Genomic DNA, 230,686 nt, shown 5'->3' with positions numbered 1-230,686 from the left:
AAAACGCAGGCCAATATTGCAAAGATATAGGCCTGGATGGCGCCTGTCAGCAGATCGAGCGCCATCAAGGGAATGGGCACGAGAAGACCGGCCAGTGAAAGAATGATGCCGATGATGAAGACGCCGCTCATGATATTGCCGAACAGACGGATGATCAGCGAGAAGGTCCGGGTGATCTGCTCGACGACATTGAGAGGGATCATGACCCAGCTTGGATCCGCGAATGTCTTCAGATAACCGGCAAGGCCCTGCGCCCGCACGCCATAGACGATTGTCGCGCAGAACACGATGAGGGCCAGAGCAGCATCCGTTTCAAGATGGGCGGTCGGCGGTTCGACACCGGGAACGAGCGATGACCAATTGGCCGTGAGCACATACAAAACGATCGTGCCGATGAGCGCCCGATAGGGAGCGGGATCGACCTGCATTGTATCTTTGATCTGGCTGTCGATGGCACCCGTCACAGTCTCGAGCGCCGCCTGGCTCCTGGAAGGCGGGATGGAGAGGTGCCGTGTCACGAGCCGCGCGCCTATACCGAGAATGAGCATGATCGCCCAGGTGACGAGAACCGGCGCGGTGATCGGCACGGGGCCGAGATGGAACAGCGGCGCAAGCGTCAGCGGCGAATCCATGGCCATCCTCCAGCGCGACAAACTATGCGAACCGCGATCCGTATCTCTGCAAGGCTGTTCGTGGTGGTCTCCTTCATGGGCGGTGCATCCATTTCCAAGCGGACCAGAAACCGATGCCAGCACCGATCATAATGAGGGGAGCTGAGAAGAATATGCCTGTTGCGAAAATCTGATCGAGCCATCGTCCGAGAAGCAAAGCGAGCAAAGTCGGAACGACGATGGTCCAGCCGAGAATGCCAATCTGGCCGAGGCGTGCCCCGAGAGATGGCTCGGGGTTTTCCGCGCCTTTCCTGGCGCGTTCCGCAGCCTCCCGGGCCGCTTGCGCCATCCGATCCTCGGAGTCAGAGGGAGCAGATGCATTCATATCTCCTCCGTGTCCTGAACTGCTGCTCCCATGATCTCTGCGTCCACAGTTTGACCGGGATGCAGATAGTGCATCAACTGACGCACGGCATGGGCATGCAGGCGGAGCTGCTCGACGCGCGCGCGGCGGCCGGCATCCACTTCCTCAGCCCGCATGGCCGCGACATCTTCCTCCAGCCGTGTCAGATCATCGCCCGTTGTACCCTGGCGGCAGGCTATGGCGATGCGCTGCCCTTCCGTGACTGTGAGTACACCGCTGCGCACCACGCAATAATGGATGATGTCATCCCTGGCATGCCAGCGGACGACAGACGCCCGCAGGACCGTCAGGAGATCGGCATGGCCTGGCAGAATGCCAAAGCCGCCGCTTTCATCTTCGGCGCGCAGAGAGACGATATCCGCCTGATCGATAAGGACCGCCGAAGGCGTCGTAATGCTCAGATGCAGCGCCGCGCTCATGCTGCTTTTTCTCCCGCGTTTGTCCTTCCCGGCTCCACGGCGGCCGCAGGCTTGCGCGCAGCCTCTTCCTTCTGCCGCGCTTCCTCAATGGTTCCGACCATATAAAGCGAGCTTTCCTGCCAATCGTCGCAGGCGCCTGACAGAATGGTTCGGCAGCCGGCAATCGTATCGGAGATTGGAACAGAACGGCCGGGCATGCCGGTAAAGGCTTCCGTCACGGTAAAGGGCTGGGCGAGAAAGCGCTGCAATCTGCGGGCGCGCTGGACGATCCGCCGGTCCTCGGTCCCTAGTTCCTCCATTCCAAGCAGCGAGATCACATCCTGGAGCTCGCGATAATGTTCTATGGTGCGGCGGACTTCATTGGCGACATCGACATGATCCTGGCCGACAATGAGCGGATCAAGCAGAATGGATGAGGAGGCGATGGGATCGACGGCTGGATACATGCCCTCGGCGGCCATCGCACGCGAGAGCACGACCATGCTGTCAACATGGCTGGCAATCGTCGTGACGGCGGGATCGGTAAAATCATCCGCAGGAACATAGACGGCTTCGATCGCCGTCACGGCAGCTCCGCTGACCGATGCGATACGCTCTTGCAATGCCGCAACCTCACTCGCCAGCGTGGGCTGATAACCGACGCGCGAGGGAAGCCGCCCCAGAAGGCCCGAGACCTCGGCCCCCGCCTGAACGAAGCGGAAGATATTATCCATGAGGAGAAGGACGTTACGGTGGCATTCGTCACGGAAATATTCCGCGATGGTCAGAGCCGTCATAGGCACCCGCCATCGCGCGCCGGGCGGCTCGTTCATCTGTCCGTAGACGAGTACGGTCCGGTCGAGCACTTTCGACTGGGCCATGTCGAGCAGCATCTCATGCCCCTCGCGGGAACGCTCGCCCACCCCGGCAAAGACTGAAATGCCTTGATAACTCGCCACCATGGCATGGATCAGTTCCATCACCAGAACAGTCTTGCCGACGCCAGCCCCGCCGAACATCGCGGCCTTGCCGCCCTGGGCGAGAGGGGCCAAGAGGTCAATGACCTTAATGCCCGTTGCAAACAGGCTGGACGTGCCGGTCTGTTGCGTCAGTGGCGGCGGCGCGCGGTGAATAGGCCGCAAGGGAACCCCTGCCGGCAAATCGCCGCCTTTGTCGCCGATCCGTCCTACGACGTCGAGGAGACGCCCAAGAACGGCATCACCCACGGGGACGGCAATCGGCCCTCCGGTCTTCCTGGCCTTATCGCCGCGCCTCAGCCCGGTGGTCGCCTGCAGCGCGATGGCTCTCACCGTATTCTCGTCGAGATGGGCCTGGACCTCCGCGATGACCGCGCTCCCGTCAGGATCCTCGATCACAATGGCTTCGTTGATTTCGGGCAAAGCGGAATTGGAGAAAGCGATGTCGATCACAGCCCCCCGAATGGCAGCGACCCGGCCGCTTGTCGCCATCGCAATCCCCCTCAAATCCTGATGCCGCATTGACATCGCCTACATTGATCCGCGCCGCTGATCAATGCACATTGACGTCAATGGCGGCAAGGTGAGGGATTCATGTCCGCGCTTGCGACCATGATGGGCGCTCCCCTTTAACTGGCCCTGAGCTGAGAACCATGCCGGCATGCGTTCTTATATTCAGTCTCTTAGGAGCATGAGCGATTGTGATTCCTAAGAAATTCGGTTCGAGACCGTCGCCTCATCATTGCGAGGCAAAATCCCGATGATTGAGGCTCATCGGGAGTTAGCTAGCTATTTGTATCACAACTATTTGATGTAAATCACACTGCTCAGCTTTAGGTATCGATCCTTGGCTGCATGCAAAATGATACAGATTTTACAATATCTCGACATATAGACTGTTAAAAACCATAATATTATAAGGGCTTCACTGGCCAGTACTTGTCGATGTACTTCTGGATCTCAGCACGCATAAAGCGGCCGGACTCGTCGGCGCGCTCTTCCCAACCGAAGACGCAAGCGGTGATGATGCCATCAAAGCCAACCTCGGCGAGCGACGAGAAGAAGACATCCCAGTTAATCTCGCCCTGATGCATGTCCATGTGCTGGTGGATCGTTACTTTCGCTCCTGGTGGATTGACGATATATCTCAACCAAGAGGACGCTTTATGGTTATAGGTGTCAGCCACATGGACATGGGCGATCAGTGAGCCCGCATCCCGAATCATCCGGGCCATGTTATCACCAAAGTAGAATGTATGTGGTGCGCAGTAGAGAAACCGGACATTTTTTGAGCCGATCGTCTTTAGCATGTCGATCGCCGGATGAAGCGTCTCGCACCAATCTTCGGGATGCGGTTCCATGTTGAGGGTCACGCCCTCACGCTCAAAGACCGGAACGAGTTCTTCCATCGATCGCCACCAGGATGCCTCGCTATGTTCATGCGTATACATACTGCCGCAGCAGCCGCTGCGATGGCTGCGATCAGGCGACGGGCCACGGCCGAACTCGGAGTTCATCGTGTCGACACCCATCTCGACCGCAACCTGGATCGCTTCCTTCCAGTAGCGAACGGCGGCTTGCCGCTCGTCCTCATGTGGACTTGCCCAGCGATACATCGGCAGGATTGAAGCCAATTGAACGCTATGTTCCTTCAGCGACGATCTGAATTCGGCGATCCGCTCCTTGCGTGCTCGCGGACGGACCCACCAGGGAAGGAAATCATCACGAGGGGAAAGTTCGATATATTCATAGCCGAGTTCTGCCACCTTTCGGCACAGATCATGAAGGCTGAGATGTCGATGCATGTAAGGGTCGAGGGCGATCTTCATGGGACAGGACCTGTTACAAAATTCCAAACTGCGGTGTGTACTGGAGGATAAGCGCTTCTGGCGTCGTTCTCGTTATTGGCGCCTTGTGGAAAAGGTGCCGCTCATCGGCCATTCGACGGTCATATCCTTTAACAAAATATAATACCGGCGTTTCAATCTCCGATTTGTATCCGCATGCAAATTGGCAATGACATAGTTTAATTTCGCCCTACAAAATCAGCGACATTGGTCGGCGTGATCAGCTGAAACGGCACCCAGATTGTCCGATCGGTCTTTTTTCCGCGTGCCAGCATGAGAGCGGTATCCAGGGCGCCCGCGCCTTGCCCAGCGGCATCTTGAAACACCGTTACATCAAGATAGCCCTGCCGCATCAGTTCAATCCCGTCACGGCCGCCATCGATGCCAGCGACGATATAATCCTTCACGGGAAGGCCCGCCGAGCGCATCGCCTGAATGGCGCCAATGGCCATTTCGTCAGCATTGGCGATGACGGCATCGAACTGGATCCCAGCCGAGAGCCAGTTGCTCATCAAGTTCATGGCTTCCGTGCGCTGCCAGTTCGCAGTTTGCTCCTCGACGACCTTCATGAAGGCGCATTCGGGAGTGGCGATAACATCATGGACGTCTTTGGTCCGTTGGCGGCTCGCCTGATTGGAAAGCTGTCCCATCATCACCACAACATTCGCGCTCTTGCCCTTGCCCCGCGCCTTGAGCAGGCGGCAGACCTCTTGCGCCTGCAAAGTGCCTGACACGGCTTCATCGGAAGCGATGAACGCCTGCGTCTCAGGTAATCTGTCCACGTTCGCAGGCTGCCGGTTGACATAGACGAGAGGAACCTTGGCATCGGCAGCGAGCTTGGAGATGGCCTCGGTCGCGTCTGTATCGACCGGGTTAACGATGATGGCGCTCACACCTGAGGCGATGAAATTCTGGACTTGGCTTTGCTGGCGCGCCACGTCGTTCTGTGCGTCCTCCATCTGGACATTCACATTTGGAAGAGACTGGCCGTGGGCAATTAAGGCGTTCCTCAGGACAGTCAGAAAATTATCATCAAAAGCTGACATGGACACGCCGATGCTCTCGGCGCCCGCAGAGCACGAAAAGTTTATAGCCATTACGGCAGCCAAAAGAATTCGCTTCATTGTTTCCTCCCTAATTGTAAATGAGCAGACTGCGCTGCTTTTTTGTCTGTCACGGATGTCCCGCGATCGTGCAGATAAAAGCTTCTCTTTGTGTTCTAAAGAGAAGGGGTCGCTAGAGGTAATGGATCCGCGGTGCACCAGTGGGCGCGATCCGCGTCAATGGCCTGCCAGACAGGGACAAGCGCAGCCATAGGGACAAAATCTGCCGGTTCCGCTGCGAGGTGGAAAGCTTTAACGACTTGGCCAATGTGCTCAAGCGAGGCATCGAGGATCGCCCGGCCTTCCTCCACTGTCGCCTCGGCCGCATCTGGGTTTTGTGCGAACCGGCCGAGCGCATCTGTGGCAACCCGGCCGGAGCGTTCGAGTGCGATGAGATCGCCGCTGACGACGAGAAGCTGGGAAATTTCGTAGCGACCGGCATGGTCGCCATGGAACAAGCCCTTGACCAGTTCCGGATCACTTGCAACGAAATGCTCGAACGGAAAAGCAGCCGAGAAATGCCGGGCGACCATGCGCAGGTCGTCTTGAGCTCCATTGTGGCCCGATATAACCACGGCGGCCTTGAAACCGCCATTGCGGAAGGCACGAAGCTGGTAGAGCAAAGTTTCAAGCACCAGATGGGCCGGCAGCGCCGCGAGCAACGGGTTGATACCATCCATGACTTCCCGCAGCCACGGTGCATGATAGCCGCATTCATGTATATGCCAACTCTGTGTCGGTGCGACCACGCCGCCGAAACGGCGTGCCGCCTCCAGGCACAGCCATTCGGCCTTGATTGTATCGAGACCGAATGGCGCTACATGGCCATGCGGTTCGCACAGGCCCATGGGCAAGTAGACGATCGGGCACGCATCGCGGCGCGCAATGAACTCAGCCGGTTTCAGCCGCTCCCAGCGGACCTCATCCTGTACGTTCATTGTTAGGCCACTCCGAAATGCTTGAAATTCGCGTAGTTCTTGATGAAGCGGTGGCGCGTCATCAAAGTCCGGAAGGTCGTTTCGTCGAGCGGGTCCTCCGCCAGAGCGGCGAGGTTTGCTTCAAGGAACGCCCGCACATGCATGGACGAGATCGCGGTGGTGATTCCAGGATCATGCAGCGCATATTTGATGGCGAGTGCGGCAAGGCTCGACGCATTGGCCGGCACGAAGGTGCGCAGGGCTTCCACCTTGCGAATATAGGTCTCGCGCGGAACCGTCGCGTCGAAGTAACCGTCGCGGAAATCGCCCTGCGCGAAGTGCGTCTCCGAGGTCAGGAAGCCTGACAATCCTCCTTCGTCGAGGATGCAGCGCGCGATCACCGCGACTTTATGTTCTCGGCAGAAGGGAACCAGCACTTCGAGCGCGGTGGGATCGAAGATATTGACAATGGTCTGCACCGCATCGATCGCTCCGCTCATCACGATGGGCAGTACCATGTCGGAGCGGTGATCGGGGATGGAAATGCCGATATACCGAATCTTGCCTTCGTCTTTCAGGACATGAAGCTCGTCCATCCAATAGCCAGAGACACCCCAGTTCGGCCAATAAGTGTGGAGCTGGAGCAAATCGATCTGGTCGAGGTCGAGGGCACGCAGGGACTGTTCGCAAGAGGCCCGGACCTGGCCGGGCGGGAACGATTCTGTAACCGGCATCACCGTTCCCCATTGCGGTTCGCCGGCGAGCCCCGCCACTTTGGTCGCGACGAACGGCTTTTCTCCGCGCCATTCGCGCAATGCCTTGCCGACGATGCGCTCGGATTCGCCATAGGCGCGGGCGGTATCGATGAAGGTGATGCCTTGCTCTAAGGCGAGATGAAGCGCGGCCACGTGCTCCTTCTCGTCCTGGGAGCCGAACCAGCCAGCGAAGCCCATGGCGCCGAATCCGAGACGGCTGATCTTCTCGCCGGAGCGGGGAATTTGTGAATATTGCACAATCAATTCTCTCGAATGAGATGACGTTGTGGAGCGTCAAGCTGCGAGCAAGGTCTTCAGCTTCACGTCCGGTTGGGCGAGAGCAGCAATGGCTGGCCGTCCGGCTTTGCCGGCGCCGATGATGACAACGCATTCGGCGGCCAGGTGTCAGTCCACCTGGATCAGGACCCGGCCGTCTTCCACCTTGACCGGATAGGTCCGCAGGTTGACAGAAACCGGCGCGCCTTTCGCTTGGCCCGTCCGACAGTCGAAGCGACCATTATGCTTGGGGCACTCGATGATGTAGCCCATCAGCAGACCATCCGCGAGGTGGACATGTTCATGCGTACACATGCCATCCGTGGCGAAATACTCATCCTTTTTGGTTCGGTAGATGACGAAAGTCCGATTTTCATGATCGAAGCGGATTACGTCTTCTTCTTCGATATCATCCACCGCGCAGGCGGGGATCCACACAGGCGTGCTGGTGATGGTCATGGCGTTCCTCTCAGACGGCGATGCACGTCACAAAATCGGGGATGGTCTAGGTCTAGGATGTGGGGCAGGGGGCGATATTGCCGCCAGCGCGGCTATTCGGCGAGAGTCAGATGCAAGCCTTCGGTGCTCGACTTCCTCACCATGTGATCGGGCAAACCGCGCTGCACGAAATAGTCTGGATCCCGGCACTGCCTGAGGAGGGTGGGAATGATCTCTCGATAGGCGGCTAGAAGGCTTGGATAGGGCGCGGGACAGTCAGCTTTTATGGCCTCGTGGAGTTTCGGCAGCGCATGATAGGGCACCATGGGAAACATATGGTGCTCGACGTGATAGTTCATGTTCCAGTAAAGGAACCGAAATACGGGATTCATCATCACGGTCCTGGAGTTCTGCCGGTGATCGAGCACGTTTTCCCCAAGACCGGCATGTTGCGTCAGCCCGAAAATCTGGGCGAGCCAAGCGCCGTAGAGTGTCGGCAGGCCAATCAGCATCGCCGGCAGGATCGAACCCAAAGCGATGCTTCCAACAACGATGCCGGCAAAGAGCAGAAGATAGAGCCGCGCGATCCAGTAGACCTTTGTACGTTCCATCTCGGGTACAAAGGTCGCCTCTTCAGCATCGAGCTTGCCTGAGGCATGCAAAAACAGTTTTCCGAATGCGTGAAATGTCGACTTGATTGCGAAGAGATTCAGAATCATGCTGAAAATATCGGGAGGGCGGTGGGCAACGATCTCCGGATCGCGGCCTACGATGATCGTATCGGTGTGATGGCGCGCATGGCTCCACCTCCAGATAGTCGGTTCGCGCAGGATCATGAAGCATGCGATATGATAAACGGCATCATTCAGCCAACGTGTCTTGAATGCGGTTCCATGACCGCATTCGTGCCAGCGTGAATCCGAGGCGGAACCGTAAAGGACGCCATAGACAATGAAGAAGGGGATGCAGGCCCAACTGCCCCAGAACCAGGCACCCCCAAAGCCGGTCACGACGAGCGCGCTAATCCAGATCAATGTGTCACGGATCGCTGGTCCGTCGCTGCGCTTCAGCAGTTTTTTCAGCTCGGTGCGGGGAATGGCGCAGAGGTACCAATCGGCATTGGCGAGCCCGTCCGCCTCAGCGAGATGTGTATCACGGCCGATCAGGCTGTAGTCTCGGCAGATTCTGCCATTGTTGTCCACCATGTGTCTCTCTCGAAGAAATCGTGGCACACAATCTCGCGCCCGGCAGAGTCAAGCTGCCGGTGACTGAGAAATTGGAGTTATGCTTTAGTGTTTGAATGAGAGTGAGTTGCTTCTCGCGACAGGGCTCTGTCCTGGCGGGTTTTTTTTCCTCCATCCCTGCTGCGGGTTCACCGCCGCTTAGCGGCAATTTTTATTGCGCCATCATCATAAGGCGATTGATTTATTGCAGGCAATAACGCCATGATAGTTTCTATCAAAACACTCACCGTCCTTCGTAGGCGGTGATGCAAGAACTATCAGGGAGGCCGTCCATGGGAAGGCTGCGCATTGCCGATGTCGCAGAACGAGCGGGCGTCGGGATCGCCACAGTGGATCGGGTGCTCAACCGACGGGCGCCGGTTCGGGACGAGACCATGCAGAAGGTTCTCGCCGCAGCAGAAGCGCTTGGATACCACAATACCAGCCTCCTGCGCCGGCGGATGGAGGAGACCCGGCCGCCGAAGAGGCTTGGTGTTCTGCTGCAACGGCGCAGCGAGCCCTTCTATCAGGGATTTGCTGGCCTTCTCACCCAGGCCGCGCGTAGCGGGAGGGCCCGGATGAGAATCGAGTTTTGTCCGGACCTTGCTCCCGCCACAGTATCCGATCGCATCACTGACCTTGCCGAGGGCTGCGATGTGATCGCTGTGGTCGCCGCCGATCATCCTCGCATTAGCGCGACGGTTGAGGCTCTAGCCACGCGGATGCCGGTCTTCACGCTGCTGTCCGATCTCGGCACCCAGGCGCGGACCGCCTTTTTCGGGGTCGATCATCGCAAGGCCGGCCGGCTTGCCGCCTGGAGCATCGCCCGGCTGGCGCGTCGACCTGGGCCGGTGGTGGTCATGGTGGGCAGTCATCGCTATCTCGGGCACGAGGAGACGGAGATCGCGTTCGCCGAATTTTTCCGGCAATCGGCGCCGGACTTTGAGGTCCTGCCGCCCATCGTCAGCCTGGAGGATGCTCACATGGCCAAGGAGGGTGTCCTCGATTTACTCGGCCGAAGGCCTGATCTCGCCGGTATCTATATCGCTTGTTCCGGCTTCTCGGGCGCCATAGCTGCCTTGCGGGAGCAAGCGGAGCCGGGGAGGGCTATTACCATTTCGAACGAACTGACCATCGAGACGCGTGCGGGGCTCGAGAGCGGAGTCCTCGATGTGGTGTTGGGCACGCCCATCGACCAGATCGCCCACGACCTCATCGGCTGGATGACAGGGTCCCGCCCCGAAAGCGAGCCGGCGCGCAGGAACCTTTATCCGATCACGATGCATGTTGTGGAGAACATTTGACCGAACCGGTTTTCGCGAAGCATCGAGCCGCCAACCGAGGCGCGTGACAAGTCGCGCCTCGATCGTGAAGCGAAGCCTCCTTATGGCAATTCCTGCCAAGTTCCGCCTGCCTCGTTGCTGTCCGCGGCCGCATGGATGAACTGCACGCCCCGGGTGCCCTCAGCAATGCCAGGCAGTGCCAACAGCCCTTCCGGCACCGGCTGACCCGTGCGGCGGGCTTCCACGGCGATCGCGATCTCGATGTAGAGATGACCCCAGGCGTCCGAGAGCGACTCGCCGTGACCGCGTGGCAGCAGAATCATCCGCTCGGCTGCGGGCAGGACGCCAGCCCCATGACCGCGGATGATCACCTGCTCGGGCTGGTTCAAGGGGCGGAAGCGAAGCTGCTCTGGATATTCCTGGTCCCATTCCAGTCCAGCTTTGGTGCCGTAGACTCGGAAGCGCAGAGCGCAATAATTGCCGGGCGCGGCCTGGGTGATCCAGAGCGCCCCCGGTGCGCCATTCTCGAAGGCGAGCTTCATGAAGGCTGTATCCTCCATCGCCTTTGGCGCGCCGCAGACATGGAAGTCAGCGCGAAGCCGGCTGACATGGAGGCCAGTCACGAACTCGATCAAGTTGAACGCGTGCGTGCCGATATCTCCGGTGGCTGAGGCCCGGCCGACCTTGGCCGGATCGCGCCGCCAGGCGAGCGAGCGTGAATCCTGGTCTTCCTGCTCGGTGGCCCAATCCTGGGCATATTCGACGAGCGCCTGGCGGATCTCGCCGAGCGCTCCGGCCACCACCATCTCCCGCGCCTGACGCGCCATTGGATGATAGGGATAGGGGTGGGTGACAGCGAAGACGACGCCGCTCTCCTTCTGCTTTGCGGCGAGCGCGTCGCAATCCTCGGGGGTCATCGCCATGGGCTTGTCACAAATGATGTCGATGCCAGCGTCCATGAAGGCCTCGGCGATCGGCCGATGGGTCCAGTTCGGTGTACAGATCGCCACGGCCTCGATCCCATCCGGGCGCGCCGCCTCAGCCTTCGCCATCTCACGATAGTCGGCATAGACCCGGTCCTCGGCCAGCATCCACTCGCGTCCCGAGGCCCGCGCCCGCTCTGGATCGGACGAGAGAGCACCCGCGATCACGTCCCAGCGATTCGAGAGCCGTGCGCCGGCCCAGTGCCACTGGCCGACGAGTGCTCCCTGTCCTCCGCCGACGATCCCGAGCCGCAGTCTCCGCGCGGCCCGAGGATATGTTTGTGTTCCGGTGAGACCCATGTCTGCCGTCTCCTTGTTGTTTGGGGTAGGTGTAAGCGGTGATCCGGGTCCAGATGTCACTCGCGTGATCATCGACTTCCTCGATCCCAGTGTCCTCCCTGTGGGCCTCGAAGATCCTCGCGCAGGCTTACGACCAGGACGCAGTCGCAGACCTGTAAGACGCTGAGGCTATCGTGAGGATGTGCTCTGCAGGCGTTTGGTCGCTGAGCAGATGGCTGGTTCTTTCGAGCACCTTATGTTGCAACAGTATAATTATTGCAATAAGCGTTGCAACACTTATATTGTTGATTCAGGACCCGTTGATTAAAGCCCCAACAAGTGACGGTTGCCGGGTTGCCGTGATAGAGAGGGGCGAGAAAAAGGTAAATGCGCAGGGCGAATTCAGACAGCCATCCTTGTCTGACCGCGCCGACATTTCACGCTTCATGCCACAGGGCGAAAGGTTGGCGCCAGATTCAGGCAAATACTTTCAGGCTGGAACGGGCGCTGTCCGAAAATTCGAACGCTTCGACGATGGCTTCGATTGCTGGGCGCGCCCTCTTCACCATGCGCGGCACCGGCCCCCGAGAGATTATTCCTCTCAGGTCTCCAGCAGCGCGTGGGGGCGCGACAATTGGTATTTACGCCATAGCAAGAGAAACAGGCTCGATATGACCGCGCTATATCCCACGCCGATCAAGCCGACCATGGGCACCAGTACAACACTGCAAACGATCACTGGGACCACATAGAGCAGGTTACCGAGCCATATGGCGCAATCCTGATGCCGTGCGAACAAACCTTGGTACAGAGCTTCAGCGGAGCACCGGATCCAGGCTCCCGCCGCCATCAACCATAAAACAGGCGCGTATTCGACGAACTCGGGCCGTTGAAGAGAGTACCCCAACAAAGGCACGGCTATACTGATGCCGATGGCGATGACGCCGGCAAAGAGAGCCACATGGCGGCTCGCGTGTCGCATCTCGTGACCGAATCCTGTCTGATTTCCCTCTCGGTAATGGACGATAAGGCGTGGATAGACGAAAGAGAGAACTCCCGTTTGCACCAAAGTCAGAATGGCGTTGGTGAAGGAGAAATAGAAGGTCGCAATGCCGACGGCCTCCAGGCCCAGAAAATGCGCCAGGACGAAACGGTCGGAATAGGACCCTGCCATGATCCCAAGCGTACCAAGCCAGATAAGATAGGAGTTTGTGACTCCCGCTCGGATCCATTTCCAATTCAGCGGCTTGCCCCGCAATTCACGCCACGGCATTTTTCGCCAGGCCCAAAAGGTGGCGGTAAAGAAAAGCATGTAGCCTAACAACCATGCTGTAAGCACCGTATCCACATGACGATACTCGGGCCAAATCAAGCCGATCGCAGCAGCGACAAAGCACCATCCCCCGCCGCCTATAAAATAGAGTGCATTCGCTAAAAGTGGTCGCTCTAAAGAAACCATGTTAACGTAAGTAAGGTTGGAATAATTATCTGTAATCGTCAGAGCGCAAATAAAAAACAGCGGCAGCATGCCGATGCCGACTAAACCTGATTGCGCGACGGCAATCATGATGAGCGCTCCGACAAAATAGTTTGCCAAATAGAATATCGTCTGGTCGCGCATTTTAACGAGCGCCTCAATCGGCGTCGTTCGCACCAGTTCACGCGAAACGACATAATCTAAACGAAATCCGAGTACATTGGTCAGGATCATCACGGATCCGAACACGAGACCATAGGTGCCTATATCATCAAGGCTGAAATAGCGCCCCATGTAAAGCGACAGCCCCATTTTCCCACTGAGGGTCGCGAGTCGCAGAAGCGTGTTGAGAATGTGGAGCATGTATTTGTGCTTCATTCTGTCGAAAATTTATGGCGACGTTATAAAATTGCGCCTTGCTTTCCGAATAAACGCGAATTTTATTTCAATAAAACATAACGTCATCATACAGGAAAAATGCAGCAACGATAGCACTTTAAAATTGTCTAAATAGCATGCGTAAATGGATATCTTTTTTCCGACATGTCGATCGGGGGCGCAAATGACTTAATAAAAGAAATTTTTGCCATCAAGCGCCGTTTTTAAGCCCAAGGCTATTCCGCCGATCAATGTTGACCGTGTAACGACATAACGCGGACTCAGAGTTCCACCAAACTCGGCATAAAAGAGAATACTCTTTGCGTTGGTTAGCCCGTCAAAATCGAAGATCAACCCTTTTTGAGCAGCATCTTGCATGGCATTCCATACGAGCAGACTCGTGGCGCCACCATGAGCATCTTCCGTTCGAGACGTCATGTAATAATACGTAGAGAATTGGTCCCAAATACAAAAAAGGACTGCGACGAGCGAGCCTCGTTTGTCTTTTGCGGCGTAAATGCGCCCGCAGTTCCGCGTCAGACAGGCCTCGATGATCTTGCAGGTCGAAATTTTATCATAATAGGAGCAGTAAAGTCCCCGCCATTTTAGGTTCTTTTCGTAAAAATTCCAAAATAACTCAGGATCTTCAATATCATAGGAAGTAAGCTCTTCGCTCGCCTTGCGGATTTTCTTTCGCTTCTTAGGACGCATATTATTCCATAATGCGTCAGTTACTTGCGGTGGAACTTCAAAAGTGAACTGAACATTTGTTGAAAACTGCTCAGCCTGAAAAGCCACGACATCTGTCACATCACGATGCAATTTATACTTGTAAACTGAGGCGGGAGGGAGCTTGGAGATGAGTTCTCGGGTGATCTGTAGTTTCCTTAAAAACCGTGTTTCTGAACTACCGTTGCCCTCGTTTATGGCTGGCCCGATGAAATGGGTCATCTTTGGGTTTACACTATATGTGAAACCGGATTTCCGCTTCAAAAAATAGGGCAGCCATCCCACTAACTTTCCATCTTCAAAGCATTCTACGACGTCAAAGTTCCCATTTGTTTCAATATCAAGCCACCAACGTTCATGAAAGATCGTCGGCACGAGTCCGCTGGCTTGAGCTCGGGGATAATAACACTCACTATCATTGCTTCCACGTGTCATTACATCCGCCTCTTATCGACAACACAAGGTCTTCAATTGATGTATCAACCAAAAATGGATTGCGATACTCTGTCATCGCCTGGCACTGTCACCCTTCATAGTAAGTTGTGTAGGCATTGCCCTTGTAGGCTTCGAGGCTCCGCAATGCTACGGGGTCGGCCTTGTTGAGGAGAATGCCAGTGAGACGTCCGCGAATGGTGTGCGAGTCAGAAAGGGCTTCCAGAACAAGGCTTTTCTTGGTCTGCCCCCACTCGACGACAAACACAAAACTGTCGATCAGACGCTCTATCACTTTGGCATCTACGACTGACGCTATGGGCGGAAGCTCAATAATAATATATTTGTAGACCTTGCGAGCGGCGACCAACAGCTTTGCCATCTGTGGCGAGCCGAGCAATTCAGCGGCATTCAAAACGCGTTTCTCGACCACGCATGGTAGGATATCGAGATGCGAGCGCCGCCGATGATGGACGAGGGAAGCAAGCCGAGACGGATCGTTAAGAGCTTCGATCACCCCCACACGGGCGCTAGGTGTCAGCCTGGCGGTTAGCGATCGGTGATGGAAGTCACCATCGATCAGGAGTGTCCGAGCGCCCGATGCAGCAACGAGTGCTCCTAAATTAGCTGCAACGATCGTCTTGCCCTCTTTTGCAACGGAAGAAACCACGCCGATGACCTTGACTTCGCGCGAAGCTTGTTCGGTATTGATAAACACTTTAAGATTTCGGAGTGTTTCTGTGAAACGCGTGTGAGGCGCGTCGAGCACAAACTCCTCTAAGCTTTCTGCGTTGTTTCGAACGGTGTATCGCGATTTAAGACTATTGGGAAACACCGGTCGCCGAGTGCTATTCAACGACACGGTCGGCAAAATACCTAGGCAACGTACACCAGTGATTTGTTCAACTTCTTTGGGTGTTCTAAACACATCGAGGCTCAATTCTCTCGCTATGGCTCCGGCGGCTCCCCCGAGCAGCCCAAGCACAAGTCCACCGGCAATGATCAATGGGCTTTTTGAGGCGCTACTATGTAAAGGAGGAGTGGCCTTTGTAATGACACGGGAGTCAGTGACCGGGATAGTTTGTGTCTGCACTGTCTCCTGAAATTTCTGCAGGAAACTATCGTAAAGATTGCGATAGGCTTCCGCCGAACTTTCGAGATCACGCATCGTCACCTGAGCTTGATTGCTTGCCCCGGCCTCCTCGACTAAACGGACCATGCTATCGGTGAGAGATTTCTCTCTTGCCTTGGCGATTTCATAATCGCTTGCATAAGCATCCGCAATTCGCCGTTCCTCATTTCGGATCGATTTAACCAACTCGTCCATTTGTGCGTGAAGCTTGGTCACCGAGACGTGCTTTTCGCCAACCCGAGAAGTGAGATCGGCTGCCCGCTCAGAGGCGTCGAGATATTGTGCGCGAAGCCTAGTAATGACCGGATTGTTCAGGGCGTCTGTAACTGTTGAATCAGGAATGCCATCAGTGTTGATTTGCCGGATACGGTCTATCCGAGCTTTGGCTTCCGCAGTCGCAGTCCGGGCGCTAATCAATTGCGTATTAAGATCTGATAATTGCTGCTGAGTTAACAAGCCTCTGCCTGTGTCTACAATATTGTTGGCCGATTTATAAAGTTGTAATGCCTTGTCAGCATCAGTCGCTTGCCTCTTAAGCTCGATCAAGCGGTCTTGAAGCCATATACTGGCCATTTTGGTCGATTTATTCTTTGCCTCTAAATTAGCTGCCAAATAGGTCTCGGCGACGGCATTGGCTATTTTAGCCGCTTTGTTTGGATCTTTTGACGAAAAACCGACATCGATAATATAGCTCAGTTCGTCACGCTTAGGATTAAGACGTTTAAGAAAATTTTCTACAGTAGTTCGTTCAATGATGGTGTTGGCGTCGACCGTACTGTCTTCCTTCAAACCGAGAATTCGCCTTACGTTGGCTATAAGAGCCTGTATCGTTGACTCGCCGAATTCAGGATCCTCAGTTAAGTTCATCGCCTTGATGACCGGAAGAGCGATGCTTTCCGATGAAAGGACGCGGACTTGACTATCCACCAGCGATGTATCAACAGGGGTTACTTCGGCAAGCTTCTGCGTTTGCAAGTTCTGGTTCATTCTCGTATCGATGAGAATGCGAGCGGTGCTTGTATAAAGTGGAGTTGTAAGTCCTATATAGAACAGCGTCAGCGTTAGCCCAAGCAGACCTCCGACTGCAACCCACTGCCACCGTCGGCGCAAAGTCCCGAGAATTTCTGAAATGCCAAATGTGGCATGGTCGCTGGAAGGAAACGGGCTCGCCGATTGAAGAAGAGAATTGTCGTTGAGAGGGCGCATTGTCGCGTTACCTGTCACTAGAGAATGAAAAAATACATTTAAAGAATGATCGAGGATACGTTTGTCACTTCCAAGCATCTATGGGTCTGAATGGGTCGGCAAGTTTGAGGCTTCCAGGATCTGTGAGAGATGGCTCTCCAATCAATCCTCGTTCTCGCACGGGAGGTTGGGCCGATGTACGCTTGGTCAATGATTGAGGAGGGGAGTTATCGATGGGCGGATCGGACAAACTTTCCGCAAACAGATAGGCATGCGTGACAACGTTGTCTCCTATCGATTTGACGACGTTCTTAATTCGAATCGCGATGGCCGGATCGACGGCCTCGCAGAAAGCGACTGCCCTATAGAGACCTTTGCCGATGGCCTCTCGCTGCTGAAGGGTTGCGCCCGGTAAGATTGATTTTATAGCTTGAGCCCCAGTGGGAACCTCGGCGGCATATTGGCTTATTGAGACGCTCAGGTCCTGCGTTCCACGTTTGCTGCTCGCGTAACGTTGAAGGAGAATTTCCGGTTTCCGCAGGAATTCGTCAATCATTGCGGGGGTTAGCTGCAGAGCTTCCGGCTTGCATGCGGCGCAGGCATTTGAACATGCGATGAAACCACAGACCGTATAAAGCGAAGCTCTAAAACATACATCAGCCAACGTCATGAGAGTTCTCCCCTCTGGCTGGAAGCAATCCAGCTCTTCCATTGGATGTCTACAATTAAATCCGGTGCCGTGAGTGTTGATATAGGAGCCGGTGTTTGTCATTCCAGCTGGCGGTAACAGCCAAATCGCTTAAATCTGACGTTCGCTGGGGATATAATAATTCACCCCAAATGGCATTTTGTGTGCGTAAAAATGACCGTATTGGCGTAGAGTCGTCGTATAGGATCGCACTTCGACAAGATAGCGACAACACAAGCCGAGCGTGACCCATATCATAGGATTTCTGAGTGAGTCCGTGGTAAAGCCAGACAATAATATGCAAAAGCAACTTGCGATGAGCGGATGAGCTACGGAAGGAATCAGACCTGTTGTCTTTTGATAATTCAGGCTGGCGATGAGAACACTTCTCGCCAACAAAATCCATAAGATTATCCACATGATAAGCCCTACCAGGCCGAGTTCGGCGGCGAGACGCGCGAATATGGAATAGGCTGCGGGCCAAGATTTTGGGTCTTCCAGATATGTTTGAATTTCGGGACTCAAATATCCCCAGCGTGGTAGAGAGTCACTTAAATGAAAGGCATATTCGCCGAATCCAATACCAAAAAGCGGGCTGCCGAAAGACATGTTAAAGGCGGCCTCAATGCTGGCGAGGCGGGAAAGATCTGATACGGAAGATCCCGTAATAACAGCGGCTTCATAACGCTGCAGGTTGGCCGTATAGAAAATAACGACCGCTACCACCAGGCATGTTAAACAGAATGTAAGGACAAGGCTTATGTTTTTTTGAGCCTTGCGCGAATGGGGTGGTAAGTAACCGTAACGGAGCACGGCGAGCACAAAAGCGCTGCCCATCATCAATATGAGGCCTGTGCGGTTGCCTGACAAAAGCGTTAATGCTGTCAAAGATGCAAAAGCGATAGCATAACCAACAAAAGCCCGTCCCTGGCTGCCGACCCAGCCTGCAATCAGCCAAGGCCATGCGAACCCGGCATAAAGACCGAAAGCGGGTGGTTCGAAAGCTAGAGAGCGGAGGCGGGGATCCCATCCATTCGCATAGGCCGTGGGATTTAAGCCCCCATGCACGATTCTGTCGAGAAAAGCATATACACCCGTTGCCACACCCATATGGCGGGAGAGAAGCTCAAAAGTTGAAAATGCAAGACAAAGATAGACGCTGATTGCAATCGGCTTGCAAATCACCTGCTTCCACGCACGTCCTGCAATGAAGAAAGTCAGGTAAGCCAGCATAAAACTATATAATATAAGAAAAAACGCAGAAACGAACTTTTCGATGGCATGCCGGCCATTAAAGACGTTCGTCAGAATAGGACCCGCATTCATCAGAAAAGACATAACGATGAGGCACGTCGTCCAGAATAGGATAACAGTAAGAAGCTTCATCGAGGGGATTTCTCGCCCTTCCGCCGCAAGAATTCGGGACGATGCGATGAAGAAAAATACGTTGCTACCGATAGCGGCTAAGAAAAAATACGTTGATAATTCATGTTGAACCTCTCCCAGAAAGCGGAGGCCGACAATTCCGCTGAAGGGTATGGTCATCATGCCGAGAAAAAACAATATTCTTGTCATGGCCCCTCTACGTTCTTAACCGTGACTTGCGGAGCATTTTCTTCTGTTTCGATGAGTTGAGGTGCCGATGCCATCGGTATGCTTTTGTCCTGCTCCAATGCGAGTAATGAGCTTGCTTCCGAAGCTGGGCGAGTGCTCCAGAATAACAATGCATGTTTGCCGTCAGGATGGCGCAGACGAAGGACATAATCGCGCGGATCCATCACCACTATACGGCGCTCAATGACGTCGTCGTGGATGAGAGGCAGAATGGCTCTCACTGCCTTTATGGCTGGCTTGTCTTTGCCGACATAATCAATCAAGCCGTAATGCGCTTCACTATCGGTCTCCCCCTGCATGGAATCGCGCCATTCGTACCAGATTGTGACAGGAACGCCGCTTAGCAGGTTTGAAAGATGCATACGCATAACATAATCGGCCTGCTGTTCTGGGGTCACTTCAATGGAACTAAAGCCCCATTCGGAACAGATCAACGGCAATGGATGCTGGCCTTTGCGTGTGTGCTCTGCAATAAAGGCGAGTGCTGACGTATTATCCTTCATCACGCTCTCAGGTGATTTGGGTGCCTTGTTTGGCTCCATACGGTAGGAATGAACACTGATAGCGTCGAAACACGAACTGGCGGGTGAACGCAACACAGTTGCTATCAATCCCAGCCCAAGCCAGTCCTGTAAACTAGGCATGCCGGCGGCAGCCGGCCCGATAATCTTCGTATTTGGTGCAACGTCGCGAATTGACTGGCACGTTGCGACGGCAAGCTTGGCATAGGCATTGGGATCAGTCTTGGGTGGCCAGAAGTAGTTCAAGTCCGGCTCGTTCCAGATCTCCCAAATAATGTCATCACCTCTATAGCGCTGCGCGGCAGCGGCGGCAAAGCGGGCAAAGGCCTGTACAGCTCTCTTATCCGTAGGTGCCCTGATGAGAGTTTGGACATGATTCAAATTTGTGGCGTCATGGGGCGCGTCTATTTCGCCGGAATAGTCGGGATGGCCACCATAGAGAATGATGATGGAGCGTAAATGCCGGGCGCGAACCTGTTCAATGAATCGATCGTATTGTGTCCATATATAGGATCCAGATTCATTTTCGACATTACGCCATGCAATGCCGTACCGTAAAAGACCAAAGCCGCTGGCCTTGATTTCATCGAGCTCCTCGGGCTTCGTATTCCATTCCTTGATTTGTACGCCAAAACTCTTCCCGATAGACTGATCTTTAAGCCAGTTCGTTTCCGTTGCAACAGGGAAAGCGCTTTGGCAAGGAATGGCCAGGAAGAGGGTAAAGCATAGAAGACCGGTCGAGCGTTTCATCGGTTCTCCCATTCGAAATCGCTATTGATGAGACGCAACCGAACGAGATCAGTGCTGTTTTTATATTCCGTGCTGCCTTCATAACTAAATGAGAGATCTGGGTTTTTGGATAGCAATTCGTTATAGCGTTTATATTCAGCGCTACCGTCGAAATGTATCTCTCTTTTGATTGCGTCATGAACCCGAGCGCTGAAATCCTGAAAATACTTGAAATGGAGCATCGCTCCTGTCACTGGCGCGAGCCGGACTGGGTTGAGACGGTGGTTGTTGATATAGGCATAGCCGCGCTTCCACTTGATCAGGGGCATCTTGAAAGCCTGTGGCGCAGAATTTTCACCGCCAACTTTCCGCACCAGGCCAAGGCGAAATGCGAAATGCGATAGTCGCCGTATGAGCTTCACTCGTAGGCGTGGCCATAGTTTGGGTGTGTTTTGCCGGGGAAAGCACAGGCGTAAACGAGGTCCGCCGATCGGTTCGATCGGCGGAAAGGCTGGTTTCAGAAACGGTAAGCCCAGGCGGCGGACGAAATAATAATCCCGGTCAAAGTAGTTAGCTGCATTGAGAAAATTCTCGCCGCTCTTGTACTTGACCTTATGGAACGGCCCGGGGTTGTACATATCAAGTAGCAAGGCAAAAATACCCTGATATCCCCGGCGATCAAGCCACGCGCAAAGGTCTGGCAAATCGGACTTTTCGCAACCCGGGTAGACGAGAATTTCATCGGCGTCGGCAAAAATAATCCAGTGTCCGTTGCCATATCTATCTGAAAGAGAGTTGATCCAGTCCATACCAAAGTTTGCGACAGCGAAAGATCGTGCCGTGTAAAAGACGCAGCAGTCTGGCTGAGCCAAAAGGAAATCAAGCGTCCCATCTGCGGAATCATTGTCGACAACAAAAAAACGCTTGACGCCCAGGCGCCGATAATAATCAAAAAAATAGGGTAACCGGAGGCTTTCGTTCCGCACAACAGCAAAGAGCCGCACTTCGCCTTTATCCTCGGGAACACAATGTGCGTCGATCCGCTTCAGATCAGGATGCAACATCGAAGCGGTCCCCTTTTATGTCGCTTTCTAGGATCAGTTGTTTTTTATTACGTTTCTCCTTGCCTGCGGCAAAACGCTGGTAAAGAATGCGTGTTTGCGCGGCGATCGCTTCTATTCTGAACAGTTGAGCGTGCTCACGGATTTGCTCCGTCATGAGCATTCTCTCTTTAGGATCAAGGACGATTAGTTTTAGCAAGGCAAGCGCTAGACTTGCGGCGGAAAAGCCGTCTGCGATAAAACCTGTTTGCCCTTCTACAACGGCTTCTCGTGCGCCGCCCACAGGTGTTGTAACAATAGGCACAGCGGAAGCCAACGCTTCCAAAAACACAATCGGAAACCCCTCGTAGTCGCTGGAACAGAGGAGACCATCAAATCCCGCGATAATATCACGGCTATTTTTGTCGCCAAAACATCGCACAGAACCTGTTAATCCACGCTCGATAATCGTCTTTTCGATCACCGCCCGCAATGGTCCATCGCCCACAATGGCGAGTCTCAAATCCAGGCCCTGCCGTTGAGTAAGAAAGTGCGCATGAGCGAAAGCCTCGATCAGGCGCAAAGGATTCTTTTGTGGCCACAACCGTCCGACATAGCCAAGCACAAACTCATTATCCTGATAGCCGAGCTCTCGTCGGGCAACTAAGCGACCGGAAAAGCCGTCCGACTTTACGCCGTTCAAAACGACAGCGACTTTCGCTTTGTCAATTCCAATATGCTTTAGCGCATGTTCCTTTTCGAACTCAGAGACTGCGATAATTGCATCGCAGCATCGACTGAGTATTTTTTCAATAAAGCCATAGAAGCGCCCCCCTTCCGGGGACATGGTGACGAAAGCGTGTGGCGTATAAACTTTGAGCGCTTTTGGGAAAAACAACCCAGATATACGCGCCAATGCGCCCGCCTTTGAGCTATGCCCGTGGATGACATCAAGCGGCCTCATCTGGTGCAGGCGACGATAGAGGCGCCAAGCATCTGTGAAATCGTGAACACCAACTTCACGTCGCATCGACGTCTCGACCAGCTTTAGCCCCGGCATCGACGATAAAGCCCCGAGAAAAGAGGGAGTTGCCCGGTTCGCTGCATAGATTACCGTTATATCGTCGCCTACTGCGAGCCCTTCGCGGGCCAGATCGACAACAACTTGGCCGGATCCACCTCCGGCTGCTTCGATGATATGGCAAATGTGCATAGTAATTCCTCCTAATCCTCTGAGATTATTGCTTTTCGGAGGATATAAATTAATTATAAGGCATGGTGATACGCGGCCAGGAAGCTTGAGCCAGATAATCCATTCCTTGTAAGTTTTTTATAATACTGACAATCGCGAGAAATGATCTGCAAACTCTTCTTGAACAGTCATCAAGCTTTCTAAAAACACAAAGACTCTAAACAGAAGCCAAGGGTTGCCTTATTTAATCCCTTGTATCATTCAATGACGGGTGTGGCGGTGGTCGCAGGCTGGCCTGCGACCACCGCTTTCATGGCACGACAATCATTTGCGAAGTCGTATTATTGGCCATATTGGATTCCGCAAAGCGTCCAACGTCATTGACGTTTGCGGTAATCGTATGTGTTCCAGCGGGGATAGTGTAGAGGTTGCCGTTGGTTCCGATGGTGGCTGAGGCGCCAGCGGCCAGCGGTCCATCGGCGGCTCCCCAGGTGGCCCATGCCCCATCAACGGAATATCCGACACCGATCACCACACCGGCAGGTGTTGCAGCGACGCCTTGGTTTTTCACGACGGCCGTGAAAGCGCCGTTGGCATATGAGAACGAGGTGACAACGACATCGGGCAAGGCATTGCCACCAACGGTAATCGTCTGAGAGTCCTTATTATTTGTTATGTCTGATTCAGCAAAGCGTCCAATGTCATTGACATTTGCGGTGATCGTATGGGTGCCGTTGGGGATAGTGTAGAGATTGCCATTGGTTCCGACAGTGACCGAAGCACCGGCGGCCAGAGGTCCATCGACCGCTCCCCAGGTGGCCCATGCCCCATCGACGGAATATCCGACACCGATCACCACGCCCGCAGGTGTTGCAGCCGCGCCCTGGTTCGTCACGACAGCGGTGAAGGTACTGCTGGCGTATGAGAGGGACGTGACAACGACGTCAGGAAGGTTGGTCTGCAGGACTGGAATAATTGGCGCTATTGCAGGCACACCGTTTGAGTTCAAGACAAAAAGCATATAATAGCCCGGAGGAGCTAATGACGGGGCCGCGTTCAACATTCCCGTGACGTAGGCACCATTTTGGGTGAACGGGATCGGGATTAATCGCTGCTCTGGATCGTATGCATGCGTATTAAATCCCACGCGGATAAGATTGACTGCGCTGATCGTATCACCCGCTCCCACTTGCATCGTGAAAGTCTGGTTCAAACTGAGTGTTGCAGGGGCGGCAGCGATAGTCGGGCGGGTGGCCGGGTTCCCGGAACCGTCTTTTGCGTAGAGATAAGGGGGATAGTAAATTTCCGCATTGAGCTCGCTTATCGGACCGGGAGCTCCACCGCCTCCCGTCAGCACCGACCCATCAGGCAAAAGCAGGGTTGCCGAATGATAAAGACGAGGGGTGGCAGCGGTGGCACCAAGCGTCCAGGTTCCGGTCAGCCTATTATAAAGCTCCGTTTGATAGACGGCGCTGTTGAGATCATTAAAGGTGGCGGAACCGCCTGAGGCGAGGATGCTTCCATCGGCGAGCAATGTCAGGTTCCCCATGTCGCGCACGTAATTGAGCGAACCGACTGTGCTGACCACTGGCGGATTTTGGGAAATATCGACGGCCTGAACAACTTTATTATTGCGTACGGCCAATATACTGAAAGGGTTGCCGTTCTTATCAAGCGACATCACTGTCGGATAATCATTGGTCCCCCCATTGAGCAGTGCTCCTGTATCCTGCATGGTCCCCGCGCCGGCCGTCGTAAGCCTAAAAATATTGCCGGCTTGCGATAAAAAATATGTCGTATTATCAGCACCGACGAAGGCTCTCGGATAATACCATTCATTGGTGTTGCTGGGTGTGGTTATTGTAATTCCATTCAGCGCGGTCCAGGTCGAGGACGCCACGCTGAAGAGTTCAGGCGTTGGCTCTCCCCCGGCGGTCGGCGAAAGGAGTCCACCGAGAATCAGTTTATCGCTGGTGGGCAAAGTGACCGTGGTGGGATACCAACGCGGATAGATCATCTGTCCTGCGGATGTCAGACTATTCTGTGCCGGCGTAAAGACTTCGACATTATTGTTCGAGTAGTTTCGCACGCCGTTCACGGTCAGATCGCCGCCAGCGATCAACATTTTGCCACTTGTCCCAAGCAGGGATGCTGTACTGCAGAAGAGGTCAGTGGCCGTGGTATTTGTCAGGATAGTATGTGCGGCAGTGCCATTTCCAAGTGTGGGATCCCAAACGTCATAGACGAACTGGCCACCTTGATTGCCGTTTTGGTCGGTGCCGTAACTCAAGACCCGACCGTCGGGTAAGAGGGCGACGTGAAGGGGTATGATCGGCCAAGAAAAGACAGGGCCAAAAAAGCCAACCTGATTTCCGCCTGCTGGAACAGCGGCATTGACTGTCTGGTTAGCTCCATTGGCTGCGGGGGCAGCAGCTCGAGATTGCGGAATTGCCGGGACGTCGCCGAGCTTGAGATTTGGTCTCGCGGTCCCCACCGGTGCGTTGGGGCCGTAACCCAAGTCCACAGGGGCCGACTTGCTTTTTTCCTGGGTGAACCACTCATTGTTGAAAAGTGCAACCACCGGCAGTGAACCGGCGAGGCCGATGACGATGATACCACCAATGTAGATAGGTACCTTTGTGAAGACTCCGAGTGTTGCCCAACGGTAAGAAGCTGATTGTAAAAACGTATTAATAAGACGCATGACGGCCCCTTAATAGCGTTGTTAAAATCGAATGTTGTCAGAAACGTAAATATCAAATGATATCGTGCAGTATGACTGCGATATATGAGAAATATAATGTAAAATGCTGTAATTGCTGCGTTTCGCTATGAGAGAACGCTAAAATCATCATACTGTACGCTGACAAAATGAGGCGCAGATTTGATGCTGCATTAATAAAATGCTTATCTCTTGATAGATAAGCAAAATATGACCTGCGGTATGTTAATACCGTAATAGCTAATCACGGACTACCGAGCAGGGTGGCATATTGCTGGTCAAGTGACTGAAATAATTAGTTTAATATATTCGTGTGTGTCATTCTAAGAGTAATATTGAGCGTTCTGTCGAAAGTCATGATTTTGAATGAGAGAATATATCGTATGTGCTCTAAAACATGAGCGCGTATACCCTATTATGGGAAGGGTAAAATACGTCATGCTATGTGTCAACAGAATATTTAGATAGCTATAACGTGGCAACTCAGGCTAAATTATAAAACGTCTTTGGATTTTATGTAAATGTCATATGGTCTTCTACAAAAGTGCCATAGATTGAATGTGAGATGCTTGGTAAGGACGCATTGAGAAGTTGCATCAATGGGTTTCAAGCCATCTGAATATCGGTGATCCGCGCCCTAAAATTTCACTTTGTCCATTTCGGTGCAAACTAAGCTAAACTACTGGGTTAGTTCACTTCTCCAACCATTTGATATCTCTTCGGTGAAGCGCAAATCAGGGGGCTGTAGGCGATCGAAATAACACTCAGAAGATTTCAGGTGTGGAATGACCCGGGAACATATGAGATGACTTTGAATTGCTTCTGTCGGTGTAATCGTGAGTCGGTGTGAATTTATCAGCTCGATGAGCAAAAATGGATGTCTCCATGGGGTTCTCGTAGTCATAGCTGGTGTTTTGTGCCTGCTCGAGCATATTCTGACGACAGATAGAGACACCATAAGAGAGAGATGGTGAAGACAGCAATAGCAGGGGAGCGTGAACAATGCTTTGGATCGGCAGAATGAAGCGACGGGACTGGTTGCCCATCGGGGCTGTGGCGGGATTGGTCTTGTCGGTGGTGATGACCGGCCCCAGCACTGCGGACGATCAGGCGCGGGAAGCGGATGCGATCGTGAAGGCCATGTCGGATTATCTGGCCAGCCAGAAAACGATCGCTTTCGATTTCGATACGGAAATAGAAGTTGTCACGCCGCTGAACCAGAAGCTGCAGTTCAACAGTTCTGGCAATGTGAATATCAGTCGGCCCTCCAATTTCCGGGTGCAACGCACGGGCGGCTATGTCGATGCCGAGCTTATCGATGATGGAAAGACGGTCACGCTATTTGGAAAACGTATCAATAAATATGCGCAATTAGATGCCAGCGGCTCGTTCGATCAGGTTATCGATGATCTTCGCAATAAATATTCTGTGGATCTGCCTGCTGCCGATTTCTTCGTTTCCAATCCTTATCACGTGCTCCTGGAAGATGTCATCGAGGGCAAACATATCGGCCGAGGCGTGATTGATGGTGTGGAGTGCGAACATTTGGCATTCCGTAACAGCGATGCGGACTGGCAGCTCTGGGTTCGGGTGGGCGACAAGCCGATTCCATGCAAATATCTGATCACCAGCAAGGCGGTCGGTGAGGCGCCGCAATATTCGATCCGTTTCAAGAATTGGAAGACCGACGTTTCCTTCGCGCCGGATGCTTTCACCTTCAAGCCGCCGGCCGATGCGCAAAAAGTTGATCTTGGTCAATTGCCAAATTTGGATGAGGTTCCTGACAGCGCGCCTGTAGGAGGGCAGAAATGATAGGCTTTCGGAAGAAGATTTTCTTTTCCACCTGCGTGGCGGGCCTGATGGCTTTTGTCTTGTTGGTGAATGATCATCCCTCGCACTCCTCCAATGGATCGCTTGTCTCCTCTGCTGAAGCGGTCATTGGCCGCCCGCTCACGCCCATGAGCTATGCCGGTGTCGCGCGCCGCACGACGCGTCGCGCCGTTGCCGTGGGAGCAGCAGCGGGTGCTGCAGCGGGCGCCGCCGTAGTGCCGGGCTGCGTACAAGTGGTCAATGCTTATGGCCAAGTCTACTGGCGCTGCCCGTAAGCATTGTTATGGGGGCTTGCTCTGTAATCTTACTGTGCGCGCTGGCTACCCTGTTTTTAGAACGTCCGATACCGAATGATGTCCTTGATGTGGTAATGTCTATACTAACGTCATAAAACATGACCATTAGAACGCTTTCGAATTTTTGCTATGCCTTTGGGAACGCGAAAATTCGAGAAAGGAGCCAAGAGGCGCTGATGGCGTCTCTTGGCAGGAAGCCGGAGAAATGGTCATGTCGCGCGTCTTGAAAAGCGTCATTGCGCTTTTATTTCTTGGCGGCTTGATCGCGGGAGGGATTTGGATCGCCCGATCCATCACATGGCCTCTAACGGTAGCGGTTCCTCCGCTTGGCGACACGACATCCAAGATGCTCCAGGCTTTGGGGCGGGAGGCCAGTCAATCGTCCCATTGGGTTCGGATGAAGCGGATTTCCGTCGCCGATATGCCGGCCGCGGCTGCGGCTCTCCAGGATGGCAAGGTCGATCTCGCGATCTTACGCACCGATGTCGGATTGCCATCCAAGGCCCAGACCATTGCTATTCTGCGCACCTATCAGGTCTTTCTGATCATCCCGCCGAATTCCTCGATCGAAAGTTTCAGTAATCTTCGCAACAGGACAATCGGGTTCCTGCCGGGTCCGCCGGAGGATCAGGCTCTTCTCGATAAAATTCTCACCTACAACAATATTCCGACCACGTCCGTAAACAGGCTCCAGCTCACACCTGCTGAGGCCGGTGTGGCGCTGGGGCAAAAGAAAATCGCCGCCATCTATGTTGTCGGTATCCCCGGTATCGGGATTTCGAGCGAGGCTTATGCCGCCGCCGCCAAGGCGACAAAAGGCACGCCGCAGATCATCGGTGTGGATGAAGCTGACGCCATGGTGAAACATTTTGGCGGTCTTCAAAAGGTGGATATAGACGCAGGCTCATTTGGCGGCGTTAAGGCTCAACCCGAGGAAGACACGGCCACGCTCGCCGTCACATTGCGTCTCGTCGCCAAACAAAGCATGTCGAATTATGTCGTAGGGGAGGTGGCCCGCAAACTCCTCGAGGCAAAAACGCGTCTGGCCTCGACAGAACCCTCGGTGATGGGAATAGAGGCGCCTGACACGGACGATACCCAATTTGCGATTCATCCGGGAGCGAAAGCCTATTTCGATGGGGATGCGCCGAGCCTGTTCGATCGTTTTGAAAGCCTGTTCTGGATCGGCTCCGCGGCCTTGGGTATCCTGGGCTCCGGCCTCACCTGGCTGTGGAGCCGGATCAGGGGACCACGGCAGGACATGGAGCCGGTCGGTGATCGCCTGGCGAGCTTCCTCAAAAGGGTCCGCCAAGCTGACGAACGGGCATTGGCGGAACTCGAGGATGAATTGGATTCCATCGTGTTACAGTTGATCGAGGCGCGATCGGAGGGGACCATCGAAGGTGATGACATTAATACTTATGCGATCGCCGTGCTGCATGGCCGCGCGGCGATCGCGGAGCGTTTGGCCTTCCTGAGGCAGCAACAAGGTCAAGGAATGGAATAAAAAAGCAGCGCGTGATTTCAGAAGCGCGTGCTTCTTTCCAATCGCGGCGGCGAATACGATTGATGCCTATCCTCCGAATCGGCGGAAGAAATCCCAGATATATTTGGTCGCGTCGATATCATTATTGTAGGCGCCGCGTGATGATCCGAGTCCCATGGCCGCGCCGCGATGGCCTGGAATCGTATGGCCACCGCCTTCGACACGCAAAAGCTCCACGGGTACCTTGCAGCCGCTGAGCTTGTCGAGCGAGACTCTGGTTCCGTCCGCGGGATCGCGATTCGGCAGAAGGGTCGACACATGGCCATCACCGCAGCCGGCCGCCTTGCCGAAAATATTGAGCGTCGTCATGATCGGCGCCAGCTCAATTTTATTGTCGGGCAGATTGGCGAGGCCGCCCTGAAAAGGGACGAAGGGATCCTGCGTGCCGGCGATCATTATGAGTGGCACCGGCCGGGCGGGCGCGCAGCTTTGGGCGAGATCGGCAGGCAGGCTGATCAGTAAAGTGGAGACCGCGGCCCATTCGCCCTGATTATTGCAGGCAAGCCGCAAGGCCAGCATTCCACCCGAGGAGACGCCGATCAGGAAAACCCGCCGCCGGTCGCCGATACCATCGGCGACGAGGCGATCGACCAGATCATGGATGAATGTTTTGTCGCGCTGGGCATCGACTTCAGTGGTGGCTGCCCAATGGCCGCCGATCGCCTCGGGATAGACCATGACCGGCCGTGCTGTATGCAGGATTTCTTCAAGGCCCAGAAGATGGCGCACCCGTGCGCCATTGCCGCTGCCACCATGCAGCACGATGATGAGGGGCCGGCGTGCTTTTTTAAGGCGCTCGTGCTGCACCAATATGGCTGACCGGGTCTGCCCACCCGAATGCACAGTAATCCTGCCATCCGCGGCATGGCTCGCGGAGGAAACCCACGGAAAAAGACAAAGACCGAGCGCAAGACCAAGAGCGGGTCCAAGCGTAAAGGCTGGGCGAGGCAATGCCATGATTTCCAATGCGCACCACAAGAGCTTTCAGTTTATTATCATGCCCACGCCAAGCCAAGCATGACAAGCAGAATTGAAAATGTCGTGATTCTTGAAGGGGAATTCAGTTTCGGCAAAGCCACCCGATAGTGGGGCAGGACCATTCGCGAGATTGACAGAGCCTGGAGGGTGATTCGATTCCGTGTGAATAATACCAACGGTCATGATCGATGACCGTTGGACCACTCTTGAATTTTCGCTCTCGCTTTGAAAAAGCGAAAATTCAAGAAAGGAACCAAAGATCGTTATTCACGACCTTTGGTATGACGAACAGTGAAGAACAGGCAATAGGCCGCGTCAAAAGCGCCTCTGTCGAAGAGGTGAGTGCAAGTGCGTTGTAGGATGCGTAGGTTTCCTTTACTGGAACGAATATCAACAAGCCGGCACGGGGAGCCGTCTGTCGCCATGAGGCGGGAGGCTAAAGAGACTCAACGGCGCGGTCAGCGTTGATGTGGAAGTCTTTTTACGAAAGAAGTGAGCGAAGCCCATGGCCGAAATCAATCTAGGTCCTGGCAGGGTGGGAAACCAACGGCCGTTATCCCCGCATTTGCTGATCTATCGGCCCATGCTCACCATGATGATGTCGATTGTGCATCGCATCACGGGCGCGGCGCTCTATTTGGGAACCTTGCTCCTGGCCTGGTACCTGATCGCTGCCGCATCGGGACCTGAGGCCTTTGCGACAGCCTCGATCTTCTTCAATTCCATTCTCGGAAAATTGATCCTCCTGGGATTCACCTGGGCTCTGTTTCATCATTTCCTTGGTGGTGTCAGGCACATGATCTGGGATGCCGGCTATGGTTTCGATGCCGCTGGGCGCGAGTTTCTGGCGCAGGCGACCTTAATCGGCGGGATTCTCCTGACCCTGTTCGTTTGGATTTTGGCTTATTTTATCGGCTAGCCCCTTCGTTTCCAGCAGCTGGTCGTGATGCGGAAATTGGGTAGGGATCGGATACGGGCTGATTCCTGCTCCCGCACCTGTGCTGGATTGGCGAATCACAGGAATGGGCGGTCTCGAGGCCGCCGCGTCAGTTTAGGCGTGCCGGTTATTAGGGATGGGACGACATGAGGCATGATTCTTCTTCCATGCGGACCGCGGCGAGCCGGGTTCGTTTTCTCGGCGCGGCGCGATCCGGAACCGCCGAAACTTGGCATATGCGGGCTACATCGGTTGCCTTGTTGCCCCTGAGCATTGCCTTCGTCTGGATCGTCCTTTCCTTGCTCGGCAAGAATTATCAGGACGTCGTCGCGACGCTCGGTAGCCCCTTGCCCGCGCTTCTCATCCTGCTTTTCGTGCTCGCCAGCGTCTATCATATGAAGATTGGCATGCAGTCGATCATTGATGATTACGTTCACGAACCGCATTTCAAGGATTGGGCGCTTCTGGGCAATCTCTTCTTTTCCTTCTGCATCGGCCTCGCCTGTATCTATGCCGTCTTGAAGCTGAGCTTCCTCTGACGAATACGGGACCGGACTGGTCGTTTAAATTGGCTGAAAGGCAGTATCATGGCCCTTAACGGATCATCGAACGGAACCGCGGCGCCGGCCTATAACGGGACCGCTTATCCGATCACCGATCATACGTTCGATGTGGTTATCGTCGGTGCAGGCGGGGCTGGTCTTCGCGCGACCGTGGGATGTTCCCAGGCGGGGCTTCGCACGGCCTGTATTTCCAAGGTTTTCCCGACCCGTTCGCATACGGTCGCGGCGCAGGGCGGTGTCGCCGCCTCGCTCGCCAATATGGGGCCGGACAATTGGAAATGGCACATGTACGATACCGTCAAGGGATCGGACTGGCTGGGCGATCAGGATTCCATCGAATATCTCTGCCGCAATGCGCCGGCAGCCGTGTTCGAGCTCGAACACTGGGGCGTGCCGTTTTCGCGCACGGAAGACGGCCGTATCTATCAGCGGCCCTTCGGCGGTATGACCACGGATTTCGGCAAGGGTCCGCCGGCACAGCGGACTTGCGCGGCTGCTGACCGCACAGGCCATGCCATTCTGCATACGCTTTATGGGCAGGCCCTGCGTAACCAAACCGAATTCTTCATCGAATATTTCGCCATCGATCTAATCATGGAAGATGGCCATTGCCGTGGTGTCGTCTGTCTCAAGCTCGATGATGGCACGATTCACCGTTTCCGTTCCCAGCTCGTGATTCTCGCGACGGGTGGCTATGGCCGCGCTTATTTCTCGGCGACATCCGCCCATACCTGCACGGGCGACGGCAATGCCATGGTGCTGCGTGCTGGTCTGCCGCTGCAGGATATGGAATTCGTGCAATTCCATCCGACTGGCATCTATGGCGCGGGTTGCCTGATCACCGAAGGCGCGCGCGGCGAAGGCGGTTATCTGACCAATTCGTCAGGTGAGCGTTTCATGGAACGCTATGCGCCGTCGGTGAAGGATCTGGCGCCCCGCGACATGGTTTCGCGCGCTATGACGATGGAGATCCGCGAAGGCCGTGGCGTCGGTAAGGGCAAGGATCACATCTTTCTTCATCTCGACCATCTCGACCCGAAAATCCTGCATGAGCGGCTCCCCGGCATTTCGGAAAGCGCCAGGATCTTCGCGGGCGTCGATGTCACGAAGGAGCCGATCCCGGTTCTGCCGACCGTCCATTATAACATGGGCGGCATCCCGACGAATTATCACGGCGAAGTCGTCATCAAGAAGGGTGATGATCCAGATGTCGTCGTGCCGGGCTTGATGGCGCTTGGCGAGGCGGCTTGCGTGTCCGTACACGGCGCCAATCGTCTTGGCTCGAATTCGCTGATCGATCTGGTGGTTTTCGGCCGCGCCGCGGGCCTCCGTGCCGCCGAGATCGTAACGGCCGGTGCGAAACAGCCGGAACTTCCGGCCGGTTCTGCTGATCTTTCGCTCTCCCGCCTCGATCATTTCCGCAATGCCAAGGGCTCGTTGCCCACCGCTGAACTGCGGTTGCGGATGCAGAAGGTCATGCAAAATAATTGCGCGGTCTACCGGACCGGCGAGACCCTGGAAGAAGGCTCCAAGCTCATCCATGAAGTCTGGAAGGCTAAGGATCAAATCGGTGTGACGGATCGCGGTTTGATCTGGAATACAGATCTGATCGAGACCTTGGAATTCGATAATCTGATCGTGCAGGCCGTCGTCACAATGGATGGCGCGGTCAACCGCACGGAATCACGTGGTGCCCATGCGCGTGAGGATTATGCCGAGCGCGATGACAAGAACTGGATGAAACATACATTGGCCTCGATCGATGGCACGGCCCATACGGTGAGCCTCGATTACCGGCCGGTGCATAATTACACCATGACCAACGAGATGCAGTATATTGAGCCCAAGGCGCGTGTTTATTGATCAGTAGACTATCGGACGGCGTGAGCTTTCCGATACCTGGGCCGCATGAACAAAAAAGCCGTTTAAGGCGTTGTTTCAAATAGGCTCCCGGCAATCGAATCGTCGGGAGCAGAAGCCAAGTTGAAACAAAAAAAAATGCCCTCGCAAAGCGAGGCACGGGAGGAAATCATGCACGGTGCCTGGAAATATCTGCTCTGCGCGAGCCTTGTGCTCTCCGCCTCGAATATGAAACCGACCTTCGCCGCCGAGAGGGAAACCCAAGGTGCTGTAAGTCCGGAAGTCTTGATCGGTTGTTGGGGAACCGGCTCCTCGGAGGAGGGGCAGGCCACTGGCGAGAAACAAGTGCATCGGACACGCTGTTTCGGCGCGGATGGAAAATATGTGGCCAGTGTTAAGATCTGCGGCAAAACCGCCAATGGGAAAGAAGAACCGTGCGAGAAGAAGAGCACGGACAAACTTGCTTTCCGGTGGGAGGGCAATGATCTCAACATGGAGGATCGCCGTGACGAGCAGGTCATTTGGGTCCGCTGCACGCCGAGCCTCAAAGGTCGGGATCGCTTGGTCTTTACGGGCTGTTATGCCTCTAACGAGGAATGGACCCGTCAGGCTTCCGCCGAATAAGGCTTTGGGCTAGGCCGAAAACCCGATTTGCGGAGTTTGAGACTTTCGGGGATCGGGCGCGACATCGAGAATGATCGAAGTCTCTTCTTGGAGAGGAGACTTCGAAAGGGAGGCAGGTGGAATGGAACGGCGATCATGCATGGGATCTTGCCTGGTCTCAAACAGACGGTGAACCGGCATTCTTTGCGGCTGAAATTCTAAAGGTTCTTCATCATGGTTCAGTTTACCCTCCCTAAAAATTCGACGGTGACGACAGGCAAGACATGGCCGAAGCCGGCTGGAGCCAAAAACGTCAAGGAATATCACATCTATCGCTGGAACCCAGAGGATGGAGCCAATCCGCGCATCGATACTTATTTCGTCGATCGTGACAATTGTGCGCCGATGGTTCTCGATGCCTTGATCTATATCAAGTCAAATATCGATCCGACGCTGACCTTCCGCCGTTCCTGCCGCGAAGGCATTTGTGGCTCATGCGCCATGAATATTGACGGCACCAATACTCTTGCCTGCACCAAAGGCATGGATGAGGTCAAAGGGGCGGTAAAGATCTATCCTTTGCCGCATATGATGGTGGTCAAGGATCTCGTGCCGGATCTGACCAATTTCTATGCGCAGCATGCTTCGATTGAGCCTTGGCTCAAGACGACGACGCCGGCTCCGGAAAAGGAATGGCGGCAATCGCCTGAGGATCGCAGCAAGCTCGACGGCCTTTATGAGTGCATCCTCTGCGCCTGTTGCTCGACCTCATGCCCGAGCTATTGGTGGAATGGTGACCGTTATCTCGGTCCTGCCGCGCTCCTCCAGGCCTATCGTTGGTTGATCGACTCTCGCGATGAAACCACGGGTGAGCGTCTCGATAATGTCGAGGATCCGTTCCGGCTCTACCGCTGCCACACCATCATGAATTGCGCCAAGGCTTGCCCCAAGGGGCTCAACCCTGCCAAAGCCATCGCCGAAATCAAGACGATGATGATCGAGCGCCAGCTCTGATCCGAGAAATATCTCTCTGAATTGAAGGCACTTTCTCGAATTTCTGCCAATCTGTTGAGAAGGCAGAAATTCGAGAATCCTCAGTCGTCATCTCTCGTGACCGCTGGGAGGAATGGACGTCGTTCTTGATCGGAATCGTGGCTTGAGCGAGGCTTGCCTTCTTTGAGCCTTATTCTGCGGTTTAGAATAAGGCCCGAGAAAGGATGCTTGATGATCGGCTTTCCAATCCGCGCAGCGGCGATCGCTTGTCTGCCTTTGAGTGCTATAGCGCTTGCAGATAAGGTTTACGCCGAGACGACCCCGGCGCTTGACGCGAAAATCGCCCATTATGCCGCGATGCATGGTGTTCCGGAACGTCTCGTCCATCGCATCGTGCGGCGTGAAAGCAAAGGCAATCCGCACCTCGTCAGCCGAGGCAATCTGGGTCTGATGCAGATCAAATATGCGACGGCCCGCAGTATGGGGTATTCAGGATCGCCGCAGGGCTTGCTCGACGCCGAAACCAATCTTGCTTATGCCGTGCCCTATCTCGCCAATGCCTATCGGCTCGCGGGTGGCAACGAGGATCGTGCCGTCACCCTTTACGCTGCCGGTTATTATTATACGGCGAAGAGCAAGAATATGCTCGGTGAGTTGCGCACAGCCGATTCGGCGCCGATATCCTCTCGTCCCATCATGGCTATGGCTCCGGCCGCTCGTGAAATGTCGCGGGATCTCGCTCTGGCCCGCTCCGAATATGAAATGGCCCATCAGCAAAGTGGAAGCCAGCTAGCTTCCACTCCGGTGGAGATGGCGTCGAGCAGCATGCCGGTTGTCGTGCCCTTGCCGCCGGTACGTCCAACTCTTGCCGGCGAAGCTCCGCGTGAGGAAAGAAATCCGGGGGAATATCAAGTGGCGAGCCTTGATGCCGGCATGACAGGTGGTTCCTTTCCGGACAAGGCGCCGGTCGTCGCGCCTCTGCCACCGCCTCGTCCTTTTAGCGCGTATTGAGTTCAAACCGTGCGGGAGCGTGATATGATCCCCCCGCGAAGCTTGCCTTTTTCCCCTGATCCTTGGCAAAAGAAAGCGTCCGCCGGGTGCGATTTTGGGAGCAAGCCATGTTCTATGCGATGAACCGTTTCAAGATCATCAAGGGTGAGGAACAGGCCTTCGAGCAGAAATGGCTGTCCCGCGACAGTCGCCTGAAGGAATTGCCCGGCTTCATTGAATTCAACCTGCTGCGTGGTCCAGAAACCGAGACCTATACGCTCTATGCCTCGCATACGGTCTGGGCGAGCAAGACGGATTTCGTCAATTGGACCCAATCCGAGCAATTCCGTGCCGCGCATGCCGGGGCGGGGAGCGCCAAGCCGCTCTATCTCGGCCATCCCGAATTCGAAGGGTTTGAATCCGTGCAGAGCTTGAGCAATCGGTCCGTTGCGCAAGCCGCCGAATAATCGCGCCTAGAGCATCAAACCGAAAAGTGGACACCATTTTTCGGAAAAATTTGATGCTTTTATAAAGATTTAGAGCATCGCTCATGATTCCGATTTAACGAGCGATGCTCTATACTCCGGGATTTTGAAAAGAATGGTACACGAGGGCTGGGCGTTCTATGCTCGGCTCCGTGTGCGGTCGGGCATTGGCTCCGCTGCGAAACTTTGCCGAAGATCATATCATGACCCTTGTTCATCGTCCGATCGAAGCCGGCGACCGAGTGTTCCTAGTCGACGGTTCTTCCTTTGTCTTTCGGGCCTATTTTCAGTCGATCCGGCAAGACGCCAAATATAATTATCGGTCTGACCGTCTGCCGACTGGCGCGGTGCGCCTGTTTTGCACCAAATTGTTCCAGTTCATCCGCGAGGGCGCGGCGGACCTGAAGCCGACGCATCTGGCGATCATTTTCGATAAGTCGGAAAATTCCTTTCGCAAGGAGATTTATCCGCCCTACAAGAGCAATCGCTCGGAGCCGCCGGAAGATCTCATCCCGCAATTTCCGTTGATGCGCGCTTCCGTCCGCGCTTTCGGCCTGCAGCCGGTCGAGCAGGATCGTTATGAAGCGGATGACCTGATCGCCACTTATGCGACGCAGGCCCATGCTCTCGGCGCTGAGGTTCTGATCATTTCCGCTGACAAGGATCTGATGCAACTGATCGGGCCGGGCGTTTCCATGTATGATCCTGCCTCCGGCGAGGCTGGCGCCAAAGGAGCACGGCAGGAACGGCGGATCGGGCAAGAGGAGGTCGTCGCCTATTTCGGTGTCGGCCCTGACAAAGTCATCGATGTCCAGGCGTTGGCTGGCGATTCGACCGATAATGTTCCAGGCGCGCGCGGCATCGGCATCAAGACGGCGGCGCAGCTCATTAATGATTATGGTGATCTCGATAATCTTTTGAAGCTCGCCCGAGAGATCAAGCAACCGAAACGGCGCGAGATCCTCACTGAACCGGAAAGCGTCGGGCTGATCGAAATCTCCCGCAAGCTTGTCACTCTGGTTCGTGACGTGCCGGTGGAAATCCCGCTCGCCGATCTTGGCTTGCATGCGCCGGAACCGCACAAGCTCGTCGCTTATTTGAAGGCGCTGGAATTCACCACTCTGACCAAACGCGTGGCTGAAGCCTATGGCGTCGATCTTGCTGCGGTCGAGCCCGATCCGGCCTTTTGCGGCGCGGCCGGCTGGCGCGGCCGCAATGGCGAGGTGCTCGTTGAAGCCGAGCCAAAAGCGGGTGAGGGGGCGACGGAACCAGCCGGTGCTGAAGCTTCGGGAGAAGTCGCGACAAGAAGCGGGCCGAAACGCAATGCGCGTTATGGTGAGCCTGTTGAAAAAGCAGCTTTGGGCAGCGGACCGGGTCTCTTCGCCTCCGCCCGCGCCGCCGAGGGACGTGCTGGGACATTCGAGCACTCGGCCTATCAGACGATCGTCACTCTTGAGGCTCTCGATGCTGTAATCGCGGCGGCTTATGAAGCGGGCCTGCTTGCCATCGATACCGAAACCACCTCGCTCGATCCCATGCTTGCGGATCTGGCTGGTCTTTCTCTCTGCGCGGAACCGGGAAAGGCCTTCTATGTTCCAGTCGGCCATACGAGCGGCGAAGGGCAGGATTTGTTTGAAGGTAAGGGCCTGCTGCCGGGGCAATTGCCGATCGGCGTGGTGCTGGAGCGCCTGAAGCCGCTGCTTGAAGATCCAAGCATCCTCAAGATCGGACAGAACGTCAAATATGATTGGATCGTGCTGAAACAGCACGGCGTCGAGATGCGGCCCTTGGACGATACGCTGCTGCTCTCTTATGTGCTCGACGCTGGTCTGACCGACCATGGCATGGATGTCTTGTCCGAGAAACATCTTGGTCATAAGCCAATCCCCTTCAGCGCGGTTGCCGGCAGCGGCCGGACTTTCATCGGCTTTGCCCGGGTCGCGATCGACAAGGCGACGGAATATGCGGCGGAGGACGCCGATGTCACCTTGCGGCTCTGGCGTGTTCTGAAACCGCGTCTGCCTGCGGAAAAGATGACCACGGTCTATGAGACCTTGGAAAGGCCGATGATTGACGTCTTGGCCCGCATGGAGCGCCGGGGCGTTGCGATTGATCCGCCGTTGCTTGGCCGGCTTTCAAGCGATTTCGCGCAGGATATGGCGCGCTACGAGGCGGAGATTTACGAACTCGCCGGGGAAAAATTCAATCTCGGCTCCCCCAAGCAATTGGGGGATATTCTGTTCGGCAAGCTTGGCCTGCCGGGCGCCAAGAAGACCGCGACGGGAGCCTGGTCCACCGCCGCCGGCGTTCTTGAGGATCTTGCCGAGCAGGGCGTCGACCTTGCCGCCCGCATTCTCGACTGGCGGCAGTTGGCCAAGCTCAAATCCACGTACACGGATGCGCTGCCAAACTATATCAATCCTTCGAGCGGGCGCGTGCATACATCCTATGCTTTGGCCGCGACAACCACCGGGCGGCTTTCGTCCTCGGAGCCCAATCTGCAAAACATCCCGGTCCGCAATGAGGCAGGACGCAAGATTCGGCGCGCTTTTATCGCCCCGCCAGGGCGTAAATTGGTTTCAGCCGATTACAGCCAGATCGAATTGCGGCTGCTCGCCCATATCGCCGATATCAAGTCGCTGAAAAACGCCTTTGCTGAAAACCTCGATATTCATGCGATGACCGCCTCGGAAATGTTCGGGGTTCCGGTCGAAGGAATGCCGAGCGAGATCCGGCGCCGTGCCAAGGCCATCAATTTCGGCATCATCTATGGTATTTCCGCTTTCGGCCTCGCCAATCAGCTCGCCATCCCCCGTGAGGAAGCGGCCGCTTATATCAAGAAATATTTTGAGCGTTTCCCCGGCATCCGGGCCTATATGGACGACACCAAGAAGAAAGCGCGTGAGAATGGCTATGTCGAAACGATTTTCGGCCGCAAATGCCATTATCCGCGCATCAAGGCCTCGAATCCTTCAGAACGCGCTTTGAATGAGCGCGCGGCGATCAATGCGCCCATTCAAGGCTCGGCGGCTGATATTATCCGCCGCGCGATGATCCATATGGAAGCCGCGCTCGCGGCGGAAAAATTATCCGCGCAAATGCTGCTGCAAGTGCATGACGAATTGATTTTCGAAGTGCCGGACGATGAAGTCGAGGCGACCATTGCGGTTGTGCGCAAGATCATGGTCGAGGCGCCCTTGCCGGCGGTCCACCTGTCCGTGCCCTTGCAGGTTGATGCCAAGGCCGCCCAGAATTGGGATGAGGCCCATTGAGAGCGCTGATTGTCCGTATGCCTCGTGAGCGCGGTCAATATAAACGCTGTGGCTGTGAGCGTCACGGATGAGCGTTTCTCCCGCCGCTTCGGTGAGCCTCTCTTTATGGCAGGCCGTGCCTTTCGCGGGTCTCATTCTCTCGATCGCGGTTGGGCCGCTCGTCCACAAACATTGGTGGCATAATCATTACGGCAAGATCGCTCTTGCCTGGGCTCTCTGTGCTGCCGCCGTCTTGATGATGAAATCGGGTGTGCCGGCCGCCATAACGGCCATCACTGCTACTCTTCTGCACGAATATATGCCCTTCATCCTGATGATGTTCGCCTTGTTCACGGCGGCGGGCGGCATTTCCATTCGGGGTGGTTTTACCGGCACGCCGTTTTCCAACGTCCTGCTTCTGGGGCTGGGGAGTGGGCTTGCGAGTCTCATCGGCACGACCGGGGCCTCGATGATCCTAATCCGGCCGCTGATCGCGGCCAATGCGCATCGCTCCTTCAATGTGCATGTCGTGATTTTCTTTATTTTCCTCGTGTCCAATATCGGCGGGGCCTTGCTGCCCATGGGGGATCCACCCCTGTTTCTCGGCTTTTTGCACGGGGTGGATTTCTTCTGGACCTTGCGTCACCTCTGGCCGCATACGCTGATTTCCATCGGATGTTTGCTTGCGGTCTTCTTTCTTCTCGACTCCCTCCTGCCACAGAATCGAGAGCGGGCAGGGCACTTCGCGCATCCCTCGGGCCTGGAGGTGAGAGGGATATTCAACGCTCTGTTCATCCTTGGCGCGGTCGGTGCCATCATCCTCAGCGGTCTCTGGCATCCAGACTATGATCTGAAGCTTTTCGGTATCCCGCTCGCCGCTGAAGCCCTGGCACGTGACGTCATGATGATCCTTTTCGGCGGTCTCTCTCTTTTCTTTACGAAGCGGGATATCCGTCGCGACAATGGATTCGATTTTGACCCCTTGATCGAAGTCGCCAAGCTTTTCGCCGCGATCTTCATCTGCCTCGTTCCGGTTATGGATTTGCTGCAGGCGGGGGCACAGGGCCCGCTCGCTCCCTTGATCGGCGGCTTGGAGACTCTAGAAGGCAGACCTTTGCCGTCAGCCTATTTCTGGACGACAGGGCTGCTCTCTTCGTTCCTCGACAATGCGCCGACCTATCTTGTCTTTTTCGAATTGGCGGGAGGCGACCCGGCCGTTTTGATGAATGCCAAGGCTGATGTGCTTGCGGCCATTTCCTTTGGAGCGGTCAGCATGGGGGCCATGACCTATATCGGCAATGCGCCGAATTTCATGGTCGCGGCCCTGGCGCGCAAGAACGGCATCGCCATGCCGGGTTTCCTTGGCTATCTGCTGTGGTCCTGCGGGCTGCTCTTGCCCTTGTTTCTCGGCCTCACCTGGCTCTTCTTCCGGATCGGATGAAGAAAGCTCAGGCATGTTGCAGCTTGGACAGGGCCACGCGCGCGACATCGACAAGATTTTCCAATGTCTTGCGTAACTCTTCGGCATCATGGACGAGCGCCGGAAAAACAATGCGCGCTGTGCGGTCGCCGCAGGCGAGATCGAGCCCTTCCGGATCGATGCCGGTCGCCCGCCAGTCGCCATCGGGGGCTTCGGCCAAGGCTTTGGCGAGCAGCGCGAGCGCTACGGCATGGTCCGCGTTGAGATGGGTCAAAGCGCGCACTTCGGAACTTATCAAGTTCGCGGACCCAGAGATGGACGTCTGAATCTGCGCGGCGGAAAATTGCCCCGCGCGTCCGAAACCGCCGTTGAGATGGGCGTGCTGGAGGCGGATGCGGCAAAAGGAGAAATCGGGAAAATCAGCATAGAGCGCCGATTTCGGATGGCGGTTGAGGAAGCGCCGTTTGGCGGTCTCACGCGCTTCCGAGTCCTTGAGGACTTCGGCGCGTCCCGTCACGGTCAGGCGCGGATGCGCGAGAGGATCGCCGGGCCCTGTCTGAACGAGGAGAAGTGAAACACGATCATCCACTATGAGATGTTTGGTATGGGTGGCGAGTGCGGATATGAGGAGGAGGGGCGAACCATCTGGTTCGGTCGCGACATTGACGAGGCTGGCGAAGGGAAAACCATCTTCCGGCGCCAAGGTGGCCAGCGTGCCGGCGCGAATGACGCGCAACAGACGTTTGGCCTCGCTGACTGCATCGTAGGACGGAAGGTGACCGGATTTGTCTCCGTTATCCTTGGAGTTCATGCAGGCTCACGCTCAAGTCATGCATCCGATGCCGGTGTGATCGAGCCAGATAGGGTTCCGGCTTCGGGCTGGAAGAAATCAGAAAATGCGCCGCCATCGGATTGCCAGGTGAAAAACAGACAGTCCGTCATCAGTTATCTTTTAGTTAGTGAGCGAAGCTGCCCTTCTTTTCAAGGCTTATCATTGCATGGGCGGCATGACTGAGGCAGGCATCAGGGCGCATGATGAAAGTCAGCCGAACCAAAAATGCGACTATGAGCCGAATATCAGCAACGAGGACGCTCATATTGCTGCCACGATTCGTGCTCAACAGCCATGCTAATGGCTAAGTTACGAAAAATATTGAATCTTTGATATGGCTATCTTATAAAGAAAAGATGGTTTGCCCTTTTGCGCCGGTCCGTCTTAAAATCTTAAATAAACCGTGACGGGTTTGCGGACATTGAAATTCCCGAGCGGAATATTGCTTATGGTTTTGGTGCAGGGTGGTTTGGATGGACCGTAAGCCATGCAGCCAGCGCGGGGCAGGGCAAAAACGGGCGGACAGGATCCGTTCAGCTCTGGAATACTAGAGTGCTGCAAGCTTTGAATCGAAACGGCCGTCACGCTCTATGTCTTTGAAAATTCGTTAAGTTTATCCTGAATGGGATATCCGCTTTTAGGTTTGATGCTGTAGCCGTGCCCCCTCTGAAGCGGATGCCACACTTCGGCCGTCAAATCCCGTGAACGTGGCATGGCGCAAGTTTTGAGGAAAAGGCCAAGGTTCGCCCGATTGGGCTCATAGGATGAGCCGGCGACCTCTTCGAATTGGACCCTTCATGCCGACCATTGCACTCGTCGATGACGACCGTAATATTCTCACTTCCGTCTCCATCGCTCTGGAAGGCGAAGGCTATCGCGTTCAGACCTATACGGATGGTTCGACCGCGCTCGACGGATTGAAAACGAGCCCTGCCGATCTCGCCATTTTCGACATCAAGATGCCCCGCATGGATGGTATGGAGCTTTTGCGGAGGTTGCGGCAGAAATCGGATATTCCGGTGATCTTCCTCACCTCCAAGGATGACGAGATCGATGAATTATTCGGTCTCAAGATGGGTGCCGACGATTTTATCAAGAAGCCCTTCTCCCAGCGTCTGCTGGTCGAGCGCGTCAAAGCCATTTTGCGCCGTGCCAATCCGAAGGAGGCAGTGCCGCAGAAAGAAAACGAGATCAAGATTCTCGAGCGCGGCCAGTTGAAGATGGATCCGGAGCGCCATACCTGCACCTGGAAGAATGAGGGGGTAACCCTGACCGTCACCGAATTTCTGATCCTGCAGGCGTTGGCGACTCGTCCCGGCGTCGTCAAGAGCCGCAATGCCTTGATGGATGCGGCCTATGATGATCAAGTCTATGTCGATGATCGCACGATCGATAGCCATATCAAAAGGCTACGCAAGAAATTCAAGGCTGTTGATGACGAATTCGAAATGATCGAGACTCTTTATGGGGTCGGATATCGCTTCAAGGAATGAGCGATTCCCGGATCGATGATACGGGAGTTGATGGATTGCAGGCCGATGGAAGCGGCTCGATAGAACGAAGGAGCGATGAGTCTCGAAGCGAGGGATAATCCGATCTCTGGAGGTCGGGCGGCGGAGCGTGTGATGATCGAACGCGCGGGGCTCGATCGCTCCACGCGAGCGGCGCAGCGTGCGCGGCGGCTCCGGCGTGGTTTCCTGCGTCGCCTGCGCGTTCTTTCGCGCGCGGTGGCCGCTCGCTTTTCTTCTTCGCTGACGCGGCGAATCATCGTCTTGAATATTGGTGGTCTCGTCGCACTGCTCTTCGGCTTTCTCTATCTCAACCAATTCCGGGCCGGTTTGATCGACGCGCGCATGCAGAGCCTGCAAACGCAAGGCGAGATCATCGCAGCGGCGATTGCCGCCTCGGCGAGTGTCGAGACCGATGCGATCACCGTCGATCCGGAACGCTTGCTGCAACTCACCCCCGGCGAAACCTATGGATTTTCTGACGAACGTCAGCCGTCGTTCGAATTTTCGATTAATCCTGAACGTGTCGGGCCGGTTTTGCGCCGTCTCGCCTCGCCCACCCGCACGCGGGCGCGGATCTACGATCGCGATGGGTATCTTCTCATCGATTCGCAATCCCTGACGAGCCGCGGCAATATTCTGCGCTATGATCTACCCCCGGCCTCTCCGGCCGCATCGGCGCCGTTCTATGTGCGCCTCTGGCATGCCGCGCGGGAGCATTTCCGTGTGACGGAATTGCCGCTTTATGAAGATATAGGCGGCGGCAATGGCAAGGCCTATCCAGAAGTGAGCCGGGCTCTTGCCGGCGGCGAGCTCTCGGTGGTGCGGGTCAACAGCAAGGGTGAGACGATCGTTTCGATCGCCGTGCCGATCCAGCGTTTCCGTGCCGTGGGCGGCGCGCTTCTGCTGTCGACTCAAGGAGGGGATATCGATCAGATCATCGCCTCCGAGCGCTGGGCGCTCGTGCGGATCTTTCTGGTTTCAGCGGCGATCATGTTCGTGCTCTCGCTGTTCTTCGCCGGGACGATCGCCGAACCGATCCGGCATCTGGCCGAGGCCGCCGATCGTGTGCGGCGCGGCACGAAATCGCGGCAGGAGATTCCCGATTTTACCGAGCGCGCCGATGAGATCGGCCATTTGTCGGGCGCCCTGCGCGACATGACCAAGGCGCTCTACAATCGGATCGAGGCGATCGAAAGTTTTGCCGCCGATGTCGCGCATGAATTGAAGAACCCTTTGACGTCATTGCGCAGTGCGGTCGAAACTCTGCCGATCGCCCGGACACCGGAATCGCATCAAAGGCTTTTGTCCATCATCCAGCATGATGTGCGCCGGCTCGACCGGCTGATCAGCGATATTTCCGACGCTTCGCGACTCGACGCGGAACTTGCTCGCGCCGATATGGATTTCGTCGATCTCGCCAAGCTGCTCGAGGCGGTGGTCGGCATGGCCAATCAGGTCGAGACGGAAAATGGCGTCCAGGTCAGCCTGGATTGCGTAACGGAGCGGGAGCATGATCATCGCCACCGGCTGGACTTTGTCGTGCTGGGTCATGATTCGCGGCTGGGCCAGGTGTTCAACAATCTCGTCGATAATGCGCGTTCCTTCTCGGCATCGGGCGCCAGCGTCCGACTGATCTTGCGTCCGGCCAAAGGGGATCATGGTGATTGGCATTCGCCCGGTGGAATCGAAGTCCTCATCGACGATGACGGACCGGGAATTCCAGCCGATGCGTTCGAGCGCATTTTTGAGCGTTTCTATACGGACCGTCCGAACCAGGGTTTCGGTCAGAATTCCGGTCTCGGCCTGTCGATTTCGCGCCAGATCATCGAGGCGCATGGGGGCCATATTAGCGCAACGAATCGTTTTCTTTTGGGATCGGACGACGAGGAAGACACAATTTGCGGCGCGCGCTTTGTGGTCTGGCTCCCCCGCGCCGTCGCGCCACCACCCACGCCGAGAAAAGCCGAAACGGTGCATCATTTCGGATGGACTGGATAAACGGGCTTTCGAGAGAGGTGGCGTGGTTGGCGAAGCGTCCTTTGTGCATGCGACGGCTCTGGTCATTGGTGAGACCGGCCTTCTGATCCGTGGCGTCTCGGGAGCGGGCAAGAGCGCGCTCGCCCTGGCGTTGCTGGCGCTTGCCGAGGAGCGCTTCTATTTCGCTCGCCTCATTGGCGATGACCGCATTCACGTCGAAACCTATGGAAATCGCGTGATCCTGCGACCTCATGTCGCGATTGCTGGGCAGATCGAGCGGCGCGGGCGTGGCATTCTCACACTTCCCTTTCTCGACGCGGCCGTGGCCCGCTGCGTGGTGTCGATCGAGGACCATGCGCTTTCGCGTCTGCCGGATAGGCTTGAGGAAGAGACAATCCTGGCGGGTATTCCTCTGCCTCTACTCCGTTTGGAGCCGGGCTTGCCGCCGCATGAGAGGGCCGCCGGTCTTTGGAGCGATTTTCGGCGGATGGGTTTTCTATGAGATGACCTTGAGAGCGGGTCTGAGCGGAAATTCCTCTCTTTCAATATCATATTATTGGTCATAAAGATTGGAGGTCGGATCCTTCACGAAGCTTGCCCAAGGGGGCAAAACGCGGGAAGAATTCAAAAGTTGCCTTGACGACTTTTGAGAGATGGCTTTTGAGCATGGCGCTACCTCCCTTCCATGGGACGCTGGATAGGAAATGGCCGTCGCATTGGATTTTCCCATATCCTTGTCGTCAAGCCGTAGCCGTGGCTGGCTTTCGACCCCCTTTCATGAACCATGGATTATTTGCCATGCTCAAGACCGCTGCCTTCACCCGGTCGAAGGGCCATGCCCGTTGGCATGGCGCCGGTAGGAGAGGATAGTTTCCGATGATCGGCATGGTCCTCGTGACGCATGGTCACCTTGCGACGGAGTTCAGAGCCGCGCTCGAACATGTGGTGGGTCCGCAAAATCAGGTGGCGACTATCTCCATCGGGCCCGACGACGATATCGAGGAGCGACGCAAGGATATCGTGCAGGCCGTCTCACGGGTCGATTCGGGGGATGGCGTCGTCGTCCTGACCGATATGTTCGGAGGAACGCCTTCGAATCTGGCGATCTCGATCATGAATGGATCGCATGTCGAAGTCGTCGCGGGCATTAACCTGCCCATGTTGATCAAACTTGCTTCCGTCCGAGACGTTTGTACTCTTGAACAGGCCGTGATCCAGGCGCAAGATGCCGGCCGTAAATATATTTATGTGGCAAGTCGGGTCTTGAGCGGAAAATAAATGGCACGCGACTGGCAGAACGAAAACGATGGAAACGCTGGGGAAACGGCCGCGCTGATCGGCGAGGACGTCGAATGCTGCCCAGAATGCATTATCCCGGAAGGGGCGCTCGCCCGGACTTTGACGATTCTAAATCGTAAGGGTCTGCATGCCCGCGCCACCGCTAAACTCGTACAATGTATCGACGGCTATAATGCTGAGGTCACCGTTGGGCGCTGTGGCGACCGCGTGGGTGGCACGTCGATCATGGGGATTTTGACGCTCGGAGCCGCGCAGGGCATGACGATTACCGTCAGCGCAGCCGGTGCGGAGGCCGAGGAAGTGCTTGATGCTATTGAAGCCTTGATCGCCAACCGGTTCGGCGAGGAGGAATGAAGCGCTCGCTCCCTTCGGAGCGCATGATGCCAAGGGCATTGCAAGGGGTTCCTGGTCTCCCGTCTCGAACTTCCGTGTTTCTCAAAAGGCTAGCGAAAGTTCGAAAGGGTATGAACGATCACTTCCATTGATCGTTCATGCAGAAAGTGAGGCGCGCCAAGTGGCACACAGACCGGCAAGGGATGCTCAAGAAGCTTTGGACGAGGCCCAGGATCTGGTCTTCGAGGCGTGGGATTCGGCCACCAGCAAGCGATGCGTTGCCCTTGCCAAAAAGGCGCTCACGATTAGTCCCTTGTGCGCGGATGCCTATGTTCTCCTTGCCGAACATGCGACGACGGGGTCCGAGGAAGAACTCGATTTGTGGCAGCGTGGCGTCGATGCCGGCAAGGCTGCGCTTGGCGCCGATTTTGACGGATTTGTGGGTGGTTTCTGGGGATTCCTGGAGACACGGCCTTATATGCGGGCCCGTCTCGGCTTGGCCTGCGTCCAATGGGCGAGGGGCGCTCGTGATGAAGCCATCGACCATTTGCGCGCCATGTTGGACCTCAACCCCGATGATAATCAGGGCGTTCGCTACATCCTCGCCTCCTGGCTGATCGAGGAAGAGCGCGATGCTGATCTTCGCACCCTGCTAGCCCGATATTCCGACGACGACATGGCCAATTGGACATGGACGACGGTCCTGGCGAATTTTCGTGGGGAAGGGGACACCGAGGAGAGCCGCCGATTACTTGCCAAGGCCATGGCAGGCAATCCTCATGTCTTGGCCTATCTGTCTGGCGAACGTAAACTGCCCAGAAGCCTGCCGCCCTTCTATAGTTCCGGAGAAGACAGCGAGGCAGTCCATTATGCCGAGGATTTCCGCGCGGGTTGGGTTGCAACGCCTGGCGCGCTCGAATGGCTGACGGCGCACCAGCCGGAGCGAAAATCGCTTCGACGCCGGGCTTCGCGCAAAGTCAAATCAGCATAGACGTCCACGCCTGAGAGCGGGCACACTTCATATTTATACGATGATGCAAACTCGTACCATCGGCCGTTCTTACGCCGATGGTACAGGCGTCACATTCTCATCCCTTTTTATGTTTGCGAATCTCGCCGATCAAACCGGCAGTCGAACCATCCAGCCCTTCGAGCGAGGCTTCGGAATCGCGGATGATTGGGGTCAATTTATTGGCGAGTTCCTTGCCAAGCTCGACGCCCCATTGATCGAAGGAATCGACGTTCCAGATCACGCCCTCGACAAAAACCTTGTGTTCATAAAGGGCGATCAGCTGCCCGAGCACGCGGGGTGACAGGCGTTTGTAGAGAAATGTGCTGGAAGGGCGGTTGCCGGGAAAGACCTTATGCGGGGCTAATGTGTTGACGGCCGCTGTGTCAAGACCCTGAGCCGTGAGCAGTGTTTTCACGTCCTCGAGGCTGCGACCCTGCATCAAAGCCTGGCTTTGCGCCAGGCAATTGGCGACCAGCAATTGATGATGCTTGGCATCGGCGCCTGAGGGTTGGGCCGCGACAAGAAAATCGATTGGCACGATTTCCGTGCCCTGATGCAGCATCTGGAAAAAGGCATGCTGTCCATTGGTTCCGGGCTCGCCCCAGACGACCGGTGACGTCGATTCTGTTACAGGTGCCCCTGAAAGCTGAACCGATTTTCCGTTCGATTCCATTTCGAGTTGTTGCAGATAGGCGGAAAAGCGATGCATGCGCTCGTCATAGGGAATGACCGCCCGTGTCGCATAATCCCAAAGGTCGCGATACCAGATTTCGAGCAGCGCCATAATCACGGGCACATTGCTCTCGAGCGGGGCGGTCTGGAAATGCTGGTCGATATCCTGACCGCCGAGCAGGAATTTCTCGAATTTTTCGGCGCCGATGGCGATGACGACAGAAAGGCCGATCGCTGACCAGACCGAATAACGGCCGCCAACCCAATCCCAAAAGCCAAAGACCCGATCGGATTTAATGCCGAAGGCCGCGATCTTATCGAGTTGTGTGGAAACGGCGCAGAAATGATCGGCAACCGCCGCTTCACCGAGCTTTTCGGCGACGGCTTCACGCGCGGTCTGCGCATTGGTCATCGTCTCCAATGTCGTGAAGGTTTTGGAGCAGACAATGAACAAGGTCGTCGCGAGCGGCAATTTCTTCAGAGTGTCGCCGAGGTCGGCCCCATCGACATTGGACACGAAATGCATGGTCAGATGGTCGGCGACAAAGGGGGCAAGCGCCGTGACGACCATGCGCGGGCCGAGATCAGAACCGCCGATGCCGATATTGACGATATCGGTGAAACGCTCGCCATTGGCTGCCTTGATCGTGCCCTTGCGGATCGCTTCGGCGAAGGTGAAAATCTTCTGCCGTTCCGCCAGCACCTCGGGCATGACATCCTTGCCCTCGGCGAGCACGGGAGCACCGTCGAGCTTGCGGAGCGCCATGTGCAAGGCCGGGCGATGCTCGGTGATATTGACCGCCGCGCCGTCGAACAATTGGCTCCGCCTGTCCTCGACGCCCGCCGCGCGAGCAAGGGCGAATAACAGGTCGAGAGTCGTCCTTGTGACGCGATGTTTCGAATAATCGAACAAGACGTCATCGAGCTTGATGTGGAAATTTTCGAAACGATTGGGATCGACCCTGAAAAGATCCGCGATGGTTTCCTGGCTCGCCTCGCGATGCGCCTTGAGCGCTGCGAAAGTTTTGGCGACTTCATCCCGGTTCATGGGCGACCTCCCGAGCAAAATGATCTTGGACCCAAAAGCAACTTCTCTTTTTGAGGCCAATCCATTGCGTTTTTATAACCAAAAATCGTGGCGCGCGTAGGTGATCGATAAGATCATCCTGTCTTGAGCCGCGCCACGACGGAGAAGCGGTAATTTTATGGATTATAGGCGCGTTCGCCATGGCTCGAAACGTCGAGCCCATCCAGTTCTTGCTGCTTGCTGACCCTGAGGCCGATCAGGAGATCGACGAGTTTATAGAGAATCGCCGAGCCGATGCCTGACCAGAGCAAGGTGTAGACGACAGCCTTGAGCTGGATCAAGAGCTGGGTGGCCATCACATAATCGCCAGCGACCGCGGAGCCCGGCTTGCTGATGTAATCAGTAAGGCCAGTCCCCCCGAGCGCCGGGGCGACGACGATGCCGGTGCCGATGGCCCCGATAATGCCGCCAATGCAATGCACGCCGAACACATCGAGGGAATCGTCATAACCGAACTTTTTCTTGACGACGGCGACGAAGAAGAAACACACGATGCCACCGACAAGGCCGAGCACTAGGGCACCTCCCGGACCGGCGAAGCCTGCCGCTGGCGTAATCACGACAAGGCCCGCGACGGCGCCAGAAACCATGCCGAGCAAGGAAGGCTTGCCTTCCTTGAGCCATTCGACAGCGCCCCAAGCAAGCGTGGCCATGGCAGTCGCGACGAATGTATTGACGAAAGCGAGTGTGCTCGCCCCATTGGCTTCGAGCGCGGAGCCGGCATTGAAGCCGAACCAGCCGACCCACAGCAAAGAGGCGCCGATCATCGTCATGGTCAGCGAATGCGGTGGCTCGATGTCGCGTGGATAGCCGAAGCGCTTGCCGAGCATTAAGGCGCCAACGAAACCGGCAATACCGGCATTGATATGGACGACAGTACCACCCGCGAAATCGAGCGCGCCGAGCTGGTTGAGATAACCGGCATTGGCGAGTGTCGCGTCGAGATGAGCCTGCGCGGCTGCCTTGGCCGCATTGTCTCCCGCCTCGGCCAAGGCCTTGGCGGCGGCAGCGAGTTCATCGGGGCCGGCCCAATACCAGACAGCGTGGGCGATGGGAAAATAGATGAAAATGACCCAGAGGGTGATGAACACCAGCAAGGCAGAGAATTTGATGCGTTCAGCGAAACCACCGATGATCAGCGCCGGCGTGATGCAGGCGAAGGTCATCTGGAAAGCCATATAGATGAATTCCGGAATGACGATGCCGTTCGAGAAGGTCGCCACCGTTGAATCTGGCGTGACGCCCTTGAGAAGGACACGGTCGAAACCGCCGATAAAGGCATTCCATGTGCCGCCGTTGGTAAAGGCCAACGAATAGCCAAAGAGGACCCAGATCACTGCGACAAGCGCCACAATGGCGAAGACCTGCGACAGGATAGAAAGCATGTTCTTGGAGCGTACCAAGCCACCGTAAAACAACGCGAGGCCTGGGATGGACATCATCAAGACCAGAACAGTCGAAACCAGCATCCAGGCTGTATCGCCTTTGTTCGGGACGGGCGCGGCATCCTGGGCGAAAGCCGTTTGGGCCATGAACAAGCCGAACATCAGAGCCAGCGCGGCCAAGCCTCTTCGTGGATATGTTCGTCCCTGCTCTTCTTCACCCCCGGTGAAACGCAGGAGCCAACGAGGCGCAACGAAGTTCATGGCATAATTCCCCCTGTGCCAGTCATACGGTTTCGGTCTTCCTATTCACGACGCTCGAAAACACCAGGTCCCAAAAAGATTGGTTTTGTCGATAAGAGTCGTTCGCGAAGCGAATGCCGGACCAAACATGGGATAGCGGCCCGTCACCCGGCGCAGATGAAAAGATGAATATTAAAGCGCGTCGAGATCGCGTTCACCGGTGCGAATCCGCACCGCGGTTTCGAGCGAGGTGACGAAAATCTTGCCATCGCCGATCTGGCCGGTCCTGGCCGCGGCCGAAATCGCCTCGATCGTCTTGTCGACGAGATCGGAGGCGACAGCGACCTCGACCTTCAATTTGGGCAGGAAGCTGACGGCATATTCGGCACCACGGTAGATTTCCGTATGGCCTTTCTGCCGTCCATAGCCTTTGACCTCGGTGACCGTCATTCCATGGACGCCCAGGGTGGTTAATGCATCACGGACATCGTCCAGTTTGAACGGCTTGATGATCGCCATCACGATTTTCATGTCGCTTACCTGTCTGCGCCTCTGCGGCCTTGCGGGGCTCCAGCCACGATTGATTTTGCTTCTTATAGGCAAAGTCAATGCGGCTTTAGAGTATTTTCTGTGTCAATCGTATCAGAAAATACTCTCTATCATTTTGTTTGAATGGATAATCTTTATCCCGAAGGCGGGAAACTTTCGGGATGATCTACAAAAGGATAAATCCGAAAGTGGTTACCATTCTTATGAATTCGATGCGTTCACAAAAGACTCGTCGCGCCTCCGTTGCATCAAATCCAACACCAGAGAATCAATATGCTTTGCCTTGGGCTGGCTTTCGGTTTCTGGACACACGGGCGCAAGCTGCTCCCTTTGATTCATGATTTACCAACATATCGAAATATTCGCAAAAGGGGGATTATCCGTCGAGCCCGTCGCCGCTGAAATCATTGGCCATCGAAGGTTTGAGCCTAAGCATTCGCCTCAGCTCGATGATGATCCCCATTGGCAAAGCCCTAGCAAGGGCCGCGCCTGCCTGCAATCGGGCGGATCCGATCGGGCGAGAGCGGGATCCAGGATCTGTCGTTCCATCAGGCGCGTTGACGGATCAATCCTTCCTGCGACACGGAAGCGACGAGCTGGCCGTTTTCGGAAAAGATCAGTCCACGGCTGAGACCGCGGCTGTGGCCGGTGAAGGAGCTTTCTTGCGCAAACAACAGCCATTCGTCAGCACGCAGGGGCTGGTGTAACCAGAGGGCGTGATCGAGACTGGCCGCCTGGATCTGCGGTTCGAAGAGCGTAAGGCCATGGGCAGCCAGGGCTGTATCGACCAGGGTCAGATCGGACATATAGGCAAGAGCAGCATAATGGAGCGCGGGCTCGTCGGGCAGGCGTTGTTTGACGCGCATCCAGATGTAGGGCAGGAAGTCCCGTGTCTTGCGATTGAAATAATGTTCCGGGTCGATGATCCGGATTTCGATTTTTTGGTCAGGCGCGAACCAGTGCCGTGCCGCCTTAGGGAAACCAGGCCCATATTGGGCCAGAAGTTTTTCGGGATCAGGCAAGGCCGCCGGCGGCGGTACACGCGGCATGGCGCATTGATGATGCAGCCCCGACTCAGGGCTTTGAAACGACGCCATGGCGGAAAAGATCAGGCGATCGTGTTGAAAACAATCGCAACGCCGGACGGCGAAACTGGTGCCATCCCGCAAGCGTGTGACGCTATAATTGAGAGGCGTCAGTGTTTCGCCTCCCAAGAGGAAATAGGCATGCAGGGAATGCGGGATGCGGCCTGGTGCGGTTCGCAGGCAGGACGCCAGGGCCTGGGAAAGCACGAGACCGCCAAAGACCCGATTCCAACTCGTCGGTGGGCTTATTCCAAGGAAGCGATCCGGCTCAATTTCCTCGAGGTTGAGCCAGTTGGAAAGTTCAGTCAATCGTCACGGTCCGTCTAGAACGGGCTGATGGAAAACCAGGGCTTATCCATGAGCACGTGGAAATGAATGAAAACTGTGTTTCTTGGTAAACAAAATGGCAAGATGCCGCTCTCCCGCACTTAATCTTCGAGCGGTCGGGCTTCCTCCGGCAACATGATGGGAATGCCGTCGCGAATGGGATAAGCGAGCTTAGCGGCCCGCGAAATCAGTTCCTGGCGCGAGGCGTCATATTCGAGGGTCGTCTTGGTGAGAGGACAAACCAGGATTTCGAGCAGGCGCGGATCGATGCGGGTGGGTTCGCCGCCATCATCGTCGAGCCCCGGCTGTTGGTCTTTGTCCTGCCGGTCCCTGTCTTGCCCTGTCTGCATGAGCCCCATCACGGAAAAGGTTGACCGACAAAAGGCATTCAGCGTCTTGCCCAATCGAGAGTCCTGCCCGGACTCTGAATTTGCTCGGTTACCCGCCTATCTACTGGCTTGCGTTGATGGAGGCAAGATCGGTCGCTGATGACTGTATCAATGTGGCGGGCGGCGTGTTCATTTCCCTCTATGTATGGTGGGTTCTATCATGACCCACGTGACAAAAGTGCTAGCGACCCCTCGACCGCCTCATCCGAGAGGTCGCTGCCGCCGTATCACCGGCCTTCTGTTCGCGCATTTCGGTTTGAACCGGTCCTGCCTCCCACCCAAAAACGCTACGCCCCCCATATAGAGGCGAATGCTGCCGCTCATCGCTCATGAACTCTTCGAATGACGGCCCATCGACGGTGCGTTCCAAATGCCGCGCCTCTGCATCGAGACGGCGGATGGCCTCGAGCCGTTCCTCATTGCCGAGCTTGGCCTTGGAGACCGCCGATTTCAGCACTTCAATCGTTTGGTCGTAAACCTTGGTCGGCACAGGATAGGGATGCCGATCCTTGCCTCCATGAGCGATCGAGAATCGCGCCGGATCCGTGAAACGGCAGGGTGCGCCGTGCACGACCTCGGCAACCAGCGCCAGGGCGCGTATGGTGCGTGCGCCGACGCCTGGCACGAGGAGAAGTTCTGGAAAATCCTTCGGTCCGCAATCCGCGGCGGCTGCGAGCGCCCCATGCAGGCGGCGGATCATTACATCCTTCGGGCGCACGTCGTGATGGGCCGGCATGATGAGATGCGGCAGCACGAGCTGGTCGGAGTGGTCTGGGGATACAATCTTGCCTTCGAGGGCCGCAACCTCGCGCGCGATACGGTCGGGGCCGTGATCGCGCAAAAGATCGAGCTGGCCATTCCGCGAGGCTTTCGCTCTTTTATCGGTGAGATTGATGATCTCACCCTGATTTTGCCCATCGATCGCCTGATGCGGCGCCTCGACGAAATTTTGCAGGTTTTCCGATGGACCGAGCGTCTCTGAGAGCCAATGATAGCGCCGCGCCTGCCGCCGCTCGCCATTCATGCCTTGCTGCACAATGGCCCAATGCCCATCGTCGGCGACGATGAAGCCATGCAGATAGAGATCGAAACCATCTTGCACGGCAGCGCTGTCGACTTTGGCGACGAGCCGGCTGGCTTCGGCGAGTGCATGCCCGTCGAAGCCGACGCGCTCGCCAATAGTCGTCAGTTCCAAGGGTGTTTGGCGCGAATGGCGGCCACGCCCGCCGCAGACATGCAGACCGAGTTCTCCCGAAAGAGGGCCGAGCCCGCGTTTCAGTGCCCCGATGACGCTGGTCGTGATTCCCGAAGAATGCCAGTCCATGCCCATGACGGCTCCAAACGACTGGAACCAGAATGGATGCGCGAGACGGCGCAGAAATTCATCGCGGCCATAATGATGGATGATCGCCTCGGCGATGATCGCGCCGAGGCGTGCCATGCGAGCGCCGAGCCATGCGGGAACCCAGCCGTTGTGCAGAGGCAGATCGGCGCTGCCAGCCCGTCGAGCCAAGGGGCCTCCTCATTCTGGAGTTTAAGAGTCTCATGCAACGAACAAAAATAGAACAAAGACCTTAGAGGCCATTGCCTGGCCAAACAAGGTTTTTCAATGGGACGAGAAAAGCTCCGTTCTTTTACGGAGCTGGGTAATTCCCTCGCCAGGAATTCTGTTCTAAGAGCATGCCGAAAGACGGTGCTTGACGCCGGGTTGAAAGGCGTCCCGTGGTCCAGCTTATGCTGGGGAACGGTAAGCGGATAAAACGAGAGGTGCGACGTGGCCGAGAAGCGAGTAGTCGACGAAGGGAACCAGGACGACATGGGTCGGATACTCGGTTACTATGTCTATGCGGATACCGAAATCTGGTTCGAGGACGATAAGGTGAGCCGCAAGGATGGGCCGGCGGTCATCACGCCCGATGGCGTCGAGCGCTATTATGTGAATGGTAAGGAAATCACCGTCGAGGTTCGCGATTTCTTCGCAGAGCACCGGTGGAACCCAAAGAAAGCTCTGAGCACGCCAGAGAAGGTTGCGGCTTTTCAGGAGAAATTCTGCAAATAAGTTCAGAATGGCCTGCTCTGGATGAAAGTCCGGTCAGGGATCTTGGTCAGTCACGGGCGAGCGTCGTCAATTCTATTGAATAGGTCTTTTGCCATGCGTCGGGCGCGGAGCTTGCCGGCGCATGGTATTTTTTTATCAGCCCTTATGATCCACATGCGGCTGGTACGGCTTGCGGTCCCCCCTGAACAAAGTAGTCAGCTTTCATCATCTCGCGGAATTCGCGCAATTGCGCGCGTTATTTCAGCGCGCCTCCTGCGTCTTGTCCGGAGGGACGAGGCCTGAACAGAGATTCGGATGCTGCATTCACCCATGCAGCTTGGCAGGCCGTCACCGAGCCTTGTTTCCACGCCCGTTGACGAAGAAACGTGGCGCGTAATCATACAGACATCTTCCTTATCCCTTGTCTTTTGCGCTTTCCGTGGCGCGGTGCGGCTCTTGTAAGAAACAACTAAATACCTGAATTCTCAGATCCATCATTCACTGGCGCAAGCCACAGCGGATTTGCGAATGGGTCGGCAAAATTATGTCAATGGCGTGCATCTGCTGCCGGCTACGGGCGAGTTCAGTTATGATACGCTGCCACGTTTCGGCCAGCGCATCGACGAGGCCGGGTTTTCGCCGCTCAATCTGTTTCACGGCGGTATCCCAGGCAAGACGGATTTCTCCACATCCATCGACCAGCTTCAGGCGGCTTTTCCTGAGTGTACGACCGTCTCGCTGATCGTGGCCTGGTTTGGCAGTTCGGTCGATGCCGCGTCCTGCCGGATCTATCCATCAACGACCTATATCGGCGGAGCTTTTCAGGATGAATCGGGCCACGCCGATGCCTGGTATTGCTCCGGCCTGACACAGATTTCGAACGGCCTGATCCCGCTGCCGCGCTCGGGCTCTTCCTTTGTCTATGGCGGTACTCCATCCGATCCATCGATCGTCCGCGCGATCCGCGATCTCAAGGCGCGCGGTTTACGCGTGGTCTTTTATCCCTTTATTTTAATGACATCCGCAGGCTTTCCCTGGCGAGGGCGTATCACTTTCGCAGCCGACCGCTCGGAGGAAGCGACTACGGCAGTGACAACCTTTCTCGGTTCCGCGACAGTTGATCAGTTTACACCGGATACAGACAATCTGACTGTCGGCTATTCCGGTGCGCCGGCTGATTACAGTTTTCGCCGCATGATCTTGCATTATGCATCGCTTTGCGCTTCGGCAGGCGGCGTCGATCTGTTTCTGATCGGCTCGGAATTGCGCGGTCTCGAACAAATTCGCGGGCCTCATTGGAGCACGGCCGGGACCGTCGATGGCAATGGCTGTGCGGTTTGGGACTATCCCTTCGTTGATGGGCTCATGGCACTTGCATCCGATGTGCGCGCCATTTTTGATAGCGCTGGTTTGATGCGGGATCGCGCAGGATTACACAATCTCATCACCTACTCCGCCGATTGGTCGGTCTGGATGGGTGTGCAACATGCTGATTCCAATGGGCAATGGCCGCATCTAGACCGGCTCTATGACCATGATGCCATCGATCTCGTGGCTTTCGACAATTATCTGCCCCTGTCCGATTGGACGAGCGGGACAGGTGGCCTCGATCTCCTCCATTGGAGTGACCCACGTGGGCAGACATGGCCGCCTTCAGCCGATGAGATGAATGCGCTTGGCTTGTCGGGAACACCGATGCTCAAGAGCAAGGCCTATCTCAAGGCCAATATCGAGGGCGGCGAGAAATATCACTGGTTTTATTACGATAGCGATAATCTTGGCCGTGGCCTCGACCCAAACGGGACGGGCGCGCAAGTTTCGCGGCCTGCGGGGGATCGCCTGACGCAGACACGTCATCCCTATTTTGCTGATCAGCACTTGTTGGCCAATAAACATCTGCGTTGGTGGTGGAATAATCCGCATCAGGCTGTCTATGACGCCGGCGATGGTGCGGGGTTTGTGCCGCATGGGCCGAGGACACAATGGGGGGAACAATCGAAATCGATTATTTTTACCGAATACGGTTTTCCGACCTGCGATCGCGGCACCAATCAGCCGAATGTGTTCTACGATCCGAAATCGAGTGAAAGTTTCACGCCTTACTGGTCGATCTGGGAGTCCATGGATGGGGCTGCCTATCGGCCCGTGCAAGATGACGAATTGGTGCTGCTCGCTCTCCAAGCGATCCATGAATATTGGTTCGAGGAGGGCAATAACGAGACATCGCCCAATGGCTTGACGATGATCGAGCCGACTTTTTGCTCCATATGGTCGTGGGATGCGCGGCCGTTTCCGGTGTTTCCGAACCGTGCCGATCTCTGGGGTGATGCAAGCAATTGGCGGGCAGGCAATTGGCTCAATGGCAAGGGGCCTTTTCTCATGCCTCCCGTTTTGGACGAGCCGCCGATTTCTGGCTCTTTCCCCGTGTTTCCGACACTGAAAGGTCAAGGCTGGTCGATCCATTATCAACCGCTCTTCGACACATTGGCCACCCTACACGCGTCGGGACGTGAAAGCCGTGCGGCGCGGCGCGCAAATGCTCAATTCGAGATCGATCTGACTTTCGATCATTTGGGAATGGAGGCCGAGGCGGATTTTCAGACACTCGCTGGCTTCTATCTCAGCATGCAGGGAACCCATGGCCTTTTCACTTTTCCGATGCCGGACGAATGGGGCTTAGGACCGAGCCTGCTTTGTCGTTTCGCCGATGATGTTCAGGATTTCGAAGAATTCATGATGCGGTTCTGGACGGTGCAAAGCTTGAAATTACAGACGGTGAGACCTTGAGAAACCAAAAGAAGACGAAGGTATGGAGGAGGTCATGAGTCTTCCGGTTTTCCCGCAACTTCCCGGCCAGGGATGGTCCGTACACAAAAGACCGACCTTTTCGACACGAACGGTGGCTCATGTATCCGGGCGCGAGATTCGTGTGCCGCTCTATAGCCAGGCGCTCTATGAATTCGAATTGACCTTCGATGCCTTGACCGCGAACACGGCATGGCCCGGCCTTGGCGCGAATTCGCTGCAAAGCCTGATGGGCCTCTATCTTCAGTGTCAGGGCCAATATGGTACCTTTCTTTATATCGATCCGAGTGACAAGGAGGTTATGGCCCAGACCATTGGCGTGGGTGACGGCTCGACGAGCATTTTCACATTCCAGCGTAGTCTCGGTGGCGTGGTCGAAATCGTTTCCTATGTCACGGATGTAGCGAATATTTCCGTGAATGGTCTTGCGCTGCAAGGGGGATGGTCTCTGACGGAACCGAATAAAGTGACATTCGCCAGCCCGCCCGCGGCCGGCGCTCCCATCGTCGCCGATTTCAGCTTTGCCTATGAATGCCGTTTTCTCGACGATCAGAACGATTTCGAGAATTTCATGGACGGATTATGGACCGTGGCGAGCCTCAAATTCCGGAGCGTCAAGGCATGAAGAAAGCCTCTCCAGCTCTGATGGCCGCGATCGATGCCTTGCGCGTGAACCGCGATTCGCAAGCCTTGATCGCGGATTGTTTCACCTTCACATTGTCGAACGGTTTGATCCTGACCACCACCAATGCCGATGTTCCGGTCACGCTCAATGGCTATGTCTATCGCGCCGATTCCATTCTCGTCGATGGCCTCCATTATAAAGCCGTGACCGGCCTTGAGGTGGATCAGCAGCGCATCACACTAGCGGCGCGGCCGACGGATACGATCGGCGGTATTCCCATCCTCTCGGCTTTGCGCAATGGCCTGTTCGACGGCTGTCGTATCAAGCGTGAACGGGCTTTTCTCGCTGCCTGGGGAACCGCGCCGATCGGCAGCGTAATCCTCTTCGTCGGGCGTGTGGCAACGATCGATCAACTCGGCCGTAGCACGGCGGAAATCACGGTCAATTCCGAATTGGCCCTGCTCGACGTGCAAATGCCACGCAATCTCTATCAGCCTCATTGCAATCATGTTCTCTATGACGCGGGTTGCGGCCTTGCCAGAAACGCTTTCCGTGCCGATGGCAGCGTGGAAAGCGGCTCGACCCCCTTTGTAATTCAATGGTCTGCCTCTGAGCCTGCCTATGAACAGGGGCTCGTGACCTTTACCTCAGGGGTCAATAATGGCGTCACGGCAACGGTGAAATGGGCCAATACAGCCCAGTTTGGCCTGGCTTATCCGCTCGATCGTCCACCCTCAATCGGTGATACATTCACGATCTATCAGGGCTGTGACCACACCTTTGCGTCCTGTGGCGCCAAATTTTCCAATCAGGCCAATTTCCGGGGCTTTCCCTACGTCCCCGCGCCTGTATCCGCCTATTAAGGAACCGCATGAGCGAAGAAACCGAACGCGCGCTGATCGTCAGCGAGGCGCGTCGCTGGATCGGCACGCCTTATCATCAATGCGCCGATGTGCTTGGGGCCGGTGTCGATTGCGGCATGCTTTTGGTGCGTGTCTTCGTCGATACGGGTCTTTGCGTCCCCTTTGATCCGCGTCCTTATGCTTCTGATTGGCATTTGCATCGGTCGGAGGAGCGTTATCTTGGATTTGTCTTCGATCGCTGCCGGGAAGTGGATGTGCCGGGGCCGGGCGATATTGTCGTCTTCAAATATGGCCGCTGTTACGCCCATGGAGGCATCATCACCAAGACTGATCCCTTGACGTTCGTTCATGCCTATTCACTGGCGCGGGCCGTCATCGAGGAAAGGCTCGGCCAGAATGCCCAACTCGATCAGGCCAAACGCAGCCGTCGTTTTTTCTCCTATTGGGCGTCCGAGGACAAAGAAACCTCATGAGCTATTTCCGCACCAAGAAATCGGCGGCCGTCACCCCGAATTATACGGGGATGGACATTCAGACCTCATCGAGCGCTCTGCCGATCCCGATCATCTACGGCATGACACGCGCGGCGCCGAACATCATCTGGCATGATGGTTTTGCGAGCCATGCCCAATATTCCGCAGGGGGCGGCAAGGGTGGCGGCAATCATACGGTCTCAAGCTATGCTTATTCGACCTGGATCATGCTGGCCATCGGCGAGGGGCCGGTCAACGCGGTCCGGACGATCTACAATAGCCAGTCGGTACAGTCTTATGGTGCTTATAACCTGGCCTTAATGAATGGGGGCACACCGCAGGATATCTGGGGACCTGTGCAAGCCGACTATGCTTATGCCGGCCTGCATTATAATGGCACCGCCTATATGGCTTCATCCTATTATGATCTTGGCTCGAGCGCTTCGATCGGATCGCTCGCCTTCGAGGTCAAAGGTTTGTCCTCGGTCGGTTCGCTGGTTAATGGTTATGATGCGGACCCCGCGGCCATGCTCTATGACTTTCTGACCAACGCACAATATGGACTTGGCTTTCCGGCCGAAAGCATCGATGCCGCGAGCTTGTTCGGAGCCTCGAGCGATGCCTCCTACCAGACCTATTGCGCCGCGATCGGCATCGGGCTCAGCCCGGCGTTGACGACACAGGAAACCGCGTCGAGCCTGATCACCCGCTGGCTGCAACTGACCAATGCCACTGCTGTTTGGTCGGGTGGGCTCCTGCAGATCCGGCCCTATGGTGATAGCGTGGTCAATGGTAATGGTCGGACATTCGTGCCCGATGTCGTACCTGTTTATGACCTGACGGATGCGGATTTCATCTATGAAAACGGTGCGGATCCCGTTCTCGTGGCCCGGGTCGATCCTCATTCAATCGCCAATATGCAGACGCTGGAATGTTTCGACCGGGCAAACAATTATGCCGCGACGCCGGTCCGGGCCTTCGATCAGGATGCGATAGAGCGTTTTGGCATGCGCGGCGGCTCGACCGTCACCGCGCATGAAATCTGTGATGTCTCGATGGGCCTTCTTTGCGCACAGATGATTTTGCAGCGTGGGCTTTATATCCGCAACACCTATACGTTCAAATTATCTTATGAATATTGTTTGCTCGATCCGATGGACATCGTGACCCTGACCGATACGGTTCTCGGCTTGGATAAGACACCGGTCCGTATCACGGCGATCGAAGAAGATGCCAATGGTCTTCTTACAGTAACGGCGGAGGAATTTCCCGGTGGCGTCGCGACGGCGGTGCAATATCCGGCGGTCGGGGCGGTGGGGAAGAGTTTTAATCGGGCCGCTGAAGCCGGAGCCGTGAATCCTCCCGTGATCTTCGAGCCACCCGTTGCCTTGAGCGGCGGCATTCCGCAAATATGGGTCGCCTTGTCGGGCAGCCAAAATCAAAATGCGAGCAGTGGCGGTGCTTGGGGGGGCGCCTATGTCTATGCTTCGATCGATGCGACGACCTATCGACAGATCGGCACGATTACGGGCGCTGCGCGCCAGGGCGTGACGTCCAATGTGCTGCCTGTTTCATCCAATCCGGACACGACGGATACGCTGGGCGTCACGCTCGTGCAAGGAGTAGGCACGCTCACGAGTGTGACGGAGGCGGAAGCACAAAATGGCGCGACGCTCTGCTATCTGGATGGCGAATTATTCGCCTATGCGACGGCGACACTGACCGGTCCGAACGCTTATGCGCTGACAACGCTCGTGCGCGGCCTCTATGGGACGGACATTGCCGCACATGCAGCCGGAGTAGCCTTCACACGGGTCGACGACAGCTTGTTCAAATATACGCTGCCGGCCTCCTCTATCGGCCAGACGATCAGTCTGAAGTTTCAAAGCTTCAATATTTTTGGCGGTGGCGTGCAAGATCTCAGCGAATGCGCGACCTATACCTATCAACCACAAGGCAATGGTGCGCGAGGCCCGGTGACGAGTGCCTTATTGCTCGGGACCAGCCTCGATTATGGTTTCGTGGCGGATAGTTTGGGGGAAGTGGACGATTTTGGCGGCCTGACAGAGACCTCGCCTCTCCGCATTTCTCTCGGAACTGCTCCTTGAGGGGAAAGCAGTCGTTCTTTTCTTTAGGTTCGGAAGGCTAATCCATGGCAGTTCAGGTACAACTACGGCGCGGTTCCGAAACAGATATTGCCTCTTTCAAGGGAGCTCAGGGCGAGATCGTCATGGATACGACGAATAATCGTCTGATCCTTTGTGATGGGACCACCCAGGGTGGCGTTCCGCTCGCCAAATTGTCGGAAGTGGGTCAAGAACCGCTTGCCGCTACGCAAATCATCGCGCAATCGCCGCATGGCGCGGCCATGACATTCGAGGTTATGGAAGAGATGATCGCTCTCTCGGGGAACTCGAATCAGTCCACGATTGCAATACCGGCGCGAGCGATCGTCTTTGCCGTCAGCGTTCTGGTGGTGACGGGTATTACGGGAGCGACACATTTCAATGTGGATGCGACGCTCTCGCCCAATGGAGCAGCGGGGGGCACGGGCGGCCAGTTTGGCGCCGATCTTAGCATCGCCGCCGGATCGAATAATTCCGGTATTATCGGTCCGACGGCTTGGTACAATTCATCGACGATCACGCTTACGGCGCAAGGAGGCTCTTTTACCGCTGGCGCCGTTCGTCTCGCCATCCACTGCATGCTGTGTGGCGTACCCGCGTCTTGAAACAGCTTATCGCTTCTTGAGCGCCCATTGATTGTCTTTAAGGGTGACCTTGCCGGCCTTGCGCAGTCGTTGCAACGAAACGGAAATTGACTGTTTTCCCACATCGCGATCGGAACGAATGGCATTTTCGATATCGGCGCGGGGCAGGGCGCCCTGGGCCTTGAGCAAATCAAGAACGGCTTCCCCGATCGACCCTTCGCGTACGCCGGAAGGCGCTTTCGTCACGGGCGCTTTTGTTGCCGTCTTCGCCGCTGGCTTGGCAGCGGCCTTGGGAAGGATCTTTTCCGGCGTGGCGGCACGCCGGCCACGCCTAAGTGCTTTTCCGCCTTCAAGCGTTGAAAGCACGTCCTCGACGGAGCGCAATTTGTCGATACGGGCCTCGAGCGAGGCGATTTCTTGGCGGATCTGGTCGATTGGTTTCATGAGATTATCCTGTTTGACCCTTCGTATTGGAGGGTTGCACAAGGCAATCACTCCTGAAGTCGAAAGTTTGATTGGGGCGTTTGTCTGCGAAATCCTGCTCGTAGGGTCAGGTTGTGTTTTAAGCGATCATACTCAAGAGGGTCTCGTTAGCTTCTCGATGTTTCTCGTCGATCGCTGCTGAATAGTCGAAACAACCATGACGAACACCATAGCATTTCAACATGATTCGTGTGAAGCACAATCATTGCCAAAAACTGACTCTGTTGCAAGTCATGTCTAGAACGTGTCTTCGAGCTTTGACCGTCGTAAGCAATCGCTTCCAGGCAGCTGGTATGAATGATGTTTCTGCAGGGGCTCCGATATTTTGAAGGTTCTCACCGTTTCCCTGTCCTGGGTGAGCAATCTTTGTCGTCCTCACCCTCTTTCTCACGGGTAGGCGCATACCTTGCGGAGGCTTGCGCCCACGGAATTAAGAACAGCTTTCCAGCGTGCGAGGGTATTCCCTAGAGTCGTTGGTGTTAGGCGGAGATATGGTTAGATCGAATTGGTTCGAGACATTGAAGTGTTAGTCTCGCCAATCCTTTTCTAAAAAGGCAGACTGAAAACATTCACTCTGCTTCCGGCACGTAAATACTATAAGTTGCAACAATATGATCGAAATCGGCAATCACCCGATTTCGCAAATATACTTGCTTCCCTCTTGGTTATGGTCAGTATGTCATAAAGGACATTGCTCATTATTTATACTATAAAAGGAATTGCGCATCCATTGATGCGTAATGTATTCATAATTTACGAAGGAGGATTGATTTGAGTCAGTCCATATCAACGTCCACTGTTACAACAGGGGCGATCACGCCGGCGCAATATGGTGCGCCAACGGATGGTGTTTCCTCTTCCGATGCCGCGATCGTCGCCGCTGCAAACGCGGCTGTCGCGCAGGGCAAGCCTCTTCTGATCGATCAAACCTATGCGTTTATGTCGAAATGGACGCCTCCTGCCGGTCTACAATTGACCGGCAATGGCGTGGACGTTTCAACCCTTCTGTGGAAGGGAACAGGGGACGCAATCGAAATCATTAATCCGATTTCCATCGACGGTCTGACCGTGGATGGCGGCGTGCCTGCTGGTCAGGATAGAACAACCAGTGATATCAGCGTCCTTGTCAGCATTCATGGCCCGATTGATCTGACATCGCCGCGTTTGAACGGCATCACGATCGGGACCTTGCGCATCAAGGGGACGCGGAGCGTCGGCTTTGTCGTGGCAAATGTCGACAGCCTTCAAATCAGTAATCTCGACCTTCAAACGATCTATACCGGGGGCTCTATATTTTCCGGTTTGACGAATGCAAACATCGATTTGCTGACAGCTGATGATATTGGGAACACAAAACGCTTCATCAGCCGTCAGGGAACGGCTGTGGCCGTCATGACAGAGACCAAACCCGTCTCTCTATGGTACAACCATTCAGGTATCAAGCCGACCGATGGGGTGGTCTTCGGCGTTGTCAAGCTTTCGCGGACCACCGATAGCGCATTCTATACCCATGACGACTTCGGGACGGGTGTGACCAATGTCCATGTAAAACGTATTTCCGTCGATACGAGCGGAAAAGATGGCTGTAAGACGAGAAACGGTCCGACCTATGTTCGATTTGACACTGTGGTCACGAATAAGACCTCGCTGAGAGGTCTTGATATTGAATCGAACCATACGACGGTTGGAACCGTCAATGTCTCGAATGTCGGATATGATGCAGTTGGCGATATTCTTGGTCATCCTGCCCCGTACACCGGTGGGGACGGCACCAATGAATCGGCGCAGACAGATCCGCAGGGGCTCGTGATCAGCACATGCAGCGATGTTTCAGTCGCGAATATTACGATCAATCATGTTCGCGACAGCCCATATAGCGGGGGTGAGGGCCATGGCATCCGATTGTACAGCGCCAGCGCGGTCACGCTCACAGGCAGCGTGACTGATACGGATGGCAATGGCCTGCGGATGGCTGGTTCTTCCAACGTCACTGCAAATGTGACGGTCGTAGATGCCTGCCGGAATCATAATAATACCGTTATGGCCTATAGTGTTTCGGATGGGCTGGGGCTTTCCAAGAACTGCCAATTGACTCTGGCTGTCAGCGAGACGGGCACGCCATCGGTTCCTTATGCGGTTCGCCTGGACTCTGGCTGCGGCATTACGGCCAATGTGACGTGCAATCCCTTGCAGTTCACGAATAGCGTGCCGGTGAGGAATAATTCGTCGGCACCTTGCACGTGAGATTTTTGGCACGTGAATTTTTGCTGAAAAATAAGTGAGGATTTAACCTCATAGACCAGGAGATTCTCCCTGGTTATACGAGCTATGCTCCAGCGAAACGGCATGCGGGCAAGTGACGCCGTTTCGCCCTCCATTGCCTCAGCATCTCTCCTATTTTTGAAGGTGCTGGCTAATCAATGGGTTAGATGGTGCTGCCAGAGAGGATCGAACTCTCGACCTCTCCCTTACCAAGGGAGTGCTCTACCACTGAGCTACGGCAGCCCGTACCGTGGGGCCATCCGCCCCGGGTGGCGCGTATGTGCCATAGGTGGAGCAGTTAGGCAAGCGTGCTGGCTTGTTTCCTTGGTTAACGCTGCTTAAAAGAATTCCTTTCAAACTGAAGCTGTCGGCACGCGCCGGGCGTTATTGCGTGAAATTTGTCAAAAAGCGCGCTTTTTGACGGCGTCTTATCCATAAAGAGCGACGGGGCCCTGCATGAGCCGCACGGTTTTTCCTCACCTAGACGCGGTTCCGGCTGGCCAAGAGCCGAGCCCCGCGCCGAAGGTTGTTGAGAAATCGGTGCGAGAACAACGTCTTGCCTCCGCATTGAAGGCTAATCTGCATCGCCGCAAGGCGCAGAGCAGGGAAAGAAATCAAGTTTTGGCTGGGGATAAGCCGGATGACGAGCGAATTCCGTGAGAGTGGCGCGGTGTGAGAGGGATGGAATCGGAGTGGCTTGACCAAGCTTCCGCTTATTTGTGAAAAGAGTTCGAGATCAATCTTTTGAAATGAACCAGGAAAGCCGTGGGGCGGGAAACGCCCGGTTTCTCCAGCTTCAGACCATCAAAATCGACGGGGAATGAATGGATCGCATTCGCATCGTGGGCGGCCGGACGCTCGAAGGCACTATCAAGATTTCAGGTGCGAAAAATGCCGCTTTGCCCTTGATGATCGCGTCCCTTCTGACATCTGAGACGCTGACGCTTGAAAACGTCCCGGCGCTCGCCGACGTCAATATGCTGTTGCGCATTCTCGGTCACCACGGTGTCGATTATTCGGTGAACGGCCGACGTGCCGGCGAGGAGCCGCATGCGAGCCGGGCGATTCATCTCACCGCCGGCACCATCGTTGATATTATGGCGCCCTATGATCTCGTTTCAAAAATGCGGGCGAGTTTCTGGGTCATCGCGCCGCTGCTCGCGCGGATGGGAGAGGCGCGCGTTTCGTTGCCCGGCGGCTGCGCCATCGGCACGCGGCCCGTCGATCTCCTGCTCATGGTTTTGGAAAAATTAGGCGCGAAGATCGAGATCGAAGCGGGCTATGTGCACGCCAAGGCGCCCAAGGGTCTGCATGGCGCCGAGATCACCTTTCCCAAAGTGACGGTTGGTGGCACGCATACGGCCTTGATGGCGGCCTCGCTGGCGCAAGGCCATACTCTGCTCGTCAATGCGGCTCGCGAGCCAGAAATCGTCGATCTCGCCAATTGCCTTACGAAAATGGGGGCGAAGATCAAGGGGGCAGGGCAATCGACGGTCGAAATCGAGGGCGTTGGGCGTCTTTCTGGCGCGAGCCATAAGGTGCTTCCCGATCGGATCGAGGCGGGAACCTATGCGATCGCCGTGGCCATGGCGGGGGGTGATGTCCTGCTTGAAGGCGCTGAAGCGGACCTTTTGCAGACGGCCCTCGATACGATCGAACAAGCGGGGGCCCGCATTTCTGTCACCAATGAGGGAATCAGGGTGAGGCGCAACGGCGCGGGCCTTCAGCCGGTCGACGTCACGACAGCACCGTTCCCGGGCTTTCCGACCGATCTTCAAGCGCAATTCATGGCCCTCATGACGAAAGCCAAGGGGTCATCGACGATTACCGAGACGATTTTCGAAAATCGTTTCATGCATGTGCAGGAATTGGCGCGGCTTGGCGCCCATATTCGCCTCGAGGGTGATGCCGCAATTGTCGAGGGTGTCGAAACACTGCAAGGCGCGCCCGTCATGGCGACGGATCTGAGGGCTTCCGTCTCCCTCGTCATTGCGGCGCTGGCGGCGCAGGGCGAGACCATGGTCAACCGCGTCTATCATCTCGACCGGGGTTTTGAACATTTGGAAGAGAAGCTCGGCCGTTGCGGCGCAATTATCGAGCGCATCTCCGGCACTGCATGATATTTTGATATAAGGTGGCCGGTTGCCAGAGCGCTTTGGGGAGAACTGGAAAGCGTTTCGAACATTATCCTGATCGCGGTTGCGTCTGTGGTGTGATGACCGCGAGTTCAGAAGGATGATGGAGAGCGACATGGAACGCGTCAGGATTCCCCGGCAAGGCTGGATCTTGGTCTGCGACGGCGCCAAGGCGCAGATCTTGCGCAATGATGGCGAGGCGACACGGCTTGATCTCAAGCCGGTTGAAGACTTCGCCTTGCCGCAGGCGCCTGCTCGTGAACTCGGCACGGATCGGCCAGGACGCGTCTACGAATCACACGGCACATCCCGCAGCGCGCTCGAACAGACCGACTGGCATGAGCAGAACGAGATCGACTTTCTTTCGGATGTGGCTGATGTCCTTGATAAGGAGATCAAGCATTATGCCGTCAAAAGTCTCATCGTGATCGCGCCACCGAAAGCGCTCGGCGTCTTGCGCGAACGCCTTTCACCGGCGGCGCGCGGCATTGTGACGGCTGAAATCGATAAGGATTTCATGAAATTGCCGGTCAAGGAGATCGCGGCACGGCTGTCTGCCTGAACTGTCAGGAGCGCCCGATGACCGCCCAGAGGGGATCGGCACCGCGCCCGCCTTTGCAAAGCGTGCGTGATTCGATCGACGCGAAACCCGCGCGTTGAAGATAGAGGGCGAGGAGGTCGAGGTGAGCCTCGTCCTCCAAAGCCTGCCAGACCGTGACCGCCTTGGTCGGGAAACAACGGTTTGAAAAAGTGATGATGAGCGGCGCCTGCGGGCGCAGCACACGCAGGACCTCGCGCAATACAATGACCGGCTTTTGCAAATATTGAATGGAGACGCAGATCATGGCCGCGTCGAGCGATTGCGTTTCGAGCGGCAAGAGCGGATTGGTATTGAGATTTTGCACGAAGGAACGGGTGAGCCGCGGATTGGCCTTGAGCTCCATGGCATTCATGCCGTGACCGATGACTTGCGCATATTTGCCTTCGGGCGGCAGGTGGCTGATCCAGCTCGACATAAGATCGAGAATTTGGGCATCGTGCGGCACGATTTCGCGATAGAGCTCGGTGACCGCGGCAATTGCTCCGCCGTCGATATGGGTCACGAAACGCGGCACGGCATAAAAAGCCTCGTCCGGTGTCTCGTCCGGTTTGATGAAGGCGTTGGGAGACAATTCCGGCAGGTCGGGATCGACGGTTCCTTCTGCTGGCGTATCGCTCATGGTGGCGCTTTCATGGGTCAAGCTTGGCGCAAGGCCGGGGCTTTATTATGAGAAATGGAATATAAAGCGGGGCAAAATCCCTGCCATCGGGCGATTTCATTCGACAGCGCACTGTTGTAAAGACAGCCTCTCTATCGCAACGCTGCCACGGCCCGGAGCGCACGGTTTGGAGTGCATGGCCGGCAGCGTATGGTTTGGACCTTTAGGTCCTGATCGCAGCGTTTGATCGATGGGATCACGCGGCGTGCAATCCGCTTGAGCGAGATCCAGAGACGAGATTCAGAGGTTGAACATGCCCGATTATCGTTCCCGCACCACCACTCATGGCCGCAATATGGCCGGCGCCCGTGGCCTCTGGCGCGCGACGGGCGTCAAGGACGAGGATTTCGGCAAACCGATCATCGCCATCGCCAATTCCTTCACGCAATTCGTGCCGGGCCATGTTCATCTCAAGGATCTCGGCCAGCTTGTCGCCGGCGAGATCGAAAAGGCGGGTGGCATTGCCAAGGAATTCAACACGATTGCCGTCGATGACGGCATTGCTATGGGGCATGATGGCATGCTCTACAGCTTGCCCTCGCGCGAACTCATCGCCGACAGCGTCGAATATATGGTCAACGCCCATTGCGCCGATGCTCTCGTTTGCATCTCGAATTGCGACAAGATCACGCCCGGCATGTTGATGGCCGCGCTGCGCCTGAATATTCCGACCATTTTCGTGTCGGGTGGACCCATGGAGGCTGGCAAGGCGCAGGTCGGTGGCAAGACCTTGGCGCTTGATCTGGTTGATGCCATGGTTGCGGCGGCTGATGACCGGGTCAGCGCCGAGGATGTGGCGGTGATCGAGCGTTCGGCCTGCCCGACTTGCGGCTCCTGTTCGGGCATGTTCACTGCCAATTCCATGAATTGCCTGACCGAGGCCTTGGGGCTTTCTCTGCCCGGCAATGGTTCCGTCCTCGCAACCCATGCCGATCGCCGGCGTCTCTTCGTGGAAGCCGGGCATTTGATCGTCGATCTGGCGCGCCGCTATTATGAGCAAAATGATGGTTCCGTTCTGCCGCGCGCCATCGCTTCCTTCAAGGCCTTTGAAAATGCCATGACGCTCGATATCGCCATGGGCGGCTCGACCAATACGGTCTTGCACCTTCTGGCGGCGGCCCATGAGGCGGGCGTGCCGTTCATGATGGCGGATATCGACCGCCTGTCCCGTGGCGTGCCGTGCCTCTGCAAGGTCGCGCCGGCGAAGAATGACGTCCATATGGAGGATGTGCACCGGGCTGGTGGCATTATGGCGATTTTGGGGGAACTCGATAGGGCAGGGCTTCTCCATGCGGACTTGCCGACGGTCCATTCGAGCAGTCTGGGGGAAGCCTTGATGCGTTGGGATATCCGGCGCAGCAATAGCGAGATGGTTCAGACTTTCTATAAAGCAGCGCCGGGCAACGTGCCGACGACGCAGGCCTTTAGCCAGGAAAAACGCTATGAGGCCCTGGATCTCGATCGGGAAACCGGGGTGATCCGCGATCAGGCGCATGCCTTTTCGCAAGATGGCGGGCTTGCCGTCCTCTTCGGCAATCTGGCTGAGGAAGGATCGATCGTGAAGACAGCCGGCGTTGATGAAAGCATTTTGACCTTTGCCGGGCCGGCCAGGGTTTTCGAGAGCCAGGACAGCGCGGTCGAGGCGATTCTTGCTGGGCGGATTGTCGCCGGTGACGTGGTGGTGATCCGTTACGAAGGACCACGGGGTGGTCCTGGCATGCAGGAAATGCTTTATCCGACGAGCTATTTGAAATCGAAAGGGCTTGGCAAGGCCTGCGCCTTGATCACCGATGGGCGCTTTTCTGGCGGCACCTCTGGCCTGTCCATCGGCCATGTCTCGCCGGAGGCGGCTGAAGGCGGCATGATTGCTTTGGTCGAGGAGGGCGATCGGATCGAGATCGATATCAAGACCCGTTCTCTTATCCTGGCCGTGCCCGAAGCGGAACTGGCGCGTCGGCGTGGAGTCATGGAGGCGAAAGGCGCGAATGCTTTCAAGCCGCGTGAGCGCCAGCGCCAGGTCTCGACGGCCTTGCGCGCCTATGCCGCCTTTACGACCAGTGCTGCCCGCGGTGCGGTCCGTGATCTTGATCAGAAGCCGCGCTTTTGATCAATTTCTGCCAGATCCCACCCTGTTTCGCGTGGAAAATGCATAGGAGCTTGTCGAGTTGAGCGAACCTTGGCGGTTTGCTGGCGCTTAATATGCTTGGCAGCATTGATTTTGCTTGTGAAAAAGCAAAATCAAGCGTGGCTTTGTCTTGCACAGAACGACGAGAGTCTTGTCGTTCTATGGTGTGACTGAGTGCGCCATGCAGAAAATCGAGGCAGCGCATGGGACGTTTGAAGAAGCAATTTGATTGCTATGACAGGCTGCCTGAAACCCTGCGGACAGTTCTGGCCAATGCCGCTTTTGATTGGGACGCAACCCTCGTGGCGGAGGCGCTGGATCTCGGCGCTCCTCCCGAAGGGGTGATTGCCCGCATTCGCGAGGATGAGCGCCGCCGCTTACCAATCGATAATTATGTGATGTATGGGCCGGCGCATCCCCAGGCGGCGGCGAGCGTCCAGGCGAATTGGCTGAAATATTATCATTATCCTTTGACGCGGGAATATTGGTGGGTGCGCTGACACGGGGTGGCTGACGGCACCGTTTTTGCTGAAAATGCCTGAGTAGACTGGATCATTCTCGTGGATCGGGTTAGAGAGCGGGAAAGTCCAGATGGAATTCTTGATGGCTCGGGCCAAGGATTGTGCTGCACGATCATTGGGCTTTTATCGAGCTTCGGAGAAGCAGAGTTCAGGGTCCATACCGCCGAACCTTTGAATCTGAAGAGTAGGCTCAATATAGGGAAGAGAAGATGTTCGAAGGCTGGCTTATTCAAGTGACGTCGGGCAATCCCGCGGAGGGCGATCAAGACGTCGAGCTCTATGCTTCTTGGGTCCCCGGCGAGAACGACGCCGTCTTGAACGTGATCAAGACGTTCAATCTGACGGACGATCATATCGTTTCCATGGTCATCGACCTTCCGAAGGAAACGTTTGAGCGCCTGGGCCTGAAACCGGGCGAAGCTGGCCTTTACAAGGAAGGCGAGTGATCGTCTGAGTGCCTGATCATTTGGCCGGATGGATTATTCGGCATGCTCAAGGCCGAGTAACAGCATTCAAGGACCGTGATACGTGTTCTTTCAACGTGTCACGGTCTTAAAGTTTTATCGCTGGATGCTGGCCTGCTTGTCCTTTTGCATCCTGGATCATTCAACCTTTTAGCTATCGATGACACGATCATCGATAGCTAAAAGGTTTTTGGTGTTTCTATCGCCACCTTCACCGGAATATGTCGTATCGAAAAAGCATCGGTCCCGATATCGTTCGGGAATCCGATGCTTTCTCGAAAATCGTCAAAGACCGATCGACTTGAATTCTTCCACGGCAAAGTCGAAGAATTTCGAAATGTCGTAGGTGAAGTTCTTGGTCTTGAACTTATTGTTCTGCACCGTGTAGCTGGCGAGGCCTTTCTGGGTCTCTTTGTCGATGAACATGATCTCGAGGCTGCCATTGGCCAGATCGTCGAGCGTGAAAGCTTCGATCGTCTTGCCGCCGACTTCGAATTCAGTTTTGGGTAGGGTAGCCACCTTAGTCTCCACCATAGAGCTTGAAACGCAGGTGCGACATACACTACCTTCGAGAGACAAGCCAGCCTGAACCGGAATGTCTCGCGCTTTTCCGTTCCGGTTCGCGTCAATGTCAATGCGGTTGCGGAGCGCCGGTTTTGGCTTCGTTCGAAACCTGTATTTCGATCTTGTCGAGAAGCAAACCTGGCGTTTGAATCAGGTCGACATCCTTGAGTGTGAGGCCGTCCGGCATGGTTGCTTGAAGGTGGAGTTTTTTCGGCTCGGCGATGAATTTTGAAACCGCCGCGCCGATGGCTTTAGCGCCGGGGCCATTGCCGAGCAGAATGGGGACGACGACGGCGGCGGCGCTCGTGTAGGAGCGACGTAGATCAGCCAGGGGTTTCTTCTGAGCTTGCGCCTGAAGCGTCAGGAATTTGTCGAAAATTCCATCATTATCAATCGTGAGTTCGGCGGTTTTCAAACGCGCTGTTTCCGTGGCGATACGCGTGGCTTCGACATCCTTGGCCGAAAAGAATTCCTTCGACACATTGGTGAGCAAAGCGGCAAGGGTCACAGTGCCCATGTCCTTGGCATCGATCAGATTATCGACGACGAGTTCCTGCTTCTCCGGCGACCAGCCCATCGCGAGCCGGCTGGAGAGGTCGAGGCCGTGATAGCCAAAGGCCGCCAGATCCTTGAACAGACCGCTTCGGTTCTTGTCCAGATCGACGCGGAACTGATTGATGGAGGCGTTGATCTTCGTGGGGGTGCCTTGGAAGAGCTGCGAGCGTTCCATCCGCAAGGCATCGACCTGGAAGGATAAGGGGTCACGCCCGGCAGGATCCTCGGCCGTGGGAGCGACCTTTTCACCAAATTGCGTGACATCGAGTTTGGCGAGTTCGAGCAGATCGACACGCGGCAGAATGGCTTGCAGACCGATGACAGTGTTGTTTTGCGAGGCCTCTCTCAGCAACGTGCGGACTGTCGTGAAATCCACGCCGCGAAGACCGAGATTTTGCAGTGTGAAGGAGAGGATGGGGGATTGCAGGGCGAGATCATCGAGATGGATGACGCCGAAGGTGAAAGCTGTGTAATCGCTGAAAGAACCTTTGGCGAAACTGAGATGCAACGGCTGATTCTGAGAATTGGTCAAGGTCAGGCTAAGTTTTTCAGCGTCTAATTGGCCGATATCAAAATTGCCTGGAAGCACTCCGCCCAAACTGTCGAATGTGCTGTAGGCCGTGGCTTGATCCTCAGTTTTGTCCGTTTGACCGGTTTGCGGAGCGGTAGGCAAGGCCTGCCCCTTGATGTCACGCGCCGCTAGGGATTGGATATCGAGTTGTGAATGGGCCTTCTCATTGGTGAGATGCACATCGTTGATTTCAAGTGAGCCGAGAAACGGAATTTTGGCCGTGCTCTTGTCTTTGGTCGTCACTTCGCCGGGGGCGCCAGCCAGTTGGCTGGCGAGAAGGAGATTGACCGCCGTCGCTTTGATGACGCCATAGGTCCCTTCGATCGTCCCGTCCGGGCTTATGAGCTTGAGCGTGGTGTTGTTGACGCGGGCGGAGGCCGCCTGTCCTGCCTGAACGGTGCCAAGTGTCACATTGTGATAGACGATCGTCTGAACGAGCCCATCGCGCGTTGTTTCCGCGATGATTTCCGGAGCTGTGATGGCGCCGGCGCTGAGCTTCTGAAGCCTTTCCTGTAAAGGTAGAGGGCTTTTGGGATCGAATACAGCGAGAAGATCGGCCGATTGGAGTGTCGTGCCGGAAAGATCGAGTTTTTTGATGCGATAGGTCGTTGACCCGGCCTCGATCACCAAATCCTGTGCATGGGCGTAGGACCCTTGCGCTTTGACTGTTGCAATGATCGGAAGGGGGGACAAGGGGGCAAGAAGCCAAAGAGCCGTGCCGGTCAGAAGGCCGGTCGTCATCAGGGATCGTTTGGTTCCCATAAGACCTCGCGCTGGAGCATCAGCCTGACACGCGCTTAACGCTAGTCAGATGTAGCTTGGAAAGGGGATGAAATTATGGCTCTTGGGCCGCTACTCTTGGGATGAGTTCATGCGCTTTCGCACGAGAGACTCAGATCCGACGCAACACCTATTTTGCGATCGATATGATGTCTTTTCAAGAAGGTGGGGCGTTCTCTTTTGATTGAAAGAGATGGATTCGCCTGCGCGCTTCTACAGGCTTGTTGATGGGGAGAAAAGCGCTTCAAGGAAATGTGAAAAAGGAAGAAAGAAGAATGGCAGAGGGCTAGAATCGTTCACGCCGATACAGGATCGGCGTGAGTTCATTGCCAAAGAAAAGGAGAGGCCGTCCAAGGGGACGCGAACGCACCCTTGTTCCGACCGCATTCCGGCCTCAGACAGCGAAGCTGGAGCCGCAGCCGCAAGAGGCCGTCGCGGAGGGATTGGAGATCTTGAACATCCGGCCCATGAGGTCGTCGATGAAATCGATCTGGCAACCGCGCAGATATTCGAGTGAAATCTGGTCGATCAGCACGGTCGCGCCGTCACGCTCGAGAACGAGGTCGTCGGGTTCGCGCTCGGTGACGACATTATAGGTATAGGTGAAGCCGGAGCAGCCGCCGCCATCGACGCCGACGCGGAGTACGGAGCCGGGAGCTTCGGTTTTCATGATTTCGACAACGCGCTTAGCGGCGTTCTCCGTTAGGATGACGGGCGTTTCGGTGGCGGCTTCGCTGATGACTTCGCTCATGGATGAACCTCTGAACAGGACCTTCTGGTCAGGACCTGCGGCCTGAGAAATCGCGGCGGCGTGCGGCGGCGCTACTCTATGATATAGGAATGGCGCTTGCCTCGCCCTGGAATAGGGAAGATACGTCGCAAAGCCTATGACCGCAATGAGTCAGCCCTGGGAATTTGACCAGCCCTATCGAGCGGGATGTTATGCAAGCTTTCGACCTTAATCCCGTCCGTGCCCCCTATGCGGCGAATGCGGCAAAAAGTCGCGGCCGTTTGGTGGAGGAACCCGCGTCCCCCTCGCGCACGGATTTCCAGCGCGACCGGGACCGCATTATCCATTCCGCCGCCTTTCGCCGGCTCGCCCATAAAACCCAGGTCTTCGTCCCGCATGAGGGTGACCATTACCGGACGCGTCTGACCCATTCGATCGAGGTTGGACAGATCGCGCGGGCTTTGGCGCGGGCTCTGGGCCTCGACGATGATCTCGCCGAGGCTTTGGCGCTTGCGCATGATCTTGGCCACACGCCTTTCGGCCATACGGGCGAGGATGTGCTCGATGCGATCATGCTGCCCTATGGCGGGTTTGATCATAATGCTCAGGCCCTGCGGATCGTCACCAAATTGGAGCGCCGCTACGCCGCGTTCGATGGCTTGAATCTGACTTTTGAGACCCTCGAGGGTCTCGTCAAACATAATGGTCCCCTGCTCGAAGCCGACGGGACGCCGGTGCCGCGTTACGCCAAGCGTGGCTTGCCGATGGCGCTCATTGCTTTTGATGCGGTCCATCGCCTCGATCTTTCGACCTTTGCCAGCGCCGAGGCCCAGGCGGCGGCGCTGGCTGATGACATCGCTTATAATGCGCATGATATCGATGATGGCCTGCGCGCCGGCATTCTGACCTTTCAGCAGATCTCGGAAGTCGATTTTCTGCGCGATATCGGCAGTGAGATCGAGACCCTTTATCCGGGGCTTGAACCGGTGCGTGTCATTCACGAACTGGTGCGCCGGCTGATCACCCATTGCATTGAGGATGCGATTGATGAAAGCCGACGGCGTATCATGGCTTCGGGTGTCACGAGTATCGAGGATGTGCGGGCGCAAAAATCCCCTCTAGTCGGCTTCTCGCAGGCGACCCAAAGCGTCGACAAGATGATCAAAAGCTTTCTGTTCCAGAACCTCTACCGACACCCGCGTCTGAATGCGATGCGCGATAGTGCAGCCGAGGTGATCTCGCGGCTTTTCCCGCGCTTTTTCGATGCGCCCGAGGAGATGCCGCCGGAATGGGCTGAGGCCGCGCGCCGGGCTGGAAGCGATGAAGCCAAACGGGCCCGCGTCGTCTGCGATTATATCGCCGGCATGACCGACCGTTTCGCCATTAATGAACATCGCCGGCTGTTCGATACGGCGCCGGATTTTTCGGCATAATTCCGAAGCCTCCAACTTCCAGGGCATTTCTGGTCCAGCCGATCGGAAATGCCTTGGGAATCCCGATTTGCCTCTGACGCGTGATGCCGGATTTCGATTTTTCGCTTCATGCTATAGAGGAGCCTTCAAGAGGCCATTTTCGGCCCATTCCGGTTTTCAGGCTGTTTCATGAATATTTTCACCGAGTTTCACGCGCGTATCGCCGCCATTTTGCGCGGGATCATCGGCTCTGGCCGCTTGCCTGAGGATCTCGATCTGACGCGTTTCGTCGTCGAGCCGCCGCGCGAGGCGGCCCATGGCGACCTCGCCGCCAACGCGGCCATGGTCTATGCTAAGGAGGCGAAGCCCGCCTTCGCCAATCCGCGCCAGCTCGCTGTGGAAATCGCCGTGGCCCTGGCCGAAGATGGCGATGTCGCGGAAGCCGAGGTCGCCGGGCCTGGCTTCATCAATATTCGTTTGAAACCCGAGTTTTTCGGACGTCTGCTTGGCGCCGCCTTGGAGCAAGGCTCGGATTTCGGCCGTCCGGCGACGGCTGCGCAAGAAAAAATAAATGTCGAATATGTCTCGGCCAATCCCACCGGGCCAATGCATGTCGGCCATGGGCGAGGCGCGGTTTTTGGCGATGCGCTCGCCAATCTGCTGGCTTTCGCGGGTTTTGGGGTCACTCGCGAATATTACATCAATGATGCGGGCGCACAGGTCGATGTCCTCGCTCGTTCTGCGCATCTGCGCTATCGCGAGGCGCTTGGCGAAACGATTGGCGCGATCCCCGAAGGTCTTTATCCAGGGGATTATCTCAAAAGTGTCGGCGCCAGCCTCGCGCAAGCCCATGGCGATACATATAGAGGCAGCAACGGGGAAGAATGGCTCGAGATTTTCCGCCTTGCCGCGATCGACGGAATGATGGCGATGATTCGTGACGATCTCGCCGCGCTCAACATCACGCATGAGGTTTTTTTCTCGGAAAGGTCACTGACCCGGAGCGAGGACGGAGATCAGGTGGCCGCTGCCATTGCCTTTCTGCGGGACCGTGGCCTCGTCTATGAGGGCCGCCTGCCGCCGCCCAAGGGCCAGGCGATCGAAGATTGGGAAGACCGCGAACAGGTTCTCTTCAAATCCACCGATTTCGGGGACGATGTCGATCGGCCCTTGAAGAAATCGGATGGCACCTACACTTATTTCGCGTCCGACATTGCCTATCACAAGACCAAGATCGACCGGGGTTATTCGGTCTTGATCGATGTCTGGGGCGCTGATCACGGCGGCTATGTCAAACGCATGGCGGCGGCGGTGAAGGCTCTTTCGGAGGGCCGTGTGACGCTCGACGTCAAGCTTTGCCAGTTGGTCAAGCTGATGCGCGGTGGCGAGCCGGTCAAAATGTCGAAACGGGCGGGCGATTTCGTGACCCTGCGCGAGGTGGTGGATGAGGTCGGCGTCGATGCCGTCCGTTTCATGATGCTGTTTCGCAAGAATGACGCAGTGCTTGAATTCGATCTCGCCAAGGTCATCGAGCAATCCAAGGATAATCCGGTCTTTTATGTGCAATATGCCCATGCGCGCGTAAAATCCGTCTTCCGGCAGGCGGCGACCCTTCTGCCGGATCTTGATTGTTCGCTCGCAGCTTTGAAAACGGCGGACTTCTCTCTGCTGGGCGATGAAGGCGAGGCGCGGCTGATCAAGATCATCGCGCAATTTCCTCGCGTGGTCGAAGGCGCGGCCCTGGCGCATGAACCCCACCGGATTGCCTTCTATCTGCATGATTTGGCGTCGGAATTGCATGCCCACTGGACGCGAGGCAAGGATCAGCCTCATTTACGCTTTATTTATGAAGAAAGACGGGACTTGACACTCGCTCGGCTCGCGCTGGTCCATATCATGGCCGAGGTTCTGGCGAGCGGGCTTAGCCTTCTTGGGGTGAGCGCGCCAAGTGAAATGCGGTGAGCGAAATGCGCTGAGTGTGCTAACCGCTCTAGCATCAAATCTGAAAAGGATCCCCTTTCAGGAAAAATTTGATGCCATAATAAAGACTTATATCATCGCTGATTCATCTGGATGAACAAGCGATGCGATAGTGACCCGAGGATGATGACGCTCATCCCCGGTTATTCTCGAATTTTCGTTATTCTCGGTTAGTATCGAGTAAGGCTGAAATACCTTTATTCTGAAAGTGTTACGGTAGACGTCCGCGGCCGGATTGTGTGGCTTGACGCCTATGCGAAGGGTGAAACGCGTTGCTGATTTCACCGAAGGAATACAATTTTTAAGAAAAATTTCAGGGCTTTTGCATCAATAAAGCAAACTAACGGGAAATATCCGGCGCGCACGGAGCTCAGGCAGGGCTCTGCGTGGCGGATGTGATGGCCTGATAATGCGGTGCGATGGGAGATTGGAAATCATGAGCGAATCTGTTGCGAGACGGCGCCCGATGATCGATCTGGAGGAGTTCGAGCGCCGTTTGCGCCAACCCTCCGCCCAGGCTCGCAAGGAAGATGACGCCTTGAGCGCATTGGCTCGTTTGTCCGATGTGGCCGAGGATCCGTTCAAAGCCATGTTCGAGCCGGTGCAGGAGCATGATCAAGCGAGGGGTCCGATGACGGAACGGGGCTGGGAAGCGCCGCAATGGCAGCAGCCGGCCAGGACAGTCGCGGACGCTGAGGCGAATGTGAACCTATCGAGGGGGCGGGCCGATTTCGCCGCCATTCAGGCCGGTTTGCTTGGCTCTCTTCCGCCCGGCATGGAGTTTCCGCAAGGGCAAGGGCAAGCGCCGGGTTTCGCTAGCCCCCACCATCAAGAGGCGACCTACGCCGGCCACGGCTATGCCGCCACGGGAACCAATGAGGCTTTTTACCAGCCCTATCCAGATCAGCAGGGCAACGCCGATCTTTGGCCTTATGACGAGGTCGCTGATTCCGGCGCTCCCGAGGAAGCGGCCTATGGCACGCACGCTTTTGAAGAGCCGCGTTCGCGCAGGCCGCTTTATATCGTGGCCGGTATCCTCCTCGTTGGTCTCGTGGGCATTGGGGCGAGCTTTGTCTACAAGGGCAAGGGATCGGGGCCGCATGAGGTGACAACCATTATGGCGGAGAGCGGCCCGACCAAGATCCAGCCGAGCAGTCCGGCCAATGCGGATAATGTGACGCAGGACGCCTCGATTCTGGACAAATCGGCGCCCTCGACAACTGCGGCCTTGACGGGGCACCAGGAACAGCCCGTCGATTTGAGCCAGGCGCAAATCCGGGATGCCCAGAGTGCACCTTTGGCCAGGCCTGGCGCCGCTGCCGCCAGCGTGCCGGTGCCTGCGGCGCCTCCCATGCCGCATCAGCAGGCGAGCGCCCCGCCGCAACCGGCCCCCCAACAATCGATGAGCATTGCCTCGCTGATCGAACCCAAAAAGGTGAAAACCGTCTCCGTACGGCCGGACGGGACCTTGTTGCCGAATGATACGCCGCCGCAGACGACCGCCTCGTCCGTGCCCGTGCCAGCACCAAGGCCTGCCGCTCCTGCCGCCAAGGCGGCGACACCGAAATCCACAGCGCGCGTGACGCCGAAGGACCCGGTGGCAGAAGCGATCAACGGAACGGCATCTTCCGCATCCACGCCGCTCGGTAGCGCCAATGCCGGAGCCAAGGCCAAACCCGCGCAGCAACTCGCTTCCGCGACGCCTGACACTGCGGCGGCTGCTGGCAATGGTGCTTTCTCGGTACAATTCGCGGCGCCGACGTCGGAACAGGAAGCCCGTGACATTCAGACCAAGCTGGGCCGTCAGTATGCGGCAGCGCTTGGCGGACGTCACACGTCGATCCGCAAGGCTGTCAATGGCGATAAAACGGTCTATCGGGTGCGTGTCGGCGGCCTCTCGCGCGAGGAGGCGACGGGCCTGTGTCAGCAGGTTCAGGGAGCCGGCGGCAATTGTTTCGTCGCCAAGAATTAGTTCAAGTATTAGCACCCGTTCTTATTGTGACACGAAGCATGCCCCTGTCCGGATCTCCGGGCAGGGGCGTCTCTTTTTTCAGCCATTAGCCATGAATCCGAAAAACTGCTAATGTGATTCGCCTGATCGAACGTTTCGTTTCGAGACATTATCGGTGCGCGATCAAGGGAGCGGTGGGCTTGGCACAGGATGAATTCGAGGACGTGCCGGCAGAAGGAGAGGGCACCGCCGCCGGTGTATCCGCCCTCATGGAGACCTCCTTCATCGTCGAGCTTGAAGGGTTCGAGGGGCCGCTCGATCTCCTTCTCGATCTGGCGCGGCGCCAGAAGGTCGATCTGCACAAAATTTCAGTCCTGGCGCTCGTCGAGCAATATCTCGCCTTTATCGAGGAAGCGCGCAGTCTGCGTCTGGAACTCGCTGCCGATTATCTCGTCATGGCGGCGTGGCTTGCATACTTGAAGTCCCGCCTTCTTTTACCCCAGGCCAATGAGAATGAGGAACCGGTAGCGGAGGAAGTCGCGCGTCTTTTGGCGGCGCGTCTTGTCCGGCTCGAAGCCTTGCGCGCCGCTGCCAGTGAACTCGTTGGCCGGCCGCGTCTTGGTCGCGACACGGTTTTGCGCGGCAATCCGGAAAAGATCGAAAAGGTGATGACTCCGCAATGGGAGACGAGCCTCCAGGAATTGCTCGAAATCTATGCGAGCCGTAGGGCGCGCCGCCCATTTCCGCGCAAGCATGAAAAGGGGCCGAGCGTTGTGACCTTGAAGCAGCGCACGGTCTGGTCGCTGACACAGGCGCGCGCGGAACTGGAACGTCTGATTGGCGCGGTGGCGGACTGGAGTCCGCTCGATGCCTATTTACTGCATTATTGCACGACGCCGGAAATGCGGCGCACGGTGCGCGCCTCATCCTTGTCGGCCATGTTGGAAATGGCGCGGGAGGGCTTGGTCGCGCTCCGCCAGGATGAGCCTTTCGCTCCCTTATGGGTCAAGAGCATTGCAGCGGACAAAGGCAAGGCGTCCTGAAGATCGCCTTGCCTCTTTTTGACTCATTGATCTCGATGAACGGAAAAGGAGGTTTCTTGTCGGACATCACAGAGCTTTTGCCCGAAGCGGCGGCGGCGGGCCTCGATGAAGACAAACAGTTAAACCCCGCTTTGATCGAGGCGGTGAGGATTGCGGAGGCCCTGTTGTTTGCGGCGGGCCAGCCCTTGTCGGATAGCGACATTGCGCGGCGCTTACCGAAAACGGTCGAAGTCCGCGACGTCATTGCGTGCTTGCAGGCCGATTATGCCCATCGCGGCGTCCATCTCGTGCAGGCGGGTGGCAAATGGCTGTTTCGCACGGCAACGGATCTTGGGTTCTTGTTGACGGATACCGAGACGGATATCCGGAAATTGTCGCGCGCTGCGCTCGAAACGCTCGCGATCGTTGCTTATCAGCAGCCGATCACGCGCGGTGAAATCGAGGAAACCCGGGGCGTGAGCCTCTCCAAGGGAACGCTCGATGTGCTCATTGAAACCGGTTGGGTCTATCTGCGCGGGCGCAGGCGCAGCCCAGGACGGCCGATGACTTATGGCACGACCGAGGCCTTTTTGCTGGAATTCGGCCTTGCGAGTCTCTCCGATCTTCCCTCTCTCAAGGAATTGAAGAAGACCCTGGTTGCTAAGGGCGCCCTCAAGGGTGCGCGCCAGCGGGATGATGAGGAAGAAGATCTCGTCGAGACGGATGCGCCGGAACAGGATTTCGGCGAACTGCCCTCCGAAGTGATTACGCGCAAGCGGCGTGGTTCCCGCTCAGCGCAGGCGATGGAAAGCAAGGGCGAACCGAGCACTCCCTGAAGAAAACGGTGGCTTGCGAGGGGCAAGCCGCCGTTTTAAAGGGTCAACTCTTTTTCTTGGCGTTGATTTCCGTCCCGCTGAAGTTCGAAAGATCGCCTTCCTTCTGGGCTTGGCGACGCCAGGATTGAGCGATGGCCGGATATTTGATCTCGACGCAGATTTTCGAGACGAGCTGTTGCAAATTGGCGCTCTGGCATTGCGGGCAGGCCGGCACGTCGGAGGAGCGCACCAGAAGCTCGAATTCGCTTCCGCAATCGTTGCAATGATAGGCATAAAGGGGCATCAAGTCCTCGTGGGGCGTTTGAAAAACGGGCTTTGTCCTCGACCGGCGGGTTGGGAAGACGCGTTGAAACGGAATAGCATTTTCATCGCGACCGCGAAAAGCCTGGAATAAGCCGAGCCGAAATCGGCCGGCAAGGCGCGCCGGTCAAGGCTTGCCGATGGTATTTTCAAGAATCGTGCTTAAGTAGCGACCTGGCGAAGGCGACAGGCCGCTCGTAAACGTGCTATCAAGACGTCTATCCATATGAGAGTGTCGTTTTTTGTCGGAATCAGGCGCGACGCTCTAGATTTTTGAAAACGCATCAAATTTACCCAAAAAAGGGTTACCCCCTTTTGGGTTTGATGCTCTAGAGACATTCCTGGGGAATGGAGGTTTTCATGGGCTCTCTCTCGCTCTGGCATTGGATTATCGTCGGTGCCGTCCTGCTGCTTCTGTTCGGCGGCAAGGGCAAGGTTTCTGACATTATGGGCGACGTCGCCAAGGGCATTAAGTCCTTCAAGAAGGGGTTGTCCGAAGACGACGAGAAGCCCGAAGCCGCCCGCCCGGCCGAGCCCGCGCGCAGCCTCGATCATCAGCCTGTCGCGGAGCAGCCGAAAGTTTCTGAGACGCATCGCATAGGCTGATCCATTGGCGGCTCAGGCGGCTGGTGATTGAGCATGACAGGGTAGGCAGGCTTGGTGCTGGCCTTCGCTGCTGATTGTGGCGAAGGCCGAGGTACAGGTTTGTTAAACGGGTTTTACGAGCGGATGACTGCGTTCCATGTTTGATTTCGATCCGGGCAAGCTGATCATCATCGGCATTGTGGCGTTGATCGTCATCGGGCCGAAGGATCTGCCTCGCGTGATGCGGCAAGTGGGCCAGGCGGTTGGCAAGATGCGGCGCATGGCGGCGGATTTCCAGGCGCAATTCATGCAAGCCATGCATGAGGCGGATATGGCCGAGATCCGGGAGAATATGCAAAAGCTCGGCGAAAGCGCCAAGATCGAGGCTAATTTTCAGCCGCTCCAAGATGTCAAGAGCCATCTGACCGGAGCCGTTGCCTCGCTCCCTGCCGCGCCCGTTGCGCCGGAATCCCCGCCATCGCCCGAGCCGACAGAGCCCGTGTCCTTGCCCGCGCCAGAGCCTGTGCCGTCACCGGTTTCCCCGCCGGAAAGCGCAGCCTCCATCTCGCCCGCCCCGCGGGAGTCTTCTTCGGCGTGACGCGGCCGGTGTGATCCGTTCAACGGAACGCAGGTTTCTCGACTATAATTCTCATCGCGCGCCGTCTTTTCGAGCGCGCCCCTTTCAGGCAAGACGAGCAGGGCAAGACGAGTAGGGAATGACAGACGCCGACATCGAGGCCACCAAGGCCCCCTTGATGGATCATCTGATCGAGCTGCGTGCCCGGCTGATCAAGGCCCTGATCGCCTTTCTCGTGATGTTTTTCATCTGTTTTTATTTCGCCAAGGAGATCTACAATCTTCTGGTGCTGCCCTTCGAACGGGTCGCGGGTCCCGACGCAAAATTGATCTATACCGCGCCGCAGGAATATTTCTTCACCCAGATCAAGGTCGCGATTTTCTCGGCGTCTTTTCTATCCTGTCCGGTCATTCTGGCGCAGCTCTATGCCTTTGTCGCGCCGGGCCTCTACAAGCAAGAGCGCCGCGCTTTCGCGCCCTATCTTTTCGCCACGCCCCTCTTTTTCGCGGCGGGTGCGCTTCTCGTCTATTTCGTGGTGATGCCGAATCTGCTCGGCTTCTTCATCGGCATGCAGCAGGCAAAGGAGCCGGGGCGGCCGCAGATTGAATTGCTGCCGCGCGTCAGCGAATATCTTTCGCTCATCATGAGCCTGATCCTGGCCTTTGGCGTCACCTTTCAATTGCCGGTGATCCTGACGCTTCTCGGCCGCGTCGGCATTATCGACTCGACCTTCCTGCGCGAAAAACGCCGCTATGCCATCGTGCTCTGCTTCGTGGTGGCGGCCATCCTGACGCCTCCCGATATCTTTTCCATGTTGGCGCTTGCCGTTCCGGCATTGCTCCTCTACGAACTTTCAATCTTTTCCGTTCGGCTGATCGAGAAGCAGCGTGCCGCGCAAGCGGCTGGCGAGGAAGCGACAGCCAAATTTTGACGATTTGTTTCAAGGCCAAAGTCGTCGTCTTGTCGAGAGACGATGATAGGGCGCTGATGTCTGGATAGCGGCATGTACGACATCAAATGGATACGCGACAATAGCGCCCTGTTTGACCAGGGCCGTGAAAGGCGGGGCCTGCCGAAGCTCTCCGCCGAGCTTTTGGCGCTGGATGACGCGCGCCGCGCCGCTATCGCGGAGTCGCAGGCAGCGCAGGAACGCCGCAACGCCGCCTCCAAGGAAATTGGCGCGGCGATGAAGGCCAAGGACAATGCTCGTGCCGAGGCTCTGAAAGCCGAAATGGCCGAACTCAAAGCCGTGTCCCCGGCCCTTGAGGAGGCCGAGCGTCTGGCGATTGCCGCGCTCGACCGCGCGCTTGCGGAAATTCCCAATCTGCCGCTGGAGGACGTTCCCTTCGGCCGCGACGAAAATGACAATCCTGAATTGCGCGTGGTTGGCGAAAAGCCGGTCTTCTCGTTCGTGCCGAAGGAGCATTTCGATATTGGTGAAGGCTTGGGCCTCATGGATTTCGAGGCCGCGGCCAAATTGTCGGGCGCGCGTTTCGTCGTCAACAAGGGACCTCTTGCGCGTCTCGAACGCGCGCTCGGTCAATTCATGCTGGATCTGCATACGGGTGAGCATGGATATACCGAAGTCAATCCACCTATTCTCGCGCGTGATGATGCTCTGTTCGGTACGGCGCAATTGCCGAAATTAGAAGAAGACATGTTTGCTGCTCACGCTGGACGCGTGCCGCAAGAGGCTGCGGGGGATCTCTATTGGCTGATTCCGACGTCTGAAGTTGTGCTCACCAATCTGGTGCGTGAAACGATCCTTGACGAAAAACAGCTTCCTTTGCGCTTTACTGCCTGCACCCCTTGTTTCCGTGCCGAGGCGGGTTCGGCGGGGCGTGATACGCGCGGCATGATCCGCCAGCACCAATTCACCAAGACGGAACTTGTCTCCATCACCACGCCGGAAGAGGCGCTTGTGGAGCACGAGCGCATGCTCACTTGCGCCGAAGAAGTGCTGAAGCGGCTCGGCCTTGCCTATCGTGTCGTCACCCTTTGCACGGGTGACATGGGTTTTGCCTCGCAAAAGACCTATGACATCGAGGTCTGGCTGCCGGGGCAGGGGCGCTATCGCGAGATTTCTTCCTGCTCCGTCTGCGGCGATTTCCAGGCAAGGCGGATGAATGCACGCTATCGCCCCGAGGGCGGTAAGACGACACGGTTCGTGCATACATTGAACGGGTCCGGTGTCGCCGTGGGGCGTGCCTTGGTGGCCGTGCTCGAGAATTACCAGCGGGAAGATGGCGGTGTGAATGTGCCGAGGGCACTGCTGCCTTACATGGGCGGCATCACCACGATCACCCGTGGATAGGCCGGAGAGAGGCAGGGAACAGGCGCGATGCGGATTCTGATCACCAATGATGATGGCATCAATGCGCCGGGCCTTGCCGTGCTGGAACGGATCGCCAGCGCGCTTTCCGACGATGTCTTTGTCGTCGCGCCGGAAAGCGATCAGTCGGGCGTCGCGCATTCGCTCTCGCTTAGTGATCCCTTGCGTTTGCGCAAGATTTCCGACCGACGTTTCGCCGTTAAGGGCACGCCGACCGATTGCGTGATCATGGGCGTGCGCTCGATTCTCATCGAACAGAAACCCGATCTCGTCCTCTCCGGGGTCAATTGCGGCCAGAATCTCGCTGAGGACGTGATTTATTCGGGCACTGTCGCGGGGGCGATGGAAGGTACGATTTTGGGGATTCCCTCGATCGCCCTGTCGCAATGCTATGAGGCCGGTACGGGTGGGCGCTCTGGTATCGCCTGGGATTGTGCGGAGGTCCATGCGCCCGGCATCATCAAGCATTTGCTGGAAACCGGGATCGATCCTGATGTCGTGATCAATCTCAATTTTCCAGCCTGTCCGGCGAGCGAGGTCACGGGGCTGGCGGTGACCGCGCAAGGCCGCCGTGATGCGACCACGATCAAGATCGATCCGCGCCAGGACGGGCGCGGGCTGCCTTATTATTGGATCGCCTTCGCGCGGGATACGCGCCAGCCGGGTGTCGGCACGGATCTTGAGGCCGTCGCACAAAAGCGGATTGCGCTGACGCCGCTGCGCATCGATCTGACCGATGATCCGACCATGACTCGACTGGCACAAAGCCTGCCCAAAACCTTGCCCAAAGTTGCCGGTTAGCCTCGCATGACGGCAGCAGAGTCTCCCCGGCCTCTTTCTCGCGATGCGTTGCCTATTGCAGAGGCGGAGACCAAAGCCGCATTCCTGCTACGGCTGCGCAGTGGCGGGATCCGCGATCTCGCGCTCCTGCGGGCGCTCGAGATCGTGCCGCGCGAGATTTTCGTGCCGCAACAGTTTGCGGATTTCGCGGGGCGTGATCTCGCCTTGCCGCTCCCTTGCGGCCAGACCATGACCGCGCCCTCGCTGCTCGCCCGGATGATCGCTGCTCTCGATCTTTCCCCCCGTCATCGCGTGCTCGAGATCGGGACCGGCTCCGGTTATGCGACGGCCGTGCTCTCGCATATCGTGCGGGAAGTCGTTTCCTTCGAGCGTTTCCACACGCTCGCCGAGGCTGCACGGATGCGGCTTGCAGCGCTTGCGCGTGATAATATCCTGGCTTTCTGGGGCGATGGTCTCGCTGTGCCAGTGGATATTGGCTCTTTCGACCGGATCATCGTTCACGCGGCCAGCCGCGACATTCCTGCCGGATTACTCGAACGGCTCGCTGATGATGGCCTGCTCCTTTTTGCGCGAGAGATAGCGGACGAAGGTCAAAGCCTGTGGCGAATCGCTCGCGGGCGAGAGTCGAGCCGTTTGGAAGAAGATTACGGTCCTTGCCATTTCCAGCCGTTGCTTCCGGGTGTGGCTCGCTTTCTTTAATTTGCCGAACGCCGAGATTCGTGCCTAAAGGGTTCTCGCCCACCCGACATGCGTGGATTGGCCCCGCAGGGCGCCGTGGGACGCTGCAAAGCTTCGCCTGACTGTGGCTCTTTTGCACGGTTAACGGCGATTAATCTTAATTTTGCGGCCTTTTTTCTGAGAAATCGTTCACCTTAAACGCTCCTTTAACCCACTGCCGCGTTAATGATTGTCACTGACACCGCCTTGTGGGTTGCGTTATGCGTTTTTCCTTTTCGTTGCGTGGATCGCGCGCCGCTACATCATGCTTGGCGCTTCGCCTTGCCCTGACTGGAGCTACGGCGGGCTTGCTCGCCGGTTGCGCCAATTCCGAACGTCTGTCGGATCCTTTCGGCAATCCGTTTCAGAGCAGTGCGAATGGTACTGATTCCACGCCGACGGGAAGTCTCGGATCCTATCAGCAGTCTGCGCCCGTGACGCCAGTCCAGCGCCACGCTTTGGGACAGGCGATCCCGCAGCCGGCTGCACCCCCTGTGCAGACGCGCTCACTGACCGCCGCAACGGTTCCGGTCGCCCCTTCCTTGCCACGTGGCGCGGGCGGCGCCGCGGGCTGGACCATCGAAGGCGGTACCCCGATTGCTGTCAGGCCAGGCGAAAGCGCGTCAGTGCTGGCCCAGCGTTATGGCGTGCCGACCGAGAGCCTGGTGCGAGCCAATGGCTTTGGCTCCGCTGGCGAGATCCAGCCGGGCACGCGCGTTGTCATTCCTGTTTATAACGCGGCGCTGGCGGCATCGAGTGGCGCCCATCTCGTCCAGAATACGGAGCAGGCGGTGAGCCGGACGGCCACGGCCGCCCAAAATCTGCCGACCCGCTTGCCGACGATCCCGAAGCCGACGCCCATCGCCCAGGCCGAACCGGTGAAACTCGTCCGGAACGTGGCACAGAACACGACGAAATCGGTCGTTGCCGAGACCAATGCCGTGAAGGGCGCGGCGCGTGCCAAGCTCGTGCAAGGCCATGCGCAGGAGCAAGCCGTCGTGCAACATGTGCAAACGGCGCAGGCGACGGTCAAATCCCAGGTCAAGCCCGAAGCCATAGCCAAGAATGTGGCGAAAGCCGAGCATCTGGCTAAACCGGAACCCATTGCCAAGGCGGAAGCCACGGTCAAGGCCACGGCAGGCAAACTGGAGCATGCTCAGGTCGAAACGAAAAAGGCCGTGAAAACCGCCGCGCTCGCGCCTGCCCGTGAAGCCAGGATTGCGGAAAGCAAACCGGTGGAAGCACGAGCCGTGGAGCCGAAACAAACGCGCTCCGAAGTGAAACAGGCGGAACCCGTCAAAAGCGCAGAACCCGTCGCTGTCGAGCCAGCCAGGGAAGCCGCGAACGATAGCGCCAATCCAGAATTCCGCTGGCCGGCGCGTGGCCGCATCATCCAATCCTTCAAGCCTGGCGGCAATGATGGCATCAATATAGCGGTGCCCGAAGGCACGGCGGTCAAAGCCGCCGAAGGGGGCGTCGTCGCCTATGCTGGCAGTGAATTGAAGGGCTATGGCAATCTGGTGCTGATCCGTCATCCCAATGGCTTCGTTTCCGCTTATGCGAATAACGGCGATCTCGAGGTCAAACGGGGTGAGACGGTCAAGCGCGGCCAGACGATCGCAAAATCCGGACAGAGCGGCAATGTCAACTCACCGCAATTGCATTTCGAATTACGCAAGGGCGCGACACCGGTTGATCCGACACAATATCTCGCGGGCCTGTGAACGCCCAGAACATCAGACCCAAAAAGGCTCCCACTTTTGGGACCAATCTGATGCGTTTTCAGAATGGTAGAGCATCGGACATAATGCAATTTGCAAGTCCGATGCTCTAAGTCCTCAGAACCATGCGGCAAAACAGCCCCGACAGGAACTATGTTCCGGCCGGGGCATTTTTTATTAGAGCCTGCCTCCAACAAGGATCGCTACAATGGCCAGAAAGCCGAATTTGTCGATTTCGCCGGAAAAGATCGGGTTCATTATTTCCCTGGCGCGGCAATTCGACGCCAAGGATGTACTGACTGATGTGGATTCCGGTTCGAATCCCAGTGATGATGGTGGCGTCGATATTCTCGAAGATCAGGCCAATGACCCGGTCCAGCGGGAATTGATCTCCTTCATCAATGATCTCAACATAGACGAACAGATTGAACTCGTCGCGCTCACTTGGCTCGGGCGAGGCGATGATACGGTGGATGGATGGTCCGGCCTGCGGCGGCTGGCAGCCGATGCCCATAATGAGCGGACAGCAACCTATCTCCTCGGCATCCCTCTCCTCGGAGATTTCCTGGAAGAAGGGGCGACGCAATGCGGCTATAGCGTCGAGGATCTCGAGGAATATGGCGAGGCCTGAAATCGGGGAGGGCCTGAAATCGCGAAGGGGAAGGAGAGTCGTTTCGTAAGGCCCTCGACAAGATCATGGATTTGACCTCAAAGGAAACCATGCATTTTGTCGACGCCCCCTTTTTAAGAGACCTCTCTTTCTGCCTGCGGTTTTATACACGCTTGCCGATTCCCGCTTTGGGCGGCGAAACCGATCCGCATGGCACCGAGAATGGATTTGAGCGGCTGACGCGGGCGGTTCGTGTTCTGCCGCTTGCTGGCGTTCTCATCGGTGGTTTTGGCGCTGCCGTGCTGTTGCTCACATCCTGGATCGGCTTTGGTCCCTGGCTCGCCGGGCCCTTGTCAATTCTCGCACTCATCCTGGCGACCGGGGGGTTGCATGAGGATGGGCTCGCCGATTGCGCGGATGGGTTTGCGGGTGGTTTTTCCGTCGCGCGCAAATTGGAGATCATGCGTGACAGCCGGCTTGGAACCTATGGCGTTCTGGCCCTGATCCTGGCTCTGTGGTTGCGCATTGCTGGTCTTGCGACGATCGGCGAAGGGAGCCTTGTTCTTGCCGCCTTTGTGCTCGTGGCGGCTGCGGCCCTCTCCCGCACAATGGCGCTTTTGCCCTTGTCGATCTTGCCTCCGGCGCGGGCGGATGGTGCGGGTTTCAATGCCGGGCGGCCAAGTCCGGTGATCGTGATTCAGGCTTTTGGTCTTGCCGCCGCCGTTGGTTTGCTGCCACTCGCGGCGGGTGCTTCTCTCTTGAGGGTCCTATTCGCCTTGGCGATTGCGCTGGCAGCAGCCTATGGCCTCACTCGTCTGGCCTATACACAGATTCGAGGGCATACTGGCGATGTGGCCGGGGCGGTCCAACAAATTGTGGAAATTGTCTATTTGCTCTGCTTCGCGGCGGGATAGCTGGGCAGCATCGATCCGAAAAGCGAAGACCACTTTTCGGATCGATCTGATGCGTTCGACTCAGCCTTACAATATCGCTCCTGCGTATGATTTATTCCGCGGTCCAGCCGCCATCGATCGGAATGATTGAACCGGTAATGGAGGCAGCCGCGTCGCTTGCGAGAAACACGGCCAGGGCCGCGACCTGTTCGACGGTCACAAATTCCTTCGTCGGCTGTGCCGCGAGCAAGACATCACGCTTGACGGCCTCTTCGCTGATGCCGCGCGCCTTGGCCTGATCCGGGATCTGCTTCTCGACGAGAGGGGTCCAGACATAGCCCGGGCAGATGGCATTGGCGGTGATGCCGAAGGTTGCGGTTTCGAGCGCCACTGTCTTGGTCAATCCAGCAATGCCATGTTTGGCCGCGACATAGGCCGATTTAAACGGCGAGGCGACCAGCGCATGCGCGGACGCCGTGTTGATGATGCGGCCCCATTTGCGGCTCTTCATGCCGGGAACAGCGGCGTGAATCGTGTGAAAGGCCGAAGACAGATTGATGGCGATAATCTGGTTCCATTTGTCGATCGGAAAGTCCTCGATCGGTGACACGAACTGGATGCCGGCATTATTCACCAGCACATCGACCGAGCCGAAGGTCTTTTCGGCCAGAGCGATCATCTCGGCGATTTCGTCCGCTTTCGTCATATCGGCTGGCGAATAGATAGCCTTGACACCGAATTCGGATTCGATGGCGGCGCGCTCTTTTTCGATCGCGGCGGCATCGCCGAACCCGTTGATGAGGACATTGGCGCCTTCCTTAGCGAAGGCGCGAGCATAGGCGAGGCCGATTCCGCTCGTGGAACCGGTAACGACGGCAGTTTTATCTTTCAGCATGGATCAGCCTTTGGTTCGGTGCATTACGGAGTGCGATAGGGCGCGCTTATTTTTTCAGATAATCATGAACGATTTTGCCGAGGCCGAGCGTCAGATCGCTGAGAATATGAATGGTCGAGATCACCTCGAGCACGGGCAGATCGGCGACCGGGGCAAGCGCATGTGGTGTCAAAGCCAAGGCGCCAGGACCGGTCCATGCCCCTTTTACGGTGACATCGATGAGCGGATATTGGACAATCTCGCAAATACGTGGTGTGCCGTCGGGATTGGGGATGATCTTCAACAGATAATTTGGCGTCTCGAAGGATTTTTTCACGGCCTCGAGATCGGCTGGCTGGTGTTTATATCCCATTGTCGCCGTGGCGATGCGCGTCGGACCATAGTCCAGCGTACCGAGCAGATGATCGCTTTCGCGGGTGAGGCTTGGGCTGGCGAGTTTTTTCGGAAAGCCCCATAATTCGCGGCCGCCCGCCAAGGGGGCTTCGTCGTTCAGATACATGCTATGACTGTAATTCCCCTTGTGGCCATAAAAGGTCACGGGAATGATCTGGCCGCTCTCGGTGTAGTCGCCAAAACCCGTCGAATCCGGCATGCGGATGAACTCATAGCGAACGATCGGTTCGTCGAATTCGAGTGGAGCGGGGATCACCGCCCGCAATTTGTCGGGGTCTGTGCGATAAGTAATGATCAGGAATTCACGATCGACGAAACGATAAGGGCCGCGCGGAAACGCGGGGCTCGTCAATGGCATAGCAAAAGCGTTCGCAAGCACCTCATGCTCTTTCATTGCAAAACCTCATTGTTGAGAGGGAAAGGTTTACTCATACCAAATCTTGATGAGCGAGATTCATCGAGACGTGGCCCCGCGATGACGGGGCGGCGGTTTTCCGCGGAGACTTGATATTAAGCCGTTGATGTAACAATTTTGATAAATATGTATGTGCTACCGTCAGAAGACCATCGATGAAGGAGTGAGTATCTTGGGAAAGAAAGATCGATCGCAATCGATTACGCAAAGTGAAACAAACGCGGAGACGCGATATTCCTCAAACGCGCTGTATCCCATGCCCCGGAAAAGGCGGCTGCTTTTTCCTTGACGCAATCATCCTGATTTACAGTCCGGGGCTTTTTAGCCGACTAAGTCCCTATTTCGGCGTGGTTTTTGTCCAACGGTCTCTTAGCTTCCTCAAGCTGGTTCTTGACCAGTGCGTAGCCTTCCGCCTGGTTGGTCCGGATCGAGACATCGGTAAAATCGTAGTCGCGTGAGGAAGGTTCACCTTTTCGTCCGGCGCGAACGAAGCGCGTGATATCCATTGTGGCTCCATCTCCCATCAATTCGATATAGAGTGGGCGTTGCTTGATTTTAGCCTGGGCCTGCTGATCAACGAGGTCGAGGATATTATTGACCAATTGACGATAGGAATCGATCAATTCGCGCATACGAATATCATTGCGCACGCGCTCAGCGTAGATGATCTCATCGCGTCTTGCTATGACCTCCACCAAATTCGTGGGAAGTGGCCTCTGTCCGGAGAACAGATCGACGATATAGACGCGCTTGCCGTCCGGCCCACAACGCTCCATGACAATGTCGAGCGGAGAATTGCTGACCACTCCACCGTCCCAATAGGCTTGGCCGTTGATTTCGGTCCACGGAAAGCCGGGTGGAAGGCTGCCACTCGCCAAAACATGGTCCGGCGTCATATCATCGACATAGCTGTCGAAAACCTCCAGTTCCGCGGTCACGACATTGACCGCACCGACTAGCAGGCGGACCGGGCTGGTTTTGAGGGCGGAGAAATCGACATATTTGGTGATGAGTTTCCTCATCGGAGCGACATCGTAGAAACTGGTCCAGTCAGTTGGCAGGGGGAGAGGATTGGAAAACGATGGCAGCCAGCGCGGACGGAAGAAATTCGGCACGCCGAACATCAGAATTCCCAATGATGTCGCCGCATTCGTCGTTTTACCGTCCAGCATAAATGCTGATGTTACCCGCAGATCCTTCCAGAAGGATTCCAGGGCCTCGGTGGCATGGCGGGGATTGCTGGCCACGATCGCCCCATTGAGTGCACCGATCGAAATGCCGGCGACAATGTCGGGAAAGATACGCTCTTCCTCCAATGCCTTGACCACGCCGCATTCGAACGCGCCGAGCGCTCCGCCGCCTTGAAGAACGAGCACCGTCTGGGTTGGAATCTGATCAAGGGGGGCTTCGGGGTCGTGAAGCCTGTCTTTGATGTCGTGGAGATTGACGCGGTAGCGGATGAGGCCTTCAACATTGCGCGTCTCCTCGGTCGGACGTCCCACCGAAAAAAGCGCGCGGACCACATCATCCTTCAGGTAAAAGAGGGCCATGGATTTGGTCGTCAGCGAGCCGCGTGCGATCCGCTCGTTAGCCTCTTCGGGCGCGCCCAGCATGCTGAAACTGATTTCACCGATATCACAGAAGAAGTAGGACACCTCATCATAACGCATACGGCGGCCGAGCATATTTCTGGCCGCGAGGCGCCCCTGCTTGATGGCACTGTCCCAATGTTCGATATGGCGGCGTTGCGCAAAGACCGGATCATGAAAACTTGTCACGTCACCGGCGGCGTAGACGTTCTGAACATTCGTTCTGAGTTGATCATCGACGATGACCAGGCCATCATCGAGCGCAATGCCGCTTCCCGCCAGAAAGTCTGTGGCGGGCTCCCCGCCAATACTGACCATCAGCAGATCGCAGGGCAACCGGACACCCGATTGGGTTTCTACCTCCTGGATCTTGCTGGTTCCGTGGATCGCTGTGATGGTGTCACGCAGTAAGATATGCGCGCCGCGCTCCTCGGCGTGGAGTTTGAAATGGTTCGAGATTTTCTCCGACTCGATATGGGGAAGCACGAGATCATGACACTCGATGAGTGTGACATGGAGGCCGAGCTCAAGGAGCGTCATGGCGATTTCCATGCCGAGGAAGCTCGCGCCAAGGACCACGGCATGTTTCGCACCGGAGGCAATCTGCTCTCGGGTTATCACGCACTCGGTCTTGCTTCGCAGGTAATGGACGCCAGGAAGATCCGTGCCTGGAAGGGCGAGGCGCTTTGGCCGTAGGCCGGTTGCGATCAATAATTGCCTATATCGAATTTCATCGCCTGCGGCCGTTCGCACAAGCCCTTGCGCGCAATCGACGGCCGTCACTGCGCGCCCCAAGACGAATTCGATATTCTTCTCTTCGTAAAAATTCCGAGGATGGAGAAGAATCTGTTTTTCGGATGATTGGCCCAGCAAAAATTGTTTGGAGAGGGAGGGGCGGTAATAGGGAAGCAGATCATCGGCCGAGAGTATCATGATCGAGCCGGTAGCACCTTCCAAACGGAGCGTCGCGGCGGCGCTTGCCGCCGCGCCTCCTCCTCCAAGAAGAAGATAATCGATCTCTCTTACCGTCATGAGAAATCCTTTTCACGTTTATCAGCGCCATTTGCAAAGTGCTGTGCCTTTGTGAATGGCGTATAAATCGAAAGTTATCGCTCTATAACCAAGTCCCGGTGAGTGAGACCTTTAAGACTTGGCTCCCACGACAGCGGGGTGATCCTCAAGCCGCTTCATTGACGACGACAGGTCGTAATCAAGGGGCTTGGTATTATTGGCGCGACGGATATTTTCTCTTTAGCCGGTGGCTTGAGATTCTGGACACGAAAGGAGAGTAGAAGAAGTATGAGTTGGTATTGAGGCTATTTTGCGGACTTACACAGTTCGCGACTCGAGGGCTTGTGATCTTTTAGGGATCGCCGAATACCTCGTTCAGGACTTGCATATTATTAATCTACTCACCTTGCCTGTCCTTGATACAAGCACTGCTACAAGGTTGGGGCGGTTTAACGAATTGGCCTGAACTCCACCATTATACGTTCGGCCTATATAAATTGGGGGGAATGACACTCGCCTGGTCCGCCCGCTCCTAACGACTGTTCTCCAGCCGCGATAAGCAAAAAAGATAAGGAGCGGCTCTGGATTGCGAAGGGATTCAAACGGATATCACTCTTTTCCGCGAGCCGATCCATGCGGCGGCAGGGCAAATTCGCGCCCGTTTCATTGCAGGGCTGTCTCAATGAATGGGCTACTGTCGGAACGAATACACAATTTTGTTATTTGCCTGAATGTGTTTTCAAATGCCCGTGTGAAATGTGTGAGCATCGGAAAATGCAAGGAACCCGGCAATGATCTCATTGCCGGGTTCCTTTTTCAGCGATCAAAGATCGAGGATCTCTATTCAAGAAAATCGGGTTGCTCGCGAAGGATGCGTTCCCAAAGGGGGCGAAAGCCGAAGGCGCCTGGATCGACCCCGCGCATTTGCTCCGATGTGTGGCGGGCGACTTCGGGCCTGATCGGCTTGATCGTTCCCGCGGCTTCGGCGAGGAGTTGTGTCTCGCAGGCATTTTCGAGGGCGATATAGCTCGCCACCGCGCTTTCCACGCTTTTGCCGACGGTGAGAATTCCGTGATTTTGGAGAATGGCGGCGCGTTTATCCCCGAGGGCCGCAGCAATGCGCGCACCTTCCGATGTGTCGAGCACAATGCCGGTGAAATCGTCGAACAGCACGTGATTGTCGTAAAAGAAGCAACTGTCTTGACTGATCGGATCGAGCAGACGGCCCAAGGTGGACCAGGCCTTGCCGTAAACGGAATGGGAATGCGCCGCCGAGATAATATCGGGATGCGCTTTGTGAATTTCCGAATGGATCGCGAAACCGGCCTGATTGATCGGACCCTCGCCGACGAGAATATTGCCCCCATGATCGACCTGCACCAGATCGGAGACGCGAATATGCCCAAACCATGGACCAAGCGGGGCGACCCAGAAGCGATCGGTAAATTCGGGATCGCGCGCGGTAATGTGGCCGGCGAGCCCGAGATCATAGCCCTTGAGGGCGAAGATCCGGTACGAGGCCGCCAGCCGGCGTTTGCGATAGAGTCTTTCTTCCTCGAAGGTCGCGCGCGGCGGTTCGGCACGCAACTGGAATTTCTCGTTGCGAATGATCTGATTCATGGGCTGCTTTTCCTCTCGCGGCGAGATGCTAAAATAGATTGGGATCGGCTGTTTCAGCTCGCCACGGCCAAACGACGGCTGTCGCGCTCCGCCACCAATTCGCGGACGAGCGGGATAAGATCGCGGCCATAGGCGATCGCATCGTCGAGCGGTTCGAACCCGCGGATCAGGAAATGATCGATTCCAATATCGTAATAGTCGAGCAGGGCGTGAGCGACTTGTTCCGGCGTTCCGACGAGACCCGTCGAATTGCCTTGGGCACCGGTCAATTGTGCGACGCCAGTCCAGAGCCGCGTATCCTGTCGCGCTCTGCTGGCGGTCTCCAGAAGGCGACGTGAGCCGTCATTCGGTGGCTGATGCCCGCTGATGGGCAGGCCCAAGGCTTCGCGATTGGCGCGGACCTGCGCGACGATGTCGTCGGCGCGGCGCCAGGCCTTTTCTTCCGTTTCCGCAATGACTGGACGCAACGATAGGGAAAAGCCGACCTCGCGGCCGTAACGCGCGGCGGAAGCTTTGACCCTAGCCACGATTTCTCTCGTGGCTTCAAGCGTCTCGCCCCAGGTCGCATAAACTTCGGCATGACGGCCCGCGACATCGATGGCTTCGGCCGAAGTGCCGCCGAAAAAGATGGGTAGATTGGTTGGATGGATGGCGCTGAGAGCTCCGCGGACCTGATAGAAGCGGCCGCTATGATCGAACGGCTGTGTCGCGTTCCATTCTTCCTTCAAGACGGTAAGATATTCGTCGGTGCGGGCATAACGTTCAGCCTTGGTGGTGCCGACATCGCCGTCGCGCGCCATTTCGTCATCGGCGCCGCCCGTGATGATATGGACGGCGACGCGGCCGTTCGAAAGCTGATCTAGCGTCGCGAGTTGACGCGCGGCGAGCGTCGGCTGGGTGAAGCCGGGACGATGCGCAACGAGAAAGCCGAGCGTGGTCGTGATGGCGGCCGCATGAGCGGCGACGATCTGGCTCTCAGGGGTATTTGAGCCGAAGGGGATCAGCACCCGGTCGAAGCCGCCGGCCTCCTGTGCCTTGGCAGCTGCATTGACATAATCGCGGTCGAGGATCCGATGCCGCACGCCATTGTGCAGCTCTGATGTATTGTTGAAACCAATATAGCCGATGAACTTGACGCCCATGGATCGTTCTCCTCGGTCTTTACTGTGAAGCTTGTCGCGGCATCTCGCCTTGAGAAAAATCACTTGTGAAAAATCAGATGACGAAAAAGCCATGCGTCGCGTCGCGCTGGAGCTGCGCAATCAGGCCGAATTCCCAATCGAGATAAGCCTGCATGGCTTCGGTTTTGTTGTCGGTTCCTTCATAGGGTCGTTTGTAGCGGCCCTCAGGACCGCGCGGCGGAGGCGCCACACCTTGGCCTTGTTCCAGTTCGCCGGAATAGCCGGGGGAGAGGACATAGACCTCCCACCCCATCTGGGCGAGCCAGGAGGCCGTCATCTCGGCCCTCGCGCCGAGATCGTCGGCGAGAACGATCCTCGCGCCGCGCACCGGCGCGAAATGATCCGTTTCCTGAACGAGCTGGCCGCCCTGAGCATTGAGAAAACCAGGGATATGTCCGAGAGCATAATCCTCCGGCAGGCGCACATCGAAACGATAGAGTGTGCGTCCTGGCTCCTCGGCCAATGCGGCGAGATCCGTGGAATCGATCCATTTGACGCCAGCGCGATAGGCGACCTCGTGCGTGCGGGACCGTGCTTGTGTCGCCGCATCGCCCTCAACGGCGGGCGCGCGGCGTTGTTGTCCCGTTTCGAGCGATTGACCGGCCAAGGTCCAGCCGATAGTGCCATTGCGGAGTGCGCGCACCGGATTAGGGAGACCGGCATTGATCAGGGATTGCGTGCCGATGATGCTGCGGGTCCGCCCCGCGCAATTGACGATGATCGTCGTTTGTGGATCGGGTGCGAGGGCGCCAGCCCGCAATACAAGTTCGGCTCCGGGCACGCTGGTGCCCGTCGGTATGCTCATGGTGCGATATTCATCGAACCGGCGGGCGTCGAGGACGACGACATCGGCGCCCTCGTCGATCAAGGCTTTGACCTCCTGGGCCGGCAGAGACGGTGTATGCCGCCGCTGTTCCACCAATTCACCGAAGGCCTTGGAGGCGCTGTTGACGTCCTGAAACAATTCATAGCCGGCGTCGCGCCAAGCCTGCAGGCCGCCCTCGAGAAGGCGCACGTCGCTGTATCCCAAGCCTTTGAAGACGGAGGCGGCCTTTTCCGCCAGCCCTTCTCCCTGATCATAAATGACCAGAAGAGCATCAAGCCGCGGCAACCGCGTCGGCGCCTCTATGGCGATCCGTTCCAGGGGAATCTGGGCGGCGAACAAGGGGTGTCCTTGCGCGAAACTATGCTCGTCGCGCGGATCGATGATCGTGATCTCATTGCGAGTCAAAAGAGCATGGCGGATAGAGCGGGCGTCAATGGTCGTCATACCTGGGCCTGATTCACAGAGCATTTTTGAGCGAAGCCGGTGTGCTGTGCGTCAAGAAAATGCGTTCCTTCAATGGTTCTGTTTTCGACAGGGATATTGGTCGGTCGGCGTGAGGCGAGCCTCTACGGCGGATGATGTTTCCCGCTGGACCATGATGACTAAGAGTAGGGAAGCGCAGAACGTACAGAACTTCAAATGAGTTTGTCTATAAAAATTATTAATATTTCCTCATGCATCGCAACTTTATAATTTCAAAAGGAGAATCAAAATGCTGGAGCTTTGATCCCTCTGAGCGAAGAACAGTCCGGGACGCGAAAGCATTCTTGTGACGTGGGTATGACTCATAGCGAGCGTCGCCTCGGAGTATGGGCCGGAATCTCCCGCACATGAACTGCGGTGGCCGGTTCTTGCCCAGACCGCGAAGCGCCAAAACTATGCTGATGATCGCGCTGATTGTGTGAGGGCGTTTTTCTGAAAATGCCAAATGCTTCGAATGCGAGTTATTGATTTAAGCTCGGCGCAAGCTTCTCTTGTTAGACAAGATGCATGACAGATTGGGTCCTGGTTTGGATCCAATGGCATCAGGCCGCTCTGTTGTACCGGCGAAAATCCGGTATGTCCCCACCTCTTTTTCAAATCATTTTTTGGGGCATACAATGTCTAGCCTTCTGACCAATACTTCCTCCATGACGGCTCTGCAGGTTCTCAGCCAGACCCAGCAGTCCTTGCAAAAAACACAAAGTGAGATTTCAACCGGCCAGCGTATTTCCAGCGCGGCGGATGGTGCCTCCTATTGGTCGATCGCGACCAAGATGAAGTCGACTGTCGGTGCGCTTGGTGCTGTCTCCGACGCCCTTGCCGGCAGCGCCCAGTTGGTTTCGACCATGAACAACGGCGTGATCAATTCCGTTTCCGTTCTTCAGGTGATCCAGCGGGACCTTGTGCAGGCCTCCAACCCTGGTGCTGATAAGCAGAAAATTCAGGACGATATCGGTACGCAGCAGAAGCTGCTGATCAGCATCGGCCAGTCTTCGACGTTCAACGGCATCAATCTCCTTGCGGCCTCTGCCGCAAGCACGCAGTCGTTTGTTGCTTCCTATGATTCGACCAACGGCGTTAGCAGCCTGAATATCGACACGAGCAATACGCTTCTGTTCACCACAGATGCAAATGGTGTCTATGCAGCCACAAGCAGCGGCGCCGTCGGCATTCTCGACAAGGCTGGTGCCAATTACACCGGTGGGTCGGTTTTGAACTTCGATATCAGCTCGGCGACCGCCGGTGATATCGCCAATATCTTGAAAGATGTCGGGTCGGCGATCGACAAAGTCACCGCGGCTGGTAGCTACTTGGGCGCGACGACCAACAACATCAATGTCCAGGCGAACTTCATTTCCAATCTGAGTGATTCGCTGACGTCTGGTGTTGGTGCCCTCGTTGACGCCAATATGAACGAAGCCTCGACCAAGCTTGCGGCCCTCCAGGTTCAGCAGCAATTGGGTATCCAGGCTCTGAGCATCGCCAATTCGAACACCCAGTTGATCCTGCGCCTGTTCCAGTAATCCCTTCGTAAGACCAGACGGCCCCAGCGGGCCGTCTGGTTTCGATGTCTTCATGAAAAAGGCCGCGCTCTTCAGAGCGCGGCCTTTTTCATGATCATATTCAGGCAAGCTTCACCCTGCATCTTCAGTCAAGTTTTATCCATAGAGGATTGAGGGGGCACATGACCGTTCGAGAACAAATCGAGCGTCTCTGGGCGAATTTGCTGAAGCTTGGCACGAAGCGTCTGATCACGCTTGCGGTCGTCGGCGTTTCTGTTTTCGCAATGACGGGATTAGCCGGATATTTCCTGAGTCGGCCGGCGCTCGAGGTCCTCTATTCTGGCCTGGACAGGCAGGACGTCAGCCGGATCGCTTCCGCTCTCAAGGAGGCGGATATTCCTTTTGATGTCAATGCTGACGGCAATAGCGTGCTGGTTCGCTTCGGGGAAACGGCGAGAGCGCGCATGCTCCTAGCGGAAAAAGGTCTGCCCAATAGCCCGAACGCTGGCAATGAACTGTTCGACAAGCTCGGATCTTTGGGACTGACGTCGTTCATGCAGGAAGTGACCCGTGTGCGCGCCCTCGAAGGGGAATTGGCCCGGACGATCCAGCTCATGCATGGCGTGAAAGCGGCGCGCGTTCATATCGTCATGCCGGATGAAGGCTCTTTTCGCCGGACACGTCAACCTCCCTCAGCTTCGGTCGTCGTACGAATGGAGTCGAACGATGATCCGAGTGCGGCAAAGGCGATTCGTCATCTTGTCGCATCCGCCGTCCCGGGCATGACGGTTGAAGAGGTCACGGTTCTGAATACGGAGGGTGTGCTGCTCGCATCTGGAGCCGATACAGTCGATGGCGCTCCCAGCGGCATGATCATGCTCGAAAAGGCGGTCTCTCGGGAAATCATTGATAATATCAGAAAGACTCTGACGCCTTATTTGGGTCTACGCAATTTCCAGATCAGCGTCGCGGCTCGTCTCAACACCGATAAGCGACAGACGAATGAAACGATCTACAATCCCGATTCGAAGGTCGAACGTTCCATTCACGTCACAAGGCAGAATCAGAATTCACAGAACTCCACGGTCCAATCCCCGACATCGGTCGAACGCAATCTTCCTCAGGAAAATGCACGGTCCGATGATGGCAAGCAATCGACTGAGGAAAGCCAGAAACGGGATGAACTGACCAATTATGAAATCTCTTCAAAAGTGGTCAATACCGTCAGCGGCGGCTATGGAATCGACAATCTGTCCGTGGCGGTCCTTGTCAATCGCGCGAGCTTGATCTCCTCCCTGGGTGAAAAGCCCACGCCGGACGCGTTAGCCAAGCAGATGAACGAAATTGAGATGTTGGTCGCATCAGCGGCGGGTGCTCATAAGGAGCGAGGAGACATCGTCAAAATTTCGGCTGTGGACTTTATCGATCCAAGTCATGAACTCGAGCCGCAGCCGCCGCCATCCATCGGTGAAATGTTCCTGCGTCAGTCCACCAATCTCGTCAACGCGGCCACGATCCTCGTTGTGGCGATCCTCCTCATCTGGTTCGGCTTGCGTCCGGCAACCAAGGCCATTCTGGCGAATACACGAAGCACCGCGACAGCGATCGATCTGAGAGATGAGGAAGAATTCCAAGCCTTGGAGGATGATGACGCACCGCCGGCCTTGCCTGTCTGGTCGCCGCCTTCTGAACCCAATCTTATCGAGGATTTGACCAGTACGCCAAGACACACACCTCAGAAGCGGCTCGAACAGATCGTCGAGTATGACGAGCAGCAAGCGGCCGCTGTCTTAAAGCAGTGGATTCACCAAGGGGAAGAAGTATGAATACGCGGCCCGTCAGTGAATTCCTCCGAGACTTTAACGCGCTTGAAATAAAAAATAATAGTGGCGGCTCCGCTGGCGTGCTGGAGCATGACGTGAATATAGACATTGAGCGGGAGGATGATCTTTCCGCAAAACTTCTCGCGGCGCGAGAAGAAGGACAAGCGGCGGGACTAACGGAAGGCTTGAAACAAGGGGAAGCTCGGCTTGCACAAGAGCGGCAGGAATTCGACCGTCGTTTTGGTGAGGCCAAGACTCTTTGGTTGGAGCAAATTGCACGTTCTCTAAAAGACGAGTTTTTGTCAGCGATGAACCTCGTTGAGAACAATATCGTCGATAGCGTAGAGCATGTTCTGAAACCCTTCCTTGAACATCAAATTCGGCATCACGCTCTTTCTGAATTGAGGCGCATCATCGACTCTTTGTATCAAGACAATAACAAGCAGTTGATCGTCATGAGCGGGCCAAAAGACATTCTCGACGTGCTGACAAAAGACTTACCAATGCCGGTGCAGCGGATAGACACTGATCCTACAAATATTGACGAAGTCAGGATCACTGCCGGTAAAACCGAAGTCCAAACACAAATCCACGCATGGATTTCATGCCTGGAAGATGCATTGGAGCATTGAACATGTCGGAAAATCATAATGAAATTGTCATTATCAAGCGCCGTGTGTCTCATGAGGGGGGGCATCATGGAGGTGCATGGAAAATTGCCTTCGCCGATTTCATGACCGCTTTGATGGCTCTGTTCCTTGTCTTATGGTTGATCAATTCCGCGAATGAGAAAACCAAGACGTCAATCGCCCGTTATTTCAATCCGATCAAGCTCGTTGATATGACGCCGATGCAAAAGGGTTTCCGCAATCCCTCCGAGAAGGAAGTGAAAGCCGGCGAAGCGAAGACCAAATCGTCTACCGAGGCGGAAAAGGAAAAAAATGAAGGCTCATCTCCGGACAAGCCTGACACGGCGCAGCTGCCGCAATCGAAATTGGCAAAATATTCCGAAGATGTCCTGTTCAGAGATCCCTATGCAGTTCTTGCCGAAATCGCTGACAAGACACTAAACCCGCCGCTGAAAGCCCCGGCAAGCGATCTCCAGGCCAGTGATGCGGAAGTAGAGAATAAAGGCGCTGATGTTTACCGCGATCCTTTCGCGCCTTTGATGCCTGCTCCTTTTGCCTCAGACGAAACGGATCCTGCCGATGTGAAGACGACGGGTATGAGCGGCGTGACGGTCGATCATGCCTCAGCCAATGCCGCACCTGTTCATTCGGCGTCATCTTCGTCCGTGACCAGTGAACGTCTGAATAAGATGAATGGACGAGGCGGGGAAGAGAAGAAAGGCCAATTGCAGAATGGGGAAACATCCTCACAGCTTTCCGTAACACCTAAGGAGGATAGCAAGGAACTGGTTGCTGAACTCAACCGCATAAAAAGCGAACTGAACAGTGTGCAGAAAAAGATATCAGCGGCTCCATCGACTCCCATTATTGAAGTGGAAAGCACCAGTGAAGGAGTCCTTTTGAATCTTACCGATGATGTCACTTATTCAATGTTTGCGGTGGGATCTTCGGAGCCGCAGAAGCAGACCGTCCAGATTATGGAAAAAGTCGCTGGCATCCTGAAGTCGCATACGGGCAATGTCATCATCAGAGGATATACGGATGGGCGCCCCTATAAGGATGGTGTCTACGACAATTGGCGCTTGTCGACGTCGCGCGCGCTCATGGCGCAATACATGCTGATTCGCGGGGGCCTCGATCCTAAGCGGGTTGAGCATATCGAGGGCTATGCGGATCGACATTTGAAAAATAGCGAAGATCCTAACGCCTCGGTCAATCGCCGGATCGAGATTTTGGTGCGGAAGGAAAAGCCATGAGACGACAGGTTACCAACCTCCTCGCAATGGTCTTATCGTTCTGTTCTCTGTGTGAGGGAAGCATGGCGCAATCGTGGAATTCAGCTTCCGCGAGTCCCTCGGCGGAGCAGTCTGGATCCGGGACTGTCGTTCCGCTGAATATCGTTCCGCATCCAGAGAGGTCACCTGTGGAAATCGTTCGTTCGATCATGACCTTGCAGGATCAAGTCGTAAGCGGAAAAAAGCCGGTAGAAACGGCAATGCCCAAAATTATGAGCCAAATGGCCGATCATTTATTGGCGCAAAACCCTGATGTTTGGAAAGATCCTAAAAATATCGAAGCTTTGATCACTTATCTCCTGAGTGGGGGACAATCGCGGGTCGCCAAGAAAATTCTCGAGATCGACACATTACCCTCGGAGCAAAGAAATCTCCTTGAGGCTGTTTATGCCTATATCACGGGTCATAAAACGAGGGCCGAAAATCTATTGGCGACGGTTGATCCACAAACCTTGTCGGCTCTGCTGGGCGCGCATGTCGCTTTGATCAAGGCTCTTCTGGTTGCAGAAAGTGATCCTGCCAAGGCTATCTCTTATCTGGATACGGCACGTATTCTCGCTCCCGGAACATTGATAGAAGAAGCAGCTTTGCGGCGGGAAATCTTTCTCGCTGATAGCGCCAATAAGCTTTCGAAATTTGTATTTCTGTCACGTCAATATATTCGTCGCTTCCACAATTCTGTTTACTTCGATAACTTCTACAAGCATTTTTCAGCTGCCATTATCCATTTAGGTCTGGCCGATAATGTCGAGCAAGTCGCCAAACTGGACGATCTTATCGCCGAGATGAAACCAGGGGAACAAGCACGAATTTATTTAGCCATTGCTTATAAGAGTTTGATCAATGGACGACTTCCAGTGGCTTCCTTCGTGCTTGCCAAAGCGTCCGCTCTCACGCGTGAGACATCGAGTACTCCGGATCAATACAAATTATATCAGGCTTCGGTGGACTTCCTGGCAGGCCATGCGGAAAAAGGTTTGAACACCATCTCGCAATTGGATGAATCGAACCTCACGGCTTTGGATATCAGCCTGGCGCATACAATCCTGGAGATTGGTGGGGCGATTCAGTCATTGGATCATGAATCTCATTCGGCGCAGCATGCACATGCTCAGCCTGACGCTAGCTTGGTCGATCATGATGACATCCAGGATCTTGGAGAATTAGCAACAAGATCGATCGAAGCGACCGATAGGGTGTTGCGGGGAGAGAATTTATGAATTCCGCTGATGGAGTGCGCCGGAGCTTTACGTTTATCAGATCGGAAACCGACGTTAAAGCGAGTTACGCAAATAGCGATGCTCAAAAGAATCCAGCGCAGCAAGGTCATGAATTTGCTTCTGTTCTTTCGGGGGTGTCGGATTCTACCTCAACGGAGAATGCCGGTAAGAGTCCTTCGCCATCTGGTGTCAGATCTTTGCAGCGGAATATGATGACTTCATATTCCAGTCAAAATGATGATGCTCTGACGCCGAAAGCCGGAAACACTCAGTCAGTGGGAGCTGCCGCTGTGCCAGAGCAAGGTCCTTCTCTCATACAGGAAAAGCTTTCCTCGAGTTTGGATCAATTACCTTTTACATCTGATGTATCATCAGACGTCATAAAGGCACAGGTGCAAGCTTCTGTTCAAACAGAGGCTGAAAATCAGTCTCTTGCAGATTATTCTTCTCATGATCGTACTCATGACTTGACGCACCGGCAGCTTAATACGTTCGGAACGATTATGAAAGATTCGAACGAAATAACTGATGGTGGACATCCAAAGATCCCAACGAATTCCACGAAGGATAAAAAGGACCTTACGCTTGCGCCCCGGCTGGCCGGCAAAATAGACAAAAAATCTTTGGCCGATCGTGATACAAAAGATGTTTCGAAAGCCTTTGTGGCGGACACGACAAGTCCCATCATCGATAAGAGTCTATTGCCCGAAGGTGTTCTGACATCTGGCATCCTTATTAATGAAGCTGACTCGAAGACACTCAAGCGGCGGAGTCCGTTGGAGCAGAAAACACAATCTTCAGATCAGCTGATGGGAATGCCTTCGTTCATTGGCCCTGCTCCCGTTCTATCTGGGGGACAACCTTTAACCTCTGTCACGGAAGCAAATGGTTTATCGCGTGAAGCAACAATGACGACGGCTGGGCATGAGATACAAACAGGAATCGATGAAATCGGAACGAATGTGTCCTCGCATGCCGGGCACGAATTATCGTCATTGGGTAGCAATTCTGTTGCTTCGATCGTCGGTACCCTAAGCAAAGAGACGCATTTTTCTCCAAGCCCAGAACCTTCAGCTGTTCATCAAATCATAGACAAGGTCGTGGATAGTCTTGCCCCTACTCATTCTCCAGATATATCTCAGGGACTTCTGGTTACAGGTGCGGCATCTGACAATACGGACAATAATATCTCTTCCCCTCAAAATTCAAAGAACATATCGAGCGGAAATGTTGATGTGATTCAAAGCCAAAAAGCCACGCAAAAATTGACGGTCTTGAATTTCAATCTTGTTCCCGAAGGTCTTGGTTCCGTCAATATTAAGCTTCGTCTCTCCGGCTCGAATTTACACCTGGAAATGAACCTTTCTTCCTCGGAGACGGTTCGAATGATTGATCGAGACAAGGATGCTCTTACGGAACGACTGGCCGCGACGGGATATACGCTCGATACAGTGAATATTAAACTACACGAGTCTTTTCCGAATGGTTCTTCCACGGGTTCGATGACGGATAATGGCGCATATCATTCCAATCATGGAGCGGCTTTTGGAGGGGAGCAAGCCTTTGGTTCCAATGCGAGTCCTTTCGCAAAAGGAGGGCAGCCTTCCGAACACCGCGAGTCGAGGAAAGCGGGCGATAAGCAGAAGAATATGGAAGGAAATGAGACTACACTGGCTCCTCGCCGGACTGATGGTCTTTACCTCTAACGAAATCGTAAAAGCGGAAATTGTATCAACGCATCTTTGCGAAAAGGAAATGTCTTGGGCGTCGCATAAATATAATGTTCCTTTGCCGGTGCTTTATGCCGTTGGGCTTACGGAAACGGGGCGGAAAGGTTCATTGCAACCTTACGCCTTGAACATAGAAGGACCGTCGTATTTTGCCGCGACCTTGCAGGAAGCGCTCACGCGTTTTTCGACAGCCCGAAGGACAGGCGCGAAATTGATTGATATCGGTTGCATGCAGATTAATTATTATTTCCACGGACGCAATTTTTCGAGTGTGGAGGCGATGTTCGATCCCCATCAAAATGTCGATTATGCTGCGCGTTTCTTGCGCGATCTTAAAGCTAGGGAAGGAAGCTGGACATTAGCCGCTGCGCGGTATCATGCAGGACCAGATAATAATGCGGCTCAGAAACGCTATGTGTGTAGCGTGATCACGAATATGGTTGCAACGGGTTTTGGAGCCTGGACAATGAATGCCAGGAACTTCTGTCATTGATTTTGCACAGACATGCTCACCAAGAGTTTCTCTTGTTCCGATTTGAGGAGCGGGTCAATACATGATATGAATTGGTTCTGCTCCATTTCCTACTGGAAATAAGCGTACATCGTGTACGGCAGGGGTTTCCATTTCGGAAGAGCTTCCAAAGGGCGTTTGCGTATGCGTAATCTCATCACCGATGTACCGGGGCTCTTGGTTGGCCATTGTCATGATGAGCAACGTGCGTCCGGTGTCTCCGCTGTCATTTTCGAAGCGCCCGCGCGTGCTTCCCTCGCGGTCCATGGTGGGGCGCCAGGCGTGCGTGATACCGCTCTTCTTGAACCGGAACGGACTGTTCAGAGGGTCGATGCCTTGGTCCTTTCGGGCGGTTCAGCCTTCGGTCTTGATGCGATGGGGGGCGTGCAGGCATGGCTCCGTTCCCGTGGGCGTGGCTATGCGGTCGGCAATGTTCTGGTGCCGATTGTCCCAGGAGCGATTCTTTTCGATCTCTTGAATGGTGGGGATAAGGATTGGGGTGAGGAGCCATTCTATTGGTATTTAGGACGGCTTTGCTGTGAGCGTGCCGCAGCCGACTTTGGTCTTGGCAGTGTGGGCGCGGGTTATGGGGCGACGACCGCCGATCTCAAAGGAGGACTCGGCTCGGCAAGTGTTCTGACATCCGCTGGTTTTCATGTCGGGGCTCTCGTGGCGGTTAATGCGTTGGGAACCGCGACGATTGGCGGTGGGCCGCATTTCTGGGCGGCGCCTTACGAGCAGGGGAGGGAGTTTGGCGGGCTGGGCTTTCCGTCTTCCTTGCCGCCCGAAGCTTTGGCGATCCGCCTCAAAGGCGATGGTGCGGCCGCTTCCATCGGACAGAACACCACGATTGCCATTGTTGCGACGGATGCCGATCTGACCAAGGCCGAGGCGAAACATGTGGCCGTCATGGCGCATGACGGCATGGCGCGGGCTCTACGCCCAGCCCATGCGGCCATGGACGGTGATTTAGTGTTCGCCGCTGCAACTAGTACCGCGCGCCAGTCTCCCAGTCCGCGAGAATTGACGGAAATAGGTGCGCTCGCCGCTGATTGCCTGGCCCGCGCCATTGCTCGCGCCATTTATGAAGCGACAGCCTTGCCTTTTCCGGGTGCCTTGCCCAGTTGGCGCGACAGATTTGACACTCTGGACAGGCGCGGCAGCCTAGCTTAATTCATCGAATGACGCCCTAGTTTAGAGAAAGCTGGAGCAGGCCGCCTGATTCCGATTTAAAGAGATGCTCTCGAGCATTTCCAGCGAAGCGAATGCCCTTCGTGTCAGGAAAATGCATTCCATCACCAGGCTAGAGTTTTCCCTTCCCCCGTCGGCCTGTTTCCGGCCACCGTTAAATGAGCTTACGATGATTCCGCGTTATGCCCGTCCCGAAATGGTAGCCATCTGGGAGCCGCGTACGCGTTTCCGCATTTGGTTCGAGATCGAAGCCTATGCTTGTGAGGCCATGGCCGAGATCGGGATCATCCCCAAGGAATCCGCCAAGGCGATCTGGGAGAAGGCGAAAGATGTCGAATTCGATGTCGAACGGATCGATGAAATTGAAAAAATCACCAAGCACGATGTCATCGCCTTTTTGACGCATCTTGCCGAATTCATCGGCGCCGACGCGCGTTTCGTGCATCAGGGCATGACATCCTCGGATGTGCTCGATACGTGTCTGGCGGTGCAGCTCTCCCGTGCGTCGGATCTTCTTCTTGCTGATCTTGATGGTTTGCTGGCCGCGTTGAAGCGGCGTGCCTTCGAGCACAAAATGACGCCGACGATCGGCCGCTCGCATGGAATTCATGCCGAACCGGTGACCTTTGGTCTCAAGCTCGCTCAGGCCTATGCCGAATTTTCTCGGGCGCGGGAACGTCTCGTTTATGCGCGCAAGGAGATTGCGACCTGTGCCATCTCCGGCGCCGTCGGCACATTCGCCAATATTGATCCGCGTGTGGAAACCTATGTCGCTCAAAAGCTCGGCCTCGCGGTCGAGCCTGTTTCGACGCAGGTGATTCCGCGCGATCGCCATGCGATGTTTTTCGCGACACTGGGTGTCATCGCTTCGTCCATGGAAAGACTTGCGGTCGAGGTCCGGCATTTACAGCGCACCGAAGTGCTCGAGGCCGAGGAATATTTCTCGGAAGGCCAGAAGGGCTCCTCGGCCATGCCGCATAAGCGTAATCCTGTCTTGAGCGAGAATGTCACGGGCCTTGCCCGGCTTGTGCGCGGCATGGCGGTCCCGGCCATGGAGAATGTCGCGCTCTGGCATGAGCGGGATATTTCGCATTCTTCGGTCGAACGCATGATCGGCCCCGATGCCACGATCACCCTGGATTTTGCCTTGGTGCGGCTGACTGGTCTTATTGATAAATTGTTGATCTATCCCGCTAATATGCAAAAGAATCTCGACCGGTTGGGTGGCCTTGTCCATTCACAGCGGGTTCTGCTCGCCTTGACCCAGAAGGGCATCAGCCGGGAGGATGCCTATGCTTATGTCCAGCGCAATGCCATGCCTGTCTGGCGAGGGGAGGGTGAGTTTCTGCCGCTCCTGAAGGCGGATGCGGATATAGCAAAAGTGTTGAGCCCGGCCGAACTCGAGGAATTGTTCGATCTCGGCTATCACTTCAAGAATGTCGATGTCATCTTCGATCGTGTCTTTGGTGAATCCTGACGCCGCCACTGCGGCTGCACAATCATCGGTACACAATCATCGGTCAATGAGGTTTCCATGAACGAGAGTCTGATGTCGGAACAGGTTCAGCTTGATGCTCTGATCGCGACAGTCGTCGCCGATCCTCACTTGCATGCCCGCTGGCTCAATACATTTTCTTTCATGGAATATATCGGTTTTCGCAAAATCGTGAAAAGCCAGCAGGCGGAACATATGACGGCGCAGATCCTCGCCCATGCGATGGAGGAAGGCCGTCATGCCTTGGGACTCAAGAAACTCGCGATCAAGCTTGCGGGACCGGCTTTCGATTCCTACGAGCCGGAAACCATGCTCTGTTCGGAAGCTGCGGAAGCCTATATTCAGACGCTTGACAGGACTTGCGAAGCGCAATTCGCCAGCGCTCCCGAGGCTGAACGTGGCCGGCTCACTTATCTCTATGTGACCTGGCTCATCGAAAAGCGTGCCCTGGACGTTTATAACACCTACAAGGCTTTGCTGCCGCAACAGGAAATTGTTGCGAAGCTCGAGGGCTTGCTGCTTGAGGAGGGCCGTCATCTCGCCGATGTCGAGGCTTCCATGAGATCCAAGGATCCGGATTTTACGGAACGTGCGGCCTTGTTGTTGCCTCGGGAGGCGGCTCTCTATGAGACCTTCCTTGGCGAACTCGCCGATGCCTTGCGTTCCTGTTCCGTGCCTGCGTGAGTGACCCGTATGCGTACATCCGAAGCGGAAATCCTTATTGTCCCCGGTCTCGGGGGCTCGGGAGATGATCACTGGCAGAGCCGTTGGAACGAAAAACTGCCGACGGCCCGCCGTGTGCTTCAGGATGATTGGCTCAATCCCTCGCGCGAAGCTTGGACGGCGCGCATCGCCGCTGATGTCGCGCGGGCCGAACTGCCAGTCATTTTCATCGCCCATAGTCTTGGGGTGCTTGCCGTCGTCCATGCCGCACCCTTGATCGACGCGAGCAAGGTCAAGGGCGCGTTTCTCGTTGCGCCGCCTTCAGCCGCCGCAATCAGGGATATTGCCGCGATCGATTCCGCTTTCGCGCATGAGATCGAGACGCCCTTGCCCTTTCCTTCGCTGGTGATCGCCAGCCGCAATGATTCCTATGCCACGTTCGAGGACAGCGAAGCCCTGGCGATGAAACTTGGCGCCACGCTCGCCGATGCTGGTCAATCCGGTCACATCAATATTGAAAGCGGGCATGGCCCCTGGCCGGAGGGTTTGATGCGCTTTGCCGGATTTTTGAAGGGGCTGTAGACGACAGCCATCATAGACCCTTGGCCTGCGCTGTGAGCGGGGCAACGCCGGTGTGCGAGGCGCCTTCCGCGGGTGTGGCTGTTTGCGCGGCAGGAATAAACTGGCGTAGCCGCAAGGCATTGGTCACGACGAAAACCGAGGAAAAAGCCATGGCTCCAGCGGCCAGCATGGGCGAGAGCAGGAGCCCAAAAAGCGGGTAAAATACACCTGCTGCGACCGGGATCAGAACTACATTATAGGCAAAAGCCCAGAACAGATTCTGTTTGATGTTGCGCATGGTCGCCTGGCTGATCGCCAAGGCATCGGCAACCGTCGTAAGTTGACGTCGGATCAATACGACATCGGCGGATTCGATAGCAACGTCGGTCCCGGAGCCTATGGCAAGGCCGACATCAGCCGCGGCGAGTGCTGGCGCGTCATTGATGCCATCGCCGATAAAGGCGACTTTATGCCCCCCGCGTTTGAGCTCTTCCACAACGTCACGCTTGCCCTGCGGCAGAGTCTCGGCAATGGCACGATCGATTTTCACGCTTTTGGCAATGGCTTCGGCGGTTTCGCGGCGGTCGCCCGTCACCATGACCGTTTGGCGCTGCTCCTTGTGTAAAGCGGCAATGGCTTCGGCCGCAGCGGGCGCGATAGGGTCAGCCACGGCGAGAAGGATGGCAAGCTTGCCATCGATGGCACCATAGAGGGGGGATTTGGCCTCATTGGCAAGAGCAGCCGCCTCCTTGGCTAAGGGGCTGACATCGATCCCTTGTTTCGCCATCAGGCGATCGGAGCCGATCGTCACGCGCTGGCCCTCGATTTTGGCCTCGATACCGAAGCCAGCCTCGGCGGAGAAATGTTCGACGGGTTTCGTCGCCAGGCCGTCCTGTTTCGCGGCTTGCACAATGGCCTTGCCGATCGGATGCTCCGAACGAGTTTCCACGCTGGCGATGAGACTCAATATTGTATCGCGCGAGAAGGATGGGAGGACCACGAAATCTGTCAGAACAGGCTGACCTTTGGTCAAGGTACCGGTCTTGTCAAAAGCGAATGTATCGACTTCCGCGAGGCTCTGAAGCGCGGCGCCCTTGCGAAATAGAATGCCGAGTTCTGCAGCGCGCCCAGTGCCGACCATGACCGAGACCGGTGTGGCAAGCCCCATGGCGCAGGGGCAGGCGATAATGAGAACGCTGACGGTCTGGATCAAAGCAAAGCTTAGAGCCGGTTGCGGCCCAAGCCAGAACCAAAACAGGAAGGTGAGTACAGCCAAACCGAGGACAGCGGGTACGAACCATGCGGTGATCCTGTCGGCCAATGCCTGAATCGGCAATTTCGCGCCTTGCGCCTGCTCCACCATGCGGATGATCTGGGCGAGCACAGTATCCTTGCCGGTGCGGGTGACGCGGAACTGGAAACCGCCGTCCAGATTGACTGTGCCGCCGACGACTTCGGCGTCGCTGGCTTTCAGGACCGGAGCGGCCTCGCCTGTCAGCATGGCTTCGTTGACGAAGGATGTACCTTCGATCACCGTCCCGTCGAGAGGAATTTTCTCACCAGGGCGAACCACGACAATGTCGCCGGTCTTAATGCGGCCGATCTCGACATCAACGGGCTCGCCATGGCGCAGGACCCGTGCCTGATGGGCCTTGAGACCGAGAAGATGCTGAATCGCCGCCCCCGTCTTGCCACGTGCCTGGGCCTCGAGCGCTCGGCCGAGCAGGATCAAGGTCACGATGATGGCGGCGGATTCAAAATAGACCTGCCGGGATGCCTCCGGAAACAGATTCGGCAAAAAGGTGACAAGGGTCGAATAAAAGAATGCCGCGCTGGTGCCGAGCACCACTAGACTGTTCATATCCGGAGCGCCGTGCAACAGGCTTGGCACGCCCTGGACGAAGAAACGCCGTCCAGGCCAGGCAAGGACCAGGCTGGTGAGAGCGAAGGACAGAACATGGCTTGGGAAGAGGCCAATTGTGTCCATGATCCCATGCGCGAAGGCGTGGCTCAAATGCGAGCCCATTTCCAGAATAAAGACTGGCAGAGTCAAAACCCCGGCAATCGTGAAATCGCGGAACAGAACCTGCGTTTCCGAGGGGTCTTCGTGCTTGTGATGCTGCGCGCCGTTCTCGGAGCCTGAAAGGTTTTCCGATTCACCTTCGTCGCGCCGCTCATGTGTCGGATAGCCGGCCTTGGTGACGGCTTCCTCGAGCTCGGCGACATCCGTCGTGCCGGTGGCAAAAGTCGCGACTGCTGTCTTGGTCGCGAGGTTGACATGGGCTTCCAGGACGCCGGGCACGCTCATGAAGGCTTTTTCTGCCCGATTCACGCAGGAGGCGCAGTTGAGCTTGTCCACAGTGAATTCGGCCGTTTCCATCACCGGCTCATAGCCCGCGGTTTTGATGGCCTCGACGACGGGGGCCAGATTGGGCGTGGCGTCGAAGCGGATCTCGGCCCGTTCGGTGGCCAGATTGACGGAAGCGGTTTTGACGCCCGGCACGAGCAAAATGGCCTTTTCGACCCGCCCGACACAAGAGGCGCAATGCATGCCTTTGATGGCGAGGCTGAGAGGTGGGGAAGATTCTGTCGTGGCAAGATTCATGGCGGCTTTCCTCGAGAAAGTTTCGGGAGGAGCCTGACCTGAGAGCATCGCCGTCGGTGCTCTCAGGTCAGGCACGGGATATCGATCATCACCCTGAAATTTATAGCTCCATCATGAAAAACAAAGAGCGAGACCGCAAGAAATGGTTTTTCAGTTCTCAAGGAGACGAGATGCCGCAAGCAAGCCACGGGAACAAACTTGTCGCGGTAAGGGGAACAGGCGGTCTTGACACTGGGGAAAGCCGCGCCCTATATCTCCACGCGCCTTGAGCAGCGGGGCGGAGTAGCTCAGCCGGCTAGAGCAGAGGAATCATAATCCTTGTGTCGGGGGTTCGAGTCCCTCCTCCGCTACCATTGAAATTATTCAATAATTTTCCGATTTAGCCGCCTCCGGGCGGCTTTTTCGTGTTGCGAATTGTTCGGCATAGGATCATTGATTTTAAATGGCTTTCAATTTGTCGCGGCGCCTCGACGTGACATGGTTTGCGACATGAAACAAGTTCTGACGATCCTGCTTGAATCAGAGCATCACAGTACACTGCTGAGATTGCGATGGCTCGCAATTGTGGCTCGGCCATTTAGGAAGACCGGACTTTCTGTCGGCAAACAGATGAAAATGGATGAACAATGGCGTGGCCCTCGACGTCTCGACCTTCCGGATCATGGTGTCCCAAGCGGCAAAGCTGAGCAGCGGGAGCTGGCGTCCGCCAGCCGATCTTGCATGGTGCAGGGCGGGGGCTTGGGACAGCCTTATCAGATGCGTGCCAAACAGCGGTCGAATCACCAAAACTATTGTGCAGCAGTGACGATCGCTGCGTCCTCTTTCTCTATTTGCCTAAATTTGTGGCATTCCATTGTCTGCTTGTAAAAGCATTTCTCTTCTCCCGCCTGTCCGGAACCCGCACCAGGGGTGCATTGGTGTGTACCCCAAATTTATGCTTTTTGATGGTTCCGAGACGTCCTCGACATGGTTCCCACATGGATGTGAGACGTCACTGACACATCCTCAACATGGTTCCAAGATCGCCCTGACATGGTCCTATGATGGTTCCGGCGCAGATCAGATTTTCACGGGAATGTGATTTGTTTAGGTGTCCTTTTTATCGTGAACCCGTGTCACGATCCTTCCATGAGCGAAGATTCAATCACCATTTTTCTATCCCGTCTCAAAGAGCAGAGCTTTGGTCGCTGCTCTGATACTTATCGTTGGCTGCGCAAGCATCATGAGCCTCTCAACGCGGCCTTTAACAAAAATCAACCGGCCTGGAGAGTGGTTGCCGAGATCCTGACGGAAGCAGGCATCGTGGGAGCGCGAGGTCAGAAACTTTCGGCGAAACCACTTCGGCGCATGTGGCTGCGTGTTTGCCGCGACATCGAGGACGACAAGCGCTTCGCAGCAACTGGCATCTCTACCAGAAAACATTATCCATCTCAGGCTTCATCATGCCCGCAGCCAAAGGCGGCCGCGCTTTCCTCGTCGCCGCCAGCGATTCCTAGTCGGACTCTTCAAGCGATCGAAACGCATCCTATTCAATCATCAACTCCAAATTAGCCGGAATGGAAAACTCTGAACCGAATTGTGGAAGCCATGCTTCTCAAACCTTGCGACGAGCGAGCTTTCCATCGCGGAAAAGCACATCATATCGGCTTTCGGCTCTTCGCACCGTCTTGAAAAGACGAAAGACATTGTTGTGCGATCCAAGCCCAATATCTAAAGTTGATGTTGATCATAAGGGAGCCGGCCATCAGTAAATTCCGTTCTGCGCAGGAAAGAGGATGACGACCGCACGCCACATCGTGACGCTGCTTAAAAGCCATATTGCTGGGGATGAGGATCGTTTCCTCTCCACTGCGATGCAGCTTGCCGCGCACGAGGCCCGCCAAGGTCATGGCAAATTAGCCCAGGAGCTGCGTGATCTGGTCGATGCAGCAAAGGTGAAGCCAGCTTCCATTATTCGTCCTGGTGGCCCAATTCCACTCGCGCAGCCAAAGGGTGAACTCGCCAGCCTCTTAAGCGCACAATATCCCGATACCCGCCTTGGAGACATGATCCTGCCACCAGACCTTCAGACTAGGCTGGAGCGTGTGCTCCTCGAGCAGCGCCAACAAGATCATCTCCGTGACTACGGCCTAAAGCCCCGACGAAAACTACTGCTGGTAGGACCTCCAGGCTCTGGTAAGACCATGACCGCAGCAGCGTTAGCAGGGGAGCTCAAACTCCCTCTCTTCAGCGTGGTGCTTGATGGTCTGATCACCAAATTTATGGGAGAGACGGCAGCAAAATTACGCCTCGTGTTCGACGGGATGGCAGCTACTCGTGGCGTCTATTTTTTTGATGAGTTTGACGCGATTGGTGCCCGTCGAAGCGAACGTCAAGATGTCGGTGAAATCCGTCGTGTGTTGAACTCATTTCTCCAGTTTTTAGAGCAAGATGAAAGTCATGGCCTTGTTGTCGCAGCGACAAATCATCCTGAATTGCTAGACCAAGCCCTGTTTCGACGTTTCGACGACGTTCTCGAATACACTCTTCCCGATGCCGCGCTGATCGAGCGGTTGCTTCGTGCGCGTCTCGGTCGTTTCGATACTCGTGGGCTGAATTGGGGGGAGGCAGCGGAGCAGGCGACAGGCTTACCGCAAGCCGAAGTTGTGCGTGCGGCAGAGGATGCCGCGAAATCCATCATTTTGAGCAACGCTAAACGGATTACGTCGAAGGCCCTCAGCGAGGCAATTGCGGAACGCCGAAGAGCGACATTAGCGAGCTGACGCGAGCGAGATTTGATGCCTGACGATTTTCCGCGCGACCGGCCGCATCTTTTCCTTGGAGCGAACGGAAAGAGAGAACCATATCGACGGCCTAGCCAAGCGATAAACAGTCCCGACTTGCCAAATCGTGATCGGGCCGCCCATGCGGCGGCTCTGGAAGAGGCGATCACGACGGCCTTGGCGGCGGCTCGGCAGCAATTGGCCGATCAAGACGCAGCAATTGCTGCTGGCACCCCTGGCTTCTATTTGGAAATCGAACTTCCCGGCTCAGAACGCGCCGGAATCGATCAACTTGCGAATCGAACCAAGAAAATAGAACTCGTCACTGTCCGCGATTCGGTGACCCCTGAGCAACCGCTGCTCGCCACAGTCTTCGTACCGACGAGTGCAGAAGACTATTACCTGAAGAAAGTGGAAGCTTACCGTACCAAGGAAAGCCGAAGTGGCCGTCCAACAAACGAAGCGCTTGTCACTCGTATGGAGACTGTGCGCTTGGCGACTGCACGGTCGCTTTTTACGGACGACGAAAACCTATTTCCTTCGAATCCGGCCGAACGTGTCTGGTGGGAGATATGGCTCCGCGAAGGCCGGCGTGAAATTTTTGAGCGCTTGGCTCAGGCATTGAACGCCCAGGTTAAGCCCCATGCCGTTCACTTTCCTGAGCGGGAGGTGATGCTCGCTCTTTTCAATGTCCAGGCGCTCGATCGGCTGGTCGCACATAGCGATGTTGTTGCCGAGCTTCGCAGGGCGAAGGACACGCCATCCTTCTTTATGGGGCTGGGTGGCGCGGAGCAGCGGGCATGGAGCGACGATATTCTGGAACGCCTGGCTCCGCCTCACGATTCAAACATAGCTGTCTGTCTTCTCGATAGCGGCGTTCATCGCTCACACCCTTTGATCGAGCCAATTTTGGCCGATGTTGATTGTCACACGATCAACCCAGCGTGGGGTAAAGACGATACAGCGACATGGCAAGGGCATGGCACCCGGATGGCAGGAGTTGCTGGCTATGGTGACCTTGTCCCGATGCTAATTGGTAGCGCAACGCTCGCTCCGGCTTATAGATTGGAAAGCGTCCGTATTCTCCCACCGGCAACAGGACCAGCAAACGATCCCGACCTCTATGGTGCAATCACAGAAGAGGCGATCGCGCGCGCTGAAGTCCAAGCGCCTCAACGACGCCGTGTCGTGGCGATGGCTGTGACAAGCACAAGCCCCTCCCGTGGTCGTCCCTCATCCTGGTCCGCCTCCATCGATCAACTCTGTTTTGAAGAGGCCAGTCAGCGGCTCATCATTCTTTCGGCGGGAAACATCAGCATGGATTTGATGCCGGCCGATCATCTTATCCGAAATGATGTCGAGCCGATCGATGATCCGGCACAAGCGTGGAACGCCCTTTCTGTCGGAGCTTTCACAGAAAAAGTCGATATCATTGATCCGATGTTTGCCGGATACGCGCCCATCGCGCCAGCCGGCGAATTGTCACCCCGCAGCCGCACTTCGGTGACTTGGGATCGGCAATGGCCCGTGAAGCCGGAAGTCGTTTTTGAGGGTGGCAACCTCGCGCACGATGGGACTTTTCCAGGAGAGGCAATCGACGATCTTCAACTCCTCACCACTTATCTTCGGCCAGATCATCGTCATTTCACGACGCTTGGTGATACGAGCGCCGCGACGGCCTTGGCGGCCCGCATGGCTGGTTCGATCCTTGCCGCGCGTCCTCAATTTTGGCCTGAGACAGTAAGAGCGTTGATCGTCCATTCGGCTGAATGGACGCCTGAGATGAGAGCGCACATCGATGCATGCCATGGATCGAAGAATCGGATTCAGGCGCTTATACGCCGATATGGTTACGGTGTTCCCGACTTTGATCGCGCCTTGATGTCAACACGCAATGATCTCACTTTGATGGTCGAAGATCACTTGCAGCCTTTTCATCGCGATGGGTCAACGACGAAGACTCGAGATATGAAATTGCATCGCCTGAAGTGGCCGCGAGAGCAACTTACGGCTCTCGGCGCTGCACAGGTCGAATTACGAGTGACATTATCCTATTTTATCGAGCCAAATCCGGGGGAGCGTGGCTGGACTCGTCGGCATCGCTATAGTTCGCACGGTCTGCGTTTTCGTGTAAAAACCGCTACTGAAACGGTAGATGAATTCAGAGCGCGGATCAATCAGGCCGCTCGTGATGAAGAAGAGGGAAGCACCCCAGCGCACGACACCGAGGAGTGGTTGCTGGGTACTTTCCGCGATCGAGGCTCGATCCATTCCGATATTTGGTATGGGGCAGCGGCTGATCTTGCGGAACGCGATGCTATCGGCGTGTTTCCGGTCGGTGGTTGGTGGAAGGAAAAGCCCTATCTGGAGCGTTCCGATAGTAAAGCTCGGTACGCCTTGATCGTCACGATCAGGGCGCCGGGATGCGACGTTGATATCTATACTCCAGTCGAGACCCAGATCGCGGCAGAGATCGAGGTCTGAAACTCTTCAGGCGGCGCGAGTATGCCGGGGTCGTTTTTAGACTTCGTCCCACGTCTCATGAGCTAAAGGTGCTGCGTTCAATTCATCCCGCAGTATTCGCCATTGCGGGAGCAGCCGATCCATCAAAGCTATGAAGTGGTTTGAATGGTTCCGCTCGAAGAAATGCGCGAGCTCATGGACAATGACGTATTCAAGGCAATGCGGCGGCTTCTTGATCAGTTCCAGATTGAGCCAGATGCGCCGCGCTTCGATATTGCAGGTTCCCCATTTTGTCTTCATGCGTTTGATGCCCCAGGCGGGCGTGGGGATTTCCAGAACGGCGGCATATTTCTCAATGATGGGCGCGGCACGGCTTCGAAGCTCTTGCCTATACCAGCCTAGAAACACCCGTTCCCGGATCGATTGATCGCTGCCCGGCCGGACATGAAGTTCGAGGCTTCGGCTATTGCGGACGTGAACTTGCCCGGCCCGCGCACCTTCGATCAGGTTCAGACGGTAGCGCTGCCCGAGAAAATAGTGGCTTTCACCTGAAATATAGACGCGCACGGATTGCCGTGACTGGTCCTCGAATTTCGCTCTTTGGCGTTTGATCCAGCCCATCCTTGTGACGACCGCCAGGCGCACCGCCTCATCGCTCACGGCCAGGGGCGCCGCGACGCGTATGCGGCCATGCGGCGGATAGACGCCCAAATGAAGGTTTTTGATTGGCTTTCGAACAATATCGACACGAAGACCGCCGACATTGATCTGATGCGCTTCAATATTCATGTTGGCTTCTCACCAGATCGAAGATCTGATCGACAAGCGCCGGATCGGTGAGATGTGTTCGGATAATGTTGCGCACCATTTGCTCCTTACCCCTATGCCCACGCCAATCATCTTGCTTTTTCTTACGGATGTCTGCATCAATCGCTATCGCCAAGGCTTCATCCTTGCCGAGATTATCATAGAGGGCGCGTTTCGCGGCGGTGTTCATCGTTGTGGGATAGGTCGCTCCAGTGGCTGAATTCTTCGCTTTCTTCGTGAGCGCGACGATTTCCGCGAGATATTGCTCATAGGCAATCGCCTGCTGTTTGCGCTGAACGATCAGCGCATCCAGAAGATCCGACATAGTTTCATAATATTTCGGATTGATCGGCGTTTCTTCGATGATAAGCTTACGCACATTGTTTTCAATTGTTTCGGCGACGGCTTCCTTGTTTTCGCGAATGCCCTTCGGCAAGGCATCCACCGCATCCGCTCCGCGCTCGACGATCATCTGCACCAACGACATATCGTCGAAGGCGGAAATCAGCCTGCTTTCGTCTGCCCGGATATAGGTGTCGATCAGGTGCCGCATCGCCGGCTCATACATTTTGAGATCGATATAATCGCCGCTTGCGAGCTTTACTTCATCGCGGACGTGCGTGAAATGATCGACTTCGGCCTTGATCGCCGCGATTTCAGCATCGCTATAGCCCGCTTCTGGCATTTCGTTCGCGATATCGGCATAGGCGCGCAGCAGAGAGGCGACCAGCTTGTAGAGGGTGAGCCGTTTCGGTTCGTTTTCCTTCAGTGCGGTTTTATCGGCTGTGTCTTTCGCGCAGAAGAATTGAAGGAAAGCCGCTGTGTCACGAGGCGCTTCAACAGGTTCACAGAGTGCGCGCACCGCTTCGAGGGCTTCATCCAGCCTTTCGCGCGCCTTTTCAAGCCGGTCGGATAAAAGGCCGGCGACATCCGCTTTATCATAGCCTTCAAAAGCCTCGGCAGTATAATCCTTGATCGAGCTTTCGAGGCTTTTGAAAAGATCCTTGTAGTCTATGATGTAGCCATATTCCTTATCATCCCCATCAAGACGGTTCACGCGGCAAATGGCCTGGAACAGGCCATGATCCTGCATGTGCTTGTCGATATAGAGATAGGTCGCTGAAGGTGCATCGAAGCCGGTCAGAAGCTTGTCCACCACGATTAGAAGCTTCATCTGTCCTGGTTCATCGATGAATTTTTTCTTCACCTCCTTCTCGAAGGTCTCCGGGTCTCGGCCCTCAAGCATTTTGTTGTAGATTTCATATTGCCGCAACCGCTCCGTCAGACCTTCGCCGCTGTCCTCTCCTTTCAGATCATTGGGTGACGGCTTATAGGAGGTAATGATCGCGCATTTACTGGAGAGCTCGGTCTTGTCAAACAATTCATAGAATTTACACGCTTGATAAATGCTGGATGAAACGAGCATCGCGTTGCCGCGTCCGCCCGCCAGCCGATCCTTGAGCGCAAAATCGAGAAGGATGTCTTCAACAATTTTTTCCAAACGCGATTGACTCGAGAGCACTTTCTTCAAAGTGCCCCAGCGCTGTTTCAACTGCGCCCTGGCGAGATCGGTCAATCCCTTGGTCTTGGCCGCGAACCATTGGTCGATCTTGGTGGGCGAGGTGATGTTCTGGTCGATGTCGCGCGCCTCATAACGCAGATCGAGCACGACGCCATCGCTCACCGCTTCATCGAATTTATAGGTATGGATATAGGGGCCAAAGATTTCGAGACTGGTTTTCTTATCCGCCTTCAAAAGTGGCGTGCCGGTGAAACCTATGAACATGGCGCTCGGTAGAATAGCCTTCATAGCGTCGTGCAAGGCGCCGCTTTGCGTGCGATGGCATTCGTCCACGAAGACAAAAATATCGCCCTTGGCGCGGAAATCCTTCGGCAGCGCCTCGCGGACTTCCTCGATATAGCCGGGGACATCACCCTCTTCATCTTCCCTGCCACGGAATTTGTGGATCAGCGAGCATAGAAGCCAGGGATTCGTGTCGTTTAGTTTGGCGACGAGATCGGCGCCACTTTTGGCACGGACGATCTCCTCATTGATGCCCTTGAACACTTTCTCGATCTGCTCGTCGAGTTCGGTCCGGTCGGTGATGATGAGTACGCGCGCATCCTTCACATGCTCGCGTATCCATTTCGCGAGCCAGACCATGGTCAGGCTTTTGCCTGAGCCTTGCGTGTGCCAGATGATCCCACCTTCACGGCGGCGAACATGGTCTTGCGCCGCATGCACGCCAAAATATTGGTTCTGACGGCAGGTCTTTTTCGTGCCGGCGTCGAAGACAATGAAATCGTGAATCAGTTCCAGGAAACGCGATTTTTCACAGAGTTGAAGCAGCGCGCGATCGAGAGGATTTTGGACCGGGCTTTCTTCCTTCCAAGCGAGATAATATTTCTCGGGCGTTTCGATCACGCCATAACGCAGACCCTCGCTGTCACTGCCCGCCATGATCAGCTGCATGGTGGTGAAGAAGTGTTGGATAAAAACCTTCTTCTGGTTGTCGAGATTCTGGCGAATGCCTTGTGAGATCGCAACCGTCGAGCGCTTGAGTTCCAGCACGGCGAGCGCGATGCCGTTGACATAAATCACCACATCGGGGCGTTTCCCCCAGGCTTTCGCTGTGCTTTTGTCGGAAGCGCTCGCGGGCTTGACTGCCACTTCCTCGGCGATAGCGAAATGGTTGGCGGCAAAATTCTTCCAATCGATCAGCCAGACGGTTTGCGTCGTCTCGCCCACATCGGCCTTTACCTTCACGCCATAGCGCAAGAGATCATAGACGGAACGATTGACATCGTAGAGGCTGCGGGATTGATCGGTCGCGGCTTTATTGAGTTCATAAAGGGCGCGGCTGATCAGCGCCTCGTCATATCCGCGCGTTTTGAGAAAGGGCCGGAGATAGGCTTCCTCGATATTGCGGTTGTTTTCGCGATCGATCCAGTTGCCAAGATAATCATAGCCGAGCTGGTCGCGGAAAAGAGCGACGACGCGCGCCTGGGTTTTTTTCTCGGTCTGGCCAATGGAAGAATGGGGCTTTTGGCTCATATCAGCCTGATCCTTCCGGTTAGAAGCTCCTGCATCATGCCTTGTTTTACGGCATGGGCTTTGTCGCGCTTGGTTTCAAGCGCGGTGATTTCGGCGTCCATATCGGAAAGGACGGAAGCGATTGCAGACTGCTCGTCAATGGGTGGTAACAAGACCGAAATAGCTTTCACGTTCGTTTTCGAAATACCATAAACAGAGATTCCATTTGCAATTCTGATTAGGGCTGATTTCAAAGCTGGGACGAACTGCAAATAGCCTTTGAAGCCGTCAGAAAGCAATTCTCGCTTGCCGCGCAACAGAAGTGTATGAAGACCAGCTACTACTTCTGTGTCGCTGATCCCCCTGACTTCAACACTCTTGCCTATGCCATTGTAATCTTCCGATGCATCTGCGATTATAAGATCGCCATCATGGACGCGTGGTAAGTTACTGACTTTATGGTTCGATATGCGTATAAACGTGCCCTTTGAAAAATCCATAAAAGCTGATGGTGATGAATGAATATCTCCATAATGAATATATCCCACGTCGCCGTTCTCTGAGAGATCGCTACGGGAATTGCTACCATTTCGGAGGAAGTTGAAGATCTCATTAAAATCGTGTTCAACCCACTTGCCAGAAAACCCCGGCAGTCGGGTTTTGCCAGTGAGGAGTTGCTGCATGGCGGCTTGCTTGATGTCGCGCTTCTTGGCGATCAGAGCTTCCAGCGAGGCAATCAGCGCATCCGCATCGCCCAACGCGGCGGCAATCGCGCGTTGTTCTTCGAGCGTTGGTGGTACGGCAAAAACAATACTCTCAAAAAGACTTTTTGAAATAATGGAGGTTGCAGTAATTCCAGCTTTAGAAAGAAGTCTATTTTTGTTGAACTCAATTAAATAATAGATAAAAATGCTATCGTGCCTTCCATTGGGGATAATGGCATTGATTTGCTGGTTGCACGAGCCGAACGTCTTAAGAACTGCATTTTTCCCAATGCTAGCAATACATGTTACCAAAACGCTGTTAGCGGGAAGAGAGCCAGACACCTTCATTCCCGCGTCAGTTATGCATCGCTCTGTCAGATAGATATCCCTATCAGAAGAAATATCCGTCGGTGTAACCCATGGATAGAAGCCGTTCCAAAAAGATCTATTCGTTGTAGGTGGAGTTCCACCTGTTACAACCTTACCAAAGGAGGAAACGGAAGCGATTTTCCAATCCTCCGGAATCATGCCTACTTCGGTCTGTTTGTATCCATTCTTCATTTTCTTGCGAACCCCATCCGCTTGAGATGCGCATTGACCTTGGTGCTGAGCGCTTCGACCTCCGTTTCCAGCTCCGGCAACGGCACGGCATAGCGTTCGGTTAGCAGCTTTACCCGTCCGGTCAAAACTTGGCTCATACGATCAAGCTCACTCGCTACATTGACTTGCAGCACAGCGAGCCATTTATCCTCGACCAAGAGGAGCTTGATTTCGGCTTCCGTCAGCTTGGCGTAATATTTGACGACCATCGTTTCGAGCGCAATCCTGGCTTGCTTCGCCGCATCAGCGGCCTCCTTCTCTTGCTCAATGAGCTTGAGGCAGGTGTTCAAGACCGCCCGCTCTTCGTCCTCTGCCTTGTATCCCTTGATTTCCTTCAGCCTGTCCTTGACGCTTTTCGCGGTGAGTTTTCCTTTTTCGGTCTTGGCCTCAAACAACAGGCCATCCTCTCCGCCATGCTCACCATCCATTTCCTCAATGGCGCGGGCGATCTCCTCAGTCTTGGCCTCCAAGGATTCCAGTGCCTCCTGTTCCTTAGCGAAGAACCGCGCCACGATCAGCGCCGGAGTGATCAGTTCCGCCTTCAGCTTCGAGCGGCCGAGGGTAATGTCGGGTGTTTCGGTGAATTTCCCTTCGTCGTTTTTCACCAATTCCCGGATTTGCCGGCCGGTCACCCAGCCTTCTTGCGCCAAAATATAGACATCGTCCTGCATGATCTCAGACCAATAGGTCATGAGGTGCTGATAGATGTCATATTTGTCGATCAGCGGAATGTCCGAAAAACGGATCAACAAGTCCTCGGCGATCTCCGCGATCAATGTTTTGGGATGATCGCCAACCTTGATGCTTTTGAGCCGTTCCAAATGCGCGACTCGCCAGCCCGCGAACGCGCCATCGACACGTGCCGAGAAAGCTGCGAATTCAGCGTGGTTGAGGATTGCGGACTTGACGCTTGCAGCCTCGACCTTTGGGCTTGCATATCCTGGTCGGTCGCTCGCGCCAAACAATTCGCCGCGTACGGAGGGCAGAACGGCCCAGTAGTTTGCCAGCGCATCGATATCGCGCAAGGGAATGCCCCCTTTGAGATGGGCCTCGATATCCTGGAGGTCGTCGGGTTCGGATGAATCGATATAGCGCGGAATGTTGAGGTTGAAATCGTTCTTCTCGATCTCCGCCAGCGGTACCATCCGCGAATAGCGATCGATGATGAGTTGCTTGGTGAATGTATCGACGATCTTGTGGATGTCCTGCGCCCGCAGGCGGTTCTTGTTTCCGTCTTTCACGAACCCCTTCGAGGCGTCGATCATGAAGATGCCAGTGCGCGCGTGCGCGTTCTCCTTGTCGAGTACGACAATGCAGGCCGGAATGCCAGTGCCGTAAAACAGATTGGCGGGCAGTCCGATAATGCCCTTGATAATGCCTTTGCGGATGATCTTTTCGCGAATCCCGGCTTCGGCATTTCCGCGAAACAAAACGCCATGCGGCATAATGATCGCGCCCTTGCCGGTCGATTTCAGCGATGCGACGACATGCAGAAGATAAGCGAAATCGCCATTCTTGGCCGGCGGTACGCCATCCTCGAACCGCTTGAAACGATCCTCCGCAGGGTCAAGTCCCGTTCCCCAGGCCTTGTCGGAAAAGGGGGGATTGGCGACCACGAAATCGAAGGTCTTGAGCGTCCCGTCATTGTTGACGAAATGCGGTGCCGAGAGGGTATTGTCCCGCCAGATCTCGGCCGTCGGACAATCGTGCAGCACCATGTTCATCTTGGCCAACGCACGCGTGGCGACATCCTTTTCCTGGCCATAAATGGTCAGGTCAAAAGGGGCCTCGTCATGCGCTTTGAGGAGAAGCGAACCGGAGCCGCAAGTAGGATCGTAAATGGTTTGTGCCGCGCTGCGCGCGCTGCCCATGCCGATGGCCTTCGCCATGATGCGCGAGACTTCCGCCGGCGTATAAAACTGGCCTTTGCTCTTGCCCGATTCCGTTGCAAAGTGGCGCATGAGATATTCATAAGCGTCGCCCAGAATATCGTCGCCCTCAGTGCGGTTTTTGCGGAAATCAAGTTCCGGCCGATTGAAGATTCCGACAAGGCTCGAAAGCCGATCGACCATCTCCTTGCCGCTGCCGAGTTTGTCGGGATCGTTGAAATCGGCGACGTCGATCACGCCCTTGAGGTCATTGGCCTCTGCGAGCTTGGCGATGATCATGTTGATCTGCTCGCCGATGTCCTTATTGCCCTTGAGCGCGACCATATCGGCGAAACTGCCGCCCTTGGGCACTTCGATGAGGCCATTGGGATCGCCGGCATATTTGTCCGAGACATATTTCACGAACAGGAGGACGAGGACATAATCCTTATATAAAGATGCATCCATGCCGCCGCGCAGCGCGTCACAGCTTGCCCAGAGGGAGCTGTAGATTTCTGATTTCTTGACCGCCAAGGCTCTACTCGCGAAAAACTTCTCCGGCCGTGGGCGGGAGCTTTTGCATCCGTCCGCGACTCGATTGCTTCCGCCACTTAATACCCGGCGAAGGTGGGAGCCACTACGGGAAAAGCGATAGAGAGGGGTTAGTGGCGTGGCTATATTGCGCCCTGGAGGCCAGGCCGAAGAACGGTGAAGCGGGGCCATCAGCCAGAAGCCCGTTCGGCGAGAACTTCATGCTTGTTGCCGTATGAGCAATTTCTGAAATGATCCTTTGGGCAGGCGGAGGGGAACCTCTTTCGTGCCTTGTGGCATACTTGGCCGGGGTCATGCTGCTCCAGTTCGAAGAAGTGGAGCGGAGCGGACCAGGGCATTGGAGCGAAAAACCGCGTTTGCTCCCGTGCTCCAGTTGCTCCAGTCCCCTTTAGGGGGACGGAGCACTGGAGTGGAGCGCGATCCTGGTGAAGGGAACTTGAGCAGATCAATAGGCCCAGATGCCGACCTCGATGAACCTTCTTTCCCGCCTGCCCTCATCCTGATGATGCACAATTTTTAGGGCTCCGTTCATGATCCATATTTTGAGCATGGCGGTGATCTTTTGGCGCTCTCGTTTATTTTCTGGATTGAGCTTGAGAGCATCCGCGACCGCTTTGCCGACTCAGGCGCTCGAGCGAATATCTTCCCGCCATTGCCCTTCGTGGATTCGTCGTTGAACGGCAAGCAGGTCCGAAACAGTGAGGCCGTCGAGTGCCGATGGCCATGTCCAACGACCAACCACGCCAACATTGTCTCCCAGCATCTGCGAAGCGTCAGGGGGCCCGTTACCGAGATTGACGCTCGAGAGCATAAACCATTTGGCTTTATCGGGTGGCAAAGAGAGATTGGCCTTGCCGATCTCGACCTTAAAAAAGGCCTTGCGGTTTTCGACGCCCGCCTCCTTGGCTTCCTCGGTAGTCATTTGTTTCAGCACGCGGGCGGAGCGCACCGCAGCAAGAAGCGCGCTGGCGCCGCGCCCATCTTCCACCGTCACTTCCGTCCCATTGGTTTTACGGACATGATGGACAAGCTCCACCGCACATTTGGCGCGCTGTGCGATCCTCGCCCAGGTTTTCACGACAATGTCGATGGCGTTATTGTCGTTCTCGGTGACGCGATGGGAGGAGACGAAGGGATCCACGGTGAAAAGACCGATTTGCTTCGATATTAACTCTTGCACCATGCGTTCTTCGAGAGGCCGGATAACCTGAGTGCCTGATCGGCTTGTCTCCGCAATAATCAGTTCCTGTTCGCGGCCGGAATCAAGGAAGAGGCGCCCCGAGATCTCCCGTGGATCAATGGAATGATGAAGCATAGCGCCGGTGACGCGGCGTTCGAGTTCATCGCGCGGATCCTCGCCGTTCCAGATCCAGACATTAGCACGTCCATCAGGTTGGATGCCGAGAAGAGGGCGGCCCGTCGCAATGGCGAGCGCTTCCGCAATCAACAGCGAGGATTTGCCAATACCGCCGGGAGCAATCGTGGCTGAGGCATTGCCACGGATCATATGGAAGCCATAAAGCCATTGTCGCGTCGGTATCCGCCTCGGATCGATAGGAATGAAGGGGGTGGCCGTGATGAGCGGCTTTTCCGTACCGGATTTTTGGACGGATAAGGATTCAACCATGCGCAGATTAATGCATTTTTCGGCACCAAGGGGTGAGGAAAGGTGCTCCGTCATGGAGCACCTCGCCAAGCGTAATTTTCAGGACCATAGGGCTGTGGTCGAAGGGGCCTTCCTCTTTGATGAGATGGAGACGACGCTGTCTTCATGAAGCCACCTCCGCGATCCAGGAAGGGAGGGCGGGATCAAGCTTGCGGCGCAGGCGAGCAAAACGCCGGTAGCGTGGCCGTGCTGAAAGCCAATCACGAAGCCAGGTTGCCTGAAAAGGTTCAAGCCAGTGCAACCCGGCGTCACGCCATTCGTCATGGGCACTCACGGCGAACCATGCCGCTGCTTCCAAGCAAGCGATCTCTTTGTCCGGCAGATGCTCAAGAGCGGCTGTCAGTATAGTCTGCAAGCCAAACGCGACAAATTCCGGAGGGATTTTCCAGTTCTTGGAGGCGTTGAGATTGTCGGCGATGGTCTTCTCAAGCCATTTCGAACGATCGAACCAGGTCTTTGTTTCAAGGAGACGATCGATCCACGCATCGGTTGGAATGCCGATTTCGATGCCGCCGGGCAATTCAGGCGTGGCAGGTTCATGGGGCCGAGGAAGAGGGATTTTCGGAATCATATGGCCTCCGACATCCCTCAAGTGCTCGGATGAGATCCCGCCCCCGCGTGTGCAGATTTCCGCGAAGCGCTTCCGTTGCGCGGGATCATAAATCCCAAAAAGAATCGCCATGCCATCGGCGTTGAAAACATATCCGTTGGGATCATGCCGATCCTGCCCGGGATAAATGTCTATGAGTAGCCCATAGGGCGATGGAAATTTCCCGATCGGTTTCACCGGCATTCTCCCATCAGTGAGAAGGACGGCCGATGTGGCCTATGCCCCGAAGGGCGGCATCGCGTTCCGGTCTGTTCCGCTTGCCCGCAGAGTGAAGTTTGACTATCTCCCGATATGTCGTGGGCTCCCCAGCAAACGACATATCCGGACCCGGCTTCGTGTTGGCGCACGATGGCCGGGTTTCTTTGTTCTGGCCTCATCATTCAAATTTCTCCTCTCGCTTTCTTCGAAATCCCCTCGCGTGCGGCGGATTTCGAAAGAAATATCTTGCGGCCCATTTTGAAGACCCCAGGGAGGTGTCCATTCGCGGCAAGATGGTAGCCCTTGCTTGGCGGGATCCCATAGAAGGCGGCTATCTTGGCCATTCCTTCGAGGAGGTCATCTCCGAGCGACGGTTTCTGCGAAAGACCCCTATAGACGTCTATGTTATCTTTAACATTTATACCCATCTATTATACCTCATATTTCGGAGCCGCTTTTCTGCAATCACGATAAGCAGCTGTGACATTCACTAAACTGTAAGAGACAACCATCGACCATGAGACGGGTGCATCATGGTTTTGCGGATCTATCTCCTGTGTTTTGAGATAGTTGAAATGATCGGAAAGGGTGCGCAATTCTAGGGTAATCCCATCACTTTTCCCTTCAGCGTTAGGTTTAGACGTTGTCAGACGATACCATAAGTCTAATGAGCTTTCACGAATAGTGTCCAATAAATTTCCAGACTTATCAGGTTTTTCTATTTCTTCTACAATCTCCTTGATAATCGACGGAGGAAATCCTGCTTTATCGTATATTAACCCAAGATGGGTAATGAAAAGATCACTAAAACGATAATCTACTCTTGCTCCTTTTCCTGGCCGTCTCACGTTTGGAACGTTGATATCGCGCAAAATACGAAGGCGTGAGCGGAATGCTTTTTCCTCTTCCGATTTGATCTTATGCAACCGGCTCAATATTGCTTCAAAAGTGCCATATTCCATCTCAACAGTCTTAAACGGTTCGCAAAGAATGTCAATGTATTCTTAAACATTTTGTTCGAACTCATTCACAGAAGAACTGTAGCATCAAGCGCTGGGGTTTGCGCGAGGCAAGCTATCATTCCCAGCTCTTGGAAGGCTATGCCGATAGCCCTACAGGTAGCCGAACGGTTGCGCGGAGAACCAGACCAATAAACTTTTTGACGACAAAAATTGGGTATCACGCCTTTTCAAGCATGGCATGTTTCGCAGCCTGGGCGAGGAAGCCAGAGCGGGTTAGGCCGTGGCTCTCAGCGTAGCGATCGATTTGCGCAAGAACGTCCTCGGGTAGTGTCACATTGACCCGGACGGATTTTGGCGCTGCGGCAGGAGCGGGAACAAGGATCGCCACCCCCCGCCGGTTTTCCTGAGCGGCCATCACCGTTTCAAGAGAAGATGGCTCCGGAACTGCCTCTCCATCTTCCGCCAGCCCTTCGATATGCAGAGCAAGGGCTTCTTCGGCCATGGCGCGGGCTTCATCGAGCGTCGTCCCGGCCGTGATGCAGCCGGGGAAGTCTGGGAAGGAAACCCCATAATCGCTATCGGCTTCCTTGTGGATGAGAGCGATGTATTGGCGCATGGCGCTATCCTATACTGAGAGCAGCTTGCTTCTCGATGCTCCGTAATGTGCCTTTGGGCAATTCGCGCGAGGGATGGGGAACAGTCACCCGGCCCGGTTTCGTCGGATGTTTGAATTGAACGTGGCTGCCTTTCTGGCCGACCTTTTTCCATCCATCGGCTTCAAGGGCGGCTATGACGGCGCGGCTGTTCATATGTGTATTTATACACATATGAACAGGGCTGGCAATGGAATGATGTGCCTATTGACGTGAGGATTTTTGTGCGACATGATCGACCTATCGGATGAGGGCGTCGGCATGTCAGTTCGAAAGCGTAGCTGGACCACGGCAAAGGGTGAGAAGAAAGAGGCCTGGGTCGCCGATTATGTCGACCAAGCCGGAAAGCGCCATCTCAAAACTTTTGATCGCAAGAAAGAAGCAGATGCTTTCCATGCGAAGGCTAATGTCGAGATTCGGGAAGGTACGCATACACCTGATAGTGCGAGCGTGACCGTGACCGAAGCGGCAAATTTGTGGCTCGAAACCGGGCGCGGGCGCAGACTCGAATCATCAACTCTCGATTCTTATGAACAGCATGTTCGTCTTCATCTTGTGCCGTTCATTGGCAGGCTGAAGCTTTCACAATTGACCGTTCCCATGATCCGCGAATTGGAGGACAAGCTGCGACGCGGCGATCCGGCGCCAGGCGCAGGGGAGGGCGCGGCGCGATCGGCTGACATGATCAAGCGGATTGTTTCGAGCCTTGGTGCCATGCTTGGCGACGCCCAGGAGCGTGGACTTGTGTCGCGAAATGTCGTGCGGGACCTTCGATCAGGGCGTCGCCGCAGCTCTGAAAAGAAAAAAGATGATAGGCAGAAAGGCAAACTGAAAGTTGGGATCGATATTCCGACGCCTAACGAAATCAAAGCGTTTATCGGGGCTTTGCAAGGCCAATATCGGCCATTGCTACTCACGGCTACTTTCACGGGCCTTCGTGCTTCTGAGCTTCGTGGCTTGCGGTGGGCTGATCTCGATTTCGAGCGACGCGAACTGCATGTTCGGCAGAGAATGGATAAACGCAATGTAGCTGGGCCGCCAAAATCAGGGGCGGGCGAGCGCAAGATCCCGATGCCGCCAATCGTGATAGACACATTGCGTGAATGGCGATTGGCTTGTCCGAAGGGTACGGCGGATCTTGTTTTTCCTACGGGGAACGGCCGGCCCGAGCATCATGCCAATATTGCGCAACGTGGGCTCATCCCTGCGTGGATCGCGGCTGGCGTGACGGTTCCAGGGTTGGACAAAGAAGGCAAGCCGATCGAGGCCGCAAAATATCCAGGCTTGCATGCGCTTCGGCATTTCTACGCCTCATGGCTCATAAACCGAAAGGCCGATGGCGGACTAGAATTGCCGCCGAAGCTGGTTCAAGAACGTCTCGGGCACTCAACCATCGCGATGACCCTCGACACTTATTCTCACCTATTTCCGCGTGTGGATGATGCTGATGAGCTTGCCCAAGCAGAGCGCGTACTTTTAGGTTGAATGCGACACAGACGCGACATGGTGTGAGTATAGCATATATAAATCAAATAATTAGTGTATAAAATAAGAGGAATCATAATCCTTGTGTCGGGGGTTCGAGTCCCTCCTCCGCTACCACCTTACACCCACTACGCAGCGCTTGCGGAAAGACTTGCCCGCTAAGCCCGCTAATAAGTGCTGCAAGTTTGCCCTTCACCTCCACTTTGAAGCCTTCTCCAGGCAAATTGGGGTGAATTATGACGCTGTGGATCAAGGATCGCAGATCCTTGATAAGGTTTCCCCGATCATCCTTAGCCTGGGCATGATCCGCGAGGACGATTGCCAGACGGTCGACCGTTTCGAGATATTTCTCGATCGCTGCGGGATGCAAGGCAATGATTTTGGGCTCTTCCTCCAACGAGGCCAGTTCAAGCTCGATCTGGAGGATTTCGGCTTTTAAGGCGGGAATTCGAACCGTCGCTTCCTGCTCCCCGATCACGCCTTTAACGGCCAGGTCTATGGTGCGCTCGCGCTCGTTTGTAAGCCGGTCGCGTTTTCCTCTTCCAGCTGCCTTCTTGTCTTGATAGCCGTTGCGGCTAAACGCTGACGCTCCTCATTATAGCTGCGAACATAAGTCTCGATGAGTTGGGGATCCTTTAGTTCCTCGGCCATACCCCAAGCACGGCTTTTTCGACGTCGGGGAGATAAATGATTCGTCGATTTGAACAGCTGCCACTTTCCCGCACGGCTGAGCAGCGAATACGGGTCTTTCCGGTCTTGTCCCGATCATGCACCGACATTCCCGGGCCGCAACACCCGCAACGCAAGAGACCGGAGAGTAGGTGAGGTGGCCTCCGCTTGGCCTGGCTCGTTAGCCGTACTTTTTCGCCTTTCAAGTCTTGAACCCGATCCCAAAGGGTATCAGCAATGATGCGCAGCTCCGGCACATCAATGGTTTGCCACTGATCGCGAGGGTTGGGCCGTGAGATGCGTTTGCCCGTGTCCGGGTTCTTCACCATTCGAACCTTGTTCCAGACGATGCGCCCGACATAGAGCTTATTAAAGAAAAGATAAGTCCTGAACCGCGCTGGGCATTGCCGTTGATCGTCGAGGCATTCCATTTTGTCCCGCGAGGCGGGACTATGCCTTCCTTATTGAGATCACCGGCGATCTCACGTGGGGGACGGCCTGTGGCATAAAGTTCGAAAATCCTGCGGATCACAGAGGCTTCGTTCTCGAGAATCTCAAGTTCGCCCCACTGGCCGGCTACAGGACGATAGCCATAAGCCCGGCCACCGGCATGACGGCCGTCGCGTATGATGCCCATCATTCCCCGCCGAACCTTTTTGGCTCCATCCTCGCGCTGCATCTGGCCGACCAATCCACGAATGCCCACGAGGATGGCGTCAGCCATGCCATCATGGACCGCATGGATCTGGATTCCGAGAAAGGACAGCCTTTTGTGTATCCCTGCCAGATTTTCCATGTCGCGCGAGAGACGGTCGAGGGCTTCGACCAGCACGACTTCGAACATATGTTCACGCGCCGCATCCATAAGGTGCATCAAACCATCACGCCCGAAAACGGAAGCGCCCGAACGTGCTTTGTCTTCATATGTCGCGACAATATCAAATCCTTGCCGTGCAGCATGCGCACGGCAAAGAGCGATCTGATCGTCGGTGGATTTTTCGTTCTGGAGCTCAGTCGAGAATCTTGCGTAGACGGCAGCGCGCGTCATGGGTCGATACTCCCACCTGTTGCATTCGTGTCTTGTCAGTGCTTGGAGGCACGCAGATCGGATTTCTCACGGCGAGATGATCGCGCCTTGCGTCCGCAATCGCAAGGGCTTCGACAAACTGTATAAGATCTGAATCAATCGGGCGCGTGCGCGGCGCGCTCAAAGCCGCGCCTTTTCTGTTCGAATTCCTTTTATCGTCCGCCCGTCTCATGCGTCTCACGATGCGGGTATTTCGCGTGTCGCGAAATACCCTCCTATGCTCGATCGCGCTGACGATGTGCCAGTTCGCCGGCATTGATCTCGGCCGCGAACCTGTGCCGGATGAGACCACGATCTGCCGCTTCCGCCATCTGCTCGAAGCCCATGACCTCGGTGGTTCTCTCTTCCAGGAGGTGCATCGTCATCTGGAGGCGAAAGGATTGAAAGTCTCCACCGGCACGATCGTCGACGCGACGATCATCCATGCCCCGTCCTTGACCAAGAACGCCGATCAGGCGCAAAAATGCCCATGGCCTGTTCGTCACATGCTCGCTTGCCAATCTGTTCATGGCTCGCCGTCATCTGCTGCGGCTGCAACAGGCATAGCGCGCCCACTCAAGGGCTTTCCACTCCATACAGGGAGAAAACCAAATTATCCCCCATCAGTTTGATAAACACCGCTGTGGCCGCCAAAATGACTAAAAATCTGTATCTAAACTAAATTCTCCGCTTATGCAGAGCTTCCTTAGGATATCTTCGACCAAGCGGCGCATCGGCTGCCATTCGGGAGCGGCGATCCAAAGCGTCTTGGCCTTGACCAGCACGTTATCGCTGCCCCACCCATAACGAGACCTATGCGGGAAAGTATCTGCGCAAGGCCAAGACGGTCGGCACCACAAAAGCGGCGGCCCGAGCTACTGTACGAATGACAATCTCCGGCAGTGGCATCGTGAAAAGCCTGACCTTTCGGCATTGCCCCTTCATCCGATCTTTCAACCCATGCGGCTCTTGCTTCGAGCCGCATAAAATCCCAGGCTTTTTACCAGTCTCATCCGGCTTGACGCTCAAAGCCATGCGTGACCGAGCAAACACTACCCATGATATTATGAACGTAGCAACGACGATCGACAAGAATAAAAGCACGACATGCCAGCATAGTTGATAAGCTAATCATTCTCATGGTAAAATTAAAATCGTAATATATACAGCGTCATATAGACGAAATAAAAATATTATACCATAAAATAGCCATAATATTGGCGCTGCTTTGATTTAAAATAAAAGTGAGTACAAAAACTAAAGCCGAACGTAAATTTTCAAGCCTTATGCCACAGTTGAAAGCCTGATTTACAAGCGCCACTATATGCGAGTTTGCTGTTCAAGGTTGCTTTGGACGCAAAATATTCGTAACCCCTCAAAAATCAACGTAGTGATAGCGACACAAGCTCAAAAATAAATATAGGTTACTGATATGTCTCAACGCCTCTATTACAGCCAGCCGACGCAGTCGTATGATGAGTATCTGGCCCGTCTCGCGTGGGCGGATGCTGAACGCGTTCTCGATCAAACCCGAGACGAGTTGGTGGCTGCAAGTGTACAGGTTGACGAGACTATGCACGACCCAGAGACTCTCTCTTCCGATGGATTCCAAGACCTTTTGATCGCTTTGGACGATGCTGACGTGGCGTTCAAAGCCGCTAGCGCGCGGTCTTGGGACGTCTGGGTTTGCTTGCACCGCATTTCTCACATTCACCTCCCTTAAGGATCACACCGTATTATTCGCCCAAATCAAGGAACATGAGATGGCAAAAAAGGGGTAGGTATGCGCTGGCCGCTCATAAGCAATGAAATCATTACTTTGGATAAATATCGCCGTGCGATTCGGGAATTCTGGCAAGCGATCCCTTCTCCCCTTATTGTCGTATTTGCCGCAATAATGTGGATTGCCGCGATCGTGATGCTTTTAGTCGTGTGGGTCATATGCAAGATGACCGGTTTTGGGGAGGAACCCGACGATACACCTTAAGCTAGGCTTAGGACCCATTGATTGAGATAGAATGCGACGGTTGCGGTGATGCAGATTGCCGGGAAGAAGGTTTGGGCGCATCGATCATAGTGCGTGGCGATGCGACGCCAATCCTTAAGCTTGGCGAAGAGATTTTCGATCTTATGGCGCTGGGGATAGAGCGCCTTGTCGTAGTCGACTGGCAACTTTCGGCTTTTGGTGGGCGGAATGCAGGGGTCGGTTCCCCACTCCTTCAAGGCTGCTCAGAACCAATTGCTGTCATAGCCCGATCAGCGATCAGGGCTTTCGCATCTGGCAGCGCCTTCAACATCAGCCGGGCGCCCTTGTGATCGCTCATCTGACCTTCGGTGAGCAGCATGACGAGCGGTTTGCCGGCGCCGTCGCAAACAACATGAAGCTGGACGGTTCTAAAAAAAACTCGCTAGGCGTGTGATATTCTGATTCCATCGTCTTGGTGGTATCGGAGATGCGTCGATGCGTTGGCAGCGAGGATTTTTCGATGTCGATAATCGCTTGAAGCGCCTGAGCGATTTGGGTGATCAACTCGAAACGTTTGGCTCAGTGATCAACTTCGAGATATTCCGGGCGGACCTCCTCGCAGCACTTGATTATTCGGACGGCTCGCAAAGCCGGCGCTCGCCCTTTGATCCCGTGATGATGTTCAAAATTCTTGTCATCCAGGCGGCGGACAATCTCTCTGACGAAAGAGCCGAGTTTCTCATTAACGACAGACAGTCCTCCATGCGTTTTCTGGGCTTGAGCCTGTCCGACCGCATTCCCGATGCGCGCACGATCTGGCTATTTCGCGAAAAGTGCACCTGGGCAGGTGTCATACAGGAGTTGTTTGATCGGCTCGACGGCACGCTTCGGGCTGCAGGTTACATCACTATGTCAGGGCAGATCGTCGATGCCAGCCTAATTGCCGCCCAAACAACGCAACACGCGCGAGGAAAATGAGACGATCAAGGCAGGCCGCATCCCCGAGGATAGGAAGAAGAGGCCCGCCAAAGTGTGGCACAAGGACCGCGACGAGCGCTGGACGATCACCCGAAGGGCCGCGTAAGCGAATTTCACCAAGGCGAAAATCCGCAAGGACGGGACGACGCCCCCAGCCGGCATCGCCTTCCGACCTTCGGTTATCAGAACCATGCGTCGATGCGAAGGCAGCTTTGGCTTGATCCGTAAATGGCTGGCGAGTGACGCCTCAGCTTATGAAGGCGCCCCGGCTGCGCGAGGGATTGCTCGACAAGACCATATGGCATCCTCGGTTTGGGCGGACACAGCCTATTGGTCCGCGAAAAACGAGGCCTTTCCGCATGACACCGGCTTTGTCAGCCACACCCACTGCAAGAAGCCGAAAGGCAAGCCGATGCCACAGCGCATCCACAAGGCCAATGCGGCCAAAATCAGTGTTCGCTCCCATGTCGAGCACGTCTTCTCTGTCCAGAAGGACCGCATGGACTTATTCATCTGCACGATCGGCCTTGCCCCAGCGACGACCAAAATCGGCATGGCCAACATCGTCTACAACATCAAAAGGGTGATCATGCTTCGCAGAGCCGGACTGGAGCCGGCATAGGCCACCAAAGAGAATGGCACTGCCGGAAGCCAACCTCTCATCGGATTAGGAGGAGTGTCCTGACCCTCTCATCCAATCAATCAAACCAACTAAATTCGCCTTCCAGACACGGTTAATAGAACCGTCCAATTTCACGAGCAGCGGGATAAGCGACATATAGGATGGCACAGCGAGCGCTTCGGTTCCTTAAGGACGGCTAACTAATTAACTTTATGAATTGGCAATGGTGCGAAAGGGTTCCAGAGCTGCCCATTGCCTAAGTCCAATGGTCCACGAATCTTCAGCCAGGACTCTCCGCTCTTTTCAGCTATCCCGCGACTATATGTAGGTCTTTCAATTTCAACACCTGAAGCCACATCAGATGCATTAAGTTCTAGCTGGGTCGTAAACGCTTTTGATAAATTGTTGTCACCCAGTCTATAGACAGCTTCACGGATTGCTTTAGAGGAGCTCGGCTCCAGAGTGAGGCAAATATTGGTGGCATTAGCCATTCCGCTACCGATCGCGGTCTTTTGTTCCGATGGTGCAGTCCGCGCGATTTCAATCAGTATTGGTAATATGCTTTTTGTATCAGCTGTTAACAGATCCTTGACAGAATAACTGAGCTTACTCGAATCAAGTGGCTGCTTAAGTAAATCTTTTGGCTCACGCAGAAAGACTTCAACCGCTGATTGCGCGCTAGAAGAAGGGACGTCCAAGCAAGCAGCAAACGTGGGCGACAAGCCTATGATATAAGTAGAAAGGATAAAATCTCTCAATATGTTCATACTAAACACTCTATAGCCTATAACCGATCACATATCATAAAGTACGTCAGCGTAATATAACGCACTCATCGTGTTTTTAACAGAGGCGACGAAGCCTTATTTATGTACTGGATTCTCGACGAGTGTATCCGGCCTTTTGATAGTACCAATTCCCGATGAATCTCTCCCTTCATATGCTTGGCTCGCTCACGATCGAAAATTTGTTGGCGGATCCTCAAAACGTCGAACACCTATCACTTCCATGGCTGATTCATGAGGGCGGGCTACGTCAGATCCTAAGTGTGATTGAACTACTGTCGTCCGCCGTAGATTCATCAACAATAATGCAATAAATTGCGCAAACATTGTTGTCTTTGATGAAATGCTCACTGAACCTGACGCCATTAAAAAGAAGAAAAGCATGGGTAGCATAGCAACCCGCTGTGTATGATAAAGAATTGATATGCTAAACGCCAAAAGTCCAGGTAAGAGAAGAAGGCAGCCAACGATACCGTAGCTTAACAGGAATGCTATCCAGCAGCTCTCTAACCCATACCCGAGGCCGTACCGCGCCATCCAGCTAGTCAGATCGTCGCTGCTTGGTGCAAATATAAGGTCACGAAGTGGTATATTGCTTACAAGGTCTAGCATGGCTGTTCGTGCCTGCGCACTACCCTTGTCGTTTTCAAGACGATTAAGGAACTTATCAAGAAAGCCGCTCATTAATAGTAATGTAATTCCAGTAATAATACCGGGGATACCAACAAGGAATATAGCTATTATTTCACGCCTTACGGACTTTCCTTGGATAGCTCTTAAAAGTTCATAACTTAGATAAAATATTAATATTATTAATACAAAGCTTATGGCAGATCGGCTTCCAAAGGCAATGAGTGCAATTAAGTTTATTAAAAGTAATATGAAGCGTGTTAATGGATTTAGCTGTTGATCGCTAAGGAAAAGTATAAGTACGTAGGCTCCAGTCAAGCAGGCATTAGTAAGCGGGGCCCCCAAGAATGCACTCGGTCGCCATTCGGTGAGCAGGATCTCGTGAGTTTTACCTCCGAGAGACACTGGAATGAGCCTCCTGCCGGATATAAACTCGATAATACCAAGCACCGAATTTATCAGCATGAAGCCATGAAGGAAATTCCTGACTACATTTCTTTCTGGGGTTCTTAGGCGAAGAAGTAGAATTGCTAAAAAACTTGCATATAAAAAAGTATCAATCGGCGCCGTAAGCGGAATATTTCCGATATAAAAAATATATACCATAAACAAAGATAGCAATAATAAGAATATACAAATACCTTTGTTTGTTTGCCTTAGCATATTAATATACGCATCAAATTCGCCCTTTGAGGCAAGAACACAAATCGAAAAAACAGTGAAATAAGTAGCAGGATGAATCTTGAGAAACTGATTTCCTCCAGGAGAAGCATAATCTATCCCTAAATAAGCGAGTGTCGACCCGGAAAGGCTAAATCCAAGGCCAACACAAATTATAGTCATAATGAGCCGCAAACTCAAAGGCGAATGATTAGCGCTATCTATACTATTATTTACTCGTCGTTGTCGCACAAAATGCATACTACCATAATAGGTCATGTGCAAATCTCGCTGGTATGTATTGCCGTATTAATTTATTGGGCTGATGTCAAATAATATTGTATTCTTTGTAACAAAATGGTGTCGTTTTTGGTGCGTATTTTCCAAGCCCAGATTGTGAAAATCTCCCTTTGCTTCTTTGGTATTCATTTTCCGCCATATGATGATGATGTGCGGATGGAGATGAACGATGATAAGGCTTAAACTGGAATATCTGGACATCAGGCTACAGCTGATGATCTTGGCGAGAAGTGACAATGAATATTGACAATCAAAGAATATCTGTATCCAGATAGCATGAATCATGTCCAAATCAGCATTCTAGTTTTGATTACCCGAACAATGCCAACTGCGCCAGCAAGGTCCATTTTTTCGGCGCGATATGTCCATTACGTATCACAAAATTCCCTTGGCTGAGAAAGCCTGATCCCGTTATCCTAGAACGTAGCGTATCGTTCCTTCAACGGAGAAGTGGAGGCAAGATTATCTTTTATGATACGTGATTGTTCCTCTACTCATCACCAACTTCCGCTTATAGTTTAGGAGGCAAACATGGATCCCATAATAGTCACAGGTGCAGCTGGTTTTATAGGCATGCATGTGGCTGAAAGGCTGTTGGATCGGGGAGAGGCTGTCGTTGGTATCGACATATTCAATTCCTATTACGACCCAACCCTAAAAGCCGCGCGAGCTGCACGTTTAGAAAGTCGACCAAGCTTTTCGATGGTCAGGATGGATATTGCCGACCACGAGAGCTTCCTAGCTCTCGTTAAGCGGTCCGGTGTCCGCCGTATCGTTCACCTGGCCGCCCAAGCTGGGGTGCGCTATTCGATTGATAATCCATTCGCCTACGAGCATTCGAATCTAGCCGGGCACCTCTCTGTGCTGGAAGCATGTCGCCATGCCAAGATCGAACACCTCGTCTATGCCTCGTCGAGTTCCGTCTATGGTGATCGGCCGCTTACCGCTTCCGGCTTCAAGGAGACAGATCCGGTTGATGCACCCGTTTCGCTTTATGCAGCGACCAAGCGCTCATGCGAACTAATCAGCCAAAGCTACGCCCGGCTTTACGGTTTTCCGCAATCGGGTCTGCGTTTCTTTACCGTCTATGGTCCCTGGGGGCGGCCAGATATGGCTTATTACGGATTCACCGAGAAAATTCTCGCAGGCCACCCCATCGAAGTCTATGGCGACGGTAAAATGTCCCGTGATTTCACTTTTATCGACGATATCGTAGATGGGATCATTGGCATTCTTGATTGTCCGCCGCTCATGGGGGATCATGAGATCTATAACATTGGCGACAGTCAACCAGTTAGCCTGATGGACATGATCGCTACTTTGGAACTGGCTCTTGGTCGTGAAGCGGTTAAGATTTTCCGTCCTATGCAGCCGGGCGACGTGACCGCCACTTATGCAGATGTTTCCAAACTATATAGTTTGATAGGCTACCAACCAAAAGTTAACCTAGCAACGGGACTACAACGTTTTGTTCACTGGCGCTTGAGTTTTGATGCGTCGTCTACGAAAATCAAAGCCCCAGTAGTTTGACAACAGAAATTTCTGTGCTGTTACTTCACTTCGTAAGTGTGGCTTTTCCTACGTATATATTTTTCGTATACATTTTTAAAAGACCGCGGCTTTTGAGGCATATCGATCCCAATCAAAGCTGAGAATTGCAAACGACGAGCTATTACAAGTATAAGTAAAGGGATCAGTACGCCCCCTATGGTTCCGGTGACTATATGGACGAAGATATTTTTAATCCCCGCTTGATTTAAGAATATTCGTATTGCAGCTGTTATTATGACATGAATACAATATATAGATAAAGTGTTCTTGCCAATAAAATCCATTATCTTTGAGAAATAGTTTCCTTTACTCGTACAGGTGATAGAGATGACAAAAAATGATAGTAAAATAGGAATAGACAAAAGTCTTCCTTCAATGCTATTGTAATTAATTGGAATAATTATGGAAAAATACTGGAATAGCAAAAATACAAATATGGAATGAAATAAGTAATTATGCAGAATTGATATATTATTTTTAATGAATATTGATCCACATAAAAACCCTATTACAAAGTAGATTAAGAATGCTGTTACATATGAAAAAACGCTTATATTAATATCAAACGAAAAATGCATAAAAAACATGATGCAGCTTATTAAAAACAATATATTGCTTCCGAAATAATTAATTATAAACTTAGATAGAATCTGTATTATAAGCAATGTATATAAGAACCAGAACTGGTCGATAGGATCATATATTATTTTAATTGCGTACGACAATTTAAACGGATGATTTACAGAATTTGCTAGCAAAACCTTAATAAATACTGTACATATACTCCAAAATAAATATGGCCATATCAGTGTATAGAATTGCTTATTAAGTGTATACTCCCATTTTCTATTATATGATCCTGATATGTAAAAAAGAAGTCCAGAAATAAAGAAAAATATTGGCATATGAAACATGTATATACTATTATCAATTTCATCTATAAATATATTATTATGTACTATTTTGCTTTCGCATAGACCGCGAATAACATGCCCTAAAACAACTAGTATAATTGCGTAAGCTTTGATGGAATCAATTCCTTCAAAACGTATTATCTTGTGATTTTCGTTACTAGAGAATGTCACCTTCTATTTCCTTCTACGTGACAGTTAATATGCATATAATATAACAGATGATTTTTCGAGAATGTCGGGTGTTACCGGTTGGCATAGGGCCCATGATTTCTGTCAGCTTGCCACCTTCGGGCTTCCATTTCATCCAAACATCTTAGGTTCAAAGTCCCTGATAAAATTGTAACCAGGGGGCGCAAAACGGAGACCAATACCAAGCTTCTTCATACCCTACAGTGTATGTAAACTACCGCGCTGCCTCAATCAGAAGGTGCATGGATATTGTCGAGTTTTTCAAAGATTATTTCGGCTGAAACGGTCCAGACGAAAGGTTTGTTGTGGTCGTTGATGTAACGCTTGACGGTGTCTTGAAGCTCAGCAACAGATTTAAAGATACCACGATTTTTTGGTGTGTTCTCGTTGAGAGCTCTTCGACGGCATTGACCCAGGAGGCCAAGTCGGCGTGAAATGGAATGTCCAACATGGATGATTGGCCAACCATTGCACTACATTGGGACGTTTATGCTTATGGGTGTGCTTTGGCATGCAGAGCTCGACGACGGTTCCATAGAGGATATTCAATGTGGCAATCAATGTCATGGTGCCGTTGCGCTTGTAATCCAGCGTCCTGGTCCCGCATTTGTCTGGTTTGAGTGGTAGCCCTTTGCGGGCTATTCCAGCCGGATGTGCCTGGCTGGATCTGATCAAGAGCCTGGATTTGCCTCTTCTCGTGGATGAAAGCGACGACCGTACGAGTGGGGCCATGTAAAGACGATTAGCTATTTTATTTTTTTGCGAATTTCGGCTCATAGGCGCTTGAATGTGCGCAACGATGCGGCTCGAGGCGATTGCTCTCTCACAGACGCTACACGGCACGAATTGAGATTTCTGTCTTTGGATAAGTGTCAGTCATAGAGGGAACATTACTTCCAACTCTTGCGCGAGTGGCAGGTCCTGTCCGCTCAATTTGGGGGACTACTGTAGCCCCCTTTATTGCCGGGTTGCTCCAGACAGTTGCCTGATCCAACCTCCGCATGGTTTTCATGCAATCTGAGGCAAGACTTTGCATCCTTCGGATGAACTCATAATGTACTCCAATATCACTTCGAAAAAACATTATGCAGCGCAAGGCAATAAGGGATATACATAATCTGTATTCCACTGTCTTGTTAGACATTTGGCCCCGCAGCTCAGGATTATATTCATGTTTAGGTCAACTCTCCTGTATCTGCCTGCTCAACTTACGGGTCCTTTGCTTCAGTTTCTTTCGGTTGTCATTTGGGCTCAGACACTATCACCAGCTGAAGTTGGCGTTGTCACACTCATCATTGCGTTGCAAGAGATATTATTCGCGGCATTGCTAATGTGGTGGTCACATTATATGCTTCGCAACATAAGAAAGTTCTCTCTAAACAACAGCCGATCTACATTCCTAAAAACGGAACTATTTGCGGTTGCAGTCTCTGTTTTTATGCAAATCGTCGTATCAATCACGATTATTGCAGTTTATTTTGATAAAAATATAATTATACCAAGCTATTATATAATTGTGGCCTTTATGATTTCCCGCTCTATGTCGAATTATATTTCTGAACGTGCCCGTGCGGAGTCAATGATTAGCTTATATAGCATAATGCAGATATTGAGTCCCGGCCTTGGTCTATTCATATCCATGGTTTTTCTAAAATTCTGGCAAGCAAATGCCGCTGCAGTGCTGCTTGGCTTTACTATCGCTCAGTTTGTTTCTTTAGCCATTGGCTTTGTGATCTGCGACTTCGGCCGTGCAGTACCATATCTAGACAAGCAAATCCTTATCCAAGCATTAAAGTTCGGCATACCGGTAATGATAGCTTCGACAATTGCTCTTGTAGCGTTGAATGCACCTCGCTTTATCGTTGATCATCTTGTCGGGATCGAAGCCGCGGGCGTATTCGCTATTGGCTATAGCCTGGGACTCCGGGCTTCCAATTTCGCCGTTATGCTTGTAACTGCAGGGGCTTATCCGCTAGTCGTCAAAAAGATGGTGGAGGAGGGTTTGGAATCCGCTTATGAACAGCTACGCAAAAACATTATATTGGTAACCATAGTTGTATGTCCCGTCGCTGCCGGTTTGATTGCAATCAATCATGACCTCATCATGTTGATTGTTGGCAAACAGTTTCAAGAAGCTACCTTTCAAGTCCTTCCTTTCACAGCACTAGCAGGCCTCTTCCGCTATCTTAGAGGACATACCACAGATCAGGTTTTCTTGATTAATTCAAAACCAATCTACACAACGATCATCTCTGTTCTAGATCTCGCGATGGCCTTGGTATCAGCCTTTATTGGCGTCTATCTCTTTGGTCTGGTAGGCGGCGCTTTAGGACCTATGGTATCGGGATTTACTACACTGATCGTCAGCTTCCTGCTCTGCAAAGGTTTTGGTTTTCGACCTCCCGTCTCAGCTATGAGCTTGGCGTGTGTATCAGCTGCTCTAATGGCGCTACCCATCTATTATCTGCCGCATACTGTCAACTGGTTACTCTTGGCAATTAAAGTCATCACGGGTGCTGCTATTTACGTGCTTCTCATAGCTTTGCTAATGCCTTCAGAACGGAAAACCATTCTTTCGCTTGTTAGGGGCAGAAGATTTGTAGCGGCAGCTTAGGGCGCGGACTCATAAACTCTGGCACCAAATCCTCGTCGCGACGAGTTTGACAGCGGCGAGGAAGTTGACCGGGTCTTCGTCGTAGCGCGCTGCGATGCCAACGGAACTGTTTGATCCGATTGACCTGAAGGACCGCGAAACGAATAACCGTTCCACGAGATTGCGCTGCCGGTAGACCCAACGCGAGAAGGAGAAAGCGCCCTTGCGGTTGGCTTTTGCGGGATGTTGGCCCAGGCCTTACGTTCCGCCGCCTTTGCCCTTATGGCGTTGCTGTCATAGCCCTTGTCGGCCAGCAAGATGTCGCCTTCTCTGATGGTGTCGATCAGGGCATCCGCCTCTGCGCAGTCAGTGATCTGTCCGCCGGTCAGGCGGAGGGTGGCGGGGCGGCCTTCCGCGTGACGAGCGCGTGGATCTTGCTGGTCGGGCCTCCACGGGAACGCCCTTCGCAGCCATTTCGCCGACGCGGCGTATTGGTGGAACCTTGGCCGTTCCGCCCATGCCGTCATCGCCAGAATCCCTTTTCCCCGTGGTGGCGTGCTGGTGCAAGCGGACATAGGTCGAGTCGATCATGATGATATCGCCGCCGTAAGCTTCTAATACTATTTTAAGAAACGGATCCCAAACACCGGCCTTGCGCGAGCGGACGACGCGATTGTAGCAAGTGGTCGGCGGACCGTAGCGCTTGGGAATCTCGGCCCATGGCGAACCTGTCCGGAACCGCCAGAGAATGCCGTTTAGAACCCGGCGATCATCAACCCGAGGCACGCCGCGCGGCTTGTTGGGCAGCAGACAGCAGAGGCGAAAGAATAGACCATTCATGGTCGGTGAGTTCATAGCGGCGACGCGCCGTTCATGGCTCCCCATCCAGAAGTCTTGAATCACGCCGCCAGCTAAACACCAAGCAGGTTTATGAGTTTACGCCTTAAGACTGCCTAACGAGGGGGCGACGCCAAAACCGATCCAGCGGATGCCAACTTTCTAAAACAAAGTGAACAACTGCCGCAGCTCCAACAGCAATGATCATGGTGAGTACTACTAACAGACCAATAAGTTTTCCGCTTGTGAGATTATGAAACATGAAATTGATGACTATGGTAGCCACTGGGACATGGATTAGAAAAAGAGGAAAACTTAATGGAGCTAAAAATATTGCGTATCGTGACATAAGAAAGCTGTTCTTTGCATTAACTTCCGGAGCCGCCAACAAAGGAACTAAAGCAATCTGTAGAATAACATAGCTTATTGTTAAGAAATAACCAGTCATCATTCCTATCATACTTAAAGAAAATGCGAAATAAGCAGGAACAAAACTGGTTATTTTTCGAGAAAAAGTGTTAAAATACCATCCTAATAACATACCAGAAAGAAAAGTGGGGACAGCACGGGCCACACCAAAGTGGTACGTCCAATTTGTCCAATGACCGGCACTTGATCTTTCGCTAACCAATTCGAGCAAAATGAAGCTAAGTATCATAGCAACAGCAAGCAACCAAGCGCGCCCCTGCTTTAACAAGTTTAGAGCAGGAAGAAAAATTAAATAGGCGGCGAACTGCGCACTAAGATACCAAGATGGATAGTTGAGAGAGTTTCGTCCAAGAAATCCCCAAGAATGAGTTAATGTAATGTGATATATTAAATCACTTATATTATCGATTCCGCTACTCTTTGGCGAGAATAATCCAAGTTTTCTAGTAATAATTATCATAACAAAAAAAAGTGCCGTAACGACATGTAGCGGATATATTCTGCTTAACCTTTTTGTTATAAATGATTTAATACTTGATACTTTATATCGGTAAGCGATTACAAGCAAAAAACCAGATGATGAAAAAAAGAATTCTACAAAGTTTATATTTCCAGCAATCTTAGATAATAAAGGATAAGTATCTTTTGTAAAATACATATAATGACGAATCATAATCATCACAGCAGCTACGAACTGTGCCGTCGCAAGTGCACGAAGATGATAAGTGCTACCTCGTGATTCCAGACCAGCCTGTGATGTCACCATCATAACTTAACCCTAAATAACACAACAGAATATTCATAATTTCGCTTAAAGTATTTTAAACTACTCGGGACTTGAGCCAGCTACGAAAGTAATCACGATCCTGAATTGCGATAGCGTTCCACCGCGCCACATTGGCCAGTGCTTTCTTTGCCTCGTGTTCACGCCATCTTGGTGCCTCAACCATCGTCGCGATAATATTCGCCGCGCTATCAGCATCAGCAGTATCGATAAATTTTCCTGCTGCTCCCAATACCTCGCGAAAAGGAGGAATATTAGCTGCGACGACCGCAAGTCCGCCATGCTGAACCTCTAACAACGGCAGACCTAAACCCTCGTCTTTTGACGTAGCCAGAAACACATCTGCTTTTTCAAGCAAAATTCGTATTTCTTCGCCACTTTTATAGCCATGTAGAAATACGTCACTTTCCCTGCTCAATGCCTCGCTATCGGTACCCCAGCCATTTCGACCAACAATATGCAGTTCAACCTTACATTGAAGTCGTGCAGCCAAGGCTCGTCGTACTCGAGCTGCTGCCAAATAGTCCTTGCGCGGTTCTATAGTACCTAGAGATACAAGCTTGAGTATCTCATTAATCGGCCTATTTGAAAAAGCATGTTCTGGAGATAGATGAAATATATTTCGTACTGCAGGGCGTAACATAATCACTTCGGCATCTTTCCGTATCTTCTGACGTAAAGCACTAGCCGTATATTCAGAATTAACTAAGAAAGAGCGAAGATAACGTAGAGCGAACCAAAACGACGGCCTCATATAAAACTTGGCTCGAATATTCAAATCCTCAGGCCTATTCAGCAAGAACATATCATGAATATATGGTATTACACGCCTATGACCTAATAGTGAAAGCGCTATACTAGGTGGAAAGCCAGGGCACATAATTAAGCTGTTCTGCTGGACAAAAGCTTTCCATGGCAAAATGACCCATTGAACAAAAATCATGCTAGGAACATCTTTCGCCCGAACTTCCTCAAGTGTTGAACAATCAAGGTATGTCCCGTTGAAGAGTTCAATCGAAATGCGCTCAACTCCGGTAGTCTTTTCACCAATGCGCGAGAAATCAACAATCATGTTCACGCCGTCACCCTTCTTTTTTCAATATATAAATATATAATAAAAAATATTTGAGACGCACAAAAAATACGTCCGTACTCGCTAAGATAAATATATATTCGAATCAGTAACCACAGCTTAGCGGGTGGTATGATAGGGAACCGCTAAAAGCGGTTTAAAAGGATTCTGCACCTTTGTGATGGGGCTATGGGATCAGAGTGGGTTGTTCCCATCCCGCGATCCTGAAGCTCCTGGTTCTTGATGTAGGTTCTCACCGTTTCCTCGTCTCGACCGACTGTCGAGGCCAGGCCTCCCGTTCCCGGGCTTTGTTGCAATCATCACACGGATTTTGCCTGTCGGACCGATCACAAGGACGCTTTCAAAGCTGAATGATCGCGTTGATGATGGATGCTCCGCATTTGCCGCGATCTTCGCGGTGATCCTGTCCGCCGCCAGTTCCATAGTTGGAACTGAGGAACAGTTTTGTCTGGCAGGATCGCGGGCACAAACGGCGGATCGGACTCTTGTCTCTCCCGCGCGATATACCGCCATGAAATAATTGCGATGAAGAAAGGCCACGTCGACGGGCAACCGCGCAAATACTTGGGTCAGATGAACGGTTCTCCGCGGCAATCAATGCTTTTTCTCCCTGGCTCCAATCACGCCGGCGTCCGGATCCCGTAAAGACCTCGAATCGCCGCGGACGTTTATCGTCTTTGGTTCCAGGCGTAAGCTCAGTGATCGTCATATGCCTAAGCCTTCCATGAGCTCAAACACTCCTTATTCCGCCCGCCGGAAAAGATGCCTTCAAACCACTGCTTACTTTATAAGTATTGAGTGAAAAATAAATATAGCAATATCAACTGTTATCATCGGCTGATATTGACCGCAATATTCTGTTTATATTTGTATAAAATAATGGAATTATTAAAGTGCTAATAATAAGTCCCGGCAATATCGAAAGACAATCTGCATATCGACGTGCAAAACGCCGCGGATTGGAGGCCAGACGCCAAGCCCACTCAAGATTAAGCTTGCGGATCAAGTCCGGTGCGCGAAGTTGGTGTCCAGAAAGAAAGTCTAGACCCGCTCCAATCGACAACAGGGCCATTCCAGATACATGTTGTGCAGCTCGATGAGAAAAAACTTCCTGCTTGGGGGCCCCAAATGCAAGAAAAGCAATGCGGGCACCAGAGTGATCTATTATTTTTATAAGTTCATCTGCATCCCTTCCTTCAGGGTCAAAACCATAAGGTGGCGCCACATAACCTCGAACATCTAAGTTGGGGAATTTTGTACATAAATATTGTGAAGCAAACTGAAGCGAGTGATGTGTTGATCCGCAAAGGAATATACCTATACCTTTGCGAGCTGCTTCTGCACATACTGGCTCGATAAGGTCTGCTCCCGTTGTTCTTTTGACTTTTTTATTAAGTAAGCGCCCTATTAATACGATCGGAAATCCGTCTGCCGTTACGATTTCCGCAGCATTATAAGCTTTTGCAAATTTTGATTCTCTTTTTAATTTAACTATATGATCAAGATTTATTGTAAATACCGTGAATGACTCATCAGACAACAATAGATCAAATATCCGTCTCACGACCATCTTCTCAGAAAGGCCGTTTACAGCAATATCATTGACCTTAAAAGCATCACCCCAACATGTCATATTATAACCCCTCTATGTAATATATTATATGAGGTTACCATCTATATTTAGATATATCAAAGTATTTCACTTATTTATCTGGTATAATATGATATATAATTATATACTATAATAGTAATATGTGCATATAATAACATTATTATATATATCTATACATGTGGAGACGATGTTGTATGGTTTAATAGCATTAAGTCACACTCTAAGGAATGCTGTGAATCATGAGGTATGACGTTATGGAATTGATTTCGATGCGTTAGCTCGGCACATGCGAGTCGTTCGAATGCTTTCAGAATTCTTTCAGCAAGATTCGTGTCGCGTAACAAATGTTGACTAGTCATAATAGTTCGCACGCGTTCATATTCATGTAATGAAAGACAACGTGACAGTATTTCAATGACTTCAACAAGGTCATCGTCGTGCGATGCCGCTGACACCGAATTCGTGGGGATATTCTGTTCGCTGTAGTCAACATAGGCTGAACTCGCGGAGGGCGAAAGAAGGAGGGACCCATCCTCCTGCTTTTCGGGCGATGTTCGCAATGCTCGTAATTGCTGCCGAACCGCTGAAACCGATACGGTTTTTCCTGATTCAACTATAGCAAGCACGTTGTTGACAATCTCCTGCGGTGTAGTTTGCGCCGACAAGATGTAAAGCAGTGAAGGTGGCAAAAGCGCGACATTCGCGCTTTTGCCTTCTGCCCATAGCGCAATTTTCATATATCCTTGCGCGGTTCGAGCAGGAATGCCGACCTCGCTTTCCACCCAGTGGATAAAGGCGCCATGTGAAAGATAACGTTTGGCGCCAATCAAATCTCGGCCAATCTGGATGAAGGATTTTCCAATATATCGCCGCAGGCGGTCCGCTTGGCCTTGTAAAAAATTGGCAACTGATAACTCAACTTCATTATAGTTGAATGGCTGTATGTCTTTAGAATAATTAACGACATTATGATTTTTAACTCCAAGCATGGCACCCTTCCTAAATTTATACACCCCCTGGATGACGGTTACTTCAATGTCGCCGCCGGATACGTTCAGACAATGAATTATAATAGTGCATTTATAGATCGTTTTTACAACCTATGGTGATATACAAATTTATCATTTATTAGCGCGTTTTTTGGCTTATGAGGTTTAAGACGTCCGTGCCATGATGCTTACTGAGCGGTTTGCGAACTTGCAGAGGTTTGCGCAACATCTCGCAGACTTGCATCGAGAGAGGAAAACTTTTTGCTGGGTCCGGTTCAGTAGACCACCAGATGATGGTGGCTGCTACGCAAATGGTGGCTATGAAGCTATTGATGTTGTGGCAGAACATGCGTCCAATGATATTGCGCTGCTCGTAAATAGCCTTGTCGTAGTCGTAGAGAATCTTGTGGTTTTGCGCGGTGAAATAATGGGTTGTATGCTGCGTTCTTCAAGCCCTTCGCGCAGATCCTTGCTGTCGTAGTCCTTGTGCAGCGGATACTGAGCCAAGCCGCTTTTTCCGTTGACCGTGCAGTGATGAACCTTCATGCAGAACTGTCGATGAACAACCGATCCGATGCATCTTCCGCACCAGCGAGCACACTGAAGAGGCCTTCAAAGATTCCGGGCCCGGACCAGCGGACGAAACGGATTGTAGAGGATTTTCTTTGGCTCATGGACATCCGCGCAATTGGCCCGGCAACCGCCATAGGGTAGGGCATAGACGACCCCGCTCTGCACCCGGCAATCATCGCCCTTTCCTCGCCTCGCACATCAGTCGGAAAAAGCGGTTTGATCGTAAGGGAGTTCTGAGGGTCGTCTTGCGTTTGAAGGAATGATGCTGCGATCGGTAGTCTATGGCGGAGAGCAACATGAAGGATGAGGTCGAATTGGAAGGGAGAGATCCCACGACCGGTCGCAAGGAGTGGTCCTAACAAGCGCACCCAGCCCTCGGGGGCACCGCAATTGGCTGCTCGCTGGCTCAAAGGCAGGCGGAAAACGAGCAGTCGCTATCCGATCTATCATCGAAACCTGCAAGTTCGATGGCAGCTATCCGCTCGTTTACATCACCAACGCCACACAAAAATTGTCTCCAGTTGGCTAAACAGCCACATCAACGAACTCATGCCATAGGCATGGTCAAAACCGTAAAACAAGACGACGCCTGATCGATCTCCGCTTCGAGAATACGCTTACGTTCGATCCTGACTATTTTTTAAAAGAAAACATAAATAAATCAGCTATCTTACCATCCTCCTGGCTAAGAGATGGGTGGTGCATGGGACGATGTCCAATGGGATCGATTCACGGGGAATAGACCAAAGCAAAGGCTATCCGAAGGACACTTATCCTACCGCATCGCCGTGCTAATGAAAAGAATGAACACAGGCTAGCAAATGCCTAAAGTCGCTTTAGAAGCACGCAACGATCATCGATCTTTTTATGTGTTGAGTTATTGGCATATCGTGTATTTAATTTATATACTGGCAACGCCTGGCTGAAACGCTATTTAGCTTTCATCACCAATAGGGATCATTAAAAATGAACGTATGCCTATTACACCCTTTCGATCCGCGCGGACCGAAAGTAGGCGGTCTAGAGACATACATTCGTGATTTTATCCGCTTTCATCCGGATGACATAAATATACTGATGATAGGTGTGGATGGAAAGGGCGACTTGCCACTAGGTAAAGTCACCGATCTTGAAGTACAAGGACGCCATATCCGTTTCATGCCCATTATACATTATTCGGATAATCAAATTCACGAAGCTGCCAAAAGTATACTAAATAGCATTACATTCCAATTTGCAGCAGGTCTTGCTAGACATTTGCTTGAAATCAGAAAATTACTTAAGAGTGGGATGTATACCGTAGATCTGAGGCGCGTCGAATTTGCGTTTTTTTGCGTCCTCATGAGAACGCCATTCTTTCAAATGCTGCATGGAGAAGGTGCGCCAAAGCTAAAAATGGATTCCTTACTAGGTAGATATCGCTTTATACACAATTTTAACGAGCAATTTGCAATTAAGCATTGCGAACGTTTTTTATGCGTCAACCCAATGATAACTGAGCGAATAAAATCTCTGTATCCCAGTTATGCAGGAAAGATATCTACGCTGACAACTTGGTACAATCCTGACATATATGCACCAACTCAGTTTATTCTAAATGATAATATATTACGTATATTGTTTTGCGGAAGACTCGATGCTTTTAAAGCGCCGTGGTTAATGTTTAAAGTAATAAAAAACTTAAAAACGGCATTAGGTAAAGACCGTATAGAGTTCCACTATATCGGAACAAGTGAACCTACACGCTTTACTGAGTTCGACGATATACAGGATGTAACGCATTTACATGGGTTTCAACCTCAAAAGAAAATCGCGGAAATTGCTATGTCAATGCATGCAACTATTCTGACCTCCGAATTCGAAGGTATGCCACGCTGCACGCTCGAAGGGCTTGGTGCAGGTCGCCCAGCTGTAGCAGTTCATCTTCCTCAGTTAGAGGCAGTAATAGAGGACGGTTTAAGTGGTTATCTTGTTCCTCGAACATCAGAAGATAAGATGCTTGAAAAGCTTACCGAGCGATTCCTCCAAATTTGGAAAGAGATTAAGCTTGGCCATATCGATCCACAAAAAGTTGCTCACAAGGTAGCAGACTTCACGCCGCAAATATTGCTTGAAAAAGTATATAGTTATCATCGCGAAGTGCATCAACGCTTAAATGTTTAGTATTAAAATCATAAACACCGGATTTAGGCCAAGCTTTGCACCTTCGGCTTTATAGGGTATAAGACATTGATGCTTCAAACAAACAAGCAAGCAAAATATTATTTGGACCCCTCATCATTTAGTGAGCACGGCGCAAATTTTAGCTTTGCTCGTAGCTGGTCCACTATACAGAGACAATGGCGCTTAATAGCAACTATTATGTGTACTTTAATTATTTTTTCAACGCTCTATATAATTATTGCGCCTGCAAAATATACAGCTAGCACGACTGTATTAATAGGCGGCAGTAAGAATCAAGTTTTTGAAAAAACGCAAATTATCGCCGATGCACCACCGGATACATCTACAATAGATAGCCAAGTAGAGGTCATTAAGTCGGAAAGCGTTATATTGCCAGTAGTTCGTAAATTAAAACTGATAAATGATTCAGAATTTAGTGGATCAGAGCGCGGTATACTGCAAAATTGCATTGCATACATTACATCATTTTTTTCTAAGCCACGTCTGACTAGTGAGACAAAGATTGATTACAAAATAACTCAAGCTTTGTTACGTAATCTTATTGTCAAACGTGTTGGCCTAACTGATGTAATCGAAATTACCTATACATCGCTGGATCCTGACAAATCGGCACAAATCGCCAATGCAATTGCAGATAGTTACATAATATCTGATCTCGATGCAAAGTTTGAAGCAACACGCCGAACTGGCGAATGGTTGCAAGATCGCATAAAAGAATTACGAATGCAGTCTGCTGCCGCAGACGAAGCTGTGCGTAAATTCAAGGAAGAAAATAATCTCGTTGATACATCGCGTGGATTGATATCTCAACAGCAATTAACTGATCTCAATACACAGCTAATAGCAGCCAGGACCCTAACAGCTGAAGCAAAGGCTAAGTTGGACGCCCTCCAAGATTGGAACGGCAATGTAACGAACTCCAAAATTTCTGATGCATTGAAAAGTGATGTTATTTCCCGATTACGCGCTCAGTATCTCGATTTTTCCGCTAAAGAAAGTGAATGGGCTAATCGTTATGGAGCAGACCATCTTGCTGCTGTCCGTCTTCGTGATCAAATGCACGAAATATCAAAATCAATCAGCTTAGAACTGAATCGCATCACCGAGACCTACAAAAGTGACTACAAGATTGCGTCAGCACGGGAGGGTGCGATTGAAAAAAGTTTGAACCAGCTTGCTCTTGAAGCCGCTGGAACAACAAGTAAGGCACAACTTCAGCTGCGAGTTCTTGAAAGTACAGCTCAAACCTACCGAACTCTCCATGACAATTTCCTACAACGTTCGATGGAAGCCACTCAACAACAGACATTCCCTGTGAGCGAAGCACGGATCATCACTAAAGCAGATACACCGGAAAGAAAATCGTCGCCAAAGACTTTGCTCATCCTATCAGGAGCTACTTTCATCGGCTGCTTTTTAGGCGTTTTTGCAGTTTTTGTGCGGGAACGACTGGATAATGTTTTTCGTACAGAGGCGCAAATCGAGGAATTCACCGGTCTCAAATGCTTTGGAATTCTTCCTAAAATATCGTTTCTGGAGCAACAAAATGAAAATGTTATAAGCAAATTAGAACGGATGCTTCCTACGAATTTAGGCATCTATCGTTACGTCATTGACGCACCGTTTTCCCGCTTTGCCGAAACATTACAGAATGTCAAGTTATCTATTCAAATTAGCGGCCGGGTAAGCAAGGTACGCACCTTTGGCATAGTTTCCGCCTTACCAGGAGAAGGTAAGACGACGATAGCGGCTAATTTTGCAGCCATTCTAGCCCAGGGAGGTAAAAAAATACTCTTGATTGATAGCGATCTCCGTCACAATTCAATGACAAAGGGGTTTATTGGTAATACTGACAACGGCTTGCTCGCAACCATCGAAAATCTAAGCACTGTTAATCAAGTTATTTGGCATGATCCTATTTCAGGCATCGATTTCCTTCCGGCTGAACCGAGGATACATATTGCCCATACTGCGGAGATTCTATCCTCAAAGTATATGGAACAACTCATCAACTGGGCAGAAGAAAACTACGATTATGTTGTTCTCGATTTGCCACCTATTATGCCTGTAGTCGACGTAAATTCGATAAGTCACCTAATAGATAGATTCATCATGGTTGTGGAATTGGGCAAAACAAAAAAAGAGATTGTGTTGAAAAGCCTCTCTAAGTTGGAATGTCCTATCGAGCGGATTCTCGGAGTTATTTTAAATAAAGCAGACGTTCAGTCATTGAAACATTTAGAATCATACCATTATCATGATATATGATTGTCATAAATAAAATAATATCATTAACATATTTATCTAAAGAAGTACCGTGTATACTTTTATAACACACATTATTTTTCCAAATATAACGATTATTTCGCAATCTAACCTAGCTACGCCAAGGCAAAGTTATCGTGCTGCAGGTATGCTCCGATTGATGATTGAGGCTCTAACAAACTTCGGGTTTTCCACATGCGCCTTTTATTATTTACAAGTGAATTTTATCCTTTACGCGGTGGAATCGGGACATATGCAGCCGAACTCGCCCGCGGTGCTACGGAGCTTGGTGGTGACGTAACGTTATACGCACCGTCCTATCACCAAGACTTAGCTGATGATGACTTAAAATGCTTTCCTTTCCGTGTTATCCGCTATGCCGGGCATCGGCATACGATGAAGAATCTTCCGCAAAAATTGCAGATTGTGCGCCGTGCAGTTCGATCCGAGACATTTGATATTATTCATGCCATGGATTGGCCCTTCTTCCTGCCAGTCCACCTCATGGCTCCATCAAAAGTGCACAAACTGTTCACAGTACATGGTAGTGATGTCAATGAAATGCGGGCGCCGGTTAAAGCAACTATCATATCGTTAGTTCGACTATTCTCGGGTAAATCGGAAATTTTAGCAAATAGTAACTTTACTCGTTCTCTCTTCAACCAACATTTCCCCGACATACCACCCCATAAAGTAAAAACGGAGTGGCTTGGAGTATCGGATTTCTGGTTTCAACCAGCTGCTAATCGTAGCGAAACGAGATTCAAACTCGGTGTTGCAGATGATGCTTATGTCATTCTCACGGTAGGACGCCTCACGCCCAGAAAAGGCCATCTCTCTGTAATTGAAGCTCTATCACGTCTTCCAGAGCGTATTAAGGAACACACGATTTATATAATCGTCGGACCTCACTATGATGGTGAGTACACCAGTAAGGTGAAGGTTGCTGCTGCGGCGTCTGGATGCAAAACATTGTTTTTAAATGAACTATCAGACGACGTCTTGCGTGATCTTTACAAGGCGTGCGATGTGTTTTGCCTCACTGGACACACAAAGCTAAACGGTCTTGTCGAAGGTTTCGGACTTGTCTATTTGGAAGCTGGCGCACAAGGGTTACCGTCGATCGCTGGTAACGTTGGCGGTATGCCGGAAGCTGTTGAGCACGGAAAATCTGGATTGGTCGTCAATAGCAACGATGCAGACTCTATCGCGCAATCATTGTGTGAACTCCATGATCTTCCGAGATTCCGCCAAGCATTGGCAGATGGAGCGCTTGAACGAGCGAAGATTTTGACTTGGCGCCGTTGTGTTGCAGCTTCGTATGGTTTTTCATCCCATCATGCAAAGTGGCTCCAACCACATTCTAGTCCAATTTCTCTTACATCAGATATCACCCAACCGCAGAATGGGCTTGCGCGCCGTAGTGTGCTTGGAGCCTTCGCGTCAGTTGGACTTCTTAAAACGAAAATATTAGCGGCAACGCCCACAACGATCCTTCCTTTGAAGCAGGCTGCCGCACGCGTAGGTCTTTTATTCGGATGTGCTTTCGATAAGATAGCGATTTCTGATGCAGCCTATGGAGCGCTCATCAAGACTCACGCTGCAATCCTTACAACCGATTACCATATGAAATTTAAGGCACTTCGTCGTAATGGACCAGAAGCGGATTTCACGATCGCAGATAGTTTAATTACGTTTGCGGATGCGGCAAGTATCCCTATTCGTGGCCATAATCTGATTTGGAACGAGGGAAATCCAGATTGGTTAATCAAACTTCCTGCAAATGAACGCATTGAGTGGTTAGAACGCCATATCAAGGAGGTGATGGGGCGTTATCGTGGCCGCATACATTCTTGGGATGTAGTCAATGAGCCTTTTTGGCCTGGCCATAAAAAGCCAGGCGGCTTTCGGGATGGCCCTTGGTATTCCGCACTTGGACCAGAATATATCATCAAGGCTTTTCAAATAGCTCGACGCACCGATCCGTCAGCTAAGCTCGTCTTAAATGAAGCTTGGGTGGAACGGTCTGATGATCTCGGCTTAGTTGTTCGCGAGGAGTTGTTTAAGCTTCTCCAGGATCTTTCGGTGCGAGGTCTTATTGATGCAGTTGGTCTTGAGTGTCATATCCGCCCCCATTATACGCGAAATTTCGATATCCTTGCACAATTCATCGCAAAGGTGAGTACGCTTGGAATTGATGTCTATATCACCGAACTCGATGTTGATGATTCTATTTTCTCTGGCTCGATGTCTGAGATCGACGATAAGGTCGCCGAAATCTATGGGGATTTCGTCCGTGCTATCACAAAAGCTCCAGCCGTGAAAATCTTAGAGACTTGGCAATTGGCTGATCGCTATAGCTTTTATCAAGATCAGCGTAAGGGAACAGCGCGTCCTTTACCATTTGACACTTCACTTGCACCTAAGCCAGCATACCATACAATTATTAGCGCTCTTATAGACGCCGGCTCTCAACCTGTTGGAGTAGTCAGGACACCCCAACACTAGATTCCGTTGACAAAGAGGATTCCCAAGAGATTACAAAAAGATTCAAAGCTGCTTTTTTAGGGCAGGGGGGCAAATCTTAGTTCTGAGGTGATGTCGGATGACGAATGGGGCTTCTTTAAACTCTTTTCGATTGAACGCAGTCCAAGGAACGGTCGTCCACTTGCCGATCATCGTCTGGTGTTGGACGGCGTTTATGGATCGTCGCCTGCATGGGTGCACCGTCGCACGCTCTGCCAGATTTCCTTGGCAAGGCGGTATTGTCTCATCGTGGTCTTGAACAGTTCTTGTGCGGATTCGACATCACATAGAACGTGTGAGGAATGATACTCTAGGATGAACACTTCCAAAGAGCACCGTCGAACAGCAAAGCGAGAAGCCGGACTCATGTCAAACATGAAGGAGATTAAACAACAAAATATGATTGTCTCTATATGGTCAAGTACAGAATCAACTGGATACTAAAGAACATTTCTCCCAATTCATTTAGATCAAAATTGGAATAGTTGGCCACGATAACGTAGGGGTTGGATATTTCTATTTTTTGATGATTGTTTATAGTATACATTATTGACATAACAAATACGCAGGCAATATGGCTGTTTTTGATACATCAGCCTAGTAGATATTTTCTCTTTGAATTGGAAGGGGGTTAGCAATGGTGAAAATTCTTCCCATCATCATGTGTGGCGGCTCCGGGACCAGGGTCTGGCCAGAATCGCGGGAAAGCCTGCCCAAACAATTCATTTCGCTGGTCGGAACGACCTCCACTTTCCAGTCCGTGATCGAGATCGTGTCCGACCCAATTTTCGAGACACCGATCGTCATTTCCAATCACGATTACCGCTTCCTCGTGTCCGAGCAATTGGCGCAGATCAACAAGGAAGCTCAAATCGTCCTGGAACCCTGCCGGCGTGATTCCGGTCCAGCCGTGGCGGTCGCTGCGGAGCTCGCCAATCTCATCGCGCCCGAAACCGTTGTGGCCGTTCTTGCCGCCGACCATGTCGTGCAGGATAAGAAAGGTTTCGTCACCCTGTGTCAACATGCCGCGGTCGCCGCAGCCGAAGGTTATATTGTGACGCTCGGCATCAAGCCGACCGCGCCGGCAACGGGCTATGGCTATATCAAGACGGGCAAGGCCGTCGTCCCTGATGGAACGGCCCTGAAGGTGGAAGCCTTTGTCGAAAAGCCCGACTTGCCCACGGCCGAGCGCTATATCACCGAAAACTATCTCTGGAATTCCGGTAATTTCATCTTCCGCGCCGATGTGATGCTCTCCGAATTGCAGGCTTTCGAGCCCCAGATCGCGGAAGCCGCGATCGAAGCTGTGGCCCATTCGAAGAAGGATATGAATTTCACCCTTCTCGACGGCGAGGCCTTCGCCAAGGCGCCGAAAAAATCCATCGACTATGCGGTCATGGAAAAAACCACCAAGGCTGCCGTGGTGCCGGCCGATATCGGCTGGTCGGATGTCGGCAATTGGTCGAGCGTATGGGAATTGTCCGACCGCGACGAAAAGAATAATTCGATCCGCGGCAACGGCCTCATTCTCGATGCGTCAAACGTTCATGTCCGCTCGGACGGGCATTTGACCACGGTCGTCGGCGTCGATGATGTCATCGTCGTCACGACGCAGGACGCCGTCCTGGTGCTCGACGCCAAACATGGCGACCGGGTCAAGCAGCTCGTCGACCGGCTGAAGGAAGAAAAGCGGACCGAGGCCCTGGAACATAAAAAGTCCTACCGGCCCTGGGGCTATTATCAATCAGTCGATTCCGGCGCGCGCCATCAGGTCAAGCGCATCGTGGTCAAGCCCGGCCAGCGCCTTTCCCTGCAGAAACATTTTCACCGCGCCGAACATTGGATCGTCGTTCAGGGTACGGCGGAAGTCACCCGCGACAACGAGATCCATCTCGTGCATGAAAATGAATCGATCTACCTGCCGATCGGCTCGGTCCACCGCCTTGTCAATCCGGGCCGCATCAATCTCGAACTGATCGAAGTCCAGACAGGCTCTTATCTCGGCGAGGACGATATCGTCCGCCTGCAGGACGTCTACAACCGCAACTAGAAATATGGCGTTGCTGCAAACTTTGGTTTACGATGTGTCGAGGGAAAGCTATGATTTTGTGTTTCCGATCTCGGACGCTGTTGTTTGTCGTCAATGCCATTATCAGGAAGCTGAGCCACTAGTCCAAGGGGCAATGCAAAAACTGACATTCAACGGCTCGCAGAGTATTCAGTTCGTGTTTGTATACATGTATTATCGCGTGTTTCCTATTGATCGCTCATGTTTACAGATGGTCGTTTTTGTACGATACTAGTTTATTTTACTATTAATATCTCTCAATCGAAATTTGACCACATGATTTCTAGGAAAATAGATACATTCCTTGCATTACGCGCTGATAAGCGGTTACTCATTAGTCGAGAGCGTATCACATTGCTCGAGGCTGTGATGCAGCACGGAAGCATTACCAGAGGAGCGGAAATTGCTGGTTTCAGCTACAAAACTGCTTGGAATGCTGTTCACGACATCAATGATCTTCTCCCTTACCCAGCCTTTATTATCCACTCGGGCGGCATACAAAGCGGTGCTGAGATTACGGAAGAAGGCCGCCGTCTGATCGCCATTTTTCGTCATCTTGAGAAAAAGTTGGGGCGGATCTCTGACATGATCGCCGAAAAAGGTCTTAAGAACGATCGTGATCTCTTGTTTTGGGGGATGGCGATGCGCCTTAGTACCCGCAATGCTTTCCGTTGCACAGTAAAGAATGTGCTATCAGCGCCTATCAATGTTTTAGTTCAGCTGCAAATCTCGCCTGAATGTGAGATCGCCGCTGTTCTGACCAGTACTAGCGTTCAGGAACTCGGCTTGGTGGTTGGATGTCCTGCCGTCGTCCTGGTAAATGCTTCTTCGGTGATATTGACCACAACCGAGGAGCCACCGAGAATTTCAGCCTGGAACAAGATTCCCGGTACTGTGCTGACCTATATCAAAGATGAGACCAATTTTGAGGTCATTGTTGATATAGGAGATGGCATGACTATTACATCGATTATCTCTTGTGAGGAAACTGAAGAAGGCGATTTTCATCCAGGCAAAAAGGTTTGGGCGATTTTCAAGACGTCCGATGTCATTATCGCAAGCGATTGATCACGTCCTTTCCATGATAAAGTAAATTTATTGGCAGTAAGCTGCGTTGCAAAGAGTCACAAAGATGGCTGTTCATACCAGAGCTCTGAGTAAACGGTGATTCCGCAGCACAACTTTGCAACAGAACCAGGAAATCTTTCGGAGTGACGGAAAATCGCTGTATCTCTTATGGGGAAGATCGTGGCCCGATAGGTTTTCTAATGTTATAGACAATTCTTAATTTCAGCTCGGCCTTGGGGACAAACATGCGTATAGCGGTGGTGGGTTCTGGATATGTCGGTCTTGTCTCTGGCGCGTGTTTCTCGGATTTTGGGCACATCGTGTCCTGTGTCGATAATGATGCAAGCAAGATTGCTTCGCTCAATGCCGGCAAGATGCCGATCTACGAACCGGGCCTCGCGGAACTCGTCGCCAATAGTGTCCGCCAAAAGCGCCTGTTCTTTTCCACCGAATTGAAAACCGCCGTCCGCGAGGCGGAGGCCGTGTTCATCGCGGTCGGTACACCCTCGCGGCGCGGCGATGGCCATGCCGATCTATCCTATGTCTATCAGGTGGCCCGTGACATTGCCGGGGCCCTTCAGGGCTTTACCGTCGTCGTCACCAAATCCACCGTGCCGGTCGGGACCGGTGACGAAGTCGAACGCATCATCAAAGAGGTGCGTCCCGATGCCGATATAGCGGTCGTCTCCAATCCGGAATTTTTGCGTGAAGGCGCAGCCATCGAGGATTTCAAACGGCCCGATCGCATCGTTCTTGGCGTAGAGGACAAGCGCGCCGAGGCGGTGATGACTGAAATCTACCGGCCGCTCTATCTCAATCAGGCGCCATTCGTCTTCACCAGCCGCCGCACGTCCGAACTCACCAAATATGCGGCCAATGCCTTTCTCGCGACCAAGATCACCTTCATCAACGAGGTCGCTGATCTTTGCGAAAAAGTTGGCGCCAATGTCCAGGATGTCGCGCGCGGCATCGGGCTCGACAAGCGCATCGGCGGAAAATTCCTCCATGCGGGGCCAGGGTATGGCGGCTCCTGCTTCCCCAAGGATACGCAAGCCCTGATCAAGACGGCCCAGGACTATGGCGCGCCGATCCGCATCGTGGAAACCGTCAGCGCCGTCAATGATCAGCGTAAAAGGGCGATGGCGCGCAAGGTGCTCGCGGCCTGTGATGGCTCGGTGCGCGGCAAAACCATCGCCGTGCTGGGCCTGACCTTTAAACCGAATACCGATGATATGCGGGATTCGCCCGCCATTTCCATCATCACGGCCTTGCAAGACCATGGCGCATTGATCAGGGCCTATGATCCGGAAGGCGAGGAGCAGGCCAAGCTCGTCCTCAACAATATCACCTATACGAAAGACCCCTATGAGTGCGGCACCGGCGCCGACGCTTTGGTGATCGTCACGGAATGGGACGAATTCCGCGCCCTCGACCTGCCACGCCTGACCGGTCTCCTGACCAAGCCCATCCTGATCGATCTGCGCAATATCTACGACCCCGCGGAAGTCAGGCGCCAGTCCTTCACCTATGCCAGCATCGGACGCTCCTGAGACGAACTGAGAGAGGGCGTTCTGTTGCAAAGTCTGGCCTCAGGTTGCATGAGAACCATGCGGGTGGATCAGGCAGTTGGACGGTTCTATTAACCGTGTCTGGAAGGCGAATTTGCTTGGTTTGATTGATTGGATGAGAGGGTCAGGACATTCCTCCTGATCCGATGAGAGGTTGGCTTCCGGCAGTGCCATTCTCTTTGGTGGCCTATGCCGGCTCCAGTCCGGCTCTGCGAAGCATGATCACCCTTTTGATGTTGTAGACGATGTTGGCCATGCCGATTTTGGTCGTCGCTGGGGCAAGCGCTTGCGCTCCTCATGATAGGTTCGGACATATTCAGCGATTACGTCCGGATGGCGCATCTCCGCCTTCAAACCATTGAGAACGGCCGTTTCGACCGTCTCAAGGTAGAAGGTCTTCGGATCGGGGCATGTGCCGCTCTCGGTCGCGGCGGAGCAACGGATGCGAATGCGACCTGACTTGTCCTTGCCATTTGTGGACATGCCCGCTCCGCAGGCGCCGCACCTCAGCAAGCCGGAGAGCATGTTCCGCGGCCGGCGCTGCTGATGGGGATGGGTGACGCTGCGCGCCTCCTTGCGGCTTTGCGCCGCCTCGAAGAGTTCGCGTGGAATGAGGGCGAGGTCGGGCACTTCGCTGTGTGCCACTCGCTTTTCGGGTTTGGACGGGAGATGCGCTTGCCTGTGTCCGGATCCTTCACCATCCGGACTTTGTTCCAAACCAGGCGGCCTGCATAAAGCTCGTTTTGCAGGAGACCAGTCCCACGTTGCGCGTTGCCATTAATCGTCGAGGCATTCCATGCACGACCGCGAGGCGGCGGCACATGATCCTGGTTGAGACCATGTGCGATGTCACGAGGTGTCCGCCCGTCGACATATTCCCGAAACACCCGGCGCACGATTTCTGCCTCTGTCTCAACGATCCTGCGCTTGCCCGCATCACTGGATACTGGTACATAGCTATAGGTGAGCCCGCCCGCGTTCAGGCCTTGACCGCCTGGCAAGCCACCGGCACGCAAGGCGTCGCCACCACAACGGTTTATGATGGCGTAAAATGGGCCGTGCCCGCGGATCCAGCGACTGGGGCCAAAATCATTACCTGGAGTTTTGCCTCGGGTCCTGGATCTATTACAGATCCCTTCAGCGGCTTTCTGAACGGCGAGTATAAGGCCACCGTGGAAAAAGCCATGAACGCCTGGGCCAAGGCTTCTGGACTCACGCTCCAAGAGGTGACGGACAGCCCAGCCACTGACATCCGGATCGGCTGGGGCGATTTCGATACCAAGGACAGCGGCGTGCTCGGCTTTACAAGTTTCCAGACTGATCATAGCACGATCAAAGCGGGGGCCATCATTCGGCTGGAGGATCCAAGCGAGACGGCTCTGTCCCATGGTGGGCCGGAACAGCAGACCTATGCCGGCACCCACGCCACGCTCTACCAGGTGCTGCTGCATGAGATCGGCCACGCGCTCGGCCTCGCCGACAATGCCGATCCCACTTCGGTCATGTATGCCGAAGCCTCGTCCAGTAACAGGACACTCGATCAGACCGATATCAGCGGCATCCAATTCCTCTACCAGACCAGCCCGAGTGCAGCTGCTGGCACGGATTTGTCCACATCTTCAGTCTCAGGGATCACATCTTCCACCCCCGCTTCTGATCCTGGCGGTCTCAACCAGATGATCCAAGCCATGCAGGCTTTGGCGCGCAGGCTTCCTCGCATCCCAACTTTCCTCCGCAAGGCCAATCCGCCGAGCTTGCTCACCAACTCGCTGCTTCACTGAGAAGGCGGGCGCTTCTCAAGGGCCGGCTCAAGGCCGACCCTTGACCCAGCAAGATTTCAATCCTGCTCCTCCTATTCATCCATAATTATTGACCACTTGATGGTGCGGGCCTGTTGCACTATCGAAATCTGGAGGAGATGTTCTTCGAACGGGGCTTTGCAGTGGATCATACCACCCTGAACCGCTGGGTTTTGGCCTATGCCCCGCTGATCGAGAAACGGCTGCGGTTTTTCCGCAAGCCTCACTGCGGTTCGATCCGCATCGACGAGACTTATGTGAAGATCCGTGGCCAGTGGCGGTATCTGTACCGGGCCATCGACAAGCATGGGAACCCCGTCGATTTTCTTCTCACAGCCCAGCGTGATCTTGCCGCCGCCAAGCGGTTCTTCCGCAAGATGCTGAAAGACGAGCCGCTGCTTGCGCCTGACAGCATTGGCACCGATGGCGCCAGGACCTTTCCGTCCGCCATCAAGGCGGCCGAGAAGGACGGCCTGCTGCGCCAGAACCTGACCCATCATGTCACCAAACACCTGCAACAGGACATCGAAAGCGACCATTTCCGGGTCAAATAAGCCATGCCCAAGGTCGGTGGCTTCCAGTCCTTCACCACCCGCGGAGGACTATCAAAGGCTTCGAGGCTATGCTGTGGCTGCGCAAGGGCTTCGGCTTCATCGGCCAATGGACTGTCCGCGAGCAGAACGATCTGCTCTCTGTCTGCTTCGGACTTCCCTTGGTTAACAAAGCGTAAAAATCACAGTCTCAAACGTCTTCCCGTATCCGTATTTAAAATTTGCAACGCGCCCAATTCAGCATCATGCCAATGCAGCAAGTCGTTCGCGCAGCCAGCCTTGTGCTGGATGATTTGTCGTGCGTTCGTGCCAAACGCTGGCGATGACGAATCCCGGTATGGTGACCGGAGCTTCCAGCACCTGCACTCGATCCGACCAGCCGTTTGCGATCCGCCGCGGGATCACTGCGATCATGTCGGACTGCGATACGATTTCTGGCACGATCAGGAAGCCCGACGTGGACAAGGCCACGGTGCGGCGACGGCCAACTGCCTCAAGCGCCGCATCGGTGGGCCCTGCGAAGCCGCCGCCCTGAGGCGACACGACAATGTGGTCCAATGCGCAAAACACGTCTAGGTCAAGATCACCCTGCACAGTTGCATGCCCCTGTCGCGCGATGACCGCGTAATCCTCATCATAGAGCCGGCGCTGGCGCATCGAAGCCGGCGCGTGTTCGGGAGCCGCTAAGGCCAGGTCCACCTCACCGCGCTCCAATTGCGTAGAGAGCGCCAGCACGTCGAGGGCTCGCCAAGCGATGCGGATCATCGGCGCCTCGGCCCGCAACGCGACCAAGAAGCGCGCTAGCAGCGCATACTGGATGTAGTCACTCGCCGCGATCACCAGGGTCGCCTGCATGGTAGCCGGGTCGGACGGCGTTCCATCTCCGACCACTCGACGGACACTCTCTAATGCCTCGTGCAATGGCTGTTGAAGCTCAAGTGCGCGCTGGGTCAACACCATCCCGCGCTGGGCCGGGATCAGGAGCGGATCGCCTAGTGCCTCACGAAGCCGCGCCAGCCGTGCCGACAAGGCAGGCTGACTAAGGTTTAGGCGCCGAGCGGCACGAGTGACGTTTCGCTCCGCCAGCAGGGCTTCAAGCGTGACGAGCAGCCCCAGATCGAGGTTCTTGGTATCCATGCGCTGGATAATGACATGCAAAAGGTTCGATTTCAATACCGTGAGAAATCGCGCGATACTCTGTTGAGAGGGCTCGATCCTATGAAGCCCTGATCGATGACATGGATGTCAGCTTGCCCGAAGCCCTTCCTCTGAAATCGCAGAGCCGCTCTTCGATCGCCTTTCCGCTGCTTGCGACGATCCTGTTCTTGTTTTTCGTTTCGGCAAGCGTGCCCTCACCCTTGTTCGTTGTGTTTCAGGGGCGATGGGGCTTCTCCCCCGGCATGCTGACGGTTGCGTTCAGTATCTACTCACTGGTTCTTCTGGTGACGTTGCTCGTTGCCGGCTCGCTATCGGACCACCTAGGCCGCAAGCCGGTGATCGTTGCGGCGCTGGGGATCCAGGTCGCGTCCATGGCCTTCTTCCTTACGGCAGACGGCATCGGCGGCTTGCTTGCCGCCCGGATCGTTCAAGGGCTGTCCATGGGCGTGGTCAACGGCGCGTTGTCTGCTGCGGTGATCGAAGCGGCGCCACCGACCCGAAAGGCGCTCGGCAGCTTACTGACCAGCATCTCGCCACTAGCCGGGCTCGCTACAGGCGCCCTCGTCACCGGGGCCCTGCTCGGGGTAACGAACCAAGCGGAAATCTGGGCCTTTGGGTTGCTGAGTGGACTGTTCTGCCTGGGCGCAGTGTTGGTGGTGCTTATCCCCGAAACGGCAAGCCCGGTGCCCGGCCTGCTTCGATCGATGGTGCCGAGCGTGCATGTTGCCTGTGCCGCGCGCGGTGGCTTCTGGCGCGGCTTGCCACTGCTCCTGTCCATCTGGGCGCTGTGCGGCTTCGTCATCGCGCTTGGGCCGTCGCTGCTGCACAACGTCTTCGGGGTCAGCAGCGGGTTGCTGAACGGCGCCACCGTTGCCGTGTTATGCGGAGCCGGCGCCGTATCCCCGCTCCTGTTGCGTGGGCAGCCGCCCGAGCGCATGGCAGTGTTGGGCATGGCGGCGGTGACGGCCGGGGGCGGCCTGCTTCTCGTGTCGACCGGCACCGGGGCGCTGACGCTGTTCTTCGTCGGCAGCGCGGTCGCCGGTGCTGGGTTGGGTGCATCGTTCAGCGGCCTTATCCAGTCGCTTGTACCACTCACCCCGGTGCATGAGCGTGCGGAACTCTTCGCGGCGATCTTCTTGGTCACCTACCTGTCCTTGAGCGTCCCGCCCATCGCCGCTGGCTTCGCCGTTCCGCTCACCGGCTTCCTGGGCACGACCCAGACTTATCTCGGCGCCGTTCTGGTCGTCTCGGCGACCGCGACCGTCTTGCAGTGGCTGCCCTCACGCAGCCGAGGAGCACCCGCATGAAAGCTATCCAGGCTCATCCGCAGCAAGGGCTTGACGGCCTGACCTTGGTGGACCTTCCCGATCCCGGCGATCCCGGACCAAACGCCATCCGCGTGCGAGTGCATGCCACCTCCCTGAATTTCCACGACCTGGGTGTGGTGACCGGACGATTGCCGGTCGCTGATGGACGTATCCCCATGGCTGACGGCGCTGGAGTGGTGGAGGCGGTCGGCTCCGAAATCACAGAGTTCAAGCCCGGCGACCATGTCGTATCCACCTTCTTCCCGACCTGGCTGGACGGCGAGGCCACCCTCGCCGACTTCGCTACCACGCCGGGCGATGGGATCGACGGCTACGCCCGGGAGGTGGTGATAGCACCGGCCACCTCCTTCACGCGCGCTCCAGCCGGCTGGAGCCACGCCGCCGCTGCGACCCTGACCACAGCCGGGGTGACCGCCTGGCGAGCCTTGGTGGTCAACGGCGGCCTTAAGGTGGGAGACAGCGTGCTGGTACTCGGCACGGGTGGCGTGTCGATCTTCGCGCTGCAAATTGCTCGGGCCATGGGGGCCACGGTTATCGCGACCTCCTCCTCCGATGAAAAGCTGGAGCGGCTTCGCTCCATGGGTGCTGCGCACTGCATCAACTACCGCCGGGATGAGGACTGGGGCGACCGGGTGCGGGCCCTGACGGGCGGTATCGGAGTGGATCACGTCGTGGAGGTGGGCGGCCCGGGCACGTTGGCGCAATCGATCAAGGCTGCGCGTGTGAGCGGCCACATTTCACTGATCGGCGTGCTGACCGGGAGGGAGGGAGTTGTGCCGACAGGCATGCTTATGGCTCGGCAGCAGCGCCTTCAGGGCCTGATCGTTGGCAGCCGCCGTCATCAGATGGACCTGATCCGCGGCATCGATGCCGTCCATGGCCACCCGGTGATCGACCGCTCCTTTCCGCTCGCTGCGATCGCGAAGGCCTTCCGGCTCCAGGCGACTGGCGGCCATTTCGGCAAGATCGTCCTCGAGTTCTGACAAACACAGTCCAGCAGGAACACGCCACCATGAAAGTTCTCCTCGTCTTCGCCCACCCGGAACGCCACTCCTTGGGGATTGGAAATGAGTTCGGGCAACAGCATTGTTGAGGCAAGATTGGCTCTTCCGAGGGGAGGAAGAAGTCATGCAGTGGCGGATCAAGCTGGAGGCGATGACCGGCTGGGGTGAGGTGATCGAATACGAGGTCGGCCAGTTGGAACGGTCGTTCTCAAGAGCAACGATTGAGGACTTCGGGCTCACCCTCCAAGCCGTCATCAACTATGGTCGACGCTACCGCAGCGGCAAGCCGAAGGTTGTGTCAAGGAGATCGCCAATGCCCGCATGGCGAAACGCCGACGCATGCGCTGGTCTCCACGAGGGGCTCATCACGTCGCCATGGTCCGCGCTGCCATGCTGGACGGGCGTCTACACAAACAAATCATCTCGCCCCGAAAAGCGGCGTAGCCCCAACTCTTTTCCAGTCCCCCGGCGCGCTGCCTCGAGGCTGACCTCGATCCGAAGGAGTTTTCCGCCCATGGTCTGCGCTCGGGCTATCTCACCGAAGCCGCGCGGCGCGGCATTCCGATCCAGGAGGCCATGCGCCAGTAATGGCATCGAACACAGATTGACCAAGGTCAAGCATCCCTGAACGAATGGTCAGGTAGAGCGCATGAACCGCACGATCAAGGAAGCCACTGTCAAACGGTATCATTACGACGATCATGAACAGCTCGACAATCACTTGGCGGACTTCATCAATGCATACAATTATGGGCGACGCCTCAAGACATTGAAGGGCCTCACGCCATTTGAATACATCTGCAAAGTCTGGACAAATGAACCAGAAAGGTTCATTCTGGATCTGCTCCATCAATTCGCGGGATCAAACATCTAATCTTGGGCAAGCCAAACCGGAATAATCATGTCGGCCTCCACTCGACGATCATAGCGGCCGTAGTTCTGTTGAGCCACATCAGTTGTGAACTTCAGTTTTACTGTGAATGAACCGAAATCATAGCCGATTAAGGGACCTAGTGCGAATTGACGCTGCATTGCATAAGTCAGATTAGGCTTATTGAGGTCGGTCGAACCGAAAGCAACTGCCCCGAGTTCCCACTTACCGAATTGTTGTGTCAGTGTCAGATCAAGATTAAAGGCGTTGGGAGCCGTTCGAAAACCAGATTGTATAGGTTCCCCTAAAACGGCGGTAATTGTAAAGAGCAGACCATCTTTCAAGTAGGTCAAGCCTACGCGCTCCTCTAAATCACCAAAGTGATATGCCTCAGCGCCACCTTGTGGTATAAAACCTGCGAAACGATTGCCAATATACCATCCGTTTCCGAGATCCCAACTAGCCCCGATGCCAAAATAGGTATTATAAAATCCCCGCGCTGTAGCCACTCCCGCGACACGGGAGATGGTATAAGTTGGCGAGAACTGCATGTTTAGATGTGCGCCACCAATATCAAACGGAGATTGATAGAAGAAGAAAGGTGAATCTGCAGCGAGGTCGAAAGACGGTTTACTATTACGAACTCCATATTGTGGTACATTGATTAGGTATAACCCCTCAGGAAAGATAGCGTACAATGGCAGACCTGTTGTAAAACCAGGTTGCAGGAACGAAAACGCGTGCGCTGACATTGCTGTACCAACCGATGTAAGTCCCACAAATCCGATCCTGAATGCTATATTGAATTTCATTGATGTAATTCCCCGTTCTCTTTACTTTCTTTAGGTCTCTGAATGAAAGACTCAACGGCACGCAAGGATCATGACCCGATCCGCCTCGTTGAATGCGGCAAGCAGAGCTGGGCCCGCTCGCCGGCGCCGAGACGCCAGCCGTCCGCTCGAAAGGTGCTGAGGCAAATATGCTTGTTTCCAACGCGTATCGGCAGGAGGCCACCAAAATGGCCGTAAAGTCAGCGCCTGCGTCGCTTCAAATGGTCCGGTCTCCATCCACCTCGAGGAGCACGCCGGACGCTGGGGACGAACTCCGCATTTTCCAAAACGAGATACAGGAGCACGAGACGGGTTGGCGAGCATCAGCACACGGCCGAGCTGGCCATATTACCTGGCCACCGGAGACGGAACCGGCAGGTCGCTTCACCATCTTTTTCAGCTCGGGCAGGATTTGAACTGGCCACGTTGGGCGGCCCGGCCCACAATGTCCTGGGAGAAGATGGACCGGTTGCCCTGACCCCAGACGTTGTCCTGGCTCACCACGGCGATCGTCTCGGAGACCAGCTTGGTCTTGAAAAGGTTGAGCGATGGCGCCATGACCTCGAGAGCTGCATTCGCCTGGGTGCCGAAGACGTAGGAATATTTGTCATCCATGAGGATGCACTGGGTGCCGCAGTCCCACATTAAGTTGAGGACCTTGAGATCTTCCGCGGGCAGCGCCTCATTGCACACACCTGAGGAGATGAGAGCGAACATCACGCCCCTCCCGGAATTCTCGATAAGGTCGCCATATCGAATCGTCAGTGCTTTGGCACCTGCGCCTTCGTCAAAGTAGAGCTCGACCGGTACGCCCTGCAGGCCTCCTTTAACGTTGCTCTTGGAGCCAAGCATCTCTGCTGCGTCACGGGCTGGGATGCCGACGACCGATGAGGGACCGGAATTGTAGGTGGTGATGCCGATGCGCAGCTCAGCCGACTTTTCCTGCCTGAGGACAGGACATAGGCTCAGCAGCGACAGTCCCGTTGCCGCCACAAGATGACGAAGCATCATTGAGGTTTCCTCCAAGCCGGACGCGTGGCCGCGTGTCTCTTCTTAAATGAGCCGCTGTATTCTGGTCCGTGTAACTTGCAATTTCCTGATGAATCGAACAGATAACAACGATAAACTTCTGCAAAGTCTCTTCTTCCGCCGCAAAAAGACTTCGTTATTCAGTTCGTCGGACGAACGGGCGACCAGCCAAAGGATCAATCCGGCTCTTGCTCTCAGGTACCAACAGTCAGTCGCGCTATTTGAAATCGGAAAGAAGATCTCGATCTTCAATCGACAATCGCTCGGACGCTGGGGCAAATGGCCGGATCGAAGCGGAATTAGAACCCAGAACAGACTTACTCACAAGATGCCAAGTATGACGACATTTTACAAATTAACCAGTTGAAATAATTATATTTATAGATTCGTATGTGTCGCCTTAAATACCGTTTTATGAGTAATATCGGAGGTCGCCAATTCATAGAACGAGTTCCGTTGCCTGACAAACGCGATCAGGTCTTCGATTGTGATGAGCCGTAGATTGTGACGTTTGGCGAAGATCTGTAATTCGGGAGGACGCGCCATTGTGCCGTCGTCGTTTGCGACTTCGCAGATCGTACCAGAGGGTGCCATGCCTGCAAGCCGAGCCAGTTCAACTGCCGCTTCTGTGTGCCCGGGCCTTGCTAAGAGACCTTGACGATGAGCGCGAAGCGGAAAAATATGCCCTGGCCGCGCGAAATCGTCGGGTCGCGACTGCTCGTTCACCAGGGCACGGATTGTGGCTGCTCGATCTGCCGCAGAAATGCCTGTCGATGTCCCAGGAATATAGTCAACAGAAACCGTGAACGCGGTCTTGTGTGATTCAGTGTTGCGCGGGACCATAAGGGGGATGTCCAATGCGTCGAGCCGTTCACCTTCCATCGCGATACAGATGAGGCCGCGAGCGTAATTCATCATGAACGCAACGGTTTCTGCAGTCACTGCCTCGGAAGCCACAACGATGTCACCCTCGTTCTCCCGTTTTTGGTCATCTAAAACGATCACCATCTCGCCATGGGCAATTGCTGCAATCGTATCTTCTATGTTTGAAATCGTCATGGAGTTGGCCTTTCAAGGGTTGCACCGGTTTCCCCGGCATTACTCGCACAGATCGACTAACTGAGCACACCAACATCCTTTGGTCGAAAACTGCGTTGCTCTCGCGCGAGAGAGTCTGCCTCATTGTTCTCTTCCATCCGGACTTTACGGTCGGCCGGCCTCTCACCGGTTCTACTGAGCTTCTTTAGAGGAGCGTTGGTTCGGTTGGATACGATGCCAAGCTCACCTGCGGAGGGACGGTCCTCTGAGAATCCCGTTAACCGGCCCAAAAGCGTGGTCATCCTTCGCTGGCGCCAGGCCTTTAAACGTCATTACCGGATTCGCTCATACAAGCGGATCGTAGGCGAGCACACGCTGTTGCTGCTCTCCCAAGCCATCAACACCCAGCCGCATGGTGTCTCCTGGGCATAAAAACTGCGGCGGGTTCATGCCCAGACCAACACCAGCCGGGGTACCCGTGCAAACGATATCGCCTGGCATCAGCGTCATGAACTCACTGAGGTAGCTCACCAGCCTCTCCACGCTGAAAATCATGTCGTTGGTGTTGCCCGTTTGACGGCGCTCACAATTAACATCTAGCCAAATTCCTAAACTCTGAGGCTGTGGAATTTCATCTTTGGTTACAAGCCAGGGTCCAACGGGTGCAAACGTGTCGAAGCTCTTGCCCTTGGTCCACTGGCCACCGCGCTCTATCTGATAGGCGCGCTCGGAGACGTCATTCACAATGGTATAACCAGCGACATATTCGAGCGCCTCGCTTTCACTGACGTAGGTCGCTTGCTTGCCGATCACAATACCGAGCTCCACTTCCCAGTCTCCCTTTTTGGATCCGCGCGGCAGGACAACATCGTCATTTGGTCCGCTGAGGGCACTGACTGCCTTCAAAAAAATAATCGGCTCTTGTGGGATTGGCAGATTCGCCTCTTTGGCGTGGTCTTTATAGTTCAGACCGATGCATACCAGCTTGCTCACACTCGCGATCGGTACACCAAGCCGGTTTGGCATCGGCGCAACCGGTAAGTCCTCAAAGTGTAAGCGCGCAAGATCAGCCAACTTGCCGGGATCTAAGACCTCCGGGGTGATGTCGTCCGAAACTCCCGACAAGTCTCGTACGCGGCCCTGTTTGTCCAGCAAACCCGGCCGCTCTGCGCCCTTGGCGCCGTGCCTAACCAACTTCATATGCTTATTCTCGGAAATAAAAAGTCAACAACAGCCCTATTGCCATTGCAGGTAAGCTTCAGCTCAGCCATCCGACATCAACCCCCAGGCCGGTCCTATTGGCTGGGTAAGAAGACGATCGTCTCTTCGAAACTCCGTTCGCGCTTGAAAGATTGGATCTTCGGAGCGAAAGCGGACGAATTGGAGTGCACATCGCTGTTTAGAAAAAACAAAAAATCGATGGGTCAGCGATGGAAACATCCTGTTCTCTCAACGATTCGCGATAGGGGCACTCTCAAGCACCTCGGATCGAACAAATCTGCCGTTTTCGTATAGAAGCGGCCTGATCGCGTCTTGATAGATCGTCTCAATCACGGTGCCAATTACCACGGTGTGCCCGGAATGTTCAAAGGTTTGCGCCACGTCGCAGAAGACGCTAGCCTGGGCGCCCAGAAGACGAGGCAGGCCATGGCAGCTACGTATCCATTCGCCGAAAGCAAAACGTTCCTTGCCCTTAACCATTCCGCTGAACGGGCCAACAAGAAAGGACTGCTCTGTGGACAGCATGTTAACGCCGAACCTGCGCGACCGCATCAAGGGATCGTGTAGGCTGGCAGTATGTGCGACACTGATCAAAAGGCTAGGCGGGGCAACACCAAGTGAACACACTGCGGTCGCAACCATGCCGTAACGGTTTTCTCCTTCGATCGTGGTGACTAGCGACACAGTCGCTGTCAAACGCCGCATGGCATGTTTGAAATCGTCGATTGCCGAAGTCGGCTGTGTGTCCTGACTCATTGTATTATCCAAATGGAAAAAGAAGCGGCTGAGCGTCCGTCGTGCTCCGCGCAGCCTGTTTAGCTGGTTACTTCCCGTTCAGACCTGCGGCGAGAACGGCTTGCGAAGGTTGGCTCTCTCCAAAAGCGGCATAACTTCGGCGTTGAACCGGTTCAGACCGTCTAGATAGTCGACCCAATTGACGGCCACGCCGTCGATGCCAGCATCAGACAACCGCGCCAGTCTTTCAGCTATTGTCTCGGCCGTGCCAACCAAGCTATATCCCCCATATCCGCCTTTAAGGTGCAATTTAAAGGTCTGCCAAGCTGCTTCCGGCATGATCTCCGAGTTGACGCCGAGGTACCTGGCCGAGGCATCCGCGGCCATCTCGTTGCCCTTCTCGATCGCGTAGTAGCGCAGGTAGTCCTCAGCCTCTTTGTCAGAATCACGCTGTACCACATAAGCGGGAGTCCAGACCTGGACCTGGCGTCCAAATTTGTCCTGCGCTAGACGGCGATACTTTTCCACCTGTCTGCGTATGGCTTCCATGTCATTGTGATCGGTGATCGCCATATAGCCAACGTCGCACTGCGAAGCGATGAAGTTGCGTCCCTTCTCGGACCCGCCCGCGTTCATCACCGGTGGCAGCGGCAATTGGATTGGCTTAGGCATGGAGAAAGCGTCCTTGATCTGGAAATACTTGCCCTGGTGGCAAGAGCTTCCTTCTTCGGTCCACAGACGCTTGACGATGCTAAACCATTCGTCAGCATAATCGTACCTCAAGTCGTGATCCATGAAAGGCACGCCAAACATTTCAAACTCGGGACTGAACCAGCCGCAGACTACATTGAGGCAGTACCGCCCGCCCGAGATATGGTCGATCGTGGCGGCTTGTTTCGCCGCGAAGACCGGGTGAGTGGTTTGGACGTGGGAAGTGGTTGTCAGCGTGATGTGATTGGTGATTGCGGCCAGACCGGCCGACCACGTGTAGGTCTCGAAATTGCGGCCGTTGAAGTTGGTCGGCCCGCCAATTCCCATCCAGCGCGCGACCGGTACCATCACCTCGAACCCTGCCTTGTCGGCGACCTGAGCGATTTGCTTGGTCAGCTCCCAAGATAGTTTATGACGCTCCTCCACGACGGTCATCGCACAACCGCTGTCGCAATTAACGCCGAACACTCCTAATTTCAATTTGTTGTCATTGAAAAGCGCGTTTGTCTTAGTGCGCTCACGCCCTTCTGTTTGTGCTAGGTCTGACATCGTTCCTCCAATGTTTTTTTTGCTTTGTTGAGACTGATCAGTTCAACAGATCGATGATCGCTTTTACGAATTGCGGAATGTCATAGATGAAGCGGCTGGTGATCACGTTGCCGTCGACAACCACCGGTTCATCCAGAACATGGGCGCCCGCATTGGCCATATCTTCCATGATGTTCCAATAGCCGGTAGCCTTGCGGCCCTTGAGTAGTTTGGCACTGAGGAATACCTGTGAACCATGGCACAATGCACCCACTGGTTTGCCGGTAGATTGGAAGTCCTGAAGGTACTTCAGAACTGCTGGGTTAACCCGCAGCTGGTCGGGGTTCCACGCGCCACCCGGTACGTAAACCGCGTCATAATCCTCAACACTGACTTCTTCAATACGAGCGTCGATCGGAATCCAGCCCGAGTTTTCGGTGAATTGGATCGCCAGTACATGGGTCTTGGCGATCTCGGGAAACTGTATACCGAAAGTGGCGCCGTATTCGATGTGATTGGGTGACACTAGGTGGCAAGTCGCACCACGTTCTTCGAACCATTTTCGTGGTATCGAGATCTCGGTTTCTTCCACGCCGTGGGTCGCGATGATCCCAATGCGCTTGCCTTTAAATCGGTTCGGATCCTCAGGTTCTTCTGTCATGAATTTCAGCAGGTGCTCGTTGCCCGGTGCTGTGGCAAGGAAATGGATATTCACCTTGGGATAGCATGGTAAATCGTCGTATTTGTGCAGTTTGTTAACAATTTCGCGGGGCGAAAAGTCTGTCATAGCTGATTATGTCTCCTGCCGGTTTCGCAATAGGATCGCTCTTACGTAGCATTCGGTCATGAACCTGCCTGCAGTCCTTTTTGTTCAGACGTGCAGGTTGCGGCATCCTCGATGCGGGACGGCCGCATTTGAGTGAGGTCGGTAATGCCGAGCTGGGCCATGCCTCTAAGGATGTCGTCTTTGAAAATTTGGAGGGCGTGTGCTGCGCCGGCCGGCCCGGCCGCAGCCGCGCCGTACACGAAGGAACGCCCCGAAAACACAAACTCCGCCCCTAACGATACGGCGCGAAGCACGTCCTCGCCACTGCGGACCCCGCTGTCCATCATGACGCTCAAACGAGCCCCGACTGCCGCCGCGATTTCAGGCAGCACCTCGATGGCAGCCGGCGCCGCATCGAACTGCCGCCCGCCATGGTTCGACACGACAATGCCGTCCGCGCCGATCTCCGCTGCTTCTTCAGCCGCGCCGACGGACATTATCCCCTTGATCACGAGCTTGCCTGGCCAAGCGTCCCGAATCCGGCGCATTAAATCCGGCCCGAGTTGGTCCGTTATGTGGTCGGCGACATAGGCCGCCAGGGACGGGGCTCCTGCCCCCGGGGGGCCGTATTTCTCAAGCGTTTCAAATCGAGGCATACCTGCACGCGCCGAGGCGAACAGCCAAGCTGGATGTAATGCCAAATCGAGCGCCATCGTGGGCGAGGGACGCAGCGGCAGTTGAAAGCCATTGCGAATATCGCGAACACGCTTGCTACTGATCGGGACGTCTACGGTTACCAGCAACACGTCAACGCCGGCCTGATGTGCACGCTGCAGCAGGTCAAACGTTACCTCATCTTTCTGGGCGACGTAAAGCTGGAACCACAAATGTTCTGGCGCAATCTCGGAAATCGTTTCCAATCGCGTCGTGCCAACGGTTGAAAGCCCATATGGCACGTTTGCGTTCCGCGCGGCTTCGGCGAGCATCTTGTCGATACCTGGCCAAATCGCGTTCGCCAATCCCACGGGTGAAATGCCAATCGGCAAATCGTAAGTCCGCCCGAACAAACGAGTTTGCGTAGACCGCGCGCCCACCGATTTAAGATAGTGCGGCACCAGTAACACGCGATCCAGGGCCTCACGATTGCGCCGCAATGCCACTTCTTCACCGGTGCCACTTTCCAGATATCCCAATGTGATTTTTGGAACGCGTCGCCGCGTGATCAGCGCTAAATCCTCGATCCGAGGGACTTTTTGTAAAGACGATTTGAACATGCTTCTAACCTGCCGCAATTCGGGTATTGGGGCCTGTTTCCGAGTGCAGCGTTTCTTGGATAAGCCTGCAAAGGCGCATTACTCCGGTAAGCTTGCGGGACGACCTGCCAGTCACCGTAAATCAACCATTCAGCAAATAGGGAAAGGCTTTTCCAGACCAAGCCATGACGCTAGCCGCCATTGATTGTCTGGGTCATCACGCGACGATCTTTGAAATGAATGTCGACAGCGCGCGGCGAAAGCATAGTATCACTCGCTATGCTAGGCGCGGCCGGAGCAGGTGCCGGCGTGCCATAAGATTGGGCAAAGCCTTGGACGATGAACTGGCCGCCCTTTGACCGTTTGAGTGTCGTCGCCAGGGAGATCTTCACTCCGAACTCATAGGGCTTGTGCGGCTTGCCCTTGATCGTCTTTCTCAAGCCGATGCATTCGACCTCCGGTGCTTGCAGGCTGAACACCCGCAGGTCTGCCTCAGCCGGTTTCTCTTTGAAGGGACGCAGGCTTCTGTTGCCGGCATGGACGCGGAGGGCCAGCATCAGTTCGTGGGCGAAGATCTGTTGGAGTGTCTCCTGGTCTTTGATCTTGCGGGTGATGTCGCGGATCACCCGGCCGAGATAAGTCCTGAGGGTCTTCAGCGAGTGTCTTGCGCGTTTGAACTGTTTGGCATGGGCATAGCGCTGCTGTTTGATCAAAGCGAACTTGCCGACGCGCTGATAACTCTGCCGCAAGGTGACACCGTACCTTTGAGCCAGCCGGACCAGCCGCTCACGGGCGCGCTGCATGAGCCTGGCGTCGGTCGGATAGGCCACCGCCTTCGGCTGCACGGTCGTGTCGATGATCACTTTGGTGAAGTCGGCGGGTTTTGCCGCGCCGGTTTGCGTCGGGCTCGCATAGCGTCTCGTCGGACAAATCGAACATGTGCTTGAGGATCGCCACGCCAGCCATCAGCCGCGTCGGCAGAGGCGGATGGCCTGACCCGTCAGTGTAGGCGGCTGCGCAGCATCGTCTTGCCCTAGCGCTCGAAACCTGTCGCCACAAACATCATTTGCTTCATCGTGCATACCCGCGTGTCTCTCAATAGAGCTTAGCGGTTATACGGGCCAAGATATTGAACTTTTGCGCAGGTTGCTTAGCTCGATTCAGTGGATGGCGCTTACGCCCCGAGCCAGAGCCGAGCCAATGATGAAGAAGGTCTACAAGAAACGCATTACCTGGGATGGGCTTACCCTGTGCAGGTTGACTGTACCGCAAAAGGCCGCTACTTTTGTGGCTTACGGCGAAAAGGGTTCACAGAAAAGCCTTCGCCAGGAGGAGCATCATGTACGAGACGGTGCATTGCGACGCCGTAACCCTGCAGACCGCAGATGCGATAGCGTCGTCGCTGCACACAAACCTTGTAGAATGGCGAGTGAAACCGCAGACGCATGGTGGACCGATTGTCGCGCGCATCCGCCCGCATTGCTTGAGCGGCGGCGTGCGCCTCATTGAGCTCTCAGGCGGTCCTTTCAACGGTGAACGCAGCCGGGCCGAGATTGCCCGTGATGGCGACGAATATCTGGGGGTTCTATTTCAACGTTCCGGATCAACGTTGTGCAAAGTTGGCGACAGCCGAACGCTTGTCGGTCCCGGGGAAGTCTGCGTATGGCTCAGTGAACGGCCCACTGAATTTGAGATGCCATCCCAATTTCAAAAATTATGCTTGTTAATCCCGCTTTCACGGTTTGAAAGCGTTCTGCACAACGCGACCGCCTACGAAGGTCTTCATTTACCCACCAACAATCACCTGACCACGCTGTTAGGGTCCTACCTTACGACGTTGTCTGAGGAGGTTGCGGCTGGCCCTGACGGAGGATCTTCGGAAGCTGTGGACGTGACATTGGAACTGTTAGGAGCGGCGTTTCGCGTTTACCAGTCACAGTTTGATCATCAGCCACACTATCAGCTGAGAAGCCGCATTTTGCGATACATCGAAGCGCGCCTGGACGATGCGAGCCTCACGCCCCTGAAAATTGCGAAAGGCAACGGGATTTCTTTGCGATATCTGTACTTGGTGTTTAGCGAACAGGGCATGACCGTCGCAGGATGGGTTCGCCAGCGACGACTTGCCCGCTGCCGCGCGGAACTGGACGACGTTCAGAACACTAAGACCATCACCGAGGTAGCTTATCGCTGGGGGTTCAACGATTCGGCGCATTTCAGTCGCTTGTTTAAATCGTCCTTCGGAGTGTCCCCCAGCGCCTACAAAGCTCTCCGTGCTGGTAGAGGCATTTGAAGACGTCTAGAGCAATTTGTTTGAACGTTGAATCGTTTGGCTTTGCTTGGGGTGTTTTTTGTGATTCCTCCCGTCGAGGAGGATTTTTCCATGCCAGCTCCCCTTTCGCTTGACCTGCGGCGTCGTTTCCAGCGTCTCATTGAAGAGGGCCTGAGTGCGCGCGAAGCGGCCCAGCGCCTGATGATCTCCGCGGCGACGGGCGCGCGGCTTGCCCTCAAGGTCCGACGTGGGGAAAGCCTCGCTGCCGTCAAATGCGGATGTCCCACAGGGCGGGGCAAGCTGGAGCCCTACAAGTCCTTCCTCATCGAACTGGTCACACAAGACCCCGATATCACGCTGTTCGAACTGCGCGACGCCCTGGCCCATGCCGAGGGCGTTCAGGTCCATTATTCGGCGATTTCCCGGGCTTTGAAACGGCTTGGCTTCACATACAAAAAAAGGCGCTGGTCGCCGACGAACAGCGCCGCACTGATATCGTCGAAGCGCGCGCCGACTGGACAGAGCGTCGCCAGCCGTTCATGCAGCAGCGGCCCGAGCGGCTGGTGTTCATCGACGAAACCTGCGTCAAGACCAACCTGACAAGGATCAGAGGCCGCGCACGCCGGGGCCAGCGTCTGCATGGGACTGCACCCTTCGGCAAGTGGCACACCCAGACCTTCATTGCCGGGCTGACCGGGAACGCCCTGATCGCCCCCTGGGTCATCGATGGCGCCATGAACGGCGCTGCCTTCGACATCTACATCGAAACCCAGCTCGCGCCGCTGCTCGCTCCCGGCACCGTGGTCATCCTCGACAATCTCAGCACGCACCGCAGTCCGCGGGCCGCCGAGGCGCTGAAGGCCAAGGGATGCTGGTTTCTGTTCCTGCCCGCCTACAGCCCCGATCTGAACCCCATCGAAATGGCCTTCGCCAAGCTGAAAGCTCACCTCCGCCGCATCGGCGCCAGGACATTCGACCAACTCTGCCAAGCGCTCGCAGACATCTGCGACCTTTTCACCCCCCAGGAATGCTGGAACTTTTTCAAACACGCCGGATACGTATCAACGTAAATGCAAAGTACTCTAGTCGGCCGAACAGCCGATGCGGTGTCAGCGGACATTCGCGAGCGAACACCGGGCGGCCCGTCTCCAGAATTTGATCGCTCTGAAATGATAGATCTCTTACTCACAAAATGGTAAGTTGAGCGACTTATGATGATTTAATGCATTGATATAATTGCAAATATTTATCTGTATGTGTCGTCTTACTCACAAGTCGATAATTAAGAAGACAATCTGATAGCCTTCGTCCAACTGTTATGCTATCAATTGGCGTGAAGAGAGATGGCTGCACCTTTGATCACAAGACACTTGAAGTCATCTGGCTGATGGCGGTGGAGCGGGTGCAATCGGGAGAGCCGGCCTCGGCAAGGCGGCCGGACGGCTGAGTTGTTTGTCACACTGTTGAAAAAGATGATGCGGTATCGCACGACGCCAGAGCATCTGGTGCTTGAGCTGCTGCTGGTTTTGTGGACACGAAGTTAAGCTAATCCAACCTTTGTCTCGAACTCAATTGGGCTGAGATATCCCAGCGTCGAGTGCCTGCGAACCGCGTTGTAAAAGCGCTCGACGTAATCGAACACATTCGCTCTTGCCTGGTCTCTTGTCCGGTATGTTTTGCTCGCCGTCCTTTCGGTTTTTAGCGAGGAGAAAAAGCTCTTCATCGCGGCATTGTCCCACACATTTCCTGATCGGCTCATCGAGCAAGTGACGCCATTGTTGGCCCGCAAGCGCTGGAACCGCTCGCTCGTGTATTGGCTCCCCGATCGGAATGATGCAGCAGAGCGTTCGGTTTGCCGCGGCGCCAGATCGCCATGATGAGAGCATCGGTGACAAGCCCTGCCGTCATCTCCGCCTTCATTGACCAGCCCACGACACGGCGCGAGAAGAGATCAATCACGGCTGCCACATAAAGCCAGCCCTCGGCCGTCCAGATGTACGTGAAGTCTGCAATCCACTTCTGGTTCGGCCGTTCCGCCACGAACTGACGATCGAGTACGTTCGGCGCCACGGCCTGGCTCGTAAGGCCTGAGCCCGCAGCAGACGCTCGATCCTGTGCAAGCCGCAGGACAGACCTTCTGCCAGAACGTCCCGCCAGACTCGACGGGCGCCATAGGTACGGGCGCTCCCGATGAAGCTCGCCCGTACCGTGGCGCCGATCGCTTCATCCTCTTGTGCCCTCCGGCTCGGCTTTCTGGTCAACCAAGCATGAAAGCCTGAACGGGAGACGCCCAGCAGATCACCAACTGCCAGATCGGAGTGTTCGCGGCCTATGTCTCCGGCAAGGGGCACGCCTTCATCGATCGTGCTCTGTATCTGCCGAAGGACTGGACATCGAAGCCAGCGCGTCTGAAGTCGGCGCATGTTCCAGAGGAGATAGCCTTTTCCACGAAACCGGCTCTGGCCTGCACGATGATCGAACGCTGCATCGACGCGGGTGTGCCGTTCCGCTGGGTTGCGGCTGATAGCGTCTATGGCGTGGGCGATGTCGAGCAGATGCTGCGCAAGACCGGGACCGGCTATGTTCTCGGCGTGAAAGGCAATCACTGGTTTGGGTCGTGGGCCACAAAGCCGCTGATCGCCGGAGAAGCCAAGGATATCGCGCAGGGGCTATAAAATGCAACTGTAGTGCTAGGGTCAGGACTCAAATAAATCAGATCCAGAAGGCTACGGCGGCGACGAGGCAAAGTGCGGACAAGAAATTTTGTGCGAGTTTGTCATATCGTGTGGCAATGCGCCTGAAGTCCTTCAGACGGCAGCAGCAGCGCTCAACGACATGGCGGCCTTTGTAAGCCTGTTTGTTGTGGCGTATTTTCTTTTTGAGGTTTGACTTGCTGGGGATTGTGGCCTTGATGCCGTGCTCTTTGAGAAAGGTTCGCAGGGCGTCTGTATCGTAGCCCTTGTCTGCCAAAAGTTCCTTGATACCGGGGACAAGGCTGACGCAGGCCTCGGCCATTACACAGTCGGCGGTATTGCCTGACGTAAGAATGAACGCCCACGGACGGCAGAACTGGTCGACGATCGCGTGGATTTTGCTGTTGCGCCCGCCCTTTGTAAGGCCGATCGCCTGCGCTTCGGCCCCCCTTGTCCGCCTGTCCCACTGCGGTGGACTTTGACATGCCTGCTGTCCAATGCCACTTGTTCGGGAGCTGCCTCGGGAGCCGCCGCATGCGCGAAAGTCTTCTGCCAGAGGCCGCGTTCGCTCCACCGGACAAAGCGATTGTAAACCGTTTTGAAGGGACCATATCCTTCGGACAATCTTTCCAGCGACACCCTGATGTCAGCACATGCATGATGCCACTCAAGATACGCTAATCATCCCCGCGCTGAGGCCCCGGCTGGTTCGTGGGCAAATGCGGAACGATCCTGGCCCATTGGTCGTCACTGAACCAGAACAAATTCATATCCATCGACTTGGCCTCCATCCCAAAACCAAGCCATTGAATTAAAATATGGTTAATCGGATCTTAACCCTAGAAACTCCTGTCCTGCAACAGTTGGACGTGTTCCACTATTACTCCGCTCAAACAGGAGAGCGCCCAACTGGGATTCGAGATCGCGTATGGCACGACTTAAAGTCGATTGGCGGACATTGAGGACTTCAGCCGCTTGACGAAGACTTCGATGTCTGGCCGCAATGATCGCCCATCGTAAATCTCGAAGCTCAGTCTCCACGGTGAAGGCGCCCACACTAACCCGCCTACGACCCTCATCAGGGAGCCGTAATCCGCGGTAGTAGAAGATAGGATGCGTGCTCTCCGCCCGTCGCAACCGTGTCCGTCCCGCCGTAGACTGCGGGATTGCGGTTTGGATGCGCGGCGAAGAAAAGCCCGGAGTTGTTCGAATTCGGAAGGTCGTAGTCCTTCGCGTGAACGGTGCTAGCCCCCGGGCCGTACCCGAAATCCTTGCCCTGGACCGTCAGCGCCAGACGATATCCCTTGGGGATGACAATGCTCGTCGGCTCCGTGAACTCCACGTCGACTGGGTACATTTGCCCTGGCGTCATGGGCGCCGAACCAAGGTGCGGATGGAACAGGGCGTACTCGGTAGACTTCGCGGGGTCGACCGCGCGTTGTGAGACGCGGAGATAGCCCAAGCCAAGCGGCACATTCGGGTCGCTGTTGCCCATGAAGGTGACGTCCCGCCCCTGCGGATCGATCAACCGCACAGCCGCGAAAATATCCATATCTGCGGTCGAGGAGCTGACCCAAAGCCTGACGCCGAATGGGCCGGTGAATTCCGTCTCCGTTTCAAAGGGCGCGGACGTGAAGGTCAATCCGTCCCCCAATCCAGGATAAGATTTCTGCGCGGGCGCAGCGGTGGGCAGACCTGAGCCCATCGAGCTCGTCGCAGCATCAAGATACCATTTTTCCCAGCGCGTGCCCGGGAGCGGCCAAGCCGATGCGTATCGCCAGGTGGCGCCATCCGGGCGGCGGACCTGCACCGCGACCCGCGGTTCCTTTTCCCATCCGTTGTTTTCGCCCTTCAGGAAGTGATCGAAGAAGCGTTTCTGCAGCGCGATCGACTCCTCGGAATAGAAGGGCGTTAGGTGATCACCGGTCTGGATGCGCAGCCATTTTTGCTTGCTGGCGGCGGCGCGGTAGCCTTCTGTGCTCCAGTCCGTCCAGTTGGCGACGTCGAGCAGTGGCACCGTGATCCGACCACCGTCCGGAGTCCGCTGGTGATAGTAGGCGCCGTCGAAGGGGTGCTTGGCGAAGGCTTCGACCGGATCAACGCGGTTCTGCTTCAAAATCTCCGGAGAGAGAGCCGTCCCGGTGTCTTTTCCGCCATTGATGGAGTCAACCAATGGCGTTTCTGCATTGCCGTTCTGGTTGGGCACCACCTGGTGAGTCCACCAGTATTCCCACGCAACGTTGAGAAGCCCACCATAGTAGGCAATCTCGCGGTATTGGTCGAACGCACCCTCCCAGGGCAGGATCGCCGCAAGACCTTCAGGCTGGAGAGCGGCGACCTGATACTGGTTGATCGCCTGGAACGATGTGCCAAACAGACCGACCTTCCCTGAGCTCCACGGCTGGCGCGCCGCCCAAGTGATCAGCGTCGCATAGTCCTCGGTCTCGCGCGGGGAGAAAGGGTCGAGCACGCCGGGCGATGCACCGGCGCCGCGGACGTCGGCATGAATGACGATGTAACCGTTTGCGACCCAGCGCTCCGGGTCGGGCGCCTCGAAGCGGATGTAGCGGCAGGAGGACTTCTTGCAGAGATCCGGATATTTCGCGATCAGCTTTGCCCAGGATGTCTTGTAGGCCGGTGCATCGGCCATGCTCGTATCTTTGCCGTAGGGCCCCATCAGCATCAGAACCGGATAGTGACCTGGCTTTTCGGGACGGTAGATATTCACGCGCAGTTGCACCCCGTCGGTCATGGTGACCGGCACATCATGGTCGAAAATCATGCCGGGGACGCCGGATGCCACAGGCTCCGCCCAACTTGGCGGGGCGAGCGCGATGGCGACGGTGAAAGCTAAGGGCAAAAGTTTGGTCAATTGCATTGGAAAAACTCATCTGTTCCCCGCAGGCCGCGCCGCGGCGCTCTTTAGTCGCGCGTGATGTCCGCCACTGGAGCCGTGCAGGATGGTTTCTGGGTTTGCGCTCGCTTCAGTGGGACGACGGCGATGCAGGCGCGTCCGCGCTGCGAAGAGTGCTTGCGATGTCGATCATCAGCCGGGGATGTGTTGGCTCCCAATTCAGCCGCTCACGCGTGGCCTGGCTTGAAGCCGGATTGTCCGCGCCAATGAACGGCGCGAGCCAGCCGAAATGTTTGGCGGCCTCCTTCGAAGATTGACTTCTGACCGGGAGCTCGAGACGGCGGCCAATGGTCTCCGCGATGTCGCGCATCGGGATGCCTTCTTCAGCGACCGCATGGTAGCGAACGCCGGCCTCACCGCTTTCAAGCGCGAGCCTGAACAGGCGGGAGGCGTCAAGCCGATGCACTGCGCTCCATCTGTTGCTGCCATCGTCGACATAGGTGGAGACCTGCTTCTTGCGCGCGAGCGCAATCAACTGAGTGACAAGGCCCTGCCGCGTCTCATCGTGTACTGATGGAGGTAGCCTAACAATCGTCGCCCTTACGCCGCGTGCCGCGAGCGACAGGGCTGCATTTTCGCATCGGGATCTGATGCCGCCCACCGCGTTCCGATCGGCGGCGTCTGATTCCACCGCCAAGCGGCCCTGCGCCATCGCCATCGTCGGGAAGGCAATGACAAGCGATCGGTCCTTTCCGCGGAGTCCATTGCCGATTGTCTCGATCGCGCGCCGGTCTGCCTCGACGGCGGCAGTCATGAACCGCTGGACAATGTTGCTCGGGCTCCCCCCGAACACGACCTGCAAGCGAGTTCCAAGACTGGCCTGCGAAAATGCATGGAAAAAGGCCGTATGGATTGCGCCATCGGCCTCGGCGGCTGCCCGGCTCAGGCCTCCCAGATCCTCGATCGTGCCACGGTGGGCTTTCGCTCCGGCGGCTTCAAGCCTTGCGGCCGCCTCAGCCGAGCGGACGAGCCCGGTGACTTGGTGGCCAGCCTCTATGAGGTCGCGGACGATCGCAGCCCCTATGAAGCCTGTGGCGCCTGTAACAAAAACCCGCATCCTGGCTCTCTCCTGGTTTCAACTTGGGCGAGGTCGGCCGACGGCTCAGGAGCCGAAGTAGTCCGGCTTGGCGAGATCATCGAGCAGCCCTGGCTGTTCCGGCTTCCAATCCAGAACCGCGCGCGTGCGGTCGCTGCTGGTCGGCGCGTCGATGCCCACGAACGGCGCAAACCATCCGAAGTGCTCAGCCGCCCCATCGGCGGAAATCGAGATCAAAGGCAGATCGAATTGGCGGGCGATCGCCTCAGCGATGTCCTTCAGCGCAATGCCCTGTTCGGCGACGGCGTGAAACGGCCCTTCAGCGGTGTGATCCAGCGCGAGGCGGAAGACCCGGGCGGCGTCAAGCCGATGCACCGCAGGCCAGCGGTTCTTGCCGTCGCCGATATAGGCCGAAACGCCCTTATCGCGAGCGATGCCGGCGAGGCGCGGTACGAAGCCATGATCGCCCACGCCATGGACCGAGGGGGCAAGCCGCACCGTCGCCACCCGGACGCCGCAACCGCGAAGCTCTTCGACCACAGCCTCTGAGGCGCGCGGGAAACTCTCCGTCACGGGAGGTGCCACATCTGCCTCGGTGGCGAGACGCCTGGGCGCGAGCAGTGCGACGCCGGACGTGACGACAAGCGGCCGCTCGGACCCTTCGAGTTCCGCGCCCAACACCTCGATAGCGCGCTTGTCGGCCGCGCAGTTCTCGGCAAAGCGCGACCAGTTATGGTTGAAGGCGGTGTGGATCACGGCATCGGCCTGTCCTGCGGCGGCCCGCAGCACATCGAGGTCCTCGATCGCTCCGCGCACCACCTGCGCCCCGGTCGCAGCAAGCTTCTCGGCGCTTGCGGATGACCGGGAGAGGCCCGTGACCTCATGGCCCGCGGCGATGAGATCCTCGACCACGGCCGAGCCGACCCATCCCGTTGCACCGGTGACGAATATCCGCATGCCTTCTCCTCGTTCGAAATTGCCTCCCAAATTAGGTAGTTGCTCGGGAACGATCCACGCCATAAAATTCGCAAATAGTTCGCAATCGTTCAGGAGTGGCGCATGGACCCGCTGTCGGATGTGCTCGCAGCTTCGCCGTGGCGCTCAAAGCTTGATCCTCAGCGAGGGCCTCGCAGGGATCAGTGCGGCTGTATTTAGTCAGCGTCCAAGAATCGGGGCGCGAGTGCGCTGCCGAAAACCAGATAGCTCGGTCGCAGATTAACAGTGGCCCCGCGATGCGGCCCCCATTCGAAAGTTGAGAGGGACTAGATGGCCGCTGATATGCCCGCGCGTGCCAATCGCCGCGCAATTTTGGACGCCGATAACCCCTCAACAAGAGCCAATCTTTCACGCCGGACAACAGCAACGACCGGGCGCTGATAGTCGGGAACCGGTAAAAGCTTGAGTAGTCGCCATATTGAGTAGCCACTTTCGCGGCGATGGCTGCTCTGCTAAACGCCCCCTTCGAACTTACATTTCTTGTTCCCACCAGCCGCGGGTGTTCACGTTAGCGGCGTCAGCGAGAGTTTCTAGCTCTACGATGTCGTCGCGAGAGAGCGCCATAGCGCTGGCTCGTATCAGGCCATCGATGTAGTTGGGCTTGGTGACGCCGATGATCGGCGTCGCGCCCTTGGCGATGGCCCAAGCTGTCGTGACATCGGGAGCTGCCGCATCCTGCTTCTGGCCGATCGAGGCGAGCTTGTCCGTCAGGGCCTTCAGCTGAGACAGCATGCCATTGTAAGCCTGCGCCCGGCTGCTGCCTTCCGGCAGCGGGTTCTCCGGACTGTACCTGCCGCTCAGGGCGCCCTGTTCGAGCACCATATAGGCGAAGAACAAGATGCCCTGGTTGCGGCAGTAGTCCAGGATGCCAGCGTTCTCAGAGCTGCGGTAAAGGAGACTGTAGTGGTTCTGGATGGCTTCGACCCGAAACCCGGCTTCTCCGAGGATCCGGTTGGCGAACTCGATTTCGCCCAGGTTGTGATTCGAGACGCCGACATGTTTGACCTTTCCACTCTCCAGCAGCGGGATCAGGTGGGGCGTCCACCGTGCCACATCGGCAGGATTGTGAATCCAGTAAAGGTCAATGTAGTCGGTGCCGAGGCGCGCCAGACTCTGCTCCAGCATGTCCGCCACCGGATCATCGCTAGTCCCCGCAGCCTGCGGGGTGAACTTCGTCGAGAGTTGATAGTCGCTGCGGGCGTAGCGTTTCAGGACTTCCCCGAGTACGGTTTCTGAACGGCCCATGCCGTATACCATAGCGGTGTCCCACAGGGTGAAGCCGGCCGCATGCGCTTTGTCGGCAACTTCTTCCAGGCCAGCCCGAGTCAAGGGGCTGCCGAAGTAGCCGTCGCCAGTCTCGCCGCTGTCACCCCAAGCCCAGGTCCCCAGTGCGACCGTGGGGATCTTCAGATTATCGATTGTCATGTGCGCTCCTTACTTGTTCTGCCGCCAGGTTTGCTGTGACCCAGGCGATGCTGACATCATGAGGCGAGGCGAAACCGAACCGTTAGCCTGATGCGCCGGGATTACTGCCCAATCCTCCAGAAGCCGCGTTTCGCATTGCCGCCCTTCCGCGCATCTGCGATGGTCGTCTCATGGAAACACTGACCGAAATCTCTGCGGTGATTGCCCGGCACGTCTCGAAGGATGGCTTCCACGCCACCCCCATCGAACGGGTGAGGCTTGCTCGATCCTCCACGGTGACGATGCCGATGCCGAATGTTTACCGGCCGCAATTGTGCCTCGTTGCACAGGGGCAGAAGGAGGTCACGCTGGGTGACCACGTGTTCCGATATGCGCCGGGCCGCTATGGGGTCGTGACGTACGACCTACCCGCTGTAGGCCATGTGATCGAAGCGACGCCTGAGAAGCCCTATCTCTGCCTGTTCCTCGATTTCGATCCGGTGATGCTGGGCGAGTTGGCGTCGCGCGTGCTGCCTCCGCCGGGAGCGCCCTCCCTGCCCATAGGCAAGACGGTGTCCGACGCCGGCACCAGTCTGCTCGACGCGGTCCTACGCCTGCTGCGCCTGCTCGACGATCCGGCAGCGCTGCCCGTGCTCGGGCCGCTTGCCGAGCAGGAAATTCTCTATCGCCTGCTTGCCGGCCCGGACGGCGCCAGGATGCGCCACATCACTTCCAGCCAGGGTCGGGTGGCCCAGGTCGGCCGCGCCATCGCCTGGATCGGGCAGCACTTCCGGGAACGGTTCAGCATCGAACGGCTTGCCGCGGAAGTGGGCATGAGCCCGTCGAGCGTGCACGAGCATTTTCGCGCCGTGACGGCGATGACGCCGCTGCAGTTCCAGAAGCAGCTCAGGCTGCAGGACGCGCGCAGCTTGATGCTGGTAGAGGATATCGACATCACGACTGCCGCCCTCCGCGTGGGTTACGAAAGCCCGTCGCAGTTCAGTCGCGAATATCGCCGCCACTTTGGAGAACCGCCGGCGCGCGACATAGCCCGCTTACGCGCTTCGCCGGGCTTGGCAGTGGTAGCTTGAGTTCAGCTTACCGACGTCGGCGTTTCGTCGAACAGCCGTGGCGTGCGTTAGAATCCCTCTGATTTAAGTTGAAGCATAACCGGCGTGTCGGATGTATGCGGCGCATTCGGCGGGTTTGAAGTGATCGAGGAGCGCTCCGATCCGTTGCCATGTTGCCTCGACGGTTCGTTCTTCTGCCTTGCGGATCAGCGTCTTGAGCTTGGCGAACATCATTTCGATAGGGTTGAGGTCGCACTGTAGGGTGGCAGGAAGAGCAGGTGGGCGCCGGCGGCACGGATCGCCTTGCGCGCGCCATGGCCTTGTGGCTGGCGCGGATGCGCATTGCGCAGCACTTTGAGCATCGAAGGCACGACTTCGATCCCCATGAAATCCGGAACGCTGATTCGTACAACGCCGGCGGCCTCATCCAGTGGGGCGGTGGCCCGGCGAATATCGCTGAACATTCGTCCTGCCGTCTGCGGGCCGGTGCGATCGCTATGGCGCCGCTTCACGCTCACCTCGCCGCAACCTACGGCGTTGAATAGGGACGATTAATAACCTATAATTTGGAATTAGTTTTCGATCGTTCAGGAATGGCGAATGGACCCGCTGTCAGATGTGCTGGCACTCCTGAAACTGCGCAGTTACGTTTCAGGCGGCTTCGATGCGGGTGGAGACTGGGCCATCAGCTTCGGGCCGCACGATGGAATCAAGTTCCACGCCGTCGTGACCGGGTCATGCTGGATATCGGTCGAAGGCGATGCATTCACACGGGTCAACACGGGCGAATGCTTCTTGCTCCCGCGGGGCCGACCCTTCCGCATCGCCAGCGATCCGTCGGTGGAGCCGGTCCCCGTGAGCGAAGTCCTGCCGCCGCAACCCAATGGTCGCATCATGACCTACAATGGGGGTGGAGACTATCTGAGCATCGGTGGCTACTTCACGCTGTCGGAAGGACAGTCGGAGCTGCTTCTGAATGTCCTTCCGCCACTCCTCCACATCCGTGACGAGCCCGGGAGTGCGACGTTACGCTGGTGCGTCGAACGCATGCGGCAGGAGCTTGCCGAGGGACAACCTGGTGATTTCATTGTCGCCCAGCAGCTGGCGACCATCGTGCTGGTGCAGGCGCTGCGGCTTTACCTATCCGGCCGAACAACCGAAGAGGCAGGATGGCTCTTCGCGCTCGCAGACAAGCGGCTACGCGCGGCTATCGTGGCGATGCACGGAGCACCTGACCGGCGGTGGACGCTTCACACCCTAGCGAGCGTGGCAGGGATGTCGCGCACTGCTTTTGCGGTGACCTTCAGGGAGGCGGTGGGCTTGTCACCAATGGAATACCTGGCGCATTGGCGGATGACACTCGCCGCCGAGGAATTAGCCCACTCGCGGAAATCAATCGCGGCGATCGCACTGGAGGTTGGCTATGAATCAGAGAAGTCCTTTAGCACGGCTTTTAAGAGAGTGAAGGGTCGACCGCCGCGTGAATTTAGCCGGCTTCAAAAGCAAATATCCGGCCGAATGGATCAAGCCGTATTCAAATAGATCCACTATATAAACAATGAATATTCGTTCACGTCGGCGACGAAGTAGGCCAATTTTTTATGCGACAAGCGAGACAATCCCTAGAAGCACTTGAAGTCTTGCTTCTACCTATACTGGACAGGTTAAACCTTGTCGGGATGCCATTAAATAGAGACCGACAAAAACCTGGGGGTCACCAATGGAAAATCCGCTATTTTTGGAGAGATGATGATTGCGGAGTTTCCAATGCGATCGACCTTGAAGCTTGAGCACATAGACGAGGCAGGAGTTCTCCAGTCGTGAACCATTGGCCATATTAAGCGCTCAGAATTGGTCTCAGAAGCCGACCTCGGCCTCACGCATGAGGACGGCAAATACCTGATCCGTCAAATTCAGGCGGAAGTCGCCTGCGATCAGGTTCAGGCTTTCATCGCAAAGACTCGGCTTTGCGGCAGTTGCGGCCGCGACAAAGTGTTCGGCGACAGCACTTTGCTGGGGATCTGAACCGCTTACGCTGCGCCGCACACAAAGCTTGAGCGTGCGCTTACATTTTTTCGTGCCGCAAATCAGAATCCATCCTATTGATGTCGGCTACATAATTGATGCCGGCAGCACGCAAAGTGATACAGAACCTATTTAAAGACATCCCGACACTCGCATCTCGCCGCGCTCATCGATCTCGCCCTCCGCGTGCCCCTGGTCTCGAGCGATCTCATCGCCAAGGAACTGGGGATCACGCCGCGTGCCGCAGCTCTCGTGGCGACGCTCGGACTGCGCGAGCTGACGGGGAGGGGCAGTATCGCGCCTGGGGGATTGTGTGAGGGATCAGGCTCTCGGTTTGGAAAGAACCGTGCCCAAGATGTTGAAGGATCAATTATCTTTTTAATTCATCACCGAACGCTCAGCGCTTCATGCCCCCGTTAATTTCGGAAGCTATTTTTCGAGTGATTAGTACTATCGGACGATAGAGAATACATTCTGTCAATCTTGTTGACATTATCGTTAATGTCATTAAACTAATTCTTGAAGTTGTAAATGGTATAGCAACGTTGAGGATATCCTCACAATTAGCTTACCCTGCAGCATACTCAATGCAAAGTGCCATCATAAACGGGTTCCCCGTGTCAGCGGAGGATGCGAAGATCTGTTATGTAAGCGATGCTGGCTATGTGAGTGTCATCTCTCTGTTAGAGGCTCACTTCTTGAAGTAGGACTGCATTTGCCTCGCCAGAAAGGATCGACCATCGCCGCATGCGCTGGTCTCCACGAGGAGCCCACCATGTTGCATGGTCCGCTCCGCCATGCTGGACGGGCGTCTACACAACCAAATCATTCCAGTCAGAAAAGCGGCGTAGCCCCAACTCTTTTCCAGTCCCGCTGGAATTTTGGATGGGCTGACATTTCGATTGGCGCAACCAGTCGAGTAGGGAGAGGGGGGCAGTATGCCGGCGCAAAAGATCCTGGTCATCCGCCACGCGGAAAAGCCCGAACACCACGTGACCGCCGGCGTAGATGAGAGTGGGCAACCTGACTCAAAATCGCTAACGCCGCGTGGCTGGCAGCGCGCCGGCGCCCTGGTCCAGTTCTTCGCACCCGGGGACCACGACCCGCCCCCACCGCTCAAACGTCCGAAGTACCTGTTCGCTGCCTATGCCGACCCGGCGTCGGACGATGATAGCAAGCGGCCGCGCCAGACGATCGAACCTCTCGCGGCCCACCTCGGTCCGGCGTCGTCGATCGATGATTCCTGCAGAAAGGACGAACTCCAGAAGGTCATTGGTAAAGCGATGAGCGCTGACGGCACCGTGTTGATCGCCTGGGAGCACAAGAGAATTCCACCGCTCGCCCATTTGCTAGTCCCAGAGGGCGAGCCAGTGCCAAACTGGCCAGACGACCGCTTCGACATGGTCTGGATTTTCGACTGGGTAGGCGGCGCTTGGCACCTCACCCAGGTGCCGCAGCTCCTGCTCGCCGGAGATAGAGCGGAACCGATTGTCTGACCTGATACCCAATGTGCGCCACGGAGCTTGACGATGGGACAGATCAATTATAGCCGCCTAAAGGGGAAAATCGATCGGTTCAAGCCGGCGCTATCAGGAAATCCACACCTCTGGATGCTTGTAGATGCTGGCTCGGATTCCTTCTTCGCGACGGTGAACGTTCAGTCGTCGAAGGGCAGTTCGGGCTCGCCCGTAGCCGAGACCTATCTCAATTTCCTGGTCGATGGGACTTTCGCCATCCGCTCGTCGAACACCTCCGGGACCTCCGCCCTGGTCTCGCGGTCCAAGAGCGCAGCTATGCGGCTGGTGCTCTCGACTACATAAAGGGAAACTTATTCGATCCGCGCAAAATGCGCGTGCTGCCGAGCGAGAGCGCCGGTGGGGAATGACCTGGTCCATAGGCTCGAGGCCTTGTTGGACTGGCCAGGGACCAAAACGACGACATCGTCATCATGGGCAGCCAGTTTCACACCTCGCACGGCCAGACAAACGCCGTGTTCGGCGAGACGCCCGAATTCGGTATCGACAACACCCACATGGCCCAAGGTGACCCGCCTGAAATCGACGACCGCCTCCACGAGAACGGTACCTGGCATGACGGGGCGATCTTCCTGCTCAGCACTAACACCGATCGCGTCACTGCCATCTTCCTCGCCTTCCAAACCCAGGCTTGGCAGACCGACGCGCAAGGGCAAGCGGTGGAAGGTACAACTGGCTTCGAGGCGCCTCGCTATGACTTCGCCGACGGCGGTCTCGGGAATCTCGTGCCGACCGCAGCGCCGGTCGCTGAGCTCACTTCACTCAACCGCCTTGTCAGCGGCACCGGACGCCTCGTGATCGCTAATATGTCGACCGTTCTATTGGACGTTTCTGGTTGGTCAGTCACGAGCCCTAGGGCGTCGACTCATAAACTTTGGCACCAAATTCTTATCGCGACGAGTTTGATAGCGGCGAGGAAGTTGGCGGGGTCTTTGTCGTAGCGTGTTGCGATGCCGCGGAACTGCTTGATCCGGTTAAAGAACCGTTCCACGAGGTTGCGTTGCCGATAGACCCAACGCGAGAAGGAGAAGCTCCCCTTGCGATTGTCTTTTGGTGGGATGTTGGCCCAGGCTTTCCGCTCCGCCGCCTTGGCTCGGATAGCGTTGCTATCATAACCCTTGTCGGCCAGCAGGATGTCTCCTTCGCCGAGACCATCGGTCAACGCATCGGCTTCGGTGCAGTCCGCGACCTGACCGCCGGTTAAGCGGAGGGTGACGGGGCGCCCTTCGGCATCGACGAGAGCATGGATTTTGCTGGTGAGCCCGCCGCGGGAACGTCCCATGCCGCCATCGTCTCCATCCCCTTTTTTCCCGTAGCCGCGTGCTGGTGAACGCGAACACAGGTCGAGTCAATCATGACGATGTCACCGTCGTAAGCCTCTGAAACCGCGTCGAGAAGCCGATCCCAGACCCCGGCTTTCCGCCACCGCACAAAGCGGTTGTAGCAAGTGGTCGGTGGGCCGTAGCGCTCTGGAATCTCTGCCCAAGGCGAGCCCGTTCGGAACCGCCAAAGAATGCCATTCAGCACCCGCCGATCATCGACGCGAGCAACGCCACGCGGTTTGTTGGGCAATAGAGGCGACAGGATCCACCATTCATGGTCGGTGAGTTCGTAGCGGCGGCGCGTCATCTGGCTTCCTCTTTTGGAAGCCTTGAATCATGCAAACTGACAATCGCAAAGCGAATTTATGAGTTTACGACCTAGTGGCGCGATCAATCTTCCCGCTACAACTATCGAGCCTGGCCAGCCATTGGCGCTCGATCTACCGAGTAATCTGATCGACGATGCTGGAGGCATCCTCTCTCTGCTCGATCCGCATGACAGGAAAGTGGATGGCGTGTCGTATTTTGGAGGCCCTGGCGGAGGTTGGAGCACGAGCTTCGCGACATGAGAGATGCAGAGAAATAAAATAGGTAGCTCGCGCTCACCTGCTCGCTGCTCTGCCTAACGCATTGGCTGTATGATTTTGAAAGCGCGCCAAGCTGTCCCAAGATAGTAAGGGGCTGATAGGATCGTCTAATCGAGGCGGCAGAGTCAAGCAGATTTTGTAATTCCTGAGACGCGTGATGCAGGGTGTCTTAGCGGTCGGCATTAGCCGCCGCATGATGGAGCTTCGCGGGAGGAGCCTTCAAATGTAAACGACGCACTTTGCTGAGCCAGCGGTGCATCCCATCAAATGGCTGCAACAGAAACCATGCTGCGGCAGATACCAACCGGCTTAGTGGTATACATTACATCCCGCCTTCTTATACAGCATGTAGCGTCACTGCATGCGTAAGCAAACCTACGGTCAGAGCTAGGATATCTAAGGATGCAGCAGCGGGATGTCGGGCTCCAACATGCGCCGCCAAAAGGCGGCTGAAGGTACCAGGCTGGGATGCCAACGCTTGTAGGCCGATTTTTCGCAAGCCATGGTGTTCATCCATGAGAAGGAGCAGACGCGCCATAAAGAATGGCATTCGGCATATCCGACGGTGCGCCGCCTCGTAAGACGATAGGTCGTTTTCTGCCAACGCCGCGGCGAGTGCTTCTGCCTGTCGAAAAGCGAGGGTCAGACCTTCACCCGTGACCGCGTCGATGGAACTAGAAGCATCCCCAATCAAGGCTATCCGGCCGCATGTTACTCGGCGCAGATGTACGGATGCGACCTTTCCTCCGCGCACTGCATCAGTTGGTTCGGCGTTTTTGAGGTGTCTGCCAAGTTGGGGAAAATGAGCCGCAAGTTCTGTAAAACGTAACTCTCGTTCCCGGCTGAGCAGCGCTATGCAGACCTCTTCTGGTCCCACCGGGGTGACATATGCCTGGCATCCGTTGGCCCAATGGACTTCGACAAAGTCGGACCACGGCTTTATACGGAAGTGCTGACGTAGGCCGATCCGCCCACCGTCTTGACGGATCGGTGACAAACCCGCCCATTGGCGGATTTGTGAAACCGAGCCATCGGCCGCTATGATCCATCGACAGCGTATGAGTTGGTCGCGGAGTCTAACCCCCTCAGGATCAACTCCCGTCACCTTCATACCCCAGGCAGTCACGATGCCAGCTGCGCGCGCTCGATCCTGAAGGATGTGGTGTAAAGCCGTGCGGCGAATGCCAATACCGCTTCCACGAGGAAAGGATGCCTCCGCGATTCGTTGGTCACCGACGAATCGGATCCCGCGAAAAGGTACGCCATGGTCCACACCGAGACAGACTCCGAGGCGGGACAAGGCCGTGACTCCATCCGGCATCACGCCTTCTCCGCAGGCCTTGTCGGTCGGTGGCTGGGCCCTGTCAACGACACAGACCTCAAACCCTTTTTGGCGCACGGCAAGCGCAGCGGCAAGGCCTGCGGGGCCACCGCCCACTACGACGATTTCCGTTTCCAAAGGAATCACCATCGAAGCAGGATCATCTCGGAGCAGAAACCCGGCCCCATCGCTAAAAGCACGCCGAAAGTTCCAGGGTCTGGCCGGTGCTTCTCCGCGATGTCCTCCAGCACCAGCAGCACGGAAGCAGAGGAAAGGTTACCGAAACGACTGAGGCTATCCCAAGACCGCTCCAGATGGCGATCTTCGAGCTCTAGCGCTTCCTGCATCGCATCAAGGACACGAGGCCCACCTGTATGGATCACCCAGTTTCCGATATCGCTTCGCGTGAGGCCGTGCTCATTGAGAAATGAGTCAACGTCGCGCGAGAGGTTGGCTTTAACCAGATCCATCAAGCCGGGCGACAGCACGATCTGGAATCCGGTTTCGGAAATGCCCCAGCCCATGATGTCTTCAGTACCAGGATAGAAAAAGGACCCGTTCGCCAAGATCTCAGGGCCTGCACCCGGTCTCTGGTCGTTCGTGGTCTGCGACCCCGAAACGATGACGGCGGCGGCACCGTCGCCGAAAAGTCCAGACGCTATCACATTCACTGCCGAAAGATCGTCGCGCTTGAGTGTCAAGGAGCAGACTTCGACAGCGAGCAGAGCAGCGTTATGACCAGGATAGGCCAAGGTGTAATCAGCTGCTCTGGTCAGACCGAGGGCACCGCCGACGCATCCGACACCGAAAATTGGCGTGCGTTTGATGTCGGACCGCAAATTCATGCGGTTAATGAGGCGGGCGTCCAGCGAGGGGCTAGCGATGCCCGTGATCGAAACGACAAATAAGGCATGCAAGTCCTGCCGGGAGATTCCCGCTTTCGTAAGCGCTTGGTCAAGCGCCCGCTCACCATGCACCTGCGCAACTTCGAACCATGCGGCATTTGTTTCGCCCCAGGACGAAAACGTAGGATAACGCTCGAGAGGAAAGGCCAAATGACGGGAGGTTACGCCCGTGCGAGAATGGAGCCGATCAAGTTGTTCTGGATTCTTGAGCTTATCTCCCCAGAACAACTTTAACGCTCCAGTCAGTGTGTCTTGAGGATAAACGTACTCGGGCATTGCACTTGCTACGCCGCTAATTCTCATAGTTTGTTCCCTAATTACACGTTCGCCAGAACGCGACGTCCAATGCCCAGGGCTTCGGACCAGAAGGAAGTGGACGTGTGAGCGAGACTCACGACCTGTTCGACGGCCGTTATATAATGTTCGATTTGCTCATCGCTGACGACGAGCGGAGGCGCGATTTTAAGAGTCAGGAAATTATTGCCGCAGATTTGGCTCAATATCCCGTGGTCTTTGAACAAGCGCATCACCACCACTTGTCCGAACATTGCTGGATGTATCTTCGAGAAGGTCTCGAAGGGAATCCGCAGCAGATAGGAACGCGGTTTCCGAAATTCGATCGCATTGAGCAGACCAAGGCCCCGGACCTCGGCCACCATCTCATATTTGCCGAGACGCTCGGTTAACGTCCGCCGAAGATATTCGCCTAGCGAAGCCGCACGCGCACCGAGCTTTTCATCTTCCAATATATCAAGCGTCGTGAGTCCCGCTCGCATGGCGAGACTGTTTTCACTGTAGGTGGTGGTATGAATGAACGCGCGCCTCAGAGAACTGTAAATCGAATTGCAAATAGCGTCGGACATGAGGACCGCGCTACAGGGAATAAGTCCACCGCTCATCGCTTTGGCGAGAACAACCATGTCGGGCTCGACGCCGAAATGATGCGCAGCCAGGAAATCACCGGTCCGGTAAAAGCCTGTTTGAACCTCGTCGAGCACAAAGAGTGTGCCATAACGGCGGCAAAGCGCCTGAGCTTTGATGAGGTAGTCGGGCGCTGGAACCCGCACACCGCCTTCGCCCTGGATTGGTTCCAACACGAAGGCTGCGAATGGCTTTGCAGCTAGCTTGTTTTCTAGTGCCTCGATATCGTCAAATAAGACGGATTCAGTCTCTGGCAGCAAAGGCCCGAAGCCCGCCTTCCAGAATTCGTCCGACATGAGCGAGAGCGCGCCGCAAGTCAAACCGTGAAAGCCGTCAGCGGCATAGAGGATGCCAGAGCGTTCAGTGTGCGCGCGAGCGAATTTTATTACGGTTTCGACACCTTCGCTACCGGAACTAGCGAAGAACACCTTGGTAAAGCGGCCACCTGCTCTGGCGCAGAGCTTTTCTGCAAGCTCCCCCGCGAGGTCTGAGACATGAGTTTGCAGCATTGCTGGACCTGACCGGTCGAGCTCTTCCTTGAGCGCGGCGATCAACCGCGGATGATTGTGGCCAATATTGTGAACGCAATATCCTGAGTTAAAGTCAATGATCGCCTTTCCGTCAGATGTATGTAGCTCTACCCCATGACAATGAACGTAATTGACGTTCATTTCCAAAACATCGAGCAAGTGAACCCATTGCGGATTGACATACCGCTCGTAGGAATTGTCGTTTCGAACGCTCTGCAACATCCAGCTATACAGTCCGCTTCAATGTTTGTGGATTTCGTTCCAAAAAGTATATCTTCCGTTCTATCATCACAACAATCTTTTTGTTTCATCCTCGAAACAATCGTTCTGCAAATCTATTATTATTATCGACTTGAGCAGCTGCTTGGTTATCATTCGGTTACACGTAAACGTCGTTCGTGAGGACGGGTTATGTTCCCGATGCTTTTCATCACGACTTGTCTTGAATCTTCGCGAGTAACTCCCGTATGACAAGACGGCAGTGTTCGTCCCATATCGGACGGTTACGTTGGTGCGGCAATGAAAGTGCATGATGAAGGACCTCGGCAGCTCTCGTATAGTCCTTATCCGAATAAAGAAATTCTCCGTAGAAAAACCAGGCATCCAACCCGTTTGGTGCCAGCTGTACAGCCTCTTCGAATAATCGTCGTGCTTTGCCAGTATCGCCAAACGCAACTGGAAAGCCAGGAACTCGATAGTAAAGGACGCCAAGAATCGTTGGGGCAGCCGCGTCAAGCGCGGCGGGATCCATCGCGTAGGCCTTCTCAAGAATATCTCGGGACCTCTTGGCCAGACCAAGAGCCGAGAATGCGCTCGCCATGGAAGCTCGCTCGCTCGTGACAATACCGTCCCATATCAAAGCCTCGACCCTATCAGGATATTTTGTTGCAACAGAGTCAGCTTCTTCACCAAGGGCATTCATGAGCTGTACCCTCTTCGATACGTCGGAAACACTAAACTTGATGCTCTCCCACTGCGTCCGTAGATGCTTGATCTCGGTATCTAAAGAAGAATTGTCTACAGCATTGACCGGCAATACGAACAGACAGGCGACCAAGATGGAAAGGCGTGCAGAGAAAGTCGTAAACATCTTTACGGGCATGAAGTGCCCCCTCTTGATCACGAGGCCGGATAAAATCAGATCGATACGACCAAAGGTTCAGGCGTTGAATCATTCGAACTAGTGTTTCTGATCGCTTCGTTCGTAGATATGAGGCGACAATACCGACCTTATAATGGGCGCGTCCGCTTCGCTTTCTACAAAATATCGTGGTCTAATAATGAAGATGAACAACGATATTTGTATTTGAATTCGCGACATCGAATGCAGATGGTCCAAAACGCGGCGGTCCGATGACCGTTGGATCGTTCGACAATCCCCACCCTTCTTCTGGGAACATCCCCAATTTCAAATCCAGCTTTTTATTGTCATTTGCATCATGATAGGCGACCACTGCGTACTGTCCAGCAGGTAAATCATTAAAGGTCACTGAGATCGACTCAGAGTTGGCAGCCGTAGAGATTATACGCGATGCGCGCTCCTCGTGTCGAAAACTATCATCATTCGCGTATAGCGCAACACGAATGGAACCTGGGCCCACATGTATGTCGTCAACCGTAACCTTGAGTCTTGCGGCGTTTGCTATTCCACCGAGCAGCATTACGCTTATCATAAAGACCAAAACGGCAAGCCATGTTGATGATAGAGTGGTTGTACAGAATCGGTCAAAACTCAAACTAACCTTCCTATGCATCGCGGCCATTCTGATTATAGGACAACTAAACATCGAATTTCTTTCGTGAACAGGAGGCAAAGAAGGAGAGGTTCGGATCTAGTACGGTTTGTTACGTAATGCTTGAGGCATCCCCTATACTCGGGTGTACCGGTTTACAATCGGATATGCCAAGAATTGTATAGCTATCGCCACAGTGCCGGGAATACCGTGAACTTTGCGAATTATTTTCTAGACAGCTCTTACTGAAGGGAGAAGGCGTAAACTTCATAAATCAGGAGCGGTCTTAAATGTGAAACGCGCGAATGAAATGCATTATTTCACATCAATGCTGATGGTCTGACTGACATCAAGCCCATAGGACTGATGTATGCCATCGCCAAATTGCAAAGTCAGCGTGTGATGTCCAGGTGGTAGGCTCAACTGAGTTTCAGTCTGGCCCTTGCCGAAATGCAGACTTTTATCGTTAAGAGCGATCACGGTGCCTGTGGGCAACGCAATACCATCAACGATAAGATGATGATGACCCGTGTTGGGTGTAGCATCACCTGCGGGGCGAATTTCCAAACCTTCAAGACCAAATTTGACTGTGAATGGGCTTGAAACGTGCTCACCATCCACGGGTTCGATAAAATAGACATGTGGCGATGCCGCGTGGACCGGAATTGCAAGTATTACCGCTACTGTGACTGCGGCAATAGATTGAAAAAGCTTCATTATTTACTCCTAATGCGTGATGCTGTTATGCCGGCTTAAAGGATTTCTCAGCAATCGCGAGCAAGCCCCTGATCCCGAACGGAAGATGCAACGTGTGGATCGTGACTTCAGGGGCATCAAACCCACCTCTTTCGAGAAGGGTCCGCAAGTCTCTTTGGTCGAAAACCAGATGTGTATCGGGACTCGCGAAGGGCCATTTTTTCATGGTCGAACTGTCTGTCACATAGACAACGAGTCGGCCACCGGGTCGCAACACGCGATGGATTTCGGACATTTCATGGCCGGCAGGGCCAAAAAAATAGACTACATTCACGAGTAGGATCTTGTCGAAAGCTGCGACCTTCCAGGGAAGGGGACAGAACGTACCTTTGAGAAGGTTCATCTGACCTGACTCTATTGCTGAGCGGTTCCTGCGTGATGCTTGCGCCAACATGAGGGCAGATTGATCGACGCCATATACTTGGCCCTGCAAAACGCGGCACGATAGCGCGGCGAGGCCCCGTCCTGGTCCGAAGCCTAGTTCAAGGACAGTATCGCGTTCGACGAGCTCAAGAGCAGCGATCGCCACACGATTCGGCTCGTCGTTGATTATCGCCATGAGCCACCCAACAATGGAACCCGCAACACCAGTGGGATGCTGCAGTTGTTTGCCGATCATTTGCCAGAACCGGTCTACGTAACGATTGGATATGATCTTGGTCTTACGGTGAACGGCTCGATGATCTGTTTGCGGCATCACATCTTGGCCCGGATCTTTTCAATCAACTCGCCAATCATGAGGTGGCGGTTATGATCCCAAAGCGGTCGGTCGGGATGTGGAGGGAGCTTTTGCGCGCGAACAAAAACATCCAATGCCTTCGCATATTCCTTCTGATTATAAAGAAAATCACCGTAGAAGTACAAAGCATCGAGCCCGGTAGGTGCGAGCTGAACGGCTTGTTCGAGCAATTGGCGGGCCTTCTCCGTGTCACCGAATCCGATAGGAAATCCCGGGACCCGATAGTAAAGAACGCCGAGGCTTGTCGTGGCTCCGGCCGACAATGCAGCCGGATCCTTTTTGTAGGCTTTCTCCAAAATATCACGGGCCCGTTTTGCGAGGCCTAAAGCACTCAGCGGATTCGCCATCGAGGCACGCTCACTAGTGATGATCCCGTCCCAGATTAAAACCTCAACCCGGCCAGGGAACCGGGTCTCTGCGGCGTCAGCCTCTTCTCCCAGCGAATTCATAAAGGCGGTCTGCTTATCGCCCTCTGGAACTTCGAACTTGTAAGTTTCCCACTTGGTCTGGAGCTGGCTAACAGTGGTGAGGGCAGGGTCCTCCACAGCCATCGCGGCCGGAGAAAAGATTGCGGTGAGTGTGCACATAAAGAGACAATATAGGGTGCTCGATCTATGGAGCATGAGGAAACTTTCTAAGTCAAGGAGAAGCCTTACAAAGTTGACACCTTAGTCGGGTCCTCCGCGTTGAATCAGAGTTTTTGTTCAGCTGCTACTCAAGCCCCAATACCAAGCGAGCGCCAACTAAGCTGTAAATGCACTTGAAGGTTGCATTGCCCCGCGGTGACGTGAAAGTTAGGATTAGATTTCACATACACAATTAAAGAATGGAGAAATGCATAGACGGATGACTCTAGGGAGCTGAGTCCTCCGCTACTCATTGAGCAAGCTCGGGCGGCTTAGGAATGGCCTGCGCTCGTGTAAAGATTTGGGATTTACAGAGAATGTGCAGGAGGCATCCCTCGACCTCGGCTTTCTCACCGGGAAATGTATCACCAATCACTTTGAAGGTGACGTCGTAGATCTTGCCGTCTGCCGGATTGTAGGCCTTGCCGCGCCAATAGTTTTTCTCCGGCTCGAGGTCATGCAAGAGGTCGATACCGATTATCGGCCGATTGCGTTTTTTCGGGTCTGTATTCTCTTGGTCCACTTTCGGCGTGCCGTCACTCTCATTGGGCTCTTTCAACCAGACGAGGGTGCCGCAATAATGAGCGTCGCATGGCGCAATCTTGATGATTGATTTATTATCCTTAGTGAACCAGAGGCCGGACGGATCACTTGCCGGAGCCGCGCTTGCAAGCGGAGCGATAGGGCCCAAGAAACACCAAAAGCTTAGGATAGCGATGGGCACCGATTGCCGCGAGCGAATTGGATCGCACATATCGAAGTCTCTGACGAGGTGCCGGGAACTATGGACTTTTGACATTTTTTGAATTCGCCCTGAATCGTTGCATTGCCAATTGCCTTATCCAGCCGCTTACGATGTAAGCCTCACGCATAGTAGATGATATGACCATCGAGCCATACCTGCTGCTTGCGTATACATTTACAATTGTAGTGACACAGCTTATGTTTCTCTCAATTGTTGGGCGCATCAGCGATACTTGAACCGGACTGCGAAACGAGCCCTATCTTGCCTTCCTCGATCAGTTTTGCGCGCTCTCGTGCTTTGACGAGGCGGGTTGACGCGTAATAGTCTTGTGAACTTTTCTCGAGCGCGTCAGTTTTTGATAGACTTTCCGCCCGACTATTGACCGCACCGACCCCACCTACGCCTTTCTGAGCATAGGATACGACGTTCATCGCACCGCCATGAACGAAGCCAAACGGAGAGGCCACACTGGTTACTACCGCTGCCACGGTGTCACGAACGTTTGAGGGACCAAGCAAGGGTAGTTGCACTGAGGGCCCTGCGTCGATACCCCAAACACCGAAGGTCTGCCCGAGATCAGCCTTATGAAACGGCTTCTCCCACATGGATGCGACATCGAACAGGCCAGCAGCACCCACTGTAGTGTTTATGGCAAAACGTTGAGTTGTGTTCCAAGCGCGCCTGCCGTTTCCCTGTAGAACATCGTTGACGAAGACTGTAGGCTCACCCGTATTTCTGACAAAATTTTGGATACTTTTTCGTGCACCTTCGGGAACGTAATCTAAGTAGGTGCGCGCTATAGGTCTCATGACATAATCGTCGACAGCCTTGTTGCCTTTGAAGATCGTACGGTTAACGGATTCAGCTGGATCGTTAGTGCTATCGTTCACCCGCAATTGGGTAGAGTCGTGAGGCTCTTGATTAGATGGATTCTCCAGATCAGTCGCATAGACAGGATGAACAAGAAATGATCCAAAGATGCTCACGCAGGCGCAGCGCTTAACGAAGGAAAGGAACATTGAAAGTACCTCCTGAATAGTTCGCAACTCCAACAGGAATAAAAGCTAAAATTATCTTGATCGGCTTCGAGTTTTTTAGATCCTGATGAATGAAACTATGCGCCGCCGACACGCAGAAAACATCGGCATAGTAGCAGGAGCAATGATAGCTCTAAGCTGGGGTTGTTACATTGGGAAATGAATCCTATTAACCTGGGGCGAGCGAGGAACTAAATAGCTTTGGCGCGCAAGGAGATCTAAGCCTTTGAATCTCCGGCAGTGCTGCAGCCCCCGCATTTCCAGGCAATATGCGATCTTAGAATTTGTCTTCATCGAATACGTTACTCTAGGCTCGACAGTGACAATGTTTAGCCTGTGATTTTACTTGTCTGATGTCCACTTTATTCGATTTTCAATATAATATTTTAAAATTGACATAAATTGGCTGTTGGTTCTGTGACGAGCAATGGGCGACGATCATTGCGCATTTGCCGAAGAACTCGCCTGAGACCCAGCGAGGGCGTCGATGGAGAAGGCTAACCCAGGCGGAGATCGAGCAGGCGATCCACGCCGATCGCGATCTCAGCAGACAAACGATTTCTGTAGCCCTGCAATGTTTGAAAAGAGCCAGCGAGGGGGATCTGGAGGACGGCAAATGGAGCCTGAAGGTCTGACGTCAGCGCGGTGGATAATAAGGCCCGAGGAAGAGATCGCCGAGGGTCTTGCGGCGATACAGGGTTAGCCAGCGCCGACATTGATGTTCGAACTGGTCATAGAGAAGATGAGGTAAGTTCATGAAACGGAAAAAATGTAAGCTTATACCAAGTCCTTGGAAGACCGACTCCTTGAGGTTTTCCAATTGGCGATGATGTGATTTAGTTGTGGCGAATGAAGGAGGTTCGCCATGATGATCCCGGTCAGGCTCCGGGCGGATTATATTGGGTCGCAGCTTCAGACCTTGGCGAAGCAGACCAAGGAGGCAGCTTTGCTCGTCGTCTGATGGCGCTTACCGAGATCTATGATAGCGGCTCACGGACCGACGCGGCCCGCATCGGCGGGGTCGGGCTGCAACCATCCGAGATTGGTGCTGCGTTTCAAGCCAACGGGCCCGATCGCCCGCTTGCGTCCGCCGCGCCGCCGTACGGCGAGTTTTTCCTCGCGGTAGAGACGGAAAAGCCGTTTGTGGTTGACGACATAGCCTTCGCGCCGCAACAGAACGTGCAGACGTCGATAGCCAAAGCGCCGTCGTTCATGTGCGATCGCCTTCATCCGCTCGCGCAAGCCGGCGTCCTCGTCCCGGACAGCCTTGTAGCGAACCATCATGCGGCAACAGCCAAGAATTTTACACGCCCGCCGTTCGCTCATCTCAAAAGTCGTTCGAAGATGCGCAACCGCATCTCGCTTAACGACGGGCGTCACCATTTTTTCCCAGGAGATCCTTCAAAGCCGTGTTGTCGAGCATGGCATCGGCCAGCAGGCGCTTGAGCCGCGCGTTCTCGTCCTCAAGCTGCTTCAGCCGCTTGGCTTCCGACACCTCCATGCCGCCGAATTTGGCCTTCCACTTGTAATGCTGGCGTCGCTCACGCCGTCTTTGCGGCAAAGCTCCGCGACCGGCATGCCGGACTCGTGTTCCTTCAATATCGCAATGATCTGCTCTTCAGAAAAACGCTCGCGCTTCATTCTCTCGTTCTCAGTTCGGGCCAGAGCTTACTTCAATACGGATAAGCCTCAGGGGACAACGTCAACGACCCGAAACTTTGCTCGACTATTTTGCGCCGGAAACAATCTCTCGTAAGCTTCACACTCCACACATCGAGTGAATAAATTCGTAAGCTAAAGTTGCGGCTCTCTTGCCAAGAGAAGTGCTTTTTCCTCTGGGTTCGACTCTCCTGATGTTTTTTGGAGCTTCTGAAATGTCTCACTTCTTGATGTGCTGTGTACTAATCGGAGCTGGCATTGTTAGCGGTATGTATCTAATCGAGGTAGCGATTGCCGTCATAGTGGCACGCTACCTGTTCGCTGATCTGTTGCAAGCCAAGATTAATCTAATAATCGCTGCGCGGCAGTATGGTGAGACCCAGATGATAAAAAATCCGATCAATATGACGGCGGTGAAGCCGAACGAGTTTCCGATTGCGATCGCTAGCAACATGTTCACGACGGCATACTCTCTTCCAGTTGAACGTGCTCCACTCTCCGTCGAGGTCATAGTCTCGGAACTCGGTTTCAGGTGGGTGATACAACGTCAACTATACTGGAAACACCAGATCGCCGTCACCAATTTTAAATTAATAACTTCATTGACTACTCATCCATCTATTCTTAATATACTCTCTATTCTTGCCGTGCCTGGGCAACTACAGATCTTGTGCTGGTCGGCCTTGGTGGCACCGCTTGTTTACACGATTTTATAAGCTAATCGTGCGTTGTCTCGTTGGATCGTCAAGCTATTCTTTACGTATTTTGCTGTCCAGTACACGCTCGCGTGATCTATTTTCCTTGCCAAGGTAAAGTGGAGAAAACGAGTTCGGCGTGTCCAAACGAAACGAACGCTGAAAGTACACAATGCTGTGATTGCATCAATCACAAAATGTAAACGTAAACGCCGTGTTAAATTTCAGGTGAGCGATGCACTTTCGCAATATTGGATGCTCCCTTGCCAGATTGCGTCATAACCGCCAGCGTGATACGCGCTTCCAAACCGCCTCCGGGCCGATTATAGAGAATGATCTCGCCTCCATGGCCCTGAACAATGGCTTGCGCGACTGTCAGACCAAGACCAACACCGCCCGTGGTACGATTGCGCGATTTCTCGAGACGAAAGTAGGGTCTGAACACGCGATCGATTGCATCTGGTGGTATTCCTGGACCTCTGTCCCTAATAGACACTATAAACGTCGTTTCTTCACAGGAAAGTTCGATCTCTGGGGGCGTTCCATATTTGATGGCGTTCTCGATTAGATTGGTAAAAGCCCGCTTCAGGGCGAACGGTCGCCCTCGATACACCACACGTGATGGGCCAGTATAGCCGATGCCGATATTCTGATCCGCGTAGTCGTTGACAATCGTGAGTATAACTCCTGGCAAATCGAAAATGGTTGTATCTTCCTCTAAGGCATCGTCTCGAAAGAAAGCAAGTGCACCATCGACCATTGCCTGCATTTCGTCAACATCGCGGAATAACCGTGTCCGTTGCCCGTGGTCCTCGATGAACTCACCCCGTAAGCGTATCCGTGTTAAAGGTGTCCGTAGATCGTGCGAAATGGCTGCAAGCATCGTTGTCCGATCGGCGACAAATTTCTGGATTTGCCCCTGCATGGCATTAAATGTCTTGATTACTTGTCTCAATTCCTGTGGCCCGGTTTCCGCAATGGCGGGCGCATGAGGATTAATACCAAAAAGATGCGCGGCTTCAGCAAGCTGCTCGACGGGTCGGGAAAGTTGGCGTGCCGCGATCGCAGAGACGATAGTAATTGACAGAACTAGGAAAACCAGCCAGAGAGCCCAACGTTCTGGTCGAGAGAGTCCCCAAAGCCTGTTCAACACAGTAAAAACAAGCCAACTTCTGTCTGTCAGCTTCACTGCTAAGAAATAGGCGTTAGGGTATTTAGCACGATCATGGTTAAGTGCTGGTATTGTTGATACGCGACTGTTTGGTTCGAAGATCACGACAGTTCTAAAGGTATCACTGAGGAGGTTGCCCATCAGCGACCGACCGTCCTCGGCGTCCGTTGCATTCTCAAGCGCGGCGGAGACAGGCGAGGCCGAAATGTAGAAGTCGATATGAAGCGTGCTGGTGGTTGCCGCTGCTACCAGGGCCTGCCGCATCTGCGGTGGCGCTGCATCAATGACTCGGACGACTCCTGCCGCCACCCCCAGGAGTCCCGACGCTTGTAATTCGGGCTGCGCCCATACGCCTCCAAAGGCAAAAAACAAGCGGACACACGTGAGTGTGGCCATGACAGCCAGAATTATTGTCACGGCAAATCGTCGTGCGATGGTGTCTCTCGGCCAGGCCACGAGCTTCATCCGCGCGTCACCACTGGTGTGAAAATATAGCCGCCATTCCGTACTGTTCTAATCACCGATGGCTTCTTCGGGTCATCCTCTAGCTTGTGGCGAAGTCGACTCACCTGCACGTCAATGCTGCGGTCGAAAGCGGCGTGTGACAGTCCGCGCGCGAGATCGAGCAATTGGTCCCGGGTGAGGACGCGTTGGGAATGCTCAGCGAACGCAAGCAGCAAGTCGAATTCGCCACCCGATAGAAGGATGAGAGCATTGTCCCCGGACCGCAACTCACGTCTGGCGACATCGAGACGCCAACCTGCGAAGCAAAGCATCGGTCGCGTCTCGCTCGGTGTGGGGGTCGCCTCCAGCTCGGCCGTCCGGCGCAGCACTGCTTTGACGCGTGCCAGTAGTTCACGTTGATCGAATGGTTTTGTCAAATAATCATCGGCTCCGATTTCGAGGCCAACCACACGATCTGTATGGTCCGCCATAGCTGTCAGCATGATAACGGGCACGCGAGATACTGCACGCATTTTTTGGCAAAGGCTGAAGCCGTCTTCACCCTGCAGCATCACATCAAGAATCACGAGATCGATGGTCTCTTGCTCCAGAGCCGCAAACATGGCTGCACCATTCCCTGCAATCGTCACCGTGTGAGTGTGCTTTTGGAAGAACGTCGTCAATAAGGATAAAATGTCCTCATCATCATCGACGAGCAAGAGATGCGGCATGAATATCATTCTCCGATGGTAACAACTATAATTAGTCTGTTTGCACCCCAATCAAGGGGCTTTGTTGCAGCCCGTACACATGATTACATCGCAGACAATAACAACTCATCAAGCGAGCAAAATCACCCAACTATGATTGCTATTGTCAATGGCCGTTCTAAACTACTGCGCGCTTAGCAACCGACCATGATGATCTCAATCGCCACCGCGTTTATATCGGCAAAACCTAAAGGGAGTTAGAAGTAATATGGAACAATCACTATATCGTATTGTAATTATTATTGCAACAGCCATGTTATCGTTATGATATAGAAAGCATTTGATGAGATGTAAAAGGACAATACGCTCATTAAGATTGATCATTCGCTTTTCTACGGCCGCAAACATGGCTACATCTTTCCCGACATTTGTCACCACATGAATGTACTTCCGAAAGCCAATTTCGAAAGCGCTCGAAGGCAGGCAAATCGACAAAAAATGGATGAAGAAAATCAGGACGGCTCCAAAGAAGAACAGCTGGAGACCTTTCAAAACTGCCTCTGAAAGAACATCGTCAATAAGGACAAAATGTCCTCATCATCATTGACGGACAAGAGATGGGAAACGGGCGTCATTCTCCGAGGATAACACCTATAATTAGCCAGTTGATGTCTCGGTCAGAGGATTTTGTTTCAGTCCGTACATATTATTGCATCGTATCTAAAAACCGCACATCACGCGAGAAAAATTCTTCACTAAGGTAGCCGCGAAATTCTTCTGACATGCGATGCCATACAGCGCACGGTAAGCAACAAGGCTAGAAAATGCAATACAAAAGAAGTAATATTATTAACTATGCTCCAAGAACATACTGTGCTGCGGTTATAGTTGCGACAATAACGTATATAATATGCATATATCTACTTTTTCCATATTAATATTAGGCCCAGTGTGGGAGGGAATACAAATGGCAAATACGATTATATTATATGAAACCGACCCTCTCCGAGCAAAGGCTGAAACCTTTATAAATGAAATCTATTCGAACCATTATGATGCCACGATAGGTAAGATCGCGACACCCTTGATCGCTCGTGTGAGTTCCCATGGCAACATCCTTTGTGCCGCCGGATTAAGATCTGAAAGGGATGGTTTTTTTTCGGAGATCTATCTGGAGGCACCAATTGAAAGCATGCTCAGCGCGGTGTCGCATCGCAAAGTATCCCGGAGCGATATATTTGAGGTCTCTTCGCTCGCCAGTCGAGCTCCCCATGCTATTGCGGGGTTTATCGAGGACATCGTTGCTTTCGGAGAAGATACTGGCTTCTCCTGGTCATTCTTCACACTGACGAGCCGATTATCGCTCATGTTAGAACGTATTGGTTTCGCACTTACTTACCTCGGGGTCGCGGATCGTCGACGAATTGTCGACGTTGAGCGTTGGGGCAAATATTATACCACAGAACCCAAGGTATATGCGGTGGAAAGCACTCGATTCCATACGTACCGTGGTTCCGACAAAGACAAACAGACCCATGCGCACGATCTTTGACGCAATGAGGAGCCACGCGCAAAGCGCCGGCGATGTCAAATCGATAAGTGATCAAACCGAGACGCTTACTCGCCGAGACTTATTGGCACGGGTGGCGGCGCTAGCTTCGGATCTCCGCAGGTTACCACGTGTAATCGGTCTGTTTGCGCCCAATGGCGTAGAATGGGTCATTGGCCAGCTTGCCTGTGTCCTCGCGGGCAAGATCGCTGTGCCCTTACCGACTTTCTTCAGTGATAACCAACTTGCCTATATCATCCGTAATGCCTCGATCGAACTCATTCTGGTGGGCCAAGCAACTTTATCGCGCGCGCTGCAATCGGGTGTCGATATTCACCTCATTGACAACCATCGCTATGAGTGGCAGCCGGCCGATATTGTCGATGGTTTTGGTCAAGTGATCTACACGTCCGGGAGCACAGGGAATCCAAAAGGTGTACGTCACGAAAGCGGGCAGATCGCATGGTCGGCGGCCGCGCTTGCAGCGGCGACTGACGCGCATGAAAGCGACCGTTACCTTTCCGTCCTTCCTTTGCCTCTTCTTCTGGAGACGATCTGCGCCGTCTTTGTTCCTCAACTAATCGGCGCATATGCTTATTTTGACAGTCGAGCGGCTGAGGCTGTTGGACGAAGCAATCCAACCGAACTTGCTGCTGCCTTCGAGAGACATCGACCAACGACGAGTGTTGTCGTTCCTCAATTGCTCAGGTCTTGGACAGGCGAGCTCTTGGCCACTGGCGGACGAGCACCCGCTTCACTGCGGTTCGTAGCGGTCGGTGGTGCTCCTGTGCCAGCGGCCCTCGTGACGGCTGCGTGGGATCTCGGGATCCCGGTACACGAAGGCTATGGCCTTTCCGAGTGTTGTTCAGTCGTGGCGGTCAATTGCGCGAGTGAGCGGCGCGCGGGCACAGTGGGACGACCGCTGAGAGGTTTGAAGGTCTCGATCGAGGAAGGAGAGATCGTCGTCGATGGTCCTTCGGTAATGGACGGCTATCTCGCTCAAGCGGCCGCGCGACGCCCCTGGCGAACTGGCGACCTGGGGAAGTTGGATGTCGACGGCTTTCTCATCGTGCTAGGGCGCAAGGACAATCTCATTGTCACAAGCTTTGGCCGCAACATTAGCCCCGAATGGATAGAAACGATGCTTCTCGGCGATCCGCGTATTGCGTTTTGCGCCGTCATCGGTAACGGCGAGTCATATCTTACTGCTATCCTCATCCCCTCTGCCCACGGCTCCGCTTGGTTTGCCTCTGCAAGTGAAAAGAATGTGCACGACATGATCGCAGAATGTTGTGCAAATGCCCCAGATTATGCGGTGCCAAGCGCATTCATTCTTGTCTCCTTAGATCAAGCGAGAGACGCGCAGATTCTCACTAGTAACTTTCGGTTTGTACGCAAAACGTTGGCCTCATTCGTCACAAATAGATCGTTGCATATGACCGATCGCTCGAAGAATGTTTCTTAACTAACTCGAAAGTTCTGACAATGACCTTCTACGAACGTCTCATTTCTGAAACTACCGACGAGCGGGACGCTTTCCTCGAAATCCCACTTATCCAGCGCACCATTCGGTCCGGGGCATCGCGTTCTCTCTATTTAGAGTTTCTCTCTGAAGCTTATCATCATGTAAAACACACGGTCTCTCTGTTGGCATTGGCCGTATCAAGAACGACAGATGAGCGCTATCAAGCTGCGCTGATTGAATATATAGGAGAAGAGCACGGTCACGAAAAATGGGTACTCGAAGACATCACAGCCTTGGGAGGCAATGCTGAAGACGTGCGCAATGGCAAACCAGGAATATCTTGCCAGGTCATGGTTGGCTACGCCTATTATGCCATTGAGCGGGTAAGTCCATATGCCTTGCTTGGGAGTGTGCATGTACTAGAGGGAATGTCCGTCTTGCTCGCAGATTATGTCGCTGAAGCGATGAAACAATCGCTTGGGTTGGATAATGATAGGGGCCTCTCCTATTTGAAATCTCACGGTTCCTTGGATAGTGAGCACATCACTTTGTTCCGATCGCTCGTTGACGGATTCGAAGAGCATCGAACACAGCAGATTATTATCGAAAACGCCAGAATCTTCTACCGGCTGTATGGTAATATCTTTCAAGATCTGGGCGCGTGCAGGGAGTACAGTGATGCCGCGTGAACAAAAACGGGTCCTAATCACGGGAGCTGGGTCTGGCATTGGTCGCGCCTTGGCGATCGAAGCCGCAAACCTCGGCATGAGCGTCGCCATATGTGGAAGACGGAAGAGTGCTCTAGAAGCGACTGGCGATCTTATAGATGCGAGGAGAAGACCGCTTGTTATATCTGCCGATATTACGATTGCTGCTGATCGCCGTCGCATAGCAGACCATATCAGGGACAAATGGGGTGCGCTGGATGTTCTCGTCAACAACGCTGGAGTCATCGCTGGCGGTCCACTGGAGCATGTTCATGACGACGCCTTAGACCGTATCTTTCAGACCAATGTCATCGGACCGATCGCACTGACACGCGATCTGATGCCTTTACTAGCCGTTGCCAGGCCATCGCGAATTGTGAATATAGGCTCAGTCTTCGGCGATATACCTTATCCGGGTTTTTCCGTTTACTCCGCCTCAAAATTCGCCATGCGCGGGTTCTCCATCGCACTACGCCGTGAGTGTGAAAGGAACGGAATTAGCGTCACTTATGCGGCGCCGCGGGCGACTAAGACAGATGCGGCGGATGCCTTCGCTGACCTGATAGTCAGATCAAGAATGCAGCTCGAATCTCCAGATCGAGTCGCTGAACGGATTTGGCGTGCCGTCATTAATGGAGACGATTCAGTCTACCCATCTGGGCCTGAAAGAATCTATATTTTGATTCAACGAACCTTTCCGCGATTGATCGATTGGGCTCTGAGACGTCAAGCGCTTTCATCGGCCGGGTAACAGAAGCGCTTACTCCGTTGAAGCACTTTAGGAAGGCTCATATATGCTCACGAAATTGAGCAAAATCCTGTTTTTTGTCTTTGTATTCTAATCGCAGCGCTATTTCCGGCCACGGGCTCAGAAGAAAGTGCTACACTCAATGCTGCTGTCAAGCACTTACAAACGAGGTGGGCGAGCATAAAATTCGAAGTGCCAGAAGGACGTCAACAGAAAGAATTGCTGAATGCTCTGGGCGATGAAGCTGCCACTATAGCCTCACTGCAGGGCGTGGCGGGCCCTCCCTCCGTGCTTGGCACTTTCTGGCGCCGCCGCCTCGCCGTGCATGCCGCGGCTTGGCTGGTCAGCCAGGTGGGCGCCCGGAACGCGAACGCGCATTGCGCGACGCCTGGGTACTGACCATTCAACGATCGATTGTGATGGAGTCCCGCGGGCCATAGCGTGAAGGAAATATCGAAGTTTCCGCACTATTCACGTTCTCTGGCGGCGCTCGTATAACCAAGCTACGTTTTTTCTGGCAGCGGCGAGCGCCATCTCTCTTGATGTGTACGCGACGGCAGAATAATAACTTATTGGCGTCCACACTCCTTCATCTTCTGGATCTCGACGAAATTCTTCAAAACCATATGTGCCATCGGGACGAGAAAATAGATCAACACATCGATTGTGTTCGTCATTTTCAATGCTCTCCACAACTAACCAGGATTTATCTATTCGTTTTGACATGATGTGCGGACTCGTTCGTCAGTTATTTGTCTTGAGAGTTCATGAGATACTGCTGAGTTCCCCGAAGTATATTGTTCGATGGTCCTTTTATCCGACAATCTACAGTGCAGAGACGTCTTCGATTTTTATGATGCTTGATATCGGCCCTGCCGGCTCGAAGCTGCGATTTTGGCCAAGTTGAAAAACGAATGCAGAACATTTTATTTCGCGTAACGAGGGCTGGGCCGAAGCGCGCTCGCGATTCCGAGAGCTTTCATCCAGCTGGGAACGGTAGCGCCTTTTCTATCAATATTGATCGCGAACTGACTACTTCACCCGCAGCCGCTTCTCGATCAGCGGCGCATAGGCCAGTGTCCAGCGATTCAGGGTGGTATGATCCACAGCAAAGCCGCGTTCAAGGAACATGTCTTTGATGTTCCGGTAGGTCAGCGGATAGCGCAGGTACCAGGACACCGCTTGTAGGATCAGCCAGGCCTCGAAATGCCGCCCCTTGAAATCGTCCTTGGACGTGCGCTTCAGCTTCTCGGCAATGACGTTGAGGATCATGGCTGGCCTCCCAATCGGGTGGCGCAAAATCCACCTATTTCCTCAGCACGCCGTTAATCTAAAAAGGTTGCGACAAGGTCATTCCCGTCCATTCCTATGGGCGGAATGAACTTAACACCCTGTCCAAATTTCAAACACTACCTCAGAGAAACAGAATGTCGCGTGTCATGACATGACCATCTTCCGTTGTGAAATGCGTCGCGAGCGGTAGAACCAGGCGCAATTCGGTCTGAGGGCATCAAACCATGTATGTGGCGCGTCGGATACACCGGCATTAATATAGATGACATTCGCTGGCTGAAAGGGAATGAGTGAATCATCATCCTTCAATGACTTCGATATATGAAAAGATGGCAAGGTTGCATTGTGCGATTGGCGCAAGCTGCGGTTTAATTTCGATCCCTGTCACATGGCAGGTGTGCCGTCAAAATGGCCTGATAAGGCCTACCGGATCGGTCGCAAACTGTTCAGTCACAGCCTTCCCCCATTGGCTCGCGGTCAATTGTCACTGTTCGTCGGAATATATGTCGAAAGCGTAAAGCATCAATCTTGATTGAATTCATCATGTTCTGTGTCGTCGCCGTAGACTCGATAAAAAGTGTCAAGATTGACGGATTTCCCTTCGATCCGGCATTAATTGAGTCATCAACGTGGCCATCCGAGCCGCGAGCAAGGGAGACAGAGGATGCGATCGAGAGACGCTTTTATGGCGCTGTTGTCAGGTGCGTTGGCTTTAGTCACACTGCCGGCGCATGCACAAAAAACGCCTGAGCCATCCGGCGTGGTTGCTTCGATACTGAACCCAGCACGTCGAACGATGCCTCAACTAAGAACGATAATGTCGTCATCAGCGCATCGCGCTCTGTGACTACTCGCATTGGAAAGCCCAATCGCAGCCTTGAGCACGACGCGCTGGCAACCCGCCGTACCACGACGCTCGAGCAGAGCCTCGACAATCTAGTACCTCTGCAAGTTCGACAGCCAATGTCAATCTGCTCAGTCTTGATCAGAAACACACACTGATGCTGGTCAACAAATAGAGCATATAGCCATCGGTAAGTGACGCCGAGTCAGTTTGGCATTAAATCAATTTGCGTAACCATTTGGTACACAAATGACGGCATGCCCCAACATAAACTCCTGGCTCGAGTGTTGTAATCATACCGTTATGACCGCGAATACAGTGTCGCATAGGCCGAGTTTCAAAATAGGCCTGCAGACCTGTTCCTAAATGCTCGCAGTTTGCGACATCTGTCGCCAATAATGATACCAATTGGGGGGGACAATGAACGACTTAAGAAGAAAAAAAATAGTGCTTTCATGTATTTTATTTCTGTCGACTACAATTGTCGCCGAAAAAAATGTTTTGTCCGCTGATTATTCATTGGGGGAGTTGAACCTTGCTGTGCATGGTGTGATAACGTTCGGAACGGCGATTCGCACGTCTAATCCTGACCCCAGCCTTTCAGTTACAACAACAGGTTTGCCCGGTGGTAATGATGGAGATGTGAATTTTAAAAAAGGCGCCCCTGTTTCGACGGTTTTAAAAGCCGTGGGAGCTGTTGACTTTCAATACAAAAACTATGGCATCTTTGCAAAAGCGAAGACTTGGGAGGATTTGACACTCGACAATGTTGGCGTGCCTTATGGACATTCGCCAAATGGATATGTTCCGAATGCGTTATTAAATGATAATGGCTTTCAGAGCTTGGCCCGCTTTTCCGGAGTATCTTTCCAAGAACTATTTGCCTACGGAAAATTCGATTTATCGGGATTGCCGCTATCGGTTCGGGCAGGTATCCAAACCATAAATTGGGGTATGCCAAGCGCCTTTGCCGGTGGCCTTTCAAACACCGTTAATGCTTTCGATGCAGCCGACTATCACCGCCCAGGTCTTTCGCCAGAAGCGGCGGTGCAACCAGCACCATCGGCCCTCAGACCCGACTTTCTGCCGAATACTACTACAATTCCCACACCAGGACTCTTTGCCCGATTGGACGTGACACCAGCCATGCGCTTGGAGGCCTTTTGGCAATGGGCTTTTGTGCATAATGTTATTGATCCCTGTGGTACTTTCTATTCATCGAGTAATTTTATCGCACAAGGCTGTAATGTCATTGCGTTGGGAACGGCGCCAGGACCGACGAATTATCCTAGCTCAATATCGGCAGGTCGAACTATATATAGAGAAAATGTCCCGTCGGTTCACGATGCTGGCGCGTTCGGAATAGGTGGTATCTATCGCCTAGCACTTTCCCCCACAGAGATAGGGATTTATTTCACGCATACGGACTGGCGTACAGTAATGCCGTCGGCAGTTACCTCCTTGCGACCTTCGGGGTCTGCGCCATTCATTCCTTATAATCCAGACGGGAAAAATCCAGCTTATTTTTCTGATTACGCAAAAGGCATTGATACATTAACAGCAAATTTTAGGTCGAAGTTGAATACTGGAACCAGTTTCTTCGGTGAGACGACATTTCGTTTTAACCAACCCCTTGCGTTCAATGCTGCTGACCTACTTGCGGCAGTAACATCGAATACTTCATTGACTCCTTTGCGTTCCCTCGCGCAAACTTGGCAGCCCGGCACGTTTGTTCACGGTTATGATGAATATCGAACCTTGCAGGTGAATCTTGGAGTACAGCAAATGTTTTCTGATGTACTCGGTGCAAATAGTTTGACGCTCACCGGTGAGGGGACAATGAAACATGTATTCGATCTGCCAAGTGTCAACGTTCGACGGTATGGCCGGCCTGATATGTTTGGGGTTGGTCCCGTAAACGGTGTTTGCCCAGCTTCGACTACAGGGGTCGGATGCATCAATGAAGGCTATGTCACGCCAACGGCCTGGGGTGTAGCAGCTCGGGCTGCTTTTACCTATGCCAACATTTTTGGCTCTGATTTCGATGTTATTCCATCTGTGATTTATAGGTACGATTGGCGAGGCTACTCTTATGATCAGGTCTTGAACCAGGGAAGACAGGCAGCGATCGCTTCTGTTAGGCTAGATTACAAACACAAGCTCTATCTTGAGGCATCCTATTCTCCGAGTTGGGGTGGTACATACAACGTGCTGCGTGATCGATCTGTGGCGACTGTCAGTGTTGGTTGGATTTTCTAGCACTACAGTTGGATTTTGATTTGAATTTTGAATCTATGAGAGCCCTTGCTTCGAACCCTGATCAACGGTGGCGCGTCTGTCGAGACAATGTTGGAACTCTGGGCCTCATCGCTATGGGATACGAAGGAGCGGATCCGGTCGTTGTTTACGCAGGCGCGTGTCACGGTTTCTGTGTTGGCGTTTCTGGATGCATTGATTGGCAATGAACCGCGCAAGACCAGGGGATGCAGGCGAAGCCGCGGGTGATCCCAGTCCCTGGCAGCTGCAGACCCTGTTGGGTTACGGGCGATGGAACGCGGATGCGCTTCGAGATGTCGTCAGGGTTTTCGTCTTCGAGCATCTGGGCCCTGATGAGGGCGTTCCCGAGATCGACGAGGCGGGCTTTTTGAAGAACGGCACGTTTTCCTGCGGCGTCAATCGGCAATATACGGGATCGGCCGGCAAGATCAGGAACTGCCAGATCGGGGTGTTTGCGGCCGATGTCTTCGACAAGAGCCAAGCCTTCATCGATCGCGCGCTGTATCTGCCCAAGGACACGACCATCGACACGCCGATGATCAGTTTCCCGTCGGAACGGGCAATTCGCCACGATACGTTGCAGATGGCGCAACGAAGTCGCCGCTCTGCGACTGTTCGATGGAATGCGCCACCCAGCCTGCGCACCGGCCAAGAACATAGAGCACGCGGTGCCGATCAAGTCCGACCAACTGGCCAAACAGGATATTCACGAGCGCGAAGCTGGGATAAAGGTCGAGCGTCTCGCCGACTATTTTGCACGAGCGCTCGACCTTCTTGAACAGCGAGTGCGAGCCGAAGATCTTCTCCAGATGGCGCAGCATCGCCTCGGCTCGCGGATCCTGACCCTCGTATGGCTGCGGTGAATCGAATCCGGGGATGAGTTCTCCCTTGCGCAACCGTCGCACGACAACCGAACGCGGATCCGCGCTATCGGCGACCTCGTGGAGAAACTGCCGTATGCCTTCGGAGCGGCCAAGGCGGCTTTCTCGTCCGGAGGCAATGGAAAGGCCGGCAAGTACAGAACGATAGGCTGTAACGCCGGAGCTGGCGACAGCGCGAACCGCATAGGTGCCGGCACCAAAGCCGTGATCTGCCGACAGTACGAGCAGGCGCCGGATTGCGTCGGCCACCTCCGCGGAAGCCTTGAGATGCTTGGCGACTTGCTCGTGCAATGGCTCGTTGGAAGGGCGGTCGGTGTCGGTGAGGATTGCGGCGTACCAGCGCAAGACATCAGCCCCGGTCCGGCACATGCCGATATGGCTGAGATCGAACGCCCGAGGATTCGCATGTTCAAGGAATGGCAGGAGTGCGATAGCCTTGTCCGTTGTCATCGCGTGTGAAAGCAAATTACCCATACCCGACAATTCGACAGGTACAGACGGTGTAGCGGCGCCAAATGCCTGTTGTTCGTCGACTTGCCAGAGCAACGCCGCCACTTCCTCCAGTGTCATATGGTCTGACAAATCAATCGCATTGCGGCCGCGGTAAAACGGAGCTTGAGGCGTGAGCAGGGTAATGTCCGTATTGTCAGGGCGACCGTTTAGCTCCGCGCGCTTCCAGAGAAGGGCCTTGGCGTGCGCGATGTCAGCCCGCCAATAGATGCGTTGGCGCGTGCCTGGCACCTGACGCGTCCGAAGCCGCTTGCGACTCACATAAGAATAAAGTGTATTGATCGTCACGCCCAACTCAGCCGCAGCCTCTCGGGCGGTCATGTAGAGTTCGTCGATCAGTTCGGATCGGCTGGCATCATTCACTGTGACTTTTCCCAACGAGCGCGTAGTCGTTGTAACCGGATGAAGGCAGCTTTCGTCGAGCATCGGCCGGCGAAGCTGCCCGTTAACTTACGTACCCTTCTCCTGATGTCAGGCTGCAACACAACCTGTCTGTTGCTTCACGTCAAGAACTTGTAGCTGCTTTGCGTCCAAAGTCAGTGGTCCATTGCGAGGCAAATAACCCGAAAGCGGACAAAGCCCATCGTCTAGACGGTAGCAACTGGCGTCACTGGTGATCCCACCGCTCCGGGAAGCCGAAGCGGCGGTGCGGTAAGAAAGAAACGCGTACGACCGTGCTGGCGAAGCCAGTTCGCTAGATCTCTCAGGAACCATTGCTCACCAAGCGGAATGCCGAGCTTGAACAGACAATGGTGATGTAACGGCGCGGATAGGCCCTTTGTTTCGACGCAGCGACCAGGAAGTAACTCCACGGCACGGTTATCGGATGCGATCGCAGCGACGCCGCTGTCGGTGATCCACTGCAGTAATCGGTCATCGCAGCCATCCAGACCGGCACATGTGCCATGCAGCACCTCGCGCTTGGGATGGCCAGCCATCTCGAGAATCACTTGATCGTAGCCAGTGTAAAGCAAGAGTATGTCACCGGTCTCGACCACTGTGCTGGCCGCATCCATCGCGCGCATCAGGTCGTCATAGCCGACGAAATGGCGCTCACGACCGAACAGCGCATGAAGATCGACAAGGACGCCGCGGCCCTGGATACAGGTTTCGGCCAGTCGGTCGACGCCGAGTTCATGGGCGTTCGGGTTCTCAAAGCGGGCCCAAGGTTCTGCATGTGGGTTCTCAATAGGGGACACGACAGTCTCGCCCGCACGCCATCCATTATAGTAGACGATCTCGTCTTGTCCATCGTCGTCAGCATCGAACGCGGCACCGATGTGCGCAAAGCTATCCCATTGCGTCGAATATTGCGTGTAGAGCAGCACAGCATCGTCGCTCACCACGCCGGTTGAGGCAAAGCCGGCCGCCTGTGACCCTGAACGATTATAGACGGGCACGCCATCCTGCACGGTCGCGACCAGCTTGGGCGGATGACGGCGCGGATTAGCGACGTTTCCTCCTGGCAGGTCGAGCGGCAAGCTGAGGCAGAAGCTGATCCCCGTCCGCACCTCTTGTACAGCGGCCAGCACACGCTCCGGGGTAAGCAGATTGAGTCGGCCGACGGCATCGTCGGGGCCGAAGTCGCCCCAGTTCGAGCCGTCCGGGCGGCGTTTCCAGCGCTGCAAGATCATATTCGCGTCCTCATGGTATCATGATGCCCATCAACGGGGCGAATTGCTGACCACCATGCATGTCCGCGTCGCCGATGTCGCCTTGAGTGATCGGTCGCGGGATGCTGAACTTGAACGCAAGCGCGTTGCGGCATTCGAAGAAGCGCACGGTTTCGATTGGGCACCGATAGAGGCTGGCGAAGTTCTCCGTGGTCATCTGCCCGGACGCTTTCACACGATCATAGTCGGCCTCGCTCGACAGCATGATGTCGAAGGTGAGGACGAAAGGCCCGGCGTTTTTGCTGCGGATCAGATTGGCGATTTCGCTTAATGGGTGCATCACGCGGCTCCTCCGATTTGGACGATTTCAAGACGGAACATGTCGCGCCAGTCGTCAGGCTCCGCGACATGGTTGAGATTGAAACGCCAGATGGGGCCGCGCTCCAGTTCAGCGGGGTTGTGGAGGCAGGCGAACCCGGTGATCGCGCCCTTCCACTCCGGGATTGGCGCATGCAGTAGGGGCTGGCGGCACATCTTCACGATTTGCGTGGCCAATTCCTGCGTAGGGGCGGTCACCTCGGTGACAATCCCAACTTCGTGCCCGGCCGTTTGCTCCGTCTCGAGTGAGCCCATGACGGCGTTCTTGCCATAAATATGGAAGACCAGCCTGTACTGATCGCGGGTGATCTGATCGCCGAGCACATGCTCGACTGACCGATGGATGTATTCGGTAACCTTGCCGAGCCAATTGTCGAGCTGCCGAATGATATAGGGGTCACGAATGCCGCCGATCATCACGCTCTGGAAACCGAGTTGCTCGGCCCCCTCCAACTTCACTGTGAACGGCTTGTCGCGAAATGCGCTGCCCGTGACACGGACGGTCTTCTCATCCACTGGCTCGAACTTTGAATTGGTCAAATCAAGAATGCCTGAGCACTCTGTGTGCAGATATGGGTCGCCGTTCTCGTAAAGGCTATGCGCGGCGATGCTGAGCGGCGTACAGCGAAGATTGTCGCCAACAGGGCCGATCAGCATCTCGTTCGGCCGGATCGTACCGACGATGACCCCCTCCTTGCGAGGCATTTCACAAGCGAGCGTGCCGCATTCGACCACCTTGCCCGCATGCCAGGACAATCCCTCGGGCAGTCCGTGCATGATGGGGAAGGCCGCAAAGAGTGCGGGATCACTGCATCGGCCCGCGATGACAATGTCAACGCCTTCCTTCAACGCTGCCTGCAATGGTTCTACCCCCATCATGCCAACGATACGGCTGCTGCGGGCGAAGACGCCGCCATCGATCTCGGGTGCCGGGTTCAGCGGCTTGATCCGGCCCGCATTGTAGAGCGCCTCGAGATAGGCGGGATCCTGTTGCGACTTGAGGATGGCGACGCGCTTCGACCATCCGTGCTCCTCAATGATCTCGCGCACGATATCCATCATCCAGTCGACATGGATGTCGGAGCCCGCTGTGCCGACCGAGCCAATTAGCACGGGAATGTCAGCTTTGTTCCCGGCACGAAGCACGGCGGCGGCATCGCTCTTGACCGCGGCACGTGAGAAAGCAGCTCGCCCACTGCCCAGCGCGAAGGGACCAGCGTCCGTGCTGCCGGCATCGCAGGCGATGAAATGCGGCCTGCTCTCTAGTGCCGCCATGAGGCTCGGTTCGTGGACTCCTACGCCAAGCGCCCCAGTCGCGGAAATGAACCGAGCTTCATCGAGCCGTTCGGTAATCTCAATATTCACGGTCATCAGAAAACGGGCCTTCGCTGTAATGTAGAAGCAGCGACCAATGAGGTCGTATGTGTAGGGATCGATTGCGTATGAGTTGATAATGCCGTGTCGAAAGGAAATCCGTCAATCTTGACACTTTTTATCGAGTCTACGGCAAGTTGCTTTGGCTGCTTTGGGGATATTTATGAGCACGGCGCAGAACATGATGAATTCAATCAAGATTGATGCTTTACGCTTCTCGAAATATGTTCCGGCGAACAATGGCATTGACCGCGAGCCAATGGGAGGAAGACTGTGGCTGAACAGTTTGCGGCCGATCCGGCAGGTCGTATTGGGCGTCGGATCGACGCACTACCGATGTCGCGCCGGTTGTGGACCTGGGTGTTTCTGATATCTGTCGGCGGGCTTTTCGAAATCTATGATATGGCGCTAACCGCGCCGCTGTCCGCGGCGCTTGTGGCTGCGCACATCTTTCACCCTGGCGAAACCGGTCTATTCGGGCTGGCCGACCAGGCGACCTTTGTCTTTGCGACTTTCTCGGGTTTATATATTGGCGTGCTCGCCTTTTCGGCTTTCGGTGATCGGCTCGGCCGCCGCTCTGTCTTCGCGATATCGCTGATCTGGTATGCCATTGCCACACTTGTGATGGGCCTGCAGAACTCAGTGATCCCAATCTGTCTGTGGCGCTTTCTGGCAGGTGTGGGGCTTGGCGCGGAAGCAGTCGCGATCGACTGCTTCCTTGTGGAACTCGTGCCATCCCGCATACGAGGGAGAGCTTTTGCGATCTCCATGGGCATCCAGTATTGCGGAATACCGTTAGCCGCCTTCCTCGCTGTTTTTCTCGTCGGCCACGCACCATTGGGTATCGATGGTTGGCGATGGCTGACCTTCATGCCAGTGATCGGCGCGATCGGCTTCTGGGATGCACGTCGGCGTTTACCTGAATCTCCACGATGGCTGGCGCAAAAAGGCCGCGTGGAAGAGGCGGCCCGTGTGGTCGATTTGCTGGATGATGGTTCTGGCCTTATCGTTAGTCATTCAGGCCTCAAGAGAAAACCGCGCGTCGTTTTTGTTTCACGGCATCATGTGGTGCACATGGCCTGGATGATGCTGGTCTACTTCAACCTGCAGAACATCGCCTTTTATGGCTTCGGCAGCTGGCTCCCGACCTTGATCCAGTCGCAAGGTGCCAATCTGAAATCGAGTTTGTTCTACTCTGCAGGCGTGGCATTGGCGGCACCGACCGCGCCACTGCTGCTTAGCTTGATCAGTGACAGATTCGAACGCAAGCATCTGATCATCGTTAGCGGCTTGTTTGCTGTCGTCGCGGGTCTTAGTTTTGCCTACGCCGATGCCCCACTTGGCTGGGTTGTGTTCGGCATTGGACTGACGCTGAGCAATTCAGTGTTGTCGGTCAACAGTCACAACTACCTCAGCGAACTGTTCCCGACTCGCATCCGGGCGCGAATGGTCGGCTTCCTCTACTCGTTCACCCGGCTCTCCGCTGCCGTCAGCGGCTACATCATCGCCTATGTGCTGGCGGAAACCGGTGTAAAGGGAGTCTTCGCGCTGATCAGTACGCTCATGATCGTGGCAATATCCGTCATCGGGCTGTTCGGACCTCGGACGTCTGGCGTGACTTTCGACGAGGCCGCTTCCGATGATCAGATTCCCGTCGGAACGGGCAATTCGGAGACCGACAAAAAACTGGGGAGTCGCTGAGGGAAACTCCACTGTCGGACGGTCGATAACCGGGTTCTGTTCCAATTTGCGTGCTTGATTGGCTTGGGAGAGCCGAGCCCCCATATATAGGGCATGCGGAAGAAGATCAATTTGGCCTTCGGGCCTGGCATTGCGGTCGAAACGATCGACCATCGTGAGGAAGGCTGGGTAGTTTCAGCCCTCGGAACCGGAACACGCAGTTGCCCCGGCTGCGGTGTGGTCTCAACCATGCGGCACAATTGGCACGTCAGACACCTGCAGGGTCTACCATCCAGGGGATCCCTGTGGCCATCGCGTTGCAACTGGGACGCTGGCGCTGCTGCAACGAGAGCTGCACGCGCAAGACTTTCGTCGAGAGGATCTCCACCGTCTTTCCGTTTGCCCGACGGACTGCACGGGTCGGCAAGATCATTCGTCTCTTTGGCCATGCGACAGGTGCTGGGTCGGAGCACGAACCGTCTTGCACTGCCGACTAGCCATAGCACGGTCCGCTCCTACGGCCCGATCACCGGCCTCTTTCAAGGATTTCCTGAAGCAGCAATGGGAGGCCGGAAACCGGTGTGGAGGCCATCTATTGCATGATCTCCGGCACCGTGGCTAATGCAGGCAGCCGCTCTCAATTCTATCGCTTCCTCGTGGAATGGCGGCGGCTTGAGCCGTATGGGAAGCAGGCAGATCAAGGCGTCACCAACATCAATTCCTTCGCTTGAGGAAACAAAAGCGACCGACCCGGTGACGGGCTGGCAGATCTCGCCAAAAATCGCCGCAGCGCTGTGTCTGAAGCCGACGCGCCTGCTAACCCCGCGTCAAGCACTCAAGGTTAAAGTCCTGAAGCAGGCCTCCCCAAGCTTCGTCACCATGCGGGCTCTGACCATGCGGTTTCGTGGTCTTATGCGCAGCAAGGAGCCTTCAAAGCTTGAAACGTGGCTCGATGAGGTAAGACATGCCGCCATTCTCCCTCTGCAGCAATTTGCCAAAACGCTGAAGCGTGATCTCGCCGCTGTCCGAAACGCGATCACTCAGCCTTGGAGCAATGGGCAAGCGGAAGGACAGATCAACCGTTTGAAAACGCTCAAAGCGGATGATGTACGGAAGAGCCGGCATTGATCTGCTCCGCGCTCGGAGGATGCCGTTTGAATTCGTAAGTGAAACTGTGAAATAAAGCTCAGATGCTTCATACAGGCTGCTTTAAAATAAGTGGAAAAACAGAGTGTTAAATTTCATTTCCTTGATTGGGCATGGATCTCGACCGTTTATGCTGCATCGCACATAAAGCCTGACCTTATGCTTGCACTTTCACGCATCAAGAATCAGAAAGCAGCTTATTGATATCGGCTACATAATTAATGTCTGCCAGCACGCAAAGTGGAACAGAACCCGGTTAGGGCAATCCGACAACCGCTGCCGCCTGGACGTGCGAGAACTTGAAATTACCAGATAAATACCGTTCTTCTCCGATAGCCCCAGCTTGCCTGATGTTTGACCTTGGGTCTCATTGCGGTAGATGGTGCTGGATGGTCGCCGACCTCATCCTCGCGGTCGGTTCGACCATCCGTTCGTTATGATCGGCGCGAGGCCTCAGGCAACCGTGCCGAAGATCGCGCCGATCCCAGCCGTCACGGCCATCGCGAGTGCCCCCCAGAACGTCACACGGATCGTCGGCTTCAGGATATCGGCACCACCGGCCCTGGCTCCAATCATGCCGAGCAGGGCCAAGAACACCAGGGAACCAACTGAGACAGCCGGCAACAATAAGTTTGATGGCGAAACAAGGACAAGCGCGAGCGGCGCGGCCGCTCCGACGGAAAAAGTCGCTGCGGACGCCAGTGCTGCCTGCACGGGGGGCGCTGTGGTAATCTCCGAGATGCCGAGTTCATCCCTGGCATGTGCGCCCAATGGGTCCTCGGCTATAAGCTGCTCCGCAACCTGGGGGCTAGACCGGCCTCGACGCCTCGGGAGACATAAATCTGAGCCAGTTCCTTCTTCTCAAACTCTGTATCGCTCGCGAGTTCGCGCTTATCGAGAGATCGGCGTGCTCCGGTGTCAGATTGTGAACTGACCGAGGCATATTCTCCCGCGGCCATGGACATGGCGCCGGCGACCAGGCCAGCCACGCCCGTCAGCAGGACATTGCTTGCGGAGGCCTCTGCCGACGCTACCCCCAGGATTAGGCTCGCCGTCGAAATGATCCCGTCATTGGCGCCGAGCACGGCGGCGCGCAGCCATCCAATTCGCCCGACAAGGTGCCTTTCTTTATGTAAGCGACTCATGGAAAAGCACTCGTGTCGCACAGTGAAAAGCAATCCGACAACGGGAGCAAATACCTGGCTAAGGAACGGGGCGGGGCGTCGTTGTAACTGTCGGCGGCAGGTCGGGTGCGGGGACGAAGGGAGGCCGGCCCGTAAGGGAATTCAGGAAAGCAACGATCTGATTGGCTTCCGTATCGGTCAATTGTACCCCGAGCTGAACGTCACTCATGATCTTGACGGCTTGCCGCAGATCCCAGACCTGACCGCTGTGGAAATAGGGAGCCGTCAAGGCGATATTCCGCAGCGTCGGAACCTTGAAGACATAATTATCGCTTACCGAATGCGTGATCGCGCCACGTCCGAGATCATCCGGGGGCCGAATGTCCGAGGAAGGCGCTTTCACCACACCGAAACGATCATAGGTCCCACCACCAATATTGACGCCATTATGACAATTGGAACAGCCCTTGTCGACGAAGAGCCGCAAACCTTCTTTCTGGTCTTGAGTCAAAGCCCGGTCATCGCCGCGCAACCAGCGATCGAAAGGTGCATCGGGGGTGGTGAGAATGGTCTCGAATACGGCTATGGCCTTCTCGACATTGTCGAAGGTGATGACATCGTCCCGATCCGGAAAAGCGGCTTTGAACGCATCGACATAGCCAGGAATACCTTTCAGGACATCCACGGTCTTCTGCTCTGTCGACCCCATTTCCACCGGGTTCTGGATCGGCCCTCCAGCCTGCTGGGCGAGATCAGCGGCACGTCCATCCCAGAACTGGACGAAATTATAGACCGAATTCAGAACCGTCGGTGCATTCCGACCGCCTTGCTGCCAGGCTGTACCCAAAGAGCGCGAGCGATTATCCGTGCCGGCGAGGCTCAGATTATGACAACTCGCGCAGCTTATGGAATGACTGACCGAAAGGCGCGGATCGAAAAACAGCATTTCGCCCAATGCCAGTTTTTGCGGCGTCGTCGGATTGCCGGGCAAATTGGGCGGTTCGTGGGGGATAACAGCGAACTTGTCTTTGACGTGATTGCGTAAAGGATCCGCCGTAAGTGTCGTACTTGAAAACAATAAGGCTACGATCGACATGTATGTTAGGAAACGTATTTGCATTAACTCTTCCTACTCATCATCGCGCGAAACGGATTGGACATACTGTCTGTAGTATAATCTAAAGAAACATTAGCTAATTTTATGTTTATTTTTATAAATACATTAAAAAGAAAATTGTTATGCTGTTATTCACTAAATAATTCGTGGCTTTATGTGTCTTTTTTACTTTACGACAGATCCAACTAAAGGCATATGCTCTATTAGATAGCTGTGATATAAGGCTTGTCTGACGATGTAGACTTATTTAATGATTCATATAATATGCCAGCCACATCAAATTCAGCCGCATTGCATCCGTATGTTATACCTTCATGGAAGCCATCTCGCTGTGCGCAATGTCATAGACAAGTTTCCAGCTGTAAGAGAACTGCCATGTCATAACGATGAGAATCATGAAGGTGGAACCAGCACGTTATAGAGGTCAAACATCATCGCTTGTCACTGACATAACGACTTATTCGCAATATATAATGAACTTAGCTTACATCTACCTGAACACGAGCTTGTGTCATCCGCCTGTACCAGAAGAAATAGCCGCCGGCCGCGATAATGAGCGCGACAAGGCCTGGAAGAATATCAGAGCGGCGGGGTTGCGTTGAGGTTAGGGCTTGCATGCAACCGGTTGGGAGATCGGTGACAGTCTTCCGCATTTTCCACTTGGCGACAGTCTTCTGATTGATGCCATAGCGCTTGGCGAGCGCTCTCAGGCTCTCTTGATGGGATGGACGGTGCCCGCTTCCGCACCATCCGGGAAGGTGTGCCAATATGGCAACTCCCGAACAACCGTAAAGGAGTCTCCCATGGGCAAGATTGCCGCTGATCTCAACACCATTACGACCGTTGGATTTGATCTCGCAAAACACGTCTTTCAGGTCCATGCAATCG

At 54.5% G+C, this 230,686-nt stretch carries 186 protein-coding genes, 2 tRNA genes and 22 pseudogenes (2 of these 210 running past the window's edge); 101 read left to right on the top strand and 109 right to left on the bottom strand.

The features are described 5' to 3' along the window. The 10 genes from BIND_RS14005 to BIND_RS13960 form a co-directional block, all read right to left on the bottom strand. Positions 1-632, bottom strand: partial view of a F0F1 ATP synthase subunit A gene (locus BIND_RS14005; RefSeq protein WP_012385699.1) — the 5' portion only. The gene continues 61 nt to the left of window position 1, outside the view; the window shows 632 of its 693 coding nt (coding positions 1-632); it begins with the start codon at positions 630-632; the stop codon falls past the left edge of the window. A 73-nt stretch (positions 633-705) separates the two neighbouring features. Continuing rightward, on the bottom strand, positions 706-996 hold the full coding sequence (locus BIND_RS14000) for an AtpZ/AtpI family protein (protein ID WP_041778119.1): 291 nt from the start codon (positions 994-996) through the stop codon (positions 706-708). Further along, positions 993-1,454 carry a F0F1 ATP synthase subunit epsilon gene (locus BIND_RS13995; RefSeq protein WP_012385697.1) on the bottom strand — a complete coding sequence of 154 codons (462 nt, stop codon included), beginning with the start codon at positions 1,452-1,454 and terminating at the stop codon, positions 993-995. Before BIND_RS13995 ends, BIND_RS14000 begins: the two co-directional genes overlap by 4 nt. Then, positions 1,451-2,902 (bottom strand): F0F1 ATP synthase subunit beta, encoded by a 1,452-nt coding sequence (gene atpD / locus BIND_RS13990; protein ID WP_012385696.1) that lies wholly within the window; start codon positions 2,900-2,902, stop codon positions 1,451-1,453. Before atpD ends, BIND_RS13995 begins: the two co-directional genes overlap by 4 nt. Before the next feature lie 422 nt (positions 2,903-3,324). Further along, positions 3,325-4,239 carry a sugar phosphate isomerase/epimerase family protein gene (locus BIND_RS13985; protein ID WP_012385695.1) on the bottom strand — a complete coding sequence of 305 codons (915 nt, stop codon included), beginning with the start codon at positions 4,237-4,239 and terminating at the stop codon, positions 3,325-3,327. A 197-nt stretch (positions 4,240-4,436) separates the two neighbouring features. Beyond that, positions 4,437-5,381 (bottom strand): sugar ABC transporter substrate-binding protein, encoded by a 945-nt coding sequence (locus BIND_RS13980; protein ID WP_012385694.1) that lies wholly within the window; start codon positions 5,379-5,381, stop codon positions 4,437-4,439. A gap of 95 nt (positions 5,382-5,476) precedes the next feature. Next, entirely contained in the window at positions 5,477-6,298 is an 822-nt protein-coding gene (locus BIND_RS13975) for a creatininase family protein (protein WP_012385693.1), read from the bottom strand. 2 nt (positions 6,299-6,300) lie between these two features. Then, complete coding sequence (locus BIND_RS13970) at positions 6,301-7,290, bottom strand: aldo/keto reductase (RefSeq protein ID WP_012385692.1); 990 nt, start codon at positions 7,288-7,290, stop codon at positions 6,301-6,303. 147 nt (positions 7,291-7,437) lie between these two features. After that, positions 7,438-7,767, bottom strand: a complete 330-nt coding sequence (locus tag BIND_RS13965; protein WP_012385691.1) for a MocE family 2Fe-2S type ferredoxin — start codon at positions 7,765-7,767, stop codon at positions 7,438-7,440. Positions 7,768-7,859: 92 nt separating this feature from the next. Continuing rightward, complete coding sequence (locus BIND_RS13960) at positions 7,860-8,951, bottom strand: fatty acid desaturase family protein (RefSeq protein WP_012385690.1); 1,092 nt, start codon at positions 8,949-8,951, stop codon at positions 7,860-7,862. Positions 8,952-9,262: 311 nt separating this feature from the next. On the opposite strand from BIND_RS13960, the gene BIND_RS13955 reads away from it, so the two are divergent. Then, positions 9,263-10,273 carry a LacI family DNA-binding transcriptional regulator gene (locus BIND_RS13955; RefSeq protein ID WP_012385689.1) on the top strand — a complete coding sequence of 337 codons (1,011 nt, stop codon included), beginning with the start codon at positions 9,263-9,265 and terminating at the stop codon, positions 10,271-10,273. An 80-nt stretch (positions 10,274-10,353) separates the two neighbouring features. Here BIND_RS13955 and BIND_RS13950 read toward each other — a convergent pair whose 3' ends face one another. From BIND_RS13950 to BIND_RS13905, 10 genes are all read right to left on the bottom strand, one after another. After that, complete coding sequence (locus BIND_RS13950; protein WP_012385688.1) at positions 10,354-11,535, bottom strand: Gfo/Idh/MocA family protein; 1,182 nt, start codon at positions 11,533-11,535, stop codon at positions 10,354-10,356. A 580-nt stretch (positions 11,536-12,115) separates the two neighbouring features. Beyond that, positions 12,116-13,354: a lipopolysaccharide biosynthesis protein gene (locus tag BIND_RS13945; RefSeq protein ID WP_041778118.1), complete on the bottom strand. Its 1,239-nt coding sequence runs from the start codon at positions 13,352-13,354 to the stop codon at positions 12,116-12,118. A 204-nt stretch (positions 13,355-13,558) separates the two neighbouring features. Next, a complete protein-coding gene (locus BIND_RS13940; RefSeq protein WP_012385686.1) occupies positions 13,559-14,533 on the bottom strand; it encodes a GNAT family N-acetyltransferase in 975 nt (324 codons plus the stop codon). Positions 14,534-14,621: 88 nt separating this feature from the next. Next, positions 14,622-16,868 (bottom strand): Wzz/FepE/Etk N-terminal domain-containing protein, encoded by a 2,247-nt coding sequence (locus tag BIND_RS13935; protein ID WP_012385685.1) that lies wholly within the window; start codon positions 16,866-16,868, stop codon positions 14,622-14,624. A gap of 64 nt (positions 16,869-16,932) precedes the next feature. Continuing rightward, the gene (locus tag BIND_RS13930) at positions 16,933-17,517 is read right to left on the bottom strand and encodes a hypothetical protein (protein WP_012385684.1); all 585 of its coding nucleotides are present in this window, start codon (positions 17,515-17,517) and stop codon (positions 16,933-16,935) included. 129 nt (positions 17,518-17,646) lie between these two features. Beyond that, positions 17,647-19,110, bottom strand: coding sequence for an O-antigen ligase family protein (locus BIND_RS13925; protein WP_012385683.1), 1,464 nt, complete (start codon positions 19,108-19,110; stop codon positions 17,647-17,649). Then, positions 19,107-20,420 (bottom strand): cellulase family glycosylhydrolase, encoded by a 1,314-nt coding sequence (locus BIND_RS13920; RefSeq protein ID WP_012385682.1) that lies wholly within the window; start codon positions 20,418-20,420, stop codon positions 19,107-19,109. The genes BIND_RS13925 and BIND_RS13920 overlap by 4 nt, the downstream gene beginning before the upstream one ends. Then, positions 20,417-21,463, bottom strand: coding sequence for a glycosyltransferase family 2 protein (locus tag BIND_RS13915; protein ID WP_012385681.1), 1,047 nt, complete (start codon positions 21,461-21,463; stop codon positions 20,417-20,419). The genes BIND_RS13920 and BIND_RS13915 overlap by 4 nt, the downstream gene beginning before the upstream one ends. Continuing rightward, complete coding sequence (locus tag BIND_RS13910) at positions 21,450-22,652, bottom strand: glycosyltransferase family 4 protein (protein ID WP_012385680.1); 1,203 nt, start codon at positions 22,650-22,652, stop codon at positions 21,450-21,452. Before BIND_RS13910 ends, BIND_RS13915 begins: the two co-directional genes overlap by 14 nt. 289 nt (positions 22,653-22,941) lie before the next feature. Then, on the bottom strand, positions 22,942-25,335 hold the full coding sequence (locus tag BIND_RS13905) for a galactose oxidase-like domain-containing protein (protein WP_012385679.1): 2,394 nt from the start codon (positions 25,333-25,335) through the stop codon (positions 22,942-22,944). A 1,038-nt stretch (positions 25,336-26,373) separates the two neighbouring features. Here BIND_RS13905 and BIND_RS13900 point away from each other — a divergent pair. The 3 genes from BIND_RS13900 (at position 26,374) to BIND_RS13890 (ending at position 28,986) form a co-directional block, all read left to right on the top strand. Beyond that, positions 26,374-27,165 (top strand): DUF2092 domain-containing protein, encoded by a 792-nt coding sequence (locus tag BIND_RS13900; RefSeq protein ID WP_148210651.1) that lies wholly within the window; start codon positions 26,374-26,376, stop codon positions 27,163-27,165. Beyond that, positions 27,162-27,458 carry a hypothetical protein gene (locus BIND_RS13895; RefSeq protein ID WP_012385677.1) on the top strand — a complete coding sequence of 99 codons (297 nt, stop codon included), beginning with the start codon at positions 27,162-27,164 and terminating at the stop codon, positions 27,456-27,458. Before BIND_RS13900 ends, BIND_RS13895 begins: the two co-directional genes overlap by 4 nt. 232 nt (positions 27,459-27,690) lie before the next feature. Then, positions 27,691-28,986, top strand: a complete 1,296-nt coding sequence (locus BIND_RS13890) for a TAXI family TRAP transporter solute-binding subunit (RefSeq protein WP_050764010.1) — start codon at positions 27,691-27,693, stop codon at positions 28,984-28,986. A gap of 66 nt (positions 28,987-29,052) precedes the next feature. On the opposite strand, the gene BIND_RS13885 is transcribed toward BIND_RS13890, so the two are convergent. After that, positions 29,053-29,982: a CE1 family esterase gene (locus BIND_RS13885; RefSeq protein WP_012385675.1), complete on the bottom strand. Its 930-nt coding sequence runs from the start codon at positions 29,980-29,982 to the stop codon at positions 29,053-29,055. Between the two features lie 526 nt (positions 29,983-30,508). Here BIND_RS13885 and sdhC point away from each other — a divergent pair. The 9 genes from sdhC to BIND_RS13840 all read left to right on the top strand — a co-directional run bounded on the left by sdhC (position 30,509) and on the right by BIND_RS13840 (position 41,126). After that, positions 30,509-30,922, top strand: coding sequence for a succinate dehydrogenase, cytochrome b556 subunit (sdhC, locus tag BIND_RS13880; RefSeq protein ID WP_012385674.1), 414 nt, complete (start codon positions 30,509-30,511; stop codon positions 30,920-30,922). Positions 30,923-31,086: 164 nt separating this feature from the next. Further along, positions 31,087-31,479 carry a succinate dehydrogenase, hydrophobic membrane anchor protein gene (gene sdhD, locus BIND_RS13875; RefSeq protein WP_012385673.1) on the top strand — a complete coding sequence of 131 codons (393 nt, stop codon included), beginning with the start codon at positions 31,087-31,089 and terminating at the stop codon, positions 31,477-31,479. 48 nt (positions 31,480-31,527) lie between these two features. Beyond that, on the top strand, positions 31,528-33,366 hold the full coding sequence (gene sdhA, locus BIND_RS13870) for a succinate dehydrogenase flavoprotein subunit (RefSeq protein ID WP_012385672.1): 1,839 nt from the start codon (positions 31,528-31,530) through the stop codon (positions 33,364-33,366). Positions 33,367-33,486: 120 nt separating this feature from the next. Next, positions 33,487-33,987 carry a hypothetical protein gene (locus tag BIND_RS13865; RefSeq protein ID WP_148210650.1) on the top strand — a complete coding sequence of 167 codons (501 nt, stop codon included), beginning with the start codon at positions 33,487-33,489 and terminating at the stop codon, positions 33,985-33,987. A 213-nt stretch (positions 33,988-34,200) separates the two neighbouring features. Continuing rightward, positions 34,201-34,980, top strand: coding sequence for a succinate dehydrogenase iron-sulfur subunit (locus BIND_RS13860; RefSeq protein WP_012385670.1), 780 nt, complete (start codon positions 34,201-34,203; stop codon positions 34,978-34,980). 210 nt (positions 34,981-35,190) lie between these two features. Then, a complete protein-coding gene (locus BIND_RS20750) occupies positions 35,191-35,970 on the top strand; it encodes a lytic transglycosylase domain-containing protein (RefSeq protein WP_012385669.1) in 780 nt (259 codons plus the stop codon). A gap of 107 nt (positions 35,971-36,077) precedes the next feature. Further along, positions 36,078-36,416, top strand: a complete 339-nt coding sequence (gene hmuQ, locus BIND_RS13850) for a heme-degrading protein HmuQ (RefSeq protein ID WP_012385668.1) — start codon at positions 36,078-36,080, stop codon at positions 36,414-36,416. Positions 36,417-36,637: 221 nt separating this feature from the next. Continuing rightward, entirely contained in the window at positions 36,638-39,706 is a 3,069-nt protein-coding gene (polA, locus tag BIND_RS13845; RefSeq protein ID WP_041778850.1) for a DNA polymerase I, read from the top strand. Positions 39,707-39,773: 67 nt separating this feature from the next. Next, complete coding sequence (locus BIND_RS13840) at positions 39,774-41,126, top strand: sodium:proton antiporter (protein WP_012385666.1); 1,353 nt, start codon at positions 39,774-39,776, stop codon at positions 41,124-41,126. 7 nt (positions 41,127-41,133) lie between these two features. On the opposite strand, the gene BIND_RS13835 is transcribed toward BIND_RS13840, so the two are convergent. After that, a complete protein-coding gene (locus BIND_RS13835; protein WP_012385665.1) occupies positions 41,134-41,916 on the bottom strand; it encodes a HugZ family pyridoxamine 5'-phosphate oxidase in 783 nt (260 codons plus the stop codon). A gap of 818 nt (positions 41,917-42,734) precedes the next feature. Between BIND_RS13835 and BIND_RS13830 the strand changes: the two genes are divergently transcribed. The 6 genes from BIND_RS13830 to BIND_RS13805 all read left to right on the top strand — a co-directional run bounded on the left by BIND_RS13830 (position 42,735) and on the right by BIND_RS13805 (position 48,048). Next, positions 42,735-43,430, top strand: coding sequence for a response regulator transcription factor (locus BIND_RS13830; RefSeq protein ID WP_012385664.1), 696 nt, complete (start codon positions 42,735-42,737; stop codon positions 43,428-43,430). 132 nt (positions 43,431-43,562) lie between these two features. Beyond that, the gene (locus tag BIND_RS13825) at positions 43,563-45,446 is read left to right on the top strand and encodes a sensor histidine kinase (RefSeq protein ID WP_012385663.1); all 1,884 of its coding nucleotides are present in this window, start codon (positions 43,563-43,565) and stop codon (positions 45,444-45,446) included. 22 nt (positions 45,447-45,468) lie between these two features. Then, positions 45,469-45,927: a phosphoenolpyruvate carboxykinase (ATP) gene (locus tag BIND_RS13820; RefSeq protein ID WP_012385662.1), complete on the top strand. Its 459-nt coding sequence runs from the start codon at positions 45,469-45,471 to the stop codon at positions 45,925-45,927. A 374-nt stretch (positions 45,928-46,301) separates the two neighbouring features. After that, positions 46,302-46,703: a PTS sugar transporter subunit IIA gene (locus BIND_RS13815; RefSeq protein WP_012385661.1), complete on the top strand. Its 402-nt coding sequence runs from the start codon at positions 46,302-46,304 to the stop codon at positions 46,701-46,703. Next, positions 46,704-47,078, top strand: a complete 375-nt coding sequence (locus BIND_RS13810; protein WP_012385660.1) for an HPr family phosphocarrier protein — start codon at positions 46,704-46,706, stop codon at positions 47,076-47,078. A 160-nt stretch (positions 47,079-47,238) separates the two neighbouring features. Then, positions 47,239-48,048: a hypothetical protein gene (locus BIND_RS13805; protein ID WP_012385659.1), complete on the top strand. Its 810-nt coding sequence runs from the start codon at positions 47,239-47,241 to the stop codon at positions 48,046-48,048. 97 nt (positions 48,049-48,145) lie between these two features. On the opposite strand, the gene pgi is transcribed toward BIND_RS13805, so the two are convergent. The 6 genes from pgi to BIND_RS13770 all read right to left on the bottom strand — a co-directional run bounded on the left by pgi (position 48,146) and on the right by BIND_RS13770 (position 55,316). After that, positions 48,146-49,789, bottom strand: a complete 1,644-nt coding sequence (pgi, locus tag BIND_RS13800; protein ID WP_012385658.1) for a glucose-6-phosphate isomerase — start codon at positions 49,787-49,789, stop codon at positions 48,146-48,148. Between the two features lie 155 nt (positions 49,790-49,944). Continuing rightward, a complete protein-coding gene (locus BIND_RS13795; protein WP_148210789.1) occupies positions 49,945-51,375 on the bottom strand; it encodes an ammonium transporter in 1,431 nt (476 codons plus the stop codon). A gap of 270 nt (positions 51,376-51,645) precedes the next feature. After that, positions 51,646-51,984 (bottom strand): P-II family nitrogen regulator, encoded by a 339-nt coding sequence (locus tag BIND_RS13790; protein WP_012385656.1) that lies wholly within the window; start codon positions 51,982-51,984, stop codon positions 51,646-51,648. A gap of 566 nt (positions 51,985-52,550) precedes the next feature. Further along, positions 52,551-53,396 (bottom strand): acyl-CoA thioesterase, encoded by an 846-nt coding sequence (locus tag BIND_RS13780; protein WP_012385655.1) that lies wholly within the window; start codon positions 53,394-53,396, stop codon positions 52,551-52,553. A 119-nt stretch (positions 53,397-53,515) separates the two neighbouring features. Next, a complete protein-coding gene (locus tag BIND_RS13775; RefSeq protein ID WP_041778845.1) occupies positions 53,516-53,764 on the bottom strand; it encodes a Trm112 family protein in 249 nt (82 codons plus the stop codon). A gap of 220 nt (positions 53,765-53,984) precedes the next feature. After that, entirely contained in the window at positions 53,985-55,316 is a 1,332-nt protein-coding gene (locus tag BIND_RS13770; protein WP_012385653.1) for a DUF763 domain-containing protein, read from the bottom strand. A gap of 303 nt (positions 55,317-55,619) precedes the next feature. Between BIND_RS13770 and BIND_RS13765 the strand changes: the two genes are divergently transcribed. The 7 genes from BIND_RS13765 to BIND_RS13735 all read left to right on the top strand — a co-directional run bounded on the left by BIND_RS13765 (position 55,620) and on the right by BIND_RS13735 (position 63,338). Then, positions 55,620-55,862, top strand: coding sequence for an aldehyde dehydrogenase (locus tag BIND_RS13765; protein ID WP_148210648.1), 243 nt, complete (start codon positions 55,620-55,622; stop codon positions 55,860-55,862). A 507-nt stretch (positions 55,863-56,369) separates the two neighbouring features. Next, complete coding sequence (locus BIND_RS13760; RefSeq protein ID WP_012385651.1) at positions 56,370-58,628, top strand: baseplate megatron protein TIM-barrel domain-containing protein; 2,259 nt, start codon at positions 56,370-56,372, stop codon at positions 58,626-58,628. 34 nt (positions 58,629-58,662) lie between these two features. Continuing rightward, positions 58,663-59,271: a DUF2460 domain-containing protein gene (locus tag BIND_RS13755; RefSeq protein ID WP_012385650.1), complete on the top strand. Its 609-nt coding sequence runs from the start codon at positions 58,663-58,665 to the stop codon at positions 59,269-59,271. Next, on the top strand, positions 59,268-60,134 hold the full coding sequence (locus BIND_RS13750) for a DUF2163 domain-containing protein (RefSeq protein ID WP_012385649.1): 867 nt from the start codon (positions 59,268-59,270) through the stop codon (positions 60,132-60,134). Before BIND_RS13755 ends, BIND_RS13750 begins: the two co-directional genes overlap by 4 nt. An 8-nt stretch (positions 60,135-60,142) precedes the next feature. After that, the gene (locus BIND_RS13745) at positions 60,143-60,607 is read left to right on the top strand and encodes a C40 family peptidase (protein WP_012385648.1); all 465 of its coding nucleotides are present in this window, start codon (positions 60,143-60,145) and stop codon (positions 60,605-60,607) included. After that, positions 60,604-62,715 carry a phage tail protein gene (locus BIND_RS13740; protein WP_012385647.1) on the top strand — a complete coding sequence of 704 codons (2,112 nt, stop codon included), beginning with the start codon at positions 60,604-60,606 and terminating at the stop codon, positions 62,713-62,715. The genes BIND_RS13745 and BIND_RS13740 overlap by 4 nt, the downstream gene beginning before the upstream one ends. A 44-nt stretch (positions 62,716-62,759) precedes the next feature. After that, positions 62,760-63,338: a hyaluronate lyase N-terminal domain-containing protein gene (locus BIND_RS13735; protein ID WP_012385646.1), complete on the top strand. Its 579-nt coding sequence runs from the start codon at positions 62,760-62,762 to the stop codon at positions 63,336-63,338. Between the two features lie 6 nt (positions 63,339-63,344). Here the strand turns inward: BIND_RS13735 and BIND_RS13730 are convergent, their stop codons facing one another. Further along, entirely contained in the window at positions 63,345-63,761 is a 417-nt protein-coding gene (locus BIND_RS13730; protein ID WP_012385645.1) for a hypothetical protein, read from the bottom strand. 810 nt (positions 63,762-64,571) lie between these two features. Here BIND_RS13730 and BIND_RS13725 point away from each other — a divergent pair. Further along, positions 64,572-66,044: a hypothetical protein gene (locus tag BIND_RS13725; protein ID WP_012385644.1), complete on the top strand. Its 1,473-nt coding sequence runs from the start codon at positions 64,572-64,574 to the stop codon at positions 66,042-66,044. Positions 66,045-66,230: 186 nt separating this feature from the next. Here BIND_RS13725 and BIND_RS13720 read toward each other — a convergent pair. Continuing rightward, positions 66,231-66,305, bottom strand: a tRNA-Thr gene (locus BIND_RS13720). A gap of 213 nt (positions 66,306-66,518) precedes the next feature. Between BIND_RS13720 and BIND_RS21380 the strand changes: the two genes are divergently transcribed. The 3 genes from BIND_RS21380 (at position 66,519) to BIND_RS13710 (ending at position 68,759) form a co-directional block, all read left to right on the top strand. Continuing rightward, positions 66,519-66,722 carry a hypothetical protein gene (locus BIND_RS21380; RefSeq protein WP_148210647.1) on the top strand — a complete coding sequence of 68 codons (204 nt, stop codon included), beginning with the start codon at positions 66,519-66,521 and terminating at the stop codon, positions 66,720-66,722. A gap of 164 nt (positions 66,723-66,886) precedes the next feature. Further along, positions 66,887-68,182 (top strand): UDP-N-acetylglucosamine 1-carboxyvinyltransferase, encoded by a 1,296-nt coding sequence (gene murA, locus BIND_RS13715; protein WP_012385643.1) that lies wholly within the window; start codon positions 66,887-66,889, stop codon positions 68,180-68,182. A gap of 130 nt (positions 68,183-68,312) precedes the next feature. After that, entirely contained in the window at positions 68,313-68,759 is a 447-nt protein-coding gene (locus tag BIND_RS13710) for a host attachment protein (RefSeq protein ID WP_012385642.1), read from the top strand. Between the two features lie 4 nt (positions 68,760-68,763). Here the strand turns inward: BIND_RS13710 and BIND_RS13705 are convergent, their stop codons facing one another. Further along, a complete protein-coding gene (locus BIND_RS13705) occupies positions 68,764-69,417 on the bottom strand; it encodes a class I SAM-dependent methyltransferase (protein WP_012385641.1) in 654 nt (217 codons plus the stop codon). Between the two features lie 292 nt (positions 69,418-69,709). Between BIND_RS13705 and ilvD the strand changes: the two genes are divergently transcribed. The 3 genes from ilvD to BIND_RS13690 all read left to right on the top strand — a co-directional run bounded on the left by ilvD (position 69,710) and on the right by BIND_RS13690 (position 72,548). Next, positions 69,710-71,563, top strand: a complete 1,854-nt coding sequence (ilvD, locus tag BIND_RS13700) for a dihydroxy-acid dehydratase (protein WP_012385640.1) — start codon at positions 69,710-69,712, stop codon at positions 71,561-71,563. A 221-nt stretch (positions 71,564-71,784) separates the two neighbouring features. Next, entirely contained in the window at positions 71,785-72,081 is a 297-nt protein-coding gene (locus BIND_RS13695; protein WP_012385639.1) for a DUF6525 family protein, read from the top strand. A 230-nt stretch (positions 72,082-72,311) separates the two neighbouring features. After that, positions 72,312-72,548: a hypothetical protein gene (locus tag BIND_RS13690; RefSeq protein WP_012385638.1), complete on the top strand. Its 237-nt coding sequence runs from the start codon at positions 72,312-72,314 to the stop codon at positions 72,546-72,548. A 303-nt stretch (positions 72,549-72,851) separates the two neighbouring features. Here the strand turns inward: BIND_RS13690 and BIND_RS13685 are convergent, their stop codons facing one another. The 3 genes from BIND_RS13685 to BIND_RS13675 all read right to left on the bottom strand — a co-directional run bounded on the left by BIND_RS13685 (position 72,852) and on the right by BIND_RS13675 (position 75,787). Next, positions 72,852-73,085: a hypothetical protein gene (locus tag BIND_RS13685; protein WP_012385637.1), complete on the bottom strand. Its 234-nt coding sequence runs from the start codon at positions 73,083-73,085 to the stop codon at positions 72,852-72,854. 112 nt (positions 73,086-73,197) lie between these two features. Next, positions 73,198-74,997 carry a hypothetical protein gene (locus tag BIND_RS13680; RefSeq protein ID WP_041778112.1) on the bottom strand — a complete coding sequence of 600 codons (1,800 nt, stop codon included), beginning with the start codon at positions 74,995-74,997 and terminating at the stop codon, positions 73,198-73,200. A gap of 433 nt (positions 74,998-75,430) precedes the next feature. Continuing rightward, on the bottom strand, positions 75,431-75,787 hold the full coding sequence (locus BIND_RS13675; protein ID WP_012385635.1) for a HesB/IscA family protein: 357 nt from the start codon (positions 75,785-75,787) through the stop codon (positions 75,431-75,433). Positions 75,788-75,978: 191 nt separating this feature from the next. Here BIND_RS13675 and BIND_RS13670 point away from each other — a divergent pair, with 191 nt between their 5' ends. From BIND_RS13670 to scpB, 5 genes are all read left to right on the top strand, one after another. Then, entirely contained in the window at positions 75,979-77,199 is a 1,221-nt protein-coding gene (locus BIND_RS13670) for a deoxyguanosinetriphosphate triphosphohydrolase (RefSeq protein ID WP_012385634.1), read from the top strand. Positions 77,200-77,367: 168 nt separating this feature from the next. Then, the gene (gene argS / locus BIND_RS13665) at positions 77,368-79,140 is read left to right on the top strand and encodes an arginine--tRNA ligase (protein WP_012385633.1); all 1,773 of its coding nucleotides are present in this window, start codon (positions 77,368-77,370) and stop codon (positions 79,138-79,140) included. Between the two features lie 454 nt (positions 79,141-79,594). Continuing rightward, the gene (locus BIND_RS13660) at positions 79,595-81,130 is read left to right on the top strand and encodes an SPOR domain-containing protein (protein WP_012385632.1); all 1,536 of its coding nucleotides are present in this window, start codon (positions 79,595-79,597) and stop codon (positions 81,128-81,130) included. Between the two features lie 179 nt (positions 81,131-81,309). Next, a complete protein-coding gene (locus tag BIND_RS13655; RefSeq protein ID WP_012385631.1) occupies positions 81,310-82,152 on the top strand; it encodes a segregation and condensation protein A in 843 nt (280 codons plus the stop codon). Between the two features lie 56 nt (positions 82,153-82,208). Then, positions 82,209-82,967 (top strand): SMC-Scp complex subunit ScpB, encoded by a 759-nt coding sequence (gene scpB, locus BIND_RS13650; RefSeq protein WP_012385630.1) that lies wholly within the window; start codon positions 82,209-82,211, stop codon positions 82,965-82,967. Between the two features lie 43 nt (positions 82,968-83,010). On the opposite strand, the gene BIND_RS13645 is transcribed toward scpB, so the two are convergent. Then, positions 83,011-83,250, bottom strand: coding sequence for an FmdB family zinc ribbon protein (locus BIND_RS13645; protein WP_012385629.1), 240 nt, complete (start codon positions 83,248-83,250; stop codon positions 83,011-83,013). A gap of 377 nt (positions 83,251-83,627) precedes the next feature. On the opposite strand from BIND_RS13645, the gene BIND_RS13640 reads away from it, so the two are divergent. The 9 genes from BIND_RS13640 (at position 83,628) to cobS (ending at position 91,524) form a co-directional block, all read left to right on the top strand. After that, on the top strand, positions 83,628-83,873 hold the full coding sequence (locus tag BIND_RS13640) for a twin-arginine translocase TatA/TatE family subunit (protein ID WP_012385628.1): 246 nt from the start codon (positions 83,628-83,630) through the stop codon (positions 83,871-83,873). Between the two features lie 136 nt (positions 83,874-84,009). Then, positions 84,010-84,450: a Sec-independent protein translocase protein TatB gene (gene tatB / locus BIND_RS20215; RefSeq protein WP_012385627.1), complete on the top strand. Its 441-nt coding sequence runs from the start codon at positions 84,010-84,012 to the stop codon at positions 84,448-84,450. 118 nt (positions 84,451-84,568) lie between these two features. Then, positions 84,569-85,360, top strand: a complete 792-nt coding sequence (tatC, locus tag BIND_RS13630; protein WP_012385626.1) for a twin-arginine translocase subunit TatC — start codon at positions 84,569-84,571, stop codon at positions 85,358-85,360. A gap of 72 nt (positions 85,361-85,432) precedes the next feature. Further along, positions 85,433-86,743, top strand: coding sequence for a serine--tRNA ligase (gene serS / locus BIND_RS13625; protein ID WP_012385625.1), 1,311 nt, complete (start codon positions 85,433-85,435; stop codon positions 86,741-86,743). 27 nt (positions 86,744-86,770) lie between these two features. After that, positions 86,771-87,562 carry a 5'/3'-nucleotidase SurE gene (gene surE, locus BIND_RS13620; protein ID WP_012385624.1) on the top strand — a complete coding sequence of 264 codons (792 nt, stop codon included), beginning with the start codon at positions 86,771-86,773 and terminating at the stop codon, positions 87,560-87,562. Between the two features lie 6 nt (positions 87,563-87,568). Beyond that, entirely contained in the window at positions 87,569-88,261 is a 693-nt protein-coding gene (locus BIND_RS13615; RefSeq protein WP_012385623.1) for a protein-L-isoaspartate(D-aspartate) O-methyltransferase, read from the top strand. 287 nt (positions 88,262-88,548) lie between these two features. Beyond that, entirely contained in the window at positions 88,549-90,003 is a 1,455-nt protein-coding gene (locus BIND_RS13610) for a peptidoglycan DD-metalloendopeptidase family protein (protein ID WP_041778110.1), read from the top strand. A 205-nt stretch (positions 90,004-90,208) separates the two neighbouring features. Then, positions 90,209-90,631 carry a DUF3775 domain-containing protein gene (locus tag BIND_RS13605; protein WP_012385621.1) on the top strand — a complete coding sequence of 141 codons (423 nt, stop codon included), beginning with the start codon at positions 90,209-90,211 and terminating at the stop codon, positions 90,629-90,631. Positions 90,632-90,696: 65 nt separating this feature from the next. Further along, the gene (cobS, locus tag BIND_RS13600) at positions 90,697-91,524 is read left to right on the top strand and encodes an adenosylcobinamide-GDP ribazoletransferase (protein ID WP_012385620.1); all 828 of its coding nucleotides are present in this window, start codon (positions 90,697-90,699) and stop codon (positions 91,522-91,524) included. Between the two features lie 91 nt (positions 91,525-91,615). Here the strand turns inward: cobS and BIND_RS13595 are convergent, their stop codons facing one another. From BIND_RS13595 to BIND_RS13570, 6 genes are all read right to left on the bottom strand, one after another. Beyond that, positions 91,616-92,398, bottom strand: a complete 783-nt coding sequence (locus tag BIND_RS13595; protein WP_012385619.1) for a 3-hydroxybutyrate dehydrogenase — start codon at positions 92,396-92,398, stop codon at positions 91,616-91,618. A 46-nt stretch (positions 92,399-92,444) separates the two neighbouring features. Next, positions 92,445-93,185, bottom strand: coding sequence for an acetoacetate decarboxylase (locus BIND_RS13590; RefSeq protein WP_012385618.1), 741 nt, complete (start codon positions 93,183-93,185; stop codon positions 92,445-92,447). Between the two features lie 350 nt (positions 93,186-93,535). Beyond that, positions 93,536-95,827: an FAD-dependent oxidoreductase gene (locus BIND_RS13585; protein WP_012385617.1), complete on the bottom strand. Its 2,292-nt coding sequence runs from the start codon at positions 95,825-95,827 to the stop codon at positions 93,536-93,538. A gap of 819 nt (positions 95,828-96,646) precedes the next feature. Then, positions 96,647-97,426 (bottom strand): class II aldolase/adducin family protein, encoded by a 780-nt coding sequence (locus BIND_RS13580; RefSeq protein WP_012385616.1) that lies wholly within the window; start codon positions 97,424-97,426, stop codon positions 96,647-96,649. A gap of 53 nt (positions 97,427-97,479) precedes the next feature. Next, the gene (locus BIND_RS13575) at positions 97,480-98,568 is read right to left on the bottom strand and encodes an LLM class flavin-dependent oxidoreductase (RefSeq protein WP_012385615.1); all 1,089 of its coding nucleotides are present in this window, start codon (positions 98,566-98,568) and stop codon (positions 97,480-97,482) included. A gap of 73 nt (positions 98,569-98,641) precedes the next feature. Further along, positions 98,642-99,877 carry a rhodanese-like domain-containing protein gene (locus BIND_RS13570; RefSeq protein ID WP_012385614.1) on the bottom strand — a complete coding sequence of 412 codons (1,236 nt, stop codon included), beginning with the start codon at positions 99,875-99,877 and terminating at the stop codon, positions 98,642-98,644. 530 nt (positions 99,878-100,407) lie between these two features. Between BIND_RS13570 and BIND_RS13565 the strand changes: the two genes are divergently transcribed. The 11 genes from BIND_RS13565 to BIND_RS13515 all read left to right on the top strand — a co-directional run bounded on the left by BIND_RS13565 (position 100,408) and on the right by BIND_RS13515 (position 112,557). Further along, positions 100,408-101,439: a flagellin N-terminal helical domain-containing protein gene (locus BIND_RS13565; RefSeq protein WP_244395896.1), complete on the top strand. Its 1,032-nt coding sequence runs from the start codon at positions 100,408-100,410 to the stop codon at positions 101,437-101,439. 161 nt (positions 101,440-101,600) lie between these two features. Next, on the top strand, positions 101,601-103,244 hold the full coding sequence (fliF, locus tag BIND_RS13560) for a flagellar basal-body MS-ring/collar protein FliF (protein ID WP_012385612.1): 1,644 nt from the start codon (positions 101,601-101,603) through the stop codon (positions 103,242-103,244). Further along, positions 103,241-103,873, top strand: a complete 633-nt coding sequence (locus BIND_RS13555) for a hypothetical protein (RefSeq protein WP_012385611.1) — start codon at positions 103,241-103,243, stop codon at positions 103,871-103,873. The genes fliF and BIND_RS13555 overlap by 4 nt, the downstream gene beginning before the upstream one ends. Then, positions 103,837-105,126, top strand: coding sequence for a MotB family protein (locus tag BIND_RS13550; protein WP_081433774.1), 1,290 nt, complete (start codon positions 103,837-103,839; stop codon positions 105,124-105,126). The genes BIND_RS13555 and BIND_RS13550 overlap by 37 nt, the downstream gene beginning before the upstream one ends. Positions 105,127-105,188: 62 nt before the next feature. Beyond that, on the top strand, positions 105,189-106,385 hold the full coding sequence (locus BIND_RS13545; RefSeq protein WP_158304393.1) for a hypothetical protein: 1,197 nt from the start codon (positions 105,189-105,191) through the stop codon (positions 106,383-106,385). Next, complete coding sequence (gene fliK, locus BIND_RS13540) at positions 106,382-108,091, top strand: flagellar hook-length control protein FliK (protein ID WP_012385608.1); 1,710 nt, start codon at positions 106,382-106,384, stop codon at positions 108,089-108,091. Before BIND_RS13545 ends, fliK begins: the two co-directional genes overlap by 4 nt. Beyond that, positions 108,075-108,608 (top strand): transglycosylase SLT domain-containing protein, encoded by a 534-nt coding sequence (locus BIND_RS13535; protein WP_012385607.1) that lies wholly within the window; start codon positions 108,075-108,077, stop codon positions 108,606-108,608. The genes fliK and BIND_RS13535 overlap by 17 nt, the downstream gene beginning before the upstream one ends. A gap of 162 nt (positions 108,609-108,770) precedes the next feature. Beyond that, positions 108,771-109,799: a P1 family peptidase gene (locus BIND_RS13530; protein WP_012385606.1), complete on the top strand. Its 1,029-nt coding sequence runs from the start codon at positions 108,771-108,773 to the stop codon at positions 109,797-109,799. 187 nt (positions 109,800-109,986) lie between these two features. After that, complete coding sequence (gene purB / locus BIND_RS13525) at positions 109,987-111,294, top strand: adenylosuccinate lyase (protein ID WP_012385605.1); 1,308 nt, start codon at positions 109,987-109,989, stop codon at positions 111,292-111,294. A gap of 57 nt (positions 111,295-111,351) precedes the next feature. After that, a complete protein-coding gene (locus BIND_RS13520; RefSeq protein ID WP_012385604.1) occupies positions 111,352-111,996 on the top strand; it encodes a hypothetical protein in 645 nt (214 codons plus the stop codon). A 9-nt stretch (positions 111,997-112,005) separates the two neighbouring features. After that, positions 112,006-112,557 carry an RBBP9/YdeN family alpha/beta hydrolase gene (locus BIND_RS13515; protein ID WP_012385603.1) on the top strand — a complete coding sequence of 184 codons (552 nt, stop codon included), beginning with the start codon at positions 112,006-112,008 and terminating at the stop codon, positions 112,555-112,557. A gap of 10 nt (positions 112,558-112,567) precedes the next feature. On the opposite strand, the gene BIND_RS13510 is transcribed toward BIND_RS13515, so the two are convergent. Beyond that, the gene (locus BIND_RS13510; RefSeq protein WP_012385602.1) at positions 112,568-115,141 is read right to left on the bottom strand and encodes a heavy metal translocating P-type ATPase; all 2,574 of its coding nucleotides are present in this window, start codon (positions 115,139-115,141) and stop codon (positions 112,568-112,570) included. 276 nt (positions 115,142-115,417) lie between these two features. On the opposite strand from BIND_RS13510, the gene BIND_RS13505 reads away from it, so the two are divergent. The 4 genes from BIND_RS13505 to BIND_RS13485 all read left to right on the top strand — a co-directional run bounded on the left by BIND_RS13505 (position 115,418) and on the right by BIND_RS13485 (position 120,387). Further along, positions 115,418-115,494 (top strand) — tRNA-Met (locus tag BIND_RS13505). A gap of 775 nt (positions 115,495-116,269) precedes the next feature. Further along, positions 116,270-116,692, top strand: coding sequence for a hypothetical protein (locus tag BIND_RS13495; protein WP_041778104.1), 423 nt, complete (start codon positions 116,270-116,272; stop codon positions 116,690-116,692). Positions 116,693-116,916: 224 nt separating this feature from the next. Beyond that, positions 116,917-117,903, top strand: a complete 987-nt coding sequence (locus tag BIND_RS13490) for an AAA family ATPase (RefSeq protein WP_012385600.1) — start codon at positions 116,917-116,919, stop codon at positions 117,901-117,903. Positions 117,904-117,918: 15 nt separating this feature from the next. After that, entirely contained in the window at positions 117,919-120,387 is a 2,469-nt protein-coding gene (locus BIND_RS13485) for a S8 family peptidase (protein ID WP_012385599.1), read from the top strand. 36 nt (positions 120,388-120,423) lie between these two features. Here BIND_RS13485 and BIND_RS13480 read toward each other — a convergent pair whose 3' ends face one another. The 10 genes from BIND_RS13480 to BIND_RS20745 all read right to left on the bottom strand — a co-directional run bounded on the left by BIND_RS13480 (position 120,424) and on the right by BIND_RS20745 (position 132,176). Beyond that, positions 120,424-121,155, bottom strand: coding sequence for a M48 family metallopeptidase (locus BIND_RS13480; protein WP_012385598.1), 732 nt, complete (start codon positions 121,153-121,155; stop codon positions 120,424-120,426). Continuing rightward, complete coding sequence (locus BIND_RS13475; protein ID WP_012385597.1) at positions 121,145-124,228, bottom strand: type I restriction endonuclease subunit R; 3,084 nt, start codon at positions 124,226-124,228, stop codon at positions 121,145-121,147. The genes BIND_RS13480 and BIND_RS13475 overlap by 11 nt, the downstream gene beginning before the upstream one ends. Further along, positions 124,225-125,472 (bottom strand): restriction endonuclease subunit S, encoded by a 1,248-nt coding sequence (locus BIND_RS20210; protein ID WP_012385596.1) that lies wholly within the window; start codon positions 125,470-125,472, stop codon positions 124,225-124,227. Before BIND_RS20210 ends, BIND_RS13475 begins: the two co-directional genes overlap by 4 nt. Then, positions 125,469-127,913 carry a type I restriction-modification system subunit M gene (locus tag BIND_RS13465; RefSeq protein WP_012385595.1) on the bottom strand — a complete coding sequence of 815 codons (2,445 nt, stop codon included), beginning with the start codon at positions 127,911-127,913 and terminating at the stop codon, positions 125,469-125,471. The genes BIND_RS20210 and BIND_RS13465 overlap by 4 nt, the downstream gene beginning before the upstream one ends. A 640-nt stretch (positions 127,914-128,553) precedes the next feature. Next, positions 128,554-129,612, bottom strand: coding sequence for an AAA family ATPase (locus BIND_RS13460; RefSeq protein ID WP_012385594.1), 1,059 nt, complete (start codon positions 129,610-129,612; stop codon positions 128,554-128,556). Between the two features lie 88 nt (positions 129,613-129,700). Further along, a complete protein-coding gene (locus BIND_RS13455) occupies positions 129,701-130,168 on the bottom strand; it encodes a hypothetical protein (protein ID WP_148210645.1) in 468 nt (155 codons plus the stop codon). A gap of 419 nt (positions 130,169-130,587) precedes the next feature. Further along, positions 130,588-130,833, bottom strand: a complete 246-nt coding sequence (locus BIND_RS13450; RefSeq protein WP_012385592.1) for a hypothetical protein — start codon at positions 130,831-130,833, stop codon at positions 130,588-130,590. Between the two features lie 3 nt (positions 130,834-130,836). After that, positions 130,837-131,367 carry a hypothetical protein gene (locus BIND_RS21375; protein WP_012385591.1) on the bottom strand — a complete coding sequence of 177 codons (531 nt, stop codon included), beginning with the start codon at positions 131,365-131,367 and terminating at the stop codon, positions 130,837-130,839. Positions 131,368-131,584: 217 nt separating this feature from the next. Continuing rightward, positions 131,585-131,983: a type II toxin-antitoxin system HicB family antitoxin gene (locus BIND_RS13445; protein ID WP_012385590.1), complete on the bottom strand. Its 399-nt coding sequence runs from the start codon at positions 131,981-131,983 to the stop codon at positions 131,585-131,587. Between the two features lie 4 nt (positions 131,984-131,987). Then, entirely contained in the window at positions 131,988-132,176 is a 189-nt protein-coding gene (locus tag BIND_RS20745; RefSeq protein ID WP_012385589.1) for a type II toxin-antitoxin system HicA family toxin, read from the bottom strand. Between the two features lie 105 nt (positions 132,177-132,281). Between BIND_RS20745 and BIND_RS13440 the strand changes: the two genes are divergently transcribed. Next, a complete protein-coding gene (locus BIND_RS13440) occupies positions 132,282-133,505 on the top strand; it encodes a site-specific integrase (protein WP_012385588.1) in 1,224 nt (407 codons plus the stop codon). Positions 133,506-133,578: 73 nt separating this feature from the next. On the opposite strand, the gene BIND_RS22025 is transcribed toward BIND_RS13440, so the two are convergent. From BIND_RS22025 to BIND_RS22015, 3 genes are all read right to left on the bottom strand, one after another. After that, positions 133,579-133,983: a hypothetical protein gene (locus tag BIND_RS22025; protein ID WP_244395894.1), complete on the bottom strand. Its 405-nt coding sequence runs from the start codon at positions 133,981-133,983 to the stop codon at positions 133,579-133,581. Between the two features lie 157 nt (positions 133,984-134,140). After that, the gene (locus BIND_RS22210) at positions 134,141-134,503 is read right to left on the bottom strand and encodes a recombinase zinc beta ribbon domain-containing protein (RefSeq protein ID WP_280109985.1); all 363 of its coding nucleotides are present in this window, start codon (positions 134,501-134,503) and stop codon (positions 134,141-134,143) included. Then, positions 134,497-135,222, bottom strand: coding sequence for a recombinase family protein (locus BIND_RS22015; RefSeq protein ID WP_280109984.1), 726 nt, complete (start codon positions 135,220-135,222; stop codon positions 134,497-134,499). Before BIND_RS22015 ends, BIND_RS22210 begins: the two co-directional genes overlap by 7 nt. A gap of 269 nt (positions 135,223-135,491) precedes the next feature. Between BIND_RS22015 and BIND_RS22010 the strand changes: the two are divergent. Further along, positions 135,492-135,713 (top strand): annotated as a pseudogene (locus BIND_RS22010) (IS5-like element ISCARN107 family transposase); the annotation flags it as partial. A 1,310-nt stretch (positions 135,714-137,023) separates the two neighbouring features. Further along, complete coding sequence (locus BIND_RS13415) at positions 137,024-137,227, top strand: hypothetical protein (protein ID WP_041778101.1); 204 nt, start codon at positions 137,024-137,026, stop codon at positions 137,225-137,227. Here BIND_RS13415 and BIND_RS13410 read toward each other — a convergent pair. Together BIND_RS13410 and BIND_RS21370 are read right to left on the bottom strand one after the other, a co-directional pair. Next, positions 137,224-137,463 carry a transposase gene (locus BIND_RS13410; protein ID WP_081433772.1) on the bottom strand — a complete coding sequence of 80 codons (240 nt, stop codon included), beginning with the start codon at positions 137,461-137,463 and terminating at the stop codon, positions 137,224-137,226. The two genes, BIND_RS13415 and BIND_RS13410, sit on opposite strands and share 4 nt — an antisense overlap. Next, positions 137,460-137,627: pseudogene (locus tag BIND_RS21370) on the bottom strand (transposase); the annotation flags it as partial. The pseudogene BIND_RS21370 and the gene BIND_RS13410, both read right to left, overlap by 4 nt. A 74-nt stretch (positions 137,628-137,701) precedes the next feature. Here BIND_RS21370 and BIND_RS13405 point away from each other — a divergent pair. Then, positions 137,702-138,806 (top strand): annotated as a pseudogene (locus BIND_RS13405) (IS5 family transposase). 200 nt (positions 138,807-139,006) lie between these two features. Here BIND_RS13405 and BIND_RS21365 read toward each other — a convergent pair. Further along, positions 139,007-139,573: a hypothetical protein gene (locus tag BIND_RS21365; protein WP_012385586.1), complete on the bottom strand. Its 567-nt coding sequence runs from the start codon at positions 139,571-139,573 to the stop codon at positions 139,007-139,009. A gap of 186 nt (positions 139,574-139,759) precedes the next feature. Beyond that, the gene (locus tag BIND_RS13400) at positions 139,760-141,160 is read right to left on the bottom strand and encodes a VpsF family polysaccharide biosynthesis protein (RefSeq protein ID WP_012385585.1); all 1,401 of its coding nucleotides are present in this window, start codon (positions 141,158-141,160) and stop codon (positions 139,760-139,762) included. 552 nt (positions 141,161-141,712) lie between these two features. Between BIND_RS13400 and BIND_RS13395 the strand changes: the two genes are divergently transcribed. After that, complete coding sequence (locus BIND_RS13395) at positions 141,713-142,711, top strand: NAD-dependent epimerase/dehydratase family protein (protein ID WP_012385584.1); 999 nt, start codon at positions 141,713-141,715, stop codon at positions 142,709-142,711. A 20-nt stretch (positions 142,712-142,731) separates the two neighbouring features. Here BIND_RS13395 and BIND_RS22355 read toward each other — a convergent pair whose 3' ends face one another. Both BIND_RS22355 and BIND_RS22350 read right to left on the bottom strand, forming a co-directional pair. After that, positions 142,732-143,817 carry an acyltransferase family protein gene (locus tag BIND_RS22355; RefSeq protein ID WP_012385583.1) on the bottom strand — a complete coding sequence of 362 codons (1,086 nt, stop codon included), beginning with the start codon at positions 143,815-143,817 and terminating at the stop codon, positions 142,732-142,734. A 245-nt stretch (positions 143,818-144,062) separates the two neighbouring features. Further along, positions 144,063-144,562 (bottom strand): annotated as a pseudogene (locus BIND_RS22350) (transposase); the annotation flags it as partial. Positions 144,563-145,006: 444 nt separating this feature from the next. Between BIND_RS22350 and BIND_RS13385 the strand changes: the two are divergent. Next, positions 145,007-146,449, top strand: coding sequence for a lipopolysaccharide biosynthesis protein (locus BIND_RS13385; RefSeq protein WP_012385582.1), 1,443 nt, complete (start codon positions 145,007-145,009; stop codon positions 146,447-146,449). Positions 146,450-146,458: 9 nt separating this feature from the next. Here the strand turns inward: BIND_RS13385 and BIND_RS20735 are convergent. From BIND_RS20735 to BIND_RS13370, 6 genes and pseudogenes are all read right to left on the bottom strand, one after another. After that, positions 146,459-147,257: pseudogene (locus tag BIND_RS20735) on the bottom strand (IS5 family transposase). Positions 147,258-147,371: 114 nt separating this feature from the next. Next, on the bottom strand, positions 147,372-148,463 hold the full coding sequence (locus tag BIND_RS20730) for an acyltransferase family protein (protein ID WP_012385581.1): 1,092 nt from the start codon (positions 148,461-148,463) through the stop codon (positions 147,372-147,374). A gap of 52 nt (positions 148,464-148,515) precedes the next feature. Beyond that, the gene (locus BIND_RS13375; protein ID WP_050764002.1) at positions 148,516-149,550 is read right to left on the bottom strand and encodes a glycosyltransferase; all 1,035 of its coding nucleotides are present in this window, start codon (positions 149,548-149,550) and stop codon (positions 148,516-148,518) included. A 361-nt stretch (positions 149,551-149,911) separates the two neighbouring features. Next, positions 149,912-150,280: a transposase gene (locus BIND_RS21360; protein ID WP_148210643.1), complete on the bottom strand. Its 369-nt coding sequence runs from the start codon at positions 150,278-150,280 to the stop codon at positions 149,912-149,914. Positions 150,281-150,391: 111 nt separating this feature from the next. After that, positions 150,392-151,204 (bottom strand): WecB/TagA/CpsF family glycosyltransferase, encoded by an 813-nt coding sequence (locus BIND_RS20725; RefSeq protein ID WP_012385579.1) that lies wholly within the window; start codon positions 151,202-151,204, stop codon positions 150,392-150,394. Positions 151,205-151,353: 149 nt separating this feature from the next. Then, positions 151,354-152,172 (bottom strand): DUF3102 domain-containing protein, encoded by an 819-nt coding sequence (locus tag BIND_RS13370; protein ID WP_012385578.1) that lies wholly within the window; start codon positions 152,170-152,172, stop codon positions 151,354-151,356. 1,539 nt (positions 152,173-153,711) lie between these two features. Between BIND_RS13370 and BIND_RS13360 the strand changes: the two genes are divergently transcribed. The 6 genes from BIND_RS13360 to BIND_RS13325 all read left to right on the top strand — a co-directional run bounded on the left by BIND_RS13360 (position 153,712) and on the right by BIND_RS13325 (position 164,406). Then, complete coding sequence (locus BIND_RS13360) at positions 153,712-154,908, top strand: glycosyltransferase (protein WP_012385577.1); 1,197 nt, start codon at positions 153,712-153,714, stop codon at positions 154,906-154,908. 69 nt (positions 154,909-154,977) lie between these two features. Then, the gene (locus BIND_RS13355; RefSeq protein WP_012385576.1) at positions 154,978-157,197 is read left to right on the top strand and encodes a polysaccharide biosynthesis tyrosine autokinase; all 2,220 of its coding nucleotides are present in this window, start codon (positions 154,978-154,980) and stop codon (positions 157,195-157,197) included. 192 nt (positions 157,198-157,389) lie between these two features. After that, a complete protein-coding gene (locus BIND_RS20720) occupies positions 157,390-159,702 on the top strand; it encodes an endo-1,4-beta-xylanase (protein WP_012385575.1) in 2,313 nt (770 codons plus the stop codon). 655 nt (positions 159,703-160,357) lie between these two features. Beyond that, positions 160,358-161,770 carry a mannose-1-phosphate guanylyltransferase/mannose-6-phosphate isomerase gene (locus BIND_RS13340; protein ID WP_012384191.1) on the top strand — a complete coding sequence of 471 codons (1,413 nt, stop codon included), beginning with the start codon at positions 160,358-160,360 and terminating at the stop codon, positions 161,768-161,770. A gap of 219 nt (positions 161,771-161,989) precedes the next feature. Next, positions 161,990-162,856: a TOBE domain-containing protein gene (locus BIND_RS13330; protein ID WP_244395893.1), complete on the top strand. Its 867-nt coding sequence runs from the start codon at positions 161,990-161,992 to the stop codon at positions 162,854-162,856. A 245-nt stretch (positions 162,857-163,101) separates the two neighbouring features. Beyond that, on the top strand, positions 163,102-164,406 hold the full coding sequence (locus BIND_RS13325) for a UDP-glucose dehydrogenase family protein (RefSeq protein ID WP_012385572.1): 1,305 nt from the start codon (positions 163,102-163,104) through the stop codon (positions 164,404-164,406). A 240-nt stretch (positions 164,407-164,646) separates the two neighbouring features. On the opposite strand, the gene BIND_RS22000 is transcribed toward BIND_RS13325, so the two are convergent. Together BIND_RS22000 and BIND_RS21995 are read right to left on the bottom strand one after the other, a co-directional pair. Beyond that, a complete protein-coding gene (locus tag BIND_RS22000) occupies positions 164,647-165,069 on the bottom strand; it encodes a recombinase zinc ribbon domain-containing protein (RefSeq protein ID WP_244395892.1) in 423 nt (140 codons plus the stop codon). 47 nt (positions 165,070-165,116) lie between these two features. Further along, positions 165,117-165,311, bottom strand: a pseudogene (locus BIND_RS21995) (recombinase family protein); the annotation flags it as partial. Here BIND_RS21995 and BIND_RS21990 point away from each other — a divergent pair. Together BIND_RS21990 and BIND_RS20715 are read left to right on the top strand one after the other, a co-directional pair. Continuing rightward, the gene (locus BIND_RS21990; protein WP_244395891.1) at positions 165,246-166,205 is read left to right on the top strand and encodes a matrixin family metalloprotease; all 960 of its coding nucleotides are present in this window, start codon (positions 165,246-165,248) and stop codon (positions 166,203-166,205) included. The pseudogene BIND_RS21995 and the gene BIND_RS21990 overlap by 66 nt on opposite strands. Before the next feature lie 113 nt (positions 166,206-166,318). Next, positions 166,319-166,953 (top strand): annotated as a pseudogene (locus tag BIND_RS20715) (IS6 family transposase); the annotation flags it as partial. Between the two features lie 64 nt (positions 166,954-167,017). On the opposite strand, the gene BIND_RS13305 reads toward BIND_RS20715, so the two are convergent. After that, entirely contained in the window at positions 167,018-167,947 is a 930-nt protein-coding gene (locus BIND_RS13305; protein WP_244395890.1) for a LysR family transcriptional regulator, read from the bottom strand. 65 nt (positions 167,948-168,012) lie between these two features. Between BIND_RS13305 and BIND_RS13300 the strand changes: the two genes are divergently transcribed. The 4 genes and pseudogenes from BIND_RS13300 to BIND_RS13290 form a co-directional block, all read left to right on the top strand. Next, positions 168,013-169,239 (top strand): MFS transporter, encoded by a 1,227-nt coding sequence (locus BIND_RS13300; RefSeq protein ID WP_012385569.1) that lies wholly within the window; start codon positions 168,013-168,015, stop codon positions 169,237-169,239. After that, positions 169,236-170,243: a zinc-dependent alcohol dehydrogenase family protein gene (locus tag BIND_RS13295; RefSeq protein WP_012385568.1), complete on the top strand. Its 1,008-nt coding sequence runs from the start codon at positions 169,236-169,238 to the stop codon at positions 170,241-170,243. The genes BIND_RS13300 and BIND_RS13295 overlap by 4 nt, the downstream gene beginning before the upstream one ends. Before the next feature lie 489 nt (positions 170,244-170,732). Continuing rightward, positions 170,733-170,849: pseudogene (locus BIND_RS21985) on the top strand (integrase); the annotation flags it as partial. Further along, positions 170,836-171,138, top strand: a pseudogene (locus tag BIND_RS13290) (integrase core domain-containing protein); the annotation flags it as partial. The pseudogenes BIND_RS21985 and BIND_RS13290, both read left to right, overlap by 14 nt. Here BIND_RS13290 and BIND_RS20195 read toward each other — a convergent pair. The 9 genes and pseudogenes from BIND_RS20195 to BIND_RS13240 form a co-directional block, all read right to left on the bottom strand. Further along, on the bottom strand, positions 171,135-171,947 hold the full coding sequence (locus tag BIND_RS20195; protein ID WP_012385567.1) for a transporter family protein: 813 nt from the start codon (positions 171,945-171,947) through the stop codon (positions 171,135-171,137). The pseudogene BIND_RS13290 and the gene BIND_RS20195 overlap by 4 nt on opposite strands. Positions 171,948-172,361: 414 nt before the next feature. Next, positions 172,362-172,976, bottom strand: a complete 615-nt coding sequence (locus BIND_RS13275) for an ABC transporter substrate-binding protein (RefSeq protein ID WP_012385566.1) — start codon at positions 172,974-172,976, stop codon at positions 172,362-172,364. Positions 172,977-173,372: 396 nt separating this feature from the next. Next, positions 173,373-174,053 carry a 3,4-dihydroxy-2-butanone-4-phosphate synthase gene (gene ribB, locus BIND_RS13270; protein ID WP_012385565.1) on the bottom strand — a complete coding sequence of 227 codons (681 nt, stop codon included), beginning with the start codon at positions 174,051-174,053 and terminating at the stop codon, positions 173,373-173,375. Between the two features lie 324 nt (positions 174,054-174,377). Next, positions 174,378-175,232: a fumarylacetoacetate hydrolase family protein gene (locus BIND_RS13265; protein WP_012385564.1), complete on the bottom strand. Its 855-nt coding sequence runs from the start codon at positions 175,230-175,232 to the stop codon at positions 174,378-174,380. Positions 175,233-175,481: 249 nt separating this feature from the next. After that, complete coding sequence (locus BIND_RS13260) at positions 175,482-176,009, bottom strand: flavin reductase family protein (RefSeq protein WP_012385563.1); 528 nt, start codon at positions 176,007-176,009, stop codon at positions 175,482-175,484. A 78-nt stretch (positions 176,010-176,087) separates the two neighbouring features. Continuing rightward, positions 176,088-177,248, bottom strand: coding sequence for an LLM class flavin-dependent oxidoreductase (locus tag BIND_RS13255; protein WP_012385562.1), 1,161 nt, complete (start codon positions 177,246-177,248; stop codon positions 176,088-176,090). Between the two features lie 37 nt (positions 177,249-177,285). Next, positions 177,286-178,014 carry a DJ-1/PfpI family protein gene (locus BIND_RS13250; RefSeq protein WP_012385561.1) on the bottom strand — a complete coding sequence of 243 codons (729 nt, stop codon included), beginning with the start codon at positions 178,012-178,014 and terminating at the stop codon, positions 177,286-177,288. Positions 178,015-178,070: 56 nt separating this feature from the next. Further along, on the bottom strand, positions 178,071-179,267 hold the full coding sequence (locus tag BIND_RS13245) for an alpha-hydroxy acid oxidase (RefSeq protein ID WP_012385560.1): 1,197 nt from the start codon (positions 179,265-179,267) through the stop codon (positions 178,071-178,073). Between the two features lie 302 nt (positions 179,268-179,569). Further along, positions 179,570-180,254 (bottom strand): annotated as a pseudogene (locus BIND_RS13240) (transposase family protein); the annotation flags it as partial. A 331-nt stretch (positions 180,255-180,585) separates the two neighbouring features. On the opposite strand from BIND_RS13240, the gene BIND_RS20190 reads away from it, so the two are divergent. Together BIND_RS20190 and BIND_RS20705 are read left to right on the top strand one after the other, a co-directional pair. Beyond that, entirely contained in the window at positions 180,586-181,539 is a 954-nt protein-coding gene (locus tag BIND_RS20190) for a helix-turn-helix domain-containing protein (RefSeq protein ID WP_012385559.1), read from the top strand. A gap of 90 nt (positions 181,540-181,629) precedes the next feature. Beyond that, a protein-coding gene (locus tag BIND_RS20705; RefSeq protein WP_244395889.1) for an IS630 family transposase occupies positions 181,630-182,588 on the top strand; the annotation gives its coding sequence in 2 pieces (ribosomal slippage) (positions 181,630-181,971 and positions 181,974-182,588; 957 coding nt in all). A gap of 470 nt (positions 182,589-183,058) precedes the next feature. Here BIND_RS20705 and BIND_RS20700 read toward each other — a convergent pair. Continuing rightward, a pseudogene (locus BIND_RS20700) lies at positions 183,059-183,818 on the bottom strand (IS3 family transposase); the annotation flags it as partial. Between BIND_RS20700 and BIND_RS13215 the strand changes: the two are divergent. Further along, a pseudogene (locus tag BIND_RS13215) lies at positions 183,798-184,190 on the top strand (transposase); the annotation flags it as partial. The pseudogenes BIND_RS20700 and BIND_RS13215 overlap by 21 nt on opposite strands. 40 nt (positions 184,191-184,230) lie before the next feature. On the opposite strand, the pseudogene BIND_RS20695 reads toward BIND_RS13215, so the two are convergent. The 6 genes and pseudogenes from BIND_RS20695 to BIND_RS13190 all read right to left on the bottom strand — a co-directional run bounded on the left by BIND_RS20695 (position 184,231) and on the right by BIND_RS13190 (position 190,582). After that, positions 184,231-184,981: pseudogene (locus BIND_RS20695) on the bottom strand (IS5 family transposase). A 52-nt stretch (positions 184,982-185,033) separates the two neighbouring features. After that, positions 185,034-185,252 carry a helix-turn-helix domain-containing protein gene (locus BIND_RS20690; protein WP_081433823.1) on the bottom strand — a complete coding sequence of 73 codons (219 nt, stop codon included), beginning with the start codon at positions 185,250-185,252 and terminating at the stop codon, positions 185,034-185,036. Between the two features lie 37 nt (positions 185,253-185,289). Then, on the bottom strand, positions 185,290-187,089 hold the full coding sequence (locus BIND_RS13205; RefSeq protein ID WP_012385557.1) for a CocE/NonD family hydrolase: 1,800 nt from the start codon (positions 187,087-187,089) through the stop codon (positions 185,290-185,292). A 106-nt stretch (positions 187,090-187,195) separates the two neighbouring features. Beyond that, positions 187,196-188,182 carry an SDR family oxidoreductase gene (locus BIND_RS13200; RefSeq protein ID WP_012385556.1) on the bottom strand — a complete coding sequence of 329 codons (987 nt, stop codon included), beginning with the start codon at positions 188,180-188,182 and terminating at the stop codon, positions 187,196-187,198. A gap of 45 nt (positions 188,183-188,227) precedes the next feature. After that, positions 188,228-189,118 carry an SDR family oxidoreductase gene (locus tag BIND_RS13195; RefSeq protein ID WP_012385555.1) on the bottom strand — a complete coding sequence of 297 codons (891 nt, stop codon included), beginning with the start codon at positions 189,116-189,118 and terminating at the stop codon, positions 188,228-188,230. Between the two features lie 510 nt (positions 189,119-189,628). Further along, the gene (locus BIND_RS13190) at positions 189,629-190,582 is read right to left on the bottom strand and encodes an aldo/keto reductase (RefSeq protein WP_012385554.1); all 954 of its coding nucleotides are present in this window, start codon (positions 190,580-190,582) and stop codon (positions 189,629-189,631) included. A gap of 170 nt (positions 190,583-190,752) precedes the next feature. Between BIND_RS13190 and BIND_RS13185 the strand changes: the two genes are divergently transcribed. Then, the gene (locus BIND_RS13185) at positions 190,753-191,652 is read left to right on the top strand and encodes an AraC family transcriptional regulator (protein WP_012385553.1); all 900 of its coding nucleotides are present in this window, start codon (positions 190,753-190,755) and stop codon (positions 191,650-191,652) included. A 63-nt stretch (positions 191,653-191,715) separates the two neighbouring features. On the opposite strand, the pseudogene BIND_RS13180 reads toward BIND_RS13185, so the two are convergent. After that, positions 191,716-191,942, bottom strand: a pseudogene (locus BIND_RS13180) (transposase); the annotation flags it as partial. Between the two features lie 289 nt (positions 191,943-192,231). Here BIND_RS13180 and BIND_RS13175 point away from each other — a divergent pair. From BIND_RS13175 to BIND_RS22345, 5 genes and pseudogenes are all read left to right on the top strand, one after another. Next, positions 192,232-193,173, top strand: a complete 942-nt coding sequence (locus BIND_RS13175; protein WP_012385552.1) for an AraC family transcriptional regulator — start codon at positions 192,232-192,234, stop codon at positions 193,171-193,173. A gap of 309 nt (positions 193,174-193,482) precedes the next feature. Continuing rightward, entirely contained in the window at positions 193,483-193,656 is a 174-nt protein-coding gene (locus BIND_RS21655; protein WP_158304390.1) for a hypothetical protein, read from the top strand. A 186-nt stretch (positions 193,657-193,842) separates the two neighbouring features. Beyond that, positions 193,843-194,076 (top strand): helix-turn-helix domain-containing protein, encoded by a 234-nt coding sequence (locus BIND_RS22275; RefSeq protein WP_341872304.1) that lies wholly within the window; start codon positions 193,843-193,845, stop codon positions 194,074-194,076. Between the two features lie 518 nt (positions 194,077-194,594). Then, the gene (locus BIND_RS13170) at positions 194,595-195,152 is read left to right on the top strand and encodes a histidine phosphatase family protein (RefSeq protein ID WP_012385551.1); all 558 of its coding nucleotides are present in this window, start codon (positions 194,595-194,597) and stop codon (positions 195,150-195,152) included. A 92-nt stretch (positions 195,153-195,244) separates the two neighbouring features. Next, positions 195,245-196,132: pseudogene (locus BIND_RS22345) on the top strand (DUF2278 family protein). Here the strand turns inward: BIND_RS22345 and BIND_RS20675 are convergent. Continuing rightward, a pseudogene (locus BIND_RS20675) lies at positions 196,057-196,820 on the bottom strand (IS5 family transposase). The pseudogenes BIND_RS22345 and BIND_RS20675 sit on opposite strands and share 76 nt — an antisense overlap. Positions 196,821-196,878: 58 nt before the next feature. Here BIND_RS20675 and BIND_RS21345 point away from each other — a divergent pair. Further along, entirely contained in the window at positions 196,879-197,082 is a 204-nt protein-coding gene (locus BIND_RS21345; RefSeq protein ID WP_148210640.1) for a hypothetical protein, read from the top strand. A 355-nt stretch (positions 197,083-197,437) separates the two neighbouring features. On the opposite strand, the gene BIND_RS13150 is transcribed toward BIND_RS21345, so the two are convergent. The 11 genes and pseudogenes from BIND_RS13150 to BIND_RS20665 all read right to left on the bottom strand — a co-directional run. Next, a complete protein-coding gene (locus tag BIND_RS13150; protein WP_012385549.1) occupies positions 197,438-198,571 on the bottom strand; it encodes an NAD(P)/FAD-dependent oxidoreductase in 1,134 nt (377 codons plus the stop codon). After that, on the bottom strand, positions 198,565-199,629 hold the full coding sequence (locus tag BIND_RS13145; protein ID WP_012385548.1) for a type III polyketide synthase: 1,065 nt from the start codon (positions 199,627-199,629) through the stop codon (positions 198,565-198,567). Before BIND_RS13145 ends, BIND_RS13150 begins: the two co-directional genes overlap by 7 nt. 14 nt (positions 199,630-199,643) lie before the next feature. Continuing rightward, positions 199,644-200,999 (bottom strand): aspartate aminotransferase family protein, encoded by a 1,356-nt coding sequence (locus tag BIND_RS13140; RefSeq protein ID WP_012385547.1) that lies wholly within the window; start codon positions 200,997-200,999, stop codon positions 199,644-199,646. A 208-nt stretch (positions 201,000-201,207) separates the two neighbouring features. Continuing rightward, positions 201,208-201,879: a tetratricopeptide repeat protein gene (locus tag BIND_RS13135; protein WP_012385546.1), complete on the bottom strand. Its 672-nt coding sequence runs from the start codon at positions 201,877-201,879 to the stop codon at positions 201,208-201,210. 172 nt (positions 201,880-202,051) lie between these two features. Then, entirely contained in the window at positions 202,052-202,438 is a 387-nt protein-coding gene (locus BIND_RS20670; protein WP_158304389.1) for a DUF2141 domain-containing protein, read from the bottom strand. A 387-nt stretch (positions 202,439-202,825) separates the two neighbouring features. Further along, positions 202,826-203,227: a DUF4399 domain-containing protein gene (locus BIND_RS13125; protein WP_012385544.1), complete on the bottom strand. Its 402-nt coding sequence runs from the start codon at positions 203,225-203,227 to the stop codon at positions 202,826-202,828. A 25-nt stretch (positions 203,228-203,252) separates the two neighbouring features. Further along, positions 203,253-203,825: a class I SAM-dependent methyltransferase gene (locus BIND_RS13120; protein ID WP_244395886.1), complete on the bottom strand. Its 573-nt coding sequence runs from the start codon at positions 203,823-203,825 to the stop codon at positions 203,253-203,255. Between the two features lie 137 nt (positions 203,826-203,962). After that, a complete protein-coding gene (locus BIND_RS13115; protein ID WP_012385542.1) occupies positions 203,963-204,592 on the bottom strand; it encodes a tetratricopeptide repeat protein in 630 nt (209 codons plus the stop codon). Between the two features lie 289 nt (positions 204,593-204,881). Next, positions 204,882-205,322 carry a DUF2147 domain-containing protein gene (locus tag BIND_RS13110; RefSeq protein WP_158304388.1) on the bottom strand — a complete coding sequence of 147 codons (441 nt, stop codon included), beginning with the start codon at positions 205,320-205,322 and terminating at the stop codon, positions 204,882-204,884. Positions 205,323-205,582: 260 nt separating this feature from the next. After that, positions 205,583-206,395: an MlaA family lipoprotein gene (locus BIND_RS13105; RefSeq protein WP_012385540.1), complete on the bottom strand. Its 813-nt coding sequence runs from the start codon at positions 206,393-206,395 to the stop codon at positions 205,583-205,585. A 1,086-nt stretch (positions 206,396-207,481) separates the two neighbouring features. Then, positions 207,482-208,054: pseudogene (locus BIND_RS20665) on the bottom strand (transposase); the annotation flags it as partial. 233 nt (positions 208,055-208,287) lie between these two features. Here BIND_RS20665 and BIND_RS13085 point away from each other — a divergent pair. Next, positions 208,288-208,788 (top strand): hypothetical protein, encoded by a 501-nt coding sequence (locus BIND_RS13085; RefSeq protein ID WP_012385539.1) that lies wholly within the window; start codon positions 208,288-208,290, stop codon positions 208,786-208,788. 196 nt (positions 208,789-208,984) lie between these two features. Here the strand turns inward: BIND_RS13085 and BIND_RS13080 are convergent, their stop codons facing one another. Both BIND_RS13080 and BIND_RS13075 read right to left on the bottom strand, forming a co-directional pair. Continuing rightward, complete coding sequence (locus BIND_RS13080) at positions 208,985-210,403, bottom strand: ATP-binding protein (protein WP_012385538.1); 1,419 nt, start codon at positions 210,401-210,403, stop codon at positions 208,985-208,987. Further along, a complete protein-coding gene (locus tag BIND_RS13075) occupies positions 210,400-211,113 on the bottom strand; it encodes a response regulator (RefSeq protein ID WP_012385537.1) in 714 nt (237 codons plus the stop codon). Before BIND_RS13075 ends, BIND_RS13080 begins: the two co-directional genes overlap by 4 nt. A gap of 946 nt (positions 211,114-212,059) precedes the next feature. On the opposite strand from BIND_RS13075, the gene BIND_RS13065 reads away from it, so the two are divergent. From BIND_RS13065 to BIND_RS13045, 5 genes are all read left to right on the top strand, one after another. After that, complete coding sequence (locus tag BIND_RS13065; protein WP_012385536.1) at positions 212,060-212,644, top strand: thermostable hemolysin; 585 nt, start codon at positions 212,060-212,062, stop codon at positions 212,642-212,644. Beyond that, positions 212,628-214,106, top strand: a complete 1,479-nt coding sequence (locus BIND_RS13060) for an AMP-binding protein (protein WP_012385535.1) — start codon at positions 212,628-212,630, stop codon at positions 214,104-214,106. The genes BIND_RS13065 and BIND_RS13060 overlap by 17 nt, the downstream gene beginning before the upstream one ends. Positions 214,107-214,126: 20 nt before the next feature. Then, a complete protein-coding gene (locus BIND_RS13055) occupies positions 214,127-214,795 on the top strand; it encodes an iron-containing redox enzyme family protein (RefSeq protein WP_012385534.1) in 669 nt (222 codons plus the stop codon). Further along, entirely contained in the window at positions 214,785-215,564 is a 780-nt protein-coding gene (locus BIND_RS13050) for an SDR family NAD(P)-dependent oxidoreductase (protein WP_012385533.1), read from the top strand. Before BIND_RS13055 ends, BIND_RS13050 begins: the two co-directional genes overlap by 11 nt. 189 nt (positions 215,565-215,753) lie before the next feature. Further along, positions 215,754-215,960, top strand: coding sequence for a hypothetical protein (locus BIND_RS13045; protein ID WP_041778089.1), 207 nt, complete (start codon positions 215,754-215,756; stop codon positions 215,958-215,960). 642 nt (positions 215,961-216,602) lie between these two features. Here BIND_RS13045 and BIND_RS13040 read toward each other — a convergent pair. Further along, positions 216,603-216,833, bottom strand: a pseudogene (locus BIND_RS13040) (IS6 family transposase); the annotation flags it as partial. 1,285 nt (positions 216,834-218,118) lie between these two features. Here BIND_RS13040 and BIND_RS20655 point away from each other — a divergent pair. Together BIND_RS20655 and BIND_RS21970 are read left to right on the top strand one after the other, a co-directional pair. Then, positions 218,119-219,957 (top strand): DUF1302 domain-containing protein, encoded by a 1,839-nt coding sequence (locus tag BIND_RS20655; RefSeq protein ID WP_012385530.1) that lies wholly within the window; start codon positions 218,119-218,121, stop codon positions 219,955-219,957. A gap of 87 nt (positions 219,958-220,044) precedes the next feature. Further along, positions 220,045-220,504: pseudogene (locus BIND_RS21970) on the top strand (transposase); the annotation flags it as partial. A 10-nt stretch (positions 220,505-220,514) separates the two neighbouring features. On the opposite strand, the gene BIND_RS13030 reads toward BIND_RS21970, so the two are convergent. The 4 genes from BIND_RS13030 to BIND_RS13015 form a co-directional block, all read right to left on the bottom strand. Then, positions 220,515-221,729 carry a citrate/2-methylcitrate synthase gene (locus tag BIND_RS13030; protein ID WP_041778087.1) on the bottom strand — a complete coding sequence of 405 codons (1,215 nt, stop codon included), beginning with the start codon at positions 221,727-221,729 and terminating at the stop codon, positions 220,515-220,517. A gap of 224 nt (positions 221,730-221,953) precedes the next feature. Continuing rightward, positions 221,954-223,000 carry a cyclase family protein gene (locus tag BIND_RS13025; RefSeq protein ID WP_012385528.1) on the bottom strand — a complete coding sequence of 349 codons (1,047 nt, stop codon included), beginning with the start codon at positions 222,998-223,000 and terminating at the stop codon, positions 221,954-221,956. Between the two features lie 10 nt (positions 223,001-223,010). Then, positions 223,011-223,319, bottom strand: coding sequence for a DUF4387 domain-containing protein (locus BIND_RS13020; protein ID WP_012385527.1), 309 nt, complete (start codon positions 223,317-223,319; stop codon positions 223,011-223,013). Continuing rightward, entirely contained in the window at positions 223,319-224,728 is a 1,410-nt protein-coding gene (locus BIND_RS13015; RefSeq protein WP_012385526.1) for an acyclic terpene utilization AtuA family protein, read from the bottom strand. Before BIND_RS13015 ends, BIND_RS13020 begins: the two co-directional genes overlap by 1 nt. A 276-nt stretch (positions 224,729-225,004) precedes the next feature. Between BIND_RS13015 and BIND_RS13010 the strand changes: the two genes are divergently transcribed. Then, positions 225,005-226,432: an MFS transporter gene (locus tag BIND_RS13010; RefSeq protein ID WP_012385525.1), complete on the top strand. Its 1,428-nt coding sequence runs from the start codon at positions 225,005-225,007 to the stop codon at positions 226,430-226,432. A gap of 600 nt (positions 226,433-227,032) precedes the next feature. Next, positions 227,033-227,594: pseudogene (locus BIND_RS13005) on the top strand (ISL3 family transposase). A 416-nt stretch (positions 227,595-228,010) separates the two neighbouring features. On the opposite strand, the pseudogene BIND_RS13000 reads toward BIND_RS13005, so the two are convergent. The 3 genes and pseudogenes from BIND_RS13000 to BIND_RS22340 all read right to left on the bottom strand — a co-directional run. Continuing rightward, a pseudogene (locus BIND_RS13000) lies at positions 228,011-228,702 on the bottom strand (VIT1/CCC1 transporter family protein). 58 nt (positions 228,703-228,760) lie between these two features. Beyond that, positions 228,761-229,801, bottom strand: a complete 1,041-nt coding sequence (locus tag BIND_RS12995) for a cytochrome-c peroxidase (RefSeq protein ID WP_012385524.1) — start codon at positions 229,799-229,801, stop codon at positions 228,761-228,763. A 617-nt stretch (positions 229,802-230,418) separates the two neighbouring features. Continuing rightward, a pseudogene (locus tag BIND_RS22340) lies at positions 230,419-230,517 on the bottom strand (IS481 family transposase); the annotation flags it as partial. An 84-nt stretch (positions 230,518-230,601) separates the two neighbouring features. Between BIND_RS22340 and BIND_RS12985 the strand changes: the two are divergent. Next, positions 230,602-230,686: the beginning of an IS110 family RNA-guided transposase gene (locus BIND_RS12985; protein WP_012385523.1), read on the top strand. It continues 956 nt past the right edge of the window; only the first 85 of its 1,041 coding nucleotides appear in the window; its start codon is at positions 230,602-230,604; the stop codon falls past the right edge of the window.

The sequence above is a fragment of the Beijerinckia indica subsp. indica ATCC 9039 genome (genome assembly GCF_000019845.1).
Lineage (GTDB): Bacteria > Pseudomonadota > Alphaproteobacteria > Rhizobiales > Beijerinckiaceae > Beijerinckia > Beijerinckia indica.
Note: the sequence above shows the minus strand (reverse complement) of the source record. Positions and strands in the feature narration are given on the sequence as shown.

Excerpts from the sequence above, each read along its gene's own strand:
- BIND_RS13660 (WP_012385632.1), top strand. The coding sequence starts at position 79,595 with ATGAGCGAATCTGTTGCGAGACGGCGCCCGATGATCGATCTGGAGGAG.
- BIND_RS13980 (WP_012385694.1), bottom strand. The coding sequence starts at position 5,381 with ATGAAGCGAATTCTTTTGGCTGCCGTAATGGCTATAAACTTTTCGTGC.
- BIND_RS13535 (WP_012385607.1), top strand. The coding sequence starts at position 108,075 with ATGGTCTTTACCTCTAACGAAATCGTAAAAGCGGAAATTGTATCAACG.
- BIND_RS13495 (WP_041778104.1), top strand. The coding sequence starts at position 116,270 with ATGAGCGAAGATTCAATCACCATTTTTCTATCCCGTCTCAAAGAGCAG.
- BIND_RS22210 (WP_280109985.1), bottom strand. The coding sequence starts at position 134,503 with ATGGTGAAGAACCCGGACACGGGCAAACGCATCTCACGGCCCAACCCT.
- cobS (WP_012385620.1), top strand. The coding sequence starts at position 90,697 with ATGGATTTGACCTCAAAGGAAACCATGCATTTTGTCGACGCCCCCTTT.
- BIND_RS13670 (WP_012385634.1), top strand. The coding sequence starts at position 75,979 with ATGCAAGCTTTCGACCTTAATCCCGTCCGTGCCCCCTATGCGGCGAAT.
- BIND_RS20210 (WP_012385596.1), bottom strand. The coding sequence starts at position 125,472 with ATGAAGAATGGATACAAACAGACCGAAGTAGGCATGATTCCGGAGGAT.
- BIND_RS13450 (WP_012385592.1), bottom strand. The coding sequence starts at position 130,833 with ATGGGTATAAATGTTAAAGATAACATAGACGTCTATAGGGGTCTTTCG.
- BIND_RS13950 (WP_012385688.1), bottom strand. The coding sequence starts at position 11,535 with ATGGGTCTCACCGGAACACAAACATATCCTCGGGCCGCGCGGAGACTG.
- BIND_RS13385 (WP_012385582.1), top strand. The coding sequence starts at position 145,007 with ATGTTTAGGTCAACTCTCCTGTATCTGCCTGCTCAACTTACGGGTCCT.
- BIND_RS13145 (WP_012385548.1), bottom strand. The coding sequence starts at position 199,629 with ATGAGAATTAGCGGCGTAGCAAGTGCAATGCCCGAGTACGTTTATCCT.
- BIND_RS13205 (WP_012385557.1), bottom strand. The coding sequence starts at position 187,089 with ATGCAATTGACCAAACTTTTGCCCTTAGCTTTCACCGTCGCCATCGCG.
- BIND_RS13185 (WP_012385553.1), top strand. The coding sequence starts at position 190,753 with ATGGAAACACTGACCGAAATCTCTGCGGTGATTGCCCGGCACGTCTCG.
- BIND_RS13920 (WP_012385682.1), bottom strand. The coding sequence starts at position 20,420 with ATGAAACGCTCGACCGGTCTTCTATGCTTTACCCTCTTCCTGGCCATT.
- BIND_RS13510 (WP_012385602.1), bottom strand. The coding sequence starts at position 115,141 with ATGAATCTTGCCACGACAGAATCTTCCCCACCTCTCAGCCTCGCCATC.
- polA (WP_041778850.1), top strand. The coding sequence starts at position 36,638 with ATGACCCTTGTTCATCGTCCGATCGAAGCCGGCGACCGAGTGTTCCTA.
- BIND_RS13765 (WP_148210648.1), top strand. The coding sequence starts at position 55,620 with ATGGGTCGGATACTCGGTTACTATGTCTATGCGGATACCGAAATCTGG.
- BIND_RS13760 (WP_012385651.1), top strand. The coding sequence starts at position 56,370 with ATGGGTCGGCAAAATTATGTCAATGGCGTGCATCTGCTGCCGGCTACG.
- BIND_RS13170 (WP_012385551.1), top strand. The coding sequence starts at position 194,595 with ATGCCGGCGCAAAAGATCCTGGTCATCCGCCACGCGGAAAAGCCCGAA.
- BIND_RS13020 (WP_012385527.1), bottom strand. The coding sequence starts at position 223,319 with ATGCACCCATTAAGCGAAATCGCCAATCTGATCCGCAGCAAAAACGCC.
- BIND_RS13075 (WP_012385537.1), bottom strand. The coding sequence starts at position 211,113 with ATGCCGCATCTCTTGCTCGTCGATGATGATGAGGACATTTTATCCTTA.
- BIND_RS12995 (WP_012385524.1), bottom strand. The coding sequence starts at position 229,801 with ATGCAAATACGTTTCCTAACATACATGTCGATCGTAGCCTTATTGTTT.
- BIND_RS13200 (WP_012385556.1), bottom strand. The coding sequence starts at position 188,182 with ATGCGGGTTTTTGTTACAGGCGCCACAGGCTTCATAGGGGCTGCGATC.
- BIND_RS13580 (WP_012385616.1), bottom strand. The coding sequence starts at position 97,426 with ATGAATCAGATCATTCGCAACGAGAAATTCCAGTTGCGTGCCGAACCG.
- BIND_RS13775 (WP_041778845.1), bottom strand. The coding sequence starts at position 53,764 with ATGCAGACAGGGCAAGACAGGGACCGGCAGGACAAAGACCAACAGCCG.
- BIND_RS13675 (WP_012385635.1), bottom strand. The coding sequence starts at position 75,787 with ATGAGCGAAGTCATCAGCGAAGCCGCCACCGAAACGCCCGTCATCCTA.
- BIND_RS13680 (WP_041778112.1), bottom strand. The coding sequence starts at position 74,997 with ATGACGACCGGCCTTCTGACCGGCACGGCTCTTTGGCTTCTTGCCCCC.
- BIND_RS21345 (WP_148210640.1), top strand. The coding sequence starts at position 196,879 with ATGAGTTTACGACCTAGTGGCGCGATCAATCTTCCCGCTACAACTATC.
- BIND_RS13730 (WP_012385645.1), bottom strand. The coding sequence starts at position 63,761 with ATGAAACCAATCGACCAGATCCGCCAAGAAATCGCCTCGCTCGAGGCC.
- BIND_RS13975 (WP_012385693.1), bottom strand. The coding sequence starts at position 6,298 with ATGAACGTACAGGATGAGGTCCGCTGGGAGCGGCTGAAACCGGCTGAG.
- BIND_RS13050 (WP_012385533.1), top strand. The coding sequence starts at position 214,785 with ATGCCGCGTGAACAAAAACGGGTCCTAATCACGGGAGCTGGGTCTGGC.
- tatC (WP_012385626.1), top strand. The coding sequence starts at position 84,569 with ATGACAGACGCCGACATCGAGGCCACCAAGGCCCCCTTGATGGATCAT.
- BIND_RS13300 (WP_012385569.1), top strand. The coding sequence starts at position 168,013 with ATGGATGTCAGCTTGCCCGAAGCCCTTCCTCTGAAATCGCAGAGCCGC.
- BIND_RS13065 (WP_012385536.1), top strand. The coding sequence starts at position 212,060 with ATGGCAAATACGATTATATTATATGAAACCGACCCTCTCCGAGCAAAG.
- BIND_RS13750 (WP_012385649.1), top strand. The coding sequence starts at position 59,268 with ATGAAGAAAGCCTCTCCAGCTCTGATGGCCGCGATCGATGCCTTGCGC.
- BIND_RS20725 (WP_012385579.1), bottom strand. The coding sequence starts at position 151,204 with ATGACATGTTGGGGTGATGCTTTTAAGGTCAATGATATTGCTGTAAAC.
- surE (WP_012385624.1), top strand. The coding sequence starts at position 86,771 with ATGCGGATTCTGATCACCAATGATGATGGCATCAATGCGCCGGGCCTT.
- argS (WP_012385633.1), top strand. The coding sequence starts at position 77,368 with ATGAATATTTTCACCGAGTTTCACGCGCGTATCGCCGCCATTTTGCGC.
- ribB (WP_012385565.1), bottom strand. The coding sequence starts at position 174,053 with ATGACGATTTCAAACATAGAAGATACGATTGCAGCAATTGCCCATGGC.
- BIND_RS13355 (WP_012385576.1), top strand. The coding sequence starts at position 154,978 with ATGCTTCAAACAAACAAGCAAGCAAAATATTATTTGGACCCCTCATCA.
- BIND_RS13400 (WP_012385585.1), bottom strand. The coding sequence starts at position 141,160 with ATGACCTATTATGGTAGTATGCATTTTGTGCGACAACGACGAGTAAAT.
- BIND_RS13885 (WP_012385675.1), bottom strand. The coding sequence starts at position 29,982 with ATGGCATTGCCTCGCCCAGCCTTTACGCTTGGACCCGCTCTTGGTCTT.
- BIND_RS13480 (WP_012385598.1), bottom strand. The coding sequence starts at position 121,155 with ATGAATATTGAAGCGCATCAGATCAATGTCGGCGGTCTTCGTGTCGAT.
- BIND_RS13645 (WP_012385629.1), bottom strand. The coding sequence starts at position 83,250 with ATGCCCCTTTATGCCTATCATTGCAACGATTGCGGAAGCGAATTCGAG.
- BIND_RS13475 (WP_012385597.1), bottom strand. The coding sequence starts at position 124,228 with ATGAGCCAAAAGCCCCATTCTTCCATTGGCCAGACCGAGAAAAAAACC.
- BIND_RS13755 (WP_012385650.1), top strand. The coding sequence starts at position 58,663 with ATGAGTCTTCCGGTTTTCCCGCAACTTCCCGGCCAGGGATGGTCCGTA.
- BIND_RS13745 (WP_012385648.1), top strand. The coding sequence starts at position 60,143 with ATGAGCGAAGAAACCGAACGCGCGCTGATCGTCAGCGAGGCGCGTCGC.
- BIND_RS13995 (WP_012385697.1), bottom strand. The coding sequence starts at position 1,454 with ATGAGCGCGGCGCTGCATCTGAGCATTACGACGCCTTCGGCGGTCCTT.
- BIND_RS13985 (WP_012385695.1), bottom strand. The coding sequence starts at position 4,239 with ATGAAGATCGCCCTCGACCCTTACATGCATCGACATCTCAGCCTTCAT.
- BIND_RS13790 (WP_012385656.1), bottom strand. The coding sequence starts at position 51,984 with ATGAAAATCGTGATGGCGATCATCAAGCCGTTCAAACTGGACGATGTC.
- BIND_RS13015 (WP_012385526.1), bottom strand. The coding sequence starts at position 224,728 with ATGACCGTGAATATTGAGATTACCGAACGGCTCGATGAAGCTCGGTTC.
- BIND_RS13545 (WP_158304393.1), top strand. The coding sequence starts at position 105,189 with ATGGCGCAATCGTGGAATTCAGCTTCCGCGAGTCCCTCGGCGGAGCAG.
- BIND_RS13370 (WP_012385578.1), bottom strand. The coding sequence starts at position 152,172 with ATGCTTGGAGTTAAAAATCATAATGTCGTTAATTATTCTAAAGACATA.
- sdhA (WP_012385672.1), top strand. The coding sequence starts at position 31,528 with ATGGCCCTTAACGGATCATCGAACGGAACCGCGGCGCCGGCCTATAAC.
- tatB (WP_012385627.1), top strand. The coding sequence starts at position 84,010 with ATGTTTGATTTCGATCCGGGCAAGCTGATCATCATCGGCATTGTGGCG.
- BIND_RS13265 (WP_012385564.1), bottom strand. The coding sequence starts at position 175,232 with ATGAAGTTGGTTAGGCACGGCGCCAAGGGCGCAGAGCGGCCGGGTTTG.
- BIND_RS13905 (WP_012385679.1), bottom strand. The coding sequence starts at position 25,335 with ATGCGTCTTATTAATACGTTTTTACAATCAGCTTCTTACCGTTGGGCA.
- fliK (WP_012385608.1), top strand. The coding sequence starts at position 106,382 with ATGAATTCCGCTGATGGAGTGCGCCGGAGCTTTACGTTTATCAGATCG.
- BIND_RS21375 (WP_012385591.1), bottom strand. The coding sequence starts at position 131,367 with ATGGAATATGGCACTTTTGAAGCAATATTGAGCCGGTTGCATAAGATC.
- BIND_RS13025 (WP_012385528.1), bottom strand. The coding sequence starts at position 223,000 with ATGATCTTGCAGCGCTGGAAACGCCGCCCGGACGGCTCGAACTGGGGC.
- hmuQ (WP_012385668.1), top strand. The coding sequence starts at position 36,078 with ATGTTCTATGCGATGAACCGTTTCAAGATCATCAAGGGTGAGGAACAG.
- BIND_RS13455 (WP_148210645.1), bottom strand. The coding sequence starts at position 130,168 with ATGATTCCGAAAATCCCTCTTCCTCGGCCCCATGAACCTGCCACGCCT.
- BIND_RS13190 (WP_012385554.1), bottom strand. The coding sequence starts at position 190,582 with ATGACAATCGATAATCTGAAGATCCCCACGGTCGCACTGGGGACCTGG.
- BIND_RS20190 (WP_012385559.1), top strand. The coding sequence starts at position 180,586 with ATGTACGAGACGGTGCATTGCGACGCCGTAACCCTGCAGACCGCAGAT.
- BIND_RS13945 (WP_041778118.1), bottom strand. The coding sequence starts at position 13,354 with ATGCTCCACATTCTCAACACGCTTCTGCGACTCGCGACCCTCAGTGGG.
- BIND_RS13115 (WP_012385542.1), bottom strand. The coding sequence starts at position 204,592 with ATGTGCACACTCACCGCAATCTTTTCTCCGGCCGCGATGGCTGTGGAG.
- BIND_RS13910 (WP_012385680.1), bottom strand. The coding sequence starts at position 22,652 with ATGCACATTTGCCATATCATCGAAGCAGCCGGAGGTGGATCCGGCCAA.
- sdhC (WP_012385674.1), top strand. The coding sequence starts at position 30,509 with ATGGCCGAAATCAATCTAGGTCCTGGCAGGGTGGGAAACCAACGGCCG.
- BIND_RS13890 (WP_050764010.1), top strand. The coding sequence starts at position 27,691 with ATGTCGCGCGTCTTGAAAAGCGTCATTGCGCTTTTATTTCTTGGCGGC.
- BIND_RS20655 (WP_012385530.1), top strand. The coding sequence starts at position 218,119 with ATGAACGACTTAAGAAGAAAAAAAATAGTGCTTTCATGTATTTTATTT.
- BIND_RS13835 (WP_012385665.1), bottom strand. The coding sequence starts at position 41,916 with ATGAACTCCAAGGATAACGGAGACAAATCCGGTCACCTTCCGTCCTAC.
- ilvD (WP_012385640.1), top strand. The coding sequence starts at position 69,710 with ATGCCCGATTATCGTTCCCGCACCACCACTCATGGCCGCAATATGGCC.
- BIND_RS13695 (WP_012385639.1), top strand. The coding sequence starts at position 71,785 with ATGGGACGTTTGAAGAAGCAATTTGATTGCTATGACAGGCTGCCTGAA.
- purB (WP_012385605.1), top strand. The coding sequence starts at position 109,987 with ATGATTCCGCGTTATGCCCGTCCCGAAATGGTAGCCATCTGGGAGCCG.
- BIND_RS13585 (WP_012385617.1), bottom strand. The coding sequence starts at position 95,827 with ATGACGGTAAGAGAGATCGATTATCTTCTTCTTGGAGGAGGAGGCGCG.
- BIND_RS13255 (WP_012385562.1), bottom strand. The coding sequence starts at position 177,248 with ATGTCAGACCTAGCACAAACAGAAGGGCGTGAGCGCACTAAGACAAAC.
- BIND_RS13830 (WP_012385664.1), top strand. The coding sequence starts at position 42,735 with ATGCCGACCATTGCACTCGTCGATGACGACCGTAATATTCTCACTTCC.
- BIND_RS20670 (WP_158304389.1), bottom strand. The coding sequence starts at position 202,438 with ATGCTGCTCGGTGGAATAGCAAACGCCGCAAGACTCAAGGTTACGGTT.
- BIND_RS20745 (WP_012385589.1), bottom strand. The coding sequence starts at position 132,176 with ATGAACAGCCGCGCCGTCATAGCCGCCCTTGAAGCCGATGGATGGAAA.
- BIND_RS13105 (WP_012385540.1), bottom strand. The coding sequence starts at position 206,395 with ATGTTCCTTTCCTTCGTTAAGCGCTGCGCCTGCGTGAGCATCTTTGGA.
- BIND_RS20750 (WP_012385669.1), top strand. The coding sequence starts at position 35,191 with ATGATCGGCTTTCCAATCCGCGCAGCGGCGATCGCTTGTCTGCCTTTG.
- BIND_RS13690 (WP_012385638.1), top strand. The coding sequence starts at position 72,312 with ATGTTCGAAGGCTGGCTTATTCAAGTGACGTCGGGCAATCCCGCGGAG.
- BIND_RS13595 (WP_012385619.1), bottom strand. The coding sequence starts at position 92,398 with ATGCTGAAAGATAAAACTGCCGTCGTTACCGGTTCCACGAGCGGAATC.
- BIND_RS13605 (WP_012385621.1), top strand. The coding sequence starts at position 90,209 with ATGGCCAGAAAGCCGAATTTGTCGATTTCGCCGGAAAAGATCGGGTTC.
- BIND_RS22015 (WP_280109984.1), bottom strand. The coding sequence starts at position 135,222 with ATGACGCGCGCTGCCGTCTACGCAAGATTCTCGACTGAGCTCCAGAAC.
- atpD (WP_012385696.1), bottom strand. The coding sequence starts at position 2,902 with ATGGCGACAAGCGGCCGGGTCGCTGCCATTCGGGGGGCTGTGATCGAC.
- BIND_RS13530 (WP_012385606.1), top strand. The coding sequence starts at position 108,771 with ATGCGTAATCTCATCACCGATGTACCGGGGCTCTTGGTTGGCCATTGT.
- BIND_RS13330 (WP_244395893.1), top strand. The coding sequence starts at position 161,990 with ATGTTTACAGATGGTCGTTTTTGTACGATACTAGTTTATTTTACTATT.
- BIND_RS13550 (WP_081433774.1), top strand. The coding sequence starts at position 103,837 with ATGGATTTCATGCCTGGAAGATGCATTGGAGCATTGAACATGTCGGAA.
- BIND_RS13860 (WP_012385670.1), top strand. The coding sequence starts at position 34,201 with ATGGTTCAGTTTACCCTCCCTAAAAATTCGACGGTGACGACAGGCAAG.
- BIND_RS13735 (WP_012385646.1), top strand. The coding sequence starts at position 62,760 with ATGGCAGTTCAGGTACAACTACGGCGCGGTTCCGAAACAGATATTGCC.
- BIND_RS13055 (WP_012385534.1), top strand. The coding sequence starts at position 214,127 with ATGACCTTCTACGAACGTCTCATTTCTGAAACTACCGACGAGCGGGAC.
- BIND_RS13640 (WP_012385628.1), top strand. The coding sequence starts at position 83,628 with ATGGGCTCTCTCTCGCTCTGGCATTGGATTATCGTCGGTGCCGTCCTG.
- BIND_RS13705 (WP_012385641.1), bottom strand. The coding sequence starts at position 69,417 with ATGAGCGATACGCCAGCAGAAGGAACCGTCGATCCCGACCTGCCGGAA.
- BIND_RS13150 (WP_012385549.1), bottom strand. The coding sequence starts at position 198,571 with ATGGTGATTCCTTTGGAAACGGAAATCGTCGTAGTGGGCGGTGGCCCC.
- BIND_RS13375 (WP_050764002.1), bottom strand. The coding sequence starts at position 149,550 with ATGATTGTTGATTTCTCGCGCATTGGTGAAAAGACTACCGGAGTTGAG.
- BIND_RS21380 (WP_148210647.1), top strand. The coding sequence starts at position 66,519 with ATGAGCCGCACGGTTTTTCCTCACCTAGACGCGGTTCCGGCTGGCCAA.
- BIND_RS13930 (WP_012385684.1), bottom strand. The coding sequence starts at position 17,517 with ATGACGTTGGCTGATGTATGTTTTAGAGCTTCGCTTTATACGGTCTGT.
- BIND_RS13935 (WP_012385685.1), bottom strand. The coding sequence starts at position 16,868 with ATGCGCCCTCTCAACGACAATTCTCTTCTTCAATCGGCGAGCCCGTTT.
- BIND_RS13955 (WP_012385689.1), top strand. The coding sequence starts at position 9,263 with ATGGGAAGGCTGCGCATTGCCGATGTCGCAGAACGAGCGGGCGTCGGG.
- BIND_RS20730 (WP_012385581.1), bottom strand. The coding sequence starts at position 148,463 with ATGATGGTGACATCACAGGCTGGTCTGGAATCACGAGGTAGCACTTAT.
- BIND_RS13490 (WP_012385600.1), top strand. The coding sequence starts at position 116,917 with ATGACGACCGCACGCCACATCGTGACGCTGCTTAAAAGCCATATTGCT.
- BIND_RS13080 (WP_012385538.1), bottom strand. The coding sequence starts at position 210,403 with ATGAAGCTCGTGGCCTGGCCGAGAGACACCATCGCACGACGATTTGCC.
- BIND_RS13555 (WP_012385611.1), top strand. The coding sequence starts at position 103,241 with ATGAATACGCGGCCCGTCAGTGAATTCCTCCGAGACTTTAACGCGCTT.
- BIND_RS13570 (WP_012385614.1), bottom strand. The coding sequence starts at position 99,877 with ATGACGACCATTGACGCCCGCTCTATCCGCCATGCTCTTTTGACTCGC.
- BIND_RS13125 (WP_012385544.1), bottom strand. The coding sequence starts at position 203,227 with ATGAAGCTTTTTCAATCTATTGCCGCAGTCACAGTAGCGGTAATACTT.
- BIND_RS13295 (WP_012385568.1), top strand. The coding sequence starts at position 169,236 with ATGAAAGCTATCCAGGCTCATCCGCAGCAAGGGCTTGACGGCCTGACC.
- pgi (WP_012385658.1), bottom strand. The coding sequence starts at position 49,789 with ATGAACCGGGATGAAGTCGCCAAAACTTTCGCAGCGCTCAAGGCGCAT.
- sdhD (WP_012385673.1), top strand. The coding sequence starts at position 31,087 with ATGAGGCATGATTCTTCTTCCATGCGGACCGCGGCGAGCCGGGTTCGT.
- BIND_RS13740 (WP_012385647.1), top strand. The coding sequence starts at position 60,604 with ATGAGCTATTTCCGCACCAAGAAATCGGCGGCCGTCACCCCGAATTAT.
- BIND_RS13460 (WP_012385594.1), bottom strand. The coding sequence starts at position 129,612 with ATGACGGAGCACCTTTCCTCACCCCTTGGTGCCGAAAAATGCATTAAT.
- BIND_RS13275 (WP_012385566.1), bottom strand. The coding sequence starts at position 172,976 with ATGATGCTTCGTCATCTTGTGGCGGCAACGGGACTGTCGCTGCTGAGC.
- BIND_RS13710 (WP_012385642.1), top strand. The coding sequence starts at position 68,313 with ATGGAACGCGTCAGGATTCCCCGGCAAGGCTGGATCTTGGTCTGCGAC.
- BIND_RS13340 (WP_012384191.1), top strand. The coding sequence starts at position 160,358 with ATGGTGAAAATTCTTCCCATCATCATGTGTGGCGGCTCCGGGACCAGG.
- BIND_RS13260 (WP_012385563.1), bottom strand. The coding sequence starts at position 176,009 with ATGAGTCAGGACACACAGCCGACTTCGGCAATCGACGATTTCAAACAT.
- BIND_RS13960 (WP_012385690.1), bottom strand. The coding sequence starts at position 8,951 with ATGGTGGACAACAATGGCAGAATCTGCCGAGACTACAGCCTGATCGGC.
- BIND_RS14000 (WP_041778119.1), bottom strand. The coding sequence starts at position 996 with ATGAATGCATCTGCTCCCTCTGACTCCGAGGATCGGATGGCGCAAGCG.
- BIND_RS13395 (WP_012385584.1), top strand. The coding sequence starts at position 141,713 with ATGGATCCCATAATAGTCACAGGTGCAGCTGGTTTTATAGGCATGCAT.
- BIND_RS20720 (WP_012385575.1), top strand. The coding sequence starts at position 157,390 with ATGCGCCTTTTATTATTTACAAGTGAATTTTATCCTTTACGCGGTGGA.
- BIND_RS13440 (WP_012385588.1), top strand. The coding sequence starts at position 132,282 with ATGTCAGTTCGAAAGCGTAGCTGGACCACGGCAAAGGGTGAGAAGAAA.
- BIND_RS13940 (WP_012385686.1), bottom strand. The coding sequence starts at position 14,533 with ATGACACGTGGAAGCAATGATAGTGAGTGTTATTATCCCCGAGCTCAA.
- BIND_RS13515 (WP_012385603.1), top strand. The coding sequence starts at position 112,006 with ATGCGTACATCCGAAGCGGAAATCCTTATTGTCCCCGGTCTCGGGGGC.
- BIND_RS13520 (WP_012385604.1), top strand. The coding sequence starts at position 111,352 with ATGAACGAGAGTCTGATGTCGGAACAGGTTCAGCTTGATGCTCTGATC.
- BIND_RS13060 (WP_012385535.1), top strand. The coding sequence starts at position 212,628 with ATGCGCACGATCTTTGACGCAATGAGGAGCCACGCGCAAAGCGCCGGC.
- BIND_RS13245 (WP_012385560.1), bottom strand. The coding sequence starts at position 179,267 with ATGTTCAAATCGTCTTTACAAAAAGTCCCTCGGATCGAGGATTTAGCG.
- BIND_RS13815 (WP_012385661.1), top strand. The coding sequence starts at position 46,302 with ATGATCGGCATGGTCCTCGTGACGCATGGTCACCTTGCGACGGAGTTC.
- fliF (WP_012385612.1), top strand. The coding sequence starts at position 101,601 with ATGACCGTTCGAGAACAAATCGAGCGTCTCTGGGCGAATTTGCTGAAG.
- BIND_RS13590 (WP_012385618.1), bottom strand. The coding sequence starts at position 93,185 with ATGAAAGAGCATGAGGTGCTTGCGAACGCTTTTGCTATGCCATTGACG.
- murA (WP_012385643.1), top strand. The coding sequence starts at position 66,887 with ATGGATCGCATTCGCATCGTGGGCGGCCGGACGCTCGAAGGCACTATC.
- BIND_RS13795 (WP_148210789.1), bottom strand. The coding sequence starts at position 51,375 with ATGTTCGGCTTGTTCATGGCCCAAACGGCTTTCGCCCAGGATGCCGCG.
- BIND_RS13250 (WP_012385561.1), bottom strand. The coding sequence starts at position 178,014 with ATGACAGACTTTTCGCCCCGCGAAATTGTTAACAAACTGCACAAATAC.
- BIND_RS13575 (WP_012385615.1), bottom strand. The coding sequence starts at position 98,568 with ATGGGCGTCAAGTTCATCGGCTATATTGGTTTCAACAATACATCAGAG.
- BIND_RS13325 (WP_012385572.1), top strand. The coding sequence starts at position 163,102 with ATGCGTATAGCGGTGGTGGGTTCTGGATATGTCGGTCTTGTCTCTGGC.
- BIND_RS13415 (WP_041778101.1), top strand. The coding sequence starts at position 137,024 with ATGCGCTGGCCGCTCATAAGCAATGAAATCATTACTTTGGATAAATAT.
- BIND_RS13895 (WP_012385677.1), top strand. The coding sequence starts at position 27,162 with ATGATAGGCTTTCGGAAGAAGATTTTCTTTTCCACCTGCGTGGCGGGC.
- BIND_RS13175 (WP_012385552.1), top strand. The coding sequence starts at position 192,232 with ATGGACCCGCTGTCAGATGTGCTGGCACTCCTGAAACTGCGCAGTTAC.
- BIND_RS13135 (WP_012385546.1), bottom strand. The coding sequence starts at position 201,879 with ATGCCCGTAAAGATGTTTACGACTTTCTCTGCACGCCTTTCCATCTTG.
- BIND_RS13120 (WP_244395886.1), bottom strand. The coding sequence starts at position 203,825 with ATGGCGATAATCAACGACGAGCCGAATCGTGTGGCGATCGCTGCTCTT.
- BIND_RS21365 (WP_012385586.1), bottom strand. The coding sequence starts at position 139,573 with ATGAACATATTGAGAGATTTTATCCTTTCTACTTATATCATAGGCTTG.
- BIND_RS13360 (WP_012385577.1), top strand. The coding sequence starts at position 153,712 with ATGAACGTATGCCTATTACACCCTTTCGATCCGCGCGGACCGAAAGTA.
- BIND_RS13840 (WP_012385666.1), top strand. The coding sequence starts at position 39,774 with ATGAGCGTTTCTCCCGCCGCTTCGGTGAGCCTCTCTTTATGGCAGGCC.
- BIND_RS13195 (WP_012385555.1), bottom strand. The coding sequence starts at position 189,118 with ATGCGGATATTCGTCACCGGTGCAACGGGATGGGTCGGCTCGGCCGTG.
- BIND_RS13445 (WP_012385590.1), bottom strand. The coding sequence starts at position 131,983 with ATGCGCCAATACATCGCTCTCATCCACAAGGAAGCCGATAGCGATTAT.
- BIND_RS13810 (WP_012385660.1), top strand. The coding sequence starts at position 46,704 with ATGGCACGCGACTGGCAGAACGAAAACGATGGAAACGCTGGGGAAACG.
- BIND_RS13615 (WP_012385623.1), top strand. The coding sequence starts at position 87,569 with ATGACGGCAGCAGAGTCTCCCCGGCCTCTTTCTCGCGATGCGTTGCCT.
- serS (WP_012385625.1), top strand. The coding sequence starts at position 85,433 with ATGTACGACATCAAATGGATACGCGACAATAGCGCCCTGTTTGACCAG.
- BIND_RS21990 (WP_244395891.1), top strand. The coding sequence starts at position 165,246 with ATGATCCTGGTTGAGACCATGTGCGATGTCACGAGGTGTCCGCCCGTC.
- BIND_RS13085 (WP_012385539.1), top strand. The coding sequence starts at position 208,288 with ATGTCTCACTTCTTGATGTGCTGTGTACTAATCGGAGCTGGCATTGTT.
- BIND_RS21360 (WP_148210643.1), bottom strand. The coding sequence starts at position 150,280 with ATGACGATCACTGAGCTTACGCCTGGAACCAAAGACGATAAACGTCCG.
- BIND_RS20195 (WP_012385567.1), bottom strand. The coding sequence starts at position 171,947 with ATGAAATTCAATATAGCATTCAGGATCGGATTTGTGGGACTTACATCG.
- BIND_RS13825 (WP_012385663.1), top strand. The coding sequence starts at position 43,563 with ATGATCGAACGCGCGGGGCTCGATCGCTCCACGCGAGCGGCGCAGCGT.
- BIND_RS13965 (WP_012385691.1), bottom strand. The coding sequence starts at position 7,767 with ATGACCATCACCAGCACGCCTGTGTGGATCCCCGCCTGCGCGGTGGAT.
- BIND_RS13915 (WP_012385681.1), bottom strand. The coding sequence starts at position 21,463 with ATGTTGCATCCTGATCTGAAGCGGATCGACGCACATTGTGTTCCCGAG.
- BIND_RS13925 (WP_012385683.1), bottom strand. The coding sequence starts at position 19,110 with ATGACAAGAATATTGTTTTTTCTCGGCATGATGACCATACCCTTCAGC.
- BIND_RS13485 (WP_012385599.1), top strand. The coding sequence starts at position 117,919 with ATGCCTGACGATTTTCCGCGCGACCGGCCGCATCTTTTCCTTGGAGCG.
- BIND_RS13900 (WP_148210651.1), top strand. The coding sequence starts at position 26,374 with ATGAAGCGACGGGACTGGTTGCCCATCGGGGCTGTGGCGGGATTGGTC.
- BIND_RS13140 (WP_012385547.1), bottom strand. The coding sequence starts at position 200,999 with ATGTTGCAGAGCGTTCGAAACGACAATTCCTACGAGCGGTATGTCAAT.